Below are 230,686 nucleotides of genomic sequence, written 5' to 3'. Positions count from 1 at the left end.
CGACCTGCTCATTCCCCACGCGGTAGACCGGCCGGCCACTCGAAAGCGCTGGGTCAATGGAGTCGGCACCGCCGAGCAGCCGGGGAAGGTGTTCTTTCAGAAGAACCTCGACGAGTCCACGCCGTCCTGGGTCAAGCGGCGAGCGATCGAACACAAGAACCACACCAACGAATATCCGCTCGTCAATGACGACGCCACGCTGATCTGGCTCGCGCAGATCGCAGCCCTCGAGATCCACGTGCCTCAGTGGAGGTTTGGGCGCACCGGGCGCATCAAGAACCCCGACAGGCTCGTGCTCGATCTCGACCCGGGGGAGGGCGTCGGGCTGCAGGAGTGCGCGGAGGTCGCAAGCTACGCGAGGGCGATTCTGAAGGACATGGGACTGGATCCCATGCCCGTCACGAGCGGCAGCAAGGGCATCCATCTCTACGCCGCCCTCGACGGCAGCCAGACCTCAGACCAGATCTCCGCTGTCGCCCACGAACTCGCGCGGGCCCTGGAGGCCGATCATCCGACGCTCATCGTGAGCGACATGAAACGATCGCTGCGCGTCGGCAAGGTGCTCGTGGACTGGAGCCAGAACAGCGCCTCGAAGACCACCGTGACCCCGTACTCGCTCCGCGGACGCTCGCGGCCCTTTGTGGCCGTTCCCCGAACCTGGCGTGAACTCGCTTCGCCGGAGCTCGCTCACCTCGATTACACGCAGGTGCTCACGCGAATGAAGCGGCGGCGGGACCCGCTGGCCGACCTTGCCGCTGGTCACGCGGCGAGTCCGGGTTCCGCGGACGACGCAGAGGAGGCTGGACCCGACCGTCTGGCGCGATACCGGGCCAAGCGCGATGCCTCGAAGACGCCGGAGCCCGTTCCCGCCGGCCGAGCATCCGGCGCTGAGGGGCAGAGCTTTGTGATCCAGGAGCATCACGCGCGGCGGCTGCACTACGACTTCCGTCTCGAGCACGATGGCGTGCTGGTGTCTTGGGCGCTGCCCAGGGGCGTTCCGACAGACGTCAAGAAGAACCATCTCGCGGTACAGACCGAGGATCACCCGCTCGAATACGGAAGCTTCGAGGGGCGTATTCCCGTGGGGGAGTACGGGGCAGGCGAGGTGACGATCTGGGACACGGGCAGCTATGAGCTGGAGAAATGGCGGGACGGGAAGGAGGTCATCGTCACACTGCACGGCAAGGACGGTGGCGGCCTCGGCGGACCGAAAAGGCTCGCGCTCATCCGCACGGGTGAAGACGGCAAGGCAACAGACGATTGGCTCATCCACCTCATGAAGGACACGCCGACCTCCCCCGCTCCGGCCGCACCCGCGACGAAGACGCGGGAGGCACGCAGGGGAAGGCCGGAGACATCCGCGCGTCGACGTGTGTCTCCCATGCTCGCAACGCTCGGCAGCAGCACGGACATCTCCGATGAGGAGGAGTGGGCCTTCGAGATGAAGTGGGACGGTATCCGGGCGCTCGCTTTTCTCGGCGAGAAGGACGATGACATCCGGCTTCGTACCCGCAACGGCAATGACGTCACCGTCAGCTACCCGGAGGTCGCGGCGCAGCTGCGCGCGAGTGCGGGGCCGGGCGCGAGTATTCTCGACGGAGAGATCGTCGCGCTGAACGCCTCATCGCGCCCCGATTTCGGGCTGCTGCAGACGCGCATGGGGCTGACCAGGCCGGCGGATGTCGAGCGCGCGGCGCGCGCGGCCCCGGTGCAGTACCTGGTGTTCGACATCCTCGAGCACGGCGGCATCTCACTCGTGAAGCAGAGCTACGACGAACGGCGACGGAGCCTGGCCGAGTTCGTGCACTCGAAAGGCGCCGTGCAGGTGCCTCCCGCGTTCGATGGAGACTTCGATGAGGCGATGCGAGGCAGTCGTGAATTGCGGCTGGAGGGCGTCATGGCCAAGAGACGTGACGGTCGCTACGAGGTCGGGCGGCGTTCGAAGTCCTGGATCAAGGTGAAGCACCATCGCACCCAGGAAGTCGTGGTTGGTGGATGGCGCCCGGGCAAAGGGCGCAGGGCCGGAGGAATCGGTTCACTGCTGGTGGGGCTCCCTGGATCGGACGGCCTGGAGTACATCGGCAGGGTCGGCACCGGGTTCAGAGATCGAGAGCTGGATGACATCGCGGATCGCCTCGCCACGGTCGCCACCGACGAGAACCCCTTCACGGACATCCCGCGCGCGGACGCGTCGGATGCTCACTGGGTGACCGGCGCGCTCGTCGGCGAGGTCGAGTTCGCGGAATGGACCTCAACGGGCAGGCTGCGTCAGCCGTCGTGGCGCGGCTGGCGCCGCGACAAGTCCGCGGGCGAGGTCACGCGGGAAAGCGGAGCCCCGTGGTCAGGATCGTAACTCACGTGCCGCGGAGATGATGCTGTCGACGCCGATTCCGGCGGCATCCATCAGCTCTACGGCGGTGCCCGAGCCCGGCAGGCCCCGCACGCCGAGGAGGGTCACGCGCGGAGGCTGTGATTCGCTCGCCAGGGCCTCCAGCACGGCGGAGCCTATTCCGCCCTCGACGTGATGGTCCTCGACCACGACGAGGCGGCCGCCGGTGACCCGCGAGGCCTCGGTGAGCGCGTCCCGATCGACCGGCTTCACGGAATAGAGGTCGATGACCCGGGCGGTGACACCCTGATCGGCGAGACGGTCGGCCGCAGCCAGGCAGCTGTGCAGGGTGACTCCCGCGCCGATCAGCGCGACCTCGTCGGATTCGGTCGAGCGAAGGGTCTTGCTTCCGCCGATGGGGAACCTCTCGCCGTCCGGGTAGAGCACGGGGTATTTGCCGCGGGTCGTTCGGAGGTAGACGATGCCCTTGCGTTCGAGCATCTCGCCGACGAGGGCGGCCGCACTCGTCGCATCCGAGGGGTAGAGCACTGTCGATCCTCGGATGGCCCGCAGCGCCGCAATGTCCTCGAGCGCCATCTGCGACGGCCCGTCTTCACCGATCTCGACGCCGGCGTGCGAGCCGTAGAGCCTGATATCGGCCTCGGAGATGGCGGCCATCCGGATGAAGTCGTAGGCGCGCGAGAAGAACGCGGCGAAGGTCGATGCGAACGGTGTGTAGCCGCGAACCGACATCGCCACCGCGGTCGAGATCAGCTGCTGTTCCGCGATGTACATCTCGAAGAAGCGCTCGGGATAGGCCTCGGCGAAAAGGTTCGCATAGGTGGAGTTGCTCACTTCGCCGTCGGTGACGAGAACGTCGCTGCGTACACCGAGTGCTTTGAGTGCATCCCCGTAGGCCTTCCGCGTCGCCACCTTCTCGCCGAGAGTGTAAGTGGGCAGCACGATCGCGGCGTGCGACGGATGCTCCTGTCGATCGTCCTGCGCGGGCAGCAGGGGCGTCACCGTGTCATTGCGGACACCGCCCAGCGCCGAGATCGCGCGTTCGGCCATGTCCGGAGGCAGCGCCTTGCCGTGCCATCCGTTCTCGTTCTCGATCTCCGCGACGCCCTTACCCTTCACGGTTCGAGCGAGGATCACCGTGGGCCGATCACTCGAGAGCGAGCTCGCGAACGCCTCGTCGATCTGGCCAAGGTCGTGCCCGTCGATCGCAATCGCGCGTGCCCCGAAGGCTTCGACTCGTCGTGCGTACGCGTCGAGGTCCCATTCGAGTTCCGTTGCGCCGCGCTGGCCCAGGCGATTGACGTCGACGATGACCGTGAGGTTCGACAGCTGGTGCATTCCCGCCTTGTCCAGCGCCTCCCAGATGGAACCCTCAGCCATCTCGCTGTCTCCACAGAGAACCCATACGCGGTAAGGCCGATGCTCCAGGCGCTTGCCGAGCATCGCGATGCCGACTCCGATGGGCAGGCCCTGGCCGAGCGAGCCCGTGGCCACGTCGACCCAGGGCAGGACGGGTGTCGGATGTCCCTCCAGGCGAGAGCCGAATCGGCGATAGCTCGTCGTGAGCTCCTCATCACTGACGACGCCAGCAGCCTTGAACATGGAGTACAACAGCGGGGATGCGTGGCCCTTGGAGAAGATCAGGTGGTCGTTGTTCGGATTACTCGGCTCGCTCCAGTCGTAGCGCAGGTAGCGCGAGAGCAGGACGGCCATGAGGTCCGCCGCCGACAGGCTCGAGGTCACGTGCCCCGACGATGGTCCGGCAGCCGCGCGAATGGAATCGACGCGCAGTTGCGCCGCGAGCTCCGCGACCTCGACTGTGCCGGAATCGACTTGTTCCATAGATGTTTGAGACATTGGCTTCTTCCTCGATTCGAGTGAACTTGCATTCATCACAGGATGGGACGACCGCCCGTGACGGCGAGGCGCGAGCCCGATATGTAGCTCCCGTCATCCGAGGCGAGCAGAACGAAGGCCGGGGCGAGTTCCGCAGGCTGCCCGGCGCGCTCGAGCGGAGTGTTCTCTCCGAACGACTCAACCTTTTCCTCCGGCATGGTCGACGGGATGAGCGGGGTCCAGATCGGCCCTGGCGCGACACTGTTCGCCCGGATGCCGCAGCTTCCCAATAGCTGGGCGAGAGCCGCCGTCATGTTCGCGAGTGCAGCTTTCGTCGCGTCGTAGGGCATAAGCGACGGCGTTGGTGCGTCGGAGTTCACAGATGACGACGCGATGATCGAGGATCCGGCCGTCATGTGCGGCAGCGACGCCTTGACCAGGTGAAAGAAGGCCGACAGGTTTGTGGCGATCGTGTAGTCCCATTCGTCATCCGGAATGTCCGTGACTTTCTCGTGGGACATTTGGAAGGCGGCATTGCTGACCAGGACGTCTATCCGGCCGAACTCCGACACGGTGCTTCCTCCCGATAGTGGCCGATTTGTTCGCACTCTAGACCGGCGACTGCGGTAGACAAGGGGTTGCGAAATGCCGCGAGACGCGGACAATGGGGATGACGTCTATCGCTGTGCCACCAGCTCGGTGAGGTAGCGTGCATACCCGCCCTCGACCCGTCCTTTCAGTCGGCTCGAGGTCGTCACCGGCTCGCGTTCCGTGTGCGTCACGCCCGCGCCCGCTTCACGAAGGCGCTCGACGAGAGACACGTCCTCGTCTTCGGTCAGAGCCGCGAATCCGCCGGCCGCTCCGTATGCATCCGCCCTGACGCCGAGATTCGCACCGTGGACGTGCCCGAGCGTTGAGCCGGGGGAGTGGCTGGCCAGCCAGGCCGTCCTGCGTGCCTCATCGAGGTCGTCGAGCAGCGGAACGACGCTTCCCACCAGGGCGTCTGCACCAGATCGTGCCGCGGAGAGGTGTTCGCGAAGCCATCCGTTCGACACCACGCTGTCCGCGTCGGTCGTGGCAATCCATACCGCTGCCGGGTCGTCATCGATCTGGCGCAACCCGTGCTCCACGCCGAGCGCCCTGCTGCTTCCGACGTTCGCGAAGCCCACGGACAGCACCGTCACGTCGCTGAATCCTGCCGCGATGGCAGCGGAGTCGTCGGTGCAGGCGTCGAGAACGAGCACGACGCGCGTGTGCGCGAGGTGTCGGATGCGGTGGCGCGCCCGCTCGACGGACACCAGGCACGCGCGCAACGTCTCCGCTTCGTTGCGGGCCGGGATGACCACGAGAATGTGCCGGACGCGCTCAGTCATCAGGGTGCCCGCTTTCGGCACCGAAGACATCGAGGAGAAAGTCGGACTCACGGTGCGTGACGATCGCGTCGGTCCCGAACTCCTCGCGAAAGATCCGGTGCACCTGCTCTCCGGTCTGGGCGAAATCATCCGCCGTTCCGAGCCAGTGGCAGAGCAGGATCGCGCCGCCTGCGTCGAGGGACTCGCGGCATCGCCGAACAGTCGTGCGCCACTCGCCCTCCGACAGGTAGTACGCCAGCTCGGAGATCACGATGAGGTCGTAGCGGCCCTGCGGCCACTCGCAGGGAACGCGTACCTGCTGCACCGTCGCAGTCACGTTTTCTCGCAACCGGCTCCGCGCGGCGGCGACGGCCGATTCCGAGCCGTCGATCGCGAGGAGGCGGTCGCAGCGGTCGGCAAGTTCGGCGGACAACTCACCGATCGAACATCCGATCTCCAGAGCTCGCGTGAAGCGTTTGCGCGGGAGCGAAGCCATGGTGATGGCGCGTTTGCGACGTTCGTACCAGCGGGTGCGCACCGACCACGGGTCGTCGGAGCGCGTGTGCAGCTCGTCGAAGTGGTCGCCGACGGAGGAAACGATGACGACCTCTCGCCCGTCGCGAAAGTGCTCGAGGAACTCTTCCGTGAGCACGCCACTTGGATTGGCGGGCGAGTGCAGTTGCGACTCGAAGCGCGTGAGGGCGATCCGCTTGCGGTGACGAATGGAGTCAGAGAGCGGCAACTCGCGCAGTTGCTCCCATGGGCAATCGTCGGGTACCCCCCACTGCCACAGCCAGATGGGGTAGCACAAGACCTCGATGCCCGCTGCTCGCCCGACCCTCGCCACCTGATCGCCGAGAGTGCGGTGGTCGCCGTGCCGATCACCAGGCCACGGGGCAAGCGCCCAGGTCGCGCCTTCACTCGGGCTAAGGATGTCGGAGAGGTCCCGCGCGAGGGCCTCGGCATGGTGTTTCAGACCACCATCCGGAAACTCCAGGTAGTCGATGGTCGCGCTCACGCCGAGCTCATCGAGCGCCACCGACAGTTCGTCCCGTCGCGCCTGGTCGTCTCCCGTCGCGACGACCACACGCACCGGCACACCCAGCTCGCTCGCGGTCGCGAGCAGCCCTCCGGCCCCGAGCGTCTCGTCGTCCGGGTGCGCCGCGAACACGATCAGCTGGACGAGCGAGCCGAGCACGCTCGTGTCCAGTGGCGGGATGCGCGGCCAGCGTCCATCGGAGCGCCATTCGCTTGCGCTCGTCACGGTGGTGGTCGCGTCAAAGCTCACCACCACGAGCCCGCCGAATCCAAGTGGGCGCCCAGGGACGCGTCGTCCCCTCCGCGGTGGTACTGGGAGGCATACAGCTCGAGATCGGCGCAGCGTCGCGCGGTCGGCTCGTCGAACGCGAGGGCTGGGGGCCCCAGGATGTCGCGGACCGCTGCGAGCGTCTCGTCCACGGCATCCGCGACGACGCCCCGCGCCGTGTGCGCGAGCACGGCCATGTCGTCGGCATCCTCGGATTCCCTCGCCGCCGCACTGTCGATGTACGCCGCGGAGCGTTCCAGGATGACGCGCGCCGATTCGAGCGCGCGATAGAGCCGACCGACCCGGCTGGTCGTGAGCGGCTTCGGGTCGCCCTGCGCGTTCTTCCGCACGATTGCGGCGAACAGCGGCACGCATCCACCCCACCAGCAGGCGGCGACGCCGATTCCTCCCCAGCGGAACCCTGGACGGCTGAGATACCAGCCGCCGCGACCCACGGGGGTCGCCGCCGCCGCGTCCATGACGAGGGGTCCACTCTCCACGTCTGCCAACCCGCGTGCCACCCAGCGTGCGTCCGCACTGTGCACTTCGCCCTGCCGGAGGTCCACCCGGAACAGGCGTGACTCATCCGCGGTCGTGCGTGCCGTGACCAGTGCGTTGCTCAGTCGACCACCCAGTGAACACCACGGCTTTGTTCCCGTGAGGGTCCACGCTCCATGGTGCTGCTCGGCGACGAGCGTCGACGCCGGGCCCTCGGCGGCGAAGACACCCCAGGTATGGCCGGCGCGGGTGAAGTCGTCGGACTCTCGACTCTCCGCCAGGATCGCCACCGCATCGAGATGCGGCTCGAGCACACGTGCCGCGGTCACGTCTGTGGCAGCGACGGCTGAGAGGAATTGCAGTCTCTGTGCGGTGTGCCCGAGCCCGGGCAACGGGGCCAGAAACTGCGGGTCGATCTGCTCCAGAGCGTCCAGCAGTGGGTGGACGGTGCCGCCGCAGTTCTGAGCCGCGTCGAGAAACACGGCCTGGTCGTGGGACCACACCGCGTCATGCGCGGTCGGGACCACGATCTCGTCCACCATCTGTTCGGTGATCACGGCGATCCTCTCGGTTAGTGGGCGGGCGCACGCGAAAACGCGTGCGCCGAGATACTGACGGCAAAAGACCCGACCGAGCGAACTAGAGCTGTGACCCGCTGAAGTGCGCCTCGGCCTCCGCGTAGCTCGCGAAAGTGAACCAGGCGAAGTCCTGCCACCCATCGACGAGTTCCATTACCTCGAAGCCGTCCTCGAGCTGCTCGATGAAGCCGAGCAGTCCGCGCCGGTCCTCCGGTCGGAAACGCTTATTGGTGACCCGCCACCGTGACGGTGAGAGCTCATCGATTCGAATGTCATCCCGGGTGAGCCCGGCGAGAATGTCTCCCCGCGTGGTTCCCGATTCGTATCCAAAGATTGTCTGCGACATCCGGTTCCTCCACTGGCGTGCTGGTTATTGAATCTCTCGTTCTGCAGCAGGCCGGTCAGGTGCGCGACCGACGGTAGTGCGGGGTGGCGATCCGGCGACCCCAGCGAAAGTGCATCATGCGACTGAGCCAGGGTTGGAGCACCTCAGCGATCTCGGTATTGCCCGGACGCAGAGCGGCCTTTGGCTCGGGAAGAGGGCCGTCTTGTTCGGCATGACTGATGTACACGCTCATCGTTCTTCCTCTCACTTTTGAGGGGGAGGGTTATCCCCTGATTGAGAACGTATCGTCTACTCCCCCTGTTGGGGGGCCATTGATTCCCGCGTGAAAAAGGAGTATAGGCGGGGCCGGGGCCGGGGCGCGTCGCTCGCCCGTAGCGCAAGACAGCGGGTAACGCCACCCCTTGATCGTGATTGCGGCCGCGAGTTCTACTGAAGGTGTCGGGCGCCACGAGCGTTCGACGCCATGCACATCGACCGATTGGAAAGTGATCAACATGAGTGCACTTCTTGTCATCGTGGCCATCATCGCCATCGCCCTGCTCTTCATCGGGGGCTTTGTGCAGGCCGTCCAGTGGCTCCTCTGGATCGGGGTCATTCTGCTCGTGATAGCGATCATCGCCTGGCTGCTGCGGATGATCTCGGGCCGCAGGAACTCGGTCTAGCCTCCGCGCGGTCGAGCACTCAGGGCTGGCTCAGCACCCTCGTGATGCGCTGCACGCTCGCGGGCTCGGCCGTGCCGAGGTGCTGCGCGAACAGGCTGATGCGCAGTTCCTCGAGCAGCCAGCGGGCGTGACGGATGCGTTCCGTCGCGTCCGCTGGCAGCGGCAGTTGACCGCCGGCGGCCGTGTAGTGCTCGGTGGCGGACTGTACCTCGGACATCCACACCCGGTCGCGGCCGAGGTTCTCGCCGAGCTTGCTCACCCGGTGGGCGATGCCCTGCAGATAGTCGGGGAGACGCGAGAGCTGGCTGAGACCCGCCGCCGAGACGAATCCGGGATAGACGAGGTTGCCCAGTTGCTCGCGCGCATCGGCGAGCGGGCTCAGCAGCGCGATGTTCGAGGCCGAGGAGATCGCCTTCTCGGCGGCGCGTGCTGCCCCGAGGATGCTCGCGAGGAGCGAGGCCGTGGAGAAGAGCGAGTCGACGATCGCGCCCGAGACCTCGTCGCGCATCCGCACGAACTCCGCTCGGGTCCACACTTCGCGATCGGCGAGCACCGCGTCGACGCAGGCCGTGAGGCAGTCCGCGAAGAGGTCGGCGGTGCTGCGGTACGGGCTCTGTGCGAGCGCGAGCTTCTCGGGGCCGGTGAGGTGCGACTGCACGTAGCCGGTGGGAGAGGGCACGGCGAGCAGGAGCAGTCGCCGCAGCCCGGCGCGCATCGTACGCGCCTGGTCCTGTGGGGTGCTCATCAGCCGGATGGCGACGCTCGCACCCTCGTCGAAGAGGGCGGGGTATGCACGGATCGTGTTGCCGCCCTGCTTCGTGTCGAGTGTCTTCGGCAGCTCGTCGAAGTCCCACGTCGTGAGTCCAGTGCGTTCGAGTTCGCTGTGCACGGCGACGGATGCGCGGGCGACGCTCTCGCGCACGCTCGCCTTCAGCCGCGTCTGCAGTTCGCCCAGCTGCTTGCCGCTCGCGAGCGCGCGACCGCGCTCATCGACCACCTCGAATGTCACCCTCAGATGGGCGGGGACTCGCTCCAGGTCGAAGTCGCCCGCGTCGATGGGCACGTAGGTCTTGGAACGGATGAGGTCGGCCAGCACCGCAGCGAGCTCGCCGTTCGGCTCGGCCGGCAGCTCTGCCGTGAGCCTGCGTGCCCAGTCCGCCGCGGGCACGACATTGCGGCGGATCGCCTTCGGGAGCGACTTGATGAGCGCGGTGACGAGTTCTTCGCGCAGGCCTGGGACCTGCCAGTCGAAGCCCGCGGGGTTGAGCCGAGCGAGCAGGGCGAGCGGCACCTTAACGGTGACCCCGTCATCCGTCGCCCCCGGCTCGAAGTGGTAGTCGAGCGAGAGGCGCTGGTCACCCTGCTGCCAGCTGGTCGGGTAGGAGGTCTCGTCGACCGGCTCGGCGTCCGGCTCATTCTCGACGAGGTTCTCGCGGGTCATGGTGAGGAGGTTCGGGGTTGCGGGCCTGGTCTTCTTCCACCAGGACTCAAAGGAGCGCTGGCTCACGACATCCGCGGGGATGCGCCGATCGTAGAACTCGAAGACTGCCTCGTCGTCGTAGAGGATGTCGCGCCTGCGTGTGCGTTCCTCGAGTTCGGCGAGTTCTGCGCGCAGCCCGCGGTTGGCGAGATCGAACGCCTTCACCTGCGCGCCGGTGCGATCGAGATCCCAGTCACCATCGACGAGGGCGTTGCGGATGAACAGCTCGCGGGCGTGGGCGGGGTCGACTCGCGCGAACTGGATCCTGCGCCGCGCGACAATGGGCACTCCGTAGAGCGTCACCTTCTCGTAGGCGACTGCCGCACCCTGCTTCTTCTCCCAGTGCGGTTCGCCGTAGCTGCGCTTGACCAGTTCTCCCGCGAGCGGCTCGACCCAGGCGAGGTCGATCGCGGCGTTCATCCTGGCGAACAGGCGGCTCGTCTCGACGAGCTCTGCGCTCATGATCTCCGCAGGCTGCTTCTTGGCGAGGGCTGAGCCGGGGAAGATCGTGAACCGCACCTGGCGCGCGCCTATGTAGTCGCCCTGCCTGGCCTTGCTGCCGTGCTTCGTGCTGTCTTTCGCCGTGTCTTTGATGCCGATCTGGCTGAGCAGGCCCGCGAGCAGAGAGCGGTGGATGCCGTTCGGATTCGTACTAGCATCTCCGACGGCGAGGCCGAGCGGCTTCGCCATTCGCTTCAGCTGCCGGTAGACGTCGAACCATTCCCGAACACGCAGGAAGTTCAGGTACTCGGCCTTGCAGAGCCTGCGGAACTGGTTACCGCTGAGCTCCTTCTCCTTCGTTTTGAGGTAGTTCCACAGGTTCAGCAGGGTGAGGAAGTCGCTCGTCTTGTCGATGAAGCGGGCGTGGGCCTGGTCGGCCTGCGGGCGCTTCTCGAGCGGGCGCTCGCGCGGATCCTGGATACTGAGCGCCGCGACGATCGCCATGACCTCGCGAGTGGTGCCCTGCGTCTTCGATTCGACGACCATGCGGGCCAGCCGCGGATCGATCGGCAACTGGGCGAGCTGCTTGCCGATGCGGGTGATGGCGTCGTCTTTCGAGACCGCCCCCAGCTCCTTCAGCAGATCGAGTCCGTCTTTGATGCCGCGCGAGTCGGGCGGCTGCAGGAACGGGAAGCTCTGGATGTCGCCCAGGCCGAGCGAGATCATCTGCAGGATGACCGCGGCCAGATTGGTGCGCAGAATCTCCGGCTCGGTATATTCCGGCCTGCGCATGTAGTCCTCTTCGGAGTACAGCCGGATGGCGATGCCGTTGCTCGTGCGTCCGCTGCGGCCCGAGCGCTGGTTGGCCGAGGCCTGCGAGATCGCCTCGATCGGCAGTCGCTGCACCTTCGATCGCACGCTGTAGCGGCTGATGCGCGCGGTACCCGCGTCGATCACGTACTTGATGCCCGGTACGGTGAGGCTCGTTTCGGCGACGTTGGTTGCGAGCACGATGCGGCGGCGCACACCCGCGGTGCGCGAAGGCTGGAACACGCGATGCTGGTCCGCCGCGCTGAGCCTGCCGTAGAGCGGGAGGACTTCGGTGCCGGGAAGGCTCCGTCCCCGGATGGCTTCCTCGGCATCCCGGATCTCCGCCTCGCCGCTGAGGAACACGAGGATGTCGCCGCTGCCCTCGCGGCCGAGCTCGTCGATGGCGGCGTTGATGCCGTCGAGGGAGTCACGGTCCTCCGCATCATCCAGCTCATCGTCATCCATCGCTTCGGCCACGAGCGGTCGGTAGCGGATCTCGACCGGGTAGGTGCGCCCGGTCACCTCGATGATCGGCGCTGGTGTTCCGTCGGCCGCAGCGAAGTGGCGTGCGAAACTTTCGGGATCGATCGTGGCCGAGGTGATGACGAGCTTGAGATCGGGGCGGCGGGGGAGCAGCTGCTTGAGGTATCCGAGCAGGAAGTCGACGGTGAGGCTGCGCTCGTGCGCCTCATCGATGATGATCGCGTCGTACTTCCGCAGCTCGCGGTCGCGGTTGATCTCGGCCAACAGGATGCCGTCGGTCATGAGCCTGATGGCCGTGTTTGCGCCGACCCTGTCTGTGAACCGCACCTGGTAGCCGACCAGTTCGCCGACCTCCTGGCCGAGTTCTTCGGCGACGCGCTCCGCGATGGTGCGCGCCGCTATGCGCCTTGGCTGGGTGTGCCCGATGCTCGTGCGGCCGAGCTCGAGCAGGATCTTCGGCAGTTGCGTCGTCTTGCCTGAGCCGGTCTCGCCCGCCACGATCACGACCTGGTTCGCAGCGATGAGCTTCGCGATCTCCGCGCGTCGCTGGCTGACCGGAAGGTCCTCGGGGTAGTGGATGTCGGCAGGGATCATGAGCCCTCTAGTTTATGGCTCGGGTGGTGGAGCTCGTCGAACGCGCGTCGTCACTAATCGAGGCAGAACTCGTTGCCCTCGGGGTCGCGCATCGTGATGAAGCCCACCTCCATGGTGGCCTCGTCGGGCTCGACTCGGTATGCGCGCGTCGCCCCGAGCGCACCGAGGCGGTCGGCCTCGGCCTCGAGGGCGCTCATCCGCGCGTCGCCCTCGAGTCCGGGGGCCACGCGCACGTCGAGGTGCACCCGGTTCTTGACCGTCTTGCCCTCGGGCACGCGTTGGAAGAAGATGCGGGGATGGGTGCCCTCGATGGGCAGGATCGCCGATCTCGAATTCCACTGTTCGCGTGGCACGCCGAACGCGGCAAGGGCCGCATCCCACGAGTCGAACCCTTCAGGCGGTGGTTGCAACTGGTATCCGAGTGCCTCGGCCCAGAACTCCGCCAATCCTCCTGGGTCGGCGCAATCGAAAGTGATCTGCACGTCTTTTGTCATGCGGACACACTGGCACTCGCAACCGACATCTTCCTGCGGACTGATCTGGCGAATCAGCCGACGGCACGGTCTACGTCGTGCGGCCGACCAGGACGTGATCGAGCCGCTTACGCGCTCGCGGCCGGGACCTCCTGCACGGTCGCGCGCAACTGATGAAGTGCCGCTCGCAGGCCAGCAAACTCTTCGTCGCTGAGCCCGGTGGATGCCTCGACCTGTTCGCGAACCGGAGCACATCGTGCCTCGAGCGCCCGCCCCGCATCGGTGAGGTGCACGTGCACCACCCGTTCGTCGGTGTCGGAACGCTGCCGACGCACGAGACCGAGTGCTTCAAGGCGACGGATGAGCGGGGAGAGGGTGCTTGATTCGAGATCGAGAGCATCCCCGAGTGCTGCGACGCTCTGGGCGTTCTCTTCCCAGAGGGACAGCATGGCGAGGTACTGCGGATACGTGAGCCCGACGTCGGCGAGTAACTGGCGATACGCACCCGAGACTGCACGCGATGCCGCATAGAGCGCGAAGCAGAGCTGGTCGTCCAGCCTCGCGTGAGTACTGCTCGGTGTCATGATCAGCCCCCTTTCGTCCCTGCAAGTCTACGCCACTAAAGCGTGTACGATTCAATCGTGCACGACTTACGTGTACGCAACTGAATGGAGTGATGATGGCAGAGCAGTGGTTGCCGACGTTGATCACGTCGAACCCCGAGGAGGGCTTCATGCTGGCGATGAAGCTGTCGCGGAAGGTTGTCGGCCTGACCCAACCCGACGGCGAGATCCGCACGAAGCTGCGTCCCGCGTACTCAGAAGACGCGAATTCACTGATCGCGACCTCGCAGGTCGTGGCGACGAACTTCCAGACGGTCGCCGCAGCGAACAACTACTGGCGCGGCGCCGGTAGCTGACGGATGCCCGTGGGATGAGCGGGGTGCGACGGCCATTCGCCGCATCCCCCACACCGCGGTCGGCCACCGGCCCGTCTTCGCCGTTCAGCGCTTCGTGCGCGGGGCATCCGGGTCAGCGGGGGACTGCTTGCGACGCTCCTTGACGAGGTCTTTGGTTCGCACGAGGCGCAGGGCGGTGATGAGGAGCACGCCACCGATGATGTTGAACAGGAGCGTGTAGCCGAACCATCCGAGCCACTGCAGGTAGCTGATCTCTGCGCCGGCCTGGATTGCGCCGAAGATGAGAAGCGAGTCGAGGATCGAGTGGAACAGCTGCAGGCCCGCGAGGAGGAACCCGCCTGCGACGGCCGCGACGATCTTTGCGGGATCTGAGGTGGTTCCGTTCTGCATGCGAGTCATGAGGGTGATGGTGCTGCCGCCGAGGATGCCGAGAACGGCCGTCTGCAGCGTGAGGGGCGCGCCCGCGAAGTGCTCTCCGGCGGCCATCATCGTCGTGTGCCACTGCGGGAAGGCCTGCGCGATGAGCCACATGAAGACCCAGCCGCCAGCGAGGTTGGCGAGCAGGGTTCCGACCCAGAGTTTGGCAAGCTTTGCCGCGCTCGCCTCGCGCGCGACGACGGCGGCGACCGGCAGCAGGAAGTTCTCCGTGAAGAGCTCGCTGTGTGCGAGCAGGAGCGCGATGAAGCCGATGCCGAACGCCAGGCCGGCCAGGAGGTGGTCCCCGGTCTCGTGGAGCACGGCGAGGTAGGCCATGACCCCGACGCCGACTTCCAGCCCGCCGAACAGACCGGTGATGAGGATGGTGGCCAGCGTTCGATGCAGTCGCTCCGCGCCCTCTTCGACAATGGTGTCGAACGCTTCGTGCAGTTCGTCTTCGACGGGCGCGTCGCTCTCGCCCAGTTCCTTGCGTCGCTCGTCGCTCATCGTCGCCCGCTTCATCATCGGAGGGAAGGCCGCCCAGTTGATGCGGCCATCCTACTCAGCGGTCGTCGGATTTCGGATAATACGGGGTTCTCAAATAGCTGCGCTACGCCGCGGCTGCCTTGTCCTCAACAGGCTCGATTTTAGAGGAGCTATCTGCACAACAGCGACTCCATGCTTCAGATGGAGCACCGTGTTCCCGGTTGAAACCTCCACGCCGACTCGATCCGTCCGGACGAACGTGGCAGGTCGGACGATCACGAGTGTCGGCGCCGCTGCGCAGATAGGGGGGTTGCGGGATCGAGGTGGAACGTCACCGCGAAGCGATCGAGCAGTGCGGCGTCACCCGAGATGATGTGTACTGTCTCATCGTCGATGGCGTTCGCGGGGCTGAGTTCCCCGGAGATGAGCGCGCGGATGCCCGGGCCGGCCGCGAAGGCCAGGTCGACACCGCCTGCCAACGGGTCGATTCCCGCGGGTGCAGGCGTGCCCGATCCGCCGGGAAGCGGCGCGATGAGGAGTCCGCGCGGGCCGGTGCGCACGCCGAGGGCAACGTCGCCGATGTGCACCTCGTAGGCGGTCTCGGGGAAGCGACTGGCGACATCCGCCCTGTACGCGGTTCTGAGCGCGATGGTCATCGAGTCGGAGGTCACGATGTCGCCCTCGGCGGGGTCGCCCATCGACTGGAAGCCCCAACGGCCGAGCGCGAGAACCACGTCTTCGAGGCCACGGCCATATTCGGTCAGCGCGTAGGCGAGCCCGTGCGCCATCGGCAGGCGTTGCACGATCCCCGCTGACTGCAGTTCCTTGAGCCGGGTGCTGAGGATGTTGGTGGGGATGCGCGGAAGCCCCGCCTTGAGATCGCTGTACCGGCGGGATCCCACGAGCAGATCGCGCACGATGAGCAGTGCCCACCGTTCGCCGACCAACTCGAGGGCCGTGACGACCCCGCAGTATTGTCCGTAGTTCCGCGCGGCCACTTACGCGGATGCCCCGCCCTGCTCCGCCATGAAGGCTTCCGGACCGACCTCGGCCGCTCGCGGATCCATCCAGAGCACCCCGAACTCGTTGCCGTCGGGGTCCTGGAAGTCGCGGGAGTACATGAACCCGTAGTCCTGGGCATCGTGCGGCTCGGTTCCGCCCGCCGCAAGCACCTTCTCGATCATGGCATCCACCGCCTCCCGACTGTCTGCGCTCAGGGCGGTCTGCACCTGGCAGGAGGTGTGCGGATCGGCGATCGGCTTCGACGTGAAGGTCGCGAAGAACTCGCGGGTGAGCACCATCAGGTACACGTGCTCGTCGATGACGACGCAGGCCGCGTTGTCATCCGTGAAATTCGGATTGATCGTCCAGCCGAGACCCTCGTAGAACTTCTTCGCTCGGGGAAGGTCGGTCGTGGGCAGGTTGACGAAGACATCTGTAGACATGAACTGCTCCTTCGCTTGTGCGGGTATGGGTGCTCGTGATCGAGCACGGTCCTTGCCCTCTTCGCTTAAGCTTGCAAAAAACAAGTAAGCCTGTCAAGGCGGTTTTCGGGCGAGGGCGATTGCGTGCTCGAGCCGCGGGTTTGCCCTCCGCGGCGAGGTCGTTCGATCAGGTGTGACTGATCACCAGCGGCAGGAACAGCTCGTCGACGATCGACACGATGCGTTTGCTCCCGACGGGTTTGAGCGTCATCAGCAGGTCGTGCCGCACGAGGTCGAATGGCATCGCCAGCACGGATGCCGGCAGCCGATCGAGGTCGATCTCGCCGCGGTCGTGTGCACGTCGGAAGATCATGTCGGAGACGCGCGGCTGGTTCTTGAGGATCCGCTCGCGGACCTCGGCCGGAGCGAGCCCGGAATCCGCGAGAAGGCCGGCGAAGACCGAGGTGATCACCGTGGTGAACCCGAGCCGCGTCGCGTTCATGTCGTTCAGCAGGGCCAGGAGATCGCCACGCAGGGTGCCGGTATCCGGAACGATGACCGGGTGAGTCGACCTGTTGCGCTCGATGGCGGCGAGCACCAGGAATTCCTTGCCCGCCCAGCGGCGGTAGAGCACGGGCACGCTCGTCTGGGCGCGCGTGGCAACGGACTCCATGGTGAGTTTCGGGAACCCGACCTCGACCAGTTCCTCCCAGGCGGCATCCAGAATCGCGGCCTCGAGCGCCTCGCCTCGCCGCCGTCTCCGTGGTTCCTCAGCCATGCCGCCAGCATATCGGACGCCGGGCTATAAGACTCACATTCGTTTCTTATCCGTGCTACTCTGAATAAGAAACGAAAGCAAGTCTTATGAGGGATCTCGCCGGAACCCGAACGAGCACTCCGCACGAGTAGAGAGAAGCAGATGGTGACGTCCACGGCAAAAAACAAACTGGATCCGCAGGTGCTGAAGACAGCACTGGTTCTGGCCATCGGCGCGCTGGCCGTGGTCTTCGACACCACGATCGTCAGCGTTGCGCTGCACCCGCTCGCGCAGGACCTGCACACCACGGTGGCGACCATCCAGTGGGTCACGACCGGTTACCTGCTCGCGCTCGGCGTCGCGGTGCCGCTCAGCACCTGGGCGCTCGGGCGCTTCGGCGGCAAGAGGGTGTGGATGTTCGCACTCGCCGTGTTCCTGCTCGGGTCGCTCGGGTCGAGCCTGGCCTGGAACTTCGGCTCGCTCATCGGCTGGCGTGTGGTGCAGGGCGTCGGAGGCGGGCTGATGCTGCCGGTCATGGCGACCCTCGTCTTCCAGGCAGCCAAGGGCAAGGCTCTCGGCCGCACGGCGGCCTGGGTGGCGCTGCCCGCTCTGCTCGGCCCGATCCTCGGCCCGCTCGTCGGCGGCGCGATCCTCACGAACCTCAGCTGGCGCTTCCTGTTCTGGGTCAACATCCCGTTCTGCACCGCCGGCCTGATCTTCGCCGGAATCTACCTGGCGAAGGATGTCGTGCCCGCGGTGCGGCCGCGTCTCGACGTGTGGGGGCTGGCTCTGCTCGCGCCGAGCATCGCCGCCATCGTGCTGGCCCTGAGCAACGCGGGCAGCTCGGCCGGGTTCACCCAGGCCGACGTGATCGTGCCGCTCGTGATCGGTGTGGTGCTCCTGATCGCGTTCGTCGTCTACACGTTGCGTCGCTCGGATCCGCTCGTCGACATCCGCCTGCTGTCGCTTCGCTCGGTGGGCTCATCATCGTCCGTGTTGTTCCTCTCGGGCTTCGCGCTGTACGGCGCGATGCTGCTCCTGCCGCTCTACTACATGGAGGTGCGCGGCACGACGGCGCTCACGGCCGGGCTCATCCTCGTGCCGCAGGGAATCGGCACCCTGCTCAGCAGGCAGATCGCCGGGCCGCTGACCGACAAGATCGGCGCGCGCTCGATCGCCGCGGTCGGCTTTCTCATCGTCGCCGCGGCAACCGTGCCGTTCTGCTTCGTGACCGGCTCGACCAGCGACTGGCTCCTGGCACTCGCGCTCCTCGTTCGCGGGATCGGCCTCGGGGCCGTGACGATGCCCGTGATGACCGCTGCTTACGTCGGCCTCAGGCACGAGCAGGTCGCACACTCGAGCGTGCTCACCCGGATCGCCCAGCAGCTCGGTGGGTCCTTCGGCACGGCCGTGCTCGCCGTCATTCTCGAATACGTGCTCACCACGGACGGAGGAACCGATCTCGTGGGAGCATTCCACGTCTCGTTCTGGTGGGCGACGGGCTTCGCGGTGGTTGCCATGGTGCTCTGCGTCTGGCTTCCCGGCCGCAAACAGGTGGAGGCCGCGGCTGCGGTGGCAGAAGCGGCGGATGCCGCAGCAGCGGAAGCCGCAGCAGCGGAAGCCGCAGCTAAGGCACAGGCACAGGCACAAGCGCAAGTCCCGATAGACGAGTCGAGCCCCACCCCGGTGCGAGGCTGAGGGGGAGGCGCAGCGCTACGGCTCGCGCGCGGTACTGTGGTTCAGGCGTTCTGGCCGAGGTGCTTGCGGAACGCGTGTTCGCCGATGGTCGCGGCATCAAGACTCGGGTCGAACTGGGGTTCGTAGCCGGTCGCCAGGTAGAGGCGCACGGCCTCGGGCTGCCTCGGTCCCGTGCTGAGAATGACCTCGGTGAACCCGCGCCTGGCAGCCTCCCGCTCGAGTTCACGGAGCACGAGCCTGGCGAGGCCGTGACCCCGGTGATCCGGGTGGGTCCAGATGCGCTTGAACTCCGCCGTGGATGCGTTCGCTGTCATGAACGCGCCGCCCGCGATCGCGACACTATCGCGCAGGAACAGCAGGAAGGTGCCGTTCGGCGGGCTGAAGGTCTCGTCGGAGAACCGGTGGATCTCGTTGTACGCCGCGTCGATCGCGAAGTCGCGGTACCGCTCGTCGTACTCGTGCTCGAGGGCGTCGAGAAGCGCCCCGACGCGCGGATCGCTCGGCACGGTGTGCAGGAAGGTGTCGCCCGCGGCGAGTGTCGTCTGCGGTGCGGCGTCGCTGGTTGTCATAAGCCTCACCATCGTATTCCGGGAATCGCCACCTAGGCTGGAGGCGTGCAGCTACATGAGGTCCGAACACACAGAAGTGACGAGAATCTGGCCCGCGACGGCCAGCTCGCGTGGAAGCTCGCCGAGGTCGCGACCGACCCGGTCGATGTGACGGATGAGGTGGCCGAGATGGTGGTCAACCGCATCATCGACAACGCCGCCGTCGCCACCGCGTCTCTCGGCCGCGCATCGGCGCTCGCCGCGCGGGCGCAGGCCGAGGCGCATCCGGTCTCCACGGGCGGTGCGGGCTCCACGGTCTTCGGCGTCGACGGACGCCACAGCCCGGAGTGGGCGGCCTGGGCCAACGGTGTCGCCGTGCGCGAGCTCGACTACCACGACACCTTCCTCGCCGCGGAGTATTCGCACCCGGGCGACAACATCCCGCCGATTCTCGCCGTGGCCCAGCACCTGGGCGTGAGCGGACACGAGCTGATTCGCGGCATCGCCACCGGCTACGAGATCCAGATCGACCTGGTCAAGGGCATCAGCCTGCATGCCCACAAGATCGACCACGTCGCCCACCTCGGTCCGTCCGCGGCCGCGGGAATCGGAACCATGCTCGGTCTCGACACCCAGGCGATCTTCCAGGCGATCGGCCAGGCGCTGCACGTGACCACGGCGACGCGCCAGTCCCGCAAGGGCGAGATCTCCAGCTGGAAGGCCTACGCGCCGGCCTTCGCGGGCAAGATGGCCGTCGAGGCCGTCGATCGGGCGATGCGCGGCCAGACCAGCCCCACGCCCATCTACGAGGGCGAAGACGGAGTGATCGCCTGGCTGCTCGACGGTCCAGACTCCCGCTACGAGGTGCCGCTGCCCGAGCGCGGCGAGGCCAAGCGCGCCATCCTCGACAGCTACACGAAGGAGCACTCCGCCGAGTACCAGGCCCAGGCCTGGATCGACCTCGCCCGCAGGCTCGGCCGGCAGCATCCGGAACTCCGCGACCCCGGGAACGTCACGCGTGCCGTGCTGCACACGAGCCACCACACCCACTACGTGATCGGCTCCGGGGCGAACGACCCGCAGAAGTACGACCCGACCGCCAGCCGCGAGACCCTCGACCACTCGATCCCGTACATCTTCGCGGTTGCACTGCAGGACGGCGAGTGGCACCACGAGCGCTCCTACGCGCCGGAGCGCGCCGCCCGCCCGGACACCGTCGCGCTCTGGCACAAGGTCAGCACCGAAGAGGATGCCGAGTGGACCCGCCGCTACCACTCGCTCGACCCGAGGGAGAAGGCCTTCGGCGGCCGCGTCGAGATCGACCTGGCCGACGGAACCCGCATCGTCGACGAGATCGCCGTCGCCGACGCGCATCCGCTCGGAGCACGCCCGTTCGCGCGCGAGCAGTACATCGGCAAGTTCAGGACGTTGGCGGATGGCGTGCTCGAGCGGGCAGAGATCGAGCGATTCCTCGAGACGGTGCAGCGCCTCCCCGAACTGGGTGCAGCAGAATTGGGTGGACTCACCGTCACTCCCGCCGTACCGTTTGCCTCAACGACGAAGGGCATCTTCTAGTGGTCCACCTCCTCAAGAAAGCAGGGTCCTAACGTGCTGTACTCGCACATCACCCCGGCCACGAAGCGGCAGCTGTTGCGTGAACACCTCGCCACGGGAGAATTGCTGCGCTATCCGGGGGCGTTCAACCCGCTGAGCGCGAAGCTCATCGAAGACAAGGGCTTCGAGGGCGTCTACATCTCCGGCGCCGTGATCTCCGCTGACCTCGGCCTGCCCGACATCGGCCTCACCACCCTCACCGAGGTCGCGGGGCGGGCCCAGCAGATCAACCGGATGACATCGCTGCCCACCCTCGTCGACGCCGACACCGGCTTCGGCGAGCCGATGAACGTCGCGCGCACCGTGCAGGAGCTCGAGAACGCGGGTGTCACGGGCATCCACATCGAAGACCAGGTGAACCCGAAGAGGTGCGGACACCTCGACGGCAAAGCCGTTGTCGACGAAGGCACCGCGACCAAGCGCATCCGGGCTGCGGCCCAGGCGCGGCGCGACCCGAACCTGCTCATCATGGCGCGCACGGACATCCGCGCGATCGATGGAATGCCCGCCGCGATCGATCGGGCCAAGGCGCTCGTGGATGCCGGGGCCGACGCCCTCTTCCCCGAGGCCATGCGGGATCTGGCCGAGTTCGAGGCCGTGCGAGCCGCCGTGGACGTGCCGATCCTCGCGAACATGACCGAGTTCGGCAAGAGCGAGCTGTTCACCACCCGGCAGCTCGCGGACGTCGGCATCAACATCGTCATCTACCCCGTGACCCTGCTGCGCAGCGCAATGGGGGCGGCGGAGCGTACGCTCGACCTGATCGCGTCCGAGGGCACACAGCAGGCCGCCGTCGCCGACATGCAGACTCGCGCGCGACTATACGAACTGCTGGACTATGAGTCGTACGGCACGTTCGACTCCGGGGTGTTCAACTTCACCCTCGAGCGCAACCGGTCACTCTGACAGCGACAACTGAACCGAGAAGGACTGACATGAGCGAAGAGATCCACAAGGGCCTCGCCGGGGTCGTCGTCGACTATACGGCGATCTCGAAGGTCAACCCCGAGAGCAATTCGCTGCTCTACCGCGGCTACCCCGTGCAGGAACTGGCCGACAAGTGCACCTTCGAGGAGGTGGCGTACCTGCTCTGGCACGGGGAGTTGCCCACTCCCGCGCAGCTCGAGGAGTTCGAGAAGCTCGAACGTTCGCTGCGCCCCCTCGACCCGCGCACCAAGCGGGTCATCGACGAGCTGCCGCTCACGGCACACCCGATGGACGTCATCCGCACCGCTGTGAGCGTGATCGGTGCGACGGACCCGACTCTGAACCATCCCGACGGTATCCAGGACCGCACACTCAACGAGGGTCGCGCCGTCTATCTCCTCGCGCAGCTGCCCAGCATTCTGGCCTACGACCAGCGTCGCCGTCGGGGTGAGCAACTCGTCGAGCCCCGCGACGATCTCGGCTTCTCTGCGAACCTGCTGCACATGACCTTCGGCGAGGTGCCCGACCTCGTGGTGGTCAACGCCTTCGACATCTCGATGATTCTCTACGCCGAGCACTCCTTCAACGCGAGCACCTTCACGGCGAGGGTCATCACCTCCACCCTCGCCGACCTGTATTCGGCGGTGACCGGTGCGATCGGCGCCCTCAAGGGTCCACTGCACGGCGGTGCGAACGAAGCCGTCATGCACGCCTTCGACGAGATCGGCACGGCAGACAAGGTCGAAGGATGGCTGGACGCCGCGCTCGCCGAGAAGCGCAAGATCATGGGCTTCGGGCACCGCGTCTACAAGAACGGCGACTCCCGCGTTCCCACGATGAAGGCCGCGCTCGACACCCTCGTCACAGAGTTCGACCGTCACGACGTCGGCGAGCTCTACGACACACTCGAGAAGGCGATGGGCGACCGCAAGGGCATCAAGCCCAACCTCGACTACCCGAGTGGCCCGGTCTACCGGCTCATCGGCTTCGACACCGAGATGTTCACGCCGCTGTTCGTGGCCAGCCGCATCGTCGGCTGGACGGCACACATCATGGAGCAGCAGGCATCCAACGCACTCATCCGCCCATTGAGCGCTTACAACGGCGCAGAAGAAAGGCACCTGTCATGACCGTTCCCACCGTCACGCTCAACGATGGCACAGAGATTCCCCAGCTCGGCTTCGGCGTATTCCTGGTCGAACCGGACGAGGCAGAGCGGATCGTCTCCGACGCGCTCGAAACCGGCTACCGGCACATCGACACGGCCGCCATCTATCGCAACGAGGAGGGTGTCGGTCGCGCCATCGCGGCATCCGGCATCCCGCGCGACGAGCTGTTCGTGACGACCAAGCTCTACAACGCCGATCAGGGCACCCAGTCCGCCTACGACGCGATGTCGCGCAGCCTCGACAAGCTCGGGCTCGAGCGGGTGAACCTGTACCTGATCCACTGGCCGAGCCCTGCGCAGGACCGCTACGTGGAGTCGTGGCGCGCGCTCGAGCAGATTCGCGACAAGGGGCAGACCGTGAGCATCGGCGTCTCGAACTTCATGGTGCCGCACCTCGAACGGGTGATCGCCGAGACCGACACCGTGCCGGCCGTCAACCAGATCGAACTGCACCCGTATCACCAGCAGCCCGCGGTGACCGCGTACGGAGCGGAGCACGGCATCCGCACCGAGGCCTGGGGCCCGCTCGGGCAGGGCAAGTACCCACTGCTCGAGCTGCCCGAGATCGCGGCGATCGCGGAGACGCACGGCAAGTCCGCAGCGCAGGTCGTGCTGCGCTGGCACCTGCAGCAGGGTCACATCGTGTTCCCCAAGTCGAACCACCGCGAGCGGATGGCCGAGAACTTCGCGCTGTTCGACTTCGAGTTGAGCGCGGCCGAGCAGGCCTCGATCACCGCGATGGAGCGTGCGGGGCGCGTGGGTGGAGACCCCTTCGAGGTGAAGTAGCCCGCTACAGCTCCACGCGCTCGCCGCGCGGCAGCTGCACGAGCAGCTCGGCGAGATCCGCGTCGGCGAAGGCCTGATCCACGGTCGCGCGGTCCTCGGAGAGGTGCTTCCAGTCCTCGGCGTGCACGATGGCCACCTTCGCGGCCTGCAATGCCTTCGCGGCCGCGACGGCATCCGTTCCCGTGAGGGTGAGTGCTGCGTCGATCGCCGGAACGCGCGCCGCTCCCGCGTGCAGGATGGCGACATCCACGGGGGAGAAGCGGTCCGCGATCTGCTCGACCAGCGGCACGGAGGCGTTGTCGCCGCTCACGTAGATGGTCGGCGCGTCCGCTGCCTCAAGCACAAAGCCGATGACGGGTCCGACGAAGCGCTCGGATCCGGGAGGACCGTGCAGCGCGGGCACGGCGGTGACAGTGGCATCCCCGACGGTGTAGCTCTCCCACGAGTCGAGCCCGACAACGCTTCCGCCGAAGAGATCCATGCTCGCCTTGCGCGTGCTGAGCGTCGTCACGCCCGTCGCGAGCAGTTCCAGGCCCTCGTAGTCGAGATTGTCCTTGTGCGCGTGATGGCTGAGCAGCACGAGGTCGACCTGCCCCAGTCGCTCACGCGGGATCGCGGGGCCGGCGGTTTTCACGAGCGGAGTGCTGCCCGGGTCTTCGTAGCTCTGCGGGGCGTCGAAGGTCGGGTCGGTGACGATTCGCAGGCCGGCCCACTCGAGAAGCACGGTGGGCCCGCCAATGAGGGTGATGGCTGTCGTAGGCACAGTTCGAGCTTAGCTTCGCGCGCGCTCACGTCGCTGATATGACGACGACCATGCTCGCTCGGCACGAGCGCGGGTAGCGTGAGAGCATGCCCAACCGTCTCGCGGACGCCATCAGCCCCTATCTCCGGTCCCACGCCGACAACCCCGTTGCCTGGCAGCAGTGGGGTTCCGAGCCGTTCGAGGAGGCCGCGCGGCGCGATGTGCCCGTGCTCGTCTCGATCGGTTATTCCACCTGCCACTGGTGTCACGTCATGGCCAGGGAGAGTTTCAGCGACCCGGTGCTCGCCGTCTACCTCAACGAGCACTTCGTCGCGATCAAGGTGGATCGCGAGGAGTATCCGGATGTCGACTCCAGCTATCTTGCATCCGCCAGCGCGTTCACGCAGAACCTCGGCTGGCCGCTCAACGTGTTCGTCACGCCGCAGGGCAGGACCTTCTTCGCCGGGACGTACTGGCCGCCGGCGGCCGTGGGCGGAAGTCCCTCGTTCCGCGACGTGCTGGAGGCGGTCGCCGACGCCTGGACGCATCGTCGAAGCGCGGTGGAGGGCAGCGCTGCACAGGTGGTCGAGGCGCTCGCCGTGAGGCGTGACACCGCGAGTGGTGCGCTGCCCGGCGACGACGATTTCGCGCGGGTCGTGCGCGAGCTGCTCGAGTACGAAGACAAGAGTTCTGGTGGATTCGGAACGGCGCCGAAGTTTCCCGTCGTGCCCGTGCTGCTGTTCCTGCTCGACCGCGGCTCCCTCGGAGACTCCGCGGCGCTCGAGCTCGCGGAGCGCACCCTGCTGACGATGGCGGATTCTCCGCTGCGCGACGGTATCGACGGCGGGTTCTTCCGCTACGCGACGCGGCGGGACTGGTCGGAGCCGCACTACGAGCGGATGCTCTACGACAACGCGCAGCTGCTCAGCGTGTACGCCCGACTGTCACAGCTCTCGCAGTTCTTTCAGCTCGCACCGGGCAGCCGGGAGCGCGCGGTCGAGGTGTGTGAGGGGATTGCACGCTTCCTGGTGAACGTACTGCGGCTTCCGAACGGGGCATTTGCCTCGGCGCAGGACAGCGAGAGCACCGTGGACGGCGTCCGCGTCGAGGGCGGGTATTACGTGCTCGACGCCGCGGCGCGCGCGGCACAGCCGACTCCCGGGCTCGACGAGAAGGTGTTGAGCGGCTGGAACGGACTCGCGATCGACGCGCTCGCCGAGGCCGGCTTCGTGTTGGGTCGCAGTGACTGGGTGGAGGCGGCACGAGGAGCAGCGGACTTCCTGCTCGAGCACCACGTCGTGCGTGCTTCGAGTGCCACCTCTGCCGCCGCCCAAATGAAGGAGTCGGTGACGCTCATCCGCGCCTCCGTCGGCGAGAGACCTTCTGCCGCAAGGGCGACGCTCGAGGACTACGGGATGCTCGCCCGCGCATTCCTTCATTTGGGCGTCGTGACGGGGGAGGCCCGGTACGCCGTGGCGGGGCGGGAGCTCGTGGATGCGACGCTCGCCGAGGTGCCAGCCGCCGAGGCGACAGGCGAGGCCGCCGACGTGCTGCCGTTCGCGGTGCCCGGGGGAGCGGACCCCGTGCTCGCGGGCCACGGCGTCGCGATCCAGGCCGATCCGTCTGAGGGTGCCTATGCCTCGGGATCGAGCGCCGTGGCATCCGCTGCACACCAGCTGTACCTGCTCACGGCGGAAGGCCGATATCTCGCGGCCGCGCGAGGGGCGATGGAACGCTGTGCGCCGCTCGCCGTGACGCAGCCTGTCGGTTTCGGCGCAGCGCTCGCGCTCATGACCGGACTCACCGCGCCCGCGGCCCAGCTCGTGGTCGTGGGCGACGCCGGCTCGGCGATGGCAGCCCATGCGCGTGGCTGGTACCGCAGCGGCGCGGTGACCACAGTGCTCACGGATGCGGCGGCCGCGTCGTTCGCGAACGCGGGTTTCGAGCTGTTCGAGGCCCGCACCACGCAGCCGGACAGGGTCACCGGTGAGCCCACCGCGACCGCGTACCTCTGTCGCGACTTCGTCTGCCGTCTGCCGCTCACCGACCCGGCTGGCTTGGCGAGTGCGTTGAAAGAAGAAGCTTAGGCACCGACCTAAGCACCGAGCTGTTACGCCCCGACGACGAGCGCAGCGTCAGGGTCTGCCGCCCACTCGTTGAGCGAGCCGTCGTAGACGACGACATTGTGGTGGCCGAGCAGGGTGAGTGCGAGAGCATCAGCGGCCGCAGCGATGCCCCCCGAGCAATAGGTGATGATCTGCTCGTCTTCCAACACGGGGCCGAACCTTTCGCGCAACTCGTCCTCGTCGAGAACCGCGTTGCTGCCGCGATCGACCAGGCGGCCAGCGGGAATGCTGACGCTGCCCGGGATGTGCCCCGCGCGAGAGCGCGGTGACATCTCGCCGCTGTAGTCCTTGGGCGGGCTCGCGCAGACGAGCGCGGCGTGCACCGAGCCTGCGGCGACGGCTTCGACGTGGGCCTTGTCCGCCCAGAGTTCCGGGTGCTCCGTGGCCGTGAACACGGCGGGCGTCGGTTCGCGGTGGCCGATCTCGGTCTCGCGCCCCTCTGCCGTCCACTTGCCGAGTCCGCCATCCAGCACCGCGACCCGGTTGTGCCCCCAGCTGCGGAATAGCCACCAGATGCGGGATGCCCACTGGCCGACCGCGGCGTCGTAGACGATCACGGTCGTGTCGTTGTCGATCCCCAGCTCCCCGACCGCGGCCTCGAACCTGGCGCGATCCGGCTTCGTGAACGGGAACCGGCCATCCGGGTCCGAGAAGGTCTCGAGCAGGTCGGCGAAGAAGGCCCCTGGCACATGGCCCGTGAGGATGTACTGCTCGTGCCCGCTGACATGGCCGTGATGCGGCGTGGAGACCACGTGCACGGTGGCGTCGAGAACGATGAGCTTCTCACTGCCCAGGTGGTCTGCGAGCCACTGGGTCGACACCAACGGGGACGTCAGGAGGGGGGCGGGCATGGTCAGCGAGCGGTCTTGCGGGCCGAGATCACCCCGGTGTCGAATCCGAGCAGGTAGAGGCCGCCATTGAACCTGGCGTGCTCGATCTTGATGCAGCGGTCCATGACGACGTTGAGGCCCTTGCTCTCGCCGTACTCCGCGGCATCCTGGTTCCAGATTCCGAGTTGCACCCAGATGGTCGGTGCGCCGATGGCGAGCACGTCGTCGATGACCGACGGAATGTCGCTGGCCTTGCGGAACACGTCGACGATGTCCGGGACCTCGGGCAGCGAGGCGAGGTCGGGGTAGGTCTTGTGTCCCAGGATCTCGTCCGCGTTGGGGTTGACGAAGTACACGCGGTACTTGCTGGACTGCAGCAGATAGGTGCCCACGAAGTAGCTCGCGCGTGCGCTGTTGGGCGATGCGCCCACGATCGCCACGGACTTGGCGCCCTGCAGCAGCTTCAGTCTCTCCTTCGCGCTCGGGCCGACCCAGGTGCGCTGGGATCGCAGCAGCTTCGCCAGCGGGGAGTCCGCGGGCAGGGCGCAGCTGAGGCCGTTGGCCAACTGGGATGTCACGGTTGCTGTACTCATCACTTGCCTTCCGTCGCCTGGGCCAGAGCCTGGTCGAGGTCATAGATGATGTCTTCGGGGTCTTCGATTCCCACGCTAATACGCACGAGGCCCGGCAGCACCCCGGCGTCGACCAGCTGTTGCTCGGTGAGCTGGCCGTGGGTCGTGGAGGCCGGATGGATCACGAGAGTCTTCGCGTCGCCGACGTTGGCCAGGTGGCTGGCCAGGTTAACCGACTCGATGAAGATGCGCCCGGCATCCCGACCGCCCTTGACGCCGAAGCTGAAGATCGAACCCGGACCCTTGGGCAGGTAGCGCTTGGCGCGCTCGAAGTGCACGTGGGAGGGAAGCCCGGCCCAGTTGACGAACTCGATGCGCGGGTCGGCCTCGAGCCATTCCGCGACGATGCGGGCGTTGGCGACGTGCGCCTCCATGCGGAACGGGAGCGTCTCGACGCCCTGCGCGAGCAGGAAGGCGGAGTGCGGGGCGAGCACGGGACCGATGTCACGAAGCTGCTCAGCGCGCAGGCGGGTGAGGAACGCGTACTCCCCGAAGTTGCCCGACCAGTTGAGGTTGCCGTAGGTGTGCACGGGCACGTCGAACAGCGGGAACCTGTCACCGTGCCACGCGAAGCGGCCGGATTCGACGACAACGCCGCCCATGGTCGTGCCATGGCCGCCGAGGAACTTGGTGGCCGAGTGCAGCACGACGTCGGCACCCCACTCGATTGGACGGTTGAGGTATGGCGTGGCGAAGGTCGAGTCGATGATGAGCGGAACGCCTGCGGCGTGCGCGACCTCGGCGAGGCCCTCGATGTCGGCGATCTCGCCGGACGGGTTCGAGATCGACTCCGCGAAGATCAGCTTGGTCTTGTCGGTGATCGCCGCCGCGTAGTCCTCCGGGTTCGTCCCGGGGATGAAGGTGGTGTCCACTCCGAAGCGGCGCAGGGTCACGTCGAGCTGGGTGACCGAGCCGCCGTAGAGGCCCGCGGATGCGACGATGTGGTCGCCCGCGCCCGCGAGGGAGGCGAAGGTGATGTACTGCGCCGAGAGCCCGCTCGAGGTGGCGACGGCGCCGAGGCCGCCCTCGAGGCTCGCGACGCGCTCCTCGAACGCCGCGACCGTCGGGTTGGCGACCCTGGAGTAGATGTTGCCGTACTTCTGCAGGGCGAATCTGGCCGCGGCATCCGCGGTGTCATCGAAGACGAAGGCGGTGGTCTGGTAGATCGGCAGTGCCCTGGCGCCCGTCACCGCATCCGGGACGTTACCCGCGTGGATGGACCGGGTGCGGAAGCCCCACTCCCTGTCGGTGCGGTCTGTGCCTGCCCTATTGGTGTCTGCGGGGTCGTGATCTGCCATGCATTCACGCTACCGGAGCACGCCACGGGATGGACTTTGTGACGCCACGGGAGGTAACACAACGGGCGGGTACGCCCGGAACGTCACTCAGGCGTCGACGCGCTCCTGCACCGCTTCGGCGCTCTCGCTCTCCGGCTTCGCAGTGAGTTTGAGACAGAGCCACACTCCGATCGAGAGCACGGTGAAGCAGCCGAGCACGAGCAGCCAGACCGGCAGGGACTCACCGATCTCGTCCGGGGCGATCGCGGTCGGCAGCACGAGCAGGGAGAACGCGGTTCCCGTGACCAGGAACAGCGTGGCCCACAGCCACTTCGAGTGGTCCCAGACCTCCTTGCCCTCGAAGAAGGCGAGCGGGAACAGCCCGAGCAGCATGCCGGTGAGGCCCTCCGCCGTGATCGTGCTGAGGGCATCCTGTACCAGTCCGGTGAACACCGAGCCCTCGCTGTTGCCGATCGCGAGCGCGATGAGGCTGTAGCCGACCCAGGCGAGCAGCGCGAGGCCGACGATCACGGCGACCTGCATCGCCATCGACCGGGCCTTGTGCAGCGACTTGGCGTTCGCGGCGAGTTCGAGGCCGATGGCCATGCCGATGAGGAACCCGGGTGAGAAGCCGAGCAGGCGACCGATGACGACACCGATGATGGCGAAGACGAGAGCGATCGGCTGGATCGAGACCCCGCTCGTGAGGTTCCAGCGCCTCTTGAGAATGGTGCCGCTGATGCGCGGGGCGATGTAGTACACCACGAAAAGGGCAACGATGATCGAGAGGGTGAGCCTCAGCGAGACGAGGTTGAACCCGTAGTCGGGGTCAGCGAAGCCGAAGATGATCGACGAGAGCACGATCATGATCGCGGATGAGGCGGCCTGGCCGTGCGTGACTCGATTCAGCCAGTCGGTGGCGCGCTCCGCCCACGAACCGGCGCGGCTGAGGAAGGGCCCGAAGCGATCGAGGTTGGAACTGACCGCGCTGTCGAGGAGCTCGGTCGGCAGGGCGACGAGCAGCAGGATCGCGAGCGCGAAGCCCGCTGCGACAGCAAGTGTGACCGGGTTCTCAAACAGGGTTGCGAGCGTGGGAAGCGCGCCCGTGAACGAGCTCGGCGCGCTGAGCGTGTTGCGGGCGTCAGTCCCTGGTACGCGCCCGGCCTTACCGCTCGCGGTGCCTGCTGCGGCATCCTTTGCGGTGTCCGTCGCGGCCGGGGGAACCGCCAGCGTGTTCAGCTCCTCTGATGGGGCGATGGTGACGGGGGACTCGACGGTGGACGCGGGACTGCCGGGCGCCGTGAGCGTGGCGACGAAGTGATGTGCGCCGGGGTCGATGCCGTCGGGAACGACGATCGCCTTGCTGAAGGTGCCGTCCTGCGCGACGGTGACGCTGCCGAGATCGATCGGGGTCGAGTGGAAGAACAGCTGCACGATCGACCCGGAGGGCAGGCCCGTGCTGCTGAGCGTCACGGTGTCGCCGGAGCGCAGCGGTCCGTCGGCACCCGTGACGGTGAGCAGCCAGGAGAAGGGGGTCGGCGTCGTGGACGGGGTTGGCGCGGGGGACGGGGTTGGCGCGGGGGACGCAGTCGGTGAGGGGGAGGGCGTCGGCGGCGTCGGGGTCGCAGAGGGGATGGGAGTCGTGGGGTCTGAGGGAGTGGTGGGGGTGGTGGGCGCGGCGGCAGGTACGGTCGCGGGCACCGTGTTCGTCAGTGCGGACTTGCCACTCAGCACGGTGCCGAGGGGGTCGCCACCCACGTCTCCGGACGCATCCGTGTACGGGGCCCAGCCCTGGTCGAGCTGATATGCGCGGTAGGTGTGTGTGCCCGCGGGCGCGGCCGCCGTGCAGCTCCAGCTGCCCGCGGCAACGGTGGCGGAGCAGACCGTTGCGTCGCTGTCGTCGAGGACGGAGACGATGTCTCCCGTCGTACCGGTTCCGGAGAAGGTCACGGTCTGGTCTTCGGCACCCTGCGCCGTCATGGTCGGTGCGACGGGGATGCGGAAGAAGTCGTTCTGCATCGGGGAGTTCAGACCGTCGACACTCTGGCCGGAGTAGACGTTCCAGATTCCCGGGGCGAGAGTGCCGAAGTCGCAGGGCATCACGGACGGGTGTGTGTCGGCCGCGAGTGTCTGGGGGCCTGCGGCGACGTTGGCGAGGGCCGCGGGACCCATCACGCCCGCCGCGTCCGGGCCCGAGACTTCCGAAGCGGGGGCGCAGGTCACGACCGGCTGGTCGAAGGAGTACCCCTGGCCGGGCCCTTCGGGCTCGGTGACGTAGTAGAGCTCCGTGTGGACAAGGGCACCCGTCGGTCCGGTGGCCGTCGACGACCCCGTGCCGTAGCCGAGGTCATAGCTCATGGTGGGTGGAGCGGGCGGTGTCGGTGGGGTGACGACGGTCACGGTCTGCGTCTGCGACAGCGCCGAACGCCCACTCAGGACCACGCCGAGCGGTGACCCGTCGACATTGCCAGAGCTGTCCGCATCCGGATACGGTGTCCAGCCCTGGTCGGCCTGCGACGCGTGATACGAGTGAGTGCCCGGGGTAGCGGATGCGGAGCAGTACCAGTTGTCGCCGGCGACGATGTCCGTGCAGGCGACCGTGCCGCCGTCCGTCCCGCCGGTCGTCGTGACGGTGACGACGTCGCCGTCCGTGCCGGTCCCGTTGAACGCGACCGAGCCATCCGATTGGGGATATGCCGTCATCGTCGGGGCCTCGGGAACGCGGAAGAAGTCATTCCGGGACACCGGGGTCATCTCTCCCACGTACTGGAACGAATGCACCTCCCAGATACCGGGAGCCAGGATGCCGAAGTTGCAGGCGAGCGGTCCAGGCGCAACCATGGGGCCGCAGCTCCGGTTCGGGTTGGACGACCGCAGGTACCCGGTTCCGGCACCGCCCGGTTCCGTGACCGAATACAGCTCGGTCCCCATCGCGGCGTTGCCGAACGTCGTCGTCGTCGTGGACGTTGCGGTCGCGTAACCCACCACGTAGTTCACGGTGGGCGCTGTCATCTCCGACACGGTCACGGGAACGGTGGCACTGGTACTCGAATAGAAGGTGTCGCTGGGATATCCCGGAGTCGAACTGGTGATGGTGAACCCGTTGGCCCCGTCGGCGAGTGTCGAACTCGATGAGCAACTCCACTGCCCGGAGTCGGGCACGACTGCGACAGTGCAAACCGTGCCACCGGTATTCGCGAGCACGGAGATCGACCCGCGCGCTGGACCGGTCCCGGAGAACACCGGGTACTCTGGCAGCACGCTGGAGCCCGAGTGCGGGCTGGTCAGCGATGGGCCGTCCGCGCCGTAGACGATGATGGGTGGGTTCGAGGCCGAAGTGGTGCCATCCGTCGCGGTGAAAGTGTTCGTACCGAGGTGCACGTCTACGCCCGTCGGACACGACCAGGAGCCCAGGGGGTCCGCAACCGTCGTGCAGTAGGTGGTGTCCGCCGCTTCCGGATTGCTCACGTTCACCGTTATCGCTGCGTCCGGATTCGCGGTGCCATGGATCTTGGGCTGGCTCGTGCTGTGCAGGCTCGCGTTGGTCGCGCCGCTCGAATCGAACGGTGCCAGCGTTATGCCGGCAGCGTGTGCGACTTCGACTCCACCGAAGACCATCGCGGAGACCAGAGCGAGTGTGGCGACAGCGCCACCGATTTTGCCAATGCGCACGGGAAATGTCCTGGGGTAAGACAATGATCGGGTAGGCATCCGATGATTGCAGGGTCGGGTATGCATCGGGTAAGAATGCGTTCGTATGCTACTACCTGTCAGGTATATTGACCTACCCGCAATTTTTGCTGATCAGGGAGTGTGGACTCAGATCCAGCTGCGAAGCCAGTAATGCAGGTACACGAACCAGTCCGGTTCCTGCTGTGCCGTCCACATCGGATACCAGAATGCGCTGAGCAGAACGGCGAACCCGAGGAAGATCGCCACGAGACGGATGCCGCTCAATCGTCGCCATTGCGGATCGTGGCGTGAGCCCAGAACGTGCCCGATAACCGCCGTGAGCGCAAGCAGGAGATAGGGCTCGAACGCGATGGTGTAGAACTGGAAAACCGTGCGGTCCAGATACAGCATCCATGGGAGGTATCCCGCGGCGATGCCGGTGAGAATGAGACCGGCCCGCCACTCGCGCCAGCGCACGAGCCGATACAGCAGGTAGATCGCCGCGGCGACGGCGGCCCACCAGATCAGCGGGTTCGAGATGTCGGTGATCGCCGCGCCGCAGTGACTCGAGGTGCAGCCGTTCTCGCCGTGAGAGGAGCCGACGTAGTACATGCTCGTCGGACGGATCATGAGCAGCCAGCCCAGCGGATTGGCCGCATAGGGGTGGGCGGTGTGCAGCCCCACATTGAAGTCATACGCCATCACCTGGTAGTGCCAGAAGCTCTGCAGGGAGTGCGGAATCCAGGCGAACGCGCCGGTGAGTGCATTGCCCGCGGTGTCTGCCCAATGCCTGCCGTAGCCGCCGTTCGTGACGAACCAACCCGTCCAGCTCACGAGGTAGGCCGCGACAGCGATGGGCACCGTCAGCAGGAAGCTCGTCGGTCCCTGCTTGAACGCGGTGCCGCTCGCCCACAGAGTGATGCCTGCCCGCCTCCTGGCCACGGCATCCACGATCAGGGTGTAGACGGCGAATGCGGCAAGGAAGTAGGCGCCGTTCCACTTGATGGCGGCGCTGAGCCCGAAGATGAGCCCCGCGGTGATGAGCCACGGTCTCCACCACAGCGCGGGACCCCAGTCGGTGTGCAGTCCGCGTTTGGCGCGTTGGGTCATCCACAGCGCGAGCCTGCCCGCGCTCTGCCTGCGGTCCTTCAGGATCGCCCAGAAGCCGAGCAGCGCGAAGAACATCAGGAAGTTGTCGAGCAGGCTCACCCGCGACATGACGATCGCGCTGCCGTCGATCGCCATGAGGCCACCCGCGATGGTGGCGAGCAGGGTGGACTTGAACAGCTCGCGCGCGATCATCGCGACCACGAACACCGCGACGATGCCGACAATCGCCGTGCTGATGCGCCAGCCGACGCTGTTGTCGCCGCCGAATGCGGCCATGCCCAGCCCGATCAGCCACTTGCCGAGCGGCGGATGCACGACATAGCCGCCCACGCTCGTGAAGATGTCGACGTGCCCGGTGATGAAGCTCGGGTCGGCCTCTGCGGGCCAGCTGCCCTCGTAGCCGAGGTGGAGGAGGCTCCAGGCATCCTTGACGTAGTAAGTCTCGTCGAACACGAGAGCCTTCGGAGCCCCGAGGTTCCACAGTCGCAGCACCGCGGCGAGCAGCGTGACCGCCAGCGGGCCGCCCCAGTACCAGAGCCGCATCCGCATCGGGTTCTGGAGCATCCGCCCCCACCATCGGTCGATCCTGAGCTCCATTGTTCTCGCGGGGTCGTCGGAAGCGGCCGCAGAGGCCCGCCACACCCGAGCCTTCGGTGCGATTCCCGACGACACCCCGGAAATGATCGATTCGAAGTCGTCGGGGCCGCGGGTCACAGAGGCAATGCTAACCAGTCGGGTGGTGAACGCACGGATGGGAGGATGGAGTCGTGATCATCCTCGCGGCGACCCCGATCGGCAATCTCGGCGACGCATCCGCACGGCTGGTCGAGGCGCTCGGCTCTGCAACGGTGATCGCCTCGGAGGACACCCGCGTCACCATCCACCTGATGCGTGCCCTCGGCATCGAGAATCACCCGCGGCTGATCCCGCTGCACGAGCACAATGAGGTGGCGAAGGCCGCCGAGATCGTCGAGCTCGCGAGAGACACGGATGTGCTGGTGCTGACCGACGCGGGCATGCCGGCGATCAGCGACCCCGGCTTCTCCCTCGTGAGCGCCGCCGCGGCTGCCGGGGTGCGCGTCACGATGCTGCCGGGGCCGTCCGCGGTGCTGACGGCGCTCGCCGTGTCGGGGCTCGCAACCGACCGCTTCTGCTTCGAGGGTTTCCTGCCGCGCAAGGGCGGCGACCGTCGCAAGGCGCTCGTGCGTCTCGCGCGCGAGGAGCGCACGATGGTGTTCTTCGAGTCCCCGAACCGGCTGGCCGACAGCCTCAAGGATGTCGCAGACACGTTCGGCGCGGATCGCCGCGTCGTGGTGGTGCGCGAGCTCACCAAGCTGTTCGAAGAGGTCAAACGCGGCACCGCAGCGGAGCTCGCCGAGTGGGCCGCCGGCGGAATCAAGGGCGAGATCTGCATCGTGGTCGAGGGTGCCGTCGTGGGCGAGGCCGACCTGGGCGACGGCGTGGCGCAGGTGCTTCGACTCGTGGCCGACGGCATCCGCCTGAAGGATGCCTCCGCCGAGGTCGCCGAGGCCACAGGGCTCAGCAGACGCGAGCTCTACGAGGGTGCGCTCGCCGCGCGTGGCTAATCCCCGAACGGCAGGAACGAGTCGAATCCGGTGCCGTCCCACGACACCTGGTATTGGTTGAAACCGAGCGTGATTCCGTGGGCCGTGAAGTTGTCTGGTGTCACGCAGCTCGCCGCCCCCGACTGGTTCGACGCCTCGTAGAGGAGCAGGCACAGCTCGGCGTCCGAGTTGAGCCCCGCCCAGAGCTGCAGGGCGCCGGCGGCTCCTCCGAGGTAGCGAGTCGAGTTCTGGTCGAGGTTTTGCACGAGGGTCGGCAGCGGGAACGCGTCCCGGGCCCTCCGTGGCTTCGCGAGAATGGTGTCCGCGGCCACGAGGTCGCCCCCCGGCTGCCCCGAGCTATCGGTTCCGAGGGCGAAACTCGAGGGTGCGCGGGGCGTCACCGCGGGTGGCGCTGGCCGCCAGAGGGAACCACCGATGGCTCCGACGACGAGCGAGACGAGGATGACCGGCACGAGCCAGATCGCGCGTACGCTGCGGCTCGGGTTTGGTTCGTCGTCGTCGGGCGCGTCCAGCGACGGAGCTGCGAGGGGCTCAGGCACATCGACCGCGGGAACGACGTACTCGGTGCTCGCGAGCTCCGCCGCCGTGGGCTCCGCGCGGGCACTCTCGGCCTCGATCTCGGCCAGGCGCCTCTCGGCCTCGCGCTGCTCATCCGGGGTGCTCGACCTGCCGAAGGCGGCGCGCCGCAACTCGCGAAGCTCGTCGTCGGAGGTCATAGCGAGAGCGTAATCGCCAGCGGCCTGCTGAGCACCGCCGGATGCAGAGCCGACGCGTCTAGCGCCCCTGGCCTCGTGAGCAGGTCTGGTCCGCCGCCGTCTGGCCGGTGACACTCGAGGGAAGCACGACAGCATCCTGCGCCGGCGTCGTGGCCGGTGGCGTCGTGGCCGCGCCCGTGGCCGACGTGGTGTCCGGCGCGGTGGGGGGCGGCGGTGCCGGTGTGGACGGCGCGAGCACCGTCCCTCCGCCGGTCTTGCCGCTCAGCTGCACCGGCTGATCGGCCAGGAGAGCCGCGTTCAGGGCTGCTGCGGCGTATGACTGGGGCACCACCCGGTTGGCGTTGGCCGGGTCGGTGACGGCGGGGTACTGCACGAAGACCATGTTCGACAGGCCGACGTTCTTGAGCGCGAGCGCGATCTCCACGAGAGCGGTCGGGTTGGTCAGGGTGTCGGACAGCGTCACGTTCTTCACCGCGGCATTTGCGAGTGAGTACAGCTCGATGGGGTTACTCAACACTCCCGCGCTCGTCACCTTGCGTGCGAGAGCAGACATGAAGAGCTGCTGGTTGCTGATGCGGGCGAGGTCGCTTCCGCCCACGAGTCCGTGCCTGCTGCGCAGGAACGAGAGGGCTTCAGGGCCGATGAGGGTGTGTTCGCCCGCGGTCAGATGCAGTGCGGGGATGACGTACCGGTCGTTGATCGGGGTCGCGACGCAGACGTCGACGCCGCCCACGGCATCCGACATCGCGATCACGCCGTCGAGGGTGATCTTCGCCGCGAACGGAATCTCCAGCCCGGTGAGCTTCTCGATGGTCAGGACAACGCAGGGCAGGTTGCCGCGGGCGAGAGTGGAATTGAGCATGGCTGAGCGCTCTGAGGGGTATGAGCCCCCTGCGGCTCGCGGACACGACGGTATCGGAATCATCAGGTCGCGGGGAAAGCTCACGACCGTGACGCTCCGGTGGTCCGCCGCGATGTGGATGAGCATCGTCACGTCGTTGTTGCCGAGCCCTGAGCTGCCGGCGAGTTCGTCCTTCGTCGAGAACGCTCCGCCCTGCCCTGAGCGGGTGTCCGTGCCGGTGAGCAGCATGTTGACGCCGCCCTCGATCGCCCCGATGTTGGCGACGTCGATCTTCGGACCCTTTTTGATGTGGGTGAGATGGATGCCCGGCTTGGCGCTGCTGGCCAGGTTCCAGACCGCGAACCCCGCGATCGATGCGCTGCTCACCGCGACCACCGCGACGATGATCCCCAGCAGGCGCATCGCGTTAGCGAACGGCCCGCGAACCTTCTGCTGGCCGTGGCGCACCACTCGTGCGTTCGCCGCTCGTCGTCCGGCCGGTGGCTGCGCGCCTGTCATCACCCCACCTTAAGCGCGGAGTCTGCGAGGAGGCCGGGATTGCTGAGGCCGTGTCACACGTCGGTGAGCGCGAGCATCCGCCAATTAGGATGTTCTGCATGGCCGCGCGTAACTCCTTCTATATTGCGACGCCCATCTTCTACGTGAACGACGTGCCGCACATCGGCCACGCCTACACGGAAGTTGCGGCGGACGTGCTCGCTCGCTGGCATCGGCAGAGCGGCGATGACACCTGGCTGCTCACGGGCACGGATGAGCACGGGCAGAAGATCCTGCGCACGGCGGTCGCGAACGACACGACCCCAAAGGCGTGGGCGGACAAGCTCGTCGCGGATGCCTGGCAGCCTCTGCTCAAGACCATCGACATCCGCAATGACGACTTCATCCGCACCACGGACGAGCGCCACGAGAGCGCCGTCGTCGCGTTCCTGGGGAAGCTGCACGACGACGGTTTCATCTACTCCGGCGAGTACGAGGGCTACTACTGCGTCGGCTGCGAGGAGTACAAGCAGCTCGACGACCTGCTCGAGACGGCCGAGGGCGACTACGCGGGCCAGCTGGTCTGCAAGATCCACTCGATTCCTGTGGAAGTGCTCAAGGAGCGCAACTACTTCTTCAAGATGAGCCAGTTCCAGCAGCAACTGCTCGACCTGTACGAGAAGCAGCCGGACTTCGTGCAGCCGGAGAGCGTGCGAAACGAGATCATCCAGTTCGTCAAGGGCGGCCTCGACGACCTGTCCATCTCTCGCTCGAGCTTCGACTGGGGCATCAAGCTGCCCTGGGACGACAGCCACGTGCTGTACGTCTGGTTCGACGCGCTGCTCAACTACATCACCGCGATCGGCTACGGCACCGACCAGGAGAACTTCGATCGTCGCTGGCCGGCCACCCAGCTGGTCGGCAAAGACATCGCGCGCTTCCACGCCGTGATCTGGCCGGCCATGCTCATGGCGGCCGGGCTCGAGCCCCCCAAGCAGGTCTTCGGCCACGGCTGGCTGCTCGTCGGCGGCGAGAAGATGTCGAAGTCGAAGCTCACCGGTATCGCACCGCAGCAGATCACCGACACCTTCGGAGCGGATGCGTTCCGCTACTACTTCCTGAGCGCCATCCACTTCGGGCAGGACGGCTCGTTCAGCTGGGAGGATCTCGCGGCCAGGTACCAGGCGGAGCTCGCGAACGGTTTCGGAAACCTCGCCTCCCGCGTCGTGGCGATGGTGAACCGCTACTACGACGGGGTCATGCCCGCTCCGGCCGAGTACCTCGACGTGGACGTGAAGGTGCAGTCCTCGCTCGCGGTCGCCTACATCCAGGCGGACGCCGCCATGCGCCGTCTCGCGATCGACGAGGCCATCGCCGCGATCTGGGTCATCGTCGACGAGCTCAACGGATACATCACCACACAGGAGCCGTGGGTGCTGGCCAAGAACGACGGGACCCGCGCGAGGCTCGGCACGGTGCTCTACACCGCATCCGAGGGACTGCGCGCCCTTGCCGTTCTGCTGTCGCCCGTCATCCCGCAGGCCACGACGAAGCTGTGGGATGCGCTGGGCGCGACCGCGGCGCTCGGTGCCCTTCAGGACCAGCTGATCTCGGATTCGTCTCGCTGGGGGCAGCTCCCGGTCGGCAGTCGGGTGAGCGCCCTGGAGGCCCTGTTCCCGAGGATCGAGACTCCGGAGGGGTGACGGGACGAGCCGATGACTGAGCGCGACACGAGCTATCCGCCGCTGCCGGAGGCGCTCGTCGTGCCCGTGTACGACAACCACACCCATCTCGAGCCGAACGGATGGGCGGACTCGCTCGACCATCTCGAGCTGCTGGACCGCGCGAGCAGCGTCGGTGTCCGCGGCATCGTGCAGGTGGGCGGCGACCTGGAGACCTCGCGCTGGTCGGCCGAGATGGCGGCCAGGGAGCCGCGGATGCTCGCCGCCGTGGCCATCCACCCGAACGAGGCACCGCGCTACGAGGCTGCGGGCGAACTGGATGCGGCGCTCGCCGAGATCGACGCCCTGGCAGCGAGACCACGGGTGCGTGCCGTCGGCGAGACCGGACTCGACTTCTTTCGCACGGACGAGTCTGGACGCGCCGCGCAGTTCCGCTCCTTCGAGGCGCACATCGAGATCGCGAAGAAACACGACCTCGCCATGCAGATCCACGACCGGGATGCGCACGACGACGTGCTCGCGACCCTGCGCCGGGTGGGCGCACCGGAGCGCACGGTGTTCCACTGCTTCTCCGGGGACGCCGAGCTCGCCAGGATCTGTGCGGACAACGGATGGTACCTGTCGTTCTCCGGAACGGTCACCTTCAAGAATGCGGGCTACCTGCGCGAGGCGCTCGAAGTGGTACCGCGCAGCCAGATCCTGATCGAGACGGATGCGCCCTACCTCACACCGACTCCGTTCCGCGGCCGCCGCAACTCTCCGTACCTCATCCCGCACACGCTGAGGGCGATGGCGGCACACCTCGGCACCGACGCGTCGATGCTCGCGGCGCAGATCTCCTCGAACACCGAGCTCGTCTACGGGCAGTGGAACGCGGAGCCGATCACGCAGGACGCCGGCTCGCCCTACGACGAGGCCATCGACCCGGCGGACCTCGCCTGATGTGCGAGATCGCCTGATGGCCGAGTTGCTCGGGCCGGCGGAGGTGCGCGACCTCGCCGAGCTGCTGGGCATCCAGCCCACCAAGAAGCTCGGCCAGAACTTCGTGATCGACCCCAACACCGTGCGCCGCATTGTGCGGATCGCGGGCGTGAGCGAGGGCGAGCGCGTCGTCGAGGTGGGGCCTGGGCTCGGCTCGCTGACCCTGGGCATCCTGGAGGCCGGGGCATCCGTCGTGGCGGTCGAGATCGACGCGCGGCTGGCCGCACAGCTGCCTAAGACAGTCGAGCTCATGCAGCCGGGCGCCGCGCTCACCGTCGTGACGCAGGACGCGATGAAGATCACCGAGCTGCCCGGCACGCCGACCCGGCTCGTCGCCAACCTGCCATACAACATCTCGGTGCCGGTGCTGCTGCACTTTCTGGAGCATTTTCCTGCGATCACCGCCGGGCTCGTCATGGTGCAGGCCGAGGTCGGTCAGCGCCTCGCTGCAGCCCCAGGGTCGAAGGTCTACGGGAGTCCGAGCGTGAAGGCCGCCTGGTACGGCACCTGGGCCGTCGCGGGCCAGGTCAGCCGCCAGGTGTTCTGGCCGGTCCCCAACGTCGACTCGATCCTCGTGTCCTTCAGGCTGAGGACGGAGCCGTTCGGAACGGAAGAGGAGCGGCTCTCGACCTTCGAACTCGTGGATGCGGCGTTCCAGCAGCGACGGAAGATGCTGCGGCAGGCGCTCGCGGGGGTTCTCGGGGGCAGCGCCGAGGCATCCGCGGTTATGGAAGCGGCCGGTATTGCCCCGACCCTGCGCGGCGAACAGCTCACGGTAGACAACTTTGTTGCGATCGCCCGCGCTCGTGTGCACCGAGGCCCCAAAAGGGTCGACTAGGTTGGACTCATGACCACCTCGGCCGCGCCACAGGTTGTGCACGCACGGGCCCCGGGGAAGATCAATGTCTTTCTCAAGGTGGGGTCACTTCTCGACGACGGATTCCATGACGTTGCGACGGCGTACCAGGCGGTGTCGCTGTGTGAGGAGGTGCGCGCCTACCATGCCGACGATTTCTCCGTCTCGTTCTCCGGCTCGATCGACTCCTCGTCGCTCGCCACGGACGGATCGAACCTCGCGATCAAGGCGGCCAGGCTGCTCGCCCGCAAGGCCGACTACAGGCGCGGGGTCAGGCTCGAGATCGAAAAGCACATCCCGATCGCCGGTGGAATGGGCGGGGGCTCAGCGGATGCCGCGGCAACACTGCTCGCCTGCGACACGCTGTGGGGCACGGGTCTCGGGCGCGAGGACCTGCTCGAGCTCGCCAGACAGCTCGGCGCGGATGTGCCGTTCACGTTCAACGGCGGCACCGCCATCGGCACGGGGCGCGGCGATGAGTTGAGCCCGGCACTGGCCAAGGGAGTATTCCACTGGGTGTTCGCCTTCGCCGAGTTCGGCATGAGCACCCCGGAGGTCTACACGGAACTCGATCGTCACCGCGAGCGTCACTCGCAGGACATCTTCCCCGTCGAGGTGCAGCCGCAGGTCGATGCCCTCGTGCTGCAGGCCCTGCGCGCCGGGGATGCGACCATGCTCGCTGAGGTGCTGCACAACGACCTGCAGGCACCCGCCCTGCACCTCGAACCGGAGCTCGCAAACATCATCGAGTTGGGCGAGGAGAACGGCGCGCTCGCCGGCATGATCTGCGGCTCCGGGCCGACCGTGGCGTTCCTCGCGGAGGACCTCGACCACGCGCTCGAGCTGCAGATCGCGCTGAGTGCGGCCCGCCTTACGGTGGTGCGGGCCACCGGCCCCGTGCACGGCGCCCGCCTCGTCGGCGACTGACGGCATCCGCGCGCTTCTCCCTTCCCGTTCCCTCTCGCTCCTTTCCGGATCGTTGGCGATTTCCGCCCCAAAACGTCTGTTTTAGGGCGGAAATCGCCAACAATCCTTCGCGACGAGGAGGGGTGTGGATGGATTGCCACGAGCGAGGGCGCATGACGGCAGGATGTCGGGATGCCACGGATCGTCCCACTGCCACCCAGCGTCCACTTGCGCCCGGTTCGCGTCGGCGAATTGACCGAGTTCGGGATATCTGAGCGACGCTCCTACGGCCGCGACTTGCAACGGCCTTTTCACGGCGTGCGCTCCCACGGTCTCGATCTGACGGCGCTATCCGACCGGTGCAGGGCATACCTGCCACGGATGAGCCCTGACCAGTTCTTCAGTCACTCGACGGCGGCCATGGTGCATGGAATCCCCGTGCCGCTCGCGTTGTGGCGAGACAGTCGGCTGCACGTTTCCGTGCTCAGGCCGTCCTACCCGCCGAACACCGCGGGCGTCATTGGGCATCGGCTCCGCGCTCCCGTCGTTCGCAGCATCGTTGCCGGGCTCCCCGTCGCAGATGCTGTGACGACCTGGTGTCTACTGGGGTCGGTGCTCGGCATCTGGGATCTGGTCGCTGCCGCAGATTATCTCGTCGGGCCGAAGCCGAAAGCGACGCTGCCGCAGCTTGAGGCGGCGGTCGTGGCTTGGCACGGGCACAACGGCGCGCTGGCTCTCCGCGCGGCGCTCCCGCTGGCGAGGCTCCGCGTGCGGTCTCCCCGTGAAACCCGGCTGCGGCTGCTCGTGCTGGACTCAGGTCTGCCTGAGCCCGAGATCAACTACTGGATCTATGACGACCGCGGCCGGTTCCTCACCGAGAGCGATCTGGTGTACCCCAGAGAGAAGGTCGTACTCGAGTACGAAGGCGACCATCATCGCACCGACGTGAAACAGTGGCGCAAGGACATCGCGCGCAGGGAGTCACTCGAGGATGCCGGCTGGCGCGTCATCCGAGTGAGTGCCGACGATCTGGATCTCTACCCCGACCGCCTCATCACCCGCATCCGCCGCGCCCTGGCTCGTCCCCGTTCGTAGCTCGGCCCGGATCGTTGGCGATTTCCGCCCCAAAACCCGGGGTTTAGGGCGAAAATCGCCAACGACTATGGCAGAGGAGAGGGACGGGGAAGGGGTGAGAGTTCCAAGGGGTGCCAGTCGCCTAACCTTGAGTAGATATGGCCCATCTACTCGGCGCAGAAGCGCTCCATCTCGAATACCCGACCCGTGTCATCTTCGATCAGGTCACCATCGGCCTCAATGAGGGCGACCGCATCGGCATCGTCGGGCGCAACGGCGACGGCAAGTCGACCCTGCTCCGGATGCTCGCGGGCCGTCTCGAACCGGACTCCGGACGGGTGACCAGGCGCGGCGGCATCACCCTCGCCATGCTGGACCAGGCGGACGACCTCGACGACGAGCTCACCGTGCACCAGAGCATCATCGGCGGCCTCGACGAGCACGTCTGGGCAGGCGACCCGAAGGTGCGTGACGTGATCGCCGGGCTGGCCTCGGACATCCCGTGGGAGACGAAGGTCGCGGAGCTCTCGGGTGGTCAGCGTCGCCGGGTGGCGCTCGCGGCCATCCTCATCGGCGACCATGACGTTATCTTCCTCGACGAGCCCACCAACCATCTCGACGTCGAGGGCATCGCCTGGCTCGCAGGGCACCTCAAACGGCGCTGGGCTGCGAACGCCGGCGGACTCGTGGTCGTGACCCACGACAGGTGGTTCCTCGACGAGATCTGCACGGCAACCTGGGAGGTGCACGACCGCATAATCGAGCCGTTCGAGGGCGGGTATGCGGCGTACATCCTGCAGCGGGTGGAGCGCGACCGGATGGCCGCGGCATCCGAGGCGAAGCGGCAGAACCTCATGCGCAAGGAGCTCGCCTGGCTGCGCAGGGGCGCTCCGGCGCGCACGGCGAAGCCGAAGTTCCGCATTGACGCGGCGAACGAGCTCATCGAGAACGAGCCGCCGGCCCGCGACAGCGTCTCACTCGCGTCGATGGCCATGCAGCGGCTCGGCAAGGATGTCGTGGACCTCGAGAACATCTCGGTCAGCTACGACGACACGGTGGTGCTGCACGATCTCACCTGGCGGATCGCTCCGGGAGAGCGCACGGGCATCCTCGGGGTGAATGGGGCGGGCAAGTCCACCCTGCTCAGCCTCGTGGCCGGAACACTGCTGCCGACGACCGGGCGGGTGAAGCGCGGCAAGACCATCAAGGTCGCCACCCTCACCCAGCAGCTCTTCGAGCTCGAGGAGATCTGGAACGACCGCGTGAGCGAGGTGCTCGGACGGCAGAAGAGCAGCTACATCGCCGGCGGCAAGGAGATGACTCCGGGGCAGCTGCTCGAGCGTGTCGGATTCTCGAGTGCGCAGCTGAGCACAAGAGTGAAGGAGCTCTCGGGCGGCCAGAAGCGTCGCCTGCAGCTGCTGCTCATCCTGCTCTCGGAGCCGAATGTGCTCATCCTCGACGAGCCGACCAACGACCTCGACACCGACATGCTCGCGGCGATCGAGGATCTGCTCGACTCCTTCCCCGGGACGCTACTCGTGGTCTCGCACGACCGGTACCTGATCGAGCGCGTCACCGACCAGCAGTACGCGGTGATCGACGGCGGGCTGCGGCATCTACCCAAGGGCGTCGACCAGTATCTCGAGCTGCGGGCGAAGCAGCAGCGGGATGCCGAGCGCGGCACGAAGACGGATGTCCCTGCCGCGTCGCCTGCGACGGCATCCGGCCCGCCGAAGCTCGCCGGTGCGGAGTTGCGAAGCGCGGAGAAGGAGTTCGCCGCGGGCGGCCGCAAGATCGAGAAGCTGAACGGCCAGATCGCGGCGCTGCACGCGGCAATGGCCGAGCACGACCAGAGCGATTATGCGGGCCTCGGCGAACTGTCGAAGGAGCTGGATTCATTGCAGGGAGCCCTGTCAGACGTCGAGACGCGCTGGCTGGAGCTCAGCGAGCTGCTCGACTGACTGCTCAGTCGAAGTCGAGGCTGAGCTTGCGCAGCAGGGATGCGAGATGTTGCTGATCGTGCACGGAGAGCTTGTCGAGCAGTTGGTTCTCGGCCGCGAGCAGCACGCTGATCGCGGTGTCGACCCTCGTGCGGCCCCGGTCGGTCATGACGACGAGGATGCCGCGGCCGTCGTGCGGGTCCGTGCGGCGCTCGACCAGTCCGCGGGCGACGAGCCTGTCGATCCGGTTGGTCATCGTGCCGCTCGAGACGAGGGTCTGCTGCAGGAGGGCCTTCGGACTCAGCTGGTACGGGCTCCCGGCGCGGCGCAGCGCGGACAGCACGTCGAACTCCCAGGACTCCAGTTCGGATGCCGTGAAGGCCGCGCGCCTGGCCCGGTCGAGGTGCCGCGCGAGCCTGCCGACGCGCGAGAGCACCTGCAGCGGCGCAAAGTCGAGGTCCGGCCGCTCTCGCTCCCAGGCTCCGACGATGCGGTCTACCTCGTCGTGTTCTGGCATGCGCCCATTATCGCCGAATGCCGAAGCGGAGGGCGACCGCACCAGCATCTGGCAGAATTGGAAACTGCGTCACGGCATCGAAGTGTCTGCAGCGCGGTCCGCCTTGGTGTAATGGCAGCACGACAGCCTTTGGAGCTGTTAGGTCTAGGTTCGAGTCCTGGAGGCGGAGCATTCACGCTGGCTAGAGAAAGTGGAAGAATGACCGATTCATCCCTCGCCGTCATCATCCTCGCCGCAGGGCAGGGAACACGCATGAAGTCGTCCAGGCCAAAGGTGCTGCACGAGATCGCGGGGGTGTCACTCCTCGGGCACGTGCTCGCGACCGCGTCCAGCCTCGACGCGGCTCAGGTCATCACGGTGGTTCGGCACGAGCGCGATGCCATCGCCGAGGTCGTTCTCGAGCACCTGCCCTCCTCGCTCATCGTCGACCAGGATGAGGTCCCCGGCACCGGCCGTGCCGTCGAGCTGGGCATTGCGGCCCTTCCCGCGGACTTCGGCGGCTGCCTCGTCGTGCTCAGCGCAGACGTTCCGCTGCTCGACGCCGCGACCATCGAGGGTCTCGTCGCGAACCACCGGTCGTCGGGAAACGCGCTCACCCTGCTGAGCGCCTACTTCGACGACCCGACGGGAGCGGGGCGCATCCTGCGATCGACGGATGGCGCGTTCGAGTCGATCGTCGAGCAGAAGGATGCTACAGACGACCAGCTCCTCGTCACGGAGATCAACGCCGGGGTCTACGTGTTCGACGTTCCCGCGCTGCGCACGGCGCTCGGCGCGATCGGAACCGACAACGCGCAGAAGGAGAAATACCTCACGGATGCCGCGGCAGGCATCCGCGCATCCGGTGGCCGCATCGAGGCCGTTCCCGTCTCAGACCCGTGGCTCGTGGCCGGCATCAACGACCGCGCCCAGCTGGGTGCGGCGGGCGTGGAGCTGAACGCACGGATCGTGCGTCGCTGGCAGCTCGCCGGCGTCACCGTGCGCGATCCCGCGACCACCTGGATCGACCGCGACGTGGTGCTCGCCGAAGACGTGGAGCTGCTGCCGGGAACCCAGCTCAAGGGTGCGACCAAGATCGACCGTGGTGCGATCGTCGGCCCCGACACGACCCTCGTGGACTGCGAGATCGGCGAGGGCGCGGTCGTCAAGCGCACCGACGCGACGCTCGCGGTGATCGGTGCCGGCGCATCCGTCGGTCCGTTCGCCTACCTCCGGCCGAACACCGTGCTCGACGACGACGGCAAGATCGGCACCTTCGTCGAGACCAAGAACTCGCACATCGGCCGGGGCAGCAAGGTGCCGCACCTCAGCTACATCGGCGACACCGAGGTCGGCGTCGAGTCGAACGTGGGAGCGGGCACGATCACGGCCAACTACGACGGCGTGAACAAGCACCGCACGAAGGTCGGCTCTCACGTGCGAAGCGGGTCGCACAACGTGTTCGTCGCCCCCGTTAGACTTGGTGACGGAGCCTATACGGGAGCGGGCACGGTGGTTCGAAAGGACGTACCAGCCGGATCGCTTGCGATCAACGTGGCTCCACAACGAAATATGGCGGGCTGGGTCGAGAAAAATCGTCCGGGGACTGCGGCGGCTGAGGCCGCGGCGGCGGCGGGCGACGAAGCTACACACTAGCCTCTTCCTCCAGACAGCGCCGACGACGGCAGAGAGCGGGATACGTGTCCGAGATCAAAATCAACGGACAGAAGAGGCTCGTGATCGTCTCCGGTCGTGCTCATCCCCAGCTGGCCGTCGATATCGCGGCAGAGCTCGACACCGATCTCGTGCACACCAACGCGCGTACCTTCGCGAACGGCGAGCTCTACACCCGCTACGACGAGAGCGTGCGCGGATGCGACGCCTTCGTCATCCAGTCCCACACCACACCGATCAACGAGTGGCTCATGGAGCAGCTCATCATGGTGGATGCCCTCAAGCGGGCATCGGCCAAGCGGATCACCGTGGTCGCGCCGTTCTATCCGTACGCGAGGCAAGACAAGAAGGGCCGCGGTCGCGAGCCGATCTCCGCGCGCCTCGTCGCCGACCTGTTCAAGGCCGCCGGCGCAGACCGCATCATGTCGGTCGACCTGCACGCCGCGCAGATCCAGGGCTTCTTCGACGGCCCCGTCGACCACCTCTTCGCGATGCCGGTGCTGCTCAAGCACTTCCAGTCCAAGCTCGACACCTCAAACCTCACGGTCGTCTCGCCCGATATGGGTCGCGTTCGCGTGGCAGACATCTGGAGCGACAAGCTCGGATCCCCACTCGCGATCATCCACAAGCGTCGCGACCCGCTCGTGCCCAACCGGGTCTCGGTACACGAGATCATCGGCCCGGTCGAGGGTCGCGTGTGCCTCATCGTCGACGACATGATCGACACGGGCCGCACGATCGTCGCCGCGGCCCAGGCGCTCAAGGAGGCTGGGGCGCTCAGCGTCGTCGTTGCCGCGACCCACGCGATCTTCTCCGAACCGGCCACCGAGATCCTTCAGTCCGAGTTCATCAATTCGGTCGTGGTCACCGACACCCTGCCGATTTCGCAGGCGAAGCGCTTTCCGACCCTCACCATCCTGCCGATCGCCCCGCTGCTGGCCACGGCCATCCAACAGGTGTTCGGCGACGGGTCGGTCACCTCGATGTTCGACGGCGCTGCCTGAGGCGACCGGTTCAGCTGTTCTCGATGGGCGGCGGAGCGACGAACCTGCTCGGGATGAGCCCAAGAGACGCCACGTGACGGTCGCCGCCGAACGCCCCGACCGTGTAGCACTGCCAGCCGATGCCACCCGGCCCGAAGAACTCGAATCGGGCGGAGGAGCCCATCGCGTCCGGCGCGACGTGGCGCACCCAGGTCACGCAGGCCGCGGCCGCGTTCGAGGCGTTGAGGGATGCGGTGGTCAGTACGCCGGGCAGCACGAGCGCGATTACGCTCAGGGCCACGATCACGCGGACCATCACCACGCCGCGGCGACCGCGCAGGGGACGGCCGTCCCCTGGGTCGTAGCCGGAGAGCTCCGGGTGCTCCTCGAGATCGCTCATTGTTCGTCCAGTGTCGCACGCGCCGCTGCCGGAATGACCGTGCGGCTGCCAGAGTTGCATCCTGAGCACAGTGCACGTCATCTCTCCCATCACGACCACCCGAGGAGTCATCCATGACCACAACCATGACCGCCATCGTCGCGTCGGCCGGGCCGATCGGCGACACGGCGACCTTCCGCGAGGTCGAAGTTCCCGTGCCCGAGCCGCGCCCTCGCGATCTCCTGGTGCGCGTCGAGGCCGTCTCGGTCAACCCGGTCGACACGAAGCGGCGCGCGGGCCTCGGTGCGGGCGAGTCCGCGAGATACGGATTCGACGCCGCGGGCACGGTTGTTGCGGTCGGTGACGAGGTCACGGGCTTCGCGCTCGGCGATGAGGTCTTCTACGCCGGTGACATCACCCGTGACGGCACGGACGCGGAGTTCCACGCCGTCGATGAGCGGATCGTCGGCCACAAGCCCACCACCCTCGACTTCGCCGGTGCTGCCGCCCTGCCGCTCACCGCGATCACTGCCTGGGAGTCGCTGTTCGAGAAGCTGCGCCTCGGGGCCGACAGCACGGGAACGCTCCTCGTCGTGAGCGGCGCAGGCGGCGTCGGCTCGATCCTCACCCAGCTTGCGCGACAGCTGACCGGAGTGACGATCGTCGCCACCGCATCGCGCCCCGAGTCACGCGAGTTCGTGGCCCGGATGGGTGCCCATCACGTCGTCGATCACTCCGGGGATCTCGTTGCCGCTGTGCGCGAGGTCGTACCGGAGGGCGTGCGCTGGATATTCTCCCCGCAGACCGCACATCACTTCGATGCCTACGTCGAGCTGCTCGCGCCGTTTGGTGAGCTCGTGACGATCGACGGCGCGCGCGGGCTCGACACCACCCGTCTCGTGCAGCCGAGCATCACCTGGCATCAGGAGTGGATGTTCACTCGCGCCAAGTTCGAGACGCCGGACATGGCAGAGCAGGGCCTGCTGCTGGATGCCGTGGCCGCCCTCGTCGACGAGGGCCGCGTCGTGAGCACGCTCACGACCCGCCTCGACGGCTTCACCGCGGAGAACCTGCGCCGCGCGCACGAACTCGTCGAGTCCGGCCGCAGCGTCGGCAAGGTGGTCGTCGCGCGGTAGCGCACCCTAGTGCGTGCTCGGTTCCGTGGCGATCTCGCTGCGGTCGCCGGACCACAGGGTGTGGAAGACGCCGGGCTCGTCGACGCGCTTGTAGGTGTGCGCGCCGAAGAAGTCGCGCTGTCCCTGCACGAGGGCGGCGGGCAGGCGCTTTGAGGCGAGCGAGTCGTAGTAACTGAGCGCTGCACCGAAGCCCGGGATCGGGATGCCCGACAGGGCCGCGGTGGAGACGACGCGCCGCCAGGCTGCCTCGCCCTCCTTCACGGCCTTGGCGAAGTACGGGTCGACGAGCAGCGACGGGATTGTCGCGTCGTTGGCGTACGCCTCGACGATGCGATTGAGGAACTGCGCGCGGATGATGCAGCCGCCTCGCCAGATCGTGGCGACAGCGCCCTTGTCGATGTCCCAGCCGTACTTCTCGGCTCCCGCGATGATGGCGTCGAAACCCTGCGCGTACGCGACGACCTTGGAGGCGTAGAGCGCGGCGCGCACGTCATCCTCGAAGGACGTTCCTGCGGCGGGGGCCACGACATCCGGACGGCTCTCGACGATCGCCTGCACGGCCTCGCGCTGCTCCGGGTGGCTCGAGACGGCGCGCGCGAAGACGGCCTCGGCGATGCCGCCGACGGGAACGCCGAGGTCGAGTGCGTTCTGCACGGTCCAGACTCCGGTTCCCTTGGAGCCGGCCTGGTCGAGCACGATGTCGACGAAGGGCTTGCCGGTCTTCGCGTCGACCTGCCTGAGCACCTCCGCGGTGATCTCGATCAGGTAGGACTCGAGGTCGCCCGAGTTCCAGGTCTCGAAGACATCGGCGATGGCGGCGGGCTCGTGGCCGCTGACGTTGCGCAGCAGGTCGTAGGCCTCGGCAATGAGCTGCATGTCTGCATACTCGATGCCGTTGTGGATCATCTTGACGAAGTGGCCAGCACCATCGGTGCCGATGTGGGTGACACAGGGAACGCCGTCGACGACCGCGGCGATCGACTCGAGGATCGGGCCGAGGGTCTTGTACGACTCGACGGAGCCGCCAGGCATGATGCTCGGACCCTTGAGCGCGCCCTCCTCGCCGCCGGAGATGCCGACGCCGACGAAGTGCAGGCCCTTCTCGCGCAGCGCCTTCTCGCGACGGATGGTGTCCTGGAAGTTGGCGTTGCCGCCGTCGACGATGATGTCGCCCGGCTCGAACACGTCGGAGAGCTGCTGGATGACCGCATCCGTTCCCTTGCCCGCCTGCACCATGATGATCGCGGTGCGCGGCTTGGTGAGCGACGCGGCGAAGTCCTCGATGCTCCCCGCCGCGACAAAACCCTCATCCGGGTGCTCTTCGAGCAGCAGGTCGGTGCGCTCGGGGGAGCGGTTGTAGACGGCGACGGTGTTGCCCTCGCGGCTCGACAGGTTGCGTGCCAGGTTCGAGCCCATGACGGCGAGCCCGATGACCCCGATGTTCGCAGTTGCTGTGGCGGTGTCTGGCATTGTCTCTCCTGAAAAGTCGGGATCGTGAGGTCGGGATCGTGCGGGCGGATGATTCTTCCGCACGTACAGGCTAGAGCCAGCGGGATGCTGGTGAAAGTTGGTTACGCAATTGGCCTACCTGCTGACCGGCTCCTCGCCGTTCAACAGGGCGAGCTCGTGGCGGCGCGGTGCACCCTCCCAGTCGCCGGGCACGAGGCACGCGTATGCGCCCGTCGTGACCGCCGTCTGGAGGCAGGCGTCGACATCCGCTCCGAGAAGGTGCTCGGCAAGGTAGCCCGCGACGAAGGCGTCGCCCGCGCCGACCGTGTCCACGACATTCACTCGGATGGCCTCGCGCTCGTACTCCTTGCCGTCGACGACCGCGACCGCCCCGTGGGCACCGCGCTTGACCACGGCTGCCCCGGCGCCGAGCGTGACCAGCTCGTGCGCGAAATGCACTGGAGCCTCCGCCTCGCCGACGGCGATGGACGCCTCGTCGTCGCCGGCGAACACGATGTCCGTCTGCGGGATGATGCGCCGGTAGGTCTCGCGAGCCTGTTCACGAGACCAGAGCTTGCTGCGGAAGTTCAGGTCGAACGACACCGGGACCCCCGCCTCCTTCGCGACGCGGATCGCCTCGAAGGTCGTCTCGGCCATCCCGTCTGAGAGCGCCGGCGAGATGCCGGTGAGGTGCAGGAGATTCGCGTTCCTGATGACGTCGAAGTCGACCTCGTCGATGCGAAGACGCCCTCCCGCGTTTGCTTTCCGGTAGTACCAGACGCGCGTGTCGGTGCTCGTACGCCGTTCCTTCACCATGAGGGAGGTCGGCGCCTCCTGGTCGCGCACGGCCAGCACGCGAACACCCTCTGCCGCGAGTTCCCTGAGCACGAGGTCACCGAGGGGATCCGTTCCCACCTTGCCGATCCAGGTCGTCTCGGTGCCGAGGCGGCTGAGGCCGATCGCGACGTTGCTCTCCGAGCCACCGATGCCGAGCGACATCGTGCGCTCGTGCGACAGTGGGCCGAATCCGGTGGAGCCCATGAGAGCCATGGTCTCGCCCAACGTGACGACGCCGCTCATGCGATGGTCTTCTGTGCCACCTCGACGGCGGCGGTGCAGCGGTCGGCCAGTGCGGCGAGCGATCCGCCCTTGAGCGCGTCGCCGATGAGTGGACCCCCAAGGCTCACGGCGGTGGCACCGGCGTGAAGCCAGAGCGGGATATCCGCAAGCGTTATGCCGCCGGAGGGCACGAACTGCAGTTCGGGGAACGGCCCGCGCAGATGCGAGCCGTATTGCGGACCGACGGTCTCGGCCGGGAAGATCTTCACCGCGGTCGCGCCGACCTCCCAGGCCGAGTACAGCTCGGTGGGGGTGAGACCGCCGGGGAATACCGGAATGCCGTTGCGTACGGCGAGCTCTACGATATCCAGCCGCGTGATCGGTGTGACGAGGTAGGTGGCGCCGGCGTCAATGGCGCGCTGGGCCTGCCCGACCGTGGTGATCGTGCCCAGACCGATCTCGACATCCGCCCCGCCGCGCGCCACGAGCGCGGGCAGGTGCTCGAAGGTGTTCGGCGTGCTCAGCGTCAGCTCGACCGAATGCACGCCGTTCTCCACGAGCACGTCGATGACCGCGTCGTAGTCGGTGGCATCGCGCGCGCGAAGCACCGCGATGATGGGGTGTTCGCGCAGCAGGGTCGACGGCTCGAGTCTCGTCGATGCGGTCATGGGAGCTCCTTGGAGGGCTGGTTACCAGTCGTGAATCGTGCCGTCCAGCGTGAGGCGGTTGACCGGCAGGTACGCGGGTGTGTACTCGAAGGTTGCCGCAAGTTCGTCGTTGTAGTCCACTCCGAGGCCCGGGTTGTCGCCCGGGTACAGCAAGCCGTTCGCGAAGGTGTAGCTGGTCTGGAACACGTTCAGCGTATCGTCCGAGTGCTTCATGTACTCCTGAATGCCGAAGTTGTGGATGGCGATGTCGAGATGCAGCGCCGCAGCCTGGCCCACGGGCGAGATGTCGGTCGGCCCGTGGAAGCCGGACTTGATCTGGTAGACGCCTGCGAAGTCCATGATCTTCTTCAGCGCACTGATGCCGCCGGTGTGCGTGACGGCGCTGCGCACGTAGTCGATGAGCTGCTCGGTGATGAGCGTCTGGTAGTCGAAGACCGTGTTGAAGACCTCTCCTATGGCGAGTGGTGTCGTGGTCTGCGAGCGCACCCGTCGCAGCCCCTCCTGGTTCTCGCCCGGGGTGCAGTCCTCGAGCCAGAACAGGTCGTAGGGCTCGAGCGACTTGCCGAGGATGGCCGCCTGGTTCGGGGTTAGCCTGTGGTGCCCGTCGTGCAGCAGCGGAAAGTCGTAGCCGAACTCCTCGCGCACGGCCGCGAACACGGTGGGGATGTGGTGCAGGTATGCCCTGCTGTCCCACTCCTCTTCCGTGGGGGCGAGGCCGCGCCCGGCAGGCTCGTAGTCGTAGCGCGCACCGGGCTTCTGGTCGGTGGCGACCCCGTAGACCTGGCCGAGGCCGGGCACCGAGGTCTGCACGCGAATGGCTTGGAAGCCCTCCTCGAGGTGGTTACGGATCGAAGTGAAGAGCGAGGGCAGGTCGGAGCCGGATGCGTGCCCGTAGGCGAGCGCGCCCGTCCTGGAGGCGCCGCCGAGCAGCTGGTAGACCGGCAGGCCCGCGACCTTGCCCTTGATGTCCCAGAGTGCGACATCCACCGCGGCGATCGCGGCCATGGTGACGGGGCCACGACGCCAGTACGCCCCTCGGTAGAGGTACTGCCAGGTGTCTTCGATCTTCTGCGGGTCGCGGCCGATGAGGATGGGCGCGACGTGCTCGCTCAGGTAGGAGACGACGGCGAGTTCTCGCCCGTTGAGAGTCGCATCGCCGAGACCGGTGACGCCGTCCGAGGTGGTGATCCTGAGGGTCACGAAGTTGCGGCCGGGGCTGGTGACCAGCACTTCGACGCGGTCGATGGTGCTCACGATGTTCTCGCTTTCGGATCGATGGCGGCGTCAGTTGCGACGCGCGTATGCCTGCAGGGGAAGGGTATAGCTGAGGTCGATCGCCGTCTCGATGGCTTCGTCGTGTCCGAGGCGATGCTCGGCGACGAGTTTTGCCAGGAAGCCGGCGTCGATGCGCCTGGCCAGGTCGTGCCTGGCCGGGATCGACGCGAAGGCACGGGTGTCGTCCACGAAGCCGCTCGTGTTGTAGAAGCCCGCGGTCTCGGTGGTGAGTTCACGGAACCTGGCCATGCCGCCGGGGGAGTCGAGAAACCACCACGGTGCCCCGAGCCTGATCGACGGATAGGCACCGGCGATGGGGGCGAGCTCCCGCGAGTACACGGTCTCGTCCACGGTGAACAGCACCATGCGAAAGCGCGGGTCGTGCCCGAAGGCGTCGAGCAGCGGTCGAAGCGATCGCGTGAACTCGACCGTCGCCGGGATGTCGAAACCCTGGTTCTCGCCGACATTCGCGAGCACGGAGCTCGAGTGGTTGCGCAGCACGCCCGGGTGAAGCTGCATGACGAGACCGTCGTCGAGCGACATCCGTGCCGTCTCGAACAGCATGTTCGCGGCGAAGGCGGATGCGCTGGCCGCGTCGGCCTGCCCGTGCAGCGCCGCGTCGAAGATGCGCTGTGCCTCGGCCGAGGGTAACGGCGTGGTGTCTGCGGAGAGGTGGCCGTGGTCGCTCGCGCGTCCGCCCGCCGCGGCGAAGGCCGCACGACGCTGACGAAGCGCGTCGAGGAAGCTCGCGTAGTCGGTGATGTCGATGCCGCTGGTGGTCGAGAGCGCGCGGATGCCCCTGGTCCAGCTGGCGCGATCCGGGTAGAACAGCGCGTCCGGGCGGAAGGTGGGCACGACGCGCTCGCCCCACTCCGCCGCGAGCGCCGCGTGGGAGGCGAGGTCGGCATCCGGTGCGTCCGTCGTGCTCAGGATCTCGATGTTGAAGTGGTCGAACAGCGGGCGGATGCGGAACTCCGGTCGCCCGAGCGCGTCCAGCAGCTGGTCATAGATCTCGTCCGCCGTCGAGGCTGCGGGCTCGACCGTGACGCCGAAGATCTCCACGAGCTCGTGCTCGAGCCAGTAGCGGGTGGGGGTGCCGCGGAACAGCTTCCAGTTCTCGCACACCGTGCGCCAGATGAGCCGGTGATCGGTCTCGACGGCCACGTTCGCCTCGAGCGAGGGGACACCCAGGTCCTGGCTGCGAAAGCCCTGCGAGACGAGCATCCTCGTGAGGTAGTGGTCGGGGATCACGAAGAGTTCCGTCGGGTCGCCGAACCCGTCGTTGTTCAGGATCGCATCGATCTCGATGTGCCCGTGCATCGAGACGAGCGGCAGCGCTGCGGTGTGTCCGTAGATCTCCCTTGCGATGGCTCGCTGGGTCGCCTCGGCCGGTAATGCTCGGTCCGGGTGCAGCGTCCAGGGTCCTGTGGCCACATTCGCCTCCTCGGTGAAACACGGCTGGACTGAAACAAAATCGCATGATGTTTCAGGCGCGTCTCCCGATGAGAGTGCCGCTCATCCGCAACTATAAACCTAGAATCACGGGAAAGTCACGTCTCAGTTCTCGTGTGCTAGCCAGTTCAGAAGTTTTTTGGGATTGCCCCTTGACGAAACACTGAAAAGGTTTGCAGAATGTCCTACACGAGGCACAGGAGTGCCGACCCGAATCCGTACGAGGTGGTGTGAGCATGGCTGTGACGATCCGCGACGTTGCTCGTGAGGCCGGTGTCTCGATCTCGACGGTGTCCCGCGCACTCGCCTCGCCCGAGCAGGTTGCCGAGGCCACGAGACTCCACGTGCAGGCCACTGCCCAGCGCATGGGCTACCGCGTCAACAACAATGCACGCTCGCTCATCACGGGCAGGAAGCGCAGCTTCGGCCTCGTCGTTCCCGACCTCGAGAACCCCTTCTTCGGCTCCGTCTGCAAGGGTGTGCAGGCCAGGGCGCGAGCCGCGGGCTACGCCGTGTTCGTCGCGGACACCGACGAGGACTCGACCGTGGAGGCGGAGGTCGTGCGCAGCCTCACCAAGCAGGTCGACGGCGTCATCCTCTGCTCGCCCCGTGCCGCGGACGAGGAGATCCTCGAACTCTCGGGCGAGACGCCGCTCGTGCTGGCCAACCGGTATCTCAAGAGCATCCCGTCGATCACCTTCGACAACGGGGGAGGGATGCGCGCGGTGCTCAAGCACCTGGTCGCGCTCGGCCATCGCACCATCGCCTACGCGGCGGGCCCGGAGCGCTCCTGGTCGAACACCGAACGCGTCGAGGCCTTCCGTGACGTCGCGTCCTCCGATTCGAGCCTCGAGCTCATCGAGCTCGGCAACTTCGCACCCTTCTTCTCGGGTGGAGTGCACGCCGGCGACCTCGCGATCGCGAGCGGCGCGACCGCGGTGGTCGCGTACAACGACATCATGGCGCTCGGTCTGATCGACCGCCTGCGCCAGCGTGGCCTCTCCGCCCCGTTCGACATGAGCGTCACCGGCTTCGACAACGTGGCGGTCTCCACCTTCGTCTGGCCGAATCTCACGACCGTCGACCTCCCGAGGGTGCAGATGGGGCGGATGAGCGTGGACACGCTGCTCGACGCGCTCGAGACCGGAGACCTGCCCACCCGCCCGGCGATCGAGCTTCCCGTCGAACTCGTAGTGAGGCAGTCGACCGGGGTCGTCGGTACGTCGCAGGGGGAATCAGCCGGGGGAGAGAAGGCCGAGGCGGCCGAGGCTGTCTCGGAAACAGCTTCTGAACGTTGACATCCGCCCTCTCGTCTTCTTCCACCTTTGGAGCACATGTGTCACCCCAGCGACTGTCGTTGGCCACGCTGTCATCGGCCACGCTGTCATCCGTCGCGGCCGCGGGCCCCGGCACCTCGGTCACCGCGCCGGTGCTCGACCCGGCGACGGTGTCGATCGGCATCGTCCACTTCGGTATCGGCGCGTTCCACCGCAGCCACCAGGCGGTCTTCACCGAGGACGCCGCGGCGGCATCCGGGGAGACGGGCTGGGGCATCCTCGGCGTGACGGGGCGCACGGATGCCGTGGTGCGACAGCTGCGGCCGCAGGACTGCCTCTATGGCGTGCTGCAGAAGGATGCCGATACGACCTCGCTGCGCATCGTCGGCGCGGTGCGCGAGGTGGCCTGGCCCGGCCGGGACTCCGAGCGCGTGCTCGAGGCGCTCGCGAGCGACACCACTCACCTCGCGACCCTGACCGTGACGGAGAAGGGCTACCTGCGCGCGGCGGACGGAACGGTCGACCTCGGCATCGCCGGGGTGAGCGAGGATGTCGAACTCGTCGCGGGCGAACTGCGTGGAGACGGCGCAGGGCATCCCTCGCGCACCGCCATCGGACTCCTCGTGCGCGGGCTCGCTCGCCGGTTCCGCACGTCCGGTCGACCGTTCACGGTGCTCTCCTGCGACAACGTCGTGCACAACGGCGAGATGGTGAAGAAGGTCGTGCTCTCCTGGGCTGCCGCGGTCGAAGAGGCTGCTGTTGTCGACGGCTCTGCCGCCTTTGCGTACTGGCTGCAGAACTCGGTGCGCTATCCGTCGTCGATGGTCGACCGCATCACCCCGGCCGTCACTGCCGCAGACCAGGAAGTGGCGCTCGGACTGCTCGGCCTGAGCGACGAGGCGCTCGTGGTGGCCGAGCCGTTCTCGCAGTGGGTCGTCGAAGACGATTTCGCCGACTCGCGCCCCGCCTGGGAGCTCGCCGGTGTCACGATGACGGCCGACGTCATGCCCTTCGAGCGGGCGAAGCTGCGGGTGCTCAATGCCACTCACTCCCTGCTCGCCTACCTCGGCAACCTCAGCGGTCACGCGACCATCGCGGAGACCGTCGTGGATGACGCGATTCGCGAGCGTGCCCTGCGGATGCTCAACGACGACATCCTGCCCACGCTCGAGAGCCTGCCCGGCCTCGATCTCGCCGAATACCGCGATTCCGTGCTCGCCCGCTTCGCCAACCCGGCGCTCGCGCACACGACCCTGCAGGTGGCGATGGACGGCTCGCAGAAGCTGCCCAACCGCATCATGGTGACGGCTCTCGAGCGCCTTCACGCCGGGTCGCTGCCGCAGGGCCTCGCATTCGCGATCGCCGCGTGGATCGCCTTCGTCGCCTCGACGCTGTTGCCCGGCGGGCCGACGCTCGACGATCCGATGGCCGCGGAGCTGGGCGCGGCCGTCGGCTCCGCGGACGCGCTCGAGAACGACCCGCAGGCGGTCGTGTCCCGCGTCTTCGGCCTTCGCCGGATCGTGCCGGCCGAACTCGCAGACTCCACTGAATTTCGCGACGCCGTCGTGAACCAGCTTTCCGAAGTGCGGCGCCTGATCGCGTCGCCACGACCATCGAATGGATGACAGAAATGCCTAAGATCGCCTCGCTCACGGTTCACGACGTGCGCTTTCCCACCTCCCTCGAACTCGACGGCTCAGACGCCGTCAACGTCGACCCGGACCACTCGGCGGCGTATCTCACGATCACCGTCGATGACCCGTCCTGGCCCAAGGGCCACGGCTTCGTCTTCACCGGCGGCCGGGGCAATGACGTGCTCTGTTACACGATTCAGGCCGTCGCGAAGCTCCTGCCCGACGAGCCGGTGGAGTGGATGCTCAACCACCTCGGCGAGGTGTCGCGGCTGCTCGTGCACGATTCGCAGTTCCGCTGGATCGGGCCGGAGAAGGGCGTCAGCCACATGGCCGCGGGCGCGGTGCTGAACGCCCTGTGGGACATCAAGGCGAAGCGCGCGGGCCTTCCGCTGTGGAAGCTGCTCGCCCGGATGACGCCCGAGGAACTCGTCGACGTGGTCGACTTCGGCCACATCACCGACGCGCTCTCCAGGGAGGACGCGCTCGAGATCCTTCGCAGGGGCCAGGAGGGCAAAGAGGAGCGCATCGCCGAACTCGAGGCGAACGGTTTCCCGGCGTACACGACCGGCCCGGGTTGGCTCGGCTACAGCGACGAGAAGATGCTGCGACTCATCCGCGAGGCGCTCGAGCTCAGGTTCCACATGATCAAGATGAAGGTCGCGGGCAATCTCGACGACGACAAGCGCCGCCTGCGCTTGGCCCGCGAGGCTGTCGGGCCCGACTTCAGGCTCGCGATCGACGCCAACCAGCGCTGGGAGATCGACGAGGCGATTCGTTGGATCACCGCGCTCACGGAGTTCGGCCTCTACTGGGTGGAGGAGCCGGTGAGCCCGGATGACATCCTCGGCCACGCGCGCATCCGTAAAGCCATCGCTCCGACCCGGGTGGTCACTGGCGAGGCCGTGCAGAACCGCATCGTGTTCAAGCAGTTGCTGCAGGTGGGCGCGATCGATGCGATGCAGATCGACTCGACGCGGGTTGCCGGGCCGAACGAGAACATCGCGAACCTGTTGCTCGCGTCGAAGTTCGACATCCCGGTCTGCCCGCACACCGGCGGTGCCGGCCTGTGCGAGCTCGTGCAACACTTCTCCTTCTTCGACTACGCGGTCGTCTCTGGCTGGAAGACGGATGGCCGCGAGGGCCGCATGATCGAATACATAGCCCACCTGCACGAGCACTTCGTCTCCCCGGCGCGACTCGTGAACGGCAACTACGCCGCCCCGGTCGACCCGGGCACCAGCGCGGAGATCCGCCGGGAGTCGATCGAGAAATGGACCTACCCCGACGGGCCGGGCTGGGCGCAGCTGCGGGCCACCGGTCAGGTGAAGTAGTAGCACCCGATACCCTGTAGGCATGTCGAGTTCTCCGAAGCCGCTCATCGTCGTCATGGGGGTCTCCGGTTCCGGCAAGAGCACGGTGAGTGCGCTTCTCGGCGAGAGGCTCGGCGTGCCGTACGTGGATGCGGACGACCTGCACCCGCAGGCCAACGTCGAGAAGATGGCGGCCGGGCATCCGCTGAACGACGAGGATCGTTGGCCCTGGCTCGCGACGGTCGGTGACACCCTGACGAAGGCAGAGGCGACCGGCCTCGTGATCGCCTGCTCCGCGCTCAGGCGTGTCTACCGCGAGGCGATTCTCGCGCGGGAGCCTCGAGCCGTCTTCGTCGAGCTCGACGGCTCGCGCGCCCTGCTGGAAGAGCGGATGAGCCAGCGGCGCGACCACTTCATGCCGACCTCGCTGCTCGACTCGCAGCTGGCGACGCTCGAATCGCTCCAGGCGGACGAGCCGGGCTTCAGGGTGTCGATCGACCAGACGCCAGACCAGATCGTCGATGCGGTACTGGCTGGCTTGGGCTAAGCTGGCCCCTGAACTTCGGCGAGGGAATCACCCGGTGATTCCGTGATCGACGCGGTGGAGTGGCAGGGCCTGTCGGGAGAAATCCCCTGGGTGCACGTCTTCCTCACGCTGCAGTGTTGTATTCACTGCCGATGCGTTCGAGTTGAAAACAATCACGTGGGCCCCGGCCCCGATAGGAGAACAGCATGGCTGAGAAAAGCGCCAACCACCTCGTGACCGAGGCGCGCGAGAGCTTCGGTAAGGGAGCGGCTCGCAAGATCCGCGCCGCGGGCAAGATCCCCGCCGTCATCTACGGGCACGGCACCGAGCCGCAGCACGTGACGCTGCCCGGGCACGAGACCGCGCTCATCATCCGCAAGGCGAACCAGGTGCTCGAGCTCGACATCCAGGGCAAGATCCAGCTGGCGCTCGTGAAGGATGTGCAGAAGGACCCGGTGCGCCAGATCATCGAGCACCTCGATCTCGTCGTCGTGCGCAAGGGCGAGAAGGTGCAGGTCGAGGTCGCGGTGCACCTCGTGGGAGAGTCCGCCGCAGGCACCGTGTACGAGCTCGACGCCCAGCGCCTGCTGCTCGAGGTCTCGGCCACGAGCATCCCGGAGCGCGTCGAGGTCGACATCGAGGGTGCAGAGGCCGGTATCCGCGTCTACGCCAAGGACGTTCCGCTGCCGGAGGGTGCGACCCTGATCTCCGACCCCGAGGCACTCGTGGTCGACATCGTCATCCCGCAGGCCCAGGACCTGGGTGAGGTCGCCGAGACCGAAGAGGCTGCCGAAGAGGCTGCACCAGCAGAAGAGGCGGAAGCGGAGTAATCACTCTCCGCGTCAACGGTGGACAGTAAACACTGGCTCGTGGTCGGGCTCGGCAACCCCGGGCCCGACTACGCGGGTAATCGTCACAACGTCGGGCAGATGGCGCTCGCCGAGCTGGCCGATCGTGCCTCGGCGACATTCAAGTCGCACAAGGCCGGCGCCACCGTGGCGGAGTCGCGCAGCGGGCTCGAGGGCCCGCGGCTCATCCTGGCCAAGCCGAACAGCTTCATGAACCTCTCCGGTGGTGCCGTCGCCGGCCTGCTGAGATTCTTCTCGCTCGACCCGTCTCGGCTCATCGTGCTGCACGACGAGCTCGACATCCCCTTCGACACCCTGCGCCTGAAGTTCGGCGGCGGGCATGGAGGGCACAACGGCCTGCGCGACATCATCGCGGCGATAGGCACGCCAGACTTCACGCGGGTGCGCATCGGTGTAGGGCGCCCGCCCGGACGGATGCCCGCGGCCGACTTCGTGCTCCGTGACTTCTCCGCTGAGGAACGCAAGGTTTTGCCGAACCTGCTCTCGGATGCCGCCGATGCGGTCGAGCAGATCGCTGGCGAGGGCCTCACGGCGGCCCAGCTGCGCGTGCACACCTCCGCCGCCGACTGAGCTGCCGCCGGGCAGGGTTGGAGGAGATTTCTGCGGATCAGCGCGGAATGGAGGAGTTTTTCGTCTCGCAGCCGCGGTTTCTCCTCCTTTCCAGTGGTGACGACCCCGTGTCTCCGGCAGCGAAAATCCTGGGTCACAGCCGTCGCGTAGACTCATCCGGTGATACTCGAGGGCTTAATTCCTGCACTTTCGCGCGCCCGAACGGTGCACAACGCCCTCGGATACGCCTCCGGAAGCGCGGATTTCTCCCTCGTCGAAGGGCTGCGCGCGCCCCTCATCACGGGCCTCCTGGAGGCGCGGAAGGGTCCGCAGGCGCTCCTGGCGATCGTCGCAACCGGTCGCGACTCGGAGTCCCTGCGTGAGGCCCTCGCGAGCGTCGCGCCGAACGCCGAGATCATCGAGTTCCCGGCCTGGGAGACCCTGCCGCACGAGCGGCTGAGCCCGAGCGCCGAGACCGTGGGCAAGCGCATCAGTGCGCTGCGAAGGCTGCAGCGCTGGGAGCAGAACTCTCCTGCCGAGCGGGCGAAGCATCCGGTCATCATCGTCGCCTCCGTGCGGGCCGCGCTGCAGCCGCTCGCCGACAACCTCACAAGTGTTCCGCCGGTCGGCCTCCTCGCAGGCGGTCGCGGCTACAACCTCGGCACGCTGTCGGCGCAGCTCGTCGACCTCGCCTACACCCGCGTCGACATGGTCACGAGGCGCGGCGAGTTCGCGGTGCGCGGCGGGATTCTCGACGTGTTCTCGGCGACGGCCGAGCATCCGTGGCGAGTGGATTTCTTCGGTGACGAGGTGGAGCAGATCCGCCAGTTCTCCGTGGCGGATCAGCGCTCGCTTCCCGAGCCGATCACCGAGATCGAGCTGCTGCCGAGCCGCGAGCTGCTTCTCAGCGACGAGGTGCGCCAACACGCTCGCGAGATGCAGCACGAGTTCCCGAGCCTCGCCCAGATGCTCGCGAAGATCTCCGAGGGCATCCCGGTGGACGGCATGGAGTCGCTCGCTCCCGCGCTCGTCGACCGGCTCGTGCCGATCACCCACTACCTGCCCGCGGATGCGGCGATCGCCGTGCTCGCACCGGAGCGCGTCGCGAGCCGCGCCGTGAGCCTCGTCGAGACCAACCGCGAGTTCCTCGCCGCCGCCTGGAATGCCGCCACGGTCGGAGCCGAGGCGCCGATCGACCTGGACTCCGGCGACTTCCTCACCCTCGATCGTCTGCGGCTCGCGGCGGGGGACCGCGCGTGGTGGACCTTCAGCAGCTTCGACAGCGGCGCCGATTCGCTCGCAGACCCCGGTGCGGTGGCCGAGATCGGCGAGACCAGCGAGCTCCGCGACGGCGAGCATTACATCCGCATCGACGCCACGACCGTGCCGAGCTTCCAGGGGCAGGCGAACGGCGCGATCGACTACGTCGGCGAGCTGCTCAAGGATGCCTGGACCGTCGTGATCGTGGCGCAGGGCACCGGCCTCGTGGGGCGCGCGGCCGAGGCCCTCGGCGAGCACGGATACGCGGCCCGCGTGGTCGAGGAGCTGCCGATGGATGCCGAAGCAGGCGTCGCGTACCTGCTCAAGGCATCCGTAGAACACGGCTTCGAGCTGCCGGAGGTCAAGCTCGCCGTGCTGAGCGAGAGCGAGTTCTACGGTCGCGCAGTCGGGTACGACGCGAGGCAGGTCAAGAAGCTCGCCGTGCGTCGCAAGAACGTGGTCGACCCGTTGCAGCTGAAGACCGGCGACTACGTCGTGCACCAGACCCACGGCATCGGCAGGTTCGTCGAGCTCGTGAAGCGGCAGGTGTCGAGCGGTGGGCGCAATCCGGTGAAGACGGAACGCGAGTTCCTGCTGATCGAGTACGCGCCATCGAAGCGCGGCTACCCGGGCGACAAGCTCTACGTGCCGACCGACCAGCTCGACCTGCTCACCCGCTACGTCGGCGGCGAGGCGCCCGCGCTCAGCAAGATGGGCGGCAGCGACTGGTCCGCGGCGAAGGGCCGTGCACGCAAGGCCGTTCGCGACATCGCTGTCGAACTGGTGAAGCTGTATTCGGCGCGCATGGCGTCAAAAGGTCACGCCTTCCCGCCAGATACCCCGTGGCAGCAGGAGCTCGAAGACGCGTTCCCCTTTGCCGAGACTCCAGACCAGCTCACCACGATCGACGAGGTGAAGGCCGACATGGAGCGGGCCATCCCGATGGATCGGCTCATCTCGGGCGACGTCGGCTATGGCAAGACCGAGATCGCGGTGCGTGCAGCATTCAAGGCGGTGCAGGACGGCAAGCAGGTGGTCATGCTCGTACCGACCACGCTGCTCGTCAAGCAGCACATGGAGACCTTCCAGGAGCGGTTCGCGGGTTTCCCGGTGCACCTGCGCGCGCTCAGCCGCTTCCAGACCGACAAGGAGTCGAAGGAGACGATCGAGGGGCTCGCGGATGGCTCGGTCGACGTGGTCATCGGGACGCACCGCCTGCTCACGGGCAACATCGTCATCAAGGATCTGGGCCTCGTCATCATCGATGAGGAGCAGCGTTTTGGGGTGGAGCACAAGGACGCGCTGAAGAAGCTGAAGACGAACGTGGACATCCTGGCGATGTCGGCCACGCCCATCCCGCGCACGCTGGAGATGGCGGTGACGGGCATTCGCGAGATGTCGACGCTCGCGACGCCACCGGAGGACCGGCATCCGATTCTCACCTTTGTCGGTCCGTATCACGACCGCCAGGTGGCGGCTGCGATTCGCCGTGAGTTGTTGCGCGAGGGCCAGGTGTTCTTCGTGCACAACCGGGTGTCGTCGATCAATCGGGTCGCAGCGCAGCTGGCGGAGCTCGTGCCGGAGGCTCGCATCGCGGTGGCGCACGGCAAGCTGCCCGAGCACGTGCTCGAGCAGGTGATGGTGGACTTCTGGGAGCGCAAGTTCGACGTGCTCGTCTCCACCACGATCATTGAGACCGGCCTGGACATCGCCAACGCGAATACGCTCATCATCGATCGGGCGGACAAGTACGGGCTGTCGCAGCTGCACCAGCTGCGCGGCCGGGTGGGTCGTGGACGTGAGCGTGCGTATGCGTACTTCCTCTATGACGCGGAGAAGCCACTCGGCGAGATCGCGCACGATCGGCTCGCGACGATCGCGGCGAACAACGAGCTGGGCGCCGGTATGCAGGTGGCGCTCAAGGACCTCGAGATCCGTGGTGCGGGAAACCTGCTGGGCGGTGAGCAGTCCGGGCACATCGCGGGCGTCGGGTTCGACCTTTACCTGCGGATGATCGGCGAGGCCGTCTCGACGTTCCGTGGCGAGGTGGCCGAGGGGCAGACCGAGCTGCGGCTCGAGCTTCCGGTGGACGCGCACATCCCCGAGGACTACGTGGAGAGCGAGCGGCTGAGGCTCGAGGCCTACCAGAAGCTGTCGACCGCGTCGTCGCCGGCGGCATCCGCCGACCAGATCGACCAGGTGCTCGAGGAGCTCACCGACCGCTACGGCGAGCCGCCGGCGCAGGTGCTGAGCCTGATCGAGGTCTCGAAGCTGCGGCGGATGGCGCAGAAGGTCGGTCTGTCGGAGGTCGTCTCTGCGGGCCCCAACCTTCGTGTCGCCACTGCCGAACTCGCCGACTCGGTGCAGGTGCGCCTGCAGCGCATGTACCCGGGTGCGCGCTACTTCGCCCAGACTAAGGCTGTCGCGGTGCCGATGCCGCGCGTGAACGGCGAGGCGTTGGGCGACGCGGAGCTCATCGCCTGGGTAAGTGGCCTGCTCGTCGCGATCTTCGGTGCCGCGGTTGTTGCACCCGCTTCGCTGGTCGAGTGACCGCGGAGCGTCCGTATCGAAACCAATCAGCCGCGACTACTCACCCAACCGTCGGTATTCGGAGCTTCTGCGCAGCCCGTCCGAGCTGCTGGTCGAAGGTGGCGAGTGGGACGTTTTCCAGCTGGGCGACGGCGAGTACGCAACAGTCCGGCATGCGGAGCCCGGTGGTTACGCGTAGCTCAGCGAGGATCAGCGGTTCGCTGGCGCCGGGTTCATGCGCAACAATACCGAGTGACCTGAGGTCATTGAGCAGTTGGCTGCCACGTCCGGTGCATACGGCTCCGACGAGCACTTCGGCAAGGGTGAGCTGATGCATCTGGAACCCGTGGGAGGCGTGCTCTTCGAGCAACTCGGCGGCATGCTGGTGATGGCGGTCACTCGGGTTGACGAAAGCGATGATGATGTTCGCGTCGAGAACAATCACGCAGGCCAGTCCTCGCGCAGAGTTGCGAGGTAGCCGGGGTCGTAGGCGTCGGGGAAGCTTCCCCGCAGGCGCCCCAGCGTTGCTAGCCGGAGGTCGAGCGCGGCATCCTTCGCCAGTGCTTCACCCCCTGCCGCGATGGCGCGGACGATGAGGCGGGATCGCGGCTCGTTCGGCCACCGCTTTGCCGCCTCGTCTAGGGCGCGAGCGACGTCCTCAGTCTCCGTGACCTGGTATCGGCGGCGGGATGTCGGCATGAAGGCATGGTACCACTGCTTATCTTGGTGGTACACCGTTGAAGTCGGCATCACGACTCGCCCGCCGTCGCAGCGCGGTGGCGCTCCCGGTTGCGCTGAAGCATCTCCTCGTGCTGAGTGCAGGCCAGGCAGGAGCATGAGCACTCATGCGGGCCGGGAATGGTGGCCGTGCGCGGCAGGTGCTCATACCCGATGTAGTCGCGAAAGCTGTAGCGCGGCCCATCACTGTAGAGGCTCTTCCCGTTGGAGAAGTAGATGCTCAGGAGCTCGTGCTGAATCAGTTCCGGTGCCAGTCGGAGGGTTTCGGCGAAATGCTCGAACGGCTCGCTGTAGTCATGAGAAAGCTGGGTATCGAGGTGAGCGACCGCGTAATAGGCGACGGGGCAGAGTGCGCGCTTGTTCAGAGCGGTGACAATGTTCGGGATGCGGTTCTCGATCGCCTCGGATGCGTCGCCGCCGACCTTCGTCGTATGCAGGTTGCGCAGGCTCTCATCCATGGCGAGGACCCAGGTTCCTCGTTTCGCCTTGGACCCGTGCTTGGCGAACAGCATGGGCGCGAAGAGTTCGAACAGGTCGTAGCCGGCTTCGATGATCATGGGGCGAGGCTACGGGTTTGTGGGTCAGGGGTCAGCGGGATTGCTGTAATCGGGGGAGAACCCACAAGTTGCCGCGCCTGTGAAGGAGCAAAGTGGCCCGCCTCGTGCGCGAACTGGATTTATCGCACGAAGAGATCGCCGGACTCAGCACGGAGCAAGCGATCGAGATGCTGGAATAACCTCTCGCGCGGGCCGGATCCGCGGGTCGAGTGGTCGCGCAGCGACTGTATCGGAACCTCTCGGGCCAGCCAGAAGATTGCTAAAACAGCAAACTGATTTGCTGAATCGTTATCAAGCGACAACACTATCCCCATGACCGATTTCGACTCCATAGTTGTCGGCGGCGGGGCCGCCGGGCTCACCGCCGCCATGGTTCTGGTTCGTGCGCGCCGCACCGTGCTGCTCATCGATTCCGGTGCGCAGAACAACCTGCGCACCACGCATGCCGGTGGGGTGTTTCTGCACGACGGCGAGGCGCCATCCGCTCTCTATGCTCGTGCGCTCGAGCAGCTGCGGAAGTACCCGACGTTCACGCTTTTGCGGGGCACGGTCGAGCGTATCGAGCCGGTGGATGGTGGTTTCCGAGTGGATTCCGGACAGGCCGCGCGCACGATCGTGTTGGCGCAGGGCGTGCAGTTCATCCCGTCGGAGATTCCCGGGCTGGACGCACTCTGGGGCACCAAGGTCGTGAACTGCCCGTTCTGTGACGGCTACGAGTCGCGTGCCATGCGTGTGCTCGGTGTGGGTGACGAGGGCTGGCTGGGCCACATGGGCGGGATGCTGCCGAACTGGATCGACGATCTCAACTGGTCGAACAGCGCCGAGATCGACGGGGTCAAGGATGTCGCCGACGGCGTGCGGGTGAGCTATAAGGATGGCCGTGAGGAGGTCTTCGAGCGGATCTTCGCCCAACAGACCTGGACGCAGCGCGCCGCGATCGCCGACTCTCTCGGGTGCGAGCGGACCCCGGAGGGCGCTCTCGTCGTCGACGGCTTCGGCCAGACGACGGTGCCGGGTGTCTTCGCTGCGGGCGACCAGACGGGCGGTGCCATGCAGGTCAACCTCGCGGTCGGCTCCGGCCACCTCGCCGGTATCGGTGCGATCGGTGCCCTGATCGCGGGGTGAGCCGCCGGGCGGTTCTCCACAGGTCGCACTTGTCCACAATTTCTCCGCCATGAGCCCACGGCCGCTCCGGATGGCCAACACTGGCCTGCATGACCGTCATCGTGAAGGCCTCCGGCCCTGCAGACATCCTCGCCATGGTTCCTTCGTTGGTCCACATGGTCCCGCGCAACAGCGTGGTGTTTCTTGCCTTTCGGGGCAAGCGCACCTGCGGGGCGATTCGCTTCGATCTGCCGACCGCCGCGTCGAAGGTCATACAGAAGCGCATGATCACGAGCATGATCGGCACGCTCTGCAAGCTTCCCGGGGTGGATGCGGTGGTTCCCGTCATCTATACCGATGATGTTTTCGCGGGCTCCACCGTCATCCCGCACGCGGAGTTCGCCGACCTTGTGGCGCGGCGTCTTGAGCTTTCCGGCTTCACACTGCGAGAGTCGCTCTGCCAGGCATCCGATGGCTGGGCGTCGTATTTCGACTCCAGCATTCCCGCGGGCGGTCGCCCTCTCGACGAGATCAGCGGCTCGAGCGCGACGGAGATGATCCCGCCCGACCTGCGCGAGCTGCCGGACAGCAACGACATGCCGCGCCGGGTCGCCGATGCTGCGCCTCGGGAGATGGTCAGGATGCGTAAGCGGCTCGACGCCTATCGCCGCCTCATCGAGAGCGTTGACGGAGACTCGGACGACGACTTCCCCGCAGTTCTCAGGCCGTTGGGCGATCTTCCGCTCCTCGCCGAGGAGGCCCTGACCTGGGATGCTGCAGCCATCGACGAACACGGAGCGTTGCTGGCGTTCGCGCTTCAGGGTCCTCCCGTTCGGGATCTGATGATGCTGCAGTGGGCCGCGGGCATTGAGGTGGGAGATCAGATCTGGAACGCGGGAGCGACATCGGCAGAAGCTCTCGTGGCCTCGTCCGAGCATCCGGGGAATGTCGACGTGGGAGACCTCATGATGGGGAGTGCCCCACGGCCCGACCCGGATCGCATCGAGAAGGGAATCGCCCTGCTGCTCGTGCTCGTTCCACAGCTGGCCGACGAGAAGCGTCCGCCGCTGCTCTGCATGCTCGCCTGGTTGAACTGGGCTCTGGGTGCGGGAAGCCGAGCGGGCCGTTACCTGGACGAGGTCATCGCGATTGCTCCCGACTATTCGATGGCGGCGGTGCTTTCCACCCTGTTCGGGATCGGATTGCCGGAGTGGGCCTTCGAAGACCGCAAGCGCGTATGAGTGCAGACGTCTGGGTACTCTTCACGACCTCGAGATCCTGAAGCGCCTCGGGCCGGATCCCGACGTGGACTCGCTTGCCGCATACTCCGCGCGGCAACCGATCGATCTCGACTGATGCGTCCTGTTCACTTGGCTACGCTGGACAATGTCCGTCCCGTTATCGTGCTCATGGGAGAGGGCATGCGGCCTTATCTTTCCAGGGTGACGGTCGCGACAATCACGACTACGGTGCGGGGCCTCCAAGTCGGGCTGGCGGTCGGGCAGGCAAACGGTCTCGACCATGACTCTGTGATCTCGTGCGACAACATCACGACCATTCCGGTGGCCAATCTGGGCAAGCAGATCGGCTTCCTCCCGGATGCGCAAGAGACGCTGCTCACCGAGGCAGTCGCTGCGGCCTTCGACCTGGAAAGTTGACGTGGGTTCCACCGGTCGACCCCATCCCGCCGACCCAGACCTCGCGCGAGTGCACGCCTACGCAGTCGCGGTGGGATGGAAGTAGTTGTAAACCCCAGGGTCAATCGGCTGATCGAAACAAAGATGCATTTGTACGACCGAATCACCATTGCGCATTGTCGTGTCCTCCGCGTTCTCTGCTCGGGAACGACCTAAGTAGTAGAAGTCCTTGCCGTCGGCATCGTCCTTTTTCGCAAAGACGTGCAACTCCACTGCGTTGTCGACTATGGCCCGAACCTCTGCGCTTGCCATGGTTCGTCGGCTGCGCGTGTACCAGAGCAAAGTCGACGAGTCGACGAGTGCGTCTTCGTAAGCGGTGCTCGCTGAGACTTCATCTGACTTGTGAAGTGTCACGAAGATCGGGCAGGTTTGAGTCTCTTTGTCGACGCGGTAGCCGTAGATGGTCGAGGACATATTGCTTCGCCAGCCGAGAAGCCGACTCGCGTCTTTTCGCGAATACTGGCGGGCTCGAGTGAATGGCTCTTTCAGGTCATACCGATCAACGACCAGACGAATGGTTGTGCGGAGCAGATCATCCACTTCGGCCCGGAAAGCAGCAGAGGCCCCGTACGACCCTAGGAATGATGGCGAGGCTCGCACGACTCCGTCGTCCGCCTGCTCGGCAAGTTGAGCGTTCACATAAGCGGACTGTTCGGGCTGCGTATTGAAATCCAACGTCAAGGAACGGACAGCGCTGTCGACTTCGTGGCCGCCGTAGGGAAGGCCCGCGTCACGAAGTAATGATGTGATGCGGTCGAGTGACAGGGCGTCACCGCCCAGCAGGGCTTTCAACAGCACGGCCTCGTGTAGCCGTCGAGCTATGAGGACTTCGTTCGAGATGACTGTGAGCATGTTTAGCTCGCTCGTACTCAAGTCATGTTCTGTCTTAAACAACTTGCTGATAAGAGCAGGATAGTTGCGCAGCCTCGTCGCGAGGACTGTAGGGTCCGCTGATTCGAAATGCAGGAAGTCTTCGAGACGTGGTGTTCTTCCAACCCGATTACCGACCGTCTCGATGGCCGCCTTGAGGTTGGGAAAGGCGTCGAGTTTTGTGGTCGCGAGTGATCGCAGCACTCGCTCTTGCGCGATCCGATCGAACTGAATGCTAGACAATCCAGCGACAGCTCCGCGCTCCTCCGCAGCGACAAGGGAGCGTCGAATCGACTCTTTGTTAAGCGAGTCATCGCCGAAGAGAGCGATCGGGATGAGGTAGTTGTTCGCATAGTTGCCGATGAAGTCGATCACGACAACGTATTCTTTGCCGGGCGAATGCCGGAGTCCGCGACCGAGCTGCTGCACGAAGATAATGCTCGACTGGGTTTGACGAAGCATGATCACTTGATTGATCGACGGGATGTCCACGCCCTCGTTGAAGATGTCGACGGTTAGGATGTAGTCGAGTTCGCCGGCTTCGAGTTCCTGGACACGTCGTTCACGTGTGGCGACGTCGTCGTCGCCGGTCAGCGCGGCAGTCCGCAGCACCCGACCTCGGAACGTATGCAGGTTGAGCTCCCGCGAAAGTGCCTGTGCCTCTTCCTTGCGACTGCAGAAGATGAGCCCACGAGGTGCGACTCCGGCCTGCCCATAGCGTTCAATGGCTTGGAGCACGTAATCGACGCGTTCAGGTTCGACCAGGCGAGAGAGTGCTGTGAAGTCTGACGTTGTGGTTCCGTCGTCAAAAGTAAAGTCAGCGATCCCGTAGTAGTGAAACGGCGCCAGCATCTCTTGCTCCAACGCCGGGCCGAGTCGGATCTCGTAGGGGACGTTGAAGTCAAAGAGCTCGAATATGTTCTTTCCATCGGTTCGCTCTGGGGTCGCGGTGAGGCCGAGCAGGAAACCTGGGTTGAGGTAATCGATAAGTCGTTGGTACGACGGTGCCGCTGCTCGGTGCACCTCGTCGATCAGGACGTAATCAAAACTGTCCGGGTCGATCTGCTTCAATAGTTCATGCTGGGAGAGCGTCTGAACCGTAGAGAAGACAAATCGCTGATCGAACTCTTTACTCGAACCGACGACTTTGACGTAGTCCGTCCTGCTGTTACCAAGCACGCGGCGGAATTCCTTGATTGCGCGATCAAGGATTTGCTCGCGGTGAGCAATGAATAAGACCCTTTGTGGGCCTGCTGCCCTGACATCGAGTGCTGCCAGCATCGTCTTGCCGGTGCCGGTGGCAGAGATCACGAGTCCTCGTCGCGCGCCAGATTCTCTGAGCGCGGCAATAGATTGCAGCGCGGCTACCTGCATCGCGTTGGGTTCGATTTCCGCGCCGAGGGCGTTTTCGGAATTTGGGCCGCTCGCTGCTGCCCGTGTTTGAGGTGCGCGGGGAGGTTGCCAATTGCCTGCATACTCCTCGACCCACTCCGGGGTTAGTGGGACGGAGTGGGTGACTCCGGCATCAAGGAGATTCGTGAACTGTTCGGCGAGGTCGCTTTCCCTTCTGGCGCTCACGCGAATGTTCCATTCGTGGTTCGACACCAGCGCGGGCTGCGTGAGGTTTGAACTGCCAAGGATTGCCGTAATTCCTTGTGGTCCGCGAAAGACATATCCCTTCGGGTGGAATGCACCATCCTCGTGTCTGCGAACTTCGATACCAAGGTCGCGTAGAGCAAGCAATTCAGCGAACGCACTTGGTGAGTTGAACCCCAAGTAGTCAGACGTGATGATCCGGCCGACTCCGACAAAGTCGACGAGTGCTTGTTTCAGCTGCGCGATACCCCCGGCGGAGACGAACGCGACAGAGAACGTGAATGAGGACGCGCGTCTGAGCTCCGACTTGAGCGTTTGGAGCATATTGGTCTCTGGGCTGTTCAGCACCAGCTTCGGTTGAAACTGCTGGGGAGCGCTGAGCCTTCGATCGAGATACCCAAAGCGGACGTCCTGCCCGAATGTTCCGTAGTCGCCGGGAGACACGGCACTCACGACGTTGTAAATCGCTTGACTATGGCCCGCACGGCAGGAACATCAGCGGGCGCCCAATCCAGTTCGGTCAGCCTCTCAGGCGGTAGCCATGTGATCGCTGCGTGTTCGGTAAGCGTGAGGTCTTCTGAGTGCAGCTCGCAAAAGAACGTGGTCAACGTGACCTCCCCAAAGGGATAGCCGTGCGTCGTTGTGGCCACATGTTCGCCAACCGTTATATCGGCGCGAAGCTCTTCTTCGATTTCGCGGACGAGCGCCTCGCGCGGTGACTCGCCGGCCTCGATCTTCCCGCCTGGAAATTCCCAGCTGCCCGCGAGAGCCGCATCCGGTCCTCGTTGTGCACACAGGATCAAGCCGTCTCTTACGATCACCGCTCCGACAACATTGATCTGTTTGACCACGATTTCCTCTTACGCGCGCTGCAAAAGTAGACGAGCAACTGACTGGTCGTCCACGCTGGCCTATTGTCTGACCTTACTAGGCGACCTCCAACCCGCAATCCGTCATGCGCACCAAGCACTACCCCTCCACAGGTAGCTGTTGTACGAGGTTATCTACAGGAAGTGCTGGTCACGAGCACTATTGGGCATCCGAGTGTCGGTGGTGGGTGACACTCTTTAACCATGGACAAAACGAGCAGCGAGAGTCGCGTGAACGCAGAAGCGTCCGCTGGTGCGACTGCCGCTCAGCACAGCGATGCACTCGATGCGCTGAGCGATTCCGCGCTGCTCGAGGCGCTCGCGCACGGCTTTGCGCAGAAGCGCGAGGCCGAGGCGCAGCTCGTACGGCTTGCGGCCGAAGTCGTGGAGCGGTCGCGGTCGTCGCTCGGGCTGAACGGGTTGTCCATCCGGGCGGGCAGCGGCAACCCCGCTGCGCTACTGGCTGACCTCGGGCACATCACGCTCGCCGAGGCGCATCTTATCTGCCGGGTCGCCGAATCTACGGCAGATCGCGTCAGCCTCGTTGGCGAGCGGATGCAGGCACGGTATCCGCTCGTCGCCGAGGCAGTGCTGGCCGCGCACATACCCATCGACTCCGCAAACCACATCGTCGCAGCCCTTGACCAGGCGGCACCCCGCGCCGAAGACGAGCACCTTGTCGCCGCGGAACGAGCACTGGTTGAGTTCGCATGTGACAACCCCGCCGACATCGTGCGCAAACTCGCTCTCCGCTGGCGCGACGCACTCGACGTCGACGGCATCGAACCCCGCGAAGATGACCTCGTGCAACGGCGAAGCCTGCGCCGCACCATCCTCGCCAACGGCATGAAGCGCTACCAGCTCGACCTCGACCCGCTCAACTCTGCCTACCTCGACGCCGCCATCGACGCCCACGTCGGAGCCGTCATCCGCGCGCCCCGATTCTGGGCAGGCGAGGGCCAGGCAAGCGGCAGCGGTGCAGGCGACGGATGCGGCACCACCCACGAGGAACTTCCCGACCCGCGAACCCTTACCCAGATAGCCGCGGATGCCATGGTTCAGCTCGCCAGGCACGGCATTGCCTGCACGAAAGCGCGCGACCGCACGGGTCGGAGCAACAGCGCTCGCAACAACAGCGCTCGCAACAACGCTGATGTCGAGGTTCCGCTGCCCGCCGCCACCATCGTCGTGCGGATGACCCTCGAATCCCTCCTCAGCGGCCTCGGCGAAGCCCAGATCGACGGTATCGAACAACCGATCTCCGCGAAAACCGCCAGGTGGCTCGCGGCCGATGCCCAGATCATTCCTGCCGTGCTCGGCGGCAACAGCGAAGTGCTCGACCTCGGCACGCCACGCCGCCTGTTCACCCGAGCGCAACGCATCGCACTCGCCGAACGCGACGACGGATGCGCGTGGGCCGGCTGCCGAAGACCGCCGAGCCACACAGAAGCCCACCACCTCCGATGGTGGTCACATGGCGGCGCTACCAATCTGAACAACGGGATCCTCCTGTGCTCAATGCATCACCATCGCGTGCATCGCGACGGCTGGGGCATCCGCATCAGAGACAACGTGCCCTGGTTCATCCCGCCCTCCACCGTCGACATCTGCCGCACACCACGACGCGGAGGTCGACTGCCCGTGCCAGAAATACGGCAACTGGCCGGATGACCGCGCACACACCCATTCCAGAACCAGGAGGAGAATAGACAAACTCTTTACCCAAAGGACACCGTGAGTTCCAGCACGCCCGAGACCGGCAGCACGCGCCGCAGCGCAGGCAACCGCGCGAGTAAGCGCGACCCCAGCAACGTCGGCTTCCGCTCCGAACGCGGCCCCATCCTCATCGCCCTCATGCTGAGCACGGGACTCGTCGCCATCGACTCCACCATCCTCGCCACAGCAGTGCCGTCGATCGTCAAAGACCTCGGAGGCTTCGCGCAGTTCCCCTGGCTGTTCTCCATCTACCTCCTCGGCCAGGCCGTGTCCGTTCCCGTCTACGCCAAACTCTCCGACGTCATCGGCCGCAAACCGATCCTCCTCTTCGGAATCGCCCTCTTCCTCCTCGGCTCCGTGCTCAGCGGCTTCGCCTGGAGCATGGGAGCCCTCATCGCCTTCCGCGCACTCCAGGGACTCGGCGCCGGCGCCGTGCAACCGATGGCAGCAACCATCGCCGGCGACATCTACACGGTCGCGGAACGCGCAAAAGTGCAGGGCTACCTCGCCAGCGTCTGGGCGATCTCCGCCGTCGTCGGCCCCACACTCGGGGGAGTCTTCTCCCAATTCCTCAGCTGGCGCTGGATCTTCTACGTCAACGTGCCGCTGTGCGTCCTCGCGGTGTGGATGCTGCTGCGAACCTTCCATGAGAAAGTCGAGCACCGCAGACACACCATCGACTACACCGGCGCGATCCTGCTCACCGTCTCGCTCAGCCTGCTCATCCTCGCGGTGCTCGAAGGAGGCCAAGGCTGGGCTTGGAACTCACCACAGAGCATCGGCGCCTTCATCATCGGCGGCATCCTCCTCATCGCATTCGTGCTCGCCGAACGCCGCGCGGTCGAACCCGTGCTGCCGCTGTGGGTGTTCTCCCGCCGCTTGCTGCTCACCACGACACTCATCTCCCTCGGCGTCGGCGCCATCCTCATCGGTCTCACCTCCTACGTGCCCACCTACCTGGAGGGTTCGCTCGGCGTCGTGCCGACGATCGCCGGCCTCACGCTCGCCGTCCTCACCATCGGCTGGCCGATCGCATCCTCCCTGTCCGGGAGGTTCTACCTGCGCATCGGCTTCCGCAACACGGCACTCATCGGCATGGTGTTCGTCATTCTCGGTGCCCTCGTGCTCGCGCTGTTCGCACTCACCCCCATGCTCGCCGTCGTCGCACTCGGCTGCCTCATCGTCGGACTCGGGCTTGGCCTGGTCGCAACCCCGAGCATCATCGTCGCCCAGTCCAGCGTCGAATGGCACGAACGCGGCGTCGTCACTGGCACCAACATGTTCGCCCGCTCCATCGGAAGCGCGATCGGCGTCGCCATCTTCGGCGCCGTCGCCAACTCGATCTTCGCCGCCCACGGCGGAGACGAAACGGATGTCGCCACCATCGTGAGTGCAGCATCCGCCGTCTTCATCGCGGTCCTGATCGCCGCAGCACTCACGGCAATCGCCGCCGTCGCCATGCCGCGACACAGCATCCACACCGAATCGAACGCCGCAACCAGCGCGTAGTTTCGCAGTACACGCCCGCGGCGTCCGTGGCAGCGACGGTGAGAGGATGAACCATGGCCGCGACCTACCCCAGACTCGAAGAACTCATCGCCGTGCTGCACCAGCTTCGAGCGCCGGGCGGATGCGCGTGGGACGCCGAGCAGACCCACGAATCGCTCGTGCAGTACCTCGTCGAGGAGAGCTACGAACTCATCGACGCGATCGAGACAGGCGGCCGCGACGAGCTCATCGAAGAGCTCGGCGACGTGCTGTACCAGGTCATCTTCCACTCAGACATCGCCTCGCACACCCCGGGCGAGAACTTCACGATCGAAGATGTCGCAGCCAACATGACCGCGAAGATGATCGGCAGGCATCCACACGTCTTCGGTGACGACGCGGCCAAGGCCGCGATGAACGTGACAACCGGGGACGACGTCGTCGCCGTGTGGGACGAACTCAAGAAGGCAGACAAGCCGGGCCGCACGAGCGTGCTTGACGGCATCCCGCAATCCATGCCGGCGCTCGCCCTGGCCGACAAGCTCCTCGGGCGGGCAGAGAAGGTCGGCATTGCAGGCGCCGGAGGGGCGGATGTCGCTGCCGCAATCCCGGTGGACACCGAGGCCGAGCTTGGCGCCACCCTGCTCTCGCTCGTCTCCACCGCGAAGGCGAACGGTCTCGACGCCGAACGCGCACTGCGTACGGCCCTGCGTGCGCTTCAGGACGAGATCCGACAGGCGGAATCCGCTTAAGAGCAGAGCCCTGGAATATGGCGGTGCCCCCTCTAACCCGAATAGAGGGGGCACCAGGTTCGGCATGACCGCTTCCCTGGAAATTTCACAGTGAACCGGCCGTACCGGACCGGGGGCAGTCGGTTTACCCGACCGACTGACCCGGTTGATCGTGCCGATACGCAATCGCGCCGCACGTGAGCAATGCACCCCAGTCTCAGCCCCGACGCTGCCCAAGGGTGTGCATACTCTCCAAGTATAACCATAACGACCGTTTGTGCAAACGTGCGTTATGTTTATGTTATGGCGCGCACAGCAGATCCCCAACGGCGGCAGGCCCTGCTTGACGAAATCGTCGAACACCTCCTCGATCAGCCCCTCGCCACCCTCTCCTTCCGCACGCTTGCGAGCGCGCTCGGCGTGAGCACCTACACCCTCGTGTACCAGTTCGGCAGCCGTGCAGAGCTGCTGCACGAGATCGTCCGCGCGGTCACCACCCGCCAGAACGTCGTGGTCGAGGCCGTTGCTGCAGAGACCGGGAACCTGGAGACCCACCTCGAGAACCTGCGCGCGTCGTGGGCCTGGTTCGTGCAGCCGCGCAACCGCCAGCTGCAGAGGCTCGAATTCGAGGCGTCCATGCTCGAGGCGCAGGATCCGGGCGATGACCCCATCACGCCGAAGGTGTTTCGACTGTGGCACAAGGTGGGCCACGACGCCCTTCTGGCCATGGGCGTCCCGGTGCATGACGCCGACCTCGAGTCCCGCATCATCACCAACACGATCTACGGACTGCAGCACGACCTCATCGTCAACGGAGACGAGGAGGCGGCGACGCGCGCGTTCGAGCGGGTGCTGCACTCCTATGCGGAGCGCATACGGCGCCTGATGCCGGAGGCGGCGCGCGAGGACGTCATCGCGTAGTCCGCACCCCAGGGAGGCATGGGAGTTCATGCCCGTGCTTCGGCAGTGCTCCTGAATCGCTCGATCAGCGTGCCCACGAAACGGGAGACCCAGCGCGCCAGATGGTGGGATGGCCGCTCGATGGCGCGATTGAACCCCCAGGCGACGAGCAATGCAAGAGGCACCGTCAGCAGCGCCACCAGCCACCAGTGGTCATCGCCCAGCAGGAAGCTCAGCGTCGCGATGATCGGCACGTGCACGAGGTAAAGGCTGAACGACACGCGCCCCAGCCACTGGCATCCGCGTGAATCCAGAGCGCCGTGAACGTGGCGCACCACGATGGCCGAGAGCACCAGACCCGCTGCACCGAGCAGGGCGAGCTGGGAGAGCACCACGTTCAGGATGCTCCCGGCGGGTGCGATGGGTAGCGCCATCCACCCACCCGTGATCGCGAGTACCGACACCGCGACGAGGCAGAGACCCCAGAGTCGCGCTCGTGGACGGGTGCGGCGCCGAACCGCCCACTCACGAATCGCGTCGATGCGAACGGCCATGAGCGTGCCGACGAAGAACGTCGGAAGGTAGCGAAGCGCATCAACGTTCAGGAGCGAGCCGACAATGCCCAGCGCGAAGGCGACTCCGATCGCCACCGCCCAGAAGCGGCGCACCACGAGGGCGAGCACAATGAAGAGCGGGAGTAGCACGGAGAAGATCAGTTCCCAGCGCAGCGACCACAGCACATTGTTGACGTCGTAGGAGGCACGGGTCAGGCTCGCCTGGCTGAGCAGGGCGCCGAGCCCGACGGATGTCGCGTTGGAGTTCTCGACCCAGGTTCCGCTCGTCACGGCAGAGTCGCTGCGGGGGAGCAGCCAGATGAGCAGCGTCCCGATGACGAGCGAGGCCCAGACTGGCAGGTACAGACGTACCATCCTGCTGCTCAGGAAGCCCGCCCAGGAGAAACTCTTCTTCGCCAGCGCGGGCAGGGCGACGACGAGCCCGCTCAGAACGAAGAACACGAGCACGGCCTCGGAGCCCGCGCTGAAGAGCTTGAGGGGCGTCTCGGCGATCCACCAGTACAGGCTTCCCGGTGCCGTTCCACCGGCGCTCTTGAGGAATGGCGTGGCGACGAGAAGCAGGTGGTGCAGCACGACGACGAGGGCGGCGACCCCGCGCAGTCCGTCGAGTGCGGTGAGGCGCGAGGATGCCGGAGCGGCCGACCGGTGTGCCGCTGGTCGTTCCGGACGAGTTCGTTCTGCGAGTGACGTCACCGTTTCGAGACTAGGAAGGGAGGCTGGGAGTTAGATCGGCACTTCCACAAAGCGCGGTGGCTGCCGCCCGCACTCGCCTGCACCTGGCGTCCCGCTTCGACGCGGCCACGATGGCGGCAGGCGACATGGAACAATCGGGGTATGGCCAGTTCGGTGAATCCTCCTCGCGGTATGCGCGACTTCCTTCCTGCGGAGAAGGCGCGACGCGAACGTGTCTTGTCCGTCATCCGCTCGGTCTATCGCGCCCACGGGTTCGACGAGATCGAGACGCCGGTCATGGAGGACTCATCTCGCCTGCACGCCGGTCTCGGCGGCGACAACGAGAAGCTCGCCTTCGGAGTGCTCAAGCGCGGACTCACTACGGAGCAGCTGCACGAAGCCAGCGACGCGCTCGATCTGGCCGATCTCGGCCTCCGCTTCGACCTCACCGTGCCGCTGACCCGCTTCTATGCAACGCACCACGCTGCGCTGCCCACCGTGTTCCGCTCGATCCAGATCGCACCGGTCTGGCGCGCCGAACGCCCGCAGAAGGGGCGCTACCGCCAGTTCGTGCAGTGCGACATCGACATCATCGGCGAGGCCGGCCCGATCGCGGAACTCGAACTTCTCACGGCGACGGCGGACACGCTGAAGGCCCTGGGTATAGAGGAGTGGTCGTTCCGCATCAACGATCGCCGCATCCTGCACGCACTGCTCGCGTATTGGAAGGTCGCGCCGGCCAATGCGGAGCGCGTGCTCATCGCCCTCGACAAGGAAGACAAGATCGGCGTTCAGGGCGTCGTCGACGAACTCGCCGAACTCGGCGTCGGCGACGCGTCGCTCATTGCCGAGGTGCTGCTGGGCGGTCAGCTGACCGGGCTCGGCGGCGACGGATGGGAACTGCTGGCCGGCACGGTGCCGTCTCAAATTGGGGCCCCCGCCTGGCTCGATCAGGGTGTGTATCGCGAACTGCTCGCGCTCCGAGCCGCGCTTCCGGGCATCCGCGTGGTGTTCTCACCAATTCTCGTGCGCGGAATGGGCTACTACACGGGCACGATCTTCGAGATCGCGCACCCTTCCTCCACGAGCTCGCTCGGCGGCGGCGGCCGCTACGACGGCATGGTCGGCCGCTTCCTCGGCACCGACGTTCCCGCCGCAGGGTTCTCGATCGGCTTCGAGCGCATCCTCGACCTCGTGCGGCTCACCGAGACCGAAGCGGCGGATGCGGTGGCCCTGGTCTACGACGATGGCGTCGCACTTGACACCCTGCTCGCGATCAAGGGCGAGCTTCTCGCCGAGGGCAGGCGCGTGCGACTGGAGCGGAAGCCTCGCAATCTGAAGCCGCTTCTGGGACAGCTCGCGGCATCCGGTTTCGCGCAGCTCGCAACCGTGACGGCGTCGACGGCGAGTGCCGGCGACCTGGAGTTCCGACCCCTCCAGCGCTCCTGACCATCCGCCCTTCAACGATGCCGGATTTCGTTATCGATGCGGTCGCCATAGCCGCCGCATCGATAACAACGTGGCGCATCATCGCGCCAGACCGGTCAAGGGACGGCAACCGGCGCCGAGTAGGATGACCAACGGCTTAGAACGACAGAGAACAGAACGACAGAAAAACATAAAGGAGATCACCCGTGGCTTTGATCGAGGCAGTAGGCGCTCGCGAAATTCTGGATTCCCGTGGCAATCCCACCGTCGAAGTCGAAGTGCTGCTGGATGACGGCGTCGTCGCGCGCGCGGATGTTCCGTCCGGCGCCTCCACCGGAGCGTTCGAGGCGTATGAGCTCCGCGATGGCGACAAGGCCCGCTACGGCGGCAAGGGCGTGCTGAAGGCTGTCTCCGCCGTTCTCGACGAGATCGGCCCGGCCATCGAGGGCTTCGAGGCGAGCGACCAGCGTCTCGTGGATGCCGCGCTCATCGAGCTGGACGGCACCGAGAACAAGAAGCGCCTGGGCGCCAACGCCATCCTCGGCGTCTCCCTCGCCGTGGCCAAGGCCGCAGCGGACTCCGCAGACCTTCCGTTGTTCCGCTACGTCGGCGGCCCGAACGCGCACACCCTGCCCGTTCCGCTGCTCAACATCATCAACGGCGGCTCGCACGCCGACAACGACATCGACGTGCAGGAGTTCATGATCGTGCCGCTCGGTGCAGACAGCTTCAGCGAGGCGCTGCGCTGGGGCGTCGAGACCTACCACTCCCTCAAGTCGCTCCTCAAGAGCAAGGGCCTCTCGACCGGGCTTGGCGACGAGGGCGGTTTCGCCCCCAACCTGTCCAGCAACCGCGAGGCGCTCGATCTCATCGCCGAGGCGATCGGCAAGGCCGGGTTCACGCTCGGCAGCGACATCGCGCTCGCGACCGACGTCGCCGCATCCGAGTTCTACAAGGACGGCTCGTACCACTTCGAGGGCAAAGAGCTCTCCGCGAGCGAGCTCACGGCGTACTTCGCCGACCTCGCGGCCAACTACCCGCTCGTCTCGATCGAGGATCCGCTGCAGGAGGACGACTGGGAGGGCTACCAGCACTTCACCTCGGAGCTCGGCGGCAAGCTGCAGATCGTCGGCGACGACCTGTTCGTCACCAACCCGGTTCGCCTCGCGAAGGGCCTCGAGCTCGGCGCGGCCAACTCGATCCTCGTGAAGGTCAATCAGATCGGTACTCTCACCGAGACCCTGGATGCCGTGGCTCTGGCCCAGCGCGCCGGCTACTCCGCGATCCTGTCGCACCGCTCCGGCGAGACCGAAGACACCACGATCGCCGACCTCGCGGTCGCGACCGACTCCGGCCAGATCAAGACCGGTGCTCCGGCCCGCAGCGAGCGCGTCGCCAAGTACAACCAGCTCCTGCGCATCGAGGAGGAGCTCGACACGGCCGCGGTCTACGCCGGCCGCAGCGCCTTTCCCCGCTTCAGGGGCTAACTCAGTCGACGTAGCTAACGTCGGATATTCGGGGACACGCCGCAAAATCCGGCCAAAAAACGCGGCGTGTCGCAATCCGTCCTGCGTTAGCGACACGGTCGACCAGCAGAGACGCGCGAGTGAGCGTCCGGAATTCTCCGGACGCTCGCTTAGGCTCGGAGCATGGCCAGGCAACAACATCAGCGCACGCAGAAGGTTGCCGTGCAGATGCCGGACCTCGCCGGTGCCTCCGGCAACTGGCTCCGCAGCATCCGCCTGTCCGGATTCACCATTGCCGCGCTCGTGCTCGTCGTGCTGTGCATCGTGGTGCTCGCCCCCTCGCTGCGCATTCTCGTGCAGCAGCAGCAGCAACTCGCGTCGCTGCGGCACAGCGTGGAGCAGCAGTCGCAGTCGGTGAAAGACATGAAGGGCGAACTGGCCAGGTGGAACGACCCGAGCTACGTCGAATCTCTCGCGCGCGAACGCCTCAACTATGTGTATCCGGGGGAGTACAGCTACCTCGTGATCGACGACGGCAAGACCGTGGCCACGGCAGAAGGCCAGCCGATCAGTAAGAAGCTGCAGACGACCAGGGTGGACTGGGTGCGCACGATGCTCTCCTCCGTGCTGACCGCGGGGCTCACGGATGCGCCCGCCGACAAACTCGTCGCACCCGTCATCAGCGGCATGGGCACAGGCCACAACGCGGGCGCGCAGTGACCACCCCGCCCTTCGACCCTCCGAGCGCCGCGGACATCGACACCGTCTCACACCAGCTCGGCAGGCCGGCCCGAAACGTGATCGGCATCGCTGCCCGCTGCGTGTGCGGCGCGCCGACCGTGGTCGCCACGAGCCCGAGGCTCGACGACGGAACGCCGTTCCCGACTCTCTACTACCTGTGCCATCCCGCGGCGACCTCGGCCATCTCCACCCTCGAGGCGACCGGAGTCATGCCGGAGCTCGCGGCCATGCTCGACGAGGACCCCGCGCTCGCCGCGGCCTACCTCGCCGCCCATGAGAGCTACCTCGCCGACCGCGACGGCATCGACAAGGTTCCCGAGATCGCAGGGATCTCCGCCGGGGGGATGCCCACCAGGGTCAAGTGCCTGCACGCGCTCGCGGGGCACGCGCTCGCCGCGGGCCCCGGCGTGAACCCGATCGGCGATCTCGCCCTCGAGCGGGCCGCGTGGTCTCCGCTCGTGTGCGAGTGTGAGGACTACACGGCGGCAGGGGCACCACCCGGGGCAGCGGGGTGAAGCGGATGCGCAGGGTCGTCGCCTCGGTGCTCACGGCCGTGCTCACGGCATCCCTGGTTCTCGTGGCGCAGCCGGCCTCGGCAGACACCGTGCGGGGTCGCGAGTACTGGCTCTCCAGCTATGGCATCAGCCAGGCCTGGAAGACCACCAAGGGCGCTGGCGTCACCGTGGCGATCATCGATACGGGGGTCGACGGATCGCACCCCGACCTCACCGGCACCGTCGTGGGCGGCACGGATGTCTCGGGCGTCGGAGCGGCGAACGGCCAGACTCCCGTGGGCAGCGAGTCCGAGCACGCCACCATGGTCGCCTCGCTCCTCGCCGGCCACGGCCACGGCCCGGGCGACGGCATCATCGGTGTCGCTCCGGAGGCGAGACTGCTGTCGATCTCGGTGGGCTTCGGCGTCGGCACCGTGGACTCGGATGACCAGATCGCCTCCGCGGTGCGCTGGGCCGTCGACCACGGCGCGAGCGTGATCAACATGTCGCTCACCCGCAACACGCTGGACTGGCCGACGAGTTGGGACTCCGCGTTCCTCTACGCGATGGAGCACGACGTGGTGATCGTCGCGGCCGCGGGCAACCGGGGGAGCGGAACCACCGAGGTGGGCGCTCCGGCCACGATGCCGGGGGTGCTCGTGGTGGGCGGAGTGGACCGCAATGGCAAGGCGAGCTTCGACGCGTCGTCCCAGGGCATCACGATCGCGGTGTCTGCGCCGAGCGAGGACCTGGTCGGTGCGGCTCCGGGTGGCGGCTACTACACCTGGTCCGGGACGAGCGGGGCGACCCCGATCGTGGCCGGAATCGTCGCGCTCGTGCGTGCCGCGCATCCGAAGCTCGATGCGGGGAACGTGATCAACCGGCTCACCGCCACCGCGAAGGGTGTCGGCACCGTGCCGAACCCCACCTACGGTTACGGACTCGTGAATGCGGCTGCGGCGGTGACCGCGAATGTCCCGCTCGTCAAGGCGAACCCGGCGGACCAGCTGAAGGAGTGGATCCGCCTGTATCGGCGTGCCGCGGCCACTCCGGGGCCGAGCGAGGCCAGTGCCACTGCGCCGGTTCCGCAGCCGACGCAGGCGGCTGCACCGATGAATCCGCTCGGCACGGTGCTGCCCTCGATCGAGTCCCTGAGGAACGTCGGTCTGCCGATTCTGATCTACCTGCTCGTCGCCACCCTGCTCGTTTTCGTTACGCGTAGAGCAATTCTCAACTTCAGGGGAGCGCGGCGCGAGTAGTAGATTGTACGTCGTGCCCAAAATCCTTATCGTTGGCGGCGGCTACGCCGGATTCTATACAGCTCTCAAACTCGAAAAGCAGCTGAGGCCGGGTGAAGCAGAAGTCACAATCGTCGACCCGCTTCCCTACATGACCTACCAGCCCTTCCTCCCGGAGGTCGCGGCGGGGTCCATCGAACCGCGTCACGCGGTCGTCTCGCAGCGTCGTCACCTCGACAAGACCACCGTCATCACGGCATCCGTGACCGGCATCGACCACGCGTCGAAGACCGCGACCATCACCCCCGCAATCGGCGAGCCCTGGACTCTGGATTACGACATCGTCGTGGTCACCGCCGGCTCTGTCTCGCGCACCTTCCCGATCCCCGGCGTGGCCGATGAAGCAATCGGTATGAAGAGCATCGAAGAGGCCGTCGCCGTTCGCGACCGCCTCCTCACCAACTTCGATCGCGCGGCCCTCCTGCCCGCGGGCCCCGAGCGCGACCGCCTCCTCACGGTGACCGTCGTCGGTGGTGGCTTCGCGGGCATCGAGATCTTCGGCGAGCTGCGCAGTTTCGCGAGCTCGCTCCTGCAGTATTACCCCTCGCTCACCTTCGACGACACGCACTTCCACCTCATCGAGGCCATGGGGCGCATCATGCCGGAGGTCTCGCTCAAGACGAGCCACTGGGTGCTCAAGAACCTCGCCCAGCGCGGCGCAGAGGTGCACCTGGACACGCAGCTCACCTCTGCGGTGGATGGCACAATCGAGCTGTCCACCGGCGAGTCGTTCGAGTCGGACATCATCGTCTGGACCGCGGGCGTCATGGCCAACCCGGTCCTGCGGGGCACCGACCTGCCGGTCGAGGAGCGCGGACGCCTTCGCGTTCAGGCCGACCTGCGCGTGATCAACGACGACGGGGTCGTCGCGGATGCCTGGGGCGCCGGCGATGTCAGTGCCGTCCCAGACCTCACGGGTGGTGGTGTCGGCGGCTTCTGTGTTCCGAACGCCCAGCACGCCGTCCGCCAGGGCAAGCTGCTCGCGAAGAACATCACCGCGCAGCTGCGTGGCGAGCTTCCGCGCGAGTACTTCCACAAGAACCAGGGTGCTGTCGCCGGCATCGGGCTCGGAACCGGTGTGTTCCAGTCCGGCAAGATCGCCATCACGGGCTTCCTCGCCTGGACGATGCACCGCGGCTACCACGGCCTCGCGATCCCGATGTGGGAGCGCAAGACCCGCGTGTTCGCGGGCTGGATCCTGAACTTCCTGCTGCGTCGCGACATCGTCTCGCTCGAGGCACGCGAAGACCCGCAGGCCTATTTCCAGAAGTTCGCCTCGCGGCCGAAGGCTTAAGCATCCGCTCCTGCCCATAAACTTTGGGAGCGAGTGCAGTGCGCCCGCCCCCGTAGCCCAATTGGCAGAGGCAGACGACTTAAAATCGTCCGAGTGTGGGTTCAAGTCCCACCGGGGGCACGCTCATCGACTACGCCTCGGCGGGCTCCACGTAGCGCACCCAGGCCCACACTGCGACGCACAGAGCGGTGAACCCACCCGCGACCATCGCGAAGGCGCCGAGCGTGGGGAGGTTCGTGAGGTTTCCGTCGAGCGCGATCACCCAGGCGAGTACCGCGACGACGAGCAGGATGCCCGCCCACGCGAGCGCCGACCACTCGAAGATCACGCGGCCGGGCAGGCGTCCGAGCGGGATCAGGAGCACCAGCGCGGAGCCGAGCCCGGCGAGGCACACCGTGGCCAGGATCTCGAGGGTGAGATTGCCCCAGAAGCCCTCGAGCGGCCTCAACCACTGGTAGACGAACCAGGCGGTCGTGGCGAGAACGGTGATCGAGCCCACCTCGACGAGGTTCGCGATGCCGCGCGGACGCGCCGCGGACACGCCCGCGAAGCCCACTCCGATCAGCACGCCGGCCACGAGGGGCGGATTGACGCCGCTCAACCGGGAGAACATCGCGAGGAGCGTTGCGGCCAGCAGCAGCGACGGCAGGAACCTGAGCCGCCCGGTCACCCCCTGGAGCCGTCCGGACAGGCGCGTACTCACGGCCACGCCGACCACGTTGAGCAGCGCGAGCCCGATGCCGACGGCGGCGAGCAGCCGCACGAAGCGCACCTCACCGTTGACCCCGGAGGCGAGCACCACGAAGCCCGCGGCGGCGGCAAGCGGCACGGCACCCAGGAGCCACGGATTCGGCGGAGCGAGCTCCTCATCCGGCCCGGGCTGCTGGTTCCTGCCGGTGAGTTTCGTCATCGGCAGGCGCACTCGACCGCGCAGGCTCGAGGCGAGTAGCCGAAGCGGGAGCGCCACCAACAGGAGCAGGCTCAGCGCGAAGGGGAGGGCCAGCCACCATCCGCCGCCCGCGAGGGTATCGGCAAGGGTGGGCAGTCTGGTGCCGAAACTCGTGGGGGTTCCCCAGTTGGTGAGTGCCTCGTGCAACGTCGGCGGCGGTGCGCCCGATCCGGGAACGTAGGGAACCGGCGGGGCGGATGATCCGGGTGCCGGGGTCGGGGTCGGCGAGGGGCTCTCGGGCGATGGGCTGTTCGGCGTCGTGTTCTTCGGGGGCACGACGGGCGGTGCTGCCGCCTTCGGCCCGAAGTACACCTTCACGGGTGGACTGGGGTCGCTGAAGTTGCCCGCGAGGTCACTCTGGATGGCCTGCACGGCGTGCGTGCCATTCGAGATCCCGGAGGCGGAGCAGCTCCAGTGCCCCGAACCGTCGACGCTCGCGCCGCACACCGGGCTCGCATCGACGTAGACGTTGAGAAAGCCGAGCGTCTCACCGGTGCCCGAGAAGGTCACCGGCTGCCTGGTCACGCGTGAGTCGGCCTTCGGGGAGGTGACGACGGGCTGGGCGGGCCTGTCCTTGTCCACGGTCACGTGCTGCGGCGCGGACTCCTCGGAGTGTTGCGTGCTTCCCGAGGTCCACGACTGGTGTGCCGTGACCGTATAGGTTCCGGATGGCGCCTTGATGCTGCAGGACCAGTAGCCGTTCACGACTCCGGACGTGCAGCCCGCGGCCGAGGGATTCGACACCGTGACCGTCACGAAGTTGCCGGTGATGGCGCCGCCGGACACTATCCCGGGCGTGACGAAGGACCCAGCGCCGTCGAGGCTCGGGGCGCCGAGCACGCTGAGGGTGATGCTCGTCGACGTCGTGCTGGAATCCGCCGCGAGAGTCTGGGTGGCGACGAGGGAGACTTTCTTTCCGTTCGGCACAGCGGTGGCGGTGCAGCTCCAGCCGAGTTCGTCGGCCGTCGGATTCGTCGCGGCACACACGGTGGTTGTCTTGCCCGCCGCATCCGTCGCGGTGACCACGACCGTGCCGTCGGCATCCTTGGTCCCGCTCACCGCGAAGGAGTTCCTGCCTTCGAACGCGCCGTCGGCGGGCGTCGTGATGAGTGTCGTTGCGGTGGCGGCCGGGGTGGGAGGCGCAAGCGTAGCCGGGTCTGCGACCGCCTCGCCGATGCCGACTCCCCACAGCGAGAGAACCACCGCGCTGACCACCGCGATCGAGCCCAGGATGCCCCGGATCGTGCGTCGTCGAAGTCCGCTCGCTCCGCAATCGCGAAACGAACGCCTGGACGCGTTCGGAGGGGAGGGCTGCACCGTACTTCCATTTAGCTAGGCATTTGCGCTGCTGTCAAACCGATCGTTACACCCCCTCCATTTCAGCGACAGCATTGACGCGGAAGCGAAATGAGGACACTATTCTTAGTCAGGTGACTGGGACAACTGACCCACTTCGCTGAACTGATCAGCAGACCGATCAGCAGACCGACGGATACGACCCAAGAACACGAGACCGCAATGACGCGATTGTCCTCTGACGCACGACGCGCCGCCATCGTGCGCGCCGCCGTCCGGGTGATTGCCAGGGAAGGTCTCGCCGCAGCCACGACCCGCGCGATCGCCGCAGAGGCACGGATGCCGCTGGCCAGCTTCCACTACGCGTTCCGCTCTCGAGACGACATGATCCGCGAACTCGTCTCCTTCGTGGTCGACGAGGAGCGGCTCGTCATCCTGGCCTCGCTTCGGCCCGGCGCGGACGCCCGCTCGGCTATCCGGGCCGGCATCCAGGCGTACTTCGATCTCGTCGTCTCCGATCCTGGTCGCGAGCAGGCGATGTTCGAGCTGTTTCACTACGCGCTGCGCACGCCGGCCCTGTCAGACCTCCCGCGCCACCAATACGACAGCTACCACCGCGTGGTCACCGAGGTGCTTCTGGCCGGCGCGCAGCACGCGGGTATCGAGTGGACGATCCCCCTCGCCGACCTCGCACGCCTGGCCGTCGCACTCACCGACGGACTCACTCTCAGCTGGCTTGCCGACCGTGACGACGCGGCAGCCGCGAGGCTCATGGACTCGATCGCGGATGCCCTGGCCGCGTTTGCGCGCTCGACCGCGCACCTGCGCCCCGCAGCAGAACTGCCCACCCCATCCGAGCGCCACCCGAGCACGATCGAGGAGCACAGCGCATGACCTCACCCCAGCCCCAGACAGAGACCGGAGCACCAGCCGCGCTCGCCGAACCGGATCGCGCGGTCACGAGCAGATGGATCACGGTCTTCGCGACTGCCTGGCTCGGCATCTGGATGGCACAGCTCGCGCCCGTGCAGCTCCTGCTGCCCAACCAGGTCTCCGCGCAGATCCGCAGCAGCTCCTGGGTCGACAACGTCGTCGCCTTCGGCGTCATCTCCGGAATCGCCGGCGTCTGCGCCCTCGTCGCCTACCCGCTCACCGGCGCGCTCTCGGACCGCACGACCTCCCGCTTCGGCAGGCGGCGGCCCTGGATCCTCGGTGGCGCACTGCTTTTTGCCCTCGCGCTGGTCCTGCTCGGTCTCCAGCACAGCCTCGTCGGGGTCGGTGTCTTCTGGTCGCTCGCGCTCATCGGTTTCTGTGTGCTCACCGCGGCGCTCACTGCCACGATCTCCGACCAGGTTCCCGTGAACCAGCGCGGCTACGTCTCGGGCTGGATCTCGGCGCCCCAGGCGATCGGCACCGTGCTGGGCGTGATGCTCGTCACGACTGTCATCACCGGACAGCTCGCCGGGTACACGGTGCTCGCCGTGCTGCTCGTGCTCCTGGTGCTGCCGTTCGCGCTCTGGACCCCGGATGCCGTGCTCAGTAAAGAGGACCGCGAACCGCTCGGCCTCAGGAGCCTCATCGAGGGGTTCTGGATCAGTCCGCGCCGCTACCCGGACTTCGGCTGGACGTTGCTCAGCCGTATTCTGGTCAATCTCGGCAACGCCTTCGGCACGACGATGCTGCTCTACTTCCTGCAGTTCGGGCTGAATGACAAGAACGCAGAAGACGACCTGCTCGTGCTGATCCTCATCTACATGGCGTTCGTCGTGCTCGCCTCCCTCTTCCTCGGCAAGCTCTCGGATCGCCTCGGCCGACGCAAGATGTTCGTCTTCACGGCGTCCGCGCTGCAGGCGGTCGCGGCGTTGCTGCTTGCCCTCGTGCCCGACCTTGGCGTCGCCATGGTCGCAGCCGGGCTGCTCGGGCTCGGCTACGGATGCTTCCTCTCGGTCGACCAGGCGCTTGCGACCCAGGTGCTCCCCGCCGCCCAGAACCGCGGAAAGGATCTCGGCATCATGAACATCGCCACCGCGGTTCCCCAGGCGCTCGCGCCGCTGCTCGGGGCGTTCATCGTCGCTGTGCTCGTCGGCTTCCAGGGGTTGTTCATCCTCGCGGCGGTCACCACCGTTCTCGGCGCTCTCGCCGTGCTCCCCATCAGATCGGTTCGCTGATGGTCATCGCCCTCACTCCCCAGACGAACGCCCCCTGGCATGAGCCCTCACGCTATTGGCCCGGGCTCACCGCCGCGACCGCGGACTACGACCCGCCCTACGGCGTGATCTCGCTGCAGGCGCTCGCGGCCAATGCCCACAGCATGCTGGAGCGGGCATCCGGCACGACCATCCGCGTCGCCAGTAAGTCTGTGCGGGTGCGCGCGGTCATCGATGCCGTGCTCGCCCTGCCCGGTTTCAGTGGCATCCTTGCCTACACGCTTGCGGAGGGGCTCTGGCTCGCCGAGGATCACGATGACGTCGTGGTTGCTTACCCTACGGCCGATCGCGCCGCCCTCCGCAGGCTCGCCAGCGATGAGAAGCTCGCCTCGCGCGTCGCCATCATGGTCGACTCGGTCGAGCAGCTCGACTTCATGGATGCCGTGGTGCCGCCGGGCAGGCGCGCCGAGATCCGCGTCGCCCTCGAACTCGACGCAAGCCTGGAGTCCAGGCTTCTCGGACACCTGGGCACCTACCGCTCACCGCTGTTCACCCCGGCGGATGCCCGAGCCTTCGCAGAGACGATCGCGAAACGCCCCGGCTTCCGCCTGGTCGGCATGATGGCCTACGAGGGGCAGATCGCCGGAACCGTGGACCGGCCGGAGGGCAAGCCCGCGATGGGCGCGATCGTGCGCTGGATGCAGAAGCAGTCCGCGCGCGAGCTCGCGGTGCGCAGGGCCGAGGCCGTCGCGACCGTGCGGGAGGTCGCCGAGCTCGAGTTCGTCAACGGCGGGGGAACGGGGTCGCTCGAGACGACGAGCGCCGAAGAGGCCGTGACCGAGATCGGCGCGGGCAGCGGCCTGTTCGGCCCGCACCTCTTCGATCACTACACGAGGTTCTCCCCGGCCCCCGCGGCGGCGTTCGCCCTCTCGGTGGTGCGCAAGCCCACTCCGCAGATGGCGACCCTGCACGGCGGCGGCTGGATCGCATCCGGCCCTCCCGCGATCGATCGACTGCCGGTCATCGCCTGGCCGGAGGGACTCACAATGGTCGCCAGGGAAATGGCGGGTGAGGTGCAGACGCCGGTCACCGGTGCGAACGCGGCGGCGCTCAGGGTGGGCGATCGCGCGTGGCTTCGGCACACCAAGGCGGGGGAACTGGCCGAGCACCTCGACGAGTTCCTGCTCGTCGACGACGACCGGGTCGTGGATCGACTGCCGACCTATCGAGGAGAGGGAAAGGTCTTTCTGTGACAGCGGAGGAGCTGACGGTCTTCGAACACGGGAGACGATGGCGCAACTGGGGGCGGTCCGAGAGCATTCGGCCCTTCGGCGTCGCCCGCCCGACGAGCGCGGATGAGGTCGTCGCGATCGTGCGTCAGGCGCGCGAGTTGGGGATGGGAGTGAAGACCGTCGGGGCTGGGCACAGCTTTACCGGTATCGCGGTGGCCCCGGGAATCCAGCTCGAGCTCTCGGGGCTCAGCGGGCTGCTCGGCGTCGACGCCGCGGCCGGGCGGGTGCGGCTCGCAGCCGGAACCCACCTTTACGACATTCCGGCGCTGCTGGCACCGCACGGCCTCGCCATGGAGAACCTCGGCGACATCGACCGCCAGACCATCAGCGGCGCGACCTCCACGGGAACCCACGGCACCGGCGCGGCTTTTCGCGGGCTCGCCGCCCAGATCGTCGCGGTCACCCTCGTCACCGCCGAAGGCACGCTGCTCACGGTCAGCGAGACCGAGAACGCCGAGCTTCTTCCCGCCGCACGTCTCGGACTCGGTGCCCTCGGCATCCTCGTCGACATCACGCTCCAGTGCGTCCCCGCCTTCGTGCTCCAGGCGAGGGAGCGACCGGAACCCCTCGAGGGCGTGCTCGAGAGCTTCGGCGCGAGGGTCGAGGCGGTCGATCACTTCGAGTTCTACTGGTTTCCGCACACCGACACGGCGCTCACCAAGACCAACACCCGGATGCCCGCGGACGCCGAACGGCATCCGCTCGGCATCGTCGAGGAGTGGATGGATGACCGGGTCGTCTCGAACACGCTTCTGGCCGCCATCTGCACCCTCGGCCGTGTCATGCCCGCCGTCACACCGCCGATCAACCGGCTCGCGACCCGCCTCACGGGCAATCGTGACTTCACCGACACCTCAACCGAGGTGTTCGTCTCGCCGCGCAGGGTGCGTTTCACAGAGATGGAATACGCCCTTCCCCGGGAGGCCGTCCCCGAGGCACTGCGCGAAGTACGCGCCCTGATCGAGAATCGCGGGTGGCGCATCTCGTTCCCGATCGAGGTGCGGGCAGCGGCACCGGACGAACTGTGGCTCTCCACGGCGTCGGACAGGCCGAGCGGCTACATCGCGGTCCATCGCTACTTCCGCGAGGACCATCACGAGTATTTCCGCGCGGTCGAGCAGATCATGCGCGGTCACGAGGGCAGACCGCACTGGGGCAAGATCCACTACCAGGATGCCGCCTCGCTCTCCGCGCTCTACCCGCATCACAAGGACTTCGTCGCCGTGCGGGATCGCCTCGACCCCGACCGGGTCTTCACGAACCCCTACCTGGATCGCGTGCTCGGAGCGTGAGCGAGCCGCGCGCGGTGAGCCTTCCAGCCGACTTCACGGTGGGCGTGGCGACCGCCGCGTTCCAGATCGAGGGAGCGGTGCGCGAGGGCGGTCGTGGCGCATCCACCTGGGACACCTTCATGGCCCAGCCCGGCCGCATCCAGGACGGCAGCACCGCCCAGATCGCGGACGACCACTATCACCGCTACCGTGACGATGTCGCCCTCATGCGCGAGCTGGGCGTGGACTCGTACCGGTTCTCGATCGGATGGCCGCGCGTTCAACCCACGGGAACGGGCGCCGCGAAGCGCGAAGGCCTCGCCTTCTATGACCGGCTGATCGACGAGCTGCTGGCCGCGGGCATCCGACCCATGGCGACGCTCTACCATTGGGACACACCCGAGCCGCTGCAGCGGGCAGGCGGCTGGATGAACCGAGACACCGCCTACCGTCTCGCCGACTATGCCTCGCTCGCGGGCGAAGCGTTCGGCGACCGCGTGGATGCCTGGGTCACCATCAACGAGCCGACCACCGTGACGCTGAATGGCTACGGGCTCGGGCTCCATGCACCGGGGGAGGAACTGCTCTTCGACGCGCTCCCGAGTGCGCATCATCAGCTCCTGGGCCACGGACTCGCGCTGCAGGCGCTCCGCGCCGCGGGCGTGCGTGGTGGCATCGGTATCTCGAACGTGCACTCGCCGGTCGTTCCGGCCTCACGCAACCCGTTCGACCGGCTGTTCGCGCGCGTGTTCGATCTGCTGCACAACCGGATCTTCGCCGACCCCGTGCTGCTCGGCCGCTACCCGACACCGCCGTTCGGCGCTCGCGGGCTGTTCCGGTTTCTGCGCGAGGTCGACCCGGCCGACCTCGCGATCATCTCGCAGCCGTTGGAGTTCTACGGCCTCAATTACTACATGCCCACGCGCATCCGAGCCGGCGCAGCAAGGGATGTGTCCACACCGGATGGCGACGCGGCAGCGATGCGCGGGGTGCCGTTCTCGCTCGCGCCGTGGCCCGAGTTCGATCAGACCGGGTTCGGCTGGCCGATTGCGCCCGGGTACCTCACGGTGGCCCTGCGAGAGCTCGCCGAGCGCTACGGCGATGCGCTACCGCCCGTGTACATCACTGAGGGCGGCGCGAGTTTCGCCGATGAGAGAGCCTCCGATGGCAGCGTCAACGATGCCGCTCGCCTCGCCTATCTCGCCGATCACCTCGCCGCGGCTGTGGCCGGTGTCCCGGGTATCGACCTGCGCGGGTATTACGTGTGGTCGCTGCTCGACAACTGGGAGTGGGCGGCCGGTTTCGGCCAGCGGTTCGGGCTCGTGCACGTCGATTTCGACACCCTCCAGCGCACGCCCAAGGCCTCCTTCCGTTGGCTGCAGCGGCTGCTCGCTGCACGGTAGTCCTCCGCGCAAACGAGGGGTGGTGCTGGGCAACGACCATGAGTTGACCTTGAGCTTCATGCGCGGTGAGTGAGAGTGACTGATCGCTTGGTTATAGTGGTCACACAAGTGGCACAAGGCCCGAAGGAGCCCGCAGCATGGATCTACTCGTCGTCGTCGGAATTATTGTCCTGATCGTCGTCATCGTCGGCATCTATCTGTGGAGCACATACAACGGGCTCGTTCGTCTCAACGTGCGCGTGGACGAGGCGTGGAGCGACATCACAGTGCAGCTCAAGCGCCGTGCCGACCTCATCCCGAACCTCATCGAGAGCGTCAAGGGCTATGCGGCGCACGAAAGAGGAGTCTTCGAGGCGGTCACCAAAGCGCGCGCCGAAACGATCAGCGCCAGCACTCCGGCGGATGCCGCGGTCGCCGAGAACCACATGCAGTCCGCCCTGAAGAGCATCTTCGCCGTCGCAGAGGCCTACCCGCAGCTGCAGGCGAACCAGAACTTCCTGCAGTTGCAGGGCGAGCTCGTCGACACCGAGGACAAGATCCAGGCGTCACGTCGCTTCTACAACGGCGGCGTGCGCGAGCTCAACACCAAGATCAAGACCTTCCCGAACACGCTCTTCGTGCGCGGCCTCGGCTTCACCGAGCGCGACTTCTTCGAGGTGGCGGATTCCGCCGCCATCGCAGAGCCGCCGCGCGTGCAGTTCTGACCCTCCTACGCTGGTCGAATAGCGGGCGCCAGCGAGCGTATCGAGACCATCCCGGCGTTGTGACAGCAGGAATCCATGTATAGAGCCATAGCGAAGAACAAGCGCAACACCGTCTTCATCATCCTGCTGTTCATCGTGATCATCGGTGCGCTCGGGTGGCTGGCGGGCTACGTCTACAAGAGCTGGACGATCACGATCGCCACGCTCGTCATCGCCACGGTCTACGCGGTCATCCAGTACTTTGCGGCATCGAGGCTCGCCGTCTCGATGGCCGGTGGGCAGGAGATCCAGAAGGCGGACAATCCCCGGCTGTACCGCATCGTCGAGAACCTGGCGATCACCGACGGAATTCCGATGCCGCGGGTGTTCATCGTGGGTGACCCTGCGCCGAACGCCTTCGCGACAGGGCGTGACCCGCAGCACGCGATCGTCGCGGCCACGACCGGTCTGCTCGATCTCATGGACGACGCGGAGCTCGAGGGCGTCATGGCCCACGAGATGGGCCACGTGCAGAACTACGACACCCGCGTCTCGATGATCGTGTTCGGGCTCGTGGTGGCGGTGGGTTTCATCGCCGACATGTTTGTGCGTCTGGCCTTCTTCGGTGGCGGTCGCAACCGCAACAACAGCGGCGGCAACCCGATCGTGCTGATCTTCGGAATCGTGGCGATGATCGTTGCGCCGCTCGTGGCCGCGGTCGTGCAGGCGGCAATCTCTCGCCAGCGCGAGTACCTCGCGGATGCCACGAGCGCGATGACCACCCGCAACCCCGATGAACTGGCGAGCGCGCTCGCGAAGCTCGGCCAGTACGGCAGGCCGATGCAGCGCCAGAACTCCACCATGTCACACCTGTGGATCTCCGACCCGAACAAGCCCGGCATGATGAGCCGCCTGTTCAGCACCCACCCGCCGCTCGAGGACCGCATCGCACGGCTGCACAAGATCGGCGGCGAGTTCTAGTACTCGCTACCCGCTGGTTACTCGCGGGTCAGAGTGACCCCGAGCTCCGCTGCGGCGGCCCCGGCGAGCGTGCCCCGGTCCATGACCTCGATCTCGCCGAGCCCCTGCCACGCCGCGGTCTGGCGCAGCAGCGGCGCGAGACGCGCGGCGGTCTCGCTCTCGCTGAGCGCAGCATCCGCTTCTCTCCACGCAGCCTGCACCCGTAGAACCCCGTTCTGGCGGTCGCTCTTGAGGTCGACGCGGCCCACGAGGCGGTCGTCGATGAGCAGTGGCAGCACGTAGTAGCCGAACACCCGCTTGGGCTTCGGCGTATAGATCTCGATACGGTAGTGAAATCCGAACAGGCGCTCCGCCCGTGCCCGCTCCCACACCACGGGGTCGAACGGGGAGAGCAGGGCCGCGGTCTCGATCCTGCGCGGCGCGCGGGCATCCCGGTGCAGGTAGGCGCCCTGTTTCCAGCCGGGCACCGTCACGGGCAGCAATTCCCCTTCATCGACCAGTTCCTGGATGGCGGGTATCGCCTGCGCACGCTTCAGCCGGAAGTAGTCGGCGAGATCGGATGCCGTGCCGATGCCGTGCGCACGGGCCGCGTGGGCGAGGAGCTGCTTTCGCGCCTCGTGCGGCGCCACCTCGCGCCGCAGCACCTCCGCGGGCAGCACCTGCTCCGGGAGCGCGTAGGTGCGCTCGAAGCGGCTGCGTCCTCCGCTGACCACCTCGCCCCAGCGGAACAGCACCTCGAGGCCGGTCTTGACCTCCGACCACCCCCACCACGGCCCGCTGCGCTTGTTGGCGTCGTGCTCGATCGCGCTCGCGGGCAGCGGCCCCTTGTCGGCGAGCTCGGCCAGCAGCCAGTCCATCATCGGGCGATTGGCTGCGGACCAGTGGCCGTCGTCTCGGGCTGCGAGATCACGGAAGTCCCGCATCCTCCAGCGCAGCAGCGGCCAGGTCTCGATCGGAATGACCGCGGCCTCGTGCGCCCAGTACTCGATGAAGCGGCCCTTTTTGGCGAAGGTCAGCCGATCGAGCTGTGCCTTGTCGTACGCCCCGAGCCGCGCGAACACGGGCAGGTAGTGGCTGCGCTCGAACACGTTCACGGAGTCGAGCTGCAGAAGCCCCAGGCGCCCGATAAGCGAGCCGAGCTGCCGGATGCCGGGGTTCGGTTGCGCGGGCCGCCCCAGCCCCTGCGCCGCCAGCGCGATGCGCCGAGCCTGTGCTGCCGAGACCTGCGCTGCCGTTGGTGAGGTGGGCGAAATGCGTATGACCATCGTCTCGACCCTAGCCGCAGCATCCGACACTCGTCAGTCTCAGACATTCCCTCACGGGTATATTCCAGTGAGCGTATGCCGGTGGCGCATAGACTGAACCGGTGGTGTTGGGCAGAGCGAAGCGCGGTGGTCCGAAGGTCGCTGCGCGCGCTCGGTCGCTCGCCTCAGATCCGATCGGTGATTCAGTCCCCCGTGGAGTGAGAATCGCCGGGGCCTGGTCCTGGCGCATCCTCGTGATCGTCGCGGTCATCGCGCTCTTCGGATACCTGGTCGTGCAACTGCGCGACATTGTCGTCCCCCTCATGGTTGCGCTTCTGCTGGCCGCACTTCTCGTTCCCCTGGTGCAGTTTCTGCTTCGGCATCACTGGCCGAAATGGCTCGCGGTCGCCCTCGCCGAGATCGGCCTGATCGCGGTCGTCGCCGGCCTCGTCGTGCTCGTCGTGCTGCAGGTGCGTAGCGGGTTCTCCGACCTCCAGCAACAGAGCATCGTCGCATACGACCAGTTCAAGACCTTCCTGCTCGATTCTCCACTCCATCTCACCGACGCCGACATCACGGGGTACCTGAACCAGGCCGGTGAGGCACTCCAGCGAGACAGCCAGGTGCTGCTCACCGGCGCGCTCTCCGTCGGGTCCTCCGCCGGCCGCTTCCTCGCCGGAGTGCTGCTCACACTCTTCGCCACGCTCTTCATCCTCATCGACGGCCCGCGGATCTGGCGCTGGGTGGTCCGCCTCTTCCCGCGTAAGGCACGCCCGGCGGTAGACGGCGCCGGTCGCGCCGGATGGGTGACTCTGACGAGCTTCGTGCGAGTGCAGATCCTCGTGGCCTTTGTGGATGCCGTCGGCATCGGGCTCGGTGCCTGGGTGCTCGGCCTCGTCTTCGGCGGATTCCCGCTCGTCATCCCCATCGCCGTGGCGGTCTTCCTCGGATCGTTCGTTCCCGTCGTCGGCGCCGTGTTCACGGGCATCCTCGCCGTCTTCATCGCGCTCATCTACATCAACCCGCTCGCCGCCGTGATCATGCTCGGCATCGTGATCGCTGTGCAGCAGATCGAGGGCCACGTGCTGCAACCGCTCGTGATGGGCAGCGCCGTGAGGGTGCATCCCCTCGCCGTGGTCTTCGCCGTGGCGGCCGGTGGATTCCTCGCGGGCATCCCCGGAGCCCTCTTCGCCGTCCCCGTGGTCGCCGTGGTGAACGTCGTCGTCACCTACATTGCGCGCGGACAGTGGCGCACCTCTCCTGATTTCACTCCAAAGGATGTTTCGCACAATGCCTGAGAACACAGTCGTCGGCCCGACCCTGGCCGACTTTGCGTCGGCGAGGGAGACCGTCTCCCGGGTCGCGCGTGTCACGCCGATGGAGAGCTCGCTCTTTCTCTCCGAGGTGCTCGGCTCATCCGTGTATCTCAAGTGCGAGAGCCTGCAACGCACGGGCTCGTACAAGATCCGCGGTGCGTACAACCGACTCTCCCGGTTGAGTGACGAGGAACGTGCGCGGGGCGTCGTCGCGGCCTCCGCTGGTAACCACGCCCAGGGCGTTGCGCTCGCGGCACGTGAGCTCGGCATCAAGTCGACGATCTTCATGCCGGTCGGTGTCGCACTGCCCAAGCTCCAGGCCACCCGCCGATACGGAGCGGAGGTGGTCCTGCGCGGCCATACGGTCGACGAGCCGCTGCGCGCTGCCGCCCAGTTCGCCGAGTCCACCGGCGCAGTGCTCATCCCACCCTTCGACCATCCGGATGTCGTGGCCGGCCAGGGCACGCTGGGTCTCGAGATCCTCGACCAGGTGCCGAACCTCGACACCGTGGTCGTTCCGATCGGCGGTGGCGGACTCATCTCCGGGGTGGCGAGCGTGCTCAAGCAGACCTTCACCGCCCAGAGGCGAACCCTGCGAGTCGTCGGAGTGCAGGCGGAGAACGCCGCGTCGTATCCTCCTTCGCTGAGCGCGGGGGAGCCGATGGACATCACGATCCAGCCGACGATCGCCGACGGCATCGCCGTGAGCAGGCCGGGGAAACTCAACTTCGACATCATCAGCACCATGGTCGACGAGGTCGTCACGGTGAGCGACGACGACATCGCCCGCGCGCTTCTCGTGCTGCTCGAACGCGCGAAGCTCGTCGTCGAACCGGCCGGTGCCGTCTCGGTCGCGGCCATCCTCACGGGGCTCGTGCAGAACTCCGGAACGACCGTGGCCATCCTGAGCGGCGGCAACATCGACCCGCTCGTGATGGAGCGTGTCATCTCCCGCGGTCTCGCGGCATCCGACCGCTACCTCAAGCTGCGGCTCATGCTCCCCGACCGGCCTGGCCAGCTCGCACGCGTCGCCGAACTGATCTCGGAGGCGAACGCCAACGTCGTCGAGGTGCTGCACACCCGCCACGGCCGCAACGCGTTGATCAGCGAGGTCGAGTTGGAGCTCAGCATCGAGACGAGGGGCCCTGAGCACGTCGAACGCGTGCTCGGGCACCTCACCGATGCGGGCTATGAACCTCGGATCGACTCGGAGTCTGCGGGGTCCACCCAGTAAACGGGCCGTTCAGCGGGTCGGGCGCTCAGTACTCGTAGGGCGCGACCTTGAGGATCTCGACCGGGATCTCCTTGCCGTTCGGCGCCGTGTAGCTCGTCTTCGTGCCGACCTTGAGGCCGAGGATGGCCGTTCCGAGGGGGCTGCCCTCGCTGTAGACGTCGAGGTCGATGTCTTCGTCGACGATCTCGCGGCTTCCGAGCAGGAAGGTGCTCTCGTCTCCGAGGATGGTCGCGGTCACCACGGTTCCAGGCTGCACGACATCCGTATCGGTGGGCGCTTCGCCCACGGTCGCGTGGCGCAGCAGTTCGGTCAGCACGCGGATGCGCGCCTCCATCTTGCCCTGCTCCTCCTTGGCCGCGTGGTAGCCGCCGTTCTCCTTGAGGTCGCCCTCTTCGCGCGCCGCTTCGATTCGTTTAGCGATCTCGATGCGACCTTCGCCCTCGAGCTGTTCGAGCTCTGCCGTACGACGATCGAAAGCCTCCTGAGTAAGCCAGGTTTCGACTGATGCATTGGACACAGTGCACTCCTCACAGAAGGGCCGGTGTATCTCCAGGCCCTTGCGCTAAAGAAATGAGACCGGCCGATCGGCCGGTCTCTGGGATTCGCACCAGCTTAGGTCAGCCAGCAGCGGTATATCAAGCCGGTCACACCGAGTTCAGAGCTTCGCACCACGTCTGTGAACGCGCGAGTCGTGGCCGTGGATGCGGGAATGTCGACGATCTTCCAGCCCACGATCGCGTGTGCCTCGTTCTCCACCTCGAGCGCGCAGGACGCGGTCGAACCCGGCGGCATCGACACCTGGTAGCTCACGCTGACGCTGCGGTCGTTCAGGATCTTGTGACCGATATCCGTGGAGTCCAGGCCGCCACTGGAGAGGTCGAGGCCGGCCCAGATCACCCAGGCTCCGACGACCACCGCGACGAACGCGGCCACGGAGATCGCGATCCACCTGTCACGCCTGCGCTTGCCGGCGCTGCGGCCGTACCGGGCGTCGAGTGCGGTGCTGGCGGCGGTGGCCGGGGCGTCGCCGGTGGCGGTCATCCGTGTTTCCGATCCCTGGGTGCGGTTAGTCTTATTACCCAAGGCTATTCGTAATCTCTAGGAGTCCGGTGACACTGCGCCTGCTTGCCGTTCACGCCCATCCCGACGACGAGTCGAGCAAGGGCGCGGGCAGTTATGCCTACTACCGCAGCATCGGTGCCGAGGTCATGGTCGTCAGCTGCACGGGCGGTGAACGCGGCGACGTGCAGAACGAAGCGCTCGAGGCCCGGGCGATGGCCGAGCGCGACATGGCGGGGCTTCGGCGTATCGAGATGGCCCGCGCGCAGCAGATCCTCGGGATCGAGCATCGGTGGCTCGGCTACGTCGACTCCGGCCTGCCGGAGGCGGGCGACGAGGTGCCGGCGAACTCGTTCTCGCTCATTCCGCTGGAGTACTCCGCCGCACCGCTCGTCAAGCTCATTCGCGAGTTCCGGCCGCAGGTTCTCGTGACCTACGACGAGAACGGCGGCTACCCGCATCCAGACCACATCCGCACCCACGAGCTGAGCATGTACGCCTTCGAGGCGGCGGCAGACGCCACGCGTTATCCGGAGTTCGGTGAGCCGTGGCAGATCAGCAAGGTCTACTACGACCGTATGTTCACGCCGGATCGCTTCCAGAGCATCTATGACGAACTCGTCGCCACAGAGCCTGACTCGCCTCTCCTCGTGCGACTGGCCGAATTGCGCACGCGGTTCGCGGATCGCCCGGCACAGGAGGCCACCACGAGCGTCAACGTCGGCGCATTCTTCGAGCACCGGGATGACGCGCTGCGGTCGCACGCGAGCCAGGTTCCGCCAGACAGTGATTTCTTCTTCTGGCCCAACGACCTGCAGCGCAGGGCCTGGCCGTACGAGAGCTTCCAGCTGGCGGTCTCGCTCGTGGAGTCCGAACTGCCGGAGTCGGACTTGTTCGCCGGAATTGCCGACGACGAAGCAGTGCAGGAGGCACGCGCGTGAGTGTTTTTGAGTGGGTCATGGCTGTGACGCCCGCGCCCGATAAAGACTTCGACCCGACCACGGTCACCCCGACCTGGGTGGGATTCGCGGTGACGTTCCTCGTTGCCGTGGCCACTGTGCTCCTCATCATGGACATGGTCCGGCGCATCCGCAGGGTGCGGTATCGCGCGGAGGTGCTCGAGAAACTCGAGGTCGAGCGAGCGAGTGCCGCGGCACAGGGGCACGACGTCCAATCCTGAGCGGATTCGGTCACCCACAGGCGGCTCACGAAGCCTAGTGTGGAGACATGAGCACCATCGAGTCGTACCAACCCACCACTCATTTCTTCCGCGAATTATCCGATATTCCTGAACGCACGGAAGAAGCCACGGGTACGGTTCTCGATACGCACAATCGTGCTCTCCGCGACATGCGGATCTCGGTGACCGATCGCTGCAATTTCCGCTGCGTCTATTGCATGCCGAAGGAGATCTTCGGCCGTGACTACATGTTCATGGAGCGGGATGAGCTGCTGAGCTTCGACGAGATCACGCGCCTCGTGCGCATTGCGGCGGCCCACGGCGTGCAGAAGATCCGTCTCACCGGAGGGGAGCCGCTGCTGCGCAAGGGCATCGAAAAGCTCATCGAGATGCTCACCAAGATCACGACGGTCGACGGCAAGAAGCTCGACATCGCGCTCACCACGAACGGGTCTGCGCTCGCCTTCAAGGCGCAGTCGCTCAAGGACGCAGGCCTCGATCGGGTCACGGTCTCGGTCGACTCGCTCGATGACGCGACCTTCCGCAAGATGAACGATGTGGACTTCCCGCTGGAGAAGGTGCTGCACGGTATCGATGTCGCCCACGAGGTGGGGCTCGGGCCGATCAAGCTCAACATGGTCGTCAAGCGCGGCCAGAACGACCAGGACATCGTCTCCATGGCGCGCCACTTCAAGGAGACTCCCTACGTGCTGCGCTTCATCGAGTACATGGATGTCGGATCGAGCAACGGCTGGCGCATGGACGATGTCGTGCCGTCCGCCGAGGTGATCCGCCAGATCAACGAGGTGTTCCCGCTCGAGGAGGTCGCACCGAACTACACAGGTGAGGTGTCCTCCCGGTGGCGCTACCGCGACGGCAGCGGCGAGATCGGTGTCATCTCGAGCGTGACGCAGTCGTTCTGCAGCACCTGCACTCGCGTGCGCATCTCGACCGAGGGGCAGCTCTACACCTGCCTGTTCGCCACCGGCGGCCACGACCTGCGCGCCCTCATGCGCGGCGGATGCACCGACGAGCAGCTCTCCACCGTCATGGCCCACATCTGGCGGGAGCGCACCGATCGCTACTCCGACCTGCGCACCGCGGCGACGGCGGGCAGGCTTCGCGCGACGGGCAAGAAGATCGAGATGTCGTACATTGGCGGCTGAGAAGCTGAGATACACGAGAAGCTGAAGGGCACGGGAGACTGACATGAATGTGACGGTGCGGTACTTCGCCGCGGCAGCCGAAGCGGCTGGCCGCGAAGAGGAGGTGCTCGACGTCGTGGCGTCCGACGGCCGACCGGCGACGATTGCGGAGCTCAAGGCCGTGCTCGAGGATCGCTACGGCTCGGATATGACGCGCGTGCTCGCATCCGGCTCGTTCCTGGTCGACGAGGTCGTTCGTCGTGACCCGCAGTTTCCGCTGGCCGCTCGCGTGGACGTGCTGCCGCCCTTCGCCGGGGGCTAGTCTTCGGCTGGTCTTCGCCGGGGTCAGAGCCCGACCCACTCCGAGACGCCGTCGGTGAACCACTGGCGCTTCCAGATCGGAATGGTGTGCTTGATCGCCTCGACGAGCTCTTCGCAGGCGTCGAACGCCTCCTTGCGGTGGGATGCCGCCGCGACCGCGAACAGCGCGACCTCCCCGATGTGCAGCGCTCCGATCCGGTGCGCCGCGGCCACCCTCAGGCCGGTCGTGCTCGCGACCTGCGCGCAGCACTCCTCGATCACGCGCTGCGCACTCGGATGCGCCTGGTAGTCGAGCGAGCGGATGCTCCGGCCGTGATCGTGGTTGCGCACGATTCCCGAGAACGAGACGAGTGCCCCGGCCGTGGGGCCGACCACCCACTCGCGCAGCGCGGCCTCATCGATGGCCTCGTCCGTGACGATGGCGAGCGGCGTGTCCATGGTGTGAGTATCTCCCGTGAGTGACTCGTCGAGGGTGGTCAATACCGCGCCAGACTCGTGTCGACGGTGCTCGCATAGGCGTCGATGCCGCCCTCGAGCCAGCGGACGTTGGTGATGCCGTGCTTCAACAGCACGTCGGCCGCGTGCCGGGACCGACTGTCGTAGTGGCAGTAGACCACGACGGGAACGTCCCGGCGCACCTGGTCGAGCGCGCCCTCGATCGTGCCGAGCGGGATCAGCTTCGAGCCCGCGATAGCGGCGATTCTCGCCTCGAAGGGTTCGCGCACGTCGATCAGCTGCATCGCCCTGCCCTCGCTGAGCCAGCGTGCGAGTTCGGCAGGCTCCGCCGAGACGCGCTCATCCGTGGTCGCGGGTTTCGTCGCCGGGCCGCGACCGCAGAACAGTTCGTAGTCGATGAGCTCGGTGACGGGGGCGGCATCCGGGATCTCCTTGTAGCCGATCTCCCGAAAGCGTCCGCTCAACGCGTCATAGGTGGTGACCCGACCGATGAGCGGCTCGCCGATCCCCGCGATGAGCTTGATCGCCTCGCTCGCCATGATGGAACCGATGATCGCGCACACCGTCGGAAGCACGCCGCCGACGGCACAGGAGAGCGCGTCGGCGGGATCCGGTGGCGTGGGGAACAGGTCGCGATAGCTCGGTCCGTGGCCGGTATAGACCACGCCGGCCTGGCCGCTGTAGCGCAGGATCGCACCCCACACAACGGGTTTGCCCGAGAGGGCCGCCGCGTCGTTGACGAGATACCTCGTGGCGAAGTTGTCGCTGCCGTCGAGCACGAGGTCGTAGTCGGCGAACAGATCGAGCGCGTTGCTCGAGTCCAGCCAGACCTTGTGTGGCTGCACGACCGTCTGCGGATCGATCTCCGCCACGGTCCTCGCGATGGAGTCGACCTTGTCTGCGCCGAGGTCGCTCATCCCGTGCGAGACCTGGCGGTGCAGGTTCGACAGCTCGACGACATCCGTGTCGATGATCCCGATGGTTCCGATGCCCGCGGAGGCCAGGTAGGGGATGCTCGCGCTGCCCAGTCCGCCCGCGCCGACAATGAGCACGCGCGCCGCTGCGAGCCGACGCTGGGCGGTCTCGTCGAAGCCCGGCATCGCCAATTGCCTGCCGTAGCGGGCCAGCCGCTCCGGGGAGAGGGCAGGCCCAGGATCAACTACCGCCGTCACACTGGTCATGGTGTTTTCATCCTAACCGCGCCCCTCGGATAAAGCGGATGTGCTTGCGGTTAAGTGTGGTTGCTGCTAGGCCTGAACCGTGACAAGAATTACGGCTCGACGACGAGTCACCCGCATCAAGCTGGGTGAAAACTCTGTGGTGCAAGAAGATCTCCTGGCGGTCGAAGAGCCTCTCGAGATCCGGGTCGGGGGTCATCCTCTGGTGGTCACGATGCGCACTCCGGGTCATGACTACGACCTGGCAGCCGGCTTCCTCGTGTCCGAGGGAGTGATCTCGCTCGGCGAGCACTTCGCCACGGCGCGCTACTGCGCCGGTGCCACGGCCGACGGTGAGAACACCTACAACGTCCTGGATGTCACGCTCGCTCCGGGCGTCGCGGCCCCCGATCCGAGCCTCGAGCGCTCGTTCTACACGACGAGTTCCTGCGGGCTGTGCGGCAAGGCGAGCATCGATGCGGTTCGCACGCAGTCCGCGTACGACGTCTCGACTGACGGCCTGCGCGTCGATGCCGAGCTGCTCAGCACCTTCCCCGACAGGCTGCGCGAGCAGCAGGCCGTGTTCGAGAAGACGGGCGGCCTGCACGCAGCGGCGCTGTTCGACGGCACCACGGGCGAACTGCTCGTGCTTCGCGAAGACGTCGGCCGCCACAACGCCGTGGACAAGGTCGTCGGCTGGGCGGTCAAGGAGGATCGGCTTCCCCTGACCGGCACGGTGCTCATGGTCTCGGGCCGGGCGAGCCTCGAACTCATGCAGAAGGCGGCGATGGCGGGCATCCCGGTGCTCGCCGCGGTATCCGCTCCCTCCTCGCTCGCGGCGGAACTCGCCACGGAGCTCGGGATGACTCTGGTCGGCTTCCTGCGCGGAAGGTCGATGGTGGTTTACTCCGGCGGCGAGCGCGTCGTCGAAGCAATGGAGATGGTGAAAGAAGGTACCGCAGCATGACTGGAAAAGCTCCGGTTCAGGACATCAATGAAGATGCCACCGAGATGGAGGTTGGATCGCCGAAGGACTGGGCAGCAGGCGTACCGGGTGTGACGCACTCGATGGGCCCGGCGTTCAAGGAGATGGGTGTCGGTCGCAGTATGACGCTCATGACCGACATGAACCAGAAGGACGGCTTCGACTGCATGAGCTGTGCGTGGCCGGACCCCGACCATCGCAAGACCTTCGAATTCTGCGAGAACGGCGCGAAGGCCGTGACCTGGGAGGCAACGCCCGTCACGATCCCGACCTCGTTCTGGGCAGAGAACTCCATCACGAGCCTGTGGGACAAGTCCGAGTACTGGCTCGGCATGCAGGGCCGCCTGATCGAGCCCCTCTACAAGCCCAAGGGCAAGGACAACTACGAGCCGATCAGCTGGGACAACGCCTTCGGAATCATCGGTGATCGACTGAAGGCACTCGACAGCCCGGATGAGGCGACGTTCTACACGAGCGGTCGCACCGCCAACGAGACGGCATTCATCTACCAACTGCTCGCGCGATCGTTCGGCACGAACAACCTCCCGGACTGCTCGAACATGTGTCACGAGTCCACGGGTAAGGCCATGGGCCAGGTCATCGGCATCGGCAAGAACACGATCGCCTACAAGGACTTCGCCAAGGCCGACCTCATCATCATCATGGGCCAGAACCCCGGCACGAACCACCCCAGGATGCTCACGGCGCTGGAAGAGGCGAAGGAGGCCGGGGCGGAGATCGTCGCGGTCAACCCGCTGCTGGAAGCCGGACTGATCCGCTACAAGAACCCGCAGAGGGTCAAGGGCATCATCGGCCACGGCACGGGCCTCGCCGACCAGTACCTGCAGATCCGCGCCGGTGGTGACGGCTGGCTCATGAAGGCGATCTCCAAGCGTGTCTTCGAGGCCGAGGCAGCGAACCCGGGCACAGTGCTCGACCACAAATTCCTCGACGAGCACTGCATGGGGCTCGAGGAGTTCCGGGCGAGCCTTGAGAACCTCGATCACGAGATGGTTCTCCGGGCGACGGGCCTCACGACCGCCGAGATCGATGAGTTGGCAGACCGCTACCTCAAGGCAGACAACGTCATCATCACCTGGGCGATGGGCCTGACGCAGCACAAGGACGCCGTCTCCATCATCAAGGAGGTCATGAACCTCCTGTTGCTGCGTGGCAACATCGGCAAGCCGGGCTCCGGCGCATCCCCGATCCGCGGGCACAGCAACGTGCAGGGTGACCGCACGATGGGAATCTGGGAGCAGATGCCCCCGGCGTTCCTCGATGCCCTCCAGAGGGAGTTCAACTTCAACCCGCCGCGCGAGAACGGTGTGGATGCCGTGCAGGCGATCGAGGCGCTGCTCTCGGGCAAGACCAAGGTCTGGATCGGCATGGGCGGAAACCTCGTCTCTGCCGTGTCAGACACGAGGGCCGCCGAGGCGGGCTTCCGCAAGGTTGGGCTCAACGTGCAGATCTCGACCAAGCTCAACCGCAATCACCTCACGGTGGGCGACGAAGCGCTGATCCTGCCCGTGCTCGGACGCACCGACATCGACATGCAGAAGTCCGGACCGCAGATGCTCACGGTCGAGGACTCCGTCTGCGCGATCCACGCGACGCGCGGCAAGGTCAAGCCGATGTCTGACCTGATGAAGTCCGAGATCTCGGTCGTCGTCGGAATCGCGCGTCAGCTCGGTGGCGAGGTCGCGAAGATCAACTGGACGGGGTTCGAGGAGAACTACGACACCATTCGCGATCACATCGAGCACGTCATCAAGGGATTCGACAACTTCAACGAGCGGCTCAAGAAGGACAACGGGTTCATCCTGCCCCATGGGCCGCGCGACTCCCGCACCTTCACCACGCCGACGGGCAAGGCGATGATCACGGTCAACGAACTCGAATACATCGTGTGCCCTCCCGGGCGCCTGCTGCTGCAGTCGATGCGAGCCCACGACCAGTTCAACACGACCATCTACAGCCTGAATGACCGGTACCGCGGTATCAAGAAGAGCCGCAAGGTGATCTTCGTGCACCCGGACGACCTGGCCGTACTCGGCGTGAAGGACGGCGACATCGTCGACGTGCACAGCGAGTTCACCGACAATGTGGATCGCGTCATCCGTAACTTCAAGGTCGTCGGGTTCCCGACCTCCCGCGGCTGCGCAGCGACCTACTTCCCCGAGGGCAACCCCCTCGTACCGCTCGGATTCACCGCGGACGGGAGCAACACTCCCGCATCCAAGTCGGTCGTCATCCGTTTCGAACCGCCAGCCCTCCCCGAGGGTGACCTGGCAGATCTGGTCACCGGCGCCAAAGTCAGCGCGTAGCGACCGGACGAGGTGTTCTCCGATGAGGTGCGAAGCACCCCGTCGAGTAAGGTCGTGCTCCCATCCGGGACGCGGCCAGTATCGAGGAAAATAAGGAGAGGTATGTCGCAATCAGCTACAACTGGCGTAGCCGGCTCGTCACACAGTCCCACTCGAGGCAGATGGGGGATCGTCATTGCGGCGCTGTTGCTGCAGTTCTCCATCGGTGCCGTATACGCGTGGAGCGTTTTCAGCTCCGCGCTCAAGAAGCCCGATGCCATGAACCTCAGCAGTTCCGAGGCTTCACTGACGTTCACGGTGACGATCGGAATGATCTTCATCGGAACGTACATCGGCGGTCGAGTCCAGGATCGGACGGGGCCGCGACCCGTGGCCCTGATCGGCGGCATCGTGTACGCGCTCGGATGCATCGTGGCATCCTTCGCGACCTCGCACGACAGTTCGCAGCTCTGGCTGCTGGTGCTCGGCTACGGGGTGATCAGCGGGTTCGGACTCGGATTCGCATACATCGTTCCGATCGCGATGCTGCAGAAGTGGTTCCCGGACCATCGTGGACTCATCACGGGGCTCGCGGTGGCCGGATTCGGCTTCGGAGCGGTGCTCACGGCACCGGTCGCGCAGTGGCTCATCGCCATGACGCCGACCGAGCCGAACCGCGCCTTCCTGCCGCTCGGCATCGGATATCTCGTGCTCGCCGTCGTCGGTGCGTCGTTCTTCCGGAACCCGCCCGCCGGCTACACGGTTCCCGGCTGGACGCCCGCAACGACCGGACGCATCCGGGACAGCGCGAAGCAGTTCACCGAGCGGGAGGCACTGCGCACGTACCAGTGGTACCTGCTGGCGGCGATCCTGACCCTGAACGTCACCGTGGGAATTGCGCTCATCGCGCAGGCCTCCGGCACCGCTCAGACCGTCGCGGGATATTCGGTGGAGGAGGCCGCGGCACTCGTGGGCATCCTCGCGCTGTTCAACGGAGGCGGTCGTATCTTCTGGGCCTGGATCTCAGGGTTCTCGGGGCGCATGACCGCCTTCGGCCTGATGCTCGGACTCCAGGGGGTCTGTCTGCTGCTGATACCGCACACGTCGAACGCGATCCTGTTCTTCATCCTCGCGGCGATCGTGTACCTCTGCTACGGCGGTGGATTCGGCACGATGCCGGCCACGGCGGGTGACTTCTTCGGGGTCAAGCACGCGGGCGCCATCTATGGCCTGATGATCATCGGATGGAGCCTCGGCGGCATCATCGGGCCGCCGATCATCGCCGCGCTCATCGGCGAAGTCAAGAACTACACGCTCGGCTACACGGTGATCGGGATCATTGCACTGGTCTCGCTCATCCTGCCGATCATCACCAGGGCTCCCAAGGCGATGGCCGCAGGACCCACGACGAGCGCCAGGGATGACGCCGTCGAGGGCGATCTGGTGTCGTGAGGTAGTCAGCTCGAGCTGGTGAAGGCCAGCACGACACAGAAGCGACGTCACGAAGGTGTGGCGTCGCTTCTGTGTTCTCTTCGTCGGTGTGCCCGTCACCAGGGGAGCGGGATCGTCTCCACGTCCTCACCTTCCGCGGCGCCGGGAGAGGGGGCGATGAGCACTCCATCGGCCTCGGCGAGACCGCGCAGCATCCCGGAGCCGAACCATTGGCTCTTCACAGCCACGCCATCGCGCAGGCGGTAGGGGAGAAGTCGCACGAGACCCGGCCTGCCGGTGAGCTCTCGCCCGGTGGTGACGGACCCGAGCACGGGCTCGGGCAGACCGGCGAGGCCGGCGATGAGCGGCTGTGCGAGCGTGAGCAGGCCGATCATCGCGGCGAGCGGATTGCCGGGGAGGCAGACGAGGAATCGGCCATCGGGAAGCTCGGCGAGCAGACTGGGTCCGCCCGGTCGCATGGCGACGCCCTCGATGTGGGTCGTCGCGCCGAGCTCCGCGAGCGCCGCGTGCAGGTGATCGACGTCCGAGCCGCCGGTGCCCCCCGTCGTGATGACGAGGTCGGCATCCGGGTTCGCGATGATCGCCGCGACCAGCAGCTCCAGGTTGTCGGGCAGGCGCGTGCTTGCCGTGACCTCTCCTCCGAGGAGTGCGATGAACGAGGGCAACTGCGGGCCGAAGCTGTCACGCACGTGACCGGGCTCCGGGATGCCGCTCGTCACGACCTCGTCCCCCGTGAGAACGAGGCTCACGCTGGGCCTCGGGAGCACGGACACCTCGTCATGGCCACAGACCGCGGCCACGGCGATGTGCGCCGGGTTCAACACGGTGCCCGCGTGGATGACCGTGTCGGATGCCGTCACCTCTTCCCCGGCCGGGCGCACGTGTTCGTCCGTCGCGGGTTCGTCTGCCCGGGCATCCGCATTTCGATCGAGCAGCACCACGCCGCCCTCGGTGCGCACCGCGCCGTGTTCGCTGCGGAGCACGCCCACCGCGTTCGGCGGAATGAGGCCACCCGTGACGATCGTGCGGGCCTGCCCGCTCTCCAGCGGAGCGCTCGCCACGCCATTGCCGTCGAGGAGGCGCCACGGCGGTGCTCCGGCCACGGCCCAGCCGTCCATAGCGGACGAGGCGTAGTGCGGCACGTCGCACAGGGCACTGACGTCGCTCGCCGCGACCCGGCCCACGGCCTCACTGAGTGGCACGGATACCGCAGCGAGTGGTCGCGCCGCACGGAAGCTCTCCCGTCGCGCGGCGTGCCACTGTGACCTAGGCATCGGTTGACGCGGAATTCATTGCCTCGCGGGCGAGCTGGAAGCCCGCGTCCGCCGCGGCCGTGAACGCTTCTGCCGGGGTCGCCTTCCCCGACCCGGCGGCGATGCCTGCGGCGTACCCCACGATGAAGGTCGTCAGCGGCGCCGCGGGGCGCATGACCGCGTGGGCCGCGCGCCCGGCGAGGCCGAGCACCGTCTTCAGGTCGACCTCGAGTTCCGGCACGCCGGTCGCTTCAGCGACCTTCGCGCACCACTGGCGCAGTTCCTCGTCTTCCCGGGCACGCTGTGCGTTCTGGGTGCCCTGCTCGTTGTTCGTCATTTTTTGCTCCTTTGCAGTGGTCTGGGTGGGGGAGTGGCTCGTGGTTTCGATGGCGGGGTTCTCGATGCCCCAGCGGGCGGCGTCCGCCCAGGTATCGACATCCGCGCTCGCCTCGTCCGGCACGACGATCTCGCGCAGGTCGAGCGGGCGGATGAGGTGGAACACCGAGAGCCCCTCGAGCGTGCCGCGCTCGCGCTGGGCGGCCACCGCGGCCGTGAGGGACTCTGTGCGGTAGGCGGCGAGAAGCGGTTGGAGGCGGCCGGCGGAATCGACAGCGATGAGACCGTCCCGAAGTGCTTCCGTCTCCCGGGCCCGGTCGAGGAGAAGTGGCAGCGCGGCTCCGACACCCGGCATGTCGCAGGCGAGCACCACGGTGACGGCAGCGGGTTCCGTGCCGGTCGCGCCGAGTCGCTTGAGACCTGCGCCGATCGCGGCCGCGGGGCCCGCGAACGCCGGTTCCTCCCTCGTCACCAGCACCTCGGCGGGGAGCGACTGCGCGGTCACGTCGCCGACGACGACGGTGGTGCGCACGGCAGAGAGCGCGGCGACCGTGTTCTCGAGCAGGGTGCGTGTTCGATAGCTGAGGCGCGCCTTGGGAACGGACCCCAGGCGCGTAGAGCGCCCACCGGCAAGAACGAGCGCATCGATGAGCACTTCTACACTCTATCCACGGGGTGTGCCGACGCGGCACTGCGATCACTCAGCGTGCGACGGCTCAGCTGGTGACATACGTCGCCTCGACGGAGATGGATGCGCCGGCGAACAGGCGAGAGATCGGGCAGAGCGCCGCGGCCTCGTCGACGAGGCTCTGGAAGCCAGCGGCATCCGTTCCGGGAACGTCGCCCTTGACCGTGATCACGGCCGACACGATGGTCGGCTTGCCATCGGCTTCGGCGAGGGTGACGGTGGAGCCGACGGTGAGGGTGTTCGGAGTGAGCTCGTGGTTGCCCAGGGTGAGTGCGAGCGCCATCGAGAAACAGGAGGAGTGGGCCGCTGCCGCGAGCTCCTCCGGGCTGGTCTTGCCGCCGGGTTGCTCGGTGCGCGATGCCCAGGTGACGGGCAGGTTGTCGAGCGCTCCGCTCGTGCCGTGGAGTGTTCCCGATCCACTGGCCAGTGCGCCGGACCAGACCGTTTCAACCGTGCGTTCTGCGATGCTCATTGCTGTCTCCTTGTTAGCCGAAATGCCCGGTTCGCAGTCTGCTTCCGGGGTCGAACCTGAATCGAGCGAACGAATTAAGACTATCACCGACCTTTTTAAGCTACAGAGGGTGGGGTGTTGTTGCTAGGCTCAAAAACATGGTTCACCCACCTGCTGATGACACCCTGTATCCGGCTCCTGACAAGGGGTATTCGACCTCGTCGGCAAGCGCGAGTTTCCGCCACGAATTGGACACGCGCAACCACACGAAGGTCGGCGAAGACTGGGCTGGAGGTGTTGAGCCGCAGTACGGTGTCGCGCCGCGAATACGCGTGGGTCGCAACAAGTGGTTCAACCTCCTGTGGCTCATCCCGATCGGCGTCGCCCTGCTGATCATCGGCATCGCGGTGGCGAAGGGCCTGCGCGAGATGCCCGCCATCCAGGATTTCATCAAGACCTATCCGGGCACCTCGGAGCAGCCGGCCAACACCCCCGTCGGATTCCCGGCGTGGCTCGGCTGGCAGCACTTCCTCAACGCCTTCTTCATGATCTTCATCATCCGCTCGGGCGTCACGATCCTCGCCGACCACCCGCGCCTCTACCTCACCAGGCACTCGACGCCCGGTAAGGACTGGTTCCGGATGCAGAAGCCGGTTCCCGCAGACCCGCTGTACACGGCAAAGAGGGATTCCCTCACGCTGCCGGACGGCGTCGGCCTGCCTGGGCGTCGCCACTCGATCGGTCTCGCCCGCTGGTGGCACCTCGGGATCGACACCCTGTGGCTGGCCAACGGCATCATCTTCTTCGTGCTGCTGTTCGTCACCGGGCAGTGGATGCGGCTGGTGCCGATGCACTGGGACGTCATCCCGAACGCGATCTCGGTCGCCATCCAGTACCTGTCGCTGAACTGGCCGCTTGAAACCGGCTGGGTCGTCTACAACAGCCTGCAGCTGATCGCCTACTTCGTCACGGTGTTCATCGCGGCCCCGCTCGCGCTCATCACCGGACTCGGGATGTCCCCGGCGCTGTCGACGAGATTCCGCAGGATCAGCTCGGTGTTCAGCATCCAGGTGGCGCGCTCGTTCCACTTCGCCATCCTGTGCTGGTTCGTCGTGTTCATCATCGTTCACGTCGCGCTTGTGCTCACCACGGGTGCGCTGCGCAACCTGAACCACATGTTCGCTGCGCGCGACGACGAAAGCTGGGTCGGCTTCTGGGTCTTCATGGTGTCCCTCATCGTGATGATCGTGGCGTGGGTGGCGGCGACCCCGCTCACCTACCGCTTCCCGCGCAAGGTGCAGAAGGTCGGCTACGCCCTCATCGGACCGGCGCAGCGCCTGTTCGAGCACCTCGACGCGAAGCCGGGTCAGTACAGCGAGAAGGACATCTCGCCGTACTTCTGGCACAACGGTGCATACCCGGCCGACGAGGAGTTCGAGAAGCTGCGCGCGGACAACTTCGCCAGTTACCGCCTGCGCATCAACGGTCTCGTCGAGAACCCCGTCGAGCTCGACCTCTCCCAGTTGCGCGCACTCGCGCACCACGAGCAGATCACCCAGCACTTCTGCATCCAGGGCTGGTCTGGCGTGGCCAAGTGGGGCGGCGTCTCGATGTCGAACATCCTTGACCTGGTGAAGCCAAAGCCCGAGGCGAAGTGGGTCATCTTCTACTCCTACGCGCCCGGCCCCGACGGCGGCCTGTACTACGACGCGCAACCGATCGAGCAGATGCGCTACCCGCTGACCATGCTCGCGTACGAGATGAACGACGAGGACCTCTCCTTCGGGCACGGCGCTCCGCTGCGCCTGCGCAACGAGGTGCAGCTCGGCTTCAAGATGGTCAAGTGGATCAAGGGCGTCGAGTTCGTCGAGCACTTCTCCGAGGTCGGTGGTGGCCAGGGTGGGTACAACAACGACCATGAGTTCTTCGGATACAGCCAGTCGATCTGATCAGTACCCTTCGAACTCCTCGGTGCGGATGTCGTTCTCGTCGATGCCCGCCGCGACGAGCGCGATCTTCATGGGCCCAACCATGTCGACCGGGCCACACAGGTAGAAGATCGGGCTGCTCAGGTCGTCGAGGTGTCGAGACAGCATCGCCGCGGTGATGTGACCCGTTTCGTCGTGCCAGCCCTCGTCGGTCGACTCCGGTGCGGTCATCGTCGCCACGAGCGTGACCTTCGGGCTGGCGTCGGCCACCCGGGTGAGTTCTTCGAGGAACGGAGCCTCGACGGGCCTGCGGTTCGAGTAGAACAACCTGATATCGGGGCCGGTGTCGTCCCGCACCGACTGCAGGATCATGCTGCGGACCGGAGTTATCCCGATGCCGCCCGTGAGAAAAACAGCGGGTCGCCCGGCGACGGTGTTGAGGGTGAACAGACCATACGGAGCGTCCAACTCGAGCTCTGTACCCAGCGGCATATCGCGCAGGACGCGCTTGAAGGCCGTGTCGCGCATCCGTGTCGTGGCCATCAGGAAAGGCTCGTAGGGAGCGCTCGATAACGAGAAGGTGCGAGTGTCGCCCTCTGCGTCGGTCTCTGGCGGGTCAAGCAGCGTGTAGTTGGCGAACTGGCCCGCCCGATACTCGAAGCCCTCCGGCTTGCTGAAGCGGAACGACACGGTGCCGAGTGCGACCTCCTCTTTGGCGAGGAGGGTCACTCTCGGAAGCGCGCGGGACTCTGCCACTGTGGTGCCTTTCTGGAACTTTGTGGTTCCAGTATGGGCGAGCCCCTGGCGCGGGCGTGTATTCCGCGCCCGCTTCTTCGCTCCGTTGCTCAGGCGGCGAGGAGCTGCCTGAGCACGTACTGCAGGATGCCGCCGTGCGTGTAGTACGCGGCCTCCGCCGGGGTGTCGATGCGCACCTTCGCCTCGAAGCTGCGCGTTCCGGCATCCGACTCCACCGTCACGGTCACCGAGTCGGGAGTGCGGTCCCTGCCCTCGAGGCCGGTGATGGAGAAGGTCTCCTCACCGGTGAGACCGAGGCTCTCCGCGCTCTCGCCGTCGAGGAACTGCAGCGGCAGCACACCCATTCCGATCAGGTTCGACCGGTGGATGCGCTCGAACGAGCTCGCGAGCACGGCCTTCACGCCGAGCAACAGCGTGCCCTTCGCCGCCCAGTCCCGGGAGGAGCCCGAGCCGTATTCCTTGCCGGCGATGACGATGAGCGGAACGCCGTCCGCGATGTACTTCTGCGAGGCGTCGAAGATGCTCATCTGCTCGCCGTCGGGAAGGTGCCTCGTCACACCGCCCTCCACGCCGGGCACGAGGGCGTTGCGCAGGCGGATGTTCGCGAAGGTGCCGCGGATCATCACCTCGTGGTTGCCGCGCCTCGACCCGTAGGAGTTGAAGTCGCCGGGCTGCACGCCCTGGTCAGTGAGCCAGTGTCCCGCGGGCGAGTCGCGCTTGATGTTGCCTGCGGGGGAGATGTGGTCGGTCGTGACGGAGTCGCCCAGCAGTGCGAGCACGCGCGCCTGCCGGATGTCGCGCAGTGCCTCCGGCTCCCGCGGCATCCCCTCGAAGTACGGAGGCTGTCGCACGTAGGTGGACTCGTTGTTCCAGGCGAACATGTCCGCCGTCGGGATCTCGAGGCTCCTCCAGTTGTCGTCGCCGTCGAACACGTTCGCGTAGCCGGTGGAGAACATCTCGGATTGCACGACCTCGCCCACGACATCCTCGACCTCCTGGGCGCTCGGCCAGATGTCGCGCAGATACACGTCCTGTCCGTCAGAGCCCGTGCCGATCGGGTCGGTCATGAGGTCGGTGTTCATCGTGCCCGCGAGCGCGTAGGCGATCACGAGCGGGGGAGAGGCGAGGAAGTTCATCTGCGTCTCGGGGTGGATGCGCCCCTCGAAGTTTCGGTTGCCCGAGAGCACCGCGCTCACGTTGAGGTGGTTGTCGTTGACCGCCGCCGCGACCTGCGGGATGAGCGGACCGGAGTTGCCGATACAGGTCGTGCAGCCGTAGCCCACGAGATCGAAGCCGAGCTGGTTGAGGAACGGGGTGAGCCCGGCCTTGTCGTAGTAGTCCGTGACCACGCGCGAGCCGGGCGCGAGAGAGGTCTTCACCCATGGCTTGGAACTCAGTCCGAGCTCGACGGCCTTCTTGGCCATGAGCCCCGCCCCGATCATCACGGAGGGGTTCGAGGTGTTGGTGCACGAGGTGATCGCCGCGATCACGACGTGACCGTTGTCGACCTCGGCCGCCTCACCGTTCGGCAGGGTCACCGAGACGGGGGCGGAGAGCCACGGCACCTCTTCCTGCTTGACCGTGCGGTCGATGGGCTCCGCGCTCGAACCCACCTTGCCGAAGGCGATCGGGTCGCTCGCCGGGAACGACTCAGCGGATGCCTCGTCCAGTCCTTCGAGCTCTGCTGGGGCCTTCGAGCCCTCGGTGAGAATCGCACCGACGACCTTGCGGGCCTTGCGCAGCGGGATCCGATCCTGCGGGCGCTTGGGTCCCGCGATCGACGGCTCGACCGTGGAGAGGTCGAAGTCGATGGTCTGGGAGTAGTCGGCCTCGTGATCCGGGTCGTGCCAGATGCCCTGCTCCTTCGCGTAGGCCTCGACGAGGCGCACCTGCTTCTCCGGGCGGCCGGTGAGGCGCAGGTAGTCGAGCGTGACCTGGTCGATCGGGAAGATCGCGCAGGTCGAGCCATACTCCGGGCTCATGTTGCCGAGGGTGGCACGGTTGGCGAGCGGGATGTTGGCGACGCCCGGCCCGTAGAACTCGACGAACTTGCCCACGACGCCGGTCTGGCGAAGCACCTGCGCAACCGTGAGCACGAGGTCGGTCGCCGTCGCGCCCTCCGGGAGTTCTCCGCGGAGCTTGAAGCCGAGCACGGGCGGCACGAGCATGCTCATGGGCTGGCCGAGCATGGCCGCCTCCGCCTCGATGCCGCCGACGCCCCAGCCGAGTACCCCGAGTCCGTTGACCATCGGGGTGTGTGAGTCGGTGCCGACGAGGGTGTCGCAGTAGGCCTGGGTCTTTCCGTCTCGCTCCCGAGTGAACACGACACGCGAGAGGTACTCGAGGTTCACCTGGTGGCAGATGCCGGTGTCCGGTGGTACGACGAGAAAGTCGTCGAACGCCTGCTGGGCCCAGCGCAGCAGCTGATAGCGCTCCTGGTTGCGCTGGAACTCGAGGTTCGCGTTGATCTCGAACGCCCCCGCGCTGCCGAAGGCATCCGCGATCACCGAGTGGTCGATGACGAGCTCGGAGGGGATGAGCGGGTTGATCTTCTGCGGATCGCCCTGGAAGGCCGCCATGGCGTCGCGCATCGCGACGAGGTCGACCACGCAGGGGACGCCGGTGAAGTCCTGCAGCAGGACGCGGGCCGGCGTGTACTGGATCTCGGCGCCGTGGTCTGCCGCCGGGTCCCAGTCCGCTATGGCGCGCACCTGGTCGGCGGTGACGAGCGTTCCGTCCTCGTTGCGGAGGAGGTTCTCGAGCAGCACCTTGAGGCTGTATGGCAATCGCTCCGAGCCTGCCACGGCATCCAGTCGATGGATCTCATAGTCCGTGCCGTCCACCGTGAGAGTGCTGCGCGCACCAAAAGAATTCATCATGAGAGACCTCCATTGGCCTGCCAGGGGCGTGTATAACGGCGTCCGCCGATCAATCCCATGCTCCGCCAGTACTGACGGACTGTCAACGGACGCGAAGGTATCGGCGGGGGGAATAGGCTGGAGTTCACAACGGTCTGTCGAAAGTGAGGCCCGTCATGGCGGACATAACCCGTCCAATCCGAAGTCCTAAACCCAGGAGCAGAAAGACCTCCGACTCCGGAGGGAATTCATCCAGGCGTGCCGCAGGGGCCAGCACCGCGGCGCAGGACGATTCGCCCGAGGTGCTGCGCGGATACTACGAGCAGATGTCGCTCGTGCGCGAGTTCGAACTGCGAGCCAGCGAGATGTACGCGAGGGCGAAGATCGGCGGATACTGTCATCTGAATCTCGGCGAGGAGGCGACGGTCGTAGGCCTCATGGCCGCGCTGCAGCCCCGCGACTACCTGTACACGACGTATCGGGACCATGGCTACGCGCTCCTGCGCGGTATGAAGCCCGGTCCGGTCATGGCGGAGCTCTTCGGTCGCTCCGATGGCGTCGTCGGCGGACGTGGTGGCTCGATGCACATGTTCGACTCAGAACTTCGGATGATGGGCGGCTACGGCATCGTCGGCGGCCAGATTCCGCCGGCGACCGGTGCCGCCTTCGCGATCCAGTACCGCAGCGAGGCTGGCCCGGATTCCGAGGCGGTCATGTGCATCCTCGGTGACGGCACGACGAACATCGGCGCGTTCCACGAGTCGCTGAACCTGGCCGGCATCTGGAACCTGCCGATCGTCTACGTGATCGTGAACAACAAGCTCGGCATGGGCACCACTGTCGAGGCGGCATCTGCAGAGCCAGACCTCTACAAGCGCGGCAGCGCCTACCGCATCCCCGGCGAGCGGGTGAACGGCGACGATCCGATCGCGGTGCGCGACGGTGCACTGCGTGCGCTCAAGCGAGCGCGCGAGGAGCGCCAGCCCATGCTGCTCGAGGCGACGAGCTTCAGGCTGCGTGGTCACTCCGTCGTCGACCCGGCGAGGTATCGCTCGAAGGAAGATACGGCAGAGGCCCAGAGCAACGATCCGATTCCGGCGTTCCGCCAGAAACTCGTCGCGAGCAAGGTCTTCACAGAAGAAGAGGCGGAGCAGATCCATGTCGCCGCCGACAAGACCGTGACGGATGCCGTGGCCTTCGCTGACGCGAGCCCGACTCCCGCGGTGGACACCCTCTTCGATTACGTCTACGCGACTCCGGTGGCCAACGCCGCGAGCGCCCTTCCAGGAGAACCAGTGATGCAGTCATGAGCGGCGCCGAAGCGGAACCCCGCATCATCACCTATCGGCAGGCACTCAACGAGACGCTGCGCGCCGAGCTGACCCGCGACGAGAACGTCTATCTTGTCGGAGAAGAGATCGGCATCTTCGAGGGGTCATACAAGATCACGGCGGGCCTCCTCGAGGAGTTCGGGCCGAGGCGCGTGGTCGACACCCCGATCGCGGAGGAGGGCTTCGTCGGCACGGCCATCGGCTCCGCGATGCTCGGGCTGCGGCCGGTCGTCGAGATCATGACGATCAACTTCAGCCTCATCGCAATCGACCAGATCGTGAACCACGGGGCCAAGATGCACGCCATGTTCGGCGGGCAGGTCAAGGTGCCCCTGGTCATCCGGATGCCCGGTGGCGGCGGCCAGCAGCTCGCGGCCACCCACTCCCAGAACCTCGAGGTCTGGTACGCGCACATCCCCGGACTCAAGGTGGTCGCCCCGTCGACGCCGGCGGACGCCAAGGCGCTGCTCGCCGCGGCCATCCGCGACGACGACCCGGTGATCTTCCTGGAGAACCTCGGCCTGTACAACCTGAAGGGCGAGGTTCCGGAGGGCGACGTGGTCGCCGAGATCGGCAAGGCCGCCGTGGTCAAGCCGGGCACGGACGTCACGGTGATCAGCTACTCCCGCGGTGTCGTCACCGCGCTCGAGGTGGCGAAGCAGCTCGAGGAGGAGGGAATCTCCGCCGAGGTCATCGACCTGCGCAGCCTCCGCCCGCTCGACCGCGAGACCGTCGTCGCCTCGGTGAAGAAGACCAGCCGAGCGGTCATCTTCGAGGACGACCTGCTGAGCTACGGCATCGGCGCGGAGATCTCCGCGACGATCGGCGAGGGAGCATTCGACTTCCTCGACGCCCCGGTACGCCGGGTCGCTGCGGCAGAGGTTCCCCTGCCGTACTCGAAGCCGTTGGAGCTCGCAGCGATGCCGGATGCGGCGGCGCTGACCAAGGTCATCCACGACGTGCTCGACGCATCACAATTCACAAGCCAGGGAGTACAGCATGTCTGAGGTGATCATGCCCCGCCTCTCCGACACCATGGAGGAGGGCGAGCTCGCCAAGTGGTTGAAGAACATCGGGGATCCGGTGAAGAAGGGCGAAAGCCTCGCCGAGATCGAGACCGACAAGGCCACGATGGACCTCGAAGCCTTCGAAGACGGCGTGCTCGAGCAGCAGCTCGTCGCGGAGGGCACGATTGTTCCCATCGGCCAGCCCGTTGCCGTGATCGGCGATGGAAGCGGAGCGAGCGCCTCGGCGCCCGCAGCGCCGGCAGCTGGAGCTTCGGCACCTGCGCACGCCACGGAAGCCCCAGCTCCCACTCCTGAGGCCCCAGCTGCTGAGCCGGCCGCGTCCGCAGCTCTTCCCGTCGCGGAGACTCCCGCGCCGGTGCAGCACGTCGTCGCGCCGGACGACAAGCTGCGCGCGTCACCGCTGGCGCGCAAGATCGCGCGCGACAACGGCATCGACCTCGCTGACATCGCCGGAAGTGGCCCGCAGGGCCGTGTCGTGCGCGCGGATGTCGATGCCGCGATCGCAGGCGGTACGCCCAAGTCAACCGCTGCACCCGCGGCACCTGCTGCAGCACCCCTGGCGGTCGGTGCCGAGGACGAAGAGGTCGCGGTCAGCAAGATCCGCCTCGTCGCCGCGCGCAGGCTCACCGGGAGCCAGGCTGTGCCGCACTTCTTCCTCACGAGCGTCGTCGACGTCGAGCGGCTCCTGTCCTTCCGCAAGGAGGTCAACGCCGGGCTCGAGTCCCAGGGCGTCAAGGTCAGCGTCAACGACCTGCTCGTGCGGGCCGCCGCGCTCGCCCTGCGGCTGCATCCGGACGCCAACTCCTCCTGGGCGGGCGACAAGCTCCTGCGGCACGGGCACGTCAATGTCGGTATCGCGGTCGCGACACCGACCGGCCTGCTCGTTCCCGTCGTGGCTGACGCGGATCGCAAGTCGCTCAGCGAGATCGCCGTGGAGACCGTGTCGCTCGCGGGTAAGGCGCGCGATGGCAAGCTCAAGCTGAACGAGATGAGTGGCGGAACCTTCAGCATCTCCAATCTCGGGATGTTCGGGATCGACCAGTTCACGGCGGTCATCAACCCGCCGGAGGCCGCGATCCTCGCCGTCGGAGCAGCGAGTCCCGTGCCCGTGTTGCGCGACGGAGCGCTCATGGAGGTGCCGAAGCTCAAGATCACGCTCACCGTCGATCACCGGGTCATGGATGGCGCGGTTGCTGCCGCGTTCCTACGCGAACTGGTGGATATTCTGGAGCAACCGCTGCGCATCGTGATCTGAGCGCCGCGAGCAGACAGGAACGACACCGGGAGAAGGTCATGGGCGAACGCATCCGCGAAGCACTGAAGCGGATGCCGTCCAGTTCCTTCGCGTTCGTGATGGCGACAGGCATCGTGTCGACCGCGTTCGCCTCGGTGGGCTGGACGCTCCCGTCGATCGTGCTGCTCGTTGTGGCGATCGTGGCACTGGTCGTACTGGCGGTCGCCACGGTGCTGCGCTTTGCCGGGCACCGCTCGCACTTTCTCGAGGATGCCCGCGACCCGCGCTTCGCCTTCGGCTACTTCACGGTCGTCGCCGGGGTCAACGTGGTCGGTATCGGCCTGTACTCGCCGCAGCATCCGGTCGCAACGATCGTGCTCGCGATCATCAGCGTGCCGATCTGGCTTCTGTGCAGCTACGGGGTGCCGTCGAATCTCATGCTGCGCCCCAAGGCGGGACCCGTCGCCGCGGACATCGACGGGAGCTGGTTTCTCTGGGTGGTCGGGACCCAGTCGCTCTCGATCGCCGCGGCAGCGATCGGGCTCGGAACGGGCGATCACATACTCGCCGCGATAGCGGTCGCGCTGTGGGGCATCGGGGTGATGCTCTACATCATGCTCGCCACGCTCGTGACGCTGCGGCTGCTCACCGTGGCGAGCAGGCCGGGCAACTTCACGCCGTCGTACTGGATCTACATGGGGGCGACCGCCATCACAGTACTGGCGGGCTCGCGCATCCTCGCCCTGCCCTCCGAGCTGCCGATCATGACGGTCACCTCCCCCGTGGTCTCCGGCCTCACCTACGTGCTCTGGGCCTTCGGTGTGTGGTGGATTCCCCTCCTGGTGATCTTCGGGGTGTGGCGGCACCTGGTGCACAGGGAGGCCGTGCGCTACGAGACGGGCCTGTGGAGCATCGTCTTCCCGCTCGGGATGTATTCGGTCGCGAGCATGCACTTCGGCCGCATCGCGAGTCTCCCGCTGCTCGTGTCGATCGGCGAGACCGGCACCTGGGTCGCCGGCATCGTCTGGCTGGTGGTGACTGCGGCGATGCTGCGGGCGGGTGTCCGTTGGCTCGCCAGGGGCCGCCCACTCAGCCGACGTTCTCTCAGCTGAATGGCGGTGGAGCGATAGCGACCAGCAGGATCGCGACCCAGTGGCACAGGAAGGCCAGCAGGGTCAGGCTGTGGAAGATCTCGTGGAAGCCGAAGCTTCCGGGGAACGGATTCGGCCGCTTGAGGCCGTAGATGACCGCACCGACCGTGTAGCAGAGCCCGCCCGCCAGGATCAGGATGATCATGGGCGCGTTCGCCGCGAAGAAGTCTCCGATGAAGATGAGCGCTGCGTATCCCAAAAGCAGGTAAAGGGGTACATAAAGCCAGCGCGGCGCGCCGATCCAGAAGATGCGGAACGCGATCCCGAGGCCGGCGCCGATCCACACCAGCCAGAGCAGAAGCACCGACTTGTCGTGGGGGAGGGCGAGCACCGTGATCGGGGTGTACGAGCCGGCGATCAGCAGGAAGATGTTGGCGTGATCCATCCGCTTGAGCAGCTTCTTGGTCTTCGCGCTCCAGTTCAGGCGGTGGTACAGGGCCGAGACGCCGAACAACAGAAGCGATGACAGCACGAACACGGCGGAACTCACCTTTGCCGCCACGCCATCCGCGAGCGTGATGAGCACGATCCCGAGCGCAATGGCGACGGGGAAGGTTCCCGCGTGGATCCAGCCTCGCCAGCTCGGCTTCACGACGGTGACATCGGCCGGTCCGTGTTCGAGCACGTCATCCACGAGCGGGAGGCGAGGTACTCCGTCGGTTGTGCCCCGCGGGCGTCGTGTCATTCTGTCAGCCTACGGCAGCGACTCCCGCCCGAAGCTGGGAGTGCGGGGCGAGGAGTGCACTAGCGTTGTCGTGTGCAGAAACGGGAAGTTCCTCTCGGGCGAGGTGTGCTCTACGGTCTGTACCAGCGCCGCATCCGCCGCTGGCTGTCCACCCAGGAGATGCCCAAGCACGTCGCGATGATCCTCGACGGAAATCGTCGCTGGGCGAAGCAGAACGCCCTGGCGACAAGCGCATACGGGCACCGTGCGGGGGCGGCCAAGTTCCGCGAGTTCCTGGTCTGGTGCGACGACCTCGGCATCGCGGTGACGACGCTGTATCTGCTCTCGACCGACAACCTCACCGGCCGACAGTCCGAAGAACTCGACCAGCTCTACGAGATCATCGCCGATCTCGCCGAAGACCTCTCGCACTTTCGCGACTGGCGGGTGCAGCACGTCGGCTCGACGGAGGGCCTGCCTGAGCCACTCATCGCTGCGCTGCAGGCCGCGGAATCGCGTACCCGCGAGAACGTGGGACTCCACATCAACCTCGCCGTCGGCTACGGGGGGCGCCGGGAGATCGCGGATGCCATGCGCAGCATCGTGCACAGCCATGCAAGCAACGGGGGCACGCTTGACGCGCTCGCCGAGATCCTCACTCCGGAGCTCATCGGTGAGCATCTCTACACCGGCGGACAGCCCGATCCCGACCTCGTCATCCGCACCTCGGGAGAGCAGCGCCTGAGCGATTTCATGCTGTGGCAGAGCGCGCACAGTGAGTTCTACTTCGTTGAGGCGCTCGGCCCCGACCTGCGCGAGGTCGACTTCCTGCGGGCGCTGCGCGACTACGCGACCCGCCAGCGGCGATTCGGCCAGTGACGGCCGTTCGGTTTCCGCGCGCAGATCGCTGAAGCCGACGCCCCCGAAAGCTGCGACAATGGGGGGCGTCATGAAAAGTATCGAGGATTTCACAGCCGGTTTCGACGAAGAGCCGGGCTACCTCAACTTCGCCGCGATCGGCCCGCTGGGGCGCGCGGTCGTCGAAGAGGAACAGGCGCAGGCCGAACTGCTTCACCGCGCGAGGTTCGGCAGTCTCGACAGCCTCGAACGACAGGACGAGCGCGTGCGCGCCGCGATCGCCTCGGTGACCGGATTCAGGCCGGACCAGGTCTCGTTCCAGCCCAACACGAGCACGGGCCTCATGCACGCCATGTTCGGCATCACCGGCTCCGTGCTGCTGTCGATGGCCGAGTTCCCGAGCCTGACCTTCGCGGCGGATCGCGCGGCATCCTCGCTCGGTGTGCTGAAGCCGGTGTGGCTCGAGACCGACTATGGCCAGGTGACCCCGGCCGCCGTGAAGGAACAGCTGGACTCGAGCATCACCGCCGTGGCCGTGAGCCTCGTCGACTTCCGCACCGGCTATCTCGCAGACATCGAGGGCATTCGCCAGGTGATCGGCGATCGCCTGCTCATCGTGGACGCCATCCAGGGTTTCGGTGTCGTCGATGCGCCATTCCAGGTGGCGGATGTCGTGGTCTCCGGCGGCCAGAAGTGGACGCGCGCCGGGTGGAGCACCGGCTTCCTCGCACTGAGCGATCGAGCGGCCGACGCCCTCACCCCGGTCATGACAGGCTGGATGGCCGAGGACGACCTTCCCCTCGACGAACTGCGTCCCGTTCGCAAGGGGGCGTCCGCGTTCCGCGTGAGCAACCCCAGCCCGATCGCGCAGGCGAGGTTCTCCGCTGCTCTCGAGGACATCGCATCCGTCGGTGTCGCGCAGATCGGCCAGGCCGTTCTCGAACGGGCCGGCCGCATGATCACGATCGCCGACGAGTACGGGGTGCCGGTGGTCTCCTCCCGCGCCGACAACGAGCGCGCGGGGATCGTCGTGCTCGAGCCGCCGGCGGACCAGCTCACGGTGCTCACGGCGTCGCTGTACAATCGCGGCGTCACAGCGACGACCAGGCAGGGCAGGGTGCGACTGAGCGCCCACGCGACGACGACCGACGAGACTCTGGACATGCTCCGCGCGAGCCTTCTCAGCTACTCGAGTGCTGTCGGCGCCTGATGTTCATCTAGCGAAACCCGCGCTCTGGCGTGTCGCGCCCGGGCTGGCTGCGGCGGAGACATAGCGTCGGCTGTACCAGGCATCGTGTCTGGTCCGGGCGGCCACGTAAGTTCGTCTCGGCGGGGTTAGCGGCCGTTCGTGCGATTGCAACCGGGCGCCCAGCGCCCGCGGAGGAGTGCACATGGCCCCCCAGCAGATCACCCGGCAGAACACCAGCACCGCCCAGTCGAAGGCCCGGTCGCAGCGACCCAGGCAGGCAGAGCGTACTTATGTGCTCGACACGTCAGTCCTGTTATCGGATCCGAAGGCGATGTTCCGCTTCGACGAACACGCTGTCGTCTTGCCGGTCATCGTGATCACCGAACTGGAGAGCAAACGCAACGACCCGGAGATCGGGTACTTCGCGCGCCAGGCACTGCGCAACCTCGACGAGCTGCGCGTGCAGCACGAGCGGCTCGACTTCCCCATCGCGGTGGGTGAGGGCGGCTCGCTGCGGGTGGAACTCAATCACTCGAACCTCTCGGTGCTGCCCTCCGGTCTCCAGCTCGGAGACAACGATTCCCGCATCCTCGCGGTCGCTCTCAACCTCTTCAACGAGGGGCTGGATGTCGTGGTCGTCTCCAAGGATCTCCCGCTGCGCGTGAAGGCCGCCTCGATCGGCCTCGCCGCGGATGAGTACCGCGCGGAGCTCGCCGTGGACTCGGGCTGGACCGGGATGGCGGAGATCGACCTCGGCTCAGACCAGATGGCTGAGCTCTACGACAGGGGGCACCTGGCCTCGCGGCTCGTGGGTGACCTGCCCGTGAACACGGGGCTCGTCATCCACTCGGATCGCGGCTCTGCGCTGGGGCGGGTCACCGACCGAGGTCACTTCGACCTCGTGCGCGGGGATCGCGAACTGTTCGGCCTGCACGGGCGCTCCGCGGAGCAACGACTCGCCATCGACCTGCTGCTCGATCCGGAGATCGGAATCGTCTCCCTGGGCGGAAGTGCGGGCACGGGAAAGTCCGCGCTCGCACTGTGCGCGGGGCTCGAGGCCGTGCTGGAGAAGCAGCAGCATCGCAAGATCATGGTCTTCCGCCCGCTCTACGCGGTGGGCGGCCAGGAACTCGGATTCCTGCCGGGGGATTCCGCGGAGAAGATGAACCCCTGGGCACAGGCCGTGTTCGACACCCTCGGCTCCGTCGTCTCGCAGAACGTGCTCGACGAGGTCATGGAACGCGGCCTGCTGGAGGTGCTGCCGCTCACGCACATCCGGGGCCGTTCGCTGCACGACGCCTTCGTCATCGTCGACGAGGCGCAGTCGCTCGAGCGCAACGTGCTGCTCACGGTGCTCAGCCGAATCGGACAGAACTCCAGGGTCGTGCTGACCCACGACGTTGCGCAGCGCGACAACCTTCGAGTCGGTCGTCACGACGGTGTTGCGGCGGTCATCGAGAGGCTCAAGGGCCACTCGCTGTTCGGCCACGTCACCCTCACCAGGTCGGAGCGGAGCGCGATCGCCGCTCTCGTCACGGAGATGCTCGAGTCCAACGAAATGGTGTGATTCATACTCGTTTCCGCAACAAAAGCGCGACAGGGGTGCGATGTGGCCGTAGCGGTTCGGGGGACAACGTAGGGTCGAGATGTGGAAATTCTCATAGTCATGCTCGCGTGCGGTCTCGCGGCGCTGACGGTGTGGGGATTCATTTCACCGCGGGGGCAGTGGCGTGTGCTCGCGGCGTGGAGCAGGCGCGAGCCGTACGCGAACGAACCGGGCGCGGCGATGGTCGCCGTCCAGCGCGTTGTTGCGGCCGCGGGGATCGTGGTGCTCGCCGCTTGTGGCTGGGCGATGTACAGCAGCTATCGCGCGAGCCTGCCGGATGACGTGCGTCCTCCCGGGCCGATCGAGCAGATGTGGGGCTCACCCGCGCCTGTCGTGGTCGACAGGGTGTTCACCCCGGTCGGCTCTCCACCGGCCTCGCTCGTGAAGCAGCCCATTCTGGGGTACCAGGCTGTGAATGGGGGATCGCGTGACCCGCAATACCTGTTCTCGCTCGACCACCTCAAGGTGAAGAACGCGGATGAGTCTGTCGGCTACATAGGCCGGGATCCGCAGCCGGGCCTGTCTGCGCTCGACACTGCGGATCTCGTGGTCGAGGTGCGAGGAGATGCCGCGTGCATCCCGCAGCAGGTCGTGGTCGCGGAAGACGATGAGACTGTGCGAATCGCGGTCTACTACGGCCAGCCGAATCCGACGGATGGATCGAATGCCGTCAATCTCGCGCACTGCAACGTCAAGCCGTCCGCGGCCAAATCCACGCCCGTGCTCCTGCCGATCGACCTCGCCACCTATCTCGGTGACCGCAAGGTCGTGACCTTCGACAGTGGCAAGAAGATCCCCGCAGTGCACGTTATCGACTAGTACCGGTCAACCAGCCGCCCTGACGCGCGAGTCCGGCTAGTTCGGGTGGGTCATCGAGAGCACATCGAGCGCGCTGTCGAGCTGCTCGAGGGTGACCTCTCCGCGTTCCACGAACCCGAGATCGATGACCGAGTCCCGCACGGTGATGCTCTTGGCCACCGCGTTCTTGACCACCTTTGCCGCCGCCTCGTAGCCGATCACCCGGTTGAGCGGTGTGACGATCGACGGGGAGGATTCTGCGAGGGCGCGCGCACGCTCGACGTTCGCCTTGAGACCGTCGATGGTCTTGTCGGCCAGGAGCCTCGAGGAGTTCGTGAGCAGCCTGATCGACTCGAGAAGTGCGGTCCCCATCACGGGGATCGCCACGTTCAGTTCGAAGGCGCCGGATGCTCCGGCCCAGGCGATCGTCGCGTCGTTTCCGATCACGCGCGCGCTGACCATGAGCACGGCCTCCGGGATCACCGGATTGACCTTTCCCGGCATGATCGATGACCCGGGCTGAAGGTCGGGCAGGTGCAGCTCCGCAAGACCCGCATTCGGGCCGGAGCCCATCCAGCGCAGATCATTGCAGATCTTGGTGAGGCTCACGGCGATCACGCGCAGCGCCCCGGATGCCTCGACCAGCCCGTCGCGCGCGCCCTGGGCCTCGAAGTGGTTCTCTGCCTCCGTGATGGGCAGCCCGCTGTCGCTCGCGAGCAGCGCGATGACCTTCTGGGGAAAGCCCTTGGGGGTGTTGATCCCGGTTCCCGTCGCCGTGCCGCCGAGAGGCACCTCCGCGACGCGCGGCAGCGCAGACTTCACGCGCTCGACACCGAGCCTGATCTGCCTCGCGTAGCCACTGAACTCCTGGCCGAGGGTGACCGGCGTCGCGTCCATGAGGTGGGTGCGGCCGGCCTTGACCACTGTCTTCCACAGCTCGGCCTTGGCTTCGAGAGAGACGGCGAGGTGCTCGAGAGCGGGGATGAGGTCGTGCAGCAGGGCCCCAGTCGCGGCCAGGTGAACAGAAGTCGGGAACACGTCGTTCGAGGACTGTGACGCGTTGACGTGGTCGTTGGGGTGCACCGGAGTGCCGTTGACCGTGCCCGCGAGGGTGGCGAGCACCTCGTTCATGTTCATGTTCGACGAGGTGCCGCTGCCGGTCTGGTAGGTGTCGATGGGGAACTGGTCGTGGTGCCTGCCCGCGATGAGCTGGTCCGCGGCGCCGACGATGGCATCCACGATCTTGCCGTCGAGGATGCCGAGCTCCCCGTTGACGATCGCCGCGGCCCGCTTGATCCTCGCGAGAGCAACGATCTGTGCGGCTTCGAGCCCGGAGCCCGAGATCGGGAAGTTCTCTACGGCGCGCTGTGTCTGCGCGCCGTAGAGGGCGGCGGCCGGAACGCGCACCTCGCCCATCGTGTCGTGTTCGATGCGGTAGTCGCTCGTGCTGTTCTCGGTCACGTCGTCGTGCTTCCTTGTTCTCGTGGTGCTGTTCTGACTGGAGGTGCGGTGTTGTCTGGAGCCCAGCTGCCCGCGGCCGTACTCGGCGTCAGATGACGCCGACGACGGTCTCGGCCTTGGCGCGGCCTTCGCCGAGGCTGTAGCCAGCACCGACAATAGCCAGCGTACCCGCGGCGACCGCGTCGCTGATGATTTCCGAGCGTTCCAGCAGCTGCTGGATCGTGTTGTCGAGGTGCTGGTGGCCCACCTCACTGGCGTCGAGCTCGCCCTCTGGCTCGTGCGCGGCACGCACGGTCTTCACAGCGGGCACGATCTGCTCGACGAGCGAGTTGATGTGCGGCGGCAGCGCGGCGGCATTCGGTGCCTCTGCGTCCATGGCCGCGCGCACCGCCCCGCAGCCCTCGTGGCGAAGCACGATGAGCAGCGGAACCTGCAGGAGCGCGACCGCGTACTCGACGGAACCGAGCGCGGACTCCGTGACGACGTGCCCGGCGTTGCGCACGACGAAGAGGTCGCCGATTCCCTTGTCGAAGATGATCTCGGCGGTGACGCGCGAGTCGCTGCAGCCGAACAGCACGGCGTGAGGCTCCTGCAGGGTGATCAGTTCTGCTCTGCGCTCCGAGCCCTGACGAGGATGAACCGGCGTCCCCGCGATGAACCTCTCATTGCCGCGCACCATCTCCTTCCACGCCTGTGCGGGGGTGAGGGGGGTGGTGCTGTCTGCTGCGCTCATCTGTCTGTCTACCTGTCTTCTTCTGTCTATTTATCGGGGGTCTGAGCCTTGGAGGTTTGGGCCTTGGGAGTGTGGGCAAGCTCCATCGCCAGCGCGGTGGCGAGGGTGTGGAATTCTGCGACATCCGCCGACCCGTGCAGCACATAGCTGCTGCCGTGCACGGTGGCCGTCAGGGCGTAGGTGTCGGTTTTGCCGGAGTCACGCTGGTCATACACCGTCCAGTCGATGCCGCCGATCGTCTCCGCGCCCGTCGCGCGGGCGCTCTCGAGCTGCGCGGCGACCCAACTGGGGTTCGCCTTGATGCCCTGGATCAGCCCGATGTACTGGGGTGCGGGGGTGATGAATCCGATGTACCACGTGACGATGCCGTCGGAGCCCGTCTTCAGCCGCGCCGCGTTCGCACCCCAGGACTTCGGAAGACTCGGGCTCGCCAGGGGCTCGGAGACCGTGGGCTGGGCGTCCGCGGCAAGCTTCTGGTAGTCGACGTTCGGAGCGGGATCCATGGACGGACGCACGACGACGAGCACGAGGAACAGCACGATGCCGAACGAGGCCGCGAGCGCGAGCACGAGGTTGAGCAGCGTCTGGTTCGACCGGTGCCTGCGCGAGCTCTCAGCCTTGCGTGCGGCCGTCTCCTCCGCGGTCTCCGGGCGACCGAGTTCGGCGACGATGCGCGGGGCCGGCGTGTGCGGTTGCTGGGAAGGAGACTCTGCCATGCGGATCAGTCGGAGGCCCCTGCGGCTGCACGTGCCGCGTCGAGCCGTGCGCGCGCCCCGACCAGCCATTCTTCACAGCGCTGCGCGAGTGCCTCGCCGCGCTCCCAGAGCGCAAGCGACTGCTCGAGTGTCGACGAACCCTGCTCGAGCTCCGCGACCACCCGCACGAGCTCGTCTCGTGCCTGCTCGTAGCTGAGATGTGCGACGTCGCTGTTCGGCGCGCTGTCGGCCGATGCTGTCTTGGAGGTGTCTGCCACGGCCACAATTCTACCCAGCCGTCGCGCGCGCTCCCGACGGGTCGTCGACGGTAGTGGAGACGCGACCGTCTGCGAGGGTGAGGAGGAGGGGAGTGCCTGGCGCGGCATCCTTCTCCGCGCGCAGAACCGAGCCATCCGGCAGTTGGGCGATCGCGTAGCCGCGGTCGAGAGTGCGCTGCGGCGAGAGAGCGCGCAACTGGGCCCGCAATTCGACCACTCTTCTGCTGGATCTCTCGATGACCAGCTCCATCAGCTCGGAGCCCCGGCCCACGTAGCGAGAGAGCTCCTCCGCGCGGGAATCCACGAGCCAGGCAGAACTCGCAAGCACGGGCCGCGAGCGCAGCTGTTCCAGCCTGTCGATCTCGTTCGAGACCAGCGCGGTGATGCGCCGACGAATCGCGGCCTTCGCCTGAAGGGTGCGGTCGAGCTCTTCTGCGACGTCCGGCACGACGCGCTTGGCGGCATCCGTCGGCGTGGATGCGCGAAGGTCGGCAACATCGTCGAGCAGCGGTCGGTCTGCCTCGTGCCCGATCGCACTGACGACGGGCGTGATGCAGGCTGCCGCCGTGCGCACGAGCGTCTCGTCGCTGAACACGAGCAGGTTCTGGAAGTCGCCACCGCCCCTCGCCACGACGATCACGTCGACCTCGGGGTCGGCATCGAGTTTGAGCAATGCTGCCGTGACCTCAGCGGCCGCTCGGTCGCCCTGTACTGCAGCGTGTATCACGCGGAAGGTGACGGCCGGCCAGCGCAACTGGGCGTTCCGCAGCACGTCTTTCTCCGCGTCGGAGTCCTTGCCCGTGACGAGACCGATGCACGCGGGCAGGAACGGCAGGGGCTTCTTGCGGCGCGCGTCGAACAACCCCTCAGAGCGCAGCTTCTGGCGCAGTCTCTCGAGCCGCTCGAGCAGGTCGCCGAGGCCGAGGTGGCGCATCTCGAACACCTGCATCGTGAGCGTTCCGCCCTTGACCCAGTAGTTGGGCTTCACGAGCGCGACGACGCGATCGCCCTGCCTCAGGTCATCCGGGAGTTTGGCCCGAACGGATGACCACACCGTGAACCCGACCGTGGCCTCCGCCTCGAGGTCCTTGAGTTTGCCGTACACATTGCCGCCCGAGACACCCCACTGGGTGATCTCGCCCTCGACCCAGACGCTGCCCAGCCGGTCGATCCATCCCTTGATCTTGGAGGACAACAGCGCGACTGGCCATGGCGCATCGACTGTTGCCGGTGCAGTGACGATCGTCATGACTCTGCCCTTCGTTCGTGGTCGATGTGGTGGTTTCCGCTCTCAGGCTATGGGATGGCGGCGACAGCGCCCGAGAGGAACGAGCCAGCCCCGCGCTCCGCGGTCCTGTTGCGGAGTGGTGCTCCCAGCCGATCTGCACCGCCGCATCCCTAGACTGGGGCCGTGAGCACCATCGCCAACGGCACCCTCGCCGAGTTGCTGCCCCTGCCGCGGATTCCCGCGGTGAGGGGTCGACTGCGTGACGAACCCGTCGCGGGAGACAAGCGTGTGCTGCTGGCCGCGCCTCGAGGGTACTGCGCGGGTGTCGATCGTGCCGTGATCGCCGTGGAGAAGGCGCTCGAGCAGTACGGGTCCCCGGTCTACGTGCGCAAGCAGATCGTGCACAACGTGCACGTCGTCTCGACGCTGGAGAGCCAGGGTGCGATCTTCGTCGATGACGTCGATGAGGTGCCGCGCGGGGCCAACGTCGTGTTCTCCGCCCACGGAGTTGCACCCTCCGTTGTCGAGGCGGCGGCCGAACGCGGCCTGCAGGCGATCGACGCGACCTGCCCGCTCGTGTCGAAGGTGCACAGGGAGGCCGCGAGGTTTGCCAGGGACGACTACCAGATCCTGCTCATCGGCCACGCCGGGCACGAGGAGGTCGCAGGAACCATGGGCTACGCGCCCGAGCGCACCATCCTCGTGAATGGCCCCGCGGATGTCCCCGACATCGAGGTGGGCGACCCCGAGCGGCTCGTCTGGCTCTCACAGACCACACTCAGTGTCGACGAGACGATGGAGACCGTGCGCCTGTTGCGGGAACGCTTTCCGAGACTGCAGGATCCGCCGAGCGATGACATCTGTTACGCGACGCAGAATCGCCAGCTCGCGATCAAGAAGGTCTCGTCTGAGGCCGAACTCGTGATCGTGGTCGGGTCTGCAAACAGCTCGAACAGCATGAGACTCGTCGATGTCGCGCTGCAGAACGGCGCGACCCGCGCGCACAGGATCGACTACGCGAGCGAGATCCAGCAGGACTGGCTCGCCGGGGTCGCAACCGTCGGCGTGACCTCCGGGGCATCTGTTCCGGAGGTGCTCGTGCGCGAGGTGCTCGATGCCCTCGCCGACGCGGGGTATGCGCGGGTGCAGGAAGTGGTCACAGCGCAGGAGGATCTCGTGTTCTCGCTCCCCAAGGAGCTTCGCGGAACGTCGGACGGCGCGCGCCGTGCCGCTGCGCTCGATGGAGAGGAACGATGACAGACCAGAGGCCAAGGCCGCAGTACGGCGAGTATGCGACACCGGAGGAGCAGGCGCGAGCGCTCGGCCTCCCGGCGCAGAAGGCACAGCACCCGTCGCCCGCGCATCAGCCGGACGTTCCCGTGCTGCGCGACGCTGCGAGGGAGACGAAGCGTGCCGCGAGAGCACGATTCAATAGACCGCGCGACATCGTCATCACGGTGACGCTTCTGGCGATCGGGCTGGTCTGGGTGCTCCTGTCGGTCCCCGGCACATCCGACCTCGCCGCGACGCTCGATCGCACCTATGCGCTGCAGGGCTACACGGGGCGCTACGGTCCCGTCGCTCTCGCCTCTGCGATCGGGATGGCGATCAACATCAGCTCGATCGCGCTCTGGGGCATCTCCGCGGCCGTGTCGATCGGGCTCATGCGCACCCACCGCAGGGCGTTCTACATTCCCATCATCGGCGCGGCCATTTCGGGGACCGTCGCGATTGTGTTGACCCTCGTGGCCCTGCTCAGTGATCCCGGGCTCATCGCCTACATGGGCTCGCTGCAGAAATAGTCGCCGTTTCTTCGCCCCGCCCATACGGGGGTGCAGATCGCATCGCGATAGCTGCAACAATTGGCGGGGACTGTGTTCGGACGACCGGGGGGCGCGGATGACCATCGCTGTATTGCCGCGCGCCGCAGCCTCCGCGATCATCAATCGCGCGATCTCGCGCGGGATCTGGGTGGTCGCCCTCATCATCCTGGTGCTCGACCTTCCCGGCCTGCTCGACGTCTTCTGGCGGAGGGGGTTCCAGGAGCACCTCGCGACTCCGCTCATCGCACTGCTCGTGATGATCTGTGCGCTCATCGTTGCGGCGCAGCGCCCCGCGAGCTGGGTGGTCGCGCTCTACCTGCTGGTCGGTGGGGTGTGCGTCACCGTGTACCAGCTGGGAATCCTCAGCGCCGATCCGAGTCTTGCGAGCGATGCGACCTACCTGGTCAATCGCCCGGCTGTCGCGATCGTGCTCGTCGGCACGCTGTCGTCGAGCACCATTGTCGGCATCCTCTGGTGCCTCCTGGGCTATGCGGTCTCGATCGGCGCATCCGTGGTGGCAGCGCAGATCATCGGGCAGGCATTCGTTCCCGGCTATGGCCCGACCCTGGTGATCGTGCTCTATATCACCGTCTACGCCGCACTCGGGCTCGTGCAGCGCCGTCAGCGGGGACGTGTTCCCGACTTCGCCAGGGTGGAGGAAGAGTCCAGGAGGATCGAAGCCGAGCGTGATCTCGCTCGCCGCACGGTCACGGTCGTGCACGACACGGTGCTGAGCGACCTCTCCTTCATCATCAACGCCCCGGATGCCCTCGATGAGCCCGCGCGCGAGCGGCTCCGCTCCGACGTCGCGACCCTCACGAGCGCGGAGTGGCTCAGCCAGACGGGGGACGTGGCCGAGGCGAATCGGTCGGAGGCCGTCGTGCGCAACCGCCTCGCGAGCGTCGTGAGTGAGATGCAGTGGCGCGGGCTCACCGTGCACCTGAGCGGCAACGGGAGCACCGTTCTGCGTGCAACCACGGAGGCGGGCACGGCGGCCGTCGACGCGGCGCGGGCCTGCCTCGAGAACGTGCTCGCCCATTCCGGCGTGACTGTGGCACAGCTCGTCGTCGGCCAGGAAGACGGCGAGAGCACGATCATGGTCATCGACGAAGGCAGCGGCTTCGATCCGGACGCGGTGCCGCAGGATCGACTCGGCATCAGGGTCGCTGTGGTGCAGCGTGTCGAGGCCGTCGGTGGCCACGTGCGCATCTGGTCGTCTCCCGGCAACGGGACCTCCGTATTGATCTCGGTGCCCGCCGTGTCCGATCCGGCGGGTGGTGATGACGATGCAGGCGTCGCCGCAGCGGAGTAGCACGCGGGGTCGTTCTGCCCAGGCCGTCGATCCGCTGAGCTGGTTCGTCGGTCCACTCGCACCCCTCGCTTTCGGAGCGATGATCGTCGTCGTCGGGCCGCTTCTGGTCTTTGCCGGCTATGAAGACGGTGCCGTCATCGCGATGCAGTTGGCTGCCGTGCTCGTGTGCAGTTCTGCCTGTGTTCTGGCGCATGTCGCCACGCGACCCCGTCGGCCTCCGATCGGCTGGACGGCCTCCGTGCTGGTCCTGCTGATCTCGCTCTGCGGATGCCTGCTCTCCGGGCTGAACAACGGGCCGGACGGGCAATCCGTCGAGCAGTGGTGGGCGTCCGGCGCGGTGGGTCTCGCCATCGCGAGCCTCGCTCCCTACCTGCCGGTACGCAGGCTCGTTGTACTCGGTCTGGCGACGACCGCGGTGGTCGGTGTCATCGGCGCGGTGACCTTCCCTGCAGGGTCGGGCGTGTGGTCGGTGTCGGGCGTGGTGGTGATCGTCATGACGGCGCCGTTGCTGGGCCTGGCGGCGTCATCCTTCTTCAGCGTCTTCGTCGTGCGCACCGTGCAGCGAATGCTCGCCGAGCGTGACAGCACACATGACGGTGGAGGTCAGGGCGACCTCGCCGTGCAGGACGCGGCCCAGAGGACAGAGCGGGATGCCCTCGCAATGCTCACCGCACGCGTCACGCCGTTTCTCACGCAATTGGCCGAGACGGGGTCGGTCACCGCGACGGATCGCGCGGTCGCCGGTCAGCTCGCACGTCGCCTGCGCGACGACCTCGTCTCGCGCACGAATGCGAGTTGGCTCGACGCCCTCGCGGCGGGCAGGCCCGTCGTCGTGATGGATCCGGAGAACCGTGCCGACGCGATGAACGACGCGCAGAAATTGGCACTCACGGGCCTCATCACGGCCATCCTGGACACGCCGGACGCCACGTCCGCAGCGGTGCTCGTCGAACTGCGCGGCCAGAAGAACGGCACCACCGCGGTGGGCGTCAGCATGGATGTCTCCTTGCCGGAGGGCAGGCGCACGATGCATCTCGCGCCGTACTACCTCACGCTCAAGACAGCCTTCGAGGGACTCTCCTGGAGCGACGGACACCTCATGCACATGCACTTCGAAGGGTCGCGCGACTCGGGCGAAGGCGGAACGGCCTGAGCCGCTCGACCCCTTACTCGCTGGGCGTCACTTGCCGGAGTGGCCCGCGGAGCCGAGCTGCTCGGTGGACTGGATGACGCGCTTGGCCATCGCGGTCTCGGCGATCTTGCCCCAGGAGCGCGGATCGTAGACCTTCTTGTTGCCGACCTCGCCATCCACCTTGAGGAAGCCGTCGTAGTTCTTGAGCACGGTGTCGGCGATCGAGCGACTGAACGCGTACTGGGTGTCGGTGTCGACGTTCATCTTCACGACACCGTTGGCGACGGCCGTGGCGATCTCCTCGTCGGTCGACCCCGAGCCGCCGTGGAAGACGAGGTCGAGCGGCTTCGCGCCCGTGCCGTACTTCGCGGCGACGCCTGCCTGGATCTCGCCCAGCAGCTCCGGGCGCAGCTTCACGTTACCTGGCTTGTAGACGCCGTGCACGTTGCCGAAGGTGAGCGCGGACATGTAGCGGCCATTCGGGTAGCCAGCAGAGTCGCCGAGGCCGAGCGCCTCGACCGTGGCAATCGCATCATCGAGCGTCGTGTAGAGGTGCTCGTTGATCTCGTGGCTCACGCCGTCTTCCTCGCCGCCGACGACGCCGATCTCCACCTCGAGGATCGCGTTGATCGCCTTCATCCTCGGCAGGAGCTCCTTGGCGATCTCGAGGTTCTCCTTCAGCGGGACGGCTGAACCGTCCCACATGTGGGACTGGAAGATCGGGCCTCGGCCGGCCTTGATCTCGGCCTCAGACGCCTCGATAAGGGGGAAGACGAAGCCGGGCAGGGCATCCTTCGGGCAGTGGTCGGTGTGCAGTGCGACCGTGATGGGGTAGTTCTTGGCGACCTCGTGGGCGAAGGCGGCGAAGGCGAGCGCACCGGATGCGCGGTTCTTGACGGTCTGGCCCGCGAAGTAGTCTGCGCCACCGGTCGTCACCTGGATGATGCCGTCGGAGCCCGCCTCGGTGAGACCCTGCAGCACGGCGTGGATCGTCTGCGACGACGAGACGTTGAACGCGGGGTAGGCGAAGCCGCCCGCCTTTGCCTTGTCGAGCATTTCTGCGTACTGCTCTGGGGTTGCGATAGGCATGACGTCTCCTCGGTAGCTGATATCCGCCAAAGAGTCTATCGGAGCGGCAGGCGAGGCCTGCGCCTCAGGCGGATGCGTTCGGCAGGGCCTGGTGGGTGGCGATGGCCAGCCGGTTCCACACGTTGATGGCGGAGATGGCCATCAGCAGGGTCACGACCTCCTGCTCGCTGAACGCCGCAGTGGCCCGGTTCCACACCGCATCGGAGACGCCACCCTCGCTGATGAGTGTGGCCTCCTCGGTGAGCGCGATGGCGGCCTGCTCCCGCTCGGAGAACAGCACGGTTGCCTCGTGCCATCCGGCGAGCACGTCGAGCTTGCGCTGGTCGACGCCGGCCTCACGCCCCTCGCGCGCGTGCATGTCGAGGCAGTACGCGCATCCGTTGATCTGCGACGCCCGCATCTTCACGAGTGCCAGCAGGGGTTCTCCGAGGCTGCCCTTGTGGATGTACTTCTCCATCGCGTACATCGACTGGTACGCCTCAGGATCGATCTCGTGGACGGACATGCGCTCTTCGGCAGACATCGTCGTGCTTCTTTCTTCGGCTGGCGCCGATCTCCCTTCCAGTCTCACACTTCCCCTCTCTCCACGTGCTCTCCCTCGGGTAAAACTGTGGGGGAGGATGGCTGGGTGCAGAAACTCTCTTTGGGCGACGAGCTGGTCGACCGGCTCCTGGGCGCGACGGAGGCCGCCGCGATCGCCGCGAGCGGGTTCGTCGGCTCCGGCGACAAGATGGCGGTGGATGGCGCCGCTGTGCGTGCGATGCGCGTCGCCTTCGACAGCATCCCCGTCGACGCCACCGTGGTGGTGGGGGAGGGCGAGAAGGATAAGGCTCCCATGCTGTTCGCGGGCGAGCGGCTCGGCACGGGGAACGGTCCGGCGCTCGACATCGCCGTCGACCCTGTGGATGGCACGCGATTGGCGGCCGAGGACCTGCCGGGCTCTGTCGCCGTGCTCTCGGTCGCGGCATCCGGGGCGTTCTTCGACCCGGGGCCCGTCTTCTACCTCGAGAAGCTCGTGTGCGCCGGCGCGGGCCGCGGGCTCGGGCTCGACCGCCCCGTCGGCGAGATGGTGCGCGAGCTCGCGGATGCCCTGGGCAAGCCGGTCGCCGAGCTGCGCGTCGCGGTGCAGACCCGTGCGAGAAACCAGCGCTATCTCGATGAGGCCGGGGCGGCCGGTGCGCTCGTCATGCCGTTCCAGGACGGGGATGTCGACCCGGCCGTGCGGGCGGCTCGCGTCGACGGAGACATCGACCTTGTCCTCGGCATCGGCGGCGCACCAGAGGGCGTGCTCACCGCCGCCGCGGTGCGCGGGCTCGGCGGTCACATGCAGGCGCGGCTCGCGCCGCAGCATCCGGAGGAGATCGCGAGGACGACAGCTGCCGGCATCTCGACCGAGCGCCTGCTCGGGCTCGACGACCTCGTGAACAGTGACGGCTACCTCTTTCTCACGGCCGTGACCGCGGGCGACACCCTGGCCGGTGTGCTCCGCGACGACGACGGCGTCACCACGGATTCCTGGGTCGTCGACCCTCGCCGCGGTATGCGACGGTTCACGCGGCGGCATCCGCACTTCTGAGCGCTCGGCCGGCGACAAACGTCACCTTCTCTAAAGAATGGCCGATCTTTCGCGGGGCCACCTCCGAAATGCCTCGATTTCCCCTGCTTAGCTTGAAACATGGGCCTTCAGACCGACAGCATGTACCTGCAACCAGACCGCAACCTCGGCATGGAGTTGGTGCGTGCGACCGAGGCGGCGGCTATCCGTGCCGTGCCGTTCATCGGTCGCGGTGACAAGAACGCGGCAGACGGCGCTGCCGTGGATGCGATGCGCACGTTTCTGGGCACCGTCAACTTCGACGGCGTCGTCATCATCGGTGAGGGCGAGAAGGATCACGCGCCGATGCTGTTCAACGGGGAACACGTCGGCAACGGCCACGGGCCGAGCTGCGACATCGCGGTGGATCCCATCGACGGCACCTCGCTCACCGCATCCGGACGACAGAACGCGCTGTCGATGATCGCTGTGGCCGACCGCGGCAGCATGTACGACCCGAAGGCCGTGTTCTACATGGACAAGATCGTGACCGGGCACGAGGGGCGCGGCGTGATCGACCTGCGCAAGCCGATCGGCGAGAACATCCGCGCGCTCGCGAAGGCGAAGCACAAGGATGTCTCCGACATCACGGTCGCCGTACTCGACCGGCCGCGGCACCTCGAGCTGATCGACGAGATTCGGGATGCGGGAGCAGGCACTCGGCTGATCCTCGACGGCGATGTTGCCGGCGGCATCAACGCGGCCAGGGACGACAACACCCGCATCGACATGTGCGTCGGCATCGGCGGCACGCCGGAAGGCATCATCACGGCCTGCGCGCTCAAGGCGCTGGGCGGGGTCATCCAGGCGAAGCTGCACCCGAAGGATGACGAGGAGGGGGAGCGGGCGATAGACGCCGGGCACGACCTCGATCGCATCCTCGAAGCGGACGACCTGGTCACGAGCGACAACACCTACTTCGTGGCGACCGGGGTGACGGATGGCCAGCTCGTGGGCGGCGTGCGCAAGGCCGGTGCGGTGATCCACACCGAGTCGATCGTGCTGCGTGGCAAGTCCGGAACGATTCGTCGGGTCTCCGCCGACCACCTCGCGGAGAAGTGGAGCTAACGCCCCTCGCGTGTTACTCGACCACCGGGTCTGAGCTGGCCGTCAGTTCGAACGCGGTGAGCTCGCGCGGGGCCTCTTCGATGCCGCTGATCGAGCCGATCACCCGTGACTTGTCGAGCTGGTTCAGCCTGCGTGCGCTCGGCAGCACCTGGTGCTCCAGCGAACCGACGAACGCGTTGTAGTCCTTGACGCTGCGCTCGATCGAGCGGCCCAGCTTCTCCACGTGCTCCGAGAGCTTGCTGAGGCGAGAGTAGAGCTCCTTGCTGAGGTCGAACAACTGCTTCGCATCCTCGGTCAATACGTTCTGCTGCCAACTGAACGCGACCGTCTTGAGCACAGACCACAGGGTGACGGGGGAGGCCAGCGCGACGCGCTTGCTGAAGGCGTAGTCCATGATCGCCGGGTCGGCCTCCATCGCGCTGGAGACGAGGGACTCGCTCGGGATGAACGCGATCACGAGCTCAGGAGACGCGTCGAGCCCGGCGTAGTAGGTCTTGCTCGAGAGCGTGTCGATATGGGCGCGCAGAGCCCTCACGTGTTGCTTGATGAGCTGCTCGCGCTTGGCGCCCTCCTCGCCGACCGCCGTGACAGGAATCTGACTTGCCTCGAGGTAGGAGTTGAACGGCACCTTCGCGTCGACCGCGATGTTCTTGCCACCGGGCAGGTGGACGACCATGTCCGGCCGGCCGGCTCCGGCATCCGTCACAATGCTCGACTGCACATCGAAGTCGACCTGCTCGATCAGCCCCGCCGCCTGCACGACGTTGCGCAGCTGGGTCTCGCCCCACACTCCGCGCGTGCTGTTGCTCTTGAGCGCGGCGGCGAGCGACTCTGCAGTGCTGCGCAGGCGCTCCTCGGATTCCGTTGCGGACTTGAGCTGCTGGGTGAGCTCCCCGTGCTGTTGCTGGCGCTGGGTCTCGAGCTCGGTGACCTTGTGCTGCATGGTGCGCAGCGACTCCTGCACCGGCGTGAGCATCTGCAGCACCTTGCTCTCCGCGCGCTCGCGCTCGGCCTGGGTCGCCGCGTCGAGGCGTTGTCGCTCGAGCAGCTCCTGGTACTGCCGCTGCTGGGCCTCAACCTGGTTCTTGAGGGCGCCGGCCGTGGCCTGGATGGCCGCGAGATCAGCGCCGAGGCGGGCCTGCTCCGCCTGCTCCTGCGCCCGCAGTTCTGAGAGCGCAACGGCGTGCTGCGCCTGCAGCACCGCGGGGTCGACATCTCCGCCGGGTATCGCACTCCTGCGGCCGCGCGCGAACAGCCAGCCGATGACCGCGCCGAGCACGATGCCGATGACCAGTCCGAGGATGAGCGATGACAGTGGGTCCATTGCTCCAGTGTGCCAGTGGGCGGCGACATTCCCGCGAGGCCCTGCGGACGTGATCAGTCGAGCACGGTGGTGACGGCGTCTCCTCGCGACACCCGTCCCGGAGTGACGATCTCCGCGTACATCCCGAAATCGATGGCCCTGCCGTGCAGCCGGTAGCTCGCGAGCGTCTCCAGCAGCCGGGTTCCGGATGTCCCGCTCGCCGGATCGAGGTCGATGACGGCGCAGCGGTCGATGGCGCCGGTCACCCGCACGCGAGCGGACCCGAGCCGCAGCTCGGTGCCGATCCAGGAATCCTCGACCGCCGCATCCAGTCCGTCCGTGTCGATGACGAAGGTGGCTCGGAACCGGTGGCTGTCGATGGCATGGCCCACGCGCTCCCCGAGACGCCTGATCGCACTCGTCGTCACGATGGTGACGGGTGCGCCATAGACGAACTCGCCGGGCCGCTGTGCCCGGGTGAGCGCGACCTGGACGCCGAGGAGGTCGGAATACGCCCCCGCCCACGGGCCGCCGACGACGTCGACCGCTGCGGGCCGCCCCCAGTAGTCGAGGTGGAGGGATTCGCCGGTCGGCTCAGGCACGGCCTCCAGGCTCCGTCCGCCGATCTCGACGCGGAGCACGCCGTCGCCCCAGCGCGCCGTGCTGGCGAGCAGCGCCGGATTCCTGGCCGTCTTCAGCACCGTGCCGCGCGCCAGGTCGGCCAGGGCGAACATCCGATCTCCGACGGGACCGTCCGTGGCGAGATCGATCGCGCCGTGATCGAGGTGACGTCCTCCCTTGAGCGGGGTGAGACCGGTTTGCTGGATGTGCACACAGCCACGATGCCACGGTTTGCCAGAGGCGCAGACAGGGCCTCGATTCCGGCCCGATCAGGCGAACATTTCGAGAACAATACAGTCGCTCGATTCAGGCGAGTTTCTCCCGTGCTCGCGGATAGCATGACGCCATGGACATCCTGAATCATTGGCTCTCTGGCGCGTCATTCACAGGCGAATCGACGCGCACGTCTCCCGTCTACGACCCGGCTCGTGGCACCGTGCAGAAGGAGGTGCGCCTCGCCACAGTCGGCGACATGGACGTCGCCGTCGCCGCAGCGAAGGCAGCGTTCCCCGCCTGGGCGAACACCTCCCTGGCGAAGCGCCAGCGGATCATCTTCAAGTTCCGCGAGCTGCTCAACGAGCGCGCGGAGGACCTCGCGCGCATCCTCACCGCCGAGCACGGCAAGGTGCTCTCGGATGCCGCGGGCGAGGTCGCGCGTGGTCTCGAGGTCGTCGAACTGGCCGCGGGCATCCCGCACCTCATGAAGGGCGAGTACAGCGAGAACGTGTCGACCGGGGTCGACGTGTACACGACCCGCGAGCCGCTCGGCGTCGTCGGCATCATCAGCCCGTTCAACTTCCCGGCGATGGTGCCGCTGTGGTTCTTCCCGATCGCGGTCGCCGCGGGCAACACCGTCATCCTGAAGCCCTCGGAGAAGGACCCGTCGGCGGCCAACTGGATGGCGGAGCTCTTCACCGAGGCCGGCCTGCCCGATGGCGTGTTCAACGTGGTGCACGGCGACAAGGTCGCTGTCGACGCGCTCATCGAACACCCGGATGTGGCATCCATCTCCTTCGTCGGCTCCACTCCGATCGCCCGCTACATCTACGAGCAGTCCGCGAAGCACGGCAAGCGGGTGCAGGCGCTCGGCGGCGCGAAGAACCACATGCTCGTGCTGCCGGATGCCGACCTCGACCTGGCCGCGGACGCCGCTGTCAACGCGGGCTTCGGCTCCGCGGGCGAGCGCTGCATGGCGATCAGCGTGCTCGTCGCGGTCGACACGATCGCCGACGAGCTCGTGGCGAAGATCGCCGAGCGGATGGCCGGCCTCGTGATCGGCGACGGCCTGCGTTCCTGCGACCTCGGCCCGCTCATCACCAAGGAGCACCGCGACAAGGTCTCCGGCTACATCGACCTCGCCGCGAAGGACGGCGCTACGGTCGTCGTGGACGGCCGCGACGCCAAGCCCAACGGCGAGTCAGACGGGTTCTGGCTCGGGCCGACGCTGTTCGACGGTGTTCCGGTCTCCTCCAAGGTCTACGTCGACGAGATCTTCGGGCCGTTGCTCTCTGTCATCCGGGTGAAGAGCTTCGACGAGGGCATCGAGCTCATCAACAGCGGCCCGTACGGCAATGGCACGGCGGTGTTCACCAACGACGGCGGGGCGGCGCGCAAGTTCCAGCGCGAGATCCAGGTGGGAATGATCGGCATCAACGTGCCGATCCCCGTGCCGGTGGCGTACCACTCCTTCGGCGGCTGGAAGGACTCGATGTTCGGAGACACCAAGGCCTACGGCACGGATGGCGTGCGCTTCTTCACGCAGGAGAAGGCCGTAACGAGGCGCTGGCTCGACCCCTCGCACGGTGGACTCAACCTGGGCTTCCCCGAGAACCACTAGCGCCGGGTTATCGCTTCCGGCGGCTGCGCAACGTTGTGCAGCCACGTTGTGCAGCTGCGTTGCGCAGCCACGGCGGGAGAAAGTCACTCGCGGCGGGAGTTACGACTCCCGCCGCGAGACTGTTTCTCCCGCCATACGCGCGTGTAGCTCCCGCCGCGAGGGAATATCTCCCGCCGCGAGCTGCGCCGATCGGGAAGTCAGCCGAGCGCCATCGAGCGCGTGTCGGCCGCCGCAGCGCCGATCACTCCGATGCGCGTTCCCGTGATCGTCGCGAGGTGGGCGAGGTCGGCGGCGTCGTGGCGCTTGGCCGCGTGCACCATGATCGCGGCGCAGGCCTCGGCATCCGCGAGAGCATTGTGGTGCTCGAAATCTTCGAAGCCCGCGGCCATCGCGGCGACCGGCAGTCGATAGGAGTCGAGATTGTAGGTCTTGCGTGCGACGCGCAGGCTGCACAGGTAGGAGAACGAGGGTGTCTCGACGTAGCTGGCCGCGCAGGCCGCCGTGATGACGCCCATGTCGAATCCGGCGTTGTGCGCGACGAGCATGTCGCCGTCGGCGAAGGCGACCAGCTCGGGAAGCTGTTCGTGCCAGAGCAGGGCGTCCACGACATCCGCGGCCATGATGCCGTGGATGCGCACGTTCCACTCGTTGAAGGAGTCGTGACCGAGCGGTGGCTTGATGAGCCAGTACTTCTCGTCGACCACCTCGCCGTCCCGCACCTTGACGAGCCCCACCGAACACGCGGAAGCGCTGGAGGAGTTGGCAGTTTCAAAATCAATTGCGGTGAAGTCGACGGCCATGCCGGTATCGTCGCACGCGCCGCTGACCGTGCGCCACATGACCCGCCTATGTTGTCGCAACTCAGGCAATTTCTGGCTGACGGGTCTTCCGAGGTCCCGCCTCGGGTTTGCGCGGGCATTCTGCCGGAGTTATGAATTGCCCCGGTACGATTGGGCCTCGTGGCTCTCACTATCGCAATCGTCGGACTCCCGAATGTCGGCAAGTCCACCCTCTTCAACGCGCTGACCAAGAACCAGGTGCTCGCGGCGAACTACCCCTTCGCCACGATCGAGCCGAACGTGGGCGTCGTGAATCTTCCTGATGCGCGGCTCGCGGCGCTCGCCGAACTCTTCAACAGCGAGCGCATCGTCTCGGCTCCGGTGTCGTTCGTCGACATCGCGGGAATCGTCAAGGGCGCATCGGAGGGCGAAGGGCTCGGCAACAAGTTCCTGGCGAACATCCGCGAGGCGGACGCGATCGCGCAGGTGATCCGCGGCTTCAGTGACGCGGATGTCGTGCACGTCGACGGCGCGGTGAACCCGGCGTCAGACATGGAGACCATCAATACCGAGCTCATCCTCGCGGACCTGCAGACACTCGAGAAGGCCGTCGAGCGCTATGAGAAAGAGGTCAAGACCAGGCGCACCGAGCCCGTCGTGCTCGAGACCGCGAAGGCCGCGGTGGAATGGCTCAACGCTGGGAAGCCGCTCTCGGCGTCGTCCGTCGACCTCGAGCCGATTCGCGAGCTGGGCCTGCTCACCTCGAAGCCGTTTATCTACGTCTTCAATGTGGACGAGGGCATCCTCGGCGATGCCGCGAAGCTCGCAGAACTTGCCGCTCTCGTCGCGCCCGCGAAGGCGATCTTCCTCGACGCCAAGCTCGAGTCCGAGCTCATCGACCTCGATGCAGCGGATGCGGCAGAACTGCTCGCGTCGACCGGCCAGGAAGAGAGTGGCCTCGACCAGCTCGCCCGCATCGGCTTCGACACCCTCGGCCTGCAGACCTACCTCACTGCCGGTCCGAAGGAGGCGCGCGCCTGGACCATCCACAAGGGCTGGAAGGCCCCGCAGGCGGCCGGCGTCATCCACACCGACTTCGAGAAGGGCTTCATCAAGGCCGAGGTGATCGGCTTCGACGACCTCATCGAGACCGGTTCGATCGCCGAGGCCCGCGCTAAGGGCAAGGCCCGTATCGAGGGCAAGGACTACGTCATGCAGGATGGCGACGTGGTGGAGTTCCGTTTCAACGTCTAGTAGTGCAGTCTTGTTCCTGCTCGGACGTCGCGATGGGGTCGTCCGTCAGTGGTCAGTGACTTTCGAATCAGATGGCCGCCGCATTCTTGGTGATCTGGGATCCAACTACCGCGTGAACGATGCTGTCGAGCTCCCAGAGCCATCCTGGATGCCCGCTTCTTACAGTGAGCGTCTTGACAGCCCACGGATACCACTTCGACTGCATTTGCTGCACAGGATCGGTAGGGATGAAGCGCCCATAGTGAGCTGTGGCATTACGTCGTCCATAAACCGTACGAATGAAGTTGTAGAGGTCACCGCCGTCGGGCCATTGGCGGCTTGCGAGGCCAGCTGATCTGGCAAGTTCGAATACGCGAGGAGCCGCTTGGCTAGTAGTGCCCCCATCTGGCCATTGAGAGCCGTCGTCTAGAAAGACCTTCGCACCGTCGGGGACTTCGTTGATCGCAATCGTCTCGAGGACGGCCCAGAGCTTGAAGTAGCGAGAGTCCTCCTGCCTTTCGCGTCGGGCTTCAAGATGCAGATTGACATACAATTCCACTTCGGGTGCCGTGGCCACAGCGCTACTAACACGGAGGACTTCGCGAGAGCTTTCACCGCCCATAATTCCGCCGAGGAGGTTCCCGGTGTAGCTTTCGCGGAGGCTGCGGAAGCGGATGCGCTGCGGCGTGCGACTCTCAAGCGCAACCATGATCGGCCGGGGGGCCGCGTACCGCAGGTAGGCGAGCGTGAGTATGAGCTTGTCGGTCTCGGCCATTGCGAGAGCGTCGGCTTCAGTTTCGTCTCCGGCCCAGATCTGCGGGAACTCGAACACCGAGAAGTCGTTGCGGCGAAGTCGTTGGTTCCATGCCTCGTCATTGACGCGTCCTGGCCACCGGAAGTGCTCGAGGGAGGCATTCATGAGATCGCGAAGGTCGCCTTCGTGGACTTCGATCACCTGCGGGTACACGGTGCCGTGCGTGGTCGGGATCGGCTGCGTGATCAGCAGCCCTTCGACGAGAACGGCCGCGCGGAACTGCACGCCCTGACCCGGTGTGCCGATTGGTTGCTGGAACCGCGCTTCCCTACGCTTCTGAAGCCTGAAGTACAACTCGACGACCTTGTCACTCGCCGTGGTCGGCGAGTTCAGTGCTGTCATTGACACGTACTCGGGATAATGGAGTTCCGGTGGAGCCGAAGGTTGCGGCGATTCGGGATCAATCGGTGGCGGGGCGATTCCGGCCGCCGAGACGAAGACGACGCTTTCTCGGTCGATCTCGAATCCGGAAGCATGGTGCCAGCTTCCCGCGCCGTCGTCCCCGATCTCCATCGAGAATGACATCGCCATCATCAGTGGTTCGATGTCGTCGCTCGATTCGATCTGCACACTGATGGTCTTGTTCGACCACTCCGGCGCATCGTTGACGAACACGGTGAACGACTGTCCCATCTTGAGAACATAGGGCTCGATTCGAGCGTTAAAGGTCACTCGTGAACGTTACCGAAAACCGCAATGCACTGAGACGGTGGCAATGCAACGGTCGCTGCAGCGGCCCGAACCGACAAGCTCCGCACCCATGATGCCTATCGGTGACGTAACCCGGTGGAGTTCCGCTTCAACATGTGAGGAGGCGCCGGTCGTCGAGCGAGCAAAGCGAGACGAGACGGTGCCCTGAACAACTTAACGCCTGGCGTTATTGACGCTCGGCGTTAAATGTGTAACGCTGGTCGCGTGATCAGGTCCTTCGCCGGCAAGGTGACCGAGCGGCTGTGGCACCGAGACAAAGTGCCGTCGATCGATCCCCGTGTTCAGAAGGTAGCCATCCGTAAGTTGACGCAGATTCACGCTGCTCGGTTCCTCGACTCGTTGCGTGTGCCACCGGGAAACCGGCTGGAGTCGCTGAAAGGCAACCGTACGGGACGGCACGGCATCCGCGTGAACGATCAATGGCGAATTTGTTTCACCTGGACAGAAGAGAGGTGCTGAAGATGTCGAACTCGTCGATTACCACTGAGCGGTGGGACCCTGTTCACCCTGGTGAGGTGCTCATGAAGGACTTCATCGAAGGTTTCGGGATTACTCAGAACAAGCTGGCGGTGGCTATCAAGGTACCGCCGCGCCGCATCAATGAGATCGTGCACGGCAAGCGGGCGATCACCGCTGATACTGCGTTGCGCCTTGGGCGCTACTTCGGGATCGACCCTCAGTTCTGGCTCAACCTGCAGGCCCACTATGAACTGGAGCTCGCCCAGGATCGGGTGTCAGAACAGATCGCTGCGATCACGCCACTCAAGGTCGCGTGATCGAGGGGATGGGGCACAGACTGGTCCAGAAGGTTGTCGGCTACGTCGTATCGTGGGCGGCACTTGCTCGTCTTCACGCGTGATCACCTGCCTCTCGACATCGCCGGTGTTTCCCCTGGCCTCCCCGGTGGGTCTCGACGCGTGTTCGCCGACGAGAGCTTCGAGCGCGGTGAGTCTAGCAGCGGGATCTCCGGTGATCTCGGCCACGGTCAGCTGAGTTCCGATGACGTCGGGGTCATCGATGAGGTCGAGCAGCATGTCGTTCATAGCGTCCCGCAGTTCGGGGTACTCCTCGTCGCCGACGTGGATCGGATCGCTTGGAGCGAGCGGGAGTACCACGAGCAGATCGACCGTGCGGAGTGCGACCGCGCTCATCGTCGTCGCGCGTTCGATCAGATCGTCGCTTAGGGAACTACCGGTCAGCTCGGCCATCGCGAGGAGGTAGGCGAGGAAGTCGATGGGGCCCCGTTCCGCGATGAGGCATTCGTCTTCGTCGTCGCGGACGAGTCGGTCCGCCGCGATGCGCAGCTGGGCAGTGAACATCGCCGGGTTCGGCGAATCCCACGCTTCGTCCAGGAGTTCGAAGGGGTCGGGCAAGACCGTGAATTCCGAGTGCTGGCGCACGAAGTCCGTGATCAGTGTGCTCTTACCCGTGGCATGGGTGCCAGAGACGACGATGCGCATGAGCGCGAGCGTAGCAGCGGCCTCGGGCGTCGGTGGACGGGGCGGAAGATGTCGAACTCGTCAATTATCACTGATGGTGACCTGGTGACCTGATGGATGGCGGCTCGATCGACCCGAAGCGGAGGCGTGCGGTGTTTGCCGGGGTCGTCGATCCGACGTAGATTGCCGTACAGGGCGGGGCACGGCGAGAGGTGATGCCTGATGGCGAATGATGGCGTGCGTGCGCTGAAGGGCGTGGGTTCGGTCGATGCCTTCCACTGGCCGGGCGTCTTGTGACAGCGGATGTGCGATCACACCTGCGAGCCCTGCCATCGCTGGCCGGAGTCGCCCCGACGTTCGATCGCGAGGCGCTGCCAGCGGATCCGGCGGTGCTCTTCCTCGAGTGGCTTGAGCATGCCGAGCGCGCGGGTGTTGCCGAGCCTCACGCCATGACGCTGTCGACCGTGGATGAACACGGGATGTCCGACGCGAGAATTCTGCTCTTGAAGGACGTCGACAAGAGCGGATGGGCGTTCGCGAGTACCAGGTCGAGCGCGAAGGGTGTTCAACTCGCCGTGAACCCGCAGGCCGCCCTCACCTTCTGGTGGCAGCCTCTGGTGCGCTCCGTTCGGGTGCGAGGGCCTGTGGTTGAGGCGTCGCGAGAGGAGAGCCTCGCCGACCTGCACGCCAGAAGTGCCGCCGCGCAGGAGGGCGTCGATCCGGATGACTGGACCGTGTGGCGCGTCGTGCCGAGCCGCGTGGAGTTCTGGCAGGGCTCCGAAGACCGCCACCACATCCGCGTCGTCTTCGTGCGCAGCGGAAAGGCCTGGCGAGTGGCAGACGCCTGAAATGAAAGAAGAAGCGCTGCCGGGAGGCAATGCGAGCGCAGAGGTGGTTCGCGTCGGCGGGACAGTTCGAAAGCCGTGGTCGGAGGGGTCGGCGGGTGTTCTCGAATACATGCGGATCCTGCGTGAACGCGGCGTTGATGTCCCCCGGCCAATGGGCCGGGACGCCCAGGGACGCATGGTGACTGAGTTCGTGCCGGGCACTCCCGCTACGGATGCCCCGCCTCTCATCCACGCCCAGCTCGCCAGGGTAGGAGCCATGGTGCGACAGATCCACGATACGAGTGAAGGACTCGACGCGGATGCCCTCGGGCTTGCCCCGGCGCTGATCCCGGTTGCCGAAGCCCGGTTGGTGTGCCACGGGGATCTCACGCCGTGGAACCTGCTCGTGGGTGAGCGCTGGCTATTCGTCGACTGGGATGGAGCTGCGGCAAGCACCCGACTGTGGGATCTCGCGTATTCCGCGCAGGCATTCACTCTCAACGATGCGTCGGCCGACCCGCATCTTGCCACCGAAGCATTGCGCGCCTTTGTGGACGGATACGGTGCCGATTCAGACCTGCGCGCCGGTCTTGTCGAGGCCCTGCCCGAACGCACGTGGGCGATGTACGAACTGCTGCGCACATCTCACCGCGACGGTGTGGAACCCTGGGGTGCGATGTTCGTTGAGGGTCACGGTGAGCATTGGCGGACCATCGCGCAATTCGTGGAACAGGGCAGGAGCCTGTGGGCTGAGGCTCTCGGAGCCACCGAGTAGAACTCACCCCTCCGGAACTGTACCGACCTGGTTTGCGGGCATGCCGATAACGATTGCAGAGGAACTCCGGAGTGCCCGTAAGCAGACCGACATGCGCTCCTCACCGAAAGCTAGGCTGGATTCACGGCCGATACGCGACCATGACGAGACGCAGTCAGCGCTCGCCGGATTGGACCACTCATGCGCATAGTCATCGGAGCTCCCAACAACGGCTCGGCACTGAAAGACGCCATCAAGTCCTGGCTCGAAGCGGATGACCGGGTCACCCAAGTCATCGATCTCTCGACGCCGGAGATCACCTATCCCGCCGTCTCGTTCGCGGCAGCAGAGGCCATCGTCGATCGCCGGGCGGATCGGGGCATCCTCGTCTGCGGCACGGGGGTCGGCACGGCGATCGCCGCGAGCAAGGTGGACGGGGTGCGCGCCGCGACCGCCCACGACCTGGTGACGGTGCGCGGCGCGGTCGAGAACTACGACGCCCAGATCCTCTGCATGGGCCAGAACGTCATCGCGCCCGCCGCCGCGACCGCGCTGGTCGACCTCTGGCTCGACCTGCGCCACGACCCGGCGGGCAGCTATGCGCCCAAGCTCGACGAGATCGCCGCATACGAGTCGCGTAGGTAGCATCATTCCCAGCATCATTCGGTGCTATGTTTGGTGCGGAGGTATCCATGCGGACAACGGTTACGGTGGACGACGAGCTGGTGGCGAGGGCCGCTGAGCTGACCGGGCGCGAGGAGCGATCCACGCTCATCCGTCTGGGGCTCGAGGCGCTGATCGAGCGCGAAAGTGCCCGGCGGCTGGCGTTGCTCGGTGGCACGGATCCTCGCGCGACCACTGCGCCGCGCAGGCGGGTCGCCTGAGCGGTGATCCTGGTCGACACCTCGGTGTGGATCGATCATCTGCATCGGTCCGACCCCGTGCTCATCGGGCTCCTGGAGAGCTCTGCTGTTCTCCAGCATCCGATGGTTCTCGGTGAACTCGCCCTCGGAAACCTGCGTAATCGGGAAGAACTTCTTGGCTCCCTCGCGGGGCTGGCATCGGCAGAACGTGCCACTCATGTCGAGGTCATGCACCTCATCAAGAGCAGGCAACTGTACGGCGATGGCCTCAGCCTCGTGGATGCCTACCTGCTTGCCTCGGTGTTGCTGACAGAGGGTGCGGTGGTGTGGACACGGGACAAGAAACTGCACGCTGCGGCAGAACAGCTGGGGATTGCATTTGGTCCCGACCTTCCGACAACAACGAGCACACCGTGAGGATCCGCGCATGACCAGAGTTGCCGCCCTCGACTGCGGAACGAACTCGATCCGACTGCTCATCGCCGATCTCGACGGGCGCGGCGGCCTTCGCGATGTGGTGCGCACCCTCGACTTGGTGCGCCTCGGCGAGGGCGTGGATCGCACCGGCAGATTCAGCGAGGGCGCACTGGAACGCACGCTCGAGGCAACCCGCCGCTACGCCGAACTGTGCCGCGAGCACGAGGTGGAGCGCATCCGCTTCGTCGCAACCTCGGCGACCCGCGATGCCGCCAACCGGGCAGAGTTCACGGATGCGGTCGAGGCACTCCTGGGCGTACCGGCGGAGGTCATCGCCGGCACGGAAGAGGCTGCGCTCTCCTTTCGCGGCGCGCTCACCGCGCTGGATCCTGCCGCGCTCGGCGATGACACGCTCGAGCGTCTCGTCATCGACATCGGCGGAGGGTCCACCGAACTCGTGCTGGGAGGTCGCACGCCGCACGCCGCCTATTCGATGGATGTCGGCTCCGTTCGCCTGACGGAGCGCACCGTGCACACCGACCCGCCCTCGCAGCCCGAGCGCGACAGCGTGCGCGCGGCCGTCGACGCGGCGCTGGATGCCGCATCCGAGACCGTCGACCTCGGCCGCGCGACCGAGGTGATCGGAGTCGCCGGCACCGTCACGACCATCACGGCGCACGCGCTTCGCCTCGCCTCGTACATCCCCGACGCCATCGACGGGGCGCGGCTGCCCGTGGCCACGGTGCTCGCCGCGTGTGATGACCTCAGCCGGATGCCCCGGGCAGAGCGAGCAGCATTGCCCTACCTGCACCCGGGGCGGGTCGACGTCATCGTCACCGGCGCCATGATCTGGTCGGCCGTCGTGCAGCGGATCGCCGAGGCGTCGGTCGCCGCGGGGCACCCGCTCGAGTTCGTCACCACGAGCGAGCACGACATTCTCGACGGCGTCGCGCTGTCACTCGAGGCGGGCCGCACTGCCCACTGACTCCCCCCCCCCCGCCGTCTCGCACCGAGACGGCGCCTCGATCCCGCGCGCGTGATGAGCACTCGGGTACCATCTGCGTATGGCAGGAGACCTCGCCGCTCGCATCCTCACGACACGCTGGGCCGTGCGCGCGCCGATCGGGCTGTTTCGCGCGGGGCTGGGATTCCTGTTCGCGGGAAAGCTGCTGCTTCTGGAGCACGTCGGCCGGGTCTCTGGTGAAAAGCGTTATGTCGTCCTCGAAACCGTCGCACGAGAATCACGGGATGTCGTGATCATCGCCTCGGGATTTGGCCGCAAGGCGCAGTGGTTCCGCAACCTCGTCGCGCATCCGGACTGCCGGGTCAGCATCGGCTCGCGGCGCGCGATCCCCATGCGAGCCGCCGTGCTGGAGACCGGGGAATCGGCGACGGTACTCGATCGTTACAGCGCACTGCATCCGAAGGCGTGGGCGGAGCTGCACGCGGCGATCATCGCGGCGACCGGTGAAAGCGACCCGGAGATCCCGCTTGTGCGGCTGAGCGTCGTCCCCACTGGCTAGGCTTGAGACACAGGGCAACGCGGCGCGCGCAGAGATGTTGAGAAACGCAAGTGAAGTGGTTTCGTCGTCGAGGACGGGTCAGGATGCGACCCTTCGACGAATCAGAGTTGCCAGCCGTCGAGCCGATCACCCTTGAGGATGCGGTCTCCGAGGGCCTCATGCTGGCACAGTACTCGTCCAGGATGGCGCTCAAGAACCGCATCATCGTGGGTGTGCTCACCAACGACCGCCCCTACGAGCCCCAGCAGTACCTCGGTGAGGCCAGGCGTGCGATCGGGGCGCTGATCGACGAGTTCGACCTCGAAGCCACGCGAATCGCCCGGCAGCTCCGTATGATCGCGTCGATGCCGGGCAAGGCCTCGCACGCACACGACTATCGCCGTGCTGATGCCCACAATCTGCGGCTTCGGCACGACACCTCGGAGGCGCTCGTCGCAGCACTGCGCGGACGACGCTCCGACGAGAACTACCTGCACGAGCTCATCGAGAGTGCGCGTCAGGATGCCTGGCATGACATCTCGAGAGCCGTCGGCGACTGGCTCGACCGCGCGAACATTGTCGTCGACTCAAGCTACGAACGAGAGAAGGGCAAGCGGATGGTCCTGCTCACGGATGATCTGCTGGCGCTCCAGCGCGCATCCGCTGAAGGTGCGGCTCCGTGGCCGGCGGCGTGAGACGACAGCTCAGTCGCGGTACTGGTGTTTTGCCATGGTGATGAGCGCGGTGACAGCACCGACAGCCCCCACGGCAACGATCGCCCAGTCGACGATGAACAAGATGTGTCCGATATCCATATTTCGATCATCGACCTTCGCGAGCCGTGATGGAAGACGAACACGCACATCCGTACCGCCGAATCTGCGCCGTTGCTAAGCTGATGCCACAACCACATACCGGGCCGCAACACGATGCGGGAGAGTTCGATCACCAGGTCGAACACCGAAGGAGCAAGCCTCCCCGCCAATCTCTCAGGTTCAGTACCGCATCGAACTGGCCGCTCTGAAAAGTGAATTCGCGCAGCGAATTCAGGTCGAGTAGTCGCGAAGCGATATATCGAGACCCCAAACGTTGCGAATTCCGCCCACGGTGAAAACCGGCAACCGCCGGTGAAGCTCTCAGGCTGATGACAGAGGGGGAGTTCCCGCAGCCATGATGCCAGGAGAACTCGTGCCAGACCACCAGCGATCAGATCCACAGCGACCGGCGCACCAGCGCCTCTCACCACTCCACCAGGTCCACGTGGATGCCGGTGCCAGTTTCACGGACTTCGCCGGCTGGCAGATGCCGGTGCGTTATTCGAGCGACCTTGCGGAGCACCACGCCGTGCGTCACTCCGTCGCGCTGTTCGACCTGTCGCACATGGCCGAGATCATCGTCTCTGGCCCGGAGGCAGCGGAGGCACTCGACTACGCCCTGGCGGGCAAGATCTCATCCGTGGCGATCGGACAGGCGAAGTATTCGCTGCTCCTGACGCCGGAGGGCGGCATCCTCGACGACCTCGTCATCTACCGCACCCACGAGAACCGCTACGGCATCGTCGCCAACGCCTCCAACCGTTACGCGGTTGCGGGGGCTCTCTCCGCGAGGGCGGCCGAGTTCGACGTCACCGTTTTCGACGAGAGTGATGCTCTCGCGCTTGTTGCGGTGCAGGGGCCGCGTTCGCTCGAGGTCGTTGAGCGGCTCAGCGGCCTCGAGACCCTGACCGATGCTTCGGCGCTCGGCTATTACTGGAGCACGATGGGCACGTACCACGGCCAAGAGGTCATGGTCGCCCGCACCGGGTACACCGGCGAAGACGGCTTCGAACTCTACGTGCGATCTGCGCAGGGCCCGCAGCTGTGGAACGAGCTCATGGAGGCCGGAGCAGCCTTCGACATCGTGCCCGCCGGCCTCGCCAGCCGAGACACGCTCCGTCTCGAGGCGGGGATGCCACTGTACGGCCACGAGCTCTCGGTCAACACCCTGCCGGCGCAGGCAGGTCTTGGCCGCGTCGTGAACTTCACGAAAGAGGGCGACTTCGTCGGACGGGATGCGGTGGAGGCCGGTCCGCCAGAGGGTGCTCGGGTTCTTGTCGGCCTTGTGTCCGAGGGCAAGCGCGCCGGACGCACGGAGTACCTCGTCTACTCGGCGGACGAGCGCGAGGTGGGCGTGGTGACGAGCGGCGCCCTGTCTCCGGCTCTCGGCTATCCGATCGCGATGGCCTATGTCGGCCCCGAAGACGCGGCGCTCGGAACCGAACTGTACATCGACGTGCGCGGAACCCAGGTGCCGGCAACCGTCGTCGCACTCCCGTTCTACAAGCGACCGGCAGCGCAGCCGGCGGCGACATCCACACACTCCGCAACGCCGAACCAGGCCACCACATCGAACAAGGGGACGAACGCATGACTGACCTCGCAGCACTCAAGTACACCGCAGAACACGAGTGGATCCTGGTGGATGGCGACACGGCGACCGTGGGGATCACGGCCTACGCTGCGGAGAAGCTGGGCGACGTCGTCTTCGTCGAGCTGCCCCCCGTCGGCACCGCCGTCACAGAGGGCACCGTCGTCGGTGAGATCGAGTCGACCAAGTCCGTCGGCGAGCTCTTCGCCCCGGTCAGCGGTACGGTCATCGAGACCAACGATGCCGTGGTCTCGTCCCCGGAGCTGGTCAACAGCGACCCATTCGGCGATGGCTGGATGATCAAGGTCAGCTTCTCCGAGCTCCCCGCGATGCTCACGGCAGACGAGTACACCGCGCTGGTCGGAGAGTGACGTCGGCAGTGGAAGGCGCTCTGTCCCTCGAGGCAACATCCTTCGAAACGCAGTCGCGCGACGCTTTCGTTGAACGCCACATCGGCACCGACGAGGATGCTCAGGACATCATGCTCGACACCCTCGGCTTCGGCTCGGTGGACGAGCTCGTCTCGGCTGCGGTACCCGCCTCGATCGCGGTGGAATCCTTCGAGCACGCCGCAGAGTCCGCGCTGCCTCCCGCGGCCACGGAGCGCGAGGCGCTCGCCGAACTGCGCGTCTTTGCCAAGCGCAACCGGGTCAACCGCTCCATGATCGGTCTCGGCTACTACGACACGATCACGCCGGCTGTGATCAAGCGCAACGTCTTCGAGAACCCGAGCTGGTACACGGCGTACACGCCCTACCAGCCGGAGATCTCGCAGGGCCGGCTCGAAGCGCTCATCAACTTCCAGACCATGATCTCCGACCTCACCGGGTTGAAGACCGCGAACGCCTCCATGCTCGACGAGGGCACGGCCGTGGTCGAGGGGATGCTCCTGGCCAGGCGCGCATCCAAGTCCGCCTCGAACGTCTTCCTCGTCGACGCGGATGCCCTGCCCCAGACCAAGGCGCTGCTCGCGAACCGCGCGGCAGCTGTCGGCATCGAGCTGCACGAGACCCCGTACGACCTCGATCCCCGCACGGTCGGCATGGACGTCTTCGGAGCCTTTATCCAGTACCCTGGTTCATCCGGGCGAGTGTGGGATCCGTCCGCGGTGATCGACGCTGTCAAGGCGCAGGGCGGCATCGCCGTCGTCGCGGCAGACCTTCTTGCCGTCACCCTACTCAAGAGTCCGGGCGAGCTGGGCGCGGATGTCGCGGTCGGCTCCAGCCAGCGCTTCGGCGTTCCGATGGGCTTCGGCGGTCCGCATGCGGGCTTCATGGCCGTGCGCGCGGGTCTGGAACGACAGCTTCCCGGCCGCCTGGTCGGCGTCTCGCAGGATGCGGGCGGCCACCCCGCCTACCGCCTCTCGCTACAGGCACGCGAGCAGCACATCCGCCGCGAGAAGGCCACGAGCAACATCTGCACCGCCCAGGTGCTGCTCGCCGTCATGGCCTCGATGTACGCGGTCTACCACGGTCCCACGGGCCTCAAGGCCATCGCCGAGCGAATCACCCGCCGCACGAGGTACTTGGCCGATGCCGCGACGGATGGCGGCCACACCGTCGTCTCGGGTAACTACTTCGACACGCTCACTCTCGAGACCGACCGTCACGCCGACCGGCTCATCGAAGACGCGTACCGCGCGGGCTACCTGTTCCACAAGGTGGACGACACGCACGTGCAGCTCTCGGTCGATGAGACCACGAGCGAGGACGACCTGCGGGCCGTCGCACGCATCCTCGGGGCGGAGAAGGAGTACGTGTCCCGTTCGGAGATCGAGGGCTGGATTCCCCGCGAGCTGCTGCGCACGAGCGAGTTCCTCACGCATCCGGTGTTCAACACGCATCGCTCCGAGACGAGCATGATGCGGTATCTCAAGTACCTCGCCGACAAGGACTACGCCCTCGATCGCGGCATGATCCCGCTCGGCTCGTGCACCATGAAGCTCAATGCCGCCACCGAGATGGAGGCGGTGTCCTGGCCGGAGTTCGCGAACATCCACCCCTTTGCACCAGAGACGGATGTCGAGGGCTACCTCGGCATGATCGAGCAGCTCGAGACGTGGCTGGCCGAGGTCACCGGCTATGACGCCGTCACATTGCAACCGAACGCGGGCAGCCAGGGCGAGCTCGCGGGCCTGCTCGCGATCCGCGGCTTCCACCGCGCGGCGGGCAACGAGCAGCGCACGGTGTGTCTCATCCCGTCCAGTGCGCACGGCACGAACGCGGCCTCGGCCGTTCTCGCCGGGATGCGCGTGGTTGTCGTGGCCTGTGACGAACTCGGCAACGTCGACCTCGACGATCTTCGCGCAAAGATCGCGGAGCACGCGGAGTCGCTTGCCGCGCTCATGATCACCTACCCCTCGACACACGGCGTGTACGAGCAGGAGGTCGCGGCGATCTGCAAGGCCGTGCACGACGCCGGCGGCCAGGTCTACGTCGATGGCGCGAACCTCAACGCCCTGCTCGGTTTCGCCCGGTTCGGCGACTTCGGCGGCGATGTGTCGCACCTCAACCTGCACAAGACCTTCTGCATCCCGCACGGCGGTGGTGGGCCGGGAGTCGGGCCCGTCGCGGCCAAGGCCCACCTCGCGCCCTACCTGCCCGGGCATCCGCTGGCCCAGCGCGAGACCTCGGCTGGTCGAGTCGCGAGCGAGGCACAAACCCACGTATCGAGACCAGCACACCGCAATGCCGTCTCCGCCGCTCCCTACGGCAGCCCCAGCATCCTGCCGATCAGCTGGGCGTACATCCGCATGATGGGCGCTGACGGACTCAGGCGCGCCACCGGCGCGGCCGTGCTCGCCGCGAACTACGTGGCTGCACGCCTTCGCGACCACTATCCGGTGCTGTACTCGGGTGAGCGCGGGCTCGTCGCCCACGAGTGCATCCTCGACCTCCGCCCGCTCACCGAGGCGACGGGCGTCACCGTGGATGACGTGGCCAAGCGCCTCATCGACTACGGCTTCCACGCACCCACGATGTCGTTTCCCGTGCCGGGCACCCTCATGGTCGAGCCGACCGAGAGCGAGGACCTCGCCGAGATCGACCGCTTCATCGACGCGATGATCGCGATCAAGGCGGAGGCGGATGCCGTGGCCGCGGGCGAGTGGCCGACAGACGACAACCCGCTGCATAACGCTCCGCACACGGCGCGCTCGGTCATCGAGGGGGAGTGGGGGCACGCCTACTCGCGCGAGAGAGCGGTGTATCCGGTGCGAGGACTCCTGCGCAACAAGTACTGGCCGCCGGTGCGTCGCATCGATCAGGCCTGGGGCGACCGCAACCTCGTCTGCGCCTGCCCGCCGCCGGAGGCCTTCGAGTAGCGCTTATCAGAACAACGCGGGGAACGTCGCGGCCACCCACGGGTACCCGACGAACACCGCGGCGTCGATGAGGAAGTGCGCGATCACGAGCGGCAGCACCCGCCTGTACCGCGTGTAGAGCCAGCCGAACAGCACGCCCATCGCGACGTTGCCGATGAACGAACCCCAGCCCTGGTACAGGTGGTAGCTGCCGCGCAGCACGGCCGCGGCGAGAATGATCTGCCACTTTCCCCAGCCGAGATCGCGCAGCCGGGCGAACAGGTAGCCGACCACGATGATCTCCTCCTGGAGCCCAGCGCGCAGGGCAGACAGCAGCAGCACCGGGATCGTCCACCAGTAGCCGCCGAGGCTGTTCGGGTCGACTGTCACCGTGAGTCCGAGTGCTCGGCCGCCGAGGTAGAGCGCGATGCCGGGAACGCCGATGATGGCCGCGAGCGCGAGGCCGGCCAGGGCATCCCGACCGGGCCTGTGGAAGCCGATGCCGAGGCGCGTTAGGTGTGGCTTCGCGGGGTTCCAGAGCAGGAAGATCACGAGCGCGACGGGCGCGAGGTCGAACACGATCCCGAGGAGCTGGTACACGAGATCGAAGACCTCGCGGTTGTTCAGCGGAACGTTGAGCTTGGCCGTGTTGCTCGACAGGGGAGCGCGCCTGGTCGACAGGTCGATGATGCTGACGATCGAATACACCGCGGATGCCCCGAGCGAGAGCGCGAGCACGATCAGGATCTCGGCGCGGATGCGGCCTCGCGACGCGCGGGCGGCCGCGGGACTGGGGGACTCGGCAGGCAGCACCTGACCGATGCTACGCGAGTGCGTTCCACCGTTCGAGGCGGTCATGCGGGGGTGAGAATCGTGTTTTATGCGAAGACACTAACTTTTGTGCAAGATTCTGCCGCGCGAACGACGTATTTCCCACAATGGTTACCGGTTTGCAAGGATTCCGTTTACTGTTTTGTCAGCGCATGCCGCCCGAACGGGGGAGGCTGCGTCGATCGCGACGGCCTGACCTAGGAATCGGCCGTCGTACGTCCCATTTTGCACAGGAGGAAAAGTGAAAATGACACGGAGGCGGCTGCTTTCAGCTGTCGCAATAGCAGGGGCTATGAGCCTCGCGCTGGCGGCGTGCACCACGAGTGCTGACACGACGACATCGTCCAAGTCCGGCACAACGGTGACCATCGCCCAGGTGAACGAGGCCACATCGTTCAACTACAACACCCCGCAGGGAAACCTCGACACCAACGGACTCATCTGGCAGATGACCCAGCCCCAGTTCTTCACATTCGACGCGAAGTTCACCCCTGTGCACAACAAGGACCTGGGCTCCTACGAGAAGGTCAGTGACGATCCGCTCACGGTGAAGTACACGCTGAAGTCGGGACTCAAGTGGTCCGACGGCAAGCCCATGAACGCCGATGACCTGATGCTCGGCTGGGCGCAGGCCTCCGGCTACTACGAGTCGGCGACGCTCAACGACGACGGCGACGTGACCAAGGGCGTGCAGTACTTCGCGAGCGCCGCGGGCTACCCGTGGTCTTCTGAGAAGCCCAAGGTCAGTTCCGACAACCTCTCGATCACCTTCACATACAAGCAGCCGTACGTGGACTGGGAGCTCGTCAACCCGATCCAGTTCCCGGCGCACGTCGTCGCGAAGAAGGCGGGCGTGAGCGAGGCCGACCTGATCAAGGCCATCAAGGACACCCCGGCGGGCGACCCGGCGAACCCTGGCCCGGCCAACGAGACCCTCAAGAAGGCCGCGAGCTTCATCAACACGGGCTATGACGCGACCGCGATGCCGAAGGACAAGAGCCTCGTCGTCTCCGGCGGTCCGCTCATGGTGACCGGATGGACGCCCAAGCAGTCGATGACCTTCGCCAAGAACCCCGACTACAGCGGTTCGCACTCGGTGAAGTTCGACAAGCTCGTCATGCGCTTCATCGGCGACGCGAACGCGCAGGTGACCGCTCTGCAGAACGGCGAGGTCGACGCGATCCAGCCGCAGGCATCCGCTGACACGGTTGAGGCACTGAAGAAGATCTCCGGTGTCCACGTCTACCAGGGCAACCAGGTCGCATATGACCACCTCGACCTGAACTTCAAGTCGCCGGTGTTCAGCGACCCGACCGTGCGGCAGGCCTTCCTGCTGACGATTCCGCGCCAGCAGATCCTGCAGTCCATCGTCACCCCCGTCGTTCCTGACGCGAAGGTGCTCGACTCGCAGATCTGGCTGCCGGACAACCCGGAGTACGCGAACGCGGTGAAGGTGAACGGTTCGAGTGCTTACGACAAGGTCGACATCGCCAAGGCGAAGTCGCTTCTGGCGGGCAAGACTCCGACGGTGAAGATCCTGTACAACTCCAAGAACCCCAACCGGGTGGCCTCGTTCCAGGCGATCCAGGCTTCGGCCAAGGAAGCAGGATTCAACGTCACGGATGGCGGTTCGCCGGACTGGAGCACCCTGCTCACCGGTGGCGACTACGACGCGTCGATCTTCGGATGGATCAACCCCGGTGCTGGTAACGCCCAGATTCCGCAGCTGTTCCAGATCGGCAACTCGGGTAACTACAACAACTACAACAATGCCGACGCGAGCAAGCTGGCTGTGGAGACGCAGTCCACGCTGGACCCGAAGAAGCTCGATGAGATGAAGCTCCAGATCGACAAGGCGACCTTCGCGGACGCCTACGGTCTCCCGCTGTTCCAGCTGCCCGGCGTGTTCGCGTCGAACAGCAAGCTCAAGGGCGTGCAGTGGTTCGGTGGCCAGAACGGCATCACCTGGAACGTCTGGGACTGGACCAAGAAGTAATAAACCAACAGGTCCGCCCTCAGCACGTCTGAGTCAGTCTGGGGCGCCGGTGCTCGATGAGAGTCCGGCGCCTCAGCGTTGGGGCAATTCCACGGTCATAGGATGTTGCCCAGCGATTCGCCGTGGCATGCCCACGTGTCGAAGACAACGGCGTCAGCTACAGTTCCGCAAAGGTAAACCGAAACTATGGTGAGTTTCATCGCGAGGCGCATAGTCGTCTCCATCCTGATCCTGATCGCCGCATCGTTCATCATGTACGTGCTCGCGGCGAGCTCGGGAGATCCCCTCGCCGATCTCCACGGCAGCAGTTCGCCGAATCGGCAGGCGTTGATCGAGGCCAGGGTCCACACCCAGCACCTCGATCTGCCCTCTCCCGTCCGCTGGGTGCTCTGGCTCGGCGGGGTCGCCAAGTGCATCGTCCCGTTCGCCAACCAGTGCGACCTCGGAACGACGTTCTCCAACCAGGCGGTGACGGACCTTCTGCCGCAGGCCATGACGGCGACGCTGCAACTCGTCACCCTCGCCTTCGTGCTCGCGGTCGTGCTGGGCATCGCTCTGGGCATCGTCACGGCACTGCGCCAGTACAGCGCGTTCGACTACAGCGTCACCTTCATCAGCTTCTTCCTCTTCTCGCTGCCGTCGTTCCTGATGGCCGTGATGCTCAAGGCGTTCATCGCCCTCGGCTTCAATGACTTCCTCGCCGATCCGAAGATCGGACCCGTAGCGCTCGTGGCGATCGGCATCATCATCGGCACGATCTGGCAGCTCCTCATCGGGGGCGTCTGGCGACGGCGGCTCATCGTGTTCGCCGTGTCTGGCCTTGCGACCTCGCTGCTGCTCTGGTACCTGTCGGCCACGGGCTGGTTCCTCAGGCCTTCGCTCGGTCCGATCGTGCTGTTCGTTCTCATCGCGGGAATCGCCTACGGAACCACGGCGATCATGGCGGGCATCCACAATCGCAAGGCATTGCTGACCGCGATCATCACCGGCGCAATCGCGATGGTCTGCTACTTCGGCCTCCAGTGGCTGTTCACCATCTCCTCGTTAGGCACTCTCGTCTTCCTCGCGCTCATCGCGATCGGGGTGGGCATCCTCGTCGGCTTCCTGCTCGGTGGATACGACCGGTCGCTGTCGATGCGGATCGGTGCCGTGGTCGCCCTGCTCTCCGGCGGCCTCGTGCTGCTGGATCGATTCATGCGCGCCTGGCCCGCCTACCTGAACCTCGACCAGGTCAACGGACGCCCGATCGCTACGGTGGGGGCAGTGACTCCCAATCTGGTCGGCAGCGTGTGGATCCAGGGTATCGATGGTTTCACCCACCTGCTCCTGCCGACCATCAGCCTCCTGCTCATCAGCTTCGCAAGCTACACGCGCTACTCCCGCTCGGGCATGCTCGACGTGCTGAGCCAGGACTACGTGCGAACCGCGCGCGCGAAGGGCCTTCCCGAGCGCACCGTGATCGTTCGACACGCGTTCCGCAATGTGCTCATTCCGCTCGCGACGCTCGTCGCCACCGACGTCGGCGCACTTCTCGGCGGGGCGGTGATCACCGAGACGGTGTTCGCCATCAGCGGCATGGGGGCACTGTTCGTCGCCGGACTCTATCGGGTCGACGTCAACCCGATCATGGGCTACTTCCTCGTCGTCGCCATCGTCGCGATCACATTCAACTTCCTGGCCGATCTCGCCTACGCAGCGCTCGACCCGAGGGTGAGGACACACTGATGAGCACCATCCAGGGCAACCCCCTTGAGCCGAACATCTCTCCTGAGCCGGAAGTCACGCCGGTGCCCGGTGAGGAGTCCAAGGGGACGAGCCAGGGGCGCCTGATCTTCCGGCGCTTCATGGGCAACAAGGTCGCGGTCGCGTCGGTGATCATCTACCTCGCCGTGCTGATCTTCGCGATCACGGCCATCGGCATCGGGCCCATCCACGGCTGGTGGAAGTACAGCTACACCCAGCTCAACCCGCAGCTGAACCACGGCGCGCCGACGCTGTCGGTGATTCCGCAGTGGTTGGGAGGCTCGGGCATCCACCTGGGCGAGCACCCGTTCGGCCAGGACAGCATCGGCAAGGACTACTTCGCCCTCACGATGCGGGGGATCCAGAACTCCGTGCTCGTCATGCTCGTGCTCGGGCTGTTCGCGACCGTGGTCGGCGTGATCGTCGGCGCCGTCGCCGGATACTTCCGCGGCTGGGTGGATGCGGTGCTCATGCGCATCACCGACATCTTCATCGTGATCCCCGCGATCGTGATCGGCGCCATCGTGGGCCGCACGGCGGGCGGCCTCGGGGCGTTCGGCCTGGCCATCCTGCTTGGGGCGGTGTCCTGGATGGTGATCGCGCGTCTCGTGCGCAGCGAGTTCCTGTCGTTACGCGAGCGTGAGTTCGTCGAGGCGGCACGGGTCGCGGGGGCGTCGGATGCCCGCATCATCTTCAAGCACATCCTGCCCAACGCGATCGGCGTCATCATCGTCGCGTCGACACTGTTGATCGCCTCGGCGATCCTGCTCGAGACGGCGCTGAGCTACCTGGGTTTCGGCATCAAGGCACCGGACTCCTCGCTCGGCCTCCTCGTCAGTCAGAACCAGTCCGCGCTGCAGACGCGGCCGTGGCTGTTCTGGTGGCCCGGCGCGTTCATCGTGCTCCTCGCGCTCATGGTGAACTTCGTCGGAGACGGACTGCGTGACGCGTTCGACCCGCAGCAGCGCAGGTTCAGCGTGCGCAGAACCAAGGAGCAGCCCACCGCGCCGGGAGCATCCCCGGCACTCACCGTGCCTGATTCGCGGGGTGACAAACGATGACCCGGATGTGGGAAACGCTCGTTCTACAGGGCAATGAGCGCGTAGAGGCCGATGGCCGCGAGCACCACCAGGGCCAGGTTGGTCCCCTTGTGCCAGTGCGTCGACACGGGCGTCTGCTCGGCAATGCCGATCTCGATCGCGCCGGATTCGCGCAGCTTCTCCCAGTGGTCGCGCACGATCTGCGCTGCCTGTCCGGACTCGGTGGCGAGCAGGTCACCGGGCCGAACGCGTCCGTCGACGCGCGGCGCAGCATCCACCCTGCCGCGGTTCTCCGCCCGTCGCGCGACGCCGGTGCCCGTCCTCCCTGGCGCGGGAGCGGCCCACGCGGACCACTGGTGACCGGGCGTGTACAGCGTCAGTGCGTAGCGCGTGTCGACGTGGATGAGCGCCGCCCAGGGAACCTCGACGGTGCGCAGCACATTGCGGATGCGCACGCCGACGTCAGCGACCAGCACGTAGGGGCGCCACAGTGCGGTCCACGCCAGCAGGCAGAAGAACGCGCAGGGGATGAGCGCGAGCGCGGCGGATGTCGTGCCAGAGGCGAGCGTCATTGCCGTCAGGATGACCGCGAGGGCCCAGACCACTACGGCGAGAACCCGGTTGAACCGAGAGGTGAAGGTCGTCTCGTCTCGCGCCCCGGAATCTGCCATGAACCCATGGTGCCAGCATTCGGTGCTTCAGCAGGCCCGACCTGCACCTCAGAAAGGATTGCCGACTCATGGCAGATGTGACACCCGGCGACGCCCCGGTGCTGCAGGTCACGGACCTCAGCGTCGATTTCGGTGTCGACAACCTGTGGGTTCCGGCCGCGATCAAGCTCAACTACTCGATCAAGCGCGGCGAGGTCATGGCGCTCGTCGGCGAATCCGGCTCGGGCAAGAGCGTGAGCTCGATGTCTATTCTCGGCCTGCTGCCGAAGAACAGCAGGGTCACCGGCAGCATCAAGCTCAACGGGCGTGAGCTGCGCGGTATCTCCGCCGCGCAGATGCGTGGCGTGCGCGGCAACGACGTCGCCGTGATCTTCCAGGAGCCGATGACCGCGCTGAACCCCGTGTTCACGGTCGGCTTCCAGATCATCGAGACGCTGCGGGTGCACTACGGAATCTCTCCGCACGAGGGCAAGGAGCGCGCCCTCGAATTGCTGCGCATGGTCGAGCTGCCCGATCCGCTCAAGGCCTTCAACTCGTATCCGCACCAGCTCTCCGGCGGGCAGCGGCAGCGGGCCATGATCGCCCAGTCGATCTCCTGCGACCCCGGGCTGCTCATCGCCGACGAGCCCACCACGGCGCTCGACGTGACCGTGCAGGCCGAGATCCTCGACCTGCTGCGCAGCCTGCGCGACCGGCTCGACAGTGCGATCCTCCTCATCACCCACGACATGGGCGTGGTGGCAGACCTCGCCGACCACATCGCCGTCATGCGGCGGGGCGAGATCGTCGAGGTCGGGTCGACGCACGACATCTTCCACAATCCGCAGCACGAATACACCAGGGCGCTGCTGGATGCCGTGCCGCACCTCGGGCAGGGATCCGACGGCGACGACGTCGACGTGACCGCGATGCTCGCGAGCGCGGCAGACGGCAGCGCCGCGGGCGAGGAGCTGCGCGAGCGCATCGCGGAGAACGAGCGCATCGCCATCGAGGCGAGATCCGAGGCGGAGAAGCAGCTCGCGTCGGTGCCCGCGGTGCTCGACTTCAGGGATGTCGTGGTCGAATACCCCGGTCGCGGCCGGGTCAAGGCGTTCCGCGCCATCGACCACGTCGACCTGCAGATCCACGAGGGCGAGGTCGTCGGCCTCGTCGGCGAATCCGGCTCGGGGAAGACGACGCTCGGGCGGGCCGCGATCGGCCTGCTGCCGATCACCTCCGGAACACTGAACGTCGTCGGTACTGATCTCACGAACGCCACCAGGCGGCATGTGCGGGAGGTGCACAAGAAGGCCGGAATCGTCTTCCAGGATCCGTCGTCGTCCCTCAATCCGAGGATGTCCATCGGCATGAGCATCGGTGAGCCGCTCCTTCTCGCCGGTAAGGCCAAGGGGCAGCAGCTCGTGCGCGCGATCGAGGACCTGCTCGATGCCGTGGAGCTGCCTCGGAACTACCGCACACGGTTCCCGCACGAGCTCTCGGGTGGGCAGAAGCAGAGGGTCGGCATTGCCAGGGCTCTCGCGCTCAAGCCATCGCTGCTCATCGCGGACGAGCCGACATCCGCCCTCGATGTCTCGGTGCAGGCGACGGTGCTCGAACTGCTGAAGGGCCTGCAGGGTGATCTCAACTTCGCCTGCCTGTTCATCACCCACGACCTCGCCGTGGTCGACGTGCTCGCTGATCGGATCGCCGTGATGCATCTCGGCAAGCTCGTGGAAGTGGGCACGAGAGACGAGATCCTGCGTCATCCGCAGGAGCCGTACACCCAGCGGCTGATCGCTGCAGTGCCGCTTCCAGACCCGGAGGTGCAGCGCGAACGCCGAGAGTTGAGGGCGAAGATCCTGGCAGCAGGCTCCGACGGACTCTAGTCGCTCGCGCGGCTCGCATAGGCTGGTTTCCTGTCCACGAGCGGGAAGTAGTGCATGAGCTCCAGAAGAGTCGGATCGGTACTGGCGTGCCTGGTGGTCCTTGCCCTGACGCTCACCGGATGCTCGGCTCCCGTGCTCGTCGAGGGCACCTCGATCACGGTTGCGGCGAGCCAGTCGTTCTACTCCTACAACCCGAAGACCTCGTACGGCAACTCCGCGGCGAACAGCAGCATCGTCGCGGCGACGAACTCGCAGTTCAACTACTACGACGACGTTCCGAAGCTTGTCACCGACGCCTCCTTCGGCAGCTACCAGGTGCTCTCGCACGACCCGTTCACGGTGAAATACACCATCAGGAGCGGCGTGACCTGGTCGGATGGAACGCCCGTTGACGCGGCGGACCTCCTGCTTGCATGGGCGGCCAACTCCGGCTCCTTGAACACCAAGGGCTTCGATGCGAGCACATATGTCGACCAGGACACCGGAAAGTTCACGAGCTCGTTCCCGAAAGACGTCGTCTACTTCGATGGCTTCAGCGGCAATGGCCTGCAGCTGGTCACGAAGACCCCGACGATCGGCGACGGCGGGCGCTCGCTCACCCTCAGCTACGACAAGTACTTCGTCGACTGGAGACTCGTCTTCGGAGTCGGGCTTCCCGCTCACGTCGTCGCGGGCAAGGCACTCGGGATCACGAGCCATCAGAAGGCGAAAGATGCGCTGGTCAAGGCGATCACGAGCGACAACACCTCCCAACTGGCGAAGATCTCGCGGTTCTGGAACACCGGGTTCAACTTCACGAGCATGCCCAAGGACCACGAGCTCGTCGTCGGCACCGGTCCGTACACGCTCACCGGGCTCGTAGCCAACGACCACGCGACGCTCACGGCCAACCCGCACTACGTCGGCGACCACCAGCCCCGTTTCGAGAAGGTCACGATCAGGTTCATCTCCGATCCGCTGGCCGAGGTGCGCGCGCTGACCTCCGGAGAGGTCGATGTGATCGCGCCCCAGGCGGGCGCAGACGTGCTCAGCGCCCTGGACGGCGCGCAGGGCATCACGGTTCGATCGGGTTTCGACGGGGCGTACGAGCATCTCGACCTGCAGTTCGAGCACGGGCGCAGCAACGTCTTCGCGAACCAGCTCGTGCGCGAGGCCTTCCTCAAGGTCGTCCCGCGTCAGCAGATCCTCGACGAGCTCATCAAGCCACTTCAGAAGGATGCGCGATTGCGCTCTTCGCAGGTGTTCCTGCCCGGTTCGGATGGCTACGCACGGGCCGTCAAGGTCAACGGATCAGCCGGCTACGCGCGGGTCGACGTGAGCGAGGCCAGGGCGTTGCTGGCGAAAGCCAAAGTCGCAGGTCCGCAGGTCTGCATCCTGTTCGACCCGTCGAATCCGCGCAGAGTAGCGGAGTTCGGCCTCATCCAGAGGTCCGCGGCGCTCGCGGGGTTCGTGGTGACGGACTGCTCCAGTCCGGACTGGCGTGCGCTGCTGGGGGCGCCACGAGCCTATGACGCCGCACTCTACGCGCTGCGGCCATCCACCCTGGCGATCACTGGCACTGCGGCGATCTTCGGATCGGGTGCCACCGCGACAAACCACAACTATTACGCAGACCCGAAGGCCGATACGCTGCTCGACCAGCTCGGATCCAGCACCGACGCGGCCAGGCAGAAGGAGCTGCTCACCAAACTCGACACGCAGGTGTGGACGGATGCCTACGGCGTTCCGCTCTACCAATTCCCCACGGTCACGGCGTTCCGGCACACGGTCTCCGGCGTGTCGACGTCTCCGCTCCCACCCGGCGTGCTGTGGAATCTGTGGGCCTGGAAGCCCGTTAAAGCCGGGCAAAAAAAGTAAAACAGTGCTATCGCGGTAGACTTGTCGGCGCGGGTTCCGCGAACGTGAGCCTGCCTTCCCCCTCATTTCTTCCCAGGCCCCAATTTTTCGAGCCTGTTCATTAAGGACGTACAGCTATGGCAATTGCCACCCGCACCGATTTGCGTAATGTGGCGATCGTCGCACACGTCGACCACGGCAAGACCACGCTCGTCGACGCGATGCTGCGGCAGACCAACTCCTTCGCTGCGCACGCGCACCTCGAAGAGCGCGCGATGGACACCAACGACCTCGAGCGCGAAAAGGGCATCACGATCCTGGCCAAGAACACGGCCGTGTCCTACTCCGGGCTTCACGCAGGCGACCAGGGCAACAGCGGTGCCGTGACGATCAACGTGATCGACACCCCCGGCCACGCCGACTTCGGCGGAGAGGTCGAGCGCGGCCTCAGCATGGTCGACGGCGTCGTCCTGCTCGTTGATGCGAGCGAGGGCCCGCTGCCGCAGACCCGTTTCGTGCTTCGTAAGGCGCTCGAGGCGAGCCTTCCGGTCATCCTTCTCGTGAACAAGACCGACCGCCCGGATGCCCGCATCGACGAGGTCGTGGTGGAAAGCCAGGACCTGCTCCTCGGCCTTGCAAGCGATATGGCGGACGAGCATCCCGACCTCGACCTCGACGCGATCCTCGACGTGCCGGTCGTCTATGCCTCGGGCCGCAACGGTGCCGCGAGCTGGAACAAGCCGGGCAACGGCGAGCTGCCGGACAACGACGATCTCGAACCGTTGTTCGAGGCGATCATCAAGCACATCCCGGCCCCGAGCTACGACGACGAGGCTCCGCTGCAGGCGCACGTCACCAACCTCGACGCCTCGCCCTTCCTGGGCCGTCTCGCCCTGCTGCGCATCTACAACGGGCACATCAAGAAGGGTCAGACGGTCGCCTGGGTCAAGCACGACGGCAGCGTGCACAACGTGCGCGTGACCGAGCTGCTCATCACCAAGGCGCTCGATCGCTTCCCGACGGACACCGCGGGCCCTGGCGACATCGTCGCCGTTGCGGGCTTCGAGGACATCACCATCGGCGAGACCCTCGCCGATCCCAACGATGTTCGACCGCTGCCGACCATCACGGTCGACGACCCGGCGATCTCGATGACCATCGGCACCAACACGAGTCCGCTGATCGGCAAGATCAAGGGTCACAAGCTCACCGCCCGCATGGTCAAGGACCGTCTCGACCGCGAGCTCGTCGGCAACGTCTCGATCAAGCTCGTCGACATCGGGCGTCCGGATGCCTGGGAGGTGCAGGGGCGTGGAGAACTCGCTCTCGCCATCCTGGTCGAGCAGATGCGTCGCGAAGGATTCGAACTCACTGTCGGCAAGCCGCAGGTGGTCGTCAAGCAGGTGAACGGCAAGGTGCACGAGCCGTTCGAGCACCTCACCGTGGATGCCCCTGAGGAGTATCTCGGTGCCATCACGCAGCTGCTCGCCGCCCGCAAGGGCCGCCTGGAGGGCATGAGCAACCACGGCACCGGCTGGGTGCGCATGGAGTTCGTCGTTCCCTCCCGCGGGCTCATCGGCTTCCGCACCGAGTTCCTCACCATCACCCGGGGAGCGGGCATCGCGAACGCCGTCTCGCACGGCTACGAGGCCTGGGCGGGGGAGATCACCACGCGTACGAACGGATCGATCGTCGCCGACCGCGCCGGTGTCGCCACCCCGTTCGCCATGGTCGCCCTGCAGGAGCGCATGTCGTTCTTCGTCGAGCCCACCCAGGAGGTCTACGAGGGCATGGTCGTCGGTGAGAACTCGCGCGCCGATGACATGGACGTGAACATCACCAAGGAGAAGCAGCTCACCAACATGCGCCAGTCCACCTCGGACACCTTCGAACGCATGACGCCGTCGCGCAGGCTCACACTCGAGGAGTGCCTCGAGTTCGCCCGCGAAGACGAGTGCGTCGAGGTGACGCCGGAGTTCGTGCGTATCCGCAAGGTCGAGCTGGATTCGAATGCCCGCGCGCGCAAGACGGCGCGACTCAAGAAGCAGAACGAGTAATCGCCCGATTAAACGCTAGATACTGTAGTGTTTCGTCAGCAGGGGGTGTGGGGAATCGGCCGAGGCCAGGTTCTGGCATACGGCGAAGTGACGCTACTCCTGTGTTCATTTCCATGAGAACGGGGTAGTAGCAACGTGAATTCATCCACCAAAAAATCCGGATTGGCTCGGGCGGCAGCGCTCGGACTGACCGCCGCACTGATCGCCGGTGCCTCGCTCTTCGGCGCGACGGCCGCCCAGGCCGCTCCGGGCGATCGTTACTCGATCACCGGGTCCGTGGAGGCGTCAGGCGGTGCCCCCCTGGCCGATGTCGACGTGTCGATCAGTTTCATGGATATAGGCGATATCACTGGCAGCAAGTACGCCACGAAGTCCCTCGGCAACGGTTCATACTCCTTCGCTTCTGATCAGACCTTTCCCGATGGTGACTACACGATCGAGTTCAGCCGCGATGGTTACTCGGCCGCGACTGTCGATGTCACCGTCGCCGGTGCCGATGTGACTGCTCCAACCGCGAGTATGCTGCCTGTTCTCCCTGCCGGAACCGTTGCGATCACCGGAACCCCGGTTGTCGGAGAGGTGTTGACGGCGGTACCTGCCGGATGGCCCGCCGGCACCACGTTCACCTACGATTGGGGATACAGCACAGGCCAGAGCGGTGACTCGCTCAACGTGGCGACGTCCACCTACACCGTGGCCGACGCCGTCGTGGGACGCTGGATCTCGGTCAGGGTGACCGGGACCCTCGCGGGTTACGGTCCGACCACCGTGTCGACAAGCCTCGCAACGGCCGCGTCCGCCCCGAAGAAGCCGACTGCTGCTGGTCCGACGGACCTCGCCGGGTACCTCGCGGCCAACGGCTCAACGCCCGCTGCCCAGACATCCGCTGGTCTTCCGGCCGGTCCGCTTGACCCTGGCGCGAACCACACGGCAAACCTCGGCTGGGCCGCGGCGGACTCGTACGTCGATGTATACATCTACTCGACGCCCACACTGGTCGGCACCTTCCCCGTCGTCAATGGCGTTGCCCAGATCACCCTGAGCAAGGCTGTGCTGGCAACGCTGGCCGCCGGCACCCACACGCTGGTCGTCACGGGACAGACCTCCGGCGCGGTACAGAGCGTCACGGTTGCGCTCTCGGCCGCTCTGGCGTCGACGGGCGCAGGCAACCCGGCCCCAGCGATCGCGGTGGCATCTCTGCTGCTGCTGCTCGGAGCCGGCCTCCTGATCGCTCGCCGCCGTATCGGACACAAGATCTAGTCCGATACCGTGCCAGCGAGGGGGCGTGACCATCCGGTCGCGCCCCTTCGTTCGATCCACGGGACCGCCCGCCGGCTGTCGATCAGTCTTCGAACAGGGTCGCTCCGACGTAGTCGCCCTTGCGGGCACCCGGCGGAACGGCGAAGATCGCTGAGCCGATGTGACGGGTGTACTCGTTCATCGCGTCGTGCCCGGCGAGGGACTCCTGGATCCGTACGAACTGGGTGCGCGGGTCCCGCTGGAAGGCGAGGAAGAACAGCCCGGCATTGAGGCGCCCGAGGTCGTCGTTGCCCTCGACGAAGTTGTAACCGCGGCGCAGGATCACCGCACCCTTGTTCTGCTTCGGGTGCGCCAGGCGCACGTGCGATGCCGGATCCATGACGAGTGTTCCATCCGTGCGCCGCTCCGAGAAGTTGGGCTCGGTGAACTCGCCGCCGCCGGTCAGCGGGGCCCCCGTGCCCTTCTCGCGACCGAAGATGCGCTCCTGCTCGCGCAGTGACGCGCGATCCCAGGTCTCGATCGTCATCCGGATCTTGCGGGCCACGAGGTAGGAGCCGCCGGTCATCCACGGAGCGGAATCCCCATCGGGGACCCAGACGTGCTCGTCGACCTCGCTCGAGTCCTCGGCCTTCACATTGGCCGTGCCGTCCTTGAAACCGAACAGGTTGCGCGCGGTGACCTGATCGCGGGTCGTCGACGATGTACGACCGAACCCCAGCTGCGACCAGCGGATGGATGCCCTCCCGAACGCGATCCTGGAGAGATTGCGGATGGCGTGCACGGCCACCTGGGGGTCGTTGCTGCAGGCCTGGATGCAGAGGTCACCGCCGACGAGCTCGTCCTGCAGGTCATCGCCTGCGAAGTGTGGAAGGTCGATCAGCGCCGCGGGGCGCTTGCCCGCGAGTCCGAAGCGGTCCGTGCCGTCGTTCGAGGTGAAGAGCGTCGGGCCGAAGCCGAAGGTGATGGTGAGTCCCGCCGCGGGAAGGTCGAGGGCCTCGCCGGTGTCGTCCGGGGGAGCGTCGAGTGGGCCGCCCACGGCGCCGTCCGGGCCCACTTCGCGGCCCTGGGTCATCCGTGCGGCCGCGGAGGTCCAGTCCTTCAGGAGGCTGATCAGCTCGCCCCGGTCGATGTCTGCGACATCGTAGCTGGCGAAGTGCATTCGGTCCTGTGCCGCCGTGGTTATGCCCGCCTGGTGCTCGCCGTAGAAGGGATAGCGTGCCGCGACTCCGGACGTCGCCGTGGCATGGGGCAGCACGAAACGGTCCACGCCGATCCCGATTCCCGCTCCGACCACGCCCGCGCCGGCGAGGCCGAGCAGTCCGCGCCGGGACAGCCCGTGCTGTCTCGACTCTTCCGCAGCGTCACCCGGTGCGCCCGAACCCCGCGCGTCTGATTCGGGCGTGTCTGCGCTCATTTGACGAGCGTCGCGGTGAGTCTGCTGAGGGGCTCGCTGAGCGCGTTCACGCCATCGGCAAGGCTCTTGATCTGGGCCGTCGTGAGCTGGTTGTAATAGGTGAAGCCGGTGGTGAGGCTGCCGTAGCCCGCGAGCTGCTTCTCCAGCGCTGCGAAGCGGGCGTCGATGGTCTTCACGAGCGAGGGGTTCCTGGCCCTGGCGATGTCGCGAACACCCTCATAGGCGACGCGGGCACCCTCGAGATTGGCCTGGAAGTCCCAGAGGTCGGTGTGTGACCAGATCTCCTCTTCGCCCGTGATCTTTCCGGAGGCGACCTCATCGAGCAGGCCGATCGCGCCGTTACTGATCGCGTCAATCGACACCGCGTAGTCGGGGGAGTTCACAGCCGCGTGGAGCTGGTCCACGTTGGTGCTGAGCTTGTCCGCGTAGTACGTGCGCTGGTCCGGCGTCAGGGCGACGTAGCCGACACCCGCCGGCGGCCAGAGATCCTTCTCGATGCGGTGCCATCCGGTCCACTCATCACCCTCCGCGACATCCGCCTCGCGGAAGTCGAGTTCGGGGTCGAGGTGCCCGAAGGATTCCGCGACGGGTTCGATGCGCTCGTAGTACGCGCGCGTGCTCGCGTACAGGGAACGGGCCTTCGCGTCGTCTCCCACGAGGTAGGCCGCAAGGAATGCCTGGTTGGACGGAACGAGCTGGGCGACCTGGTCCTTCACATATGCAACGTAGTTCTTCGCGGCGAGCGTGGTCTGGGCGGTGAGGTCACCGGCGGGTGTGATGCTCGTGCCTGAATCGGTGACCGTGAACGCCGCGCGCCCGACTCCGTCGCCGACCATGCCCGGCTTACAGACGGTGAAGTAGTTGCCCGGCTGGAGCTGCACGGTGAGGGTGCGCTTCACCCCCGGGGTGACGTTCTCGACCTCACCCACGACGCGCAAGCCGTCCGCGCCCAGCAGGTAGAACTCCGTGACCTTGTCGGAGGAGTTCGTGACGGTGAAGGAGATCGCGCCGCTCGGTGCTTTATCAGCCGACACAGCGCAGGCCGCTGCGCTGCTGTTCACGGTCAGTTTCGTCGTGGATGACGAGGGGGACGTCGTGGTCGAGTTCGGCACGCACGCCGTGAGGGCGAGCAGGGCTGCGGCGCTCGCCGCGACCAGGAGGCCGAGGCGGGTGGTGCGCTGGTTCATCGGTTTCCTTCAGCTGTCAGTTGCCCTTCAGAGGCAGCGGTCGTGGCGGTGTCTGTTGCCTCCGCTGCGGCCCCGGGCTTCGTGCCGTGGCCGCGCAGGGCGCGAACGAAGATCGTCATCACCGGGATGACGTACGCACACCAGACGATCGCCTGGAGCCAGGTCGTGGCCGGGGAGAAGTTAATGGTGCCCTTCAGCAGGGTGCCGTACCAGCTGTCTGGTGGGATGACCGCGCTGACGTCGAAAGCGAGAGAGTTGAGCCCGGGAAGCACGCCCGACTCCTGCAGGTCGTGCACGCCGTAGGCAAGCACACCGCCCGCGAGGATGATGAGGAAGATCCCGGTGTACGCGAAGAACTTGGACAGGTTGATGCCGATGATCCCGCGGTAGATGAGCCAGCCCAGCACCACCGCGAGCACGATTCCGATCGCGGCACCGAGCAGCGGGAGAGTGGTCGCGCCGGTTGCCTGCACGGCGGCCCAGATGAAGAGTGCGGTCTCGATTCCCTCGCGGCCGACGGCCAGGAAGGCAACCAGGACGAGGCCCCAGCCCGCGGCGCTGAGGTGACGATCGACGTCACCGCGCAGCTGTGAGCTGAGTGATCGTGACGTCTTCAGCATCCAGAAGATCATCCAGGTGACAAATGCGGCGGCGACGATGGACATGCTGCCGCCGATCAGCTCCTGCGCCTCGAAACTCAGGCCGTAGGCGCCGAAGGTCAGGAGGGCGCCGAGACCGAGGGAGAGCAGCACGGCGAGCCCGACACCGAGCCAGATGCGCGCGAGCACGTCGCGGCGATCGATCTTGATGACGTAGGCGACCAGGATGCCGACGACCAGGGCCGCTTCGAGACCTTCGCGCAGGCCGATCAGAAGGTTTGCGAGCACAGGAGTCTTTCGCTGAGTGGGAGCTCGGGAGAGTGGTAAGGCGTTACTTCTATTGGTAAGGCTAACCTTACAAACCGACCCTACAGTGCGGCACATTATTCTGTCCACTGTGGAAGACGAGAGCGCGGGACGGCCGCAGGCAGGCCGGGCGCACCTGCTGTTCGTGCACGCGCATCCGGATGACGAGACGATCGCCACGGGCGGCACAATCGGGATGCTCGTCGACGCGGGAGTCGGTCTAACTGTGCTCACCTGCACGCGCGGTGAGCGCGGCGAGGTGATTCCTCCCGAGCTCAAACACCTCGAGGGTGACGGGCCGGCGCTCGCCGCCTACCGCGAGGGCGAACTCGCCGAGGCCATGCGCGTGCTCGGTGTGACCGACCAGCGGTTCCTGGGCGAGCCGGGCGCACGCCTCGCGGGCCAGGAGCCTCGCCGCTACCTCGACTCGGGGATGCAGTGGGGCGCGGATGGTGCGGAGGCTCTCGACGCGCTCGACCCTGCGTCGCTCAGCGCGGCACCGCTCGGCGAGGTCGCGGCGGACGTCGCGAGCGTGATCCGGGCCGTGGGGGCGACGGGAGTCGTCAGCTACGACGCGCACGGTGGCTACGGGCATCCTGACCACATCAGGGCGCACGACGCGGCCAGGCGCGCGGCCGAGGTGATGGGCGTGCCGTTCTATGCCGTGCAGGCCGATGGCACGCGGGGCCCGGACGACATCGTGGTGGACACCGCGCCGGTATTCGGGCGCACCGCGGATGCCCTCCGCGCGCACAGAACGCAGGTCACGGTCGAGGGCGATCGCTTCGCGCTCTCGAGCGGACCGTTCCGCGAGATTGCCCGCTCCGAGCGGTACCGGCAGGAGACCTCGCACGTCACAGACTCTTACGCCTGGAGGGACCTCGGAACCCCCGCCAGGATCATCGCCTGCGCGCTGGCCGGCCTCGTCGGCATCGCGCTCGGCGGCATCGGCACCGTCAATCACCAACTCGTGCTCTCGGTGGGCGACGCGCGCCTGCCGAGCGGCGTGACCGTGGCGCTCGTCCTCGTCGCCGCGCTCATGGTGGGGTTGCGGCTCGTGTTCGTGAGCCGGGTCGTCGCTCTCGCGGCCGGCCTCGGCATCCTGCTTGCCGTCGCCGTGCTCACGGTCGGCGGGCCGGGGGGCTCCGTGCTCGTGCCTGCGAATCTCGCGGGATACGTGTGGAGTTACGGCGCCGCGATGATCGTCGCCCTCGTGCTGGTGTGGCCGAATCTCTCGGCGCTCGCCTCGCGGACTCCGAGCCGCGTGCCCCGGGATACGATGGACAGCGCCGCGACAACGAAGGGATTCACCCAGCAGTGACGTACATCATCGCCGAACCCTGCGTAGACGTGAAGGACCGCGCCTGCGTCGACGAATGCCCCGTCGACTGCATCTATGAGGGCGCGCGGATGCTCTACATCCACCCCGACGAGTGCGTCGACTGTGGCGCGTGCGAGCCGGTGTGCCCGGTCGAGGCGATCTTCTACGAAGACGACACCCCCGGCCAGTGGGCCGACTACTACAAGGCGAACGTGGAGTTCTTCGAGGATCTCGGGTCACCCGGGGGCGCGGCCAAGACCGGCGTCATCCCGAAGGACCACCCGCTCGTGGCAGCACTTCCACCGCAGGCATGACCGCGCATGGCCCTCACGCTTCCCGACTTTCCCTGGGACTCACTCGTCCCGTTCGCTGAGCGGGCCAGGACGCACCCGGGCGGCATCGTCGACCTCTCCGTCGGCTCGCCTGTCGACCCGACGCCCGGTCCGATCCGGGGGGCACTGGTCGCCGCGACCGACGCGCACTCCTACCCGCTCACGGCGGGATCTCCCGCTCTGCGCGAGGCGATCGTCGAGTGGTACTCCAGGCGCAGGGGAGTAAGCCTCGGCACCGCGAACGTGATGCCCACCATCGGGTCCAAGGAACTCGTGGCGTGGTTGCCGTTCATGCTCGGGCTCAGAGAGGGAGACACGGTCGTGCACCCGGCGGTCGCCTACCCGACGTATGCTATCGGGGCGGCGCTGGCACGGGCATCCGTCGTCGCGAGCGATGACCCGGCCGAGTGGCCCGAGGGCACGCGGCTCGTCTGGCTCAACAGCCCGGGGAATCCGGATGGCCGGGTGCTGTCGATCGACGAGCTTCGCACCGCGGTCGCCCGGGCTCGTGAACTCGGTGCCGTCATCGCGAGCGACGAGTGTTACGCAGAGCTCAACTGGGCGGGGCAGCCGGATGAGCCGACGCCGTCGATCCTCGATCCTCGCGTCATCGGTGACGATCGCAGCTCGGTGCTCTCGGTCTACTCCCTGAGCAAGCAGTCGAACCTCGCGGGCTATCGCGCGGGTTTCGTCGCGGGGTGCAGCACGATCGTCGGGCAGCTACTCGAGGTGCGCAAGCACGCCGGACTCATTCCGCCAGCCCCCGTGCAGGCCGCCATGATCGCCGCACTGGCCGATCACGAGCACGTCTCGGCGCAGCGGGAACGCTATCGGGCCCGCCGGGAGACGCTCTTTGCCGCGCTGACGGGTGCGGGCTTTCGCATCGATCACAGCGAGGCGGGCCTGTATCTCTGGGCGACCCGGGGTGACGGCGACCCGTGGACAACCGTGGCCGCGCTCGCGGAGATCGGCATTCTCGTGGCGCCCGGGTCCTTCTACGGGGATGCGGCATCCGATCACGTGCGATTCGCGCTCACGGCGACGGATGAACGCATCGCGGCGGCCGCGGAACGCTTGGCTGATTTCTCCAAGTAAATCGCGCTGTCGTTGGTGAATGTGACTGTCGACGGTGGGTGCAATTAGGCTGTAGGGGTGAACGACGCCGCTGCCGAGAAGGCCACACTACATTTCCCCGGCGGGAGTGCCGAGTTTCCCATCGTCAGAAGTGTGGATGGATCGTCGAGTATCGACATCACTAACTTCACCAAGATGACCGGTTACACCGCGCTGGATCTCGGCTTTGTGAACACCTCACCGACCAGGAGCGCGATCACCTTCATCGACGGCGACAAGGGCATTCTGCGCTATCGGGGCTACGCGATCGAGGATGTCGCGGCCAATTCCACCTACCTCGAGGTCGCCTGGCTGCTCATCTACGGTGAGTTGCCGACCGCGAACGAACTCGCCGCCTTCGAGGAGCGAGTGCGCAGGCACACACTGCTGCACGAAGACCTGCGTCGCTTCTTCGACGCGCTGCCGCACGACGCGCATCCGATGTCCGTGCTCTCGAGCGCTGTCTCCGCGCTGTCGACCTTCTACGAGGATTCGCTGAGTGTTCACGACCCGGAGCAGATCGAGTTCTCGACCATCCGGCTGCTGGCGAAGCTGCCCGTGATCGCGGCCTACGCGCACAAGAAGAGCCTCGGGCAGGCGTTTCTCTATCCAGACAACAACCTCAGTTTCGTCGACAATTTCCTCAAGCTGAACTTCGGCACGATGGCGGAGCCGTACGAGGTCAATCCCGTCCTCTCCACCGCGCTCGAGCGACTGCTCATCCTGCATGAGGACCATGAGCAGAACGCATCGACGTCCACGGTGCGCCTCGTCGGCTCGACCGAGGCCAACATGTTCGCCTCGGTGTCCGCCGGCATCAATGCCCTCTACGGGCCGCTGCACGGCGGTGCCAACGAGGCCGTGCTCACGATGCTCGGCCAGATCAAGGAGTCGGGCGAGTCCGTCGAGAAGTTCGTCGAGCGGGTCAAGAACAAGGAAGACGGTATCCGCCTGATGGGCTTCGGCCACCGGGTGTACAAGAACTTCGACCCGCGCGCCAAACTCGTCAAGGAGAGCGCGGACGAGGTGCTGGGGGCCCTCGGCGTTCGTGACGACCTGCTCGACATCGCCAAGGAGCTCGAGGCCGTCGCGCTCGCGGACGACTACTTCATCGAGCGCAAGCTCTACCCGAACGTGGACTTCTACACGGGTGTGATCTACAAGGCGATGGGCTTCCCCACGCGGATGTTCACGGTGCTGTTCGCGATCGGCCGCCTGCCAGGCTGGATCGCCCAGTGGCGCGAGATGAACGCGGACCCGACCACCCGCATCGGCCGCCCCCAGCAGCTCTATGTAGGCTCCCCGGCCCGCGCCTGGCCCCGCTAGCACCCGCGCCCATCCGTCGCACCAACCTCCCGCGCGTCGTCTTTCGCCCAAATGAAGGAGTGGAGCGCTCCCACGCCGGGTCAGTCCCGCAAACGCGGGGAAGTTCTTTCGCAACTCCTTCATTTGGGCGGTCAGACAGTGGGGCGACAGGATGTCGTCGGCACTTAGTTGTGATCGCCGCGGTCCATGGCGGCGGCTACTGCTGCGCGCACCTCCGACCAGTGGTGCATGACCTGCTTGTAGCTGAAGCGCAAGACTCGGTAGCCAAGGGCGCTCAGCCGAGCATCCCGACGACGATCCGCTTCGAATCTTTCCGGGTCGGCGTGGTATGCATAGCCGTCGACCTCGATCACGAGCCTGGTGCCGATGAGCATGTCCACGCGTCCGACGCGCGGGATCTTCACCTGCAGGCGTGGAATGATGCCGATTCGATGAAGCCGGAATCGCGTGACCGATTCGGTGATTGATTCCGAGAGGATGTCCGCCTCGGCCAGCAGGATCCCGAGGCGTTCGGGAAGCCCGGCGATGATCTCCAGCCATTCGCGCATGGTGATCTGGTGCAAGCGCAGCGCGGAATCGACTGCGGCCACCACCCACTCCGGGCTCTGACACAGCGCCATCTCGGCCAGGCACTGGCGCACACCAAGGCAGAAGGCGCTTCCGGATGCGTCGGCATCACTCCAGTGCACCGTCACGTCCGACGATGGCAGACTCGCAAGCCGCACGCTCTTGTCTGACCTGCTGCGGAGTCGTGCCGCGTTCGGTGTGACCGCGACGTGGAGCGTGGAACTCGATCGGACGGATAATCCGTGCCGCTGCGCTCCGGACGTGCAGCTCAGCCGCCCACCGACCCGAGCAGCCTGTTGGTCGGGATCGGGCGTGCTCGGCAGACAATACCAGCCCTGCCGCACGCGGATGATCGCACCAGCGGCGACAGCCGCGGTCAGGGCGTGCTTGCTCCATCCGGCTGCGTGGAGCTGGTGCGTCGCGGCGAGCCCGCCGAGGTTCGCGATGTCATCTTCGAGGGTCACGCGTCGATGCTGGCTGATCGGCTGTGCTCGTCGAGGTTGCTTTCACCGATCTGTGGACAACCTCGCACTTCTCGCCCAAATGAAGGAGAGGAGCAAAATCTAGCCCGGAATGACGTGCGCGGCGTGGTTTGGGAGCGCTCCACTCCTTCATTTGGGCGAAGGCGGGTGACTCCGGAATGCCGGGAATGCGTCAGGCGTGGAGGGCCGCGTTGAGGGCGATCCCGCCGGAGCGGGGGAGTACCTCGACGGCTCCGGTGACCGAGTTGCGCCGGAACAGCAGGCCGGGCACGCCGGAGAGCTGTTCCGCCTTGACCGTGCGGGGCGCGCCATCCGGGGTGGTGGTGCCGAGCACGACGACCTTGGTTCCGGCGGTGACGTAGAGGCCGGCCTCCACGACCGAGTCGTCGCCGATCGAGATGCCGATGCCCGAGTTCGCACCGAGGAGGGCGCGCTCGCCGATGGAGATGCGCTGCTTGCCGCCGCCGCTGAGCGTGCCCATGATGGATGCGCCGCCGCCGATGTCCGAGCCGTCACCGACCACGACACCCTGCGAGATGCGCCCCTCGACCATGGACGCCCCCAGTGTTCCGGCGTTGTAGTTCACGAAGCCCTCGTGCATGACGGTCGTTCCGGGTGCGAGGTGCGCGCCGAGGCGAACCCGTGACGCGTCGGCGATGCGCACGCGCTCCGGGATGACGTAGTCCACCAGGCGCGGGAACTTGTCGATGCCGTGCGCCGAGATGCCCGCGCGCTGCAGCGAGGGCCGAAGGCGGGAGTAGTCGGCCGGGAGCATGGGGCCGGCCGTGGTCCAGGCGACGATGGCCAGGTGACTGAAGATCCCGTCGAGGTTGAGTTCGTTCGGCCTCACGAGCAGGTGGCTGAGCAGGTGCAGGCGCAGGTAGACGTCGGAGGTGGATTCCGGCGCGGCATCCAGGTCGATCGTGACCGTGACGAAGTCGACGCGCACGTTTCGCCGCTCATCCGCACCGAGGAGCACCTCGAGCTCGCGCGGGGCGATGTGCGGATCGCGACCGGCCGGGAGCGCACCGAGTGCGGGGGAAGGGAACCACGTGTCGAGCACGGTTCCGTCTGCGGCGATGGTCGCGAGGCCGTAGCCCCAGGCTGTGCGTTCGGTCATACGCCCAAGATTACCGAGTGCACAGCGTATCGAGTGCGCAGCGTACCGAGTGCGCTGTGGGGAGTCACGCGTGCACCCGGTCGATACACTTGCGGTCATGCCCGCAGCTTCACTCGACCTCAGCGTCTCATCGATCGAGATCACGCGGCAGCTCTGCGACATCGAGTCGGTCTCGGGCAATGAGCGAGCGATTGCGGATGCCATCCAGGCGTCCCTCGCCGGTCACGATCATCTCGAGGTGGTTCGAGACGGTGACGCGATCGTTGCCCGCACAACCCTTGGACGCGAGACGCGCGTCGTCATCGCCGGCCACATCGACACGGTGCCGGTGAATGACAACCTGCCGACGAGACGCGAAACGATCGACGGCGAGGAGTACCTCTCGGGTCGCGGCACTGTCGACATGAAGGCGGGCGTCGCCGTGCAATTGAAGCTCGCCGTCGAGTTGACCGAGCCGAAGGCCGATCTGACCTGGATCTGGTACGACCACGAAGAGGTGGCCTCTGAACTGAACGGTCTCGGCCGGCTCGCGGCGACGCATCCGGAGCTGCTGGCAGGCGACTTCGCCATCCTCGGCGAACCGACCAATGCGACCATCGAGGGCGGCTGCAACGGCACGGCGCGCATCGAGCTGCGCACCACCGGCGTGCGCGCTCACTCCGCGCGCGCCTGGGTCGGCCACAACGCCATCCACGACGCCGCGCCGATTCTCGCGACCCTGGCCGCGTATGTCCCGCGCGAGGTCGAGGTGGATGGCCTCGTCTACCGCGAGGGACTCAACGCCGTTGCGGTCACGGGCGGGGTCGCGGGCAACGTCATCCCCGACGAGTGCGTCGTCACCGTCAACTACCGCTTCGCCCCGAGCCGCTCGGGCGAAGAGGCGATCGCGCACCTGCGCGAGGTGTTCGCAGGCTTCGAGCTCACCGTCACCGACCTCGCGGAGGGCGCACGACCGGGACTGGATGCGCCGATCGCGCGGGACTTCCTCGCGGCGGTCGGCGGTGCGGCACACCCCAAGTACGGCTGGACGGATGTCGCACGCTTCTCCGCGCTCGGCATGCCTGCGGTCAACTACGGCCCCGGTGATCCGCTGGGGGCACACGCCGACGACGAACGCGTGCCGCTCGCGCAGATCACCGAGTGCGAACGCGGCCTGCGCGCCTGGCTGGCCTGAGGCGGGCTAGTCGGTGCGCTTCGCCACCTGGTAGCCGCCCTCGGAGTACACGAGCCGATAGTGCGTGCCCGCGAAGGTCCGCTCGGCGTAGGCCGCGGCGTCCTGGGGCGGATTGCCTCCCCACGAGCCGCTGTTGCGGTCGAGGATGAGGTAGTCGGCCGCCGGATTACCCGAGTTCCCGATCCAATAGACCGTGTCGCGGCTGGACAGGTACGCGAGGTAGCTCAGGTCGCTCACGACGGTGGCGTCATCCGGAATCGTGGCCATGGCCGACACTGCGGCGGCGGGTGCGGGAGCGTATGAGCTCGGGCGCACGAGGTCCGCGAGCGGCTGCTGCGGCAGCATCACGAGCGCGAACGCGAGCGAGATCGGCACGGCGGCTCGGCCGTACAGCCTCAGCCAGACGTGCTTCGAGCGCCTCGCGAGCAGCAGCGCGTCGATGAAGGCGATGAAGACGATGGGCATGAGCACGGCGCTGTAGTGCCAGTCCGGACCCCAGTATGAGCTGTTGTCGGAGAGGAAGCGCCAGGCCAGCGTCGGTAGCACCGCGAGCGAAATGGACGAACGACAGCCAAGCGCCGCGGTCGCGAGAGTGAGCAGGATGATCGTCTCGAGCTTCGGCGTCGTCACGAGCGACGCGAGGGTCTGGAATGGATGCAGCAGCGAGCCGCCGATGTTGGAACTGCCGCCGTAGTCCCAGGTACCGTGCGGGTTGAGCAGCGGCAGGATGAGCATCGTCGTCACCGCGAACCAGAACAGGCCCCAGGCGCACAGCGCGGCTCCCAGCCGGCGAGCACCGCGCAGGAACAGCACGACGCCGATCACGAGCGCCGTCAGCCCGAGATCCTCCTTCACGAAGACGAGCGGCGCGGCCCACAGCGCGGCGGCCAGCCAGCGCCGGCGCACGACGGCAACCAGCGAGAACGCCAGGAGCGGCAGCGCGAGCGCGATCTCGTGGAACTGCGCGGCGACGGCGTTGTCGATGCCCCAGCTCACGGCGTAGGCGAAGCCGATGCAGAGCCCGACCACGCGCCCGAGCTTCTCCACGGCGAGCCGTGTGATGACGAAGGCAGAGATCGCCACGAGAGCCGCCTGCAGAACGAGCAGGGTGAGCCCGGAGGGGAACGCCGCATAGAACGGCGCCAGGATGACCAGCAGCGGATGGAAGTGGTCGCCGAGCAGGTTGAACCCGACCCCCTTGATCGGCACGATCGGAGCCTGCAGCGACGCGTAGTCTCGCAGCAGCTGGGTGAAGATGCCGAGGTCCCACGACGGAACGGACATGCGGCGCCATTGGAGGCATCCGTAGAGCGTGTACGCGGCGAAACTGAGGGCGGAGACGAGGAAGGTGGGCCACGCGGCCACGCCCGCGCGCAGCCACCGTCCGATCATCTGGACAGGATACTGTCATGTGGTGGTGAACAACGCGCGGCGGCATCGGCTGCTCGTGCGCTACCGCCTCACGCCGTGGTGGGTGAAGGTCGTCGTGGTGTGGGGTATGTCCCGCATCATCACGACGTGGATGCTGCTGATGTTCGCGGGCTGGCAAGGCGCCACCAACTGGGCCGGCCCGCATCCGTCGTACCTGCAGTTCGCCCAGTTCTGGGACAGCGGCTGGTACCACACCATCGCGACCACCGGCTATCCGAGCGTGCTCCCGGTCTCAAACGGCCACGTGACCGAGAACGCCTGGGCGTTCATGCCGGGCTATCCGGTGCTCGTGAAAGCACTCATGGACCTGACCGCGCTGCCCTGGGAGCCGGTCTCTGTGCTCGTCTCCCTCGCCTTCTCCCTGGCCGGGGCGCTCGTGTTCTACCGGCTCATGCGGCTCGTGCTGCCCGCATCCGTCTCGCTGTTCTCTGTCGTGCTGCTCTGTGTCGCGCCCCTGTCGCCGATCATGCAGGTGTCGTACGCGGAGTCGATGGCGGCGTTCCTCCTGAGCGCAGTGCTGTACCTGCTGCTCAAGCGGCGCTACTTCTGGATGCTGCCGGTCATCGCCCTGCTCGCGCTCACGAGGCCCACCGGACTCGCCATGGCCCTCGCGCTCGCCCTGCACCTCGGCTACCGCTGGACTCGGAGGAAGCGACACCGGTTTCTCCGGCGAGACCGGATCGGAGCCGTCGTCGCCGTGGTGTTCAGCGGCATCATGGGTCTCGTCTGGCCCGTGACCGCCTGGGCCGTCACCGGGGTGCCGGGCGCGTACACCGACACGGAACTCGCCTGGCGCGCGCCCTACATCGGCTACGGTGCGCTTGTGCCCTTCGGCGGGTGGGTGCGCGGTGCGATGTTCTGGATGCCCGGCCCTCTCGGCATCGTCACGCTCGTTCTTATCGTGACACTCTTCGTGACCCTGCTGTTCTTCCCCGCGGTGCGTCGTCTCGGCCCGGACCTCGTGTCGTGGGTTGTGGCGTACTCGGTCTACCTGCTCGCGGTGTTCTTTCCGCAGTCGAGCCTGTTCCGCCTGCTCATGCCGCTGAATCCCCTGCTGGGGGCGCTGGCCCAGCCGCGATCGCGGTGGTATCGCAGCGCGCTCGTCGTGCTCTTCCTCGCTCTGCAGTGGGGCTGGATCTACGTCTGCTGGTGGTCACACGGCTACGACTGGAGTCCGCCGTAGCCACGCCGAGGTGCCCGAGTGTGCCCCCGCATGACGCCCCCGTTTTCGGGATAGCGAGAAAGTACGAGATAATGGAGTACATTCCACGAAAGGGGACCAGTCATGGCAGCCATGAAACCGAGGACCGGCGACGGGCCAATGGAGGCTGTTAAGGAGGGTCGTCTCATCATCGTGCGCGTACCGCTCGAGGGCGGTGGCCGCCTGGTCGTGTCTGTCAACGACGCGGAGGCGCAGGAGCTTCACGACGCACTCGCGGGAGTCGTCGCGGCAGCCAAGTAGCACGGCTGCGGCCGCGAAACGAGCGGCAGCTACCCGAGCTTGGTGATCTGCAGGAGCCCGTCTCCGATGGGCGACAGCGAGCTGATCACCGCGTCGGAGTCACCGATCTCCTTCAGCAGGGTGCGGAAGCCCGTGACGATGTCGTCGCGCTGTGCAGGGTCTGAGACTCGTCCGCGCCAGAGGGCGTGAGCCACGAGAACCGTGCCGCCCGGGCGAACCAGACGCAGGCCGTGCTCGACGTACTCGATGACGGACTGCGGATCGGCATCCACCAGGACGACGTCGTACGACTGTTCGTTCATGCGGGGGAGCACTTCGCGCGCGCGACCGGTGATGAGACGGATGTGATTGGCCGGCAACCCGGCGTCACTGAACGCCTTCTTCGCCGTCTGCTGGTAGTCCGCCTCGATGTCGATCGAGGTGAACGTGGCCTTCGGGGCGCCCGAGAGCATCCAGAGTCCGCTGACTCCGAGACCGGTACCGATCTCGATGATGTTGGTCGCTGAGCTGGCCGCGGCGACGACGGCGAGCTGGGCGCCGGTGGCGGGCGAGACGGACTCGACGCCGATCTCGATCGAGTGTCGGCGAAGCGCCGCGATGTCTTCGCGCTCCTCGCCGAATTCCTCGGCGAATCTCCAATTGGAATCTTTGTCAGACACAGTGGTTCTCCTCGCCCAACAGCGTAGGGCCGCAAGTGTGCGGCTTCGGACTGGCGCGCCGCATCACAGTTCGGCACACGTGTGTCACGGCATCCTCAGAACCGGTTAGTCTGGACGAATGTTCGGCCTGACCTTCGACAAGCTGCTGGTGATAGCGGTGATTGCCGTCTTCCTGCTCGGGCCCGAGCGACTGCCCGGCTATGCGGCCCAGCTCGCGAAACTGGTCAAGAACGTTCGCAAGATGGCGGACGGGGCGAAAGACCGCCTGCGCGACGAGATGGGGCCGGACTTCGACGACGTCGACTGGCAGAAGCTCGATCCGCGCCAGTACGACCCGCGCCGTATCATCCGTGAGGCGCTCACCGAGGACCTGTTTGATTCGCCGAGCGATACGCCGGCAACGGAGTCCGCCTCTGCCAAGCGTGCGGTTACGGTGGATGCGGGCAAGCCCGCGCCCTTCGACGACGAGGCCACCTGAGTTCTCGACCCTGCTATCGGGTCAGCGCTATCGGGTCAGCGGCGGCGCAGTGCCTTCAGCGTGCGCAGCAGTGTGAGCATGAGTCCGGTCATCTTCGCGAACTCCTTGCCGGTGCGCGGGAGGGTGAGCAGCCCGGCCGACTCCGCCACAGTGCGGGCCTCGACGAAGCGCATCAGGCCGACTTTGCCATTGCGTCGTCCGAGGCCTGACTGCTTCATTCCGCCCATGGGGGCATCCACCGAGGAGAAGCTCGCGCGGTAGCCCTCGTTGATGTTCACGCTGCCCGCATCGATGGCGCTCGCGAACTCGCGGGCGCGGTGCCTCGAGCCGCTGAAGATAGAGGCGTTGAGTCCGTAGGGAGAGGCGTTCGCCGCGATGATCGCATCGTCCGCCGTGTCGACGACGGTGATGGCGACCACCGGACCGAAGGTTTCTCCGACGACGCAGGCCATGTCATCCGTCACGCCGGTGAGCACCGTCGGCTCGAAGAACAGCGGTCCGAGATCGGGCCGGGCGTGGCCCCCCGTGAGCACGGTCGCGCCCTTGGCGACGGCATCGTCGACGTGCGCCTGCACGCGCTCGAGCTGGGAGGAGAGGGCGAGGCAGCCGACATCCGTCGAGTAGTCGAAGGCCGGGCCCTGCACGAGTGCGGCCGTGCGCGCAACGAATTCTGCGATGAACTCGTCGGCGACGGCGCTGTGCACGTAGATGCGCTCGATCGAGACGCACAGCTGCCCGAGCGAGGCGAAGCAGGAGTACACGGCACCGGCCGCTGCCCGCTTCGGGTCGACATCGTCAAGAACGATGAGCGGATTCTTGCCGCCGAGTTCGAGGGAGGCTCCGACGAGCGCCGTCGCCGCCTGGACACCCACGATGCGGCCCGTGGCCGTGGACCCGGTGAAGCACACGTAGTCGCTCGCGCCGACGACCGCTCCGCCGATCGCGGTACCGTCACCGGTGACGACAGCCCACAACTCCGGCGGAAGCCCGGCATCGAGAAACGCGCGTCTTGTGGCGAGGATGCTGAGCGCACCCTGGTTGTCGGCCTTCTGCACGACGGCGTTCCCCGCAGCGAGAGCGGGAACGATGTCCATGATGGCGAGGCTCAGAGGATAGTTCCACGGAGTGATGACGCCGACGACCCCCTTGGGTCGGTATGCGACCCTGGTCGAGAGCACGAGCGGGATACCCGCCCTGCGGCGACGGGTTCGCAGCATCGAGCGCGCAGAGACCGCGTAGTACCGCGTGACGCTCGCGCCCATGAATATCTCTTCGAACGCCTGGCCTCGGGTCTTGCCCGTCTCGGTCTGCAGGGCGTCCAGCAGCAGCTCACGCCGCTCCAGGAGCAGGTCGTGCGCGCGCAGCAGCAGGCGCCGGCGGTGTGCCCAGCCGCGTTCCTGCCAGGCCAGCTGCGCCACTTGGGCGCGGGCCACGGCATCCCCGACGTCGGTGACGGTGCTGAGCGGGAGTTCGTGCAGGAGTTCGCCGGTGAACGGCGCGAGCACCTGGGCGCTCGACTCGCGCGAAGAGTGGAGGTCGCGGTCGAGATCGTCGATGACCGAGCGTTTCAGCGGAGCACCAGGCATGGCTCATTCTAAGCCGCGTATCGCAGAGCCGGGTGAGGCTGAACTGGTGGTTTGATCCGAGCCGCGCGCGGTCGCGCTACACTCTCGAAATGGTCGCACCGGAGCGCACATACTCGCGCGCAGCCCTGTCCCGCAGAACCGTGAGCGGTTATGCCATCGGTTCGCTCGGCACGGGAGGGTTCGCCACGCTGCCGGGCCTCGTGCTGGTCTACTACCTCACGGACACCCTGGGTGTCGCCGCACTTCTCGCCGGAGCGCTCGTGACGATCGCGAAGATCTGGGACGTGATCATCGACCCCGTGATCGGTGCGCGTAGCGACCACAGCCTCGCCGTGACGGGATCACGACGGCGTTTCATGCTGCTCGGCGCGGTCACCCTGCCGGTGTTCTTCATCCTGACCTTCGCCGTGCCGAATGGGCTCCCTCCCCTGGTCTCCGGCCTGTGGGTGCTCGTCGCCTTCATTCTCACCGCGACCTCGTTCAGCCTGTTCCAGGTGCCGTATATCGCTCTGCCCGCAGAGCTCGTGAGCGACTACGACCAGCGCACCAGGCTGCTGTCGTGGCGTGTCGTCGTACTGACCTTCGCCATCCTGCTGTTCGGCGCGGGCGGACCGGCGCTGCGCGATCTCGGCGAGGGATATTTCAAGTACCTGGTCATGGCGATCGTCGCCGGCCTCGTGATCGGGCTCGGCATGCTCGTCTCGAGCTTCGTCGCCGAGAAGAACGTGAGGCGGGCGGATGCGCCCAGGCACACCGTGCGCGAGAACTACGCTGCCGGAGTGCGCACCCTCAGACGCAGCCAGGCCTTCCGTGCGCTGTTGCTCACCTTCCTGCTGCAGGGGCTCGCGACCGGGCTCATGCTCGCCGGGGCCCAGTACGTCGCGACCTGGGTGCTCGAGAGCGAGGGAGCGGTGACGCTCCTGTTCATCGCCCTGATCGCGCCGGCCCTCATCGCCGCGCCGCTGTGGGGGGTGATCGCACGCCGCATCGGCAAGGAGCGTGGTTTCGTCTGGGCGAGCGCCCTGTTCGGCGTCGCCGCCCTCAGCATGCTGCTGCTCGCCTGGTATCCCGGTGACTGGGTCTACCTTCCCGTTGGGCTCGCGGGCGCGGGCTACGCGGGAATGCAGTCGCTGCCCATGGCGATGCTCCCCGACGTGATCTCGCACGATGCGCGCTCGCACGGCGACGGGCAGGCCGGAGCGTTCGGCGGGGTGTGGACGGCGGGGGAGACGGCGGGCATGGCGCTGGGGGCGAGCGTGCTCACGATCGTGCTGGCGGCATCCGGCTATCTCTCCTCGATGGGCGACGCGGGTGTGCACCAACCCGCCTCAGCCATCACGGGTATCGTGCTGAGCTTCAGTGTCGTGCCCGCGGTGATCATCGCACTCAGCCTGTGGTCGTTTGCGCGGTACCCGTTGCGGAAGGCCGACATCTCCGAAGGGTCGGACGCATGACCGCCTTTCTCGAACAGCCCGCGGAGATCCTCGCACGGCTCGCGCGCCTGCGCGAGGAGGATGCGCCGACCCACGGCGGCCACGTGCTCTCCTACGTCTACGATTCCGGACTCGCCGAGCTCGACGACCTCGCGGCGGCGGCGATCCGGATGGTGCAGCCGGTCAATGGTCTCGACCCGACCACCTTCACCTCGGTCGCCGTGATGGAGCGCGAGGTCATCGGTTTCGCGCGCACGATGCTGCATGGGCCGGATGACGTGGTCGGCACGGTGACGACGGGTGGCACCGAGAGCTGTCTGCTCGCGGTCAAGACCGCGCGCGACAACTGGCGTGCGACCCATCCGGGCGGGCGCGGACGGCTGCTCGCTCCGGTCACCGTGCACGCGGCGTTCCAGAAGGCCGCGCACTACTTCGACCTCGAGCTCGATCTCGTACCGGTGGACGAGGATGGCACGCTGCCTGCTTCGCGGCTCCTCGACCGGCTGGGCGACGACGTCGCACTCGTGGTCGTCTCCGCGCCGTCGTATCCGTTCGCCGCCCTCGACCCGGTCGAGGACGTCGCGGCCACCTGCCTCGCAGCGGCGGTGGATTGCCACGTCGACGCGTGCATCGGCGGATGGGTGCTGCCCTTCTGGTCGGAGCTTCCGGCGTGGGACTTCCGCGTCGACGGCGTGACCAGCGTGAGCGCCGACCTGCACAAGTTCGGGTATGCGCCGAAGGGGGCATCCGTTCTGTTGCAGCGCGGCCGAGACCGGCAGCGCTCGCAGTATTTCGCGACGACCCGCTGGCCGGGCTATCCGGTGGTCAACCCGACGATTCTCGGCTCGAAGTCCGCCGGCGCGCTCGCTGCCGGCTGGGCGATCATCCACGCGCTCGGCTCCCGGGGGCTCGCCGCGCTGGCCGAATCCTGCGAGCGGTCGACGACGGCGCTCGTGGCGCTCGTCGAGGCCATTCCCGGCCTGTGTGTCGTCGGGCATCCGGTCGGGCCGCTGCTCGCCGTCGCCGCGGATGAGTCTGTGCCGGTGGCCGAGCGCGTCGACCCACACCACTGGGCCGACAGGGCGCGGGCCCACGGCTGGCTGTTGCAACTGCAGCCAGGACTCGCCCAGCCGGACGGCACGCACCTACCGCACACCACCCACCTCACCGTGACGCCGGTGACCGAGGGAGTGTTCGCTGAGCTGAGCGCAGCGCTCGTGCTCGCCGCCGACGAGGTGCGCGGGGTGCCGCCGGTGACCGCGGCAGACGTCCTGGGTGGCCTGCCGCCCGCGATGGTGGCCGGGCTGTCGTCGCCGGATGCGGTGCCCCTCGACGCAGAGGCCGCGTACGGTCTCCTGGTGCAGATCGGGCTCATCGTGCCGGGTGAAGGCTCCGGAGCGCTGCCGGAGCGGATGGCTCCGTTCATCGCGCTCATCGAGGCGCTGCCGACGGCCCTCACGGAACGACTGCTGACGGAGTTGCTCGCCCGCCTCGTCGAGCCGGTTACGCGCTCGTAGGCGCGCTTCGGGCGGCGAGGTAGTCTGCCACGGAGATGATCGCGGCCGCGGCGGGATCCGCCGGGTCGCTCAGCACGATGGGAGTGCCGCTGTCTCCGCCTTTGCGCAGGCCGACGCTCAGCGGGATCGACGCCAGCAGGGGTACCGGCTGGTCGTCCGTCGACAGCCGTGCGGCGGCATCCGCCCCGCCGCCCGTGCCGAACAGATCGAGCACGGAGCCGTCCTGCTGCACGAGTCCGGCCATGTTCTCGATCACGCCGATGACTCTCTGGCCGGTCTGGCGGGCCACGAGGGCGCTGCGTTCGGCCACGTCCGCGGCCGCGGACTGCGGGGTCGTCACGACGAGCACCTCGGCGAAGGGCAGCAGCTGGCCGATGGAGATAGCGATATCACCCGTGCCGGGCGGCAGATCGAGCAGCAGCACGTCGAGCTCGTCGAAGTACACGTCGGTGAGAAACTGCTGCACGGTGCGGTGCAGCATGGGTCCGCGCCAGGAGACGGCGGTGCCGGATTCGACGAACATGCCGATCGAGATCACCTTCACGTCGTAGGCGATCGGCGGCAGGATCATGTCCTGCACGCGAGTCGGCTTCGCGTCGGCGATGCCGAGGATGCCCGGAATCGAGAACCCGAACACGTCGGCGTCGAGCACACCCACCTTGAGCCCCCGCGCGGCGAGCGCCACCGCGAGGTTCGCCGTGACCGTGGACTTGCCCACCCCGCCCTTGCCGCTCGTGACCGCGTAGATGCGGGTGGGGGAGTCCGCGCTGAACTGCAGCGACTTCGAGCGACCGTTGCGCAGCTTGTAGGTGAGCTTGTTGCGCTCCTGCGTGGTCATCGAGGTCATCACGAGGTCGACGGCTGTGACGCCCGGCACGGCGGTGATCGCGGCGCGCACGTTGTTCTCGATGGTGCGGGCGGCGGGGCAGCCGACGATCGTGAGCTTGATCTCCGCGCTCGCCTCGCCGGCATCCGTCACGGTGATCCAACTCACCATGTCGAGCTCGGTGATGGGCTTGCGGATCTCCGGGTCGATCACCTGGGTGAGTGCCTGGAACACCTTCCGCTCGAGTGGCGTCGGATTGTGCTCCAGTGCCTCTGTGGTCACTCCGTGGTCACCTCGTCTGGTTTCTCTGCGTAGGAATTGTTCTGCTCATCCAACTCTGCCAGCAGTGACCGCAGTTCCGCTCGGATGAACTCCTTCGTGGCCATGTCTTTCATCGCGAGCCGCAGCGCAACGACCTCACGCGCCAGGTACTCGGTGTCGTTGAGGTTGCGCTCTGCGCGCTGACGGTCCTGCACCACCTGCACCCGATCGCGGTCGTCCTGGCGGTTCTGCGCGAGCAGGATCATCGGTGCGGCGTAGGAGGCCTGCAGCGACAGGATGAGCGTGAGCAGCGTGTAGTTGAGAGAGCGCGGGTCGAACTGCGCGTGGGCGGGCGCCCAGGTGTTGTAGCCGAGCCAGAGCACGCAGAACACCGTCATGCCGACGAGGAACCACGGCGTGCCCATCGCGCGGGCGAAGGCCTCGGAGAAGCGTCCCATCCTGTCGCGGTTTCCGCTACTGGTGAAGCGGGGAACGAAATTGGTGCGCAGACCCTTCGGGGAGTCGAGCGGCAGTTCCTGGCGGTTAGCTCTGGCCATTGCCTGTCCTCCTGGTCCGAGTGGTGGTTCGTGGTGCCTGTTTCAGTGCTATCGGGGCTGTCGCGGTCGAGACTGCGGACTGCCTGGCTCTCTCGCGAGGAGGGAGGGGCTGGTCTTCGTCGTGACTTCGCCAGTCGTCCGGCAGCAGATAGTCGAGGACATCGTCAATGGTCACCACCCCGACGAGTCGATGGTTTTCGTCGACGACCGGTACGGAGACGAGGTTGTAGCTGGCCAGGATGCGGGCGACCTCCGCGGCGGAGGCGTCCGACCGAACGGGGTCGAGCTGCTGGTCGATCAGGGTGCCAAGGCGTTCGTTGGGCGGGTAGCGCAGCATCCGCTGGAAGTGCACCACGCCGAGCAGGCGGCCGGTCGGTGGTTCGTACGGCGGCAGGGTCACGCACACGGCAGCGCCGAGCGCCGGCGCGAGCTCGTGTCGACGGATGAGGGCCAGGCCCTCCGCGACCGTCGCGTCCGCGCTCACGATGATCGGGTCGGTGGTCATGAGCCCGCCCGCGGTGTCCGGAGCGTAGGCGAGGAGCATGCGCACGTCCTCGGCCTCTTCGGGCTGCATGAGCTCGAGCAGGGTTTCGCCGCGTTCCTCGGTGAGCTGGGCGATGAGGTCGGCAGCGTCATCCGGCTGCATCTGGTCCAGTACGTCTGCTGCTCGGTTGTCTTCGAGCTGGTTGAGGATGCCGACCTGTTCGACCTCGGGCATCTCCTCGAGCACGTCGGCGAGGCGCTCATCCGACATCTCCTCTGCCACCTCGAGCATGCGCTGCTCGGGCAGGTCGAGCAGGGCGTTGGCGAGGTCGGCGGGGAGCAGGTCTTCGTAGGTCGCGAGCAGCTGGGTCGCGGACTGCGCCTCGCGCGTTCCGCGGTTCTCGCGCACCTCGTTCCAGGCCGCGAACAGGGTGTGGCCCTTGACGAAGGGGCTCGCGCTCGGCTTCGGGCGCCGCAGAAACAGTTCGGTGATCGACCACTCGGCGTCGTCGCCCTCTTCGATCGCGACATCCTCGATGGTGGCTGTACCCGATCCGTCGACGAGGGTGACCTTGCGCCCCAGCAGTTCGGCGATCACGCGCACCTCACCGCCGCGCTGTTCGAAGCGGCGCATGTTGATGAGCCCGGTCGTGATGATCTGCCCGGAGCCGATGCTCGTGACCCTGCCGATGGAGAGGAACACCTGGCGTCTGCCCGGCACCTCGACGATGAGTCCGACCACGCGGGGAGAGGAGGTGTTGCGGTAGACGACGAGCGCATCTCGCACCCGACCGACTTTGTCGCCCTCGGGGTCGAAAACGGCGCACCCGACCAAACGGGCGACGAAGACTCTCGTTGCGCTCACACCCTCTAACCTAGACCTCCGGTGGGTGTGCAGCGGCAGTGTTCCGGAGGCGCCGCCCGTGGCCGGATGCCTGCAGCCGACGGCGGAACAGGCGGCTTCGGAGCTTTACCGGGGATAATGAGTCACATGAGCGGCCAAAACCCATTCCAGCGTCGTGGACCGGTGTTTCCGACCCTCCCGCGGGGGGACGTGCTGGGCACCTACGACACCTATGTCGAGGCCCAGAGCGTGGTCGATCGGCTGGCCAGGGCGGAGTTCCCGGTGAAGCAGGTGTCGATCGTGGGAAGCGAGCTCAAGACGGTCGAGCGGGTCACAGGCAAGCTCACCTACGGTCGCGCGGCGGGCGCCGGGGCAGCGAGCGGCGTCTGGTTCGGCCTGTTCATCGGGCTCGTGCTGTTCATCTTCTCCCCTGTGCCGAACGCCGTCGTCTACGTGGGGGCGGCCGCACTCATCGGTGCCGGCTTCGGGATGCTGTTCGGGATCGTCAGCTATGCCCTGAACCGCAGGCGCCGCGACTTCACCTCGACGCACCAGGTGCTCGCGAGCAAGTACGAGATCATCGTCGACCCGAGCCTCGTCATGCGCGCGCAGGAACTGCTGGCCCGACCGGAGCCGGAGGCCTAGAGGCACCCGCCGTCGCGTTGCGGCACAATGCGGGTGTCGGATCTCCGCACCCACGCTTTGCCGCAATCCGCGAGGGGTTCCTTACCCACCGCGCACCACCACACCTCGCTGTCACCGCTTCTTCACGGCGAGAGCTCCCGCCGCGGCGAAGCCGACGACGAGCAGGGCGACCACGAGCCAGAGGGCGCCGAGGATGCCGAAGTGCTCCGATAGGGCTCCGATCACGGGCGGCCCACCGAGGTTCGCCAGGTACCCGATCGACGCGACGACGCTGACCTGCGCAGCCGGGTTCGGTCCGCTGTCTGCCGCCGCGGACATCCCGAGCGGGAAGCCCATCGAGACCCCGATCGACCACAGCACGGTGCCGAGGAGCACGAGCCAGGCGGGGCCGCCGAAGATGAAGAGCACGACGCCGACCACTCCAAGAAGAACGGTGACGCGGATGGTCCTGACGCGGCCCAGCCTGTCGACGAGCGGGCCGCCGAAGACACGGGCGGTGGTCTCGCCCGCGGCGAAGGCGACGAAGAACAGTGCGGCAATGGCGTTGGTCTGGTCGTGTCCGTCCTTGACGGCGAGGGTCAGCCAGCTGTTCGCCGTGCCCTCACCGAGCTCCACCCCGAGCATGACGAGCCCGATGAGCAGGAGCCGACCGTGCGTCCAGCCACGTAGCCACTGGAGGATGCGCTGCGGCACCGGTGGTCGCTCGACGTCCTCCCTGATGTGGGAGCTCTGCGGCAGGAAGCCGACGGCAGCAGCGCCGGCCGCCACGATCAGGATCGCTTCTCCGAGGAACTGCCAGGTGAAATCGAAGTCGAGGGCCGCGCTGGCCGCGCCGATGGCCGCGCCGAGGATCGATCCGGCAGACCATCCCGCGTGCATGAGCGGCATGAGGGTGCGCCTGGAGGCGTGCTCGACTGCCGCGCCCTCGACGTTGATCATGACGTCGACGGTGCCGATACCGAAGCCCACGAGCACGAAGCTGATCGAGGTCACCGGAAGCGAGTGCGCGAGGCCGGCTCCGAGCCCCACTCCGGCAACGCCGATCGCCACGATCGCGACGCAGGAGAGCAGCGCACGGCGATTGCCGAGCCACGACAGCACCGCCGAGGACGCGCCGAGGCCCGCGATCGAGCCGATGGTGACTCCCGCGAGGGCGAGTCCGATCGCCGCATCGCCGATCCCGAGGTCGTGGCGGATGCTCGGAAGCCGCGGCCCCCAGGTCGAGATCGCAATGCCTCCGAGGGCGAACAGCGTGAAGACGGCATTGCGCCAGCCGCGGTTGCTGGAGCGGGCAATGACTGATCCACGGGGAGCGCTCACAGCAGAGAACACTAGCAACCGCGGAACGGCGGCCGTGGTCGTGCGTTGCTCCGCGAGCGAACTAGCTACGATCGAGCCGTGGACGTGCCCGAGCTAATCAGACGGATAGAAACGGGGCGACAAGAAGCAGGTCGGCCGGTCGTGGTCGGTGTATCGGGATTCGGTGGCTCCGGAAAATCGACTCTCGCACGTCGCATCGTTGCGCGACTGCCCGGCGCCGTGCGAATGCGCGGAGACGACTTCCTCGATCCCGCCCGCTCTCATCAACGATCGTCCGACTGGGCTGGTGTCGAGAGGTCCCGCCTCGTATCGGAAGTCCTCACGCCGATCCGAGAGGGCCGGACGAGCCAGTTCCGGCGCTACGACTGGGGTCGCGGCGAATTAGGGAATCCTGAACCCCTTCCGGACGCAGAAGTTCTCGTGGTCGATCTGATCGGCCTGTTTCACCCCGACGCGCTCTTTGCGATCGACCTGGCGGTCTGGTGCGACGTCGATCTGGAGACCTCGACTCGACAAGGCATGGAGCGTGATGCCGAGCTGGGGCGAGACAACGACGCTCTGTGGCGTGATATCTGGGTGCCGAATGAGCGGGACTTCGATGAGCGGTTTGCTCCTCGCGCGCGAGCAGATGTCCTCTTCTCGACTTCGCGCTGACGCTCTGGCACGATTGACCAAGCACGTATTGCCTGCATGCCTGCTAGCATGAAGGCATGAGTCAAGTCACCTGGCGCGCGCCGAGCGAACTCGTTGAACGAGTGCAGAATGTCGCAGCGGCCCAGGGGCGCAGCATGAACGATTACCTGACCAGAGTTCTCGAAGTCGCCACCTCCCCAGACGAGCAGGATTCGGAGTCCGACAGGATGCGGGCGCGGTTCGCGCGAGCAGGCTTGATGGTGACTACCCCTGCAGGGGCGTCGGAACGCCCGTCGAAGGCCGATCTCAAGCGGGCGCGCGCAGAGGCCGGTCGTGGGACCGAGCTCTCCGAGCTGGTTTCGTCGGAGCGGCGGTGAGCGTGTTTGCCGACTCATCCGCGGTCGTCAAACTGTATGCGGATGAGGCAGGTCACCGTGAGATTCGGGCGCTGACGACCATGGCGGTGTCAGAACTTGCGCGTGTCGAAGTTCCGGCCGCGCTCTGGCGCAAGCATCGGATGGGACAGCTCAGCGTGGCGTCGGCGAGCATCTTGGTTCGCGCGTTCGAGGCAGACTATTCACCAGGCGGTGGTGGCGATACCGTTCTTATACCCCTCGCAGTCTCGAGCATCCTGCTTGAGAAGGCGGCGGCGCTGACCTCGGCTCACGGGCTTCGCGCCTATGACGCGGTTCAGCTGTCGACGGCATTGGCCGCGAGGGTGGCAGACCCTGAATGCTCAGTGTTCGCGGCATTCGACGATCAGCTCAGGGAGGCCGCGGCAAAGAGCGGCTTCGAACTGTTGCCCGGCAGCTGATCGGGAGGCAGGCGGCAAACCTCGAGCGGTCAGCCGCGCAGCCAGGCCTCGACGTCATCCGCGGTCCTGGGGATGCCGATGGAGAGGTTCTCGGCGCCGTCTGCGGTGACGAGGATGTTGTCTTCGATGCGCACCCCGATGCCGCGGAAGGTCTCCGGCACGGTGAGGTCGTCCGGCTGGAAGTACAGCCCCGGCTCGATGGTGAACACCATGCCCGCCTCGAGCACCCCGTCGAGGTAGAGCTCGCGCCTGGCCTGCGCGCAGTCGTGCACGTCGATCCCCAGGTGGTGGGAGGTGCCATGCACCATGTATCGGCGGTGGAATTGGTTCTCCGGCTTGATCGACTCGGCAGCGCTGACCGGCAGCATGCCCCACTCCGCGGTCTTCTGGGCGATCACGGCCATCGCCGCGGCATGGATCTCGCGGAAGCGGATGCCCGGACGCACGATCGCAAACGCCGCATCCGCCGCCTCGCGCACGGCCTCGTACACCAGCCGCTGCGACTCGCTGAAAGTACCGCCGATCGGCAGCGTGCGGGTGATGTCCGCGGTGTAGTAGCTGTCGAGCTCGATGCCGGCGTCGAGCAGGATGAGGTCTCCCGGCTTCACCGGCCCGTCATTGCGGGTCCAGTGCAGGATGCAGGCGTGCTCACCTGCGGCAGCGATCGTGTCATAGCCGACCGTGTTGCCCTCCGCGCGGGCACGCCGGTTGAACGTGCCCTCGACCAGGCGCTCGCCGCGCGGGTGGGCCACGATCGACGGCAGATCGGCGATCACGTCGTCGAAGCCCTTCTTCGTCGCGGCGACAGCGAGCCGCATCTGCTCAATCTCGTAGGCGTCCTTCACCAGCCGGAGTTCGGAGAGGTCGCGGGCCAGCTCTGCGTCGCCATCGTTCGCCTCGAGGTCTGATCCCTCGAGGTTGGCGGCCAGCAGCCTGCGACCGTCGACCTGGTCTGTGATGTCTCGGTCGGCATCCCGCACGAGCAGCGTGTCGGCGTCGACGGCGTCGAGCACGCCCGCGAAGTCGGCGATGCCCGCGGTGGCGATGCCGAGGTCGGCCGCGACCTGCGCGAGAGACGGGCGAGGCCCGATCCAGAACTCGCCGATCCCGGGGTTCGCGTAGAACTCGTCGGAGTCACGGCCCGCGCGCTCGCGGAAGTACAGCGTTGCCTCGTGGCCGTTCGCGGCCGGCTCGAGCACGAGCACAGAACCTGGCTCGCTGTCCGAGCCCCAGCCGGTGAGGTGGGCGAAGGCGGAGTGCGCGCGGTAGGCGTAGTCGGTGTCGTTCGAGCGCGTCTTCGCCGCACCGGCGGGCAGGATGATGCGCTTGCCCGGGTGCAGTGCGGAGATGCGCGCTCGCCGCCCGGCCGCGAATGCCGCGTGCTCGCGCTGCGGCGGGAGGGCATTCTCGCGCTCGGCCCACTGACCCGAGATGTAGTCCTTGAAGGTGCCGGACACCGGGGTGGTTGAGCGGTTGGAGGTTGCGCGGGGAGCGTCAGCTTTCGATTCGACCATGCCCTATTGTCTCTCGCTTGGCCTGTTTCATGTCTGGCCGTGCGTGGTCAGCGTGCGTGCTGCAGTTGCGCGACGATCGGGCGGTGGTCGCTTCCGGCCGTGTCTTCGTTCTGGATGACGCGCATCCCGGTGACGCGCCAGTTCGACGTCGTCATCACATGGTCGATGGGAGTGCCGATGAGGGCGGGAAGCGAAGTGGGCCAGGTTCCGACCGCCGCGTTGCCCGTGCTGGCCGCGGCATCAGTGCAGTCGCCCAAGGTCTTGCCTGACTTTCCCAGACCGACCATGTGGTCGAGGGTGGCGTTGAAATCGCCCGCCATGATGGTGTTGCCCGCGCAGACTTTGGAGAGCCAGCGCAGGTCTGCTCTCCAGTGGTTCAGTTCGTTCGGAACGGGGGCAACGGCGTGCACGGCGATGATCGTCGGCCCGGAGCCGCCCGACGGTCGCGCGACGATCGTGGGCAGCGTCGAGGTCGACCCGAGCGTCTGGTCCACGCGGTAGTCGCCGAGTCTCGTACTGATGAGCAGCGAGGTCGACCTGGCCTTCGAGATTTGATCGAACGCGATCGAGTGCACGGTCATCGGATGCCCGCCCGCGCTCATGAGCGCTGCGACCTCATCCGCTGCCGCGCGTGTCGTCTCCGGCAGCACCACAATGTCTGCGCGCGTCTCGAGCGCAAGATTCGCGATGGTTCGGGCGCCCGGGGCATCGCCGAGCGTGTTCCACGACAGCGCGGTGATATCAGACGTCGACTTCGTCGTGAACGACGGATTGCCGATGCCGCGCGTGGCAAGGACAGCGACATTGATGAGGCCGAACACGAGCACGATGAGCGCGAGGCCCGAGCCGAGACGCCGAAACGAGCGATTCACCAGCAGGAGCAGGATCAGGACCACCACGATCACGAGGGCCGCAGTGACCGCGGCACCGCGCAACGACACGAGCTGCGCGATGATCGGTGCGCGCTGCAGCCCGAATAGTCCGGGCCACGCCACGACGAGCAGCACTGCGGTAACGATGATGAGCACTGCGGAGGCGAGGAATCGACGGAACATGGCCCCTCAGACTAACCGCTCGCGAGAGGCTGAGCCTGCAAAGGGGCTTAGCATGGCACCATGCCGGGGCCGATCGATCTGCACACTCACAGCAGTGTCTCGGACGGCACAGAGACGCCGTCCCAGCTCATTCGGGCGGCAGTCTCAGAGGGGCTCGGTGCTGTGGCGCTGACCGACCACGACTCGACCGCCGGCTGGCAGGAGGCGTTTGCCGCCGCCTCCGGCACTGGCCTCATGGTGATCCCGGGCATGGAGTTCTCCACCCGCCGCGAGTGGAAGAGCGTGCACCTGCTCGCCTACCTCTTCGATCCGGCCGACGGGGGCATCATCGCCGAGACCGCACGGATTCGCGAGGCGCGCATCCACAGGGCGGAGGCCATCGTGCAGCGGCTCTCGACCGACTACGACATCGAGTGGGCGGATGTCGTGGCCCAGACGAGCGAGGGCGCGACGGTCGGGCGTCCCCATATCGCCGACGCGCTCGTGGCGAAGGGACACGTGCCCAACCGCAGCGCGGCGTTTGCGAGCATCCTGCACCCGAGCAGCGGGTACTACCAGCCGCACTATGCACCCGACCCTCTCACCGCCGTCACGCTCGTGCGGGCAGCCGGGGGAGTGCCGGTGCTCGCCCACCCCGGAACCCGGGGGCGCGAGAACGTGATCTCTGAGGAGCGCATCGGGGCGCTCGTGGATGCCGGGCTGTTCGGCCTCGAGATCCATCACCGCGAGAACACGGATTCCGGCAGGGCCAGGCTCTTCGAACTCGCCCACAGGTACGGGCTCGCGGTCACCGGCTCAAGCGACTACCACGGCGAGGGCAAACCGAATCGGCTCGCCGAGAATACGACGGAGCCCGAGGTGCTTGCGCAGATCGTCGCCGAGGCGACAGGCAGCGCCCCGTTCCAGGGCTGACGCGACCCGCGACCTCACCCCTCGGCGCTCCAGCTATCGGCTCGCGGCGCCAACAACTTCTGACGCGCTCATGCGGTTACTGGCGCGGGGACCCGGGTGGCTGGCGCGGCGCGGATTGCGCCGCGCAGTCTACGCGGCGGGGGGCGGAGTGTTGCTGCCCGTGCTCGGGCGACGCGTGCGGTTGCGGCGGCGACGGCTGGGGCCGGTGCCGTCGTGGGTGCCCGCGCCCTCCGCGGTCTGGCGCGTCTCGGAGCGTGGTGAATCCGCGCGTGCGCCCTCTGCCCGGTTCGAGCCGGATGCGCCACCGCGGGTGCGGGTGCGGCTACGTGGGGCGCCATCGCGGTTGCCACTGCGGCTGGATCCGCCGCGCTCGCCGCTGCGACCGGACGCGGAGGCGTTGGCCGAGCGGGGCTCGCGCTCCTTGGCCGGGCCCGCGGTCTTGAGGCGACCCTTGGCATCCTCGGGGATTCCGAGGTCGGTGTAGAGGTGTGGCGACGATGAGTAGGTCTCGCGGGGCTCGGGCTGGCCCATGTCGAGCGCCTTGTTGATGAGCGACCATTTGTGCATGTCGTCCCAGTCGACGAAGGTCACGGCGATGCCGGTCTTGCCCGCCCGGCCGGTGCGGCCGACTCGGTGCAGGTAGGCGTCGTGGTCCTCAGGGATGGTGTGGTTGATCACGTGCGTGACGTCGTCGACGTCGATGCCTCGGGCCGCGACATCCGTGGCGATGAGGATATCTTTCTTGCCCGCCTTGAACGCGGCCATGGCACGCTCGCGCTGTTCCTGGTTGAGATCGCCGTGCACGGCAGCGGCGTTGAACCCGCGGTCGTTCAGTTCCTCGACGAGCTTGGCCGCCGCCCGCTTGGTGCGCGTGAAGATCACGGTCTTGCCGCGGCCCTCGGCCTGCAGGATGCGCGCGATGACCTCGTCTTTGTTGAGCGCGTGCGCCCGGTAGACGACGTGCCTGATGTTGGCCTGCGTGAGGCCCTCGTTGGGGTCTGTGGCGCGGATGTGGATGGGCTTGTTCATGAAGCGCCTGGCGAGCGCCACGATCGGACCCGGCATCGTGGCGGAGAACAGCATGGTGTGCCGGGTGGGCGAGGTCTGGGCGAACAGCTTCTCGATGTCGGAGAGGAAGCCGAGGTCGAGCATCTTGTCGGCCTCGTCGAGCACCATGACCTTGACGTTCTTCAGCGACAGCATGTGCTGGCTGGCGAGGTCGAGGAGGCGACCGGGCGTTCCGACGACGACCTGCGCTCCGGCCTTGAGCTGCTCGACCTGACCCTCGTAGGCCTTGCCGCCGTAGATCGCGACGACCTGCGTGGCGCGGTTCTTCGACGCCATCACGAGGTCCTCGGCGACCTGCACACACAGTTCCCTGGTCGGCACGACGACGAGTGCCTGCACGCCGGGCGCGGGGTCAGTGCCGAGCTCCTGCAGGAGAGGAAGACCGAAGCCGAGCGTCTTGCCCGTTCCGGTCTTCGCCTGGCCGATGACATCCTGGCCCGCGAGCCCCATGGGGATGGTCTGTGCCTGGATGGGGAACGGTTCGAGGATGCCGTGGTCGGCAAGCGCGTCGATCATGTCCTGGTCAATATTGAGTTCGGAGAATGTCAAAAGATTCAGTGCCCTTGTTTGCGTAGCGCGGATACGCCCGCTTTGTCCTGGGGCGTAGAACCTCCGTCAGAATGGGAGGCGATAGTGCCAGTTTAGTGGGCTTCACCTCTATACCCGCCTTAAACGCCGACGGGCGGCGCGCCCGTGCGGATCGTCACGGCTAGGCTGAGGCTCGTGGCTACCTGGTTCCGTCGTCGAAAAAAGCGAGTCGACGTGCCCCGCCTGCGATCGCGATCAGACGTGCAGAGCAACGTGAACCACGTGGCACTCGGCGAGCTCACTCCAGAGCTGATGCCGTTCCTCGGCCAGGCCGCCTACATCCAGCTCTCCATCTTCGAGGCGCTCACTCGCGCCATCGTCACGGCGCCAACCGCTGCGGCAAAGGAGGCGGTCAGCCGCGTCGCCGCGACCTCGCTCGCGAAGCACCACGGCCTGGTCGATGAGATCGAGCGTCAGGGCGGCACGGCCGGCGAGGCGATGGCCCCGTACAGCGAGCGAATTGACCACTACCGCAGGATCACGCAGGGAGACGACTGGTACGAGCTCGTCACCGCGTGCTACCTCACGGCGGGTATTCTCGATGACTTCTTCTTGAGTCTCGCCTCTGGGCTCCCGCAGGCCCCCGCCGACCGCATCGCCGGCGTGCTGTCCGAGGATGCGGGCGGCGACATCCTCGCGCGCGAACTCCACTCTGCGATCGACGCGAACCCGCGCCTGGCCTCACGACTCGCCGTCTGGGGCAGGCGCCTCGTCGGTGACACGCTGCTCGTCGCCCGCTCCGCGCTCGCGATGCCGCCATCCTCGGCGAGGGATGAGGAGAAACTCGAACCGGTGGTCACGGAGGTGATCGCCGCACACACTCGCCGCATGGACGGTCTCGGGCTCACTGCTTGATTCCCGTTTTGGGGGCAGACCGAGCAGTTGTCCCTCGGTGAAACGGGTAATAATCAAGGATGACCGGAATACAGGAGGCACCCCGGACCGAGCCAGTCGCTCGGCCTGGAAGCCGATCGATTTCGGTCAGGGTACGTATCCTCATCACGATTCTCGTGGTCTCCGCGGTTGGCCTCGCGGGCACCGGCGCCGCCTCGTACCTCGTGCAGCGACAGCGCGCGCTTGCCACCGTCGACACCCAGCTGTCAAACACCGTTGCTGCACTGAAGGCAGTCACAAAAGGCGCAGATTCGTCTGGTTCGTCGGTGAGCGACGTGCTTCGCACGGCAATGGAGCGACTGGTGCCTCCGGAGAACCAGGCGGTGCTCGGGCTTGTCAACTATGCGCCGGCCTTCACCCCGTCGTCGAAGCGGGCGTTCCAGATCCAGGATGACCCGGAACTCGTGAAACGGATCGTGGTCGAGGCGAGCACGACCAGCGTCGTTCGCGGCACGGCCAAGAGCACCATCGGTACGCTGCGCTACGTGATCATCCCGGTGAACGTGCGCGGGGATGACCAGCCCGGTCTCTACATCGCTGCGGTCAACCTGGATATCGTGCTGTCGGATGTCGCGCAGTCGTTCCAGGGCTTCCTCATCGTCGGACTTCTTGCCATCGTTCTCATCGGACTCGTTGCCTGGTTCGTGGCTGGCCGCCTGCTGCGACCGATCCGGCTTCTGCGCGATGCTGCCGCCGCGAACTCGGCAACAGACCTCTCCGCGCGCATCCCGGTCACCGGCAATGACGACATCTCCGAGCTCACCGTCACGATCAACGGCATGTTCGAGCGGCTCGAAGACTCTTTCGCGAGCCAGCGGCGCCTGATCGATGACGTGCGACACGAACTGAAGACTCCCATCACGATCGTCCGAGGCAACCTTGAGCTGCTCGACTCCTCAGACAGCGCGGATGTCGACGCGGTTCGCTCCGTCGCGCTGGACGAGCTCGGTCGAATGAGCTCGATGGTGTCAGAGCTCTCGCTCCTCGCAGAATCCCGGACGCCGGATTTCGTCGAACTGGCACCAGTGGACGTGGGCGATTTCACGGCTGCGGTCGCAATCAAGGTGCGCGCGCTGGATCCCGCGCGGGCCTGGCCGGTCATGGTCGGTTCGAGCGGCACAGCGATGATCGACGTGCGGCGGCTGACCCAGGCGTGGCTGCAGCTGGCAGACAACGCGGCGAAGTATGCGACGAAGGACACCCCGATCTCGGTCGGAAGTGACATCGGGCCCGATGGCGGCGTGGAGTGGCTGTACCTGTGGGTGCGCGACAGTGGCCCCGGCATCCCGCCTCGCGCGCACGCGCGCGTCTTCGAGCGCTTCGGTCGGCTCGAGACGAATCGCGGCGCGTCCGGGTCCGGGCTTGGGCTGGCAATCGTGATGGCAATCGCCGAAGCCCACGGTGGAACTGTGCTGCTCTCGAGCGATGTGGGCAGAGGCTCTACCTTCACCATCCGGGTTCCGATGAACAGGCCGTCGGTGCCCGACCGGCCCGCGCGGGTGCGAACGGTGAGGGGTGGACAATGACCAGGATCCTGATCGCCGAGGACGAGACGCGGATCTCCGCGTTCGTTGAGCGCGGACTGAAGGCGGCCGGGTACCTCGCGCACGTCGTCGCTGACGGTGGCGAGGCACTGGCCGAGGCCCGATCGGGCGCGTACGATCTGATGATCCTGGACGTCGGGCTGCCGACCCTCGACGGGTTCGAGGTGCTCGAAGCACTGCGGGTGGGCGGTGATTCCATCGTCGTCATCATGCTGACCGCGCGCGATTCGACCGCGGACGCCGTGCGCGGGCTCGAGGGCGGCGCAAGCGACTACCTGGCCAAGCCGTTCGGATTCGACGAACTGCTCGCGCGAATCCGTCTGAGGCTGCGAAGCCAGCAGCCCGAGGCGGCTGGCACCGTTCAGGCGCTCGGGCTCGAGCTCGACGTGAGAACGCGAAGGATCAGCGTGAATGGAGAGCAGCACGATCTCTCCGCGCGAGAGTTCGCGCTCGCGGAGGAGTTTCTGCGGCATCCCGAGCAGGTGCTCAGTCGCGAGCAACTGCTCAGCCGCGTGTGGGGATTCGACTTCGACCCGGCATCCAATGTCGTCGAGGTGTACGTGCGCTACCTGCGCGGCAAGATCGGGGCGGATCGGATCGAGAACGTTCGCGGAGCCGGATATCGGTTGAGGAGTCGGCCGGTAGCACAGCGCTCCATTCAGGCCTGATCTCGGCAGCCCGGTACTCGCCGGAGGATTTTGTCTGGGACTCCTAACCCGAATAGGAGTCCCAGACCGTAGCTGCTCGCACGATGTGCGCGCAGAGTCTGGTGAGGGCTACTGCCGTGGGCCTTTGGTGGGGTGATCCTTAGCCGGGCCGGGCTGGCCTGGGTTGCCGTGGGCATTTCCTGAATCGCTGGCGTTCTGGCTGCCGACGTTCTGGCTGCCGACGTTCTGGCCGCCGACATTCTGGCCGCCGACATTGACGCTCCGGGGACTGGGCATTTCTTCCTGGTCGCCTCGGCCGGGTTTGTCGTCACCCGGCTCGCCCGGGTTCGCGCTGTTGCCCCGGAGGCCCTGGCTGCCGTGGCCGTTGTCGGTATTTCCGTTTCCGGATATACCAGCGTTGCCCTTGCCATTGCTCGTGTTGCCGTTGCCCGCGATTCCACCGTTGCCGGTTCCCGGTACGTGCGTGCCGGTGTTCCGCGTGGGGTCGCCCGTGTTCGGCACGGTATCCGACGTCTGGTCGGTGCTGTCAGCGGGGGCAGTACGCAGGCTGATCGCTGCGGCGGGGAGCACGGTCTCGATTGAGCCGTCCTTCGCAGCGAGAGCAAGAAGGTTGAGGCGAGCGGTCTTGCCGATCTCTGTAGCGGGTGCTTCCCCGATACCCTGCACCCGAAGCACGGTACCGGGGGCATCCGCCACCAGAGTCGCGCCGCTGGCGGCAATTGCCCCTCCAGCGGCGATGACGAGCCCGAAGAGTCCTGCCGCCCCCGCGACAGCTACTCTCGAGCTGATCCCCATTTTCTTGCTCCCCGTTTTGCGTTTCCCCAAATTGCCGCTGGCTCTATAGTGCACCAGCAGAATGAGGAGGAATCGAGAACAGAATGAGAGAGTTCTTATTGACGCGAGAGGCCGCTCATGCCTTGCTGAGGGACTCGAGCATCCGCTCGTCAGATGCCGTGCGTCGCCTGCCGAGAACCAGCGTGACGGCGATCGCGACGACGGCGGGAAGCACGAGACTCACGACCCAGATCCATCCGCCGTCGAACTTCCACCCGAGCCAGGTGAGCGCCGCCCACGCGATTGCCGCAACTGCACCGCCGAGAGCGGGCAGAAGGAGCACGCCGTAGCTGTGCCTGCGCGGGAGGACGTACCGCAGTCCGCCCGCGATCACGACCCCGCCGAGGGTGACGAACAGGAGTTCCATGCTCAGGCGACGAAGCCGACGCGCCTGGTGGCCTCAGAACCGATCTCGATGTAGCCGAAGGACTCGAGCGGGACGAGATACACGCTGCCCTTGTCGTCGGTCAGCTTGAAGAACTTCGCGGAGGACTCGAGGGCGTCTGAGACGACCTTCTCGATCTCGCTGGCGGCCTGCGCCGACTCGAAGCTGATCTCACGGGGGCTGTTGATGATGCCAATGCGAATGTCCACGTGCCCAGATTACGACAAAGCCGAGTGCGAGTTCTGGCGCGTTCGCTGTCAGCGGTCACGCGCGACGGCTCCCCCGTGGATTATGGCGCTCGCGGGCCCGTGGCAGCCCGCACTGTCGGGGGCAGCCGATAGCTTTGACGCATGACGGCATCCGGGTTCCTGCGCAGCGACGCGTACGAGGCCCCTGGTGGTGACGGCCGCGAGGCGCCAGTCGTGCTCGACGACGCCCAGCGCGCCGTACTTGAGCTGGCGGATGACGCCTCCGCCGTCGTTCTCGGGGCACCGGGCACGGGCAAGACCACGACCCTCGCCGAGTTCGTGGCCGACCGGGTGGAGCGTGCCGGTTTCGCGCCGGAGCAACTGCTCGTGCTCACCTCCTCCCGGGGCACCGCAACCCGGCTGCGCGATCGCCTCGCGCTCCGGCTCGGCCTGCCCACCAACGGCCCGCTCGCGCGCACGGTGAACTCGCTCGCCTTCGACATCGTCGGCCACGCGGCGAGGATCGCGGGCACGGAATCCCCACAGCTGGTCACGGGCGGCGAGCAGGACAGCGACCTCAGTCAGTTGCTCGCCGGCCAGCTCGAAGACGGTACGGGGCCGGAGTGGCCGGAGCATCTCTCCCCAGAGGTGCGGAGACTGCGCGGTTTTCGCACGGAGCTCCGTGAACTCATGGCCCGCGCGACGGAGTTCGGCGTGACACCCCCGCAACTGCGCGCGCTCGGCATCGAACACGGCAGGCCGGAGTGGGTCGCCTCGGCGGACTTCATCGCGGAGTATCTCGCGGTGATCAGCAGCTCTCGTCCGCACCAGCTCGACTCCGCGGAGCTCGTGCAGTTCGCCGTCACAGCGCTGGCCGGGAACGACCCGGGTGCCACCGTCGGGCGACTGCGTCTCGTGGTGGTGGATGACCTGCAGGAGGCACCGCGCTCCACCATGCTGCTGCTGCGCGCGCTCGCCGCCCGTGGCATCGCGATCGTCGGCTTCGGCGATCCGGATGTCGCGGCCAACGCGTTCCGCGGCGGAGAACCGGATGCCCTCGGCCGGCTCGGCAGCGTGCTCGGAGTTCCCGCGCTCGTCCCCCTCACCCTGCACCACAACTATCGCTCCGGCACCGTACTCACCGAGTTCACCGGGCGGATCACCGAGCGCATCGGCACCGCGGGCGTCGTCGGCCATCGCGCGGTGGTGGCCGCGGGTGCGGAGCCCGACGAGGGTGCCGCCATCCGCTCCATCCAGGCTGCGACTCCCGCCCGCGAATGGCTCGCCATCGCGCACCAGCTTCGTGAATGGCACCTCGTGCGTGGCCTCGACTGGAGTGACATGGTCGTCGTCGCCCGCAGCGGGGCGCAGGTCCCGGTGATCGCTCGGGCGCTCGCGCTCGCCGAGGTTCCGACTCGCACCGCGGTGGGCGGCAGCGCCCTACGCGACGACCACGCGGCCAGGGGGCTCCTCACCGTGATCGACGTGGCCATCGGCCGCGCGCCGCTCACCCCCGAGATCGCGAGCGAACTGCTGCTCGGGCCATTCGGCGGACTCGACCGACTCGCCCTGCGCCGCGTTCGACTCGCCCTGCGGGCGGAGGAGATCGCGGGCGGCGGCAACCGCGCCAGCGACGAGCTGCTCGTCGAGGCGCTCTCCGCCCCCGGCCGCTTCGCCACGATCGATGCCCGCGTCGGCCGCAACGCCGAGCGGATGTCCGCAACGCTCGCCGCCGTCGCCGCCGCGTTCGAGGCGGGCGGCACGATCGAGGAACTGCTCTGGCTCGCCTGGGAACGCAGCGGACTCGCGGGATCGTGGCGCGACCAGGCGCTCAGTGCGGGCATCACCGCTGCCGAGGCGAACCGCAACCTCGACGGCGTCGTCGCCCTGTTCACCGCGGCGAAGCGGTTCGTCGAGCGTCAGCCCGGCACGGCCGCCACGGTGTTCCTCGACCAGGTGCTCGACGCGGAGGTGCCCGAAGACACCCTCTCGCCGCAGTCGCAGGCCGACACCGTGCTCGTCGCGACCCCGGCGGGCACCATCGGCCTCGAGTTCGACGTCGTCGTGGTTGCCGCGCTGCAGGAGGGCGTGTGGCCGAACCTTCGCCTGCGCGGCTCCCTGCTCTATCCGCAGCAGCTCGTGCGGGTGATGGGCGGCCTCGGCGGGGTGGAGATCGACGAGAGACGGCAGGTGCGGGATGACGAACTGCGAATGTTCGCGCTCGCGGTCTCGCGCGCTCGCAGGCAGGTCATCCTCGCGGCCGTCGCCAACGAAGACGAGATGGCGAGCGTGTTGTTCGCGCTCGCCCCGGAAGCCGAGCCGGTCAACGTGGCGAAGCTGCATCCGCTGTCTCTGCGCGAACTCACCGGCAGGCTGCGCAGGGAGCTCACGCAGTCGAAAGCCAGCGCGGAGGATCGCAGGGCCGCTGCATCCGCTCTCGCCACACTCGCTCAGGAGAAGGTGCCCGGTGCGGATCCCGCACAGTGGCACGGACTGCTCGAGCCCTCGACCACCGAGCCGCTGTTCCTCGAGGACGAGCGGGTGCGCGTCTCTCCGTCGAAGCTCGAGGCCTTCGAGCAATCGGCGCTCGACTGGTTCATCGACTCCGTCTCCGGCACCCAGTCGTCGACCGCCATGGGGCTCGGTACGATCGTGCACTGGGCGATGGAGACGGCGACGGATCCGGCGGTGGACGCGATCTGGAACTCGATCGAGAGCCGCTGGAGAGAGCTCGTGTTCGAGTCGTCGTGGCTCGAGGAGCAGCAGAAGCGGGCGGCGCGCATCCTCGCGGGTGGCGTCGCGGAGTATCTCGCGGACTTTGTCAGGGATGACAAGCAGCTCATCGCCGCCGAGCGACGCTTCGAACTGGAACTCGGACGGGCCACCGTCAACGGCTCGATCGACAGGATCGAACGGAACGTCGATGGTGCGGTCGTCATCGTCGACCTCAAGACCGGCACCCCGATCACGACTCAGAAGACGATCGACGACAATGCACAGCTCGGCGTCTACCAGCTCGCCTACGCAGAGGGCCTGCTCGACGAACTGCTCGACGGGCTCGGCGAGCATCACGGCGGGGGCGCGAAGCTGCTTTACGTGAAGAAGGGTCTGCGCTCCAAGCTGTATCGGGAGGGCATCCAGGCACCGCTCGACGAGGACCAGCTCGAGGGATTTCGCGAGCGGATTCGGCAGGCGGCCATCGGAATGGCGCAGGCCGCGTTCGATGGCGAGATCGACCTCGATCGGTGGAGCTCCTTCGATGTGGCCAGCAGACGGCTGCACCGGGTGAGGGCGGTGAGCAGTGACTGACGCCACCCCTACCTCTCCGAGTGTGAGCGCGCACGACATCGCGGATGCCATCCACAGGCCCCGCCCCACGGCAGAACAGTGTGCCGTCATCGAGTCACCACTCGCACCCGCTCTCGTCATCGCCGGAGCCGGGAGCGGCAAGACGGAGACGATGGCGAACCGCGTCCTCTGGCTGCTCGCCAACGGCACGGTGAGTGCGGGCGAGATTCTCGGCCTCACCTTCACGCGCAAGGCCGCCGGGGAGCTCTCCGCGCGCATCCGCGAACGCATGGGACAGCTGCACGAGGCCGGCCTCATGCCCGGCGAGTACGACGAGTTCGATCCGCCCGTCGTCGCCACCTACAACTCCTTCTCCAACACGATCTATCGCGACAACGCGATCCTGCTCGGGCGGGAGAGCGACGGCGCGGTGCTCGGCGAGGCGTCCGCCTGGCAGCTCGCCCGATCGATCGTGGTACACGCGAACGACGATCGGCTGCCCGGTCTCGAGCGCAACGTCGACGCCGTGACGCGGGCCGTGATCGCGCTCAGCCACGCGCTCAGCGAGAATGTCGTGGATGCCGCCGAGGTGCACACGATGGCGGAGCGCTTCGCCGCGCTCGCCGATCTGCCCGCGGGCGGCAGGGGAGAGTTCGCAGACGCCGTCTCGCTCGCCGGCACCGTGGGCTCCCTTCCCGTGCTGCTCGATCTCGCTCAAGCCTTCGCCGACGCGAAGCGTCGTCGCGGATTCATCGAGTACTCCGACCAGGTCGCCCTCGCGCTCGAGATCGTGCGCACCATGCCGACGGTCGCAGACGAGTACCGTGACCGCTTCAGGGTGGTGCTGCTCGACGAGTACCAGGACACGAGCGTCGTTCAGACCTGGCTTCTCTCTGAGCTGTTCGCCGGGCATCCTGTGATGGCCGTCGGCGACCCCAACCAGTCGATCTACGGATGGCGCGGGGCCAGTGCCGCGAACCTCGAGGCCTTCGCACGTCAGTTCAGTGCGGGCCAGTTCACTGCAGTCCCGACTGTCGGTGACCCAGCCGATGAGGTGCAGCAGTTTACCCTCGCGACGAGCTGGCGCAACGGCCACGACATCCTCGCCGTCGCGAACGCGCTGGTTCAGCCGCTCGCGGCCGTGACGCGGGTGGGCGTCGAAAGATTGCGGGCGGCGCCAACGGCCACGGATCGCCGCGTCGACGTGGTGTACGAAGAGACGCTGCCCGAGGAGGCGCGTGCCGCGGCGCTGTGGCTGAAGCAGCGACTCGACGTCCCGAGAACCAACGAGCAGCCCACCGCGGCGATGCTGTTCCGTGCCCGCAAGACCCAGCCCGCGTTCATCGAGGCGCTGCGCGAGTTCGACGTGCCATATCACGTGCTCGGCATCGGTGGCCTCATGGCCGAGCCCGAGATCGCTGACCTCGTCAGCGCGCTCGCCGTCGTCAATGATCCAACCGCGGGCTCGGAGCTCGTGCGACTCCTCGCCGGCTCCCGCTGGCGTCTCGGGGTGCGCGACCTGCACGCGCTCAGCCGCCTCGCCTCCTGGCTGCGCGATCGCGACCTGTCGCAGCAGCGCCTCTCCGACGAGGTGAGAGAACGGATGCGCGCTTCGGTTGCCGAGGGGGAGGGCGGCTCGGTCGTCGACGCCCTCGACTTCCTCGCCACCGCCCGCGACGGGCACAGCGCACTCGCCGCATTCAGTGAGACGGGCCTCGCGCGGCTGCGCGATGCCGCAGCGACCTTCGCGAAACTCCGCTCGAGGCTCGGCCTCGACCTGCTCGACTTCGTCACCCTCGTGCAACAGGAGCTCATGCTCGACATCGAGGTCGCGGCCAACGAGACCCGCACCGGCGGAACCGCGAACATGGAGGCGTTCTTCGACGCGCTCAGCAGCTACCTCGTGGTCGACGACTCTGCGAGCCTCGGCGGGTTCCTCGGCTGGCTGCGCGAGGCCGAGTGGCGCGACGGTCTCGCGCCCAGGCCCGAGGATCCCGAACCCGGCACGGTGCAGCTGCTCACCATCCACGGCGCCAAGGGCCTCGAGTGGGATCACGTCGTCGTGCCACGGTTCGTGGAGAAGGAGCTGCCCGGCGCGCCAAGCGAGGGATTCAACGGGTGGCTGTCGTTCGGCAGCCTGCCATACGAGTTCCGCGGAGATGCTGCGGAACTGCCCGTGTTCGACTGGCGATCGGCGGGCACCCGTAAAGAGCTTCTGGACGAGCAGAAGCGGTTCAAGGACGAGGTGAAGGCGCGCCACGAACGCGAGGAACGCCGGCTCGCCTATGTCGCCGTCACGAGGGCTCGCCACTCGCTCCTGATGAGCGGGTCGTTCTGGGCGACCCAGACGACGTCGCGACAGCCCAGCCCCTTCCTCGCCGAACTGGCCGAGGCGGGAGTCATCGGCGCGCTACCCGAAACCAGCGAACACGAAGACAATCCGCTCGGCGACGAGGTCAGGCTCTTCTCCTGGCCGCGCGATCCCCTCGGCGACCGTCGGGCCGCCGTGGAGAATGCGGCCGAACTGGTGCGCGCGGCCATGCAGGAGAAGACGGTCGGCGTCACGGACGCCAGCCGGTGGTCGGACGAGTTGCGGCTGCTGTTGAAGGAGCGCAGGGCCAAGCTCGAGGCGAGCGGGCTGATTCCGCTTCCGAGTCGGGTACCCGCATCCCGTTTCAAGGACTTCGTCACGGATCCGGGGGCAGTCGCCGCATCGCTGCGCAGGCCCATGCCGGAGAAGCCCTACCGCGCCACGCGGCTCGGCACCCTGTTCCACAGCTGGGTCGAGCAGCGCTATGGTGCCGCTGGCTCCACCGAGACGATCGACGCCCTCGACATCGAGCTCGATGACCTGCTCGGGGCGAGCGACGCTCCCGTCGATGCGGAGCAGCTCGCGACGCTGCGCGAGACCTTCGAGCGCTCGGAGTTCGCGTCGCTCAAGCCCGCGGAGGTCGAGATCGAGATCCACCTGGTGCTGGATGACCGGGTCATCGTCTGCAAGCTGGACGCGGTCTTCCTCGTCGACGGCCGCTATCGCATCGTCGACTGGAAGACCGGCAAGGCCCCGAGAGACGCGGACGACCTGGAGGCGAAGCAGTTCCAGCTCGCGCTCTACCGGCAGGCCTTCGCCGAGTGGAAGGGCGTCGATCCGGAGCAGATCGACGCCGTGTTCTACTACGTGAGCGACGACACGATCATCCGCCCAGAGCGCATCTACTCCCGGGACGAACTCGTCGCGGCCTGGCGCGAGATCACTGCTAACTGACCTTCGCCACCACGTTCTGGCGGGCGATGATCGCGGCCCCGAGCGCCTCGATCGGCTCTCGTGCAGACACCGGGTTCGACAGCAGCGTGAAGTCGACATTGCCGAGGGGCGGCAGTTCGAACATCACGGGCAGCTGCGCGAGGTCGGGTGGGATCAGGCTCTGTGGGAACGGGGCAACGCCGATTCCGGCGCGCACCGCGGCGAGCACACCGTTGACCTCGCGCACGTTGCAGGTGATCCGCCAGGTGCGGCCACCCTCCTCCAGCGCGCGGATGGCGAGGGTGCGCGTGAGGCTCGGCGCGGGGTAAGTGACGAGCGGCACGGGCGCATCGAGGTCGAGCTGGAGGCTCTTATGGCCCACCCAGACCAGCCGATCGCGGCGCACGAGCCTGCCGCCGTCGGTGCCCGCTTCCTCCTTGATGAACACGAGATCGAGCTGCCCGGCGAGCAGTCGCCGGGTGAGGAAGCCGCTTTGGCCGACGGTGAGTTCAAGATTGATGTGCGGATAGAGCTGCCGGAAGTCCCGCAGGATCTGCGGCAGCTGGGTGAGGGCGAGGTCGTCGGCCGAGCCAAACCGCAGACGTCCGCGCATGGCCGACCCGGTGAAGTAGCTCGCGGCCTGGTCGTGCGCGGCCAGGATCGTGCGCGCGAAGCCGAGCAACGCGTCCCCGTTGTCGGTCAGGCGCACCTCGCGCGTGTCTCGAACGACGAGGTTGCGGCCCGCGGCGACCTCGAGTTTGCGGATGTGCTGGCTCACGGTCGGCTGGCTGAGCCCGAGTCGCGCGCCCGCGCCGGTGAAGCTCAGCGTCTCCGCGAGCGTGACGAAGGTTTTGAGCAGAATCGGGTCGAACATCCGCACCTCTCATTCGAAGGCTGAATAGAAGTATCTGCGCTTCAGGCTAATCGCCAATGATGGAATGTTCGAGCTGGGCGCAGTTCTGAGCTACAAGGTAGCGTTCGGAAATGGTGGATCATGCGGAGCGCAGGCTGTAGATGCAAGCGACGAGAAGGTGCGCCCAATGTCGTGCAAGACGCGGACTACGACCAATTGACTCTCGGCTGCGATGATCCGGGATCACTGGCTGCGAGTCTCACTGCCAGCATCGCAGCGTCTCGTTGAGATGACACTTTCAGTTCACTGCTGATCTCAACTGCTTCGTCTCATTTACCCACCCACCGCGACACTGACGTGGAAGGATCGTCACCAATGGGCAGCGATCCGGGTGCGACGCGGTAGAGATTTCTGGCACGTCGGCGTGTATTCAAACTTCGGGAAGATGCCCTGTTTAAGAAATAGCTTCCTTGCGGGAAGTTCAATGGTTCTTCTCGTACCGGGCCACAATCGTGTAGCCAATACCTGATGCGAGGATCACTCCTGCAAGCACAAGCCCGTATCCGTTCTGCACCCACGGGTGTGACACCGCGTATGACGCAAGCACTGTGAATCGCAACACGAGCAATATTGTTAGAAGGAGCGCGGCAGTCAAGTAGATCGGCAACATCTTCCGAAGGAGCCTGTTGCGTCGGCTAGGGCCACGAGACCGCCGCGCTTTAATCATGGCCAGACCCTACACGCAACGAACCAATCGTTCTATGTTGTAGGGCAGCCATCCCGCCTCAGCTGGAAAAAGTGGGACGTACAGTTGTCGGTTGTGAGAGCACTTACCGTTGTAACTCAAGTAAAGGGTTGCAGCGGCGAGGACAACAGTGACGACCGGGCACGCCTCGGGTGCGCCGGCGCAAATGTAAAGACCGAGCAATAGAGTCGCACCACTGATGATCGCGTCCTGGTCAAACTGATTGAAGAGAACATAGGGGCCGTTTCCGTTCCAGCCAACGCTGAAGTTTGGGTTCACCATTCCTGGTGCCGAGGGGATGGAGTTTGGGGTGACCACGGTGATGCCAAGTTTCTTCCCCTCCGGTGATGTATAGGTGAATGTCTCCTCCGTTGCAACGGAAGTTGCGACTGTCGTCCGGGGGATTGCCGAGGCTTCGAGGCTGGCAATGAAGACACTCTCGTCCGCAGCGGTTATGGAAGTTGCCGTTGGTAATGCGGCTGCCGATAGCGTGGCGTTCGGAGTCGCTGCGTTCGCGGGGACGACACTGAATACCGCCACTGTTGAGGCGAGCAATATTGCTGCCGCAACGCTAATTCCTTTTCTCACAAGATGACCTTCTAATCAAATTACTGAGGGGCCGAAGGTCGACTCACACGCATCAGGTATACCGCGAAGGTGAGAGAAAATAAGTCGGCAAAAGTGAGGACTTGTTTTCCATGATTTGAAGAAGTATCGTAAGTTATTCTGCGTCGGAACGGGACCTTCCTCATCCAGGTGCGTCGAAAAGTTCTGCGGATAGGCGACATTTAGCCTGGATGGCGCTCAGAAGCAGATCGCGCGCTGTGCTTACGGCCTGAAGGAGGCTCTTCGGTTCGGTGTCAAGCTGGACGACAATGTCATTGATTCTTCTGAGACCCGCGCTGTTCAACAGTTGCTTTTCATCGCACCTCAGCCACCGATTGCGAGAGTGACTCGTTCTCGGACGCTTGCCAACTGGGTGGGAGTGATGCGCGAGTCGGTGCGGGTAACACGTCGTGGTGACACGCTGGTGATGTGGTGGGCCAAGGCCCAGCAGGTCGCCTCAGCCCCGTTTTCGGCTGTCGGTTCGATCTGTTCAGCGAACGATCGATGTGCCAACCCTTCGTCGTGGGTTAACGGGACGACGAGCATATTGGGATACTCATCGGGGAACAGCTCGTGGTCCTCGACGACCACTGCGGGACGCAACTTGCTGGGCTCACGAGGCAAGACACCATCACGCCAGTCGACCACGACGATACTGCCGGCCTCTAGCCGACTCACAGCAGCTCGCTGGGCGGTGCACCGAGCTCGTCAAGCTCTCGGCGGGCATCGGAATGCTCGGCAAGATAGACGACCACTCGCTCCCCATTGGCCCGGATCATTTCACGACGAATCTGCCGCGCTTTGGCCTCGGCCGTCTCCCGGACGAATGCGCTCAAGCCTTTCCCCTGTTCCCGAGCTGCCTCTTCGAGCATCGCTCGATCGGCAGGATCCAGTCGAATCGTCAAGGTCTCAGCCATACACACAAGTGTAACACGGGATAGTGACACGCATCGGATGTTCAAATTGTGAGCGAAAGCGCGACCCCTCCTGCGCGTGGCCATATCCGCTCGACCCGACTCCGCCGTTGTTTACCCTGCCGTCGTTGACCTTGCCGTCGCGTACCGCGGTGCCACCCGAGTCAACGTCATTCGAGCAGCGCGACGGTCAGATCTGCCGCTGGCAGAACCAACAGCCGCGCGGTAGCACCCAGCGTGTCGGATGCGGGGAGTAGCGTGGGCGCAGCCTCGCTCGTCTGTTCTTGGAGGATGAAATGACCCGCCCCGTTGACCGCCCTGGTACCGCGCTTCTCGTGATAGATGTCCAGAACGGCGTCATGGCCACCGCGTATCAACGCGACGCTGTGATCGTCAAGATCGCAGCCCTGGTTGACCGTGCCCGCGCCGAGACTAAGCCTGTCGTGTGGGTGCAGCATTCCTCTGACGAGCTGCCCATCGACAGCGATGTCTGGCAGATCGTTCCCGAGCTCACTCCAGACAGCGGTGAGGCCGTGATCCGCAAAGAATATGGCGACTCGTTCGAGGCGACAGAGCTGGACCAGGTGCTCGCCGAGGCCGGTATCGGTCACCTCGTCGTTGTCGGTGCGCAAACCGACGCGTGCGTGCGTTCCACCCTCCACGGTGGTTTCATCCGCGGTTACGACGCGACGTTGGTCTCTGACGCGCACACCACAGAAGACCTCACCGAGTGGGGCGCGCCGCCGCCCGCGCAGGTGATTGCACACACCAACCTCTACTGGAGTTTCCAGGCGGCCCCGGGCCGAACCGGCAAGGTCGTGCCCACCGCGGATGTCGAGTTCGCGTGAGGAACCTAGGACGAAAAGCCGACGTGGACTATTGGTTTAGCCACTTCGATCGCACCAGCACGGTGGAGTCCTCGTAACCGAGGTGATCGTAGAACGCCAGTACCGCAGTGTTTTCGGCGCGAACCATGAGCTGGACTTTCACCACTTCGTGTTCGCGCAGCCACGTCTCGGCCGCAGCCATCAGCTGCCGCCCGAGTCCCGCGCCGCGGTGGGTCTCGTTGACGGCGAGGTAGTAGATCCAGCCGCGATGTCCGTCGTGGCCTACCATGACCGTTCCCACGAGTCGGCCGTCGGCGAACGCACCGAGAACCGTTGACGCGGGTCCGTCCAGGGCGCGTTGCAAATCGAGTGCTGGAGGATTCCACGGCCGGGTGAGGCCGGCGTCGTGCCACAGGGCGACCGCTGCGGAAACGTCAGCTGAACTCAGATCCCGAATGCGCATGGCATCCAGCATGTCAGAGCTGTCAGAGCGCGTTCGCGGGTAGTTCGAGCGATACGATGTTTATAAATAGCTTTCTTCCTTGAAAATACTCGAGAGGACCTGAAATGGCCGAGACCCCGATCCTGGATGTTCGTTCCGAGATTCCGCAGAGGCGCCATGAGCTGATCTTCGAGCACTATCACGCGCTGAAGCCCGGCGAGAGCTACATCCTCCTCAATGACCACGATCCGATCCCGCTCTACTACCAGTTCGAGGCGGAGTACAAGGGGAAGTACGTCTGGAAGTCTATCGAGGAGGGCCCGGTCGACTGGCGCGTGGAGATCGGCAAGCCCTGAGCGTGGGACTGGTTCTTCCATTCGCTCTCGAGCGAGTTCTTCTTGGCCTGCTCATTCTCGGAGCGGGAGTGTGGATGGGCGGCTTCATCGCCATCACCATCGTGAGCGCCACGAGCAAGAAGTCTCTCGGCACCCACGAGAGAATCGCTCTCTTTCGCGGCCTCGGTCGCAGCTACCTCAGGGTGGCCGCGATCGCCTTCATCGTGGTCGTCATCCCCGGAGCGGTGCTCCTCGCGTTTCGCCCGTGGGATGGCTACTCGCTCGCGATAATTGTGCTCGCGGTTGCGCTCGTCATCGACACGGCCCTGGCCGTACGCCAGGCGCGCCAGCTGACCCGGATGCGCAAGGCCGCCGCGCAGGCGCATTCCGCAAGCAAGGCCGCGGGCGAGGCCCCAGTCGAGACACCACCCGCGACGCCTGCCCCCATCGCGAGTAAGGCCGTCGCGGCGCGCGTGCTGCGCACCGGAATCGGGCTGCTGAGCCTCGCCATCTTCGTCGTCGCCGTGGCGATGCCCTAGACCAGGCGCGCTGGTTCAGAAGCTGCGCTGCTGGTGGTCGAGCATGTCCTCGACCTGTGCCACGTCCAGCACCGGCATGGTGTTGTGGTTGAGAGAGCTGTCTTCGTCGTCATGGACGCGCTCGACGAGTCCGTGCAGCATCGAGACGGCGTCGTCCACGATCTCTGTGCTGCGCTCGCGCGTGCCGTGCAGCAGCCACTGGGCGATCTCGAGTTCGCGGTAGAGTCTCGCACGCTGCATGAGTTGGCGGTCGCTCGTGCCGCGCGTGGTGATGTAGGCGTTGATGGCCGCGTCTGCGGTCTCGTCGCTGCGCGCACCGAGCAGCCAGTGCAGGTCGCGCGCGGGGTCGCCGACGCTGAGGCCGCTCCAGCCGAGCACGCCCGTGACATCCTCGCCCGCGCTCAGGAACGAGTCTGCGGTGAGCGTTCCGTTGATCACGGTCGGCGCGAACTGCCAGAGTGCGGAGTCCTCGGTCGCGCGCTCCCAGCGTCCGATGAGCGCGGCAGGCACGAGCGAGGTGGCGGCCGCGCGATCCATGATCGACATCGTGGCGCGCAGGATCTCGACCGGTGCGAGCACGGGGAGTCCGGCATCCGCAACAAAGCTCGTGGGGAGGGCGTGCACCGCGGCAATCGCGCGCCCGATCGACGCCGCGAGACCGGTGCGCCCCTGCAGCTGGCCGAGGCCGAGCTTGGATCCGTAGACGAACTCGTAGACGACGGCGCGCGTGCCGTCGAGGGGGATCTGCCCGGCGAAACTCGAGACGGTGAAGGGCAGGCGGGAGCGCACGCCGGTGCTCAGTGCCTGCAGCGCGACGAGGTCGGCGGACTGCTCGGCCTCCGCGGCCTCGGAGCGCGGCACCCGGATGATCCAGTGGCGGCCGTCATCGCCGGTGATGAGCGCGGAGTCGAAGTCGCCCTGTGATGCTGAGCCGAAGGAGGCTGAGGCCACGGCATTGAGGCCCGGAGCGGCCGTGGTCGCCAACGCGGCTAGAGTGAGATGAGATCTGGCCATACCTCACAGGGTAGGTTGCGCATCGCCGGTCGGTGCCAACGCCACGCTGTTGCCACCCCCTTCGATGATTGGTCCTCGATGCCCGGTTCGTCCCCCCAGGATCTGCCACTGTCGCGCTCAGCTCATGACCGGGACTACCTGACGCGCAGGCGCCCCGACCTCTTCGCCGAGCTCGCGGAAGACCCGTCGAGTCGCGTGCTCGTGCTCTGGAACAGGAAAGCCCTCGTCGACGGGGACTCGCTCGAGCTGCTTCCGAGCGAGCGTGTTCCGCTCGCGATCCTGCGCATCTATCTCGGGAGGTCGACCGATCCCGCCGCGGCAGAACCGGTGGGAACCCCGATCGTCGCCGCGGTCGTCTCGGATGAGGTGGCCGCGCAGCTGGCGCTCGATCCGGCCTCGTGGGCGGAGCTCCGCAGCATCGGCTCCACGCTCAGCAGGCGCGACGCCGGCCTGTTCACCGAGGCGCTCGCGATGGCGAACTGGCACTCTACGCACGCGTTCTCTCCGCGCACGGGGGAGCCCACGGCATCCGAGCAGGGCGGATGGGTGCGCCGCAGCCCCGCATCGACGGATGCGCCCGGCCAGGAGAACTTCCCCCGCACCGATGCGGCAATCATCGTCGGCATCACGGACGCGCACGACCGGCTCCTGCTCGGCTCCAACGCCCTCTGGGAGGAGAATCGCTTCTCCCTCCTCGCAGGCTTCGTCGAGCCGGGGGAGTCGCTCGAGGCCGCGGTGATACGCGAGGTGTACGAGGAGTCCGGCATCCGCGTGATCAACCCCAGCTATGTCGGGTCGCAGCCGTGGCCGTTCCCCGCCTCGCTCATGCTCGGCTTCCGTGCGGTCGCGGACCCCGCCCAGAACTGGTCGCTCGAGCCGGATGGCGACGAGATCATCGAGCTACGCTGGTTCAGTCGCGAGGAGCTCATGGCATCGCTCGACGAGGTGATCCTGCCCGGAAGAACCTCCATCGCGAGGTACATCATCGAGGACTGGTACGGCGGCCCGATCGACGACGGGCGCGCCTGGTGACGACGCCTTCGTCGATCACGGCGGACGAACTCCTCGCCGGCCTGGACGAGGAGCAGCGCGTCGCGGCCGAGACGCTGACCGGGCCCGTGTGCCTGCTCGCAGGAGCGGGCACGGGCAAGACCAGGGCAATCACCCACCGCATCGCCTACGGTGTCGTCACCGGTGCGTATGCGCCGGGCAGGGTCATGGCGCTCACCTTCACTGCCCGCGCCGCGGCTGAGCTCCGTGCGCGCCTGCGGCAGCTCGGGGCATCCGGGATCGCCGCGCGAACCTTCCACGCCTCCGCGCTCTCGCAGCTCGGGTACTTCTGGCCGCAGACCATCGGCGGGACCATGCCGCGCATCCTCGAGAGCAAGGGACGCCTGCTCGGCCACGCATCCGAGACGCTCAGGCTCAAGCTCGACACGGCTGCGCTGCGCGACCTCGCGGCCGAGATCGAGTGGCGCAAGGTGTCTCGGCTCACGATCGAGCAGTATGCGGCGAGGGCGACCGAGCGCGTGCTCCCCGCCTCCGTCGATGTCGACAAGGCCGTCGCGCTGCACCGGGCGTACGAGGCACTCAAGGACGAGCGCCGCCAGCTCGACTTCGAGGATGTCCTCCTCGCGACCGCGGGCATGATCGAGTCGGAGCCGCGAGTGGCCCAGCAGGTGCGGGAGCAGTATCGCTTCTTCGTGGTCGACGAATACCAGGACGTCTCGCCCCTCCAACAGGCGCTGCTGGAGCTCTGGCTCGGCGACCGCCGCGACCTCTGCGTCGTCGGGGACGTCAGCCAGACCATCTACTCCTTCGCGGGTGCATCCTCCGACCCGCTGCTTGGATTCCCCACGCGCTACCGCGACGCCACCGTCGTGCGTCTCGAACGCAATTACCGCTCGACGCCCGCGATCGTCGAGACGGCGAACCAGCTCATGCGGGGCCGGCCTGGTGCGCTGCAACTGCACGCGGCATCCGCCCAGCACGACGTGGCGAGGTCGGTTCGGCCCACGGTCGATCGCTACAGCAGCGACTCGATGGAGGCCAGGGGAGTGGCGAACAGCATCGCCGAACAGCTCGCGGCCGGCACGAGAGCGCAGGATGTCGCCATCCTGTATCGCCTGAACGGCCAGGCCGCGGCGCTCGAGGCTGCGCTCTCCGACGCGGGGGTGCCGTACCAGCTGCGCGGCGCGACGAGATTCTTCGAACTGCAGGAGATCAAGCAGGCGATCATGATGCTCAGGGGAGCGCTCATCGTTCCCGCGATCGAGCCGCTGTTCAAGACCGTGAGTGACGTGCTGCGATCCCTCGGCTGGACCCAACAGCCTCCGGAGGCCCGCGGTGCCGTGCGGGATCGCTGGGAGTCGCTCAATGCCCTGATAGGACTCGCCGAGGCCTCCGCGCCGGAGACGACCCTGCGAGAGTTCGTCGATGAGCTCACCGAGCGCTCGGCCAGCCAGCACGAACCGACCCTCGCCGCCGTGACGCTCGCGACCCTGCATTCGGCCAAGGGGCTCGAGTGGAACACGGTCTATCTCGTCGGCGTGAGCGACGGCCTCGTGCCGGTGAGCTACGCGAAGACGCCGGAGGCGATCGACGAGGAACGCCGGCTGCTCTACGTGGGCATCACGCGGGCGCGAGCGCGCCTGCACCTCTCGTGGGCGCAGCACGGGGCGAGCGGCGCCCAGCGCGGCGAGCGTCTGCCGAGTCGCTTTCTGGCCGAGCTGGGTTCCCGGGCAGACGCAGACAGGCGCACTCGGGGTGCGGAGTCCACACCCGCGCGGTGATCCGCCCGGTCTCGACGTCGAGCCGCAGGGATGTCGCGGGCGCCAGCGGCGACTGGTCCAGCGGGTGGCCGCCGAGCCTCGACACCGCGTACCGGGTGACGAGCGCGACCACCTCACTCGTGACGAGCGCGGACTCGCACGGGCTGCGAGCACCCCAGAGCTGGGATTCGATGGCGGGCCAGGCCGGGTCGGCATCCGTCGTGTGGCGCTCGACGCAGTACAGGCAGGCGGTGCCGCCCGGCTCGACGACCGGGCCGACGCGCACGGAGGCATCGCCGTAGACCACGGCGAGGTGCGGCACGTCACGGCGCAGCCAGGCCCCGTGCAACTCGGGGTCGATCACGAACTGCGCCACGATGATGGCAAGGTCGATATGGCCTGGGGTCTCGGCGTCCTCGTGGTCGGTTCTGTGCACCGTGATGCCGCTGGCGTCGAGGATTGCCGCGATGTCGTCGGCGGTTCGACCCGCGCCGGTGAGCGCGACATGCCGGTCGGGAGCGGACGCTTCTGTGTCCGCACAGAGGATGGGGTAGACGGCATCGAGCAGCCGGGTCACCTCCGCCTCGCCGACGCCCGCATCCTCCGCGACCATGCTGAGGCCGGAGCGACTGATGCCCCGGATCAGCTGCGCGAGCATCCGGTCGTCCGCCTCGCTCAGCTCGGACAGCGCGACCGGTGGGTCATCGAGACCGAACTGCAGGCTCGTGGGGGAGCGCCAGAGGAGGCGATAGCGGGGGTCGAGTTTCAGTACCACGCCACGATGATGCCGCAGGCGGCAGACACCGCGCGCGAGTACTCCACAGGCGCGAGCTATTCGGCCGAGCCGCTGCCGTCCTCGTGCGGGCGGTCGTCGCTCACATCGTTGAGCAGGTCTTCGATGGCCTGGTCCACGGGATCCGCGTCCGTCGAATTCGGGTCGAGCAGCCGTGCCACGAGGGGGGAAGGATCGTCGATGTCCTCGGAGGTCGGAACGAGGTCGGGGTGCGACCACAGCTCGTCACGGCGGTCGGCGCCCAGCTCATCCGTCAGTCTCTGCCACAGCGCAGCGGCTTCGCGCAGCCTGCGAGGCCGCAGCTCGAGACCGACGAGTGTCGAGAACGCGGACTCCGCGGGTCCCCCTGCTGCGCGACGGCGGCGAACGGTCTCGGCGATGGCCGTTGACTTGGGCAGTCGCTTGGTCGCCTCGGCCGTCACAACGTCGACCCAGCCCTCGATGAGGGCGAGCATGGTCTCCATCCGGGCCAGGGCGGCCAGCTGCGCCGGAGACTTCGGTGGGATGAGCGCTCCGCTGGCCAGGGCGTTGCGGAGTTCTTCGGGGTCAGACGGGTTGAAGTCCACGGTGAGCTCCTCGAGAGCGCCCGTGTCGATATGGATGTCCTGGGCGAACTCGGTGATGGACGTCATGAGCTGCAGACGCAGCCATTTCGCGTGCCGGAACAGCCTCGCGTGGGCGAGCTCCCGCACGGCCAGATACAGGCGAATCTGTTCGTCGTCGATGTCGAGGCCCTCACCGAACGCCGCGAGGTTCTGCGGCAGGATGGCCGCCTGCTGCTCCGCACCGCCGATCGTGCCGAGCAGGGGGATGCCGATGTCTCCTCCGGAGACGACCTCACCCGCGAGCTGCCCGACCACCTGGCCGAGCTGCATGGCGAAGAGTGTTCCGCCGACATTGCGCATGATCCTGCTCGCGCTCTCGATCATGTTCGACATCTCTTCGGGCGCCTGCTCGCGCAGCACGGTCGTGAGCGAATTGGCGATGCTCGTGGCGACCGGCTCTGCGAGCTGGATCCAGACCGGCATGGTCGCCTTGATCCATTCGACCCGGCTGATGAGCTTGGGAGTGACGGTGAGCCCGGAGATCGTGGTCGACTCGCTCAGCCACAGTTCCGCGACCACGAAGGACTGCTCGAGTGCCTCCGTCTCGGCCGGAGTGGTCTTCTTGCTGTCGCTCGCCGCGATGCTCTTGGCCTGCTCTTCTGCGAGGCCCCAGTTGATGCCGTCGTCGCTGCTGTTGAGCGCGTTCTGCAGCTGCCCCATGAGCTGCCGCAGCAGGGCGGGATCGTTCGGCAGGCCGGCGGCATTCGCCAGCTTGCTCGCGTCGATATCCGAGTTGCCCGCGAGGAAGTCGCGCAGCATGTCTCGGAACTCGTCTTCCGAATCGTCGGACGGAGTGTCAGGCATGAAAACTACGCTAGTCGCCGTGCGCTCGCCGATGGTGTGAATTGACCTAGGCTTGACGCTCTACTGTGCGCCTGTGGCGAACATGCCGCTTGACACCACCCCTGACGAGAATGAAAGGACCGCGGTGACGCTCTTCGCCGGAGGCCTGACGGCCGTGTCCGCGGGCAATGGCGGCACGTCGCGCACCCGGCGTCTCGGGTGGGTCCTGCTCATCGTCGCACTGGTCGGCACCGTGATCTTCGCCATGCTCCCGTCGCCCTATGTGATCGAGCGACCCGGCCCGGTGTTCGACACCCTCGGCACGGTGAAGATCGGCGACGGCACGGTTCCCATGATCGAGATCCCCGGCCAGAAGACCTGGCCGGCCACCGGATCCCTCGACATGCTGACCGTGAGCATGCTCGGCGATCCGACGAATCTGCCCAACTGGCTCGATGTCGCCAGTGCGTGGCTCGACCCGAGCCAGGCGGTACTGCCGGTCGATGCGGTCTATCCACCCGGATATTCCGTGCGGGACTCCGTCAAGCAGGGCACGGTCGACATGCAGAACTCGCAGAAGGATGCCATGGCCGCCGCCCTGCGCGAGCTCGGTCACAGGGTCCCGTCCGTCGTCACCGTCGCCGGCCTCTCCGCGGAGTCGCCGTCGAAGGGCATCCTGAAAGACGGAGACAGGATCGTGAGCGTCGCGGGCACGCCGATCGACTCCGTGAACGGCCTGCGCGAGGCGATCGCGGCGGGAGGAGCCGGTTCCCCTCTGGCCATGACCATCCTCCGCGGCACGGCGACTCTCACGGAGACGGTCATTCCCAGCCTCAGCTCCGGCGCGAAGCCGACGCCGGTCATCGGGATCTACGCGGCGGTGAGCTACGACTACCCCTTCGACGTGAAGATCCAGCTCGAGAACGTCGGTGGCCCGTCTGCTGGCCAGATGTTTGCGCTGGGGATCATCGACAAGCTCACGCCGGGGTCACTCACGGGCGGCGCGCGCGTTGCGGGCACCGGCACGATCGACGCCCAGGGAACCGTCGGACCGATCGGCGGCATCCGGCAGAAGATGTACGGAGCGCAGCGCGCCGGAGCGACGATCTTCCTCGCACCCGCCGGCGACTGCAACGAGGTGGTCGGGCACGTTCCCTCCGGTCTGAAGGTCTTCGCCGTCAAGACCCTCAGCGATTCGCTCGCCGTGCTCAAGGCGGTCAGCACCGGCGAGAGCACGGCCTCTCTCAGGACCTGCTCAGCGGGTTAGCAGCGGGCCTCACGGCGGGTCCTCCCAGCTTGCGCTGGCCTAGGATGGACCGCAGGGCTGTCCTTTTGGCACGCCACGACATCTCGATCCGGGAGCAGTCTTTTGACTTCTACAGCCACAGACGAGCGACAGCCACGATCGCGCTCGAGGGCGACCGTTCTCATCTCCATCGCCATCATCGCCGTGCTGGTGATTGCATTCTTCATCTTCGCGAGCCTGTACACGGACTGGCTGTGGTTCAGCCAGCTCGGCTATCGCGGGGTGCTCACGACGCAGTGGATCGCCGGAAGCGTGATGTTCCTCATCGGGTTCTTCGGCATGGCGATTCCGGTGTGGGCGTCGATCGAGGTCGCGTTCCGCTGGCGGCCCGTCTACGCGAAGCTCAACTCACAGCTCGACCGCTACCAGCAGGTCATCGAGCCGCTGCGCCGCCTCGCAATGTACGGCATCCCGGTCATTCTCGGCCTGTTCGCCGGCGCTGCATCCTCTTCGAGATGGCAACTCGCCCTGCAGTGGCTCAACGCAACGCCCGTCGGCAAGACCGACCCCCAATTCCACCTCGACATCTCGTTCTACCTCTTTGACCTGCCGTTCTTCCGCTCGGTCGCGGCGTTCGCCTCCGCTGTCGTGCTCCTCTCCGCGATCGCGACTCTCGCCACGAGCTACCTGTACGGGGCGATCAGGCTCAACGGTCGCGAGCTGCGCATCTCACGCTCCGCGCGCATCCAGTTGGCGACGATCGGTGCCGTCTACCTCGCGCTGCAGGCCGTGAGCATCTGGCTCGACCAGTACGCGACCCTCGCGTCGCAGACAAGCACCGACCTCATCACCGGTGCCTCGTACACCGACGTCTTCGCTGTCATCCCCGGCCGCGCGATCCTCGCCGGAATCGCCGCGGTCGTGGCCGTGCTCTTCGTCATCACCGCGTTCATCGGGCGCTGGCGACTTCCGATCGTCGGAACGGCGCTGCTGCTCGTGAGCGGACTGCTGATCGGCGCCGTATATCCGTGGATCGTCGAACGCTTCCAGGTGGAGCCGAGCGCGAGAAGCCTCGAGAAGCCGTACATCGAGCGAAACATCGCGGCGACGCGGGACGCCTACGGTGTCGCTGGCGTGCAGGAGGAGCCGTACACCGCGACCTCGGATGCCGAACCCGGCGCCCTGAGGAACGACGCAGAGACAACGGCCAACATCCGCATCCTCGACCCCGCTCTCGTCTCGGACACCTTCGCCCAGCTCGAGCAGATCAAGCAGTACTACCGGTTCCCGTCTTCCCTCGACGTCGATCGCTACACGATCGACGGCAAGACCCAGGACACCGTGATCGCCGTGCGCGAGCTCGACCAGAAGCAGCTCGGTGACGCGAACAGCTGGTACAACAACACCGTCGTCTACACGCACGGTTATGGCGTTGTCGCCGCCTATGGAAACCAGCGCTCCAGCGAGGGCTTCCCGGTGTTCCTCGAGTCGGGCATCCCGGTGAAGGGCAAGCTCGGCAAATTCGAACCGCGCATCTACTTCGGTGAGAACTCTCCGGGGTACTCGATCGTGGGCGCTCCGAAGGGGGCACCGAAGATCGAGTTCGACTACCCGGCGGGCGACAAGCAGTCCAATAAGAACGCGACGACGACCTACGATGGCAACGGCGGACCGAAGCTCGACAACGTGTTCACGAAGCTCGTCTACGCCATCAAGTTCCAGTCGGAGCAGATTCTGCTGTCCGAGGCCGTGAACAAGGATTCTCAGATCCTCTATACGCGTGATCCCAAGGCCCGTGTCGCCAAGGTTGCGCCGTACCTCACGCTCGACTCCGACGCATACCCCGCTGTTATCGATGGGCGCGTGAAGTGGATCGTCGACGGCTACACCACGAGCGCGCAGTACCCCTACTCCAAGACGGAGCAGCTCTCGAGCGCGATTGCCGACACCTACCAGCCGGCCCCCGACTATCCGATCGACACGATCAACTACATCCGCAACTCGGTGAAGGCAACGGTCGACGCATACAGCGGCAAGGTGACGCTGTACGCCTGGGACGCGAAGGACCCGATCCTCAAGACCTGGGAGAAGATCTTCCCGTCCACGGTCAAGCCGATGAGTGACATGAGCTCACAGCTGCTCAGCCACGTTCGCTACCCGGCCGACCTGTTCAAGGTGCAGCGCGCGATTCTCGGCACGTATCACGTGACCGACTCAGACACCTTCTACTCGTCGAGCGACGCCTGGGTCAGTCCTCCCGACCCGACCAAGGCGAAGCCGGCCCCGCTTCAGCCGCCGTACTACCTGACGATGAAGATGCCTGGCGCAAAGAAGCCGGCGTTCTCGATCTACTCCACCTACATCCCGAAGTCGAGCACGGATGACCGTTCGATTCTCACGGGATACCTGGCGGCCAACGCGGATGCGGGCGACACGAAGGGCACGATCTCTCCCGACTACGGAAAGCTCACCCTGTTGACGCTGCCCAAGCAGGACACCGTGCCGGGGCCCGGCCAGGTGCAGAACAACTTCAACACCGACACAGCGGTCGCCAACCAGATCTCGCTTCTGCAGAAGGGTGACACACAGGTCAAGCGAGGAAACCTGCTCACGGTGCCCGTCGGTGGCGGGCTCCTGTATGTGCAGCCGCTCTACGTCGAGTCGACGGCCGAGACGACGTATCCGATCCTGAGGAAGGTTCTCGTGTCGTTCGGCGACAAGATCGCCTTCGAGGACACCCTGGATGCGGCCCTCGACGACCTGTTCGGCGGAGACTCCGGCGCCCAGGCCGGCGACAGCGGCAGCGAGAGCACTCCGTCCACCGAGACCCCGTCACCCGAGACGCCGGCGACGCCGGGGCCGACCACCCCGCAGGAGAGCGCTGCCGTGAAGGCGGCTCTTGCCGACGTGCAGACCGCGCTCACCGATCGGGATGCGGCACTGAAGTCCGGCGACCTGACGAAGTATGCCGCGGCAGACGAGAAGCTCGTGACCGCGCTCAAGGCACTCTTCGCGCTGGAGGGCTGAGTTCCGCCGCCCTCCCGCCCTCCACTCGTGAGATTGTTGGCGATTTCCGCCCTAAAACCCGGTATTTAGGGCGGAAATCGCCAACGATCCCTGATCTCGGCAGCCTTGGTCGAGGCATCCGGTGCTGTGCCGCTGTGGTAGTGTTAGTGCTTGTGCCGCGGGGTGGAGCAGTTCGGTAGCTCGCTGGGCTCATAACCCAGAGGTCGTTGGTTCAAATCCAGCCCCCGCAACCAGACAGCAACACAAAAGGTCCCGGAACCCCTAGGGTTTCCGGGACCTTCTGTGTGTAGGGAGCTGCTCCGAGACATCCGGGGCTTATAGGCAAGAACGTGTGGATGGGTCGGGTGTGTCATCCGCGTCCTGCCCAGCCTGATCGGTGCCAGAGTCCTTCCTCGGCGTTGAGGCCGG

Annotated in this window: 207 protein-coding genes, 3 tRNA genes, 1 pseudogene and 1 riboswitch (1 of these 212 cut by a window edge); of the genes and pseudogenes, 122 read left to right on the top strand and 89 right to left on the bottom strand. The window is 66.5% G+C overall.

All coding sequences use genetic code 11. The annotated features are described in order from the left end of the window. Positions 1–2,353, top strand: partial view of an ATP-dependent DNA ligase gene (locus ABUA28_RS01055; RefSeq protein ID WP_349901943.1) — the 3' portion only. The gene continues 170 nt to the left of window position 1, outside the view; only the last 2,353 of its 2,523 coding nucleotides appear in the window; its start codon lies beyond the left edge, outside the window; its stop codon occupies positions 2,351–2,353. On the opposite strand, the gene ABUA28_RS01050 is transcribed toward ABUA28_RS01055, so the two are convergent. From ABUA28_RS01050 to ABUA28_RS01020, 7 genes are all read right to left on the bottom strand, one after another. Next, positions 2,342–4,192, bottom strand: a complete 1,851-nt coding sequence (locus ABUA28_RS01050; RefSeq protein ID WP_349901942.1) for a transketolase — start codon at positions 4,190–4,192, stop codon at positions 2,342–2,344. The two genes, ABUA28_RS01055 and ABUA28_RS01050, sit on opposite strands and share 12 nt — an antisense overlap. Before the next feature lie 50 nt (positions 4,193–4,242). Then, positions 4,243–4,758, bottom strand: coding sequence for an SDR family oxidoreductase (locus ABUA28_RS01045; protein WP_349901941.1), 516 nt, complete (start codon positions 4,756–4,758; stop codon positions 4,243–4,245). Positions 4,759–4,863: 105 nt separating this feature from the next. After that, positions 4,864–5,559: a glycosyltransferase gene (locus tag ABUA28_RS01040; protein WP_349901939.1), complete on the bottom strand. Its 696-nt coding sequence runs from the start codon at positions 5,557–5,559 to the stop codon at positions 4,864–4,866. After that, positions 5,552–6,826, bottom strand: a complete 1,275-nt coding sequence (locus ABUA28_RS01035; protein ID WP_349901938.1) for a PIG-L family deacetylase — start codon at positions 6,824–6,826, stop codon at positions 5,552–5,554. The genes ABUA28_RS01040 and ABUA28_RS01035 overlap by 8 nt, the downstream gene beginning before the upstream one ends. Beyond that, a complete protein-coding gene (locus tag ABUA28_RS01030) occupies positions 6,823–7,899 on the bottom strand; it encodes an acyl-CoA dehydrogenase family protein (RefSeq protein WP_349901937.1) in 1,077 nt (358 codons plus the stop codon). Before ABUA28_RS01030 ends, ABUA28_RS01035 begins: the two co-directional genes overlap by 4 nt. 82 nt (positions 7,900–7,981) lie before the next feature. Further along, positions 7,982–8,266, bottom strand: a complete 285-nt coding sequence (locus ABUA28_RS01025) for a hypothetical protein (RefSeq protein ID WP_349901935.1) — start codon at positions 8,264–8,266, stop codon at positions 7,982–7,984. Between the two features lie 55 nt (positions 8,267–8,321). Then, complete coding sequence (locus ABUA28_RS01020; RefSeq protein WP_349901933.1) at positions 8,322–8,498, bottom strand: hypothetical protein; 177 nt, start codon at positions 8,496–8,498, stop codon at positions 8,322–8,324. A 262-nt stretch (positions 8,499–8,760) separates the two neighbouring features. Between ABUA28_RS01020 and ABUA28_RS01015 the strand changes: the two genes are divergently transcribed. Next, on the top strand, positions 8,761–8,928 hold the full coding sequence (locus ABUA28_RS01015; protein ID WP_349901931.1) for a hypothetical protein: 168 nt from the start codon (positions 8,761–8,763) through the stop codon (positions 8,926–8,928). 19 nt (positions 8,929–8,947) lie between these two features. On the opposite strand, the gene hrpA is transcribed toward ABUA28_RS01015, so the two are convergent. The 3 genes from hrpA to ABUA28_RS01000 form a co-directional block, all read right to left on the bottom strand. Continuing rightward, complete coding sequence (gene hrpA / locus ABUA28_RS01010) at positions 8,948–12,736, bottom strand: ATP-dependent RNA helicase HrpA (RefSeq protein WP_349901929.1); 3,789 nt, start codon at positions 12,734–12,736, stop codon at positions 8,948–8,950. A 53-nt stretch (positions 12,737–12,789) separates the two neighbouring features. After that, a complete protein-coding gene (locus ABUA28_RS01005; RefSeq protein ID WP_349901928.1) occupies positions 12,790–13,230 on the bottom strand; it encodes a VOC family protein in 441 nt (146 codons plus the stop codon). Between the two features lie 107 nt (positions 13,231–13,337). After that, positions 13,338–13,793 carry a MarR family winged helix-turn-helix transcriptional regulator gene (locus tag ABUA28_RS01000; protein ID WP_349901926.1) on the bottom strand — a complete coding sequence of 152 codons (456 nt, stop codon included), beginning with the start codon at positions 13,791–13,793 and terminating at the stop codon, positions 13,338–13,340. Positions 13,794–13,888: 95 nt separating this feature from the next. Here ABUA28_RS01000 and ABUA28_RS00995 point away from each other — a divergent pair, with 95 nt between their 5' ends. Continuing rightward, on the top strand, positions 13,889–14,128 hold the full coding sequence (locus ABUA28_RS00995; RefSeq protein WP_349901924.1) for a hexameric tyrosine-coordinated heme protein: 240 nt from the start codon (positions 13,889–13,891) through the stop codon (positions 14,126–14,128). 84 nt (positions 14,129–14,212) lie between these two features. Here ABUA28_RS00995 and ABUA28_RS00990 read toward each other — a convergent pair whose 3' ends face one another. The 4 genes from ABUA28_RS00990 to ABUA28_RS00975 form a co-directional block, all read right to left on the bottom strand. Beyond that, on the bottom strand, positions 14,213–15,052 hold the full coding sequence (locus tag ABUA28_RS00990; RefSeq protein ID WP_349901922.1) for a formate/nitrite transporter family protein: 840 nt from the start codon (positions 15,050–15,052) through the stop codon (positions 14,213–14,215). A 254-nt stretch (positions 15,053–15,306) separates the two neighbouring features. Then, positions 15,307–16,029, bottom strand: a complete 723-nt coding sequence (locus ABUA28_RS00985) for a winged helix-turn-helix transcriptional regulator (RefSeq protein WP_349901920.1) — start codon at positions 16,027–16,029, stop codon at positions 15,307–15,309. Further along, entirely contained in the window at positions 16,030–16,476 is a 447-nt protein-coding gene (locus ABUA28_RS00980) for a VOC family protein (protein WP_349901919.1), read from the bottom strand. It lies immediately after the preceding gene. 166 nt (positions 16,477–16,642) lie between these two features. Continuing rightward, positions 16,643–17,233: a TetR/AcrR family transcriptional regulator gene (locus ABUA28_RS00975; protein ID WP_349901917.1), complete on the bottom strand. Its 591-nt coding sequence runs from the start codon at positions 17,231–17,233 to the stop codon at positions 16,643–16,645. Between the two features lie 141 nt (positions 17,234–17,374). On the opposite strand from ABUA28_RS00975, the gene ABUA28_RS00970 reads away from it, so the two are divergent. After that, entirely contained in the window at positions 17,375–18,910 is a 1,536-nt protein-coding gene (locus tag ABUA28_RS00970; protein ID WP_349901916.1) for an MDR family MFS transporter, read from the top strand. Between the two features lie 41 nt (positions 18,911–18,951). Here ABUA28_RS00970 and ABUA28_RS00965 read toward each other — a convergent pair whose 3' ends face one another. Next, on the bottom strand, positions 18,952–19,479 hold the full coding sequence (locus ABUA28_RS00965; RefSeq protein WP_349901914.1) for a GNAT family N-acetyltransferase: 528 nt from the start codon (positions 19,477–19,479) through the stop codon (positions 18,952–18,954). Between the two features lie 45 nt (positions 19,480–19,524). On the opposite strand from ABUA28_RS00965, the gene ABUA28_RS00960 reads away from it, so the two are divergent. From ABUA28_RS00960 to ABUA28_RS00945, 4 genes are read left to right on the top strand one after another with little or no spacing between them, the layout of a single operon-like run. After that, complete coding sequence (locus ABUA28_RS00960) at positions 19,525–21,033, top strand: MmgE/PrpD family protein (protein WP_349901912.1); 1,509 nt, start codon at positions 19,525–19,527, stop codon at positions 21,031–21,033. A 33-nt stretch (positions 21,034–21,066) separates the two neighbouring features. Continuing rightward, positions 21,067–21,978: a methylisocitrate lyase gene (gene prpB, locus ABUA28_RS00955; protein WP_349901910.1), complete on the top strand. Its 912-nt coding sequence runs from the start codon at positions 21,067–21,069 to the stop codon at positions 21,976–21,978. Between the two features lie 29 nt (positions 21,979–22,007). Continuing rightward, positions 22,008–23,129, top strand: coding sequence for a bifunctional 2-methylcitrate synthase/citrate synthase (locus ABUA28_RS00950; RefSeq protein ID WP_349901909.1), 1,122 nt, complete (start codon positions 22,008–22,010; stop codon positions 23,127–23,129). Then, complete coding sequence (locus tag ABUA28_RS00945; protein ID WP_349901907.1) at positions 23,126–23,953, top strand: aldo/keto reductase; 828 nt, start codon at positions 23,126–23,128, stop codon at positions 23,951–23,953. Before ABUA28_RS00950 ends, ABUA28_RS00945 begins: the two co-directional genes overlap by 4 nt. 4 nt (positions 23,954–23,957) lie before the next feature. On the opposite strand, the gene ABUA28_RS00940 is transcribed toward ABUA28_RS00945, so the two are convergent. Then, the gene (locus ABUA28_RS00940; protein WP_349901905.1) at positions 23,958–24,716 is read right to left on the bottom strand and encodes an MBL fold metallo-hydrolase; all 759 of its coding nucleotides are present in this window, start codon (positions 24,714–24,716) and stop codon (positions 23,958–23,960) included. 86 nt (positions 24,717–24,802) lie between these two features. On the opposite strand from ABUA28_RS00940, the gene ABUA28_RS00935 reads away from it, so the two are divergent. Further along, positions 24,803–26,782, top strand: a complete 1,980-nt coding sequence (locus ABUA28_RS00935; protein ID WP_349901903.1) for a thioredoxin domain-containing protein — start codon at positions 24,803–24,805, stop codon at positions 26,780–26,782. 23 nt (positions 26,783–26,805) lie between these two features. Here the strand turns inward: ABUA28_RS00935 and ABUA28_RS00930 are convergent, their stop codons facing one another. The 5 genes from ABUA28_RS00930 to ABUA28_RS00910 form a co-directional block, all read right to left on the bottom strand. Further along, complete coding sequence (locus ABUA28_RS00930; RefSeq protein WP_349901901.1) at positions 26,806–27,672, bottom strand: sulfurtransferase; 867 nt, start codon at positions 27,670–27,672, stop codon at positions 26,806–26,808. 2 nt (positions 27,673–27,674) lie between these two features. Then, positions 27,675–28,244 carry a CoA-binding protein gene (locus ABUA28_RS00925; protein WP_349901900.1) on the bottom strand — a complete coding sequence of 190 codons (570 nt, stop codon included), beginning with the start codon at positions 28,242–28,244 and terminating at the stop codon, positions 27,675–27,677. Next, on the bottom strand, positions 28,244–29,581 hold the full coding sequence (locus ABUA28_RS00920) for an O-acetylhomoserine aminocarboxypropyltransferase/cysteine synthase family protein (protein ID WP_349901898.1): 1,338 nt from the start codon (positions 29,579–29,581) through the stop codon (positions 28,244–28,246). Before ABUA28_RS00920 ends, ABUA28_RS00925 begins: the two co-directional genes overlap by 1 nt. Positions 29,582–29,668: 87 nt before the next feature. Then, a complete protein-coding gene (locus ABUA28_RS00915) occupies positions 29,669–33,232 on the bottom strand; it encodes a hypothetical protein (protein ID WP_349901896.1) in 3,564 nt (1,187 codons plus the stop codon). Positions 33,233–33,379: 147 nt separating this feature from the next. Next, a complete protein-coding gene (locus ABUA28_RS00910) occupies positions 33,380–35,056 on the bottom strand; it encodes a dolichyl-phosphate-mannose--protein mannosyltransferase (protein WP_349901894.1) in 1,677 nt (558 codons plus the stop codon). Positions 35,057–35,109: 53 nt separating this feature from the next. On the opposite strand from ABUA28_RS00910, the gene rsmI reads away from it, so the two are divergent. Next, positions 35,110–35,928, top strand: coding sequence for a 16S rRNA (cytidine(1402)-2'-O)-methyltransferase (gene rsmI / locus ABUA28_RS00905; RefSeq protein WP_349901892.1), 819 nt, complete (start codon positions 35,110–35,112; stop codon positions 35,926–35,928). Here the strand turns inward: rsmI and ABUA28_RS00900 are convergent. Next, positions 35,925–36,644, bottom strand: coding sequence for a hypothetical protein (locus ABUA28_RS00900; RefSeq protein WP_349901891.1), 720 nt, complete (start codon positions 36,642–36,644; stop codon positions 35,925–35,927). The genes rsmI and ABUA28_RS00900 overlap by 4 nt on opposite strands. Positions 36,645–36,702: 58 nt before the next feature. Beyond that, complete coding sequence (locus tag ABUA28_RS00895; RefSeq protein ID WP_349901889.1) at positions 36,703–38,004, bottom strand: LCP family protein; 1,302 nt, start codon at positions 38,002–38,004, stop codon at positions 36,703–36,705. A 98-nt stretch (positions 38,005–38,102) separates the two neighbouring features. On the opposite strand from ABUA28_RS00895, the gene metG reads away from it, so the two are divergent. The 6 genes from metG (at position 38,103) to ABUA28_RS00865 (ending at position 45,443) form a co-directional block, all read left to right on the top strand. After that, positions 38,103–39,686: a methionine--tRNA ligase gene (metG, locus tag ABUA28_RS00890; RefSeq protein WP_349901888.1), complete on the top strand. Its 1,584-nt coding sequence runs from the start codon at positions 38,103–38,105 to the stop codon at positions 39,684–39,686. 12 nt (positions 39,687–39,698) lie between these two features. Beyond that, the gene (locus ABUA28_RS00885; RefSeq protein WP_349901887.1) at positions 39,699–40,607 is read left to right on the top strand and encodes a TatD family hydrolase; all 909 of its coding nucleotides are present in this window, start codon (positions 39,699–39,701) and stop codon (positions 40,605–40,607) included. A gap of 16 nt (positions 40,608–40,623) precedes the next feature. Continuing rightward, positions 40,624–41,484 carry a 16S rRNA (adenine(1518)-N(6)/adenine(1519)-N(6))-dimethyltransferase RsmA gene (rsmA, locus tag ABUA28_RS00880; protein WP_349901885.1) on the top strand — a complete coding sequence of 287 codons (861 nt, stop codon included), beginning with the start codon at positions 40,624–40,626 and terminating at the stop codon, positions 41,482–41,484. 9 nt (positions 41,485–41,493) lie between these two features. Further along, the gene (locus ABUA28_RS00875) at positions 41,494–42,429 is read left to right on the top strand and encodes a 4-(cytidine 5'-diphospho)-2-C-methyl-D-erythritol kinase (protein WP_349901884.1); all 936 of its coding nucleotides are present in this window, start codon (positions 41,494–41,496) and stop codon (positions 42,427–42,429) included. 360 nt (positions 42,430–42,789) lie between these two features. Continuing rightward, positions 42,790–43,503 (top strand): endonuclease domain-containing protein, encoded by a 714-nt coding sequence (locus ABUA28_RS00870; RefSeq protein WP_349901882.1) that lies wholly within the window; start codon positions 42,790–42,792, stop codon positions 43,501–43,503. Positions 43,504–43,640: 137 nt separating this feature from the next. Beyond that, complete coding sequence (locus tag ABUA28_RS00865) at positions 43,641–45,443, top strand: ABC-F family ATP-binding cassette domain-containing protein (protein WP_349901881.1); 1,803 nt, start codon at positions 43,641–43,643, stop codon at positions 45,441–45,443. 4 nt (positions 45,444–45,447) lie between these two features. Here ABUA28_RS00865 and ABUA28_RS00860 read toward each other — a convergent pair whose 3' ends face one another. Beyond that, positions 45,448–45,939 carry a MarR family winged helix-turn-helix transcriptional regulator gene (locus ABUA28_RS00860; protein ID WP_349901880.1) on the bottom strand — a complete coding sequence of 164 codons (492 nt, stop codon included), beginning with the start codon at positions 45,937–45,939 and terminating at the stop codon, positions 45,448–45,450. A gap of 97 nt (positions 45,940–46,036) precedes the next feature. Here ABUA28_RS00860 and ABUA28_RS00855 point away from each other — a divergent pair. From ABUA28_RS00855 to ABUA28_RS00845, 3 genes are all read left to right on the top strand, one after another. Beyond that, positions 46,037–46,108 (top strand) — tRNA-Gln (locus ABUA28_RS00855). A gap of 29 nt (positions 46,109–46,137) precedes the next feature. Further along, positions 46,138–47,574 carry a bifunctional UDP-N-acetylglucosamine diphosphorylase/glucosamine-1-phosphate N-acetyltransferase GlmU gene (glmU, locus tag ABUA28_RS00850; protein WP_349901878.1) on the top strand — a complete coding sequence of 479 codons (1,437 nt, stop codon included), beginning with the start codon at positions 46,138–46,140 and terminating at the stop codon, positions 47,572–47,574. 44 nt (positions 47,575–47,618) lie between these two features. Then, positions 47,619–48,596 carry a ribose-phosphate diphosphokinase gene (locus tag ABUA28_RS00845; protein WP_349901876.1) on the top strand — a complete coding sequence of 326 codons (978 nt, stop codon included), beginning with the start codon at positions 47,619–47,621 and terminating at the stop codon, positions 48,594–48,596. Positions 48,597–48,606: 10 nt separating this feature from the next. Here ABUA28_RS00845 and ABUA28_RS00840 read toward each other — a convergent pair whose 3' ends face one another. Beyond that, on the bottom strand, positions 48,607–48,975 hold the full coding sequence (locus tag ABUA28_RS00840; RefSeq protein ID WP_349901874.1) for a hypothetical protein: 369 nt from the start codon (positions 48,973–48,975) through the stop codon (positions 48,607–48,609). A 113-nt stretch (positions 48,976–49,088) separates the two neighbouring features. Here ABUA28_RS00840 and ABUA28_RS00835 point away from each other — a divergent pair, with 113 nt between their 5' ends. Continuing rightward, on the top strand, positions 49,089–50,090 hold the full coding sequence (locus tag ABUA28_RS00835; RefSeq protein WP_349901872.1) for a zinc-binding alcohol dehydrogenase family protein: 1,002 nt from the start codon (positions 49,089–49,091) through the stop codon (positions 50,088–50,090). A gap of 6 nt (positions 50,091–50,096) precedes the next feature. Here the strand turns inward: ABUA28_RS00835 and gndA are convergent, their stop codons facing one another. The 5 genes from gndA to uxaC form a co-directional block, all read right to left on the bottom strand. After that, positions 50,097–51,560 (bottom strand): NADP-dependent phosphogluconate dehydrogenase, encoded by a 1,464-nt coding sequence (gene gndA / locus ABUA28_RS00830; protein WP_349901870.1) that lies wholly within the window; start codon positions 51,558–51,560, stop codon positions 50,097–50,099. A 114-nt stretch (positions 51,561–51,674) separates the two neighbouring features. Further along, a complete protein-coding gene (locus tag ABUA28_RS00825; RefSeq protein WP_349901868.1) occupies positions 51,675–52,619 on the bottom strand; it encodes a sugar kinase in 945 nt (314 codons plus the stop codon). Continuing rightward, complete coding sequence (locus ABUA28_RS00820) at positions 52,616–53,266, bottom strand: bifunctional 4-hydroxy-2-oxoglutarate aldolase/2-dehydro-3-deoxy-phosphogluconate aldolase (protein ID WP_349901867.1); 651 nt, start codon at positions 53,264–53,266, stop codon at positions 52,616–52,618. The genes ABUA28_RS00825 and ABUA28_RS00820 overlap by 4 nt, the downstream gene beginning before the upstream one ends. A gap of 21 nt (positions 53,267–53,287) precedes the next feature. Further along, complete coding sequence (manD, locus tag ABUA28_RS00815; protein WP_349901865.1) at positions 53,288–54,520, bottom strand: D-mannonate dehydratase ManD; 1,233 nt, start codon at positions 54,518–54,520, stop codon at positions 53,288–53,290. A gap of 30 nt (positions 54,521–54,550) precedes the next feature. Continuing rightward, the gene (uxaC, locus tag ABUA28_RS00810; protein ID WP_349901863.1) at positions 54,551–55,975 is read right to left on the bottom strand and encodes a glucuronate isomerase; all 1,425 of its coding nucleotides are present in this window, start codon (positions 55,973–55,975) and stop codon (positions 54,551–54,553) included. A gap of 254 nt (positions 55,976–56,229) precedes the next feature. Between uxaC and ABUA28_RS00805 the strand changes: the two genes are divergently transcribed. The 7 genes from ABUA28_RS00805 to mfd all read left to right on the top strand — a co-directional run bounded on the left by ABUA28_RS00805 (position 56,230) and on the right by mfd (position 65,968). Beyond that, entirely contained in the window at positions 56,230–57,291 is a 1,062-nt protein-coding gene (locus ABUA28_RS00805) for a LacI family DNA-binding transcriptional regulator (RefSeq protein ID WP_349901861.1), read from the top strand. Positions 57,292–57,329: 38 nt separating this feature from the next. Continuing rightward, positions 57,330–58,895 carry a mannitol dehydrogenase family protein gene (locus ABUA28_RS00800; protein ID WP_349901860.1) on the top strand — a complete coding sequence of 522 codons (1,566 nt, stop codon included), beginning with the start codon at positions 57,330–57,332 and terminating at the stop codon, positions 58,893–58,895. Between the two features lie 5 nt (positions 58,896–58,900). Continuing rightward, the gene (locus tag ABUA28_RS00795) at positions 58,901–60,235 is read left to right on the top strand and encodes an enolase C-terminal domain-like protein (protein WP_349902682.1); all 1,335 of its coding nucleotides are present in this window, start codon (positions 58,901–58,903) and stop codon (positions 60,233–60,235) included. Between the two features lie 22 nt (positions 60,236–60,257). Next, positions 60,258–60,761, top strand: a complete 504-nt coding sequence (locus ABUA28_RS00790) for a gluconokinase (protein ID WP_349901858.1) — start codon at positions 60,258–60,260, stop codon at positions 60,759–60,761. A gap of 185 nt (positions 60,762–60,946) precedes the next feature. After that, positions 60,947–61,570: a 50S ribosomal protein L25/general stress protein Ctc gene (locus ABUA28_RS00785; RefSeq protein ID WP_349901857.1), complete on the top strand. Its 624-nt coding sequence runs from the start codon at positions 60,947–60,949 to the stop codon at positions 61,568–61,570. Positions 61,571–61,588: 18 nt separating this feature from the next. Further along, the gene (pth, locus tag ABUA28_RS00780) at positions 61,589–62,179 is read left to right on the top strand and encodes an aminoacyl-tRNA hydrolase (RefSeq protein WP_349901855.1); all 591 of its coding nucleotides are present in this window, start codon (positions 61,589–61,591) and stop codon (positions 62,177–62,179) included. Positions 62,180–62,338: 159 nt separating this feature from the next. Next, complete coding sequence (gene mfd, locus ABUA28_RS00775; protein ID WP_349901854.1) at positions 62,339–65,968, top strand: transcription-repair coupling factor; 3,630 nt, start codon at positions 62,339–62,341, stop codon at positions 65,966–65,968. Between the two features lie 40 nt (positions 65,969–66,008). Here mfd and ABUA28_RS00770 read toward each other — a convergent pair whose 3' ends face one another. The 3 genes from ABUA28_RS00770 to ABUA28_RS00760 are packed head-to-tail and all read right to left on the bottom strand — an operon-like array spanning position 66,009 to position 67,242. Further along, positions 66,009–66,392 (bottom strand): type II toxin-antitoxin system VapC family toxin, encoded by a 384-nt coding sequence (locus ABUA28_RS00770; protein WP_349901852.1) that lies wholly within the window; start codon positions 66,390–66,392, stop codon positions 66,009–66,011. After that, positions 66,389–66,646, bottom strand: a complete 258-nt coding sequence (locus tag ABUA28_RS00765; protein WP_349901851.1) for a hypothetical protein — start codon at positions 66,644–66,646, stop codon at positions 66,389–66,391. The genes ABUA28_RS00770 and ABUA28_RS00765 overlap by 4 nt, the downstream gene beginning before the upstream one ends. Before the next feature lie 50 nt (positions 66,647–66,696). Further along, positions 66,697–67,242: a hypothetical protein gene (locus ABUA28_RS00760; RefSeq protein ID WP_349901849.1), complete on the bottom strand. Its 546-nt coding sequence runs from the start codon at positions 67,240–67,242 to the stop codon at positions 66,697–66,699. 312 nt (positions 67,243–67,554) lie between these two features. On the opposite strand from ABUA28_RS00760, the gene ABUA28_RS00755 reads away from it, so the two are divergent. From ABUA28_RS00755 to ABUA28_RS00745, 3 genes are all read left to right on the top strand, one after another. Continuing rightward, a complete protein-coding gene (locus ABUA28_RS00755; protein WP_349901847.1) occupies positions 67,555–68,367 on the top strand; it encodes an NAD(P)/FAD-dependent oxidoreductase in 813 nt (270 codons plus the stop codon). Between the two features lie 89 nt (positions 68,368–68,456). Next, positions 68,457–69,587, top strand: a complete 1,131-nt coding sequence (locus ABUA28_RS00750; RefSeq protein WP_349901846.1) for a DUF4192 domain-containing protein — start codon at positions 68,457–68,459, stop codon at positions 69,585–69,587. Between the two features lie 114 nt (positions 69,588–69,701). Then, on the top strand, positions 69,702–70,004 hold the full coding sequence (locus ABUA28_RS00745) for a type II toxin-antitoxin system PemK/MazF family toxin (protein WP_349901844.1): 303 nt from the start codon (positions 69,702–69,704) through the stop codon (positions 70,002–70,004). Between the two features lie 57 nt (positions 70,005–70,061). Here ABUA28_RS00745 and ABUA28_RS00740 read toward each other — a convergent pair whose 3' ends face one another. Both ABUA28_RS00740 and ABUA28_RS00735 read right to left on the bottom strand, forming a co-directional pair. Then, positions 70,062–72,962, bottom strand: a complete 2,901-nt coding sequence (locus ABUA28_RS00740; protein WP_349901843.1) for a DEAD/DEAH box helicase — start codon at positions 72,960–72,962, stop codon at positions 70,062–70,064. Continuing rightward, positions 72,959–73,360, bottom strand: a complete 402-nt coding sequence (locus ABUA28_RS00735; protein ID WP_349901841.1) for a (deoxy)nucleoside triphosphate pyrophosphohydrolase — start codon at positions 73,358–73,360, stop codon at positions 72,959–72,961. The genes ABUA28_RS00740 and ABUA28_RS00735 overlap by 4 nt, the downstream gene beginning before the upstream one ends. A 222-nt stretch (positions 73,361–73,582) precedes the next feature. Here ABUA28_RS00735 and ABUA28_RS00730 point away from each other — a divergent pair, with 222 nt between their 5' ends. From ABUA28_RS00730 to ABUA28_RS00715, 4 genes are all read left to right on the top strand, one after another. Beyond that, a complete protein-coding gene (locus ABUA28_RS00730; RefSeq protein ID WP_349901840.1) occupies positions 73,583–75,049 on the top strand; it encodes an HNH endonuclease signature motif containing protein in 1,467 nt (488 codons plus the stop codon). 183 nt (positions 75,050–75,232) lie between these two features. Further along, positions 75,233–76,603, top strand: coding sequence for an MFS transporter (locus ABUA28_RS00725; RefSeq protein WP_349902681.1), 1,371 nt, complete (start codon positions 75,233–75,235; stop codon positions 76,601–76,603). 53 nt (positions 76,604–76,656) lie between these two features. Further along, entirely contained in the window at positions 76,657–77,334 is a 678-nt protein-coding gene (locus tag ABUA28_RS00720) for a MazG family protein (protein ID WP_349901838.1), read from the top strand. Positions 77,335–77,616: 282 nt separating this feature from the next. After that, on the top strand, positions 77,617–78,234 hold the full coding sequence (locus tag ABUA28_RS00715) for a TetR/AcrR family transcriptional regulator (protein WP_349901836.1): 618 nt from the start codon (positions 77,617–77,619) through the stop codon (positions 78,232–78,234). A gap of 26 nt (positions 78,235–78,260) precedes the next feature. Here ABUA28_RS00715 and ABUA28_RS00710 read toward each other — a convergent pair whose 3' ends face one another. Next, positions 78,261–79,481 carry an acyltransferase family protein gene (locus ABUA28_RS00710; protein WP_349901834.1) on the bottom strand — a complete coding sequence of 407 codons (1,221 nt, stop codon included), beginning with the start codon at positions 79,479–79,481 and terminating at the stop codon, positions 78,261–78,263. A gap of 141 nt (positions 79,482–79,622) precedes the next feature. Here ABUA28_RS00710 and hisS point away from each other — a divergent pair, with 141 nt between their 5' ends. From hisS to ABUA28_RS00675, 7 genes are all read left to right on the top strand, one after another. Beyond that, the gene (gene hisS / locus ABUA28_RS00705) at positions 79,623–80,909 is read left to right on the top strand and encodes a histidine--tRNA ligase (RefSeq protein ID WP_349901832.1); all 1,287 of its coding nucleotides are present in this window, start codon (positions 79,623–79,625) and stop codon (positions 80,907–80,909) included. Positions 80,910–81,094: 185 nt separating this feature from the next. Then, a complete protein-coding gene (eno, locus tag ABUA28_RS00700) occupies positions 81,095–82,375 on the top strand; it encodes a phosphopyruvate hydratase (RefSeq protein ID WP_349901830.1) in 1,281 nt (426 codons plus the stop codon). A gap of 162 nt (positions 82,376–82,537) precedes the next feature. Further along, positions 82,538–83,074 carry an FtsB family cell division protein gene (locus tag ABUA28_RS00695; protein WP_349901829.1) on the top strand — a complete coding sequence of 179 codons (537 nt, stop codon included), beginning with the start codon at positions 82,538–82,540 and terminating at the stop codon, positions 83,072–83,074. Next, on the top strand, positions 83,071–83,610 hold the full coding sequence (locus ABUA28_RS00690) for a DUF501 domain-containing protein (protein WP_349901827.1): 540 nt from the start codon (positions 83,071–83,073) through the stop codon (positions 83,608–83,610). Before ABUA28_RS00695 ends, ABUA28_RS00690 begins: the two co-directional genes overlap by 4 nt. A 5-nt stretch (positions 83,611–83,615) precedes the next feature. Next, complete coding sequence (locus tag ABUA28_RS00685; protein WP_349901826.1) at positions 83,616–84,848, top strand: S8 family peptidase; 1,233 nt, start codon at positions 83,616–83,618, stop codon at positions 84,846–84,848. Positions 84,849–84,861: 13 nt separating this feature from the next. After that, positions 84,862–86,181, top strand: a complete 1,320-nt coding sequence (locus tag ABUA28_RS00680) for an NAD(P)/FAD-dependent oxidoreductase (RefSeq protein ID WP_349901824.1) — start codon at positions 84,862–84,864, stop codon at positions 86,179–86,181. A 46-nt stretch (positions 86,182–86,227) separates the two neighbouring features. Then, positions 86,228–86,301, top strand: a tRNA-Leu gene (locus ABUA28_RS00675). Between the two features lie 10 nt (positions 86,302–86,311). Here ABUA28_RS00675 and ABUA28_RS00670 read toward each other — a convergent pair. Beyond that, a complete protein-coding gene (locus tag ABUA28_RS00670; RefSeq protein ID WP_349901822.1) occupies positions 86,312–88,447 on the bottom strand; it encodes a hypothetical protein in 2,136 nt (711 codons plus the stop codon). 201 nt (positions 88,448–88,648) lie between these two features. Between ABUA28_RS00670 and ABUA28_RS00665 the strand changes: the two genes are divergently transcribed. The 7 genes from ABUA28_RS00665 (at position 88,649) to ABUA28_RS00635 (ending at position 96,203) form a co-directional block, all read left to right on the top strand. Further along, the gene (locus ABUA28_RS00665) at positions 88,649–89,320 is read left to right on the top strand and encodes a TetR/AcrR family transcriptional regulator (RefSeq protein WP_349901821.1); all 672 of its coding nucleotides are present in this window, start codon (positions 88,649–88,651) and stop codon (positions 89,318–89,320) included. Next, positions 89,317–90,594, top strand: a complete 1,278-nt coding sequence (locus tag ABUA28_RS00660; RefSeq protein WP_349901820.1) for an MFS transporter — start codon at positions 89,317–89,319, stop codon at positions 90,592–90,594. Before ABUA28_RS00665 ends, ABUA28_RS00660 begins: the two co-directional genes overlap by 4 nt. Next, a complete protein-coding gene (locus ABUA28_RS00655; RefSeq protein ID WP_349901818.1) occupies positions 90,594–91,826 on the top strand; it encodes an alanine racemase in 1,233 nt (410 codons plus the stop codon). The genes ABUA28_RS00660 and ABUA28_RS00655 overlap by 1 nt, the downstream gene beginning before the upstream one ends. Further along, positions 91,823–93,157 (top strand): D-arabinono-1,4-lactone oxidase, encoded by a 1,335-nt coding sequence (locus tag ABUA28_RS00650; RefSeq protein ID WP_349901816.1) that lies wholly within the window; start codon positions 91,823–91,825, stop codon positions 93,155–93,157. The genes ABUA28_RS00655 and ABUA28_RS00650 overlap by 4 nt, the downstream gene beginning before the upstream one ends. 14 nt (positions 93,158–93,171) lie before the next feature. Further along, on the top strand, positions 93,172–94,539 hold the full coding sequence (locus tag ABUA28_RS00645; RefSeq protein WP_349901815.1) for a GH1 family beta-glucosidase: 1,368 nt from the start codon (positions 93,172–93,174) through the stop codon (positions 94,537–94,539). 137 nt (positions 94,540–94,676) lie between these two features. Next, positions 94,677–95,243 carry a LemA family protein gene (locus ABUA28_RS00640; RefSeq protein ID WP_349901813.1) on the top strand — a complete coding sequence of 189 codons (567 nt, stop codon included), beginning with the start codon at positions 94,677–94,679 and terminating at the stop codon, positions 95,241–95,243. A 75-nt stretch (positions 95,244–95,318) separates the two neighbouring features. Next, complete coding sequence (locus ABUA28_RS00635; RefSeq protein WP_349901812.1) at positions 95,319–96,203, top strand: M48 family metalloprotease; 885 nt, start codon at positions 95,319–95,321, stop codon at positions 96,201–96,203. Positions 96,204–96,220: 17 nt separating this feature from the next. Here the strand turns inward: ABUA28_RS00635 and ABUA28_RS00630 are convergent, their stop codons facing one another. After that, positions 96,221–97,468 carry a winged helix-turn-helix domain-containing protein gene (locus ABUA28_RS00630; RefSeq protein WP_349901810.1) on the bottom strand — a complete coding sequence of 416 codons (1,248 nt, stop codon included), beginning with the start codon at positions 97,466–97,468 and terminating at the stop codon, positions 96,221–96,223. Between the two features lie 101 nt (positions 97,469–97,569). Here ABUA28_RS00630 and ABUA28_RS00625 point away from each other — a divergent pair, with 101 nt between their 5' ends. Together ABUA28_RS00625 and ilvA are read left to right on the top strand one after the other, a co-directional pair. After that, complete coding sequence (locus tag ABUA28_RS00625; protein WP_349901809.1) at positions 97,570–98,745, top strand: AI-2E family transporter; 1,176 nt, start codon at positions 97,570–97,572, stop codon at positions 98,743–98,745. Beyond that, complete coding sequence (gene ilvA, locus ABUA28_RS00620) at positions 98,738–99,997, top strand: threonine ammonia-lyase (protein ID WP_349901808.1); 1,260 nt, start codon at positions 98,738–98,740, stop codon at positions 99,995–99,997. The genes ABUA28_RS00625 and ilvA overlap by 8 nt, the downstream gene beginning before the upstream one ends. A gap of 25 nt (positions 99,998–100,022) precedes the next feature. Here ilvA and greA read toward each other — a convergent pair whose 3' ends face one another. Together greA and ABUA28_RS00610 are read right to left on the bottom strand one after the other, a co-directional pair. Beyond that, entirely contained in the window at positions 100,023–100,514 is a 492-nt protein-coding gene (gene greA, locus ABUA28_RS00615; protein WP_349901806.1) for a transcription elongation factor GreA, read from the bottom strand. 95 nt (positions 100,515–100,609) lie between these two features. Further along, entirely contained in the window at positions 100,610–101,038 is a 429-nt protein-coding gene (locus tag ABUA28_RS00610) for a DUF4307 domain-containing protein (RefSeq protein WP_349901805.1), read from the bottom strand. A gap of 68 nt (positions 101,039–101,106) precedes the next feature. On the opposite strand from ABUA28_RS00610, the gene mca reads away from it, so the two are divergent. From mca to ABUA28_RS00590, 4 genes are read left to right on the top strand one after another with little or no spacing between them, the layout of a single operon-like run. Continuing rightward, complete coding sequence (gene mca / locus ABUA28_RS00605) at positions 101,107–101,997, top strand: mycothiol conjugate amidase Mca (RefSeq protein WP_349901804.1); 891 nt, start codon at positions 101,107–101,109, stop codon at positions 101,995–101,997. Continuing rightward, positions 101,994–102,236: a hypothetical protein gene (locus ABUA28_RS00600; protein ID WP_349901802.1), complete on the top strand. Its 243-nt coding sequence runs from the start codon at positions 101,994–101,996 to the stop codon at positions 102,234–102,236. The genes mca and ABUA28_RS00600 overlap by 4 nt, the downstream gene beginning before the upstream one ends. 47 nt (positions 102,237–102,283) lie before the next feature. Then, a complete protein-coding gene (gene moaA, locus ABUA28_RS00595; RefSeq protein WP_349901801.1) occupies positions 102,284–103,402 on the top strand; it encodes a GTP 3',8-cyclase MoaA in 1,119 nt (372 codons plus the stop codon). A 43-nt stretch (positions 103,403–103,445) separates the two neighbouring features. After that, positions 103,446–103,703: a MoaD/ThiS family protein gene (locus ABUA28_RS00590; protein ID WP_349901799.1), complete on the top strand. Its 258-nt coding sequence runs from the start codon at positions 103,446–103,448 to the stop codon at positions 103,701–103,703. 23 nt (positions 103,704–103,726) lie between these two features. Here the strand turns inward: ABUA28_RS00590 and ABUA28_RS00585 are convergent, their stop codons facing one another. Both ABUA28_RS00585 and ABUA28_RS00580 read right to left on the bottom strand, forming a co-directional pair. Next, positions 103,727–104,140: a molybdenum cofactor biosynthesis protein MoaE gene (locus ABUA28_RS00585; protein WP_349901797.1), complete on the bottom strand. Its 414-nt coding sequence runs from the start codon at positions 104,138–104,140 to the stop codon at positions 103,727–103,729. Positions 104,141–104,178: 38 nt separating this feature from the next. Continuing rightward, the gene (locus tag ABUA28_RS00580) at positions 104,179–105,339 is read right to left on the bottom strand and encodes a ThiF family adenylyltransferase (protein ID WP_349901796.1); all 1,161 of its coding nucleotides are present in this window, start codon (positions 105,337–105,339) and stop codon (positions 104,179–104,181) included. A 79-nt stretch (positions 105,340–105,418) separates the two neighbouring features. Between ABUA28_RS00580 and fdhD the strand changes: the two genes are divergently transcribed. The 3 genes from fdhD to ABUA28_RS00565 all read left to right on the top strand — a co-directional run bounded on the left by fdhD (position 105,419) and on the right by ABUA28_RS00565 (position 110,058). Next, positions 105,419–106,282 (top strand): formate dehydrogenase accessory sulfurtransferase FdhD, encoded by an 864-nt coding sequence (gene fdhD / locus ABUA28_RS00575; protein ID WP_349901795.1) that lies wholly within the window; start codon positions 105,419–105,421, stop codon positions 106,280–106,282. After that, the gene (locus ABUA28_RS00570) at positions 106,279–108,627 is read left to right on the top strand and encodes an FdhF/YdeP family oxidoreductase (protein ID WP_349901794.1); all 2,349 of its coding nucleotides are present in this window, start codon (positions 106,279–106,281) and stop codon (positions 108,625–108,627) included. The genes fdhD and ABUA28_RS00570 overlap by 4 nt, the downstream gene beginning before the upstream one ends. A 102-nt stretch (positions 108,628–108,729) precedes the next feature. Continuing rightward, positions 108,730–110,058 carry an L-lactate MFS transporter gene (locus ABUA28_RS00565; protein WP_349901793.1) on the top strand — a complete coding sequence of 443 codons (1,329 nt, stop codon included), beginning with the start codon at positions 108,730–108,732 and terminating at the stop codon, positions 110,056–110,058. A gap of 95 nt (positions 110,059–110,153) precedes the next feature. Here the strand turns inward: ABUA28_RS00565 and ABUA28_RS00560 are convergent, their stop codons facing one another. The 3 genes from ABUA28_RS00560 to ABUA28_RS00550 form a co-directional block, all read right to left on the bottom strand. Further along, entirely contained in the window at positions 110,154–111,332 is a 1,179-nt protein-coding gene (locus ABUA28_RS00560) for a molybdopterin molybdotransferase MoeA (protein ID WP_349901792.1), read from the bottom strand. Next, a complete protein-coding gene (locus tag ABUA28_RS00555) occupies positions 111,325–112,302 on the bottom strand; it encodes an NTP transferase domain-containing protein (RefSeq protein WP_349901791.1) in 978 nt (325 codons plus the stop codon). Before ABUA28_RS00555 ends, ABUA28_RS00560 begins: the two co-directional genes overlap by 8 nt. Positions 112,303–112,363: 61 nt before the next feature. After that, positions 112,364–112,807, bottom strand: a complete 444-nt coding sequence (locus ABUA28_RS00550; RefSeq protein ID WP_349901790.1) for an OsmC family peroxiredoxin — start codon at positions 112,805–112,807, stop codon at positions 112,364–112,366. A 137-nt stretch (positions 112,808–112,944) separates the two neighbouring features. Here ABUA28_RS00550 and ABUA28_RS00545 point away from each other — a divergent pair, with 137 nt between their 5' ends. Beyond that, entirely contained in the window at positions 112,945–114,735 is a 1,791-nt protein-coding gene (locus ABUA28_RS00545) for a molybdopterin-dependent oxidoreductase (protein WP_349901789.1), read from the top strand. Here the strand turns inward: ABUA28_RS00545 and ABUA28_RS00540 are convergent, their stop codons facing one another. Both ABUA28_RS00540 and acnA read right to left on the bottom strand, forming a co-directional pair. Beyond that, on the bottom strand, positions 114,736–115,470 hold the full coding sequence (locus ABUA28_RS00540; RefSeq protein WP_349901788.1) for a ferredoxin--NADP reductase: 735 nt from the start codon (positions 115,468–115,470) through the stop codon (positions 114,736–114,738). An 89-nt stretch (positions 115,471–115,559) separates the two neighbouring features. After that, positions 115,560–118,349: an aconitate hydratase gene (acnA, locus tag ABUA28_RS00535; RefSeq protein ID WP_349901787.1), complete on the bottom strand. Its 2,790-nt coding sequence runs from the start codon at positions 118,347–118,349 to the stop codon at positions 115,560–115,562. 155 nt (positions 118,350–118,504) lie between these two features. On the opposite strand from acnA, the gene pdhA reads away from it, so the two are divergent. From pdhA to ABUA28_RS00515, 4 genes are read left to right on the top strand one after another with little or no spacing between them, the layout of a single operon-like run. Then, positions 118,505–119,638 carry a pyruvate dehydrogenase (acetyl-transferring) E1 component subunit alpha gene (gene pdhA, locus ABUA28_RS00530; RefSeq protein WP_349901786.1) on the top strand — a complete coding sequence of 378 codons (1,134 nt, stop codon included), beginning with the start codon at positions 118,505–118,507 and terminating at the stop codon, positions 119,636–119,638. Then, positions 119,635–120,666 carry an alpha-ketoacid dehydrogenase subunit beta gene (locus tag ABUA28_RS00525; protein ID WP_349901785.1) on the top strand — a complete coding sequence of 344 codons (1,032 nt, stop codon included), beginning with the start codon at positions 119,635–119,637 and terminating at the stop codon, positions 120,664–120,666. The genes pdhA and ABUA28_RS00525 overlap by 4 nt, the downstream gene beginning before the upstream one ends. Continuing rightward, complete coding sequence (locus tag ABUA28_RS00520; RefSeq protein ID WP_349901784.1) at positions 120,659–121,942, top strand: dihydrolipoamide acetyltransferase family protein; 1,284 nt, start codon at positions 120,659–120,661, stop codon at positions 121,940–121,942. Before ABUA28_RS00525 ends, ABUA28_RS00520 begins: the two co-directional genes overlap by 8 nt. A 38-nt stretch (positions 121,943–121,980) precedes the next feature. After that, positions 121,981–123,033, top strand: a complete 1,053-nt coding sequence (locus ABUA28_RS00515; protein WP_349901783.1) for a tellurite resistance/C4-dicarboxylate transporter family protein — start codon at positions 121,981–121,983, stop codon at positions 123,031–123,033. On the opposite strand, the gene trhA is transcribed toward ABUA28_RS00515, so the two are convergent. After that, complete coding sequence (gene trhA, locus ABUA28_RS00510) at positions 123,026–123,757, bottom strand: PAQR family membrane homeostasis protein TrhA (protein WP_349901782.1); 732 nt, start codon at positions 123,755–123,757, stop codon at positions 123,026–123,028. The genes ABUA28_RS00515 and trhA overlap by 8 nt on opposite strands. A gap of 72 nt (positions 123,758–123,829) precedes the next feature. Here trhA and ABUA28_RS00505 point away from each other — a divergent pair, with 72 nt between their 5' ends. The 4 genes from ABUA28_RS00505 (at position 123,830) to ABUA28_RS00490 (ending at position 128,208) form a co-directional block, all read left to right on the top strand. After that, positions 123,830–124,615: an isoprenyl transferase gene (locus ABUA28_RS00505; RefSeq protein ID WP_349901781.1), complete on the top strand. Its 786-nt coding sequence runs from the start codon at positions 123,830–123,832 to the stop codon at positions 124,613–124,615. A 70-nt stretch (positions 124,616–124,685) separates the two neighbouring features. Further along, a complete protein-coding gene (locus ABUA28_RS00500; RefSeq protein ID WP_349901780.1) occupies positions 124,686–125,804 on the top strand; it encodes an aminotransferase class V-fold PLP-dependent enzyme in 1,119 nt (372 codons plus the stop codon). Between the two features lie 181 nt (positions 125,805–125,985). Further along, positions 125,986–127,350 (top strand): PhoH family protein, encoded by a 1,365-nt coding sequence (locus tag ABUA28_RS00495; RefSeq protein WP_349901779.1) that lies wholly within the window; start codon positions 125,986–125,988, stop codon positions 127,348–127,350. Between the two features lie 81 nt (positions 127,351–127,431). After that, positions 127,432–128,208, top strand: coding sequence for a hypothetical protein (locus ABUA28_RS00490; RefSeq protein ID WP_349901778.1), 777 nt, complete (start codon positions 127,432–127,434; stop codon positions 128,206–128,208). A 36-nt stretch (positions 128,209–128,244) separates the two neighbouring features. On the opposite strand, the gene ABUA28_RS00485 is transcribed toward ABUA28_RS00490, so the two are convergent. From ABUA28_RS00485 to xseA, 5 genes are all read right to left on the bottom strand, one after another. Then, positions 128,245–129,648, bottom strand: coding sequence for a class II fumarate hydratase (locus ABUA28_RS00485; protein ID WP_349901777.1), 1,404 nt, complete (start codon positions 129,646–129,648; stop codon positions 128,245–128,247). An 88-nt stretch (positions 129,649–129,736) separates the two neighbouring features. After that, the gene (locus ABUA28_RS00480) at positions 129,737–130,381 is read right to left on the bottom strand and encodes a carbonic anhydrase (RefSeq protein ID WP_349901776.1); all 645 of its coding nucleotides are present in this window, start codon (positions 130,379–130,381) and stop codon (positions 129,737–129,739) included. A 26-nt stretch (positions 130,382–130,407) separates the two neighbouring features. Then, entirely contained in the window at positions 130,408–131,097 is a 690-nt protein-coding gene (locus ABUA28_RS00475; protein ID WP_349901775.1) for a DUF4245 domain-containing protein, read from the bottom strand. A 5-nt stretch (positions 131,098–131,102) separates the two neighbouring features. Beyond that, complete coding sequence (locus ABUA28_RS00470) at positions 131,103–131,354, bottom strand: exodeoxyribonuclease VII small subunit (RefSeq protein WP_349901774.1); 252 nt, start codon at positions 131,352–131,354, stop codon at positions 131,103–131,105. A gap of 10 nt (positions 131,355–131,364) precedes the next feature. Further along, positions 131,365–132,603 carry an exodeoxyribonuclease VII large subunit gene (xseA, locus tag ABUA28_RS00465; protein ID WP_349901773.1) on the bottom strand — a complete coding sequence of 413 codons (1,239 nt, stop codon included), beginning with the start codon at positions 132,601–132,603 and terminating at the stop codon, positions 131,365–131,367. 171 nt (positions 132,604–132,774) lie between these two features. On the opposite strand from xseA, the gene ABUA28_RS00460 reads away from it, so the two are divergent. From ABUA28_RS00460 to ABUA28_RS00445, 4 genes are all read left to right on the top strand, one after another. Then, entirely contained in the window at positions 132,775–133,839 is a 1,065-nt protein-coding gene (locus tag ABUA28_RS00460) for a 4-hydroxy-3-methylbut-2-enyl diphosphate reductase (protein WP_349902680.1), read from the top strand. After that, entirely contained in the window at positions 133,836–134,384 is a 549-nt protein-coding gene (locus ABUA28_RS00455; RefSeq protein WP_349901772.1) for a DUF6264 family protein, read from the top strand. The genes ABUA28_RS00460 and ABUA28_RS00455 overlap by 4 nt, the downstream gene beginning before the upstream one ends. A gap of 97 nt (positions 134,385–134,481) precedes the next feature. After that, a complete protein-coding gene (locus ABUA28_RS00450) occupies positions 134,482–135,717 on the top strand; it encodes a sensor histidine kinase (protein WP_349901771.1) in 1,236 nt (411 codons plus the stop codon). Further along, positions 135,686–136,870 carry a hypothetical protein gene (locus ABUA28_RS00445; RefSeq protein ID WP_349901770.1) on the top strand — a complete coding sequence of 395 codons (1,185 nt, stop codon included), beginning with the start codon at positions 135,686–135,688 and terminating at the stop codon, positions 136,868–136,870. Before ABUA28_RS00450 ends, ABUA28_RS00445 begins: the two co-directional genes overlap by 32 nt. Positions 136,871–136,897: 27 nt before the next feature. On the opposite strand, the gene fbaA is transcribed toward ABUA28_RS00445, so the two are convergent. Then, positions 136,898–137,938: a class II fructose-bisphosphate aldolase gene (gene fbaA, locus ABUA28_RS00440; protein ID WP_349901769.1), complete on the bottom strand. Its 1,041-nt coding sequence runs from the start codon at positions 137,936–137,938 to the stop codon at positions 136,898–136,900. A 64-nt stretch (positions 137,939–138,002) separates the two neighbouring features. After that, positions 138,003–138,461 (bottom strand): carboxymuconolactone decarboxylase family protein, encoded by a 459-nt coding sequence (locus ABUA28_RS00435; RefSeq protein WP_349901768.1) that lies wholly within the window; start codon positions 138,459–138,461, stop codon positions 138,003–138,005. Positions 138,462–138,566: 105 nt separating this feature from the next. Here ABUA28_RS00435 and ABUA28_RS00430 point away from each other — a divergent pair, with 105 nt between their 5' ends. Next, a complete protein-coding gene (locus tag ABUA28_RS00430; protein WP_349901767.1) occupies positions 138,567–139,514 on the top strand; it encodes a fructose-bisphosphatase class II family protein in 948 nt (315 codons plus the stop codon). 99 nt (positions 139,515–139,613) lie between these two features. Further along, positions 139,614–140,600: a class II fructose-bisphosphatase gene (gene glpX / locus ABUA28_RS00425; RefSeq protein ID WP_349901766.1), complete on the top strand. Its 987-nt coding sequence runs from the start codon at positions 139,614–139,616 to the stop codon at positions 140,598–140,600. Between the two features lie 13 nt (positions 140,601–140,613). Here glpX and rmuC read toward each other — a convergent pair whose 3' ends face one another. Together rmuC and ABUA28_RS00415 are read right to left on the bottom strand one after the other, a co-directional pair. Continuing rightward, positions 140,614–141,924, bottom strand: a complete 1,311-nt coding sequence (gene rmuC / locus ABUA28_RS00420) for a DNA recombination protein RmuC (protein WP_349901765.1) — start codon at positions 141,922–141,924, stop codon at positions 140,614–140,616. A gap of 53 nt (positions 141,925–141,977) precedes the next feature. Continuing rightward, on the bottom strand, positions 141,978–142,736 hold the full coding sequence (locus ABUA28_RS00415) for an MOSC domain-containing protein (protein ID WP_349901764.1): 759 nt from the start codon (positions 142,734–142,736) through the stop codon (positions 141,978–141,980). Between the two features lie 134 nt (positions 142,737–142,870). Here ABUA28_RS00415 and ABUA28_RS00410 point away from each other — a divergent pair, with 134 nt between their 5' ends. Beyond that, positions 142,871–144,361 carry a CoA-acylating methylmalonate-semialdehyde dehydrogenase gene (locus ABUA28_RS00410; RefSeq protein ID WP_349901763.1) on the top strand — a complete coding sequence of 497 codons (1,491 nt, stop codon included), beginning with the start codon at positions 142,871–142,873 and terminating at the stop codon, positions 144,359–144,361. 197 nt (positions 144,362–144,558) lie between these two features. On the opposite strand, the gene ABUA28_RS00405 is transcribed toward ABUA28_RS00410, so the two are convergent. Next, a complete protein-coding gene (locus tag ABUA28_RS00405) occupies positions 144,559–145,161 on the bottom strand; it encodes an exonuclease domain-containing protein (RefSeq protein ID WP_349902679.1) in 603 nt (200 codons plus the stop codon). A gap of 159 nt (positions 145,162–145,320) precedes the next feature. Here ABUA28_RS00405 and ychF point away from each other — a divergent pair, with 159 nt between their 5' ends. Then, entirely contained in the window at positions 145,321–146,394 is a 1,074-nt protein-coding gene (ychF, locus tag ABUA28_RS00400; protein ID WP_349901762.1) for a redox-regulated ATPase YchF, read from the top strand. Between the two features lie 67 nt (positions 146,395–146,461). Here the strand turns inward: ychF and ABUA28_RS00395 are convergent, their stop codons facing one another. Further along, positions 146,462–147,859, bottom strand: coding sequence for a hypothetical protein (locus ABUA28_RS00395; protein ID WP_349901761.1), 1,398 nt, complete (start codon positions 147,857–147,859; stop codon positions 146,462–146,464). A gap of 243 nt (positions 147,860–148,102) precedes the next feature. On the opposite strand from ABUA28_RS00395, the gene ABUA28_RS00390 reads away from it, so the two are divergent. Together ABUA28_RS00390 and ABUA28_RS00385 are read left to right on the top strand one after the other, a co-directional pair. Beyond that, the gene (locus ABUA28_RS00390) at positions 148,103–148,357 is read left to right on the top strand and encodes a type II toxin-antitoxin system RelE/ParE family toxin (RefSeq protein WP_349901760.1); all 255 of its coding nucleotides are present in this window, start codon (positions 148,103–148,105) and stop codon (positions 148,355–148,357) included. Between the two features lie 2 nt (positions 148,358–148,359). Next, a complete protein-coding gene (locus ABUA28_RS00385; protein ID WP_349901759.1) occupies positions 148,360–148,674 on the top strand; it encodes a HigA family addiction module antitoxin in 315 nt (104 codons plus the stop codon). Here ABUA28_RS00385 and ABUA28_RS00380 read toward each other — a convergent pair. Then, positions 148,633–149,358 carry a DEAD/DEAH box helicase family protein gene (locus tag ABUA28_RS00380; protein WP_349901758.1) on the bottom strand — a complete coding sequence of 242 codons (726 nt, stop codon included), beginning with the start codon at positions 149,356–149,358 and terminating at the stop codon, positions 148,633–148,635. The two genes, ABUA28_RS00385 and ABUA28_RS00380, sit on opposite strands and share 42 nt — an antisense overlap. Before the next feature lie 290 nt (positions 149,359–149,648). After that, positions 149,649–149,783, bottom strand: coding sequence for a hypothetical protein (locus tag ABUA28_RS00375; protein ID WP_349901757.1), 135 nt, complete (start codon positions 149,781–149,783; stop codon positions 149,649–149,651). Positions 149,784–149,786: 3 nt separating this feature from the next. Here ABUA28_RS00375 and ABUA28_RS00370 point away from each other — a divergent pair, with 3 nt between their 5' ends. The 11 genes from ABUA28_RS00370 (at position 149,787) to gcvP (ending at position 159,428) form a co-directional block, all read left to right on the top strand. Beyond that, on the top strand, positions 149,787–150,185 hold the full coding sequence (locus ABUA28_RS00370; protein WP_349901756.1) for a pyridoxine/pyridoxamine 5'-phosphate oxidase: 399 nt from the start codon (positions 149,787–149,789) through the stop codon (positions 150,183–150,185). Between the two features lies 1 nt (position 150,186). Then, positions 150,187–150,939, top strand: a complete 753-nt coding sequence (locus ABUA28_RS00365) for a phosphotransferase (RefSeq protein ID WP_349901755.1) — start codon at positions 150,187–150,189, stop codon at positions 150,937–150,939. Positions 150,940–151,119: 180 nt separating this feature from the next. Next, positions 151,120–151,563 carry an RpiB/LacA/LacB family sugar-phosphate isomerase gene (locus tag ABUA28_RS00360; RefSeq protein ID WP_349901754.1) on the top strand — a complete coding sequence of 148 codons (444 nt, stop codon included), beginning with the start codon at positions 151,120–151,122 and terminating at the stop codon, positions 151,561–151,563. A gap of 47 nt (positions 151,564–151,610) precedes the next feature. Further along, a complete protein-coding gene (locus ABUA28_RS00355) occupies positions 151,611–151,802 on the top strand; it encodes a type II toxin-antitoxin system VapB family antitoxin (protein WP_349901753.1) in 192 nt (63 codons plus the stop codon). Positions 151,803–151,805: 3 nt separating this feature from the next. Beyond that, positions 151,806–152,198 carry a type II toxin-antitoxin system VapC family toxin gene (locus ABUA28_RS00350; RefSeq protein ID WP_349901752.1) on the top strand — a complete coding sequence of 131 codons (393 nt, stop codon included), beginning with the start codon at positions 151,806–151,808 and terminating at the stop codon, positions 152,196–152,198. Between the two features lie 10 nt (positions 152,199–152,208). Next, positions 152,209–153,183 carry a Ppx/GppA phosphatase family protein gene (locus ABUA28_RS00345; protein ID WP_349901751.1) on the top strand — a complete coding sequence of 325 codons (975 nt, stop codon included), beginning with the start codon at positions 152,209–152,211 and terminating at the stop codon, positions 153,181–153,183. Positions 153,184–153,262: 79 nt separating this feature from the next. Beyond that, complete coding sequence (locus ABUA28_RS00340; protein WP_349901750.1) at positions 153,263–153,721, top strand: nitroreductase family deazaflavin-dependent oxidoreductase; 459 nt, start codon at positions 153,263–153,265, stop codon at positions 153,719–153,721. 83 nt (positions 153,722–153,804) lie between these two features. Then, positions 153,805–154,395: a hypothetical protein gene (locus ABUA28_RS00335; RefSeq protein WP_349901749.1), complete on the top strand. Its 591-nt coding sequence runs from the start codon at positions 153,805–153,807 to the stop codon at positions 154,393–154,395. Between the two features lie 227 nt (positions 154,396–154,622). Next, positions 154,623–154,714, top strand: a riboswitch (glycine riboswitch). 159 nt (positions 154,715–154,873) lie between these two features. Then, positions 154,874–156,109, top strand: coding sequence for a glycine cleavage system aminomethyltransferase GcvT (gcvT, locus tag ABUA28_RS00330; RefSeq protein ID WP_407075409.1), 1,236 nt, complete (start codon positions 154,874–154,876; stop codon positions 156,107–156,109). After that, positions 156,106–156,477 (top strand): glycine cleavage system protein GcvH, encoded by a 372-nt coding sequence (gcvH, locus tag ABUA28_RS00325; protein ID WP_349901747.1) that lies wholly within the window; start codon positions 156,106–156,108, stop codon positions 156,475–156,477. Before gcvT ends, gcvH begins: the two co-directional genes overlap by 4 nt. 110 nt (positions 156,478–156,587) lie before the next feature. Next, the gene (gene gcvP, locus ABUA28_RS00320) at positions 156,588–159,428 is read left to right on the top strand and encodes an aminomethyl-transferring glycine dehydrogenase (protein WP_407075408.1); all 2,841 of its coding nucleotides are present in this window, start codon (positions 156,588–156,590) and stop codon (positions 159,426–159,428) included. 6 nt (positions 159,429–159,434) lie between these two features. Here gcvP and ABUA28_RS00315 read toward each other — a convergent pair whose 3' ends face one another. Further along, positions 159,435–160,265 carry a CPBP family intramembrane glutamic endopeptidase gene (locus ABUA28_RS00315; RefSeq protein ID WP_349901745.1) on the bottom strand — a complete coding sequence of 277 codons (831 nt, stop codon included), beginning with the start codon at positions 160,263–160,265 and terminating at the stop codon, positions 159,435–159,437. Positions 160,266–160,530: 265 nt separating this feature from the next. Here ABUA28_RS00315 and ABUA28_RS00310 point away from each other — a divergent pair, with 265 nt between their 5' ends. The 3 genes from ABUA28_RS00310 (at position 160,531) to ABUA28_RS00300 (ending at position 165,038) form a co-directional block, all read left to right on the top strand. Further along, positions 160,531–162,234: an ABC transporter family substrate-binding protein gene (locus tag ABUA28_RS00310; protein WP_349901744.1), complete on the top strand. Its 1,704-nt coding sequence runs from the start codon at positions 160,531–160,533 to the stop codon at positions 162,232–162,234. A gap of 186 nt (positions 162,235–162,420) precedes the next feature. Beyond that, complete coding sequence (locus ABUA28_RS00305; protein WP_349901743.1) at positions 162,421–163,959, top strand: ABC transporter permease; 1,539 nt, start codon at positions 162,421–162,423, stop codon at positions 163,957–163,959. Next, entirely contained in the window at positions 163,959–165,038 is a 1,080-nt protein-coding gene (locus ABUA28_RS00300; protein ID WP_349901742.1) for an ABC transporter permease, read from the top strand. Before ABUA28_RS00305 ends, ABUA28_RS00300 begins: the two co-directional genes overlap by 1 nt. Before the next feature lie 23 nt (positions 165,039–165,061). Here the strand turns inward: ABUA28_RS00300 and ABUA28_RS00295 are convergent, their stop codons facing one another. Then, a complete protein-coding gene (locus tag ABUA28_RS00295) occupies positions 165,062–165,688 on the bottom strand; it encodes a PH domain-containing protein (RefSeq protein ID WP_349901741.1) in 627 nt (208 codons plus the stop codon). Between the two features lie 68 nt (positions 165,689–165,756). Between ABUA28_RS00295 and ABUA28_RS00290 the strand changes: the two genes are divergently transcribed. The 4 genes from ABUA28_RS00290 (at position 165,757) to ABUA28_RS00275 (ending at position 172,706) form a co-directional block, all read left to right on the top strand. Then, positions 165,757–167,553 carry an ABC transporter ATP-binding protein gene (locus ABUA28_RS00290; protein WP_349901740.1) on the top strand — a complete coding sequence of 599 codons (1,797 nt, stop codon included), beginning with the start codon at positions 165,757–165,759 and terminating at the stop codon, positions 167,551–167,553. A 54-nt stretch (positions 167,554–167,607) separates the two neighbouring features. Next, positions 167,608–169,410: an ABC transporter family substrate-binding protein gene (locus tag ABUA28_RS00285; RefSeq protein ID WP_349901739.1), complete on the top strand. Its 1,803-nt coding sequence runs from the start codon at positions 167,608–167,610 to the stop codon at positions 169,408–169,410. A 116-nt stretch (positions 169,411–169,526) separates the two neighbouring features. Next, positions 169,527–171,446 carry a translational GTPase TypA gene (gene typA / locus ABUA28_RS00280; protein WP_349901738.1) on the top strand — a complete coding sequence of 640 codons (1,920 nt, stop codon included), beginning with the start codon at positions 169,527–169,529 and terminating at the stop codon, positions 171,444–171,446. Between the two features lie 135 nt (positions 171,447–171,581). After that, complete coding sequence (locus tag ABUA28_RS00275) at positions 171,582–172,706, top strand: carboxypeptidase-like regulatory domain-containing protein (protein ID WP_349901737.1); 1,125 nt, start codon at positions 171,582–171,584, stop codon at positions 172,704–172,706. An 82-nt stretch (positions 172,707–172,788) separates the two neighbouring features. Here ABUA28_RS00275 and efeB read toward each other — a convergent pair whose 3' ends face one another. Genes efeB through efeU form a run of 3 tightly spaced genes read right to left on the bottom strand, consistent with a single transcriptional unit; the run spans position 172,789 to position 176,194 of the window. Then, positions 172,789–174,120 (bottom strand): iron uptake transporter deferrochelatase/peroxidase subunit, encoded by a 1,332-nt coding sequence (gene efeB / locus ABUA28_RS00270; protein ID WP_349901736.1) that lies wholly within the window; start codon positions 174,118–174,120, stop codon positions 172,789–172,791. Further along, a complete protein-coding gene (gene efeO, locus ABUA28_RS00265) occupies positions 174,117–175,307 on the bottom strand; it encodes an iron uptake system protein EfeO (protein WP_349901735.1) in 1,191 nt (396 codons plus the stop codon). The genes efeB and efeO overlap by 4 nt, the downstream gene beginning before the upstream one ends. Continuing rightward, a complete protein-coding gene (gene efeU, locus ABUA28_RS00260) occupies positions 175,304–176,194 on the bottom strand; it encodes an iron uptake transporter permease EfeU (protein WP_349901734.1) in 891 nt (296 codons plus the stop codon). The genes efeO and efeU overlap by 4 nt, the downstream gene beginning before the upstream one ends. Positions 176,195–176,303: 109 nt before the next feature. On the opposite strand from efeU, the gene ABUA28_RS00255 reads away from it, so the two are divergent. The 4 genes from ABUA28_RS00255 to ABUA28_RS00240 are packed head-to-tail and all read left to right on the top strand — an operon-like array spanning position 176,304 to position 180,304. Beyond that, a complete protein-coding gene (locus tag ABUA28_RS00255) occupies positions 176,304–177,533 on the top strand; it encodes a PIG-L family deacetylase (protein WP_349901733.1) in 1,230 nt (409 codons plus the stop codon). Further along, positions 177,530–177,847 (top strand): ferredoxin, encoded by a 318-nt coding sequence (gene fdxA / locus ABUA28_RS00250; protein WP_349901732.1) that lies wholly within the window; start codon positions 177,530–177,532, stop codon positions 177,845–177,847. Before ABUA28_RS00255 ends, fdxA begins: the two co-directional genes overlap by 4 nt. A gap of 6 nt (positions 177,848–177,853) precedes the next feature. Continuing rightward, positions 177,854–178,960, top strand: coding sequence for a succinyldiaminopimelate transaminase (dapC, locus tag ABUA28_RS00245; RefSeq protein WP_349901731.1), 1,107 nt, complete (start codon positions 177,854–177,856; stop codon positions 178,958–178,960). A 57-nt stretch (positions 178,961–179,017) separates the two neighbouring features. Next, positions 179,018–180,304: a citrate synthase gene (locus ABUA28_RS00240; RefSeq protein ID WP_349901730.1), complete on the top strand. Its 1,287-nt coding sequence runs from the start codon at positions 179,018–179,020 to the stop codon at positions 180,302–180,304. Positions 180,305–180,468: 164 nt separating this feature from the next. Here ABUA28_RS00240 and ABUA28_RS00235 read toward each other — a convergent pair whose 3' ends face one another. Together ABUA28_RS00235 and dapD are read right to left on the bottom strand one after the other, a co-directional pair. Continuing rightward, positions 180,469–181,335: a DUF559 domain-containing protein gene (locus tag ABUA28_RS00235; protein WP_349901729.1), complete on the bottom strand. Its 867-nt coding sequence runs from the start codon at positions 181,333–181,335 to the stop codon at positions 180,469–180,471. A gap of 190 nt (positions 181,336–181,525) precedes the next feature. After that, positions 181,526–182,473: a 2,3,4,5-tetrahydropyridine-2,6-dicarboxylate N-succinyltransferase gene (dapD, locus tag ABUA28_RS00230; protein ID WP_349901728.1), complete on the bottom strand. Its 948-nt coding sequence runs from the start codon at positions 182,471–182,473 to the stop codon at positions 181,526–181,528. Between the two features lie 97 nt (positions 182,474–182,570). Here dapD and dapE point away from each other — a divergent pair, with 97 nt between their 5' ends. Then, complete coding sequence (dapE, locus tag ABUA28_RS00225; RefSeq protein WP_349901727.1) at positions 182,571–183,647, top strand: succinyl-diaminopimelate desuccinylase; 1,077 nt, start codon at positions 182,571–182,573, stop codon at positions 183,645–183,647. A gap of 6 nt (positions 183,648–183,653) precedes the next feature. On the opposite strand, the gene ABUA28_RS00220 is transcribed toward dapE, so the two are convergent. Beyond that, a complete protein-coding gene (locus tag ABUA28_RS00220; protein ID WP_349901726.1) occupies positions 183,654–185,039 on the bottom strand; it encodes a DUF2079 domain-containing protein in 1,386 nt (461 codons plus the stop codon). Between the two features lie 22 nt (positions 185,040–185,061). On the opposite strand from ABUA28_RS00220, the gene ABUA28_RS00215 reads away from it, so the two are divergent. Both ABUA28_RS00215 and ABUA28_RS00210 read left to right on the top strand, forming a co-directional pair. Next, entirely contained in the window at positions 185,062–186,261 is a 1,200-nt protein-coding gene (locus ABUA28_RS00215) for a hypothetical protein (RefSeq protein ID WP_349901725.1), read from the top strand. Positions 186,262–186,363: 102 nt separating this feature from the next. Next, entirely contained in the window at positions 186,364–186,540 is a 177-nt protein-coding gene (locus ABUA28_RS00210; protein ID WP_349901724.1) for a DUF3117 domain-containing protein, read from the top strand. 29 nt (positions 186,541–186,569) lie between these two features. On the opposite strand, the gene ABUA28_RS00205 is transcribed toward ABUA28_RS00210, so the two are convergent. Then, entirely contained in the window at positions 186,570–187,199 is a 630-nt protein-coding gene (locus ABUA28_RS00205) for an O-methyltransferase (protein ID WP_349901723.1), read from the bottom strand. A 118-nt stretch (positions 187,200–187,317) separates the two neighbouring features. On the opposite strand from ABUA28_RS00205, the gene ABUA28_RS00200 reads away from it, so the two are divergent. After that, positions 187,318–187,677 carry a sec-independent translocase gene (locus ABUA28_RS00200; RefSeq protein ID WP_349901722.1) on the top strand — a complete coding sequence of 120 codons (360 nt, stop codon included), beginning with the start codon at positions 187,318–187,320 and terminating at the stop codon, positions 187,675–187,677. Between the two features lie 35 nt (positions 187,678–187,712). Here the strand turns inward: ABUA28_RS00200 and ABUA28_RS00195 are convergent, their stop codons facing one another. Beyond that, the gene (locus tag ABUA28_RS00195) at positions 187,713–189,263 is read right to left on the bottom strand and encodes a succinic semialdehyde dehydrogenase (RefSeq protein ID WP_349901721.1); all 1,551 of its coding nucleotides are present in this window, start codon (positions 189,261–189,263) and stop codon (positions 187,713–187,715) included. An 89-nt stretch (positions 189,264–189,352) separates the two neighbouring features. Here ABUA28_RS00195 and ABUA28_RS00190 point away from each other — a divergent pair, with 89 nt between their 5' ends. Next, a complete protein-coding gene (locus tag ABUA28_RS00190; RefSeq protein WP_349901720.1) occupies positions 189,353–190,717 on the top strand; it encodes an MFS transporter in 1,365 nt (454 codons plus the stop codon). Further along, the gene (locus tag ABUA28_RS00185) at positions 190,714–192,213 is read left to right on the top strand and encodes a pyridoxal phosphate-dependent decarboxylase family protein (RefSeq protein WP_349901719.1); all 1,500 of its coding nucleotides are present in this window, start codon (positions 190,714–190,716) and stop codon (positions 192,211–192,213) included. The genes ABUA28_RS00190 and ABUA28_RS00185 overlap by 4 nt, the downstream gene beginning before the upstream one ends. On the opposite strand, the gene ABUA28_RS00180 is transcribed toward ABUA28_RS00185, so the two are convergent. The 3 genes from ABUA28_RS00180 to ABUA28_RS00170 are packed head-to-tail and all read right to left on the bottom strand — an operon-like array spanning position 192,200 to position 195,205. Next, the gene (locus ABUA28_RS00180; RefSeq protein WP_349901718.1) at positions 192,200–193,321 is read right to left on the bottom strand and encodes a P-loop NTPase; all 1,122 of its coding nucleotides are present in this window, start codon (positions 193,319–193,321) and stop codon (positions 192,200–192,202) included. The two genes, ABUA28_RS00185 and ABUA28_RS00180, sit on opposite strands and share 14 nt — an antisense overlap. Continuing rightward, positions 193,318–193,857, bottom strand: coding sequence for a DUF1003 domain-containing protein (locus ABUA28_RS00175; RefSeq protein WP_349901717.1), 540 nt, complete (start codon positions 193,855–193,857; stop codon positions 193,318–193,320). Before ABUA28_RS00175 ends, ABUA28_RS00180 begins: the two co-directional genes overlap by 4 nt. Continuing rightward, complete coding sequence (locus ABUA28_RS00170) at positions 193,844–195,205, bottom strand: magnesium transporter MgtE N-terminal domain-containing protein (protein ID WP_349901716.1); 1,362 nt, start codon at positions 195,203–195,205, stop codon at positions 193,844–193,846. The genes ABUA28_RS00175 and ABUA28_RS00170 overlap by 14 nt, the downstream gene beginning before the upstream one ends. Before the next feature lie 126 nt (positions 195,206–195,331). On the opposite strand from ABUA28_RS00170, the gene ABUA28_RS00165 reads away from it, so the two are divergent. After that, positions 195,332–195,829: a general stress protein gene (locus ABUA28_RS00165; RefSeq protein WP_349901715.1), complete on the top strand. Its 498-nt coding sequence runs from the start codon at positions 195,332–195,334 to the stop codon at positions 195,827–195,829. 111 nt (positions 195,830–195,940) lie between these two features. On the opposite strand, the gene ABUA28_RS00160 is transcribed toward ABUA28_RS00165, so the two are convergent. Next, complete coding sequence (locus ABUA28_RS00160) at positions 195,941–197,149, bottom strand: MFS transporter (protein WP_349901714.1); 1,209 nt, start codon at positions 197,147–197,149, stop codon at positions 195,941–195,943. A 78-nt stretch (positions 197,150–197,227) separates the two neighbouring features. On the opposite strand from ABUA28_RS00160, the gene ABUA28_RS00155 reads away from it, so the two are divergent. From ABUA28_RS00155 to ABUA28_RS00145, 3 genes are read left to right on the top strand one after another with little or no spacing between them, the layout of a single operon-like run. Next, positions 197,228–197,803, top strand: a complete 576-nt coding sequence (locus ABUA28_RS00155) for a uridine kinase family protein (RefSeq protein WP_349901713.1) — start codon at positions 197,228–197,230, stop codon at positions 197,801–197,803. Between the two features lie 56 nt (positions 197,804–197,859). After that, positions 197,860–198,159: an Arc family DNA-binding protein gene (locus tag ABUA28_RS00150; RefSeq protein ID WP_349901712.1), complete on the top strand. Its 300-nt coding sequence runs from the start codon at positions 197,860–197,862 to the stop codon at positions 198,157–198,159. After that, entirely contained in the window at positions 198,156–198,596 is a 441-nt protein-coding gene (locus ABUA28_RS00145; RefSeq protein ID WP_349901711.1) for a type II toxin-antitoxin system VapC family toxin, read from the top strand. Before ABUA28_RS00150 ends, ABUA28_RS00145 begins: the two co-directional genes overlap by 4 nt. A gap of 29 nt (positions 198,597–198,625) precedes the next feature. Here the strand turns inward: ABUA28_RS00145 and ABUA28_RS00140 are convergent, their stop codons facing one another. Then, the gene (locus ABUA28_RS00140) at positions 198,626–200,110 is read right to left on the bottom strand and encodes an aminopeptidase P family protein (protein ID WP_349901710.1); all 1,485 of its coding nucleotides are present in this window, start codon (positions 200,108–200,110) and stop codon (positions 198,626–198,628) included. 47 nt (positions 200,111–200,157) lie between these two features. Next, on the bottom strand, positions 200,158–201,165 hold the full coding sequence (locus ABUA28_RS00135) for an endonuclease/exonuclease/phosphatase family protein (protein ID WP_349901709.1): 1,008 nt from the start codon (positions 201,163–201,165) through the stop codon (positions 200,158–200,160). Between the two features lie 60 nt (positions 201,166–201,225). Here ABUA28_RS00135 and ABUA28_RS00130 point away from each other — a divergent pair, with 60 nt between their 5' ends. Further along, positions 201,226–202,077, top strand: a complete 852-nt coding sequence (locus ABUA28_RS00130) for a PHP domain-containing protein (RefSeq protein ID WP_349901708.1) — start codon at positions 201,226–201,228, stop codon at positions 202,075–202,077. Between the two features lie 129 nt (positions 202,078–202,206). Here ABUA28_RS00130 and ABUA28_RS00125 read toward each other — a convergent pair whose 3' ends face one another. Further along, positions 202,207–203,694, bottom strand: a complete 1,488-nt coding sequence (locus tag ABUA28_RS00125) for a DEAD/DEAH box helicase (protein WP_349901707.1) — start codon at positions 203,692–203,694, stop codon at positions 202,207–202,209. Between the two features lie 174 nt (positions 203,695–203,868). Here ABUA28_RS00125 and ABUA28_RS00120 point away from each other — a divergent pair, with 174 nt between their 5' ends. From ABUA28_RS00120 to ABUA28_RS00110, 3 genes are all read left to right on the top strand, one after another. Then, a complete protein-coding gene (locus tag ABUA28_RS00120; RefSeq protein WP_349901706.1) occupies positions 203,869–204,588 on the top strand; it encodes a ferritin-like fold-containing protein in 720 nt (239 codons plus the stop codon). Between the two features lie 155 nt (positions 204,589–204,743). After that, complete coding sequence (locus tag ABUA28_RS00115) at positions 204,744–206,153, top strand: sensor histidine kinase (protein WP_349901705.1); 1,410 nt, start codon at positions 204,744–204,746, stop codon at positions 206,151–206,153. Then, positions 206,150–206,839, top strand: a complete 690-nt coding sequence (locus ABUA28_RS00110) for a response regulator transcription factor (RefSeq protein ID WP_349901704.1) — start codon at positions 206,150–206,152, stop codon at positions 206,837–206,839. The genes ABUA28_RS00115 and ABUA28_RS00110 overlap by 4 nt, the downstream gene beginning before the upstream one ends. Before the next feature lie 108 nt (positions 206,840–206,947). Here the strand turns inward: ABUA28_RS00110 and ABUA28_RS00105 are convergent, their stop codons facing one another. The 3 genes from ABUA28_RS00105 to ABUA28_RS00095 all read right to left on the bottom strand — a co-directional run bounded on the left by ABUA28_RS00105 (position 206,948) and on the right by ABUA28_RS00095 (position 208,267). Next, positions 206,948–207,634, bottom strand: a complete 687-nt coding sequence (locus ABUA28_RS00105) for a hypothetical protein (RefSeq protein ID WP_349901703.1) — start codon at positions 207,632–207,634, stop codon at positions 206,948–206,950. A 115-nt stretch (positions 207,635–207,749) separates the two neighbouring features. Continuing rightward, a complete protein-coding gene (locus ABUA28_RS00100; RefSeq protein WP_349901702.1) occupies positions 207,750–208,040 on the bottom strand; it encodes a hypothetical protein in 291 nt (96 codons plus the stop codon). A 2-nt stretch (positions 208,041–208,042) separates the two neighbouring features. Continuing rightward, on the bottom strand, positions 208,043–208,267 hold the full coding sequence (locus ABUA28_RS00095) for a DUF3107 domain-containing protein (RefSeq protein ID WP_349901701.1): 225 nt from the start codon (positions 208,265–208,267) through the stop codon (positions 208,043–208,045). A 141-nt stretch (positions 208,268–208,408) separates the two neighbouring features. On the opposite strand from ABUA28_RS00095, the gene ABUA28_RS00090 reads away from it, so the two are divergent. Then, on the top strand, positions 208,409–211,555 hold the full coding sequence (locus ABUA28_RS00090; protein WP_349901700.1) for an ATP-dependent helicase: 3,147 nt from the start codon (positions 208,409–208,411) through the stop codon (positions 211,553–211,555). Further along, positions 211,548–214,799 (top strand): ATP-dependent helicase, encoded by a 3,252-nt coding sequence (locus ABUA28_RS00085; protein WP_349901699.1) that lies wholly within the window; start codon positions 211,548–211,550, stop codon positions 214,797–214,799. The genes ABUA28_RS00090 and ABUA28_RS00085 overlap by 8 nt, the downstream gene beginning before the upstream one ends. On the opposite strand, the gene ABUA28_RS00080 is transcribed toward ABUA28_RS00085, so the two are convergent. From ABUA28_RS00080 to ABUA28_RS00065, 4 genes are all read right to left on the bottom strand, one after another. Beyond that, entirely contained in the window at positions 214,792–215,652 is an 861-nt protein-coding gene (locus ABUA28_RS00080) for a LysR substrate-binding domain-containing protein (protein ID WP_349901698.1), read from the bottom strand. The genes ABUA28_RS00085 and ABUA28_RS00080 overlap by 8 nt on opposite strands. Before the next feature lie 715 nt (positions 215,653–216,367). Beyond that, positions 216,368–216,964 carry a hypothetical protein gene (locus ABUA28_RS00075; RefSeq protein WP_349901697.1) on the bottom strand — a complete coding sequence of 199 codons (597 nt, stop codon included), beginning with the start codon at positions 216,962–216,964 and terminating at the stop codon, positions 216,368–216,370. Between the two features lie 342 nt (positions 216,965–217,306). Then, the gene (locus ABUA28_RS00070; RefSeq protein WP_349901696.1) at positions 217,307–217,660 is read right to left on the bottom strand and encodes a type II toxin-antitoxin system PemK/MazF family toxin; all 354 of its coding nucleotides are present in this window, start codon (positions 217,658–217,660) and stop codon (positions 217,307–217,309) included. Next, a complete protein-coding gene (locus ABUA28_RS00065; RefSeq protein ID WP_349901695.1) occupies positions 217,657–217,899 on the bottom strand; it encodes a type II toxin -antitoxin system TacA 1-like antitoxin in 243 nt (80 codons plus the stop codon). Before ABUA28_RS00065 ends, ABUA28_RS00070 begins: the two co-directional genes overlap by 4 nt. 293 nt (positions 217,900–218,192) lie before the next feature. Between ABUA28_RS00065 and ABUA28_RS00060 the strand changes: the two genes are divergently transcribed. Continuing rightward, entirely contained in the window at positions 218,193–218,744 is a 552-nt protein-coding gene (locus ABUA28_RS00060) for a cysteine hydrolase family protein (protein WP_349901694.1), read from the top strand. Positions 218,745–218,772: 28 nt separating this feature from the next. Here ABUA28_RS00060 and ABUA28_RS00055 read toward each other — a convergent pair whose 3' ends face one another. After that, the gene (locus ABUA28_RS00055; protein ID WP_349901693.1) at positions 218,773–219,198 is read right to left on the bottom strand and encodes a GNAT family acetyltransferase; all 426 of its coding nucleotides are present in this window, start codon (positions 219,196–219,198) and stop codon (positions 218,773–218,775) included. A gap of 92 nt (positions 219,199–219,290) precedes the next feature. Between ABUA28_RS00055 and ABUA28_RS00050 the strand changes: the two genes are divergently transcribed. Together ABUA28_RS00050 and ABUA28_RS00045 are read left to right on the top strand one after the other, a co-directional pair. Further along, positions 219,291–219,521, top strand: coding sequence for a DUF2249 domain-containing protein (locus ABUA28_RS00050; protein ID WP_349901692.1), 231 nt, complete (start codon positions 219,291–219,293; stop codon positions 219,519–219,521). Positions 219,522–219,523: 2 nt separating this feature from the next. After that, complete coding sequence (locus ABUA28_RS00045; RefSeq protein WP_349901691.1) at positions 219,524–220,039, top strand: hypothetical protein; 516 nt, start codon at positions 219,524–219,526, stop codon at positions 220,037–220,039. A 15-nt stretch (positions 220,040–220,054) separates the two neighbouring features. Here the strand turns inward: ABUA28_RS00045 and ABUA28_RS00040 are convergent, their stop codons facing one another. Further along, positions 220,055–221,053: a phosphotransferase gene (locus ABUA28_RS00040; protein WP_349901690.1), complete on the bottom strand. Its 999-nt coding sequence runs from the start codon at positions 221,051–221,053 to the stop codon at positions 220,055–220,057. A gap of 78 nt (positions 221,054–221,131) precedes the next feature. Here ABUA28_RS00040 and nudC point away from each other — a divergent pair, with 78 nt between their 5' ends. Both nudC and ABUA28_RS00030 read left to right on the top strand, forming a co-directional pair. Then, positions 221,132–222,085, top strand: a complete 954-nt coding sequence (gene nudC, locus ABUA28_RS00035; RefSeq protein ID WP_349901689.1) for an NAD(+) diphosphatase — start codon at positions 221,132–221,134, stop codon at positions 222,083–222,085. After that, on the top strand, positions 222,082–223,845 hold the full coding sequence (locus ABUA28_RS00030; protein ID WP_349901688.1) for an ATP-dependent helicase: 1,764 nt from the start codon (positions 222,082–222,084) through the stop codon (positions 223,843–223,845). The genes nudC and ABUA28_RS00030 overlap by 4 nt, the downstream gene beginning before the upstream one ends. On the opposite strand, the pseudogene ABUA28_RS00025 reads toward ABUA28_RS00030, so the two are convergent. Next, positions 223,817–224,437 (bottom strand): annotated as a pseudogene (locus ABUA28_RS00025) (hypothetical protein); the annotation flags it as partial. The gene ABUA28_RS00030 and the pseudogene ABUA28_RS00025 overlap by 29 nt on opposite strands. Positions 224,438–224,655: 218 nt before the next feature. Further along, positions 224,656–226,026: a zinc-dependent metalloprotease gene (locus ABUA28_RS00020; protein WP_349901687.1), complete on the bottom strand. Its 1,371-nt coding sequence runs from the start codon at positions 226,024–226,026 to the stop codon at positions 224,656–224,658. Positions 226,027–226,108: 82 nt separating this feature from the next. On the opposite strand from ABUA28_RS00020, the gene ABUA28_RS00015 reads away from it, so the two are divergent. The 3 genes from ABUA28_RS00015 (at position 226,109) to ABUA28_RS00005 (ending at position 230,511) form a co-directional block, all read left to right on the top strand. Next, a complete protein-coding gene (locus tag ABUA28_RS00015) occupies positions 226,109–227,272 on the top strand; it encodes a YlbL family protein (protein WP_349902678.1) in 1,164 nt (387 codons plus the stop codon). 102 nt (positions 227,273–227,374) lie between these two features. Continuing rightward, positions 227,375–230,278 carry a UPF0182 family membrane protein gene (locus tag ABUA28_RS00010; protein ID WP_349901686.1) on the top strand — a complete coding sequence of 968 codons (2,904 nt, stop codon included), beginning with the start codon at positions 227,375–227,377 and terminating at the stop codon, positions 230,276–230,278. A 156-nt stretch (positions 230,279–230,434) separates the two neighbouring features. Further along, a tRNA-Met gene (locus tag ABUA28_RS00005) sits at positions 230,435–230,511 on the top strand. Positions 230,512–230,686 lie beyond the last annotated feature (175 nt).

This window comes from Parafrigoribacterium humi (assembly GCF_040227205.1).
Classification (GTDB): Bacteria; Actinomycetota; Actinomycetes; order Actinomycetales; family Microbacteriaceae; genus Parafrigoribacterium_A; species Parafrigoribacterium_A humi.
This window is presented reverse-complemented; position numbering and strand designations above follow the sequence as displayed.

Coding starts and splice junctions, on each gene's coding strand:
- ABUA28_RS01050 (WP_349901942.1), bottom strand. CDS start 4,192: ATGGAACAAGTCGATTCCGGCACAGTCGAGGTCGCGGAGCTCGCGGCG.
- ABUA28_RS01040 (WP_349901939.1), bottom strand. CDS start 5,559: ATGACTGAGCGCGTCCGGCACATTCTCGTGGTCATCCCGGCCCGCAAC.
- ABUA28_RS01025 (WP_349901935.1), bottom strand. CDS start 8,266: ATGTCGCAGACAATCTTTGGATACGAATCGGGAACCACGCGGGGAGAC.
- ABUA28_RS01020 (WP_349901933.1), bottom strand. CDS start 8,498: ATGAGCGTGTACATCAGTCATGCCGAACAAGACGGCCCTCTTCCCGAG.
- ABUA28_RS01015 (WP_349901931.1), top strand. CDS start 8,761: ATGAGTGCACTTCTTGTCATCGTGGCCATCATCGCCATCGCCCTGCTC.
- hrpA (WP_349901929.1), bottom strand. CDS start 12,736: ATGATCCCTGCCGACATCCACTACCCCGAGGACCTTCCGGTCAGCCAG.
- ABUA28_RS01005 (WP_349901928.1), bottom strand. CDS start 13,230: ATGACAAAAGACGTGCAGATCACTTTCGATTGCGCCGACCCAGGAGGA.
- ABUA28_RS01000 (WP_349901926.1), bottom strand. CDS start 13,793: ATGACACCGAGCAGTACTCACGCGAGGCTGGACGACCAGCTCTGCTTC.
- ABUA28_RS00995 (WP_349901924.1), top strand. CDS start 13,889: ATGGCAGAGCAGTGGTTGCCGACGTTGATCACGTCGAACCCCGAGGAG.
- ABUA28_RS00990 (WP_349901922.1), bottom strand. CDS start 15,052: ATGAGCGACGAGCGACGCAAGGAACTGGGCGAGAGCGACGCGCCCGTC.
- ABUA28_RS00980 (WP_349901919.1), bottom strand. CDS start 16,476: ATGTCTACAGATGTCTTCGTCAACCTGCCCACGACCGACCTTCCCCGA.
- ABUA28_RS00975 (WP_349901917.1), bottom strand. CDS start 17,233: ATGGCTGAGGAACCACGGAGACGGCGGCGAGGCGAGGCGCTCGAGGCC.
- ABUA28_RS00970 (WP_349901916.1), top strand. CDS start 17,375: ATGGTGACGTCCACGGCAAAAAACAAACTGGATCCGCAGGTGCTGAAG.
- ABUA28_RS00965 (WP_349901914.1), bottom strand. CDS start 19,479: ATGACAACCAGCGACGCCGCACCGCAGACGACACTCGCCGCGGGCGAC.
- ABUA28_RS00950 (WP_349901909.1), top strand. CDS start 22,008: ATGAGCGAAGAGATCCACAAGGGCCTCGCCGGGGTCGTCGTCGACTAT.
- ABUA28_RS00945 (WP_349901907.1), top strand. CDS start 23,126: ATGACCGTTCCCACCGTCACGCTCAACGATGGCACAGAGATTCCCCAG.
- ABUA28_RS00935 (WP_349901903.1), top strand. CDS start 24,803: ATGCCCAACCGTCTCGCGGACGCCATCAGCCCCTATCTCCGGTCCCAC.
- ABUA28_RS00930 (WP_349901901.1), bottom strand. CDS start 27,672: ATGCCCGCCCCCCTCCTGACGTCCCCGTTGGTGTCGACCCAGTGGCTC.
- ABUA28_RS00925 (WP_349901900.1), bottom strand. CDS start 28,244: ATGAGTACAGCAACCGTGACATCCCAGTTGGCCAACGGCCTCAGCTGC.
- ABUA28_RS00920 (WP_349901898.1), bottom strand. CDS start 29,581: ATGGCAGATCACGACCCCGCAGACACCAATAGGGCAGGCACAGACCGC.
- ABUA28_RS00900 (WP_349901891.1), bottom strand. CDS start 36,644: ATGACCTCCGACGACGAGCTTCGCGAGTTGCGGCGCGCCGCCTTCGGC.
- ABUA28_RS00895 (WP_349901889.1), bottom strand. CDS start 38,004: ATGACAGGCGCGCAGCCACCGGCCGGACGACGAGCGGCGAACGCACGA.
- metG (WP_349901888.1), top strand. CDS start 38,103: ATGGCCGCGCGTAACTCCTTCTATATTGCGACGCCCATCTTCTACGTG.
- ABUA28_RS00885 (WP_349901887.1), top strand. CDS start 39,699: ATGACTGAGCGCGACACGAGCTATCCGCCGCTGCCGGAGGCGCTCGTC.
- rsmA (WP_349901885.1), top strand. CDS start 40,624: ATGGCCGAGTTGCTCGGGCCGGCGGAGGTGCGCGACCTCGCCGAGCTG.
- ABUA28_RS00875 (WP_349901884.1), top strand. CDS start 41,494: ATGACCACCTCGGCCGCGCCACAGGTTGTGCACGCACGGGCCCCGGGG.
- ABUA28_RS00870 (WP_349901882.1), top strand. CDS start 42,790: ATGAGCCCTGACCAGTTCTTCAGTCACTCGACGGCGGCCATGGTGCAT.
- ABUA28_RS00865 (WP_349901881.1), top strand. CDS start 43,641: ATGGCCCATCTACTCGGCGCAGAAGCGCTCCATCTCGAATACCCGACC.
- ABUA28_RS00860 (WP_349901880.1), bottom strand. CDS start 45,939: ATGCCAGAACACGACGAGGTAGACCGCATCGTCGGAGCCTGGGAGCGA.
- glmU (WP_349901878.1), top strand. CDS start 46,138: ATGACCGATTCATCCCTCGCCGTCATCATCCTCGCCGCAGGGCAGGGA.
- ABUA28_RS00840 (WP_349901874.1), bottom strand. CDS start 48,975: ATGAGCGATCTCGAGGAGCACCCGGAGCTCTCCGGCTACGACCCAGGG.
- ABUA28_RS00835 (WP_349901872.1), top strand. CDS start 49,089: ATGACCACAACCATGACCGCCATCGTCGCGTCGGCCGGGCCGATCGGC.
- gndA (WP_349901870.1), bottom strand. CDS start 51,560: ATGCCAGACACCGCCACAGCAACTGCGAACATCGGGGTCATCGGGCTC.
- ABUA28_RS00825 (WP_349901868.1), bottom strand. CDS start 52,619: ATGAGCGGCGTCGTCACGTTGGGCGAGACCATGGCTCTCATGGGCTCC.
- ABUA28_RS00820 (WP_349901867.1), bottom strand. CDS start 53,266: ATGACCGCATCGACGAGACTCGAGCCGTCGACCCTGCTGCGCGAACAC.
- ABUA28_RS00805 (WP_349901861.1), top strand. CDS start 56,230: ATGGCTGTGACGATCCGCGACGTTGCTCGTGAGGCCGGTGTCTCGATC.
- ABUA28_RS00795 (WP_349902682.1), top strand. CDS start 58,901: ATGCCTAAGATCGCCTCGCTCACGGTTCACGACGTGCGCTTTCCCACC.
- ABUA28_RS00790 (WP_349901858.1), top strand. CDS start 60,258: ATGTCGAGTTCTCCGAAGCCGCTCATCGTCGTCATGGGGGTCTCCGGT.
- ABUA28_RS00785 (WP_349901857.1), top strand. CDS start 60,947: ATGGCTGAGAAAAGCGCCAACCACCTCGTGACCGAGGCGCGCGAGAGC.
- ABUA28_RS00765 (WP_349901851.1), bottom strand. CDS start 66,646: ATGCCGACATCCCGCCGCCGATACCAGGTCACGGAGACTGAGGACGTC.
- ABUA28_RS00760 (WP_349901849.1), bottom strand. CDS start 67,242: ATGATCATCGAAGCCGGCTACGACCTGTTCGAACTCTTCGCGCCCATG.
- ABUA28_RS00755 (WP_349901847.1), top strand. CDS start 67,555: ATGACCGATTTCGACTCCATAGTTGTCGGCGGCGGGGCCGCCGGGCTC.
- ABUA28_RS00750 (WP_349901846.1), top strand. CDS start 68,457: ATGACCGTCATCGTGAAGGCCTCCGGCCCTGCAGACATCCTCGCCATG.
- ABUA28_RS00745 (WP_349901844.1), top strand. CDS start 69,702: ATGCGTCCTGTTCACTTGGCTACGCTGGACAATGTCCGTCCCGTTATC.
- ABUA28_RS00730 (WP_349901840.1), top strand. CDS start 73,583: ATGGACAAAACGAGCAGCGAGAGTCGCGTGAACGCAGAAGCGTCCGCT.
- ABUA28_RS00725 (WP_349902681.1), top strand. CDS start 75,233: ATGCTGAGCACGGGACTCGTCGCCATCGACTCCACCATCCTCGCCACA.
- ABUA28_RS00720 (WP_349901838.1), top strand. CDS start 76,657: ATGGCCGCGACCTACCCCAGACTCGAAGAACTCATCGCCGTGCTGCAC.
- ABUA28_RS00715 (WP_349901836.1), top strand. CDS start 77,617: ATGGCGCGCACAGCAGATCCCCAACGGCGGCAGGCCCTGCTTGACGAA.
- hisS (WP_349901832.1), top strand. CDS start 79,623: ATGGCCAGTTCGGTGAATCCTCCTCGCGGTATGCGCGACTTCCTTCCT.
- ABUA28_RS00695 (WP_349901829.1), top strand. CDS start 82,538: ATGGCCAGGCAACAACATCAGCGCACGCAGAAGGTTGCCGTGCAGATG.
- ABUA28_RS00685 (WP_349901826.1), top strand. CDS start 83,616: ATGCGCAGGGTCGTCGCCTCGGTGCTCACGGCCGTGCTCACGGCATCC.
- ABUA28_RS00665 (WP_349901821.1), top strand. CDS start 88,649: ATGACGCGATTGTCCTCTGACGCACGACGCGCCGCCATCGTGCGCGCC.
- ABUA28_RS00660 (WP_349901820.1), top strand. CDS start 89,317: ATGACCTCACCCCAGCCCCAGACAGAGACCGGAGCACCAGCCGCGCTC.
- ABUA28_RS00655 (WP_349901818.1), top strand. CDS start 90,594: ATGGTCATCGCCCTCACTCCCCAGACGAACGCCCCCTGGCATGAGCCC.
- ABUA28_RS00640 (WP_349901813.1), top strand. CDS start 94,677: ATGGATCTACTCGTCGTCGTCGGAATTATTGTCCTGATCGTCGTCATC.
- ABUA28_RS00635 (WP_349901812.1), top strand. CDS start 95,319: ATGTATAGAGCCATAGCGAAGAACAAGCGCAACACCGTCTTCATCATC.
- ABUA28_RS00630 (WP_349901810.1), bottom strand. CDS start 97,468: ATGGTCATACGCATTTCGCCCACCTCACCAACGGCAGCGCAGGTCTCG.
- ilvA (WP_349901808.1), top strand. CDS start 98,738: ATGCCTGAGAACACAGTCGTCGGCCCGACCCTGGCCGACTTTGCGTCG.
- ABUA28_RS00610 (WP_349901805.1), bottom strand. CDS start 101,038: ATGACCGCCACCGGCGACGCCCCGGCCACCGCCGCCAGCACCGCACTC.
- moaA (WP_349901801.1), top strand. CDS start 102,284: ATGAGCACCATCGAGTCGTACCAACCCACCACTCATTTCTTCCGCGAA.
- ABUA28_RS00590 (WP_349901799.1), top strand. CDS start 103,446: ATGAATGTGACGGTGCGGTACTTCGCCGCGGCAGCCGAAGCGGCTGGC.
- ABUA28_RS00585 (WP_349901797.1), bottom strand. CDS start 104,140: ATGGACACGCCGCTCGCCATCGTCACGGACGAGGCCATCGATGAGGCC.
- ABUA28_RS00580 (WP_349901796.1), bottom strand. CDS start 105,339: ATGACCAGTGTGACGGCGGTAGTTGATCCTGGGCCTGCCCTCTCCCCG.
- ABUA28_RS00570 (WP_349901794.1), top strand. CDS start 106,279: ATGACTGGAAAAGCTCCGGTTCAGGACATCAATGAAGATGCCACCGAG.
- ABUA28_RS00565 (WP_349901793.1), top strand. CDS start 108,730: ATGTCGCAATCAGCTACAACTGGCGTAGCCGGCTCGTCACACAGTCCC.
- ABUA28_RS00560 (WP_349901792.1), bottom strand. CDS start 111,332: ATGCCTAGGTCACAGTGGCACGCCGCGCGACGGGAGAGCTTCCGTGCG.
- ABUA28_RS00550 (WP_349901790.1), bottom strand. CDS start 112,807: ATGAGCATCGCAGAACGCACGGTTGAAACGGTCTGGTCCGGCGCACTG.
- ABUA28_RS00545 (WP_349901789.1), top strand. CDS start 112,945: ATGGTTCACCCACCTGCTGATGACACCCTGTATCCGGCTCCTGACAAG.
- acnA (WP_349901787.1), bottom strand. CDS start 118,349: ATGATGAATTCTTTTGGTGCGCGCAGCACTCTCACGGTGGACGGCACG.
- pdhA (WP_349901786.1), top strand. CDS start 118,505: ATGGCGGACATAACCCGTCCAATCCGAAGTCCTAAACCCAGGAGCAGA.
- ABUA28_RS00525 (WP_349901785.1), top strand. CDS start 119,635: ATGAGCGGCGCCGAAGCGGAACCCCGCATCATCACCTATCGGCAGGCA.
- ABUA28_RS00520 (WP_349901784.1), top strand. CDS start 120,659: ATGTCTGAGGTGATCATGCCCCGCCTCTCCGACACCATGGAGGAGGGC.
- ABUA28_RS00515 (WP_349901783.1), top strand. CDS start 121,981: ATGGGCGAACGCATCCGCGAAGCACTGAAGCGGATGCCGTCCAGTTCC.
- trhA (WP_349901782.1), bottom strand. CDS start 123,757: ATGACACGACGCCCGCGGGGCACAACCGACGGAGTACCTCGCCTCCCG.
- ABUA28_RS00500 (WP_349901780.1), top strand. CDS start 124,686: ATGAAAAGTATCGAGGATTTCACAGCCGGTTTCGACGAAGAGCCGGGC.
- ABUA28_RS00495 (WP_349901779.1), top strand. CDS start 125,986: ATGGCCCCCCAGCAGATCACCCGGCAGAACACCAGCACCGCCCAGTCG.
- ABUA28_RS00480 (WP_349901776.1), bottom strand. CDS start 130,381: ATGAGCGCAGCAGACAGCACCACCCCCCTCACCCCCGCACAGGCGTGG.
- ABUA28_RS00475 (WP_349901775.1), bottom strand. CDS start 131,097: ATGGCAGAGTCTCCTTCCCAGCAACCGCACACGCCGGCCCCGCGCATC.
- xseA (WP_349901773.1), bottom strand. CDS start 132,603: ATGACGATCGTCACTGCACCGGCAACAGTCGATGCGCCATGGCCAGTC.
- ABUA28_RS00455 (WP_349901772.1), top strand. CDS start 133,836: ATGACAGACCAGAGGCCAAGGCCGCAGTACGGCGAGTATGCGACACCG.
- ABUA28_RS00450 (WP_349901771.1), top strand. CDS start 134,482: ATGACCATCGCTGTATTGCCGCGCGCCGCAGCCTCCGCGATCATCAAT.
- ABUA28_RS00445 (WP_349901770.1), top strand. CDS start 135,686: ATGACGATGCAGGCGTCGCCGCAGCGGAGTAGCACGCGGGGTCGTTCT.
- fbaA (WP_349901769.1), bottom strand. CDS start 137,938: ATGCCTATCGCAACCCCAGAGCAGTACGCAGAAATGCTCGACAAGGCA.
- ABUA28_RS00435 (WP_349901768.1), bottom strand. CDS start 138,461: ATGTCTGCCGAAGAGCGCATGTCCGTCCACGAGATCGATCCTGAGGCG.
- glpX (WP_349901766.1), top strand. CDS start 139,614: ATGGGCCTTCAGACCGACAGCATGTACCTGCAACCAGACCGCAACCTC.
- rmuC (WP_349901765.1), bottom strand. CDS start 141,924: ATGGACCCACTGTCATCGCTCATCCTCGGACTGGTCATCGGCATCGTG.
- ABUA28_RS00410 (WP_349901763.1), top strand. CDS start 142,871: ATGGACATCCTGAATCATTGGCTCTCTGGCGCGTCATTCACAGGCGAA.
- ABUA28_RS00405 (WP_349902679.1), bottom strand. CDS start 145,161: ATGGCCGTCGACTTCACCGCAATTGATTTTGAAACTGCCAACTCCTCC.
- ABUA28_RS00385 (WP_349901759.1), top strand. CDS start 148,360: ATGTCGAACTCGTCGATTACCACTGAGCGGTGGGACCCTGTTCACCCT.
- ABUA28_RS00380 (WP_349901758.1), bottom strand. CDS start 149,358: ATGCGCATCGTCGTCTCTGGCACCCATGCCACGGGTAAGAGCACACTG.
- ABUA28_RS00370 (WP_349901756.1), top strand. CDS start 149,787: ATGACGCTGTCGACCGTGGATGAACACGGGATGTCCGACGCGAGAATT.
- ABUA28_RS00365 (WP_349901755.1), top strand. CDS start 150,187: ATGAAAGAAGAAGCGCTGCCGGGAGGCAATGCGAGCGCAGAGGTGGTT.
- ABUA28_RS00360 (WP_349901754.1), top strand. CDS start 151,120: ATGCGCATAGTCATCGGAGCTCCCAACAACGGCTCGGCACTGAAAGAC.
- ABUA28_RS00355 (WP_349901753.1), top strand. CDS start 151,611: ATGCGGACAACGGTTACGGTGGACGACGAGCTGGTGGCGAGGGCCGCT.
- ABUA28_RS00345 (WP_349901751.1), top strand. CDS start 152,209: ATGACCAGAGTTGCCGCCCTCGACTGCGGAACGAACTCGATCCGACTG.
- ABUA28_RS00340 (WP_349901750.1), top strand. CDS start 153,263: ATGGCAGGAGACCTCGCCGCTCGCATCCTCACGACACGCTGGGCCGTG.
- ABUA28_RS00335 (WP_349901749.1), top strand. CDS start 153,805: ATGCGACCCTTCGACGAATCAGAGTTGCCAGCCGTCGAGCCGATCACC.
- gcvT (WP_407075409.1), top strand. CDS start 154,874: ATGCCAGGAGAACTCGTGCCAGACCACCAGCGATCAGATCCACAGCGA.
- gcvH (WP_349901747.1), top strand. CDS start 156,106: ATGACTGACCTCGCAGCACTCAAGTACACCGCAGAACACGAGTGGATC.
- gcvP (WP_407075408.1), top strand. CDS start 156,588: ATGCTCGACACCCTCGGCTTCGGCTCGGTGGACGAGCTCGTCTCGGCT.
- ABUA28_RS00315 (WP_349901745.1), bottom strand. CDS start 160,265: ATGACCGCCTCGAACGGTGGAACGCACTCGCGTAGCATCGGTCAGGTG.
- ABUA28_RS00310 (WP_349901744.1), top strand. CDS start 160,531: ATGAGCCTCGCGCTGGCGGCGTGCACCACGAGTGCTGACACGACGACA.
- ABUA28_RS00305 (WP_349901743.1), top strand. CDS start 162,421: ATGGTGAGTTTCATCGCGAGGCGCATAGTCGTCTCCATCCTGATCCTG.
- ABUA28_RS00300 (WP_349901742.1), top strand. CDS start 163,959: ATGAGCACCATCCAGGGCAACCCCCTTGAGCCGAACATCTCTCCTGAG.
- ABUA28_RS00295 (WP_349901741.1), bottom strand. CDS start 165,688: ATGGCAGATTCCGGGGCGCGAGACGAGACGACCTTCACCTCTCGGTTC.
- ABUA28_RS00290 (WP_349901740.1), top strand. CDS start 165,757: ATGGCAGATGTGACACCCGGCGACGCCCCGGTGCTGCAGGTCACGGAC.
- ABUA28_RS00285 (WP_349901739.1), top strand. CDS start 167,608: ATGAGCTCCAGAAGAGTCGGATCGGTACTGGCGTGCCTGGTGGTCCTT.
- typA (WP_349901738.1), top strand. CDS start 169,527: ATGGCAATTGCCACCCGCACCGATTTGCGTAATGTGGCGATCGTCGCA.
- efeB (WP_349901736.1), bottom strand. CDS start 174,120: ATGAGCGCAGACACGCCCGAATCAGACGCGCGGGGTTCGGGCGCACCG.
- efeO (WP_349901735.1), bottom strand. CDS start 175,307: ATGAACCAGCGCACCACCCGCCTCGGCCTCCTGGTCGCGGCGAGCGCC.
- dapC (WP_349901731.1), top strand. CDS start 177,854: ATGGCCCTCACGCTTCCCGACTTTCCCTGGGACTCACTCGTCCCGTTC.
- dapD (WP_349901728.1), bottom strand. CDS start 182,473: ATGACCGAACGCACAGCCTGGGGCTACGGCCTCGCGACCATCGCCGCA.
- dapE (WP_349901727.1), top strand. CDS start 182,571: ATGCCCGCAGCTTCACTCGACCTCAGCGTCTCATCGATCGAGATCACG.
- ABUA28_RS00220 (WP_349901726.1), bottom strand. CDS start 185,039: ATGATCGGACGGTGGCTGCGCGCGGGCGTGGCCGCGTGGCCCACCTTC.
- ABUA28_RS00210 (WP_349901724.1), top strand. CDS start 186,364: ATGGCAGCCATGAAACCGAGGACCGGCGACGGGCCAATGGAGGCTGTT.
- ABUA28_RS00200 (WP_349901722.1), top strand. CDS start 187,318: ATGTTCGGCCTGACCTTCGACAAGCTGCTGGTGATAGCGGTGATTGCC.
- ABUA28_RS00195 (WP_349901721.1), bottom strand. CDS start 189,263: ATGCCTGGTGCTCCGCTGAAACGCTCGGTCATCGACGATCTCGACCGC.
- ABUA28_RS00190 (WP_349901720.1), top strand. CDS start 189,353: ATGGTCGCACCGGAGCGCACATACTCGCGCGCAGCCCTGTCCCGCAGA.
- ABUA28_RS00185 (WP_349901719.1), top strand. CDS start 190,714: ATGACCGCCTTTCTCGAACAGCCCGCGGAGATCCTCGCACGGCTCGCG.
- ABUA28_RS00175 (WP_349901717.1), bottom strand. CDS start 193,857: ATGGCCAGAGCTAACCGCCAGGAACTGCCGCTCGACTCCCCGAAGGGT.
- ABUA28_RS00165 (WP_349901715.1), top strand. CDS start 195,332: ATGAGCGGCCAAAACCCATTCCAGCGTCGTGGACCGGTGTTTCCGACC.
- ABUA28_RS00150 (WP_349901712.1), top strand. CDS start 197,860: ATGAGTCAAGTCACCTGGCGCGCGCCGAGCGAACTCGTTGAACGAGTG.
- ABUA28_RS00140 (WP_349901710.1), bottom strand. CDS start 200,110: ATGGTCGAATCGAAAGCTGACGCTCCCCGCGCAACCTCCAACCGCTCA.
- ABUA28_RS00135 (WP_349901709.1), bottom strand. CDS start 201,165: ATGTTCCGTCGATTCCTCGCCTCCGCAGTGCTCATCATCGTTACCGCA.
- ABUA28_RS00130 (WP_349901708.1), top strand. CDS start 201,226: ATGCCGGGGCCGATCGATCTGCACACTCACAGCAGTGTCTCGGACGGC.
- ABUA28_RS00110 (WP_349901704.1), top strand. CDS start 206,150: ATGACCAGGATCCTGATCGCCGAGGACGAGACGCGGATCTCCGCGTTC.
- ABUA28_RS00105 (WP_349901703.1), bottom strand. CDS start 207,634: ATGGGGATCAGCTCGAGAGTAGCTGTCGCGGGGGCGGCAGGACTCTTC.
- ABUA28_RS00100 (WP_349901702.1), bottom strand. CDS start 208,040: ATGGAACTCCTGTTCGTCACCCTCGGCGGGGTCGTGATCGCGGGCGGA.
- ABUA28_RS00090 (WP_349901700.1), top strand. CDS start 208,409: ATGACGGCATCCGGGTTCCTGCGCAGCGACGCGTACGAGGCCCCTGGT.
- ABUA28_RS00080 (WP_349901698.1), bottom strand. CDS start 215,652: ATGTTCGACCCGATTCTGCTCAAAACCTTCGTCACGCTCGCGGAGACG.
- ABUA28_RS00065 (WP_349901695.1), bottom strand. CDS start 217,899: ATGGCTGAGACCTTGACGATTCGACTGGATCCTGCCGATCGAGCGATG.
- ABUA28_RS00060 (WP_349901694.1), top strand. CDS start 218,193: ATGACCCGCCCCGTTGACCGCCCTGGTACCGCGCTTCTCGTGATAGAT.
- ABUA28_RS00055 (WP_349901693.1), bottom strand. CDS start 219,198: ATGCTGGATGCCATGCGCATTCGGGATCTGAGTTCAGCTGACGTTTCC.
- ABUA28_RS00050 (WP_349901692.1), top strand. CDS start 219,291: ATGGCCGAGACCCCGATCCTGGATGTTCGTTCCGAGATTCCGCAGAGG.
- ABUA28_RS00040 (WP_349901690.1), bottom strand. CDS start 221,053: ATGGCCAGATCTCATCTCACTCTAGCCGCGTTGGCGACCACGGCCGCT.
- nudC (WP_349901689.1), top strand. CDS start 221,132: ATGCCCGGTTCGTCCCCCCAGGATCTGCCACTGTCGCGCTCAGCTCAT.
- ABUA28_RS00020 (WP_349901687.1), bottom strand. CDS start 226,026: ATGCCTGACACTCCGTCCGACGATTCGGAAGACGAGTTCCGAGACATG.
- ABUA28_RS00015 (WP_349902678.1), top strand. CDS start 226,109: ATGCCGCTTGACACCACCCCTGACGAGAATGAAAGGACCGCGGTGACG.